233 protein-coding genes, 6 tRNA genes, 3 pseudogenes and 2 riboswitches (2 of these 244 only partly in view) are annotated in these 229,740 nt (G+C 42.3%); of the genes and pseudogenes, 113 read left to right on the plus strand and 129 right to left on the minus strand.

The window, feature by feature from the left end; all coding sequences use genetic code 11:
* The 4 genes and pseudogenes from AC4JOV_RS04925 to AC4JOV_RS04940 all read right to left on the minus strand — a co-directional run.
* On the minus strand, nt 1–387 hold the 5' portion of the coding sequence (locus AC4JOV_RS04925; RefSeq protein WP_229936253.1) for a desulfoferrodoxin family protein. The gene continues 54 nt to the left of window position 1, outside the view; 387 of the gene's 441 nt are visible here — the first part of the coding sequence; the start codon lies at nt 385–387; its stop codon lies beyond the left edge, outside the window.
* Between the two features lie 248 nt (nt 388–635).
* Nucleotides 636–1,283 (minus strand): DNA/RNA non-specific endonuclease, encoded by a 648-nt coding sequence (locus tag AC4JOV_RS04930; protein ID WP_229936252.1) that lies wholly within the window; start codon nt 1,281–1,283, stop codon nt 636–638.
* Between the two features lie 413 nt (nt 1,284–1,696).
* Nucleotides 1,697–3,532: a C1 family peptidase gene (locus AC4JOV_RS04935; protein ID WP_229936251.1), complete on the minus strand. Its 1,836-nt coding sequence runs from the start codon at nt 3,530–3,532 to the stop codon at nt 1,697–1,699.
* 393 nt (nt 3,533–3,925) lie between these two features.
* A pseudogene (locus tag AC4JOV_RS04940) lies at nt 3,926–4,015 on the minus strand (nuclease); the annotation flags it as partial.
* Between the two features lie 262 nt (nt 4,016–4,277).
* On the opposite strand from AC4JOV_RS04940, the gene AC4JOV_RS04945 reads away from it, so the two are divergent.
* The 8 genes from AC4JOV_RS04945 (at nt 4,278) to AC4JOV_RS04980 (ending at nt 11,231) form a co-directional block, all read left to right on the plus strand.
* Nucleotides 4,278–5,357, plus strand: a complete 1,080-nt coding sequence (locus AC4JOV_RS04945; RefSeq protein ID WP_229936250.1) for a WYL domain-containing protein — start codon at nt 4,278–4,280, stop codon at nt 5,355–5,357.
* Between the two features lie 180 nt (nt 5,358–5,537).
* Nucleotides 5,538–6,122 carry a multiubiquitin domain-containing protein gene (locus AC4JOV_RS04950; RefSeq protein WP_229936249.1) on the plus strand — a complete coding sequence of 195 codons (585 nt, stop codon included), beginning with the start codon at nt 5,538–5,540 and terminating at the stop codon, nt 6,120–6,122.
* Nucleotides 6,094–7,296 (plus strand): ThiF family adenylyltransferase, encoded by a 1,203-nt coding sequence (locus AC4JOV_RS04955; protein WP_491522192.1) that lies wholly within the window; start codon nt 6,094–6,096, stop codon nt 7,294–7,296. The genes AC4JOV_RS04950 and AC4JOV_RS04955 overlap by 29 nt, the downstream gene beginning before the upstream one ends.
* Nucleotides 7,283–7,720 (plus strand): ubiquitination-like system serine protease family protein, encoded by a 438-nt coding sequence (locus tag AC4JOV_RS04960; RefSeq protein WP_229936247.1) that lies wholly within the window; start codon nt 7,283–7,285, stop codon nt 7,718–7,720. Before AC4JOV_RS04955 ends, AC4JOV_RS04960 begins: the two co-directional genes overlap by 14 nt.
* A gap of 423 nt (nt 7,721–8,143) precedes the next feature.
* Nucleotides 8,144–8,392, plus strand: a complete 249-nt coding sequence (locus AC4JOV_RS04965; RefSeq protein WP_229936246.1) for a helix-turn-helix domain-containing protein — start codon at nt 8,144–8,146, stop codon at nt 8,390–8,392.
* Nucleotides 8,376–9,557 (plus strand): type II toxin-antitoxin system HipA family toxin, encoded by a 1,182-nt coding sequence (locus AC4JOV_RS04970; protein ID WP_229936245.1) that lies wholly within the window; start codon nt 8,376–8,378, stop codon nt 9,555–9,557. Before AC4JOV_RS04965 ends, AC4JOV_RS04970 begins: the two co-directional genes overlap by 17 nt.
* Before the next feature lie 116 nt (nt 9,558–9,673).
* Entirely contained in the window at nt 9,674–9,799 is a 126-nt protein-coding gene (locus tag AC4JOV_RS04975; RefSeq protein WP_256444084.1) for a hypothetical protein, read from the plus strand.
* 382 nt (nt 9,800–10,181) lie between these two features.
* Nucleotides 10,182–11,231, plus strand: coding sequence for a hypothetical protein (locus AC4JOV_RS04980; protein ID WP_229936244.1), 1,050 nt, complete (start codon nt 10,182–10,184; stop codon nt 11,229–11,231).
* A gap of 60 nt (nt 11,232–11,291) precedes the next feature.
* Here the strand turns inward: AC4JOV_RS04980 and AC4JOV_RS04985 are convergent, their stop codons facing one another.
* Entirely contained in the window at nt 11,292–12,254 is a 963-nt protein-coding gene (locus AC4JOV_RS04985) for an IS30 family transposase (protein WP_229935945.1), read from the minus strand.
* 382 nt (nt 12,255–12,636) lie between these two features.
* Here AC4JOV_RS04985 and AC4JOV_RS04990 point away from each other — a divergent pair, with 382 nt between their 5' ends.
* Both AC4JOV_RS04990 and AC4JOV_RS04995 read left to right on the plus strand, forming a co-directional pair.
* A complete protein-coding gene (locus AC4JOV_RS04990) occupies nt 12,637–17,433 on the plus strand; it encodes a RecQ family ATP-dependent DNA helicase (RefSeq protein ID WP_229936243.1) in 4,797 nt (1,598 codons plus the stop codon).
* Nucleotides 17,434–17,583: 150 nt separating this feature from the next.
* Nucleotides 17,584–18,462 (plus strand): DUF6997 domain-containing protein, encoded by an 879-nt coding sequence (locus tag AC4JOV_RS04995; protein ID WP_229936242.1) that lies wholly within the window; start codon nt 17,584–17,586, stop codon nt 18,460–18,462.
* A gap of 96 nt (nt 18,463–18,558) precedes the next feature.
* Here AC4JOV_RS04995 and AC4JOV_RS05000 read toward each other — a convergent pair whose 3' ends face one another.
* From AC4JOV_RS05000 to AC4JOV_RS05040, 9 genes are all read right to left on the minus strand, one after another.
* Nucleotides 18,559–19,191, minus strand: a complete 633-nt coding sequence (locus AC4JOV_RS05000; RefSeq protein WP_229936241.1) for a class I SAM-dependent methyltransferase — start codon at nt 19,189–19,191, stop codon at nt 18,559–18,561.
* A gap of 293 nt (nt 19,192–19,484) precedes the next feature.
* Nucleotides 19,485–19,772 carry a hypothetical protein gene (locus tag AC4JOV_RS05005; RefSeq protein WP_229936240.1) on the minus strand — a complete coding sequence of 96 codons (288 nt, stop codon included), beginning with the start codon at nt 19,770–19,772 and terminating at the stop codon, nt 19,485–19,487.
* Between the two features lie 23 nt (nt 19,773–19,795).
* Nucleotides 19,796–20,398 (minus strand): hypothetical protein, encoded by a 603-nt coding sequence (locus AC4JOV_RS05010; RefSeq protein WP_229936239.1) that lies wholly within the window; start codon nt 20,396–20,398, stop codon nt 19,796–19,798.
* A gap of 151 nt (nt 20,399–20,549) precedes the next feature.
* The gene (locus tag AC4JOV_RS05015; protein WP_229936238.1) at nt 20,550–20,987 is read right to left on the minus strand and encodes a hypothetical protein; all 438 of its coding nucleotides are present in this window, start codon (nt 20,985–20,987) and stop codon (nt 20,550–20,552) included.
* Nucleotides 20,988–21,224: 237 nt separating this feature from the next.
* Nucleotides 21,225–21,884, minus strand: coding sequence for a hypothetical protein (locus AC4JOV_RS05020; protein WP_229936237.1), 660 nt, complete (start codon nt 21,882–21,884; stop codon nt 21,225–21,227).
* Between the two features lie 173 nt (nt 21,885–22,057).
* Nucleotides 22,058–22,131, minus strand: a tRNA-Ile gene (locus AC4JOV_RS05025).
* Nucleotides 22,132–22,158: 27 nt separating this feature from the next.
* Nucleotides 22,159–23,736: a HipA domain-containing protein gene (locus AC4JOV_RS05030; RefSeq protein ID WP_229936236.1), complete on the minus strand. Its 1,578-nt coding sequence runs from the start codon at nt 23,734–23,736 to the stop codon at nt 22,159–22,161.
* Between the two features lie 210 nt (nt 23,737–23,946).
* Nucleotides 23,947–24,023 (minus strand) — tRNA-Ile (locus tag AC4JOV_RS05035).
* 4 nt (nt 24,024–24,027) lie between these two features.
* Complete coding sequence (locus AC4JOV_RS05040; protein WP_229936235.1) at nt 24,028–25,167, minus strand: FtsW/RodA/SpoVE family cell cycle protein; 1,140 nt, start codon at nt 25,165–25,167, stop codon at nt 24,028–24,030.
* A 51-nt stretch (nt 25,168–25,218) separates the two neighbouring features.
* Here AC4JOV_RS05040 and pgeF point away from each other — a divergent pair, with 51 nt between their 5' ends.
* On the plus strand, nt 25,219–25,980 hold the full coding sequence (pgeF, locus tag AC4JOV_RS05045; protein ID WP_229936234.1) for a peptidoglycan editing factor PgeF: 762 nt from the start codon (nt 25,219–25,221) through the stop codon (nt 25,978–25,980).
* Here pgeF and AC4JOV_RS05050 read toward each other — a convergent pair.
* From AC4JOV_RS05050 to AC4JOV_RS05060, 3 genes are read right to left on the minus strand one after another with little or no spacing between them, the layout of a single operon-like run.
* Entirely contained in the window at nt 25,970–26,674 is a 705-nt protein-coding gene (locus tag AC4JOV_RS05050) for a TIGR02453 family protein (RefSeq protein ID WP_229936233.1), read from the minus strand. The two genes, pgeF and AC4JOV_RS05050, sit on opposite strands and share 11 nt — an antisense overlap.
* On the minus strand, nt 26,674–27,894 hold the full coding sequence (locus tag AC4JOV_RS05055) for a saccharopine dehydrogenase family protein (protein WP_229936232.1): 1,221 nt from the start codon (nt 27,892–27,894) through the stop codon (nt 26,674–26,676). Before AC4JOV_RS05055 ends, AC4JOV_RS05050 begins: the two co-directional genes overlap by 1 nt.
* Nucleotides 27,895–27,926: 32 nt before the next feature.
* Nucleotides 27,927–28,841: an AEC family transporter gene (locus AC4JOV_RS05060; RefSeq protein WP_229936231.1), complete on the minus strand. Its 915-nt coding sequence runs from the start codon at nt 28,839–28,841 to the stop codon at nt 27,927–27,929.
* A gap of 312 nt (nt 28,842–29,153) precedes the next feature.
* On the opposite strand from AC4JOV_RS05060, the gene AC4JOV_RS05065 reads away from it, so the two are divergent.
* Entirely contained in the window at nt 29,154–29,708 is a 555-nt protein-coding gene (locus AC4JOV_RS05065) for a DedA family protein (protein ID WP_229936230.1), read from the plus strand.
* Nucleotides 29,709–30,052: 344 nt separating this feature from the next.
* On the opposite strand, the gene AC4JOV_RS05070 is transcribed toward AC4JOV_RS05065, so the two are convergent.
* The 3 genes from AC4JOV_RS05070 to speA all read right to left on the minus strand — a co-directional run bounded on the left by AC4JOV_RS05070 (nt 30,053) and on the right by speA (nt 34,073).
* Nucleotides 30,053–31,222 carry a pyridoxal phosphate-dependent aminotransferase gene (locus AC4JOV_RS05070; protein ID WP_229936229.1) on the minus strand — a complete coding sequence of 390 codons (1,170 nt, stop codon included), beginning with the start codon at nt 31,220–31,222 and terminating at the stop codon, nt 30,053–30,055.
* 124 nt (nt 31,223–31,346) lie between these two features.
* A complete protein-coding gene (gene cysE / locus AC4JOV_RS05075; protein WP_229936228.1) occupies nt 31,347–32,048 on the minus strand; it encodes a serine O-acetyltransferase in 702 nt (233 codons plus the stop codon).
* A 159-nt stretch (nt 32,049–32,207) separates the two neighbouring features.
* Nucleotides 32,208–34,073: a biosynthetic arginine decarboxylase gene (speA, locus tag AC4JOV_RS05080; RefSeq protein ID WP_229936227.1), complete on the minus strand. Its 1,866-nt coding sequence runs from the start codon at nt 34,071–34,073 to the stop codon at nt 32,208–32,210.
* A gap of 67 nt (nt 34,074–34,140) precedes the next feature.
* Here speA and AC4JOV_RS05085 point away from each other — a divergent pair, with 67 nt between their 5' ends.
* The 5 genes from AC4JOV_RS05085 to AC4JOV_RS05105 all read left to right on the plus strand — a co-directional run bounded on the left by AC4JOV_RS05085 (nt 34,141) and on the right by AC4JOV_RS05105 (nt 38,498).
* Nucleotides 34,141–35,244 (plus strand): ABC transporter permease, encoded by a 1,104-nt coding sequence (locus AC4JOV_RS05085; protein WP_404820136.1) that lies wholly within the window; start codon nt 34,141–34,143, stop codon nt 35,242–35,244.
* A 57-nt stretch (nt 35,245–35,301) separates the two neighbouring features.
* Nucleotides 35,302–36,081, plus strand: a complete 780-nt coding sequence (locus tag AC4JOV_RS05090) for an ABC transporter ATP-binding protein (protein WP_229936225.1) — start codon at nt 35,302–35,304, stop codon at nt 36,079–36,081.
* Entirely contained in the window at nt 36,074–36,985 is a 912-nt protein-coding gene (locus AC4JOV_RS05095; RefSeq protein WP_229936224.1) for an MlaD family protein, read from the plus strand. Before AC4JOV_RS05090 ends, AC4JOV_RS05095 begins: the two co-directional genes overlap by 8 nt.
* Nucleotides 36,985–37,563 carry an ABC-type transport auxiliary lipoprotein family protein gene (locus AC4JOV_RS05100; RefSeq protein ID WP_229936223.1) on the plus strand — a complete coding sequence of 193 codons (579 nt, stop codon included), beginning with the start codon at nt 36,985–36,987 and terminating at the stop codon, nt 37,561–37,563. The genes AC4JOV_RS05095 and AC4JOV_RS05100 overlap by 1 nt, the downstream gene beginning before the upstream one ends.
* A 335-nt stretch (nt 37,564–37,898) precedes the next feature.
* Nucleotides 37,899–38,498 carry a porin family protein gene (locus tag AC4JOV_RS05105; protein WP_229936222.1) on the plus strand — a complete coding sequence of 200 codons (600 nt, stop codon included), beginning with the start codon at nt 37,899–37,901 and terminating at the stop codon, nt 38,496–38,498.
* A 45-nt stretch (nt 38,499–38,543) separates the two neighbouring features.
* Here the strand turns inward: AC4JOV_RS05105 and hisS are convergent, their stop codons facing one another.
* The 8 genes from hisS to AC4JOV_RS05145 all read right to left on the minus strand — a co-directional run bounded on the left by hisS (nt 38,544) and on the right by AC4JOV_RS05145 (nt 44,448).
* Nucleotides 38,544–39,755, minus strand: a complete 1,212-nt coding sequence (gene hisS, locus AC4JOV_RS05110; protein WP_229936221.1) for a histidine--tRNA ligase — start codon at nt 39,753–39,755, stop codon at nt 38,544–38,546.
* A 98-nt stretch (nt 39,756–39,853) separates the two neighbouring features.
* Nucleotides 39,854–40,429 carry a dTMP kinase gene (gene tmk / locus AC4JOV_RS05115; protein WP_229936220.1) on the minus strand — a complete coding sequence of 192 codons (576 nt, stop codon included), beginning with the start codon at nt 40,427–40,429 and terminating at the stop codon, nt 39,854–39,856.
* Nucleotides 40,429–40,911 (minus strand): pantetheine-phosphate adenylyltransferase, encoded by a 483-nt coding sequence (gene coaD / locus AC4JOV_RS05120; RefSeq protein ID WP_229936219.1) that lies wholly within the window; start codon nt 40,909–40,911, stop codon nt 40,429–40,431. Before coaD ends, tmk begins: the two co-directional genes overlap by 1 nt.
* 1 nt (nt 40,912) lies before the next feature.
* On the minus strand, nt 40,913–41,434 hold the full coding sequence (locus AC4JOV_RS05125; RefSeq protein WP_229936218.1) for a UbiX family flavin prenyltransferase: 522 nt from the start codon (nt 41,432–41,434) through the stop codon (nt 40,913–40,915).
* A 158-nt stretch (nt 41,435–41,592) separates the two neighbouring features.
* Nucleotides 41,593–43,854, minus strand: coding sequence for a multiheme c-type cytochrome (locus AC4JOV_RS05130; RefSeq protein WP_229936217.1), 2,262 nt, complete (start codon nt 43,852–43,854; stop codon nt 41,593–41,595).
* Nucleotides 43,855–44,062: 208 nt separating this feature from the next.
* A tRNA-Gly gene (locus AC4JOV_RS05135) sits at nt 44,063–44,137 on the minus strand.
* Between the two features lie 21 nt (nt 44,138–44,158).
* A tRNA-Gly gene (locus AC4JOV_RS05140) sits at nt 44,159–44,235 on the minus strand.
* Nucleotides 44,236–44,362: 127 nt separating this feature from the next.
* A tRNA-Leu gene (locus AC4JOV_RS05145) sits at nt 44,363–44,448 on the minus strand.
* A 239-nt stretch (nt 44,449–44,687) separates the two neighbouring features.
* Here AC4JOV_RS05145 and AC4JOV_RS05150 point away from each other — a divergent pair.
* The 9 genes from AC4JOV_RS05150 to AC4JOV_RS05190 all read left to right on the plus strand — a co-directional run bounded on the left by AC4JOV_RS05150 (nt 44,688) and on the right by AC4JOV_RS05190 (nt 53,609).
* Nucleotides 44,688–46,961 carry an FtsK/SpoIIIE family DNA translocase gene (locus AC4JOV_RS05150; RefSeq protein ID WP_229936216.1) on the plus strand — a complete coding sequence of 758 codons (2,274 nt, stop codon included), beginning with the start codon at nt 44,688–44,690 and terminating at the stop codon, nt 46,959–46,961.
* A gap of 132 nt (nt 46,962–47,093) precedes the next feature.
* Nucleotides 47,094–49,667 (plus strand): bifunctional aconitate hydratase 2/2-methylisocitrate dehydratase, encoded by a 2,574-nt coding sequence (locus tag AC4JOV_RS05155; protein ID WP_229936215.1) that lies wholly within the window; start codon nt 47,094–47,096, stop codon nt 49,665–49,667.
* Nucleotides 49,668–49,866: 199 nt separating this feature from the next.
* Nucleotides 49,867–50,073, plus strand: a complete 207-nt coding sequence (locus AC4JOV_RS05160) for a hypothetical protein (RefSeq protein WP_229936214.1) — start codon at nt 49,867–49,869, stop codon at nt 50,071–50,073.
* Between the two features lie 373 nt (nt 50,074–50,446).
* On the plus strand, nt 50,447–50,806 hold the full coding sequence (locus tag AC4JOV_RS05165) for a DUF2325 domain-containing protein (RefSeq protein WP_229936213.1): 360 nt from the start codon (nt 50,447–50,449) through the stop codon (nt 50,804–50,806).
* On the plus strand, nt 50,806–51,054 hold the full coding sequence (locus AC4JOV_RS05170; protein WP_229936212.1) for a hypothetical protein: 249 nt from the start codon (nt 50,806–50,808) through the stop codon (nt 51,052–51,054). The genes AC4JOV_RS05165 and AC4JOV_RS05170 overlap by 1 nt, the downstream gene beginning before the upstream one ends.
* The gene (locus AC4JOV_RS05175) at nt 51,038–51,487 is read left to right on the plus strand and encodes an ankyrin repeat domain-containing protein (RefSeq protein ID WP_491522193.1); all 450 of its coding nucleotides are present in this window, start codon (nt 51,038–51,040) and stop codon (nt 51,485–51,487) included. The genes AC4JOV_RS05170 and AC4JOV_RS05175 overlap by 17 nt, the downstream gene beginning before the upstream one ends.
* Nucleotides 51,484–52,029 (plus strand): ankyrin repeat domain-containing protein, encoded by a 546-nt coding sequence (locus AC4JOV_RS05180; protein ID WP_229936210.1) that lies wholly within the window; start codon nt 51,484–51,486, stop codon nt 52,027–52,029. The genes AC4JOV_RS05175 and AC4JOV_RS05180 overlap by 4 nt, the downstream gene beginning before the upstream one ends.
* A gap of 76 nt (nt 52,030–52,105) precedes the next feature.
* Nucleotides 52,106–52,924 (plus strand): hypothetical protein, encoded by an 819-nt coding sequence (locus AC4JOV_RS05185; protein WP_229936209.1) that lies wholly within the window; start codon nt 52,106–52,108, stop codon nt 52,922–52,924.
* 181 nt (nt 52,925–53,105) lie between these two features.
* Nucleotides 53,106–53,609 carry a flavodoxin gene (locus AC4JOV_RS05190; RefSeq protein ID WP_229936208.1) on the plus strand — a complete coding sequence of 168 codons (504 nt, stop codon included), beginning with the start codon at nt 53,106–53,108 and terminating at the stop codon, nt 53,607–53,609.
* Nucleotides 53,610–54,078: 469 nt separating this feature from the next.
* Here the strand turns inward: AC4JOV_RS05190 and AC4JOV_RS05195 are convergent, their stop codons facing one another.
* The 6 genes from AC4JOV_RS05195 to AC4JOV_RS05220 form a co-directional block, all read right to left on the minus strand.
* Complete coding sequence (locus AC4JOV_RS05195) at nt 54,079–54,465, minus strand: ExbD/TolR family protein (RefSeq protein ID WP_229936207.1); 387 nt, start codon at nt 54,463–54,465, stop codon at nt 54,079–54,081.
* A 2-nt stretch (nt 54,466–54,467) separates the two neighbouring features.
* The gene (locus AC4JOV_RS05200; protein ID WP_229936206.1) at nt 54,468–54,998 is read right to left on the minus strand and encodes a MotA/TolQ/ExbB proton channel family protein; all 531 of its coding nucleotides are present in this window, start codon (nt 54,996–54,998) and stop codon (nt 54,468–54,470) included.
* A gap of 15 nt (nt 54,999–55,013) precedes the next feature.
* The gene (locus tag AC4JOV_RS05205) at nt 55,014–55,625 is read right to left on the minus strand and encodes an energy transducer TonB (protein ID WP_229936205.1); all 612 of its coding nucleotides are present in this window, start codon (nt 55,623–55,625) and stop codon (nt 55,014–55,016) included.
* 190 nt (nt 55,626–55,815) lie between these two features.
* Entirely contained in the window at nt 55,816–57,870 is a 2,055-nt protein-coding gene (locus AC4JOV_RS05210) for a TonB-dependent receptor plug domain-containing protein (protein ID WP_229936204.1), read from the minus strand.
* 148 nt (nt 57,871–58,018) lie between these two features.
* A complete protein-coding gene (locus tag AC4JOV_RS05215; protein ID WP_229936203.1) occupies nt 58,019–58,189 on the minus strand; it encodes a hypothetical protein in 171 nt (56 codons plus the stop codon).
* 133 nt (nt 58,190–58,322) lie between these two features.
* Nucleotides 58,323–58,727: a Fur family transcriptional regulator gene (locus AC4JOV_RS05220; RefSeq protein ID WP_229936202.1), complete on the minus strand. Its 405-nt coding sequence runs from the start codon at nt 58,725–58,727 to the stop codon at nt 58,323–58,325.
* A 202-nt stretch (nt 58,728–58,929) separates the two neighbouring features.
* Between AC4JOV_RS05220 and AC4JOV_RS05225 the strand changes: the two genes are divergently transcribed.
* Nucleotides 58,930–59,403: a Fur family transcriptional regulator gene (locus AC4JOV_RS05225; RefSeq protein WP_229936201.1), complete on the plus strand. Its 474-nt coding sequence runs from the start codon at nt 58,930–58,932 to the stop codon at nt 59,401–59,403.
* Nucleotides 59,404–59,411: 8 nt separating this feature from the next.
* On the opposite strand, the gene AC4JOV_RS05230 is transcribed toward AC4JOV_RS05225, so the two are convergent.
* Complete coding sequence (locus AC4JOV_RS05230; protein ID WP_229936200.1) at nt 59,412–59,789, minus strand: YbgC/FadM family acyl-CoA thioesterase; 378 nt, start codon at nt 59,787–59,789, stop codon at nt 59,412–59,414.
* A 173-nt stretch (nt 59,790–59,962) separates the two neighbouring features.
* On the opposite strand from AC4JOV_RS05230, the gene AC4JOV_RS05235 reads away from it, so the two are divergent.
* The 4 genes from AC4JOV_RS05235 (at nt 59,963) to AC4JOV_RS05250 (ending at nt 63,525) form a co-directional block, all read left to right on the plus strand.
* Nucleotides 59,963–60,415 (plus strand): ATP-dependent zinc protease family protein, encoded by a 453-nt coding sequence (locus AC4JOV_RS05235; RefSeq protein WP_229936199.1) that lies wholly within the window; start codon nt 59,963–59,965, stop codon nt 60,413–60,415.
* Nucleotides 60,416–60,482: 67 nt separating this feature from the next.
* Complete coding sequence (rimK, locus tag AC4JOV_RS05240; protein WP_229936198.1) at nt 60,483–61,415, plus strand: 30S ribosomal protein S6--L-glutamate ligase; 933 nt, start codon at nt 60,483–60,485, stop codon at nt 61,413–61,415.
* A gap of 1 nt (nt 61,416) precedes the next feature.
* Nucleotides 61,417–62,466 (plus strand): succinylglutamate desuccinylase/aspartoacylase family protein, encoded by a 1,050-nt coding sequence (locus tag AC4JOV_RS05245; RefSeq protein ID WP_229936197.1) that lies wholly within the window; start codon nt 61,417–61,419, stop codon nt 62,464–62,466.
* A complete protein-coding gene (locus AC4JOV_RS05250) occupies nt 62,467–63,525 on the plus strand; it encodes a zinc-binding metallopeptidase family protein (RefSeq protein WP_229936196.1) in 1,059 nt (352 codons plus the stop codon).
* Nucleotides 63,526–63,621: 96 nt separating this feature from the next.
* Here AC4JOV_RS05250 and AC4JOV_RS05255 read toward each other — a convergent pair whose 3' ends face one another.
* Genes AC4JOV_RS05255 through AC4JOV_RS05265 form a run of 3 tightly spaced genes read right to left on the minus strand, consistent with a single transcriptional unit; the run spans nt 63,622 to nt 69,278 of the window.
* On the minus strand, nt 63,622–65,040 hold the full coding sequence (locus AC4JOV_RS05255) for an efflux transporter outer membrane subunit (RefSeq protein WP_229936195.1): 1,419 nt from the start codon (nt 65,038–65,040) through the stop codon (nt 63,622–63,624).
* Complete coding sequence (locus AC4JOV_RS05260; protein ID WP_229936194.1) at nt 65,037–68,147, minus strand: efflux RND transporter permease subunit; 3,111 nt, start codon at nt 68,145–68,147, stop codon at nt 65,037–65,039. The genes AC4JOV_RS05255 and AC4JOV_RS05260 overlap by 4 nt, the downstream gene beginning before the upstream one ends.
* Complete coding sequence (locus tag AC4JOV_RS05265) at nt 68,148–69,278, minus strand: efflux RND transporter periplasmic adaptor subunit (protein ID WP_229936193.1); 1,131 nt, start codon at nt 69,276–69,278, stop codon at nt 68,148–68,150.
* A gap of 163 nt (nt 69,279–69,441) precedes the next feature.
* On the opposite strand from AC4JOV_RS05265, the gene AC4JOV_RS05270 reads away from it, so the two are divergent.
* The 3 genes from AC4JOV_RS05270 (at nt 69,442) to AC4JOV_RS05280 (ending at nt 72,769) form a co-directional block, all read left to right on the plus strand.
* On the plus strand, nt 69,442–69,933 hold the full coding sequence (locus AC4JOV_RS05270) for a MarR family winged helix-turn-helix transcriptional regulator (RefSeq protein ID WP_229936192.1): 492 nt from the start codon (nt 69,442–69,444) through the stop codon (nt 69,931–69,933).
* A gap of 170 nt (nt 69,934–70,103) precedes the next feature.
* Nucleotides 70,104–70,883, plus strand: coding sequence for a TOBE domain-containing protein (locus tag AC4JOV_RS05275; protein WP_229936191.1), 780 nt, complete (start codon nt 70,104–70,106; stop codon nt 70,881–70,883).
* A gap of 38 nt (nt 70,884–70,921) precedes the next feature.
* Nucleotides 70,922–72,769, plus strand: coding sequence for a putative bifunctional diguanylate cyclase/phosphodiesterase (locus AC4JOV_RS05280; protein ID WP_229936190.1), 1,848 nt, complete (start codon nt 70,922–70,924; stop codon nt 72,767–72,769).
* On the opposite strand, the gene AC4JOV_RS05285 is transcribed toward AC4JOV_RS05280, so the two are convergent.
* Nucleotides 72,729–73,739 carry a lytic murein transglycosylase gene (locus tag AC4JOV_RS05285; RefSeq protein ID WP_229936189.1) on the minus strand — a complete coding sequence of 337 codons (1,011 nt, stop codon included), beginning with the start codon at nt 73,737–73,739 and terminating at the stop codon, nt 72,729–72,731. The genes AC4JOV_RS05280 and AC4JOV_RS05285 overlap by 41 nt on opposite strands.
* Nucleotides 73,739–74,668, minus strand: a complete 930-nt coding sequence (locus AC4JOV_RS05290) for an HpcH/HpaI aldolase/citrate lyase family protein (RefSeq protein WP_229936188.1) — start codon at nt 74,666–74,668, stop codon at nt 73,739–73,741. The genes AC4JOV_RS05285 and AC4JOV_RS05290 overlap by 1 nt, the downstream gene beginning before the upstream one ends.
* A gap of 67 nt (nt 74,669–74,735) precedes the next feature.
* Between AC4JOV_RS05290 and AC4JOV_RS05295 the strand changes: the two genes are divergently transcribed.
* The 5 genes from AC4JOV_RS05295 to AC4JOV_RS05315 all read left to right on the plus strand — a co-directional run bounded on the left by AC4JOV_RS05295 (nt 74,736) and on the right by AC4JOV_RS05315 (nt 77,152).
* Nucleotides 74,736–75,236: a M48 metallopeptidase family protein gene (locus AC4JOV_RS05295; protein ID WP_229936187.1), complete on the plus strand. Its 501-nt coding sequence runs from the start codon at nt 74,736–74,738 to the stop codon at nt 75,234–75,236.
* A 506-nt stretch (nt 75,237–75,742) separates the two neighbouring features.
* A complete protein-coding gene (locus tag AC4JOV_RS05300; RefSeq protein WP_229936186.1) occupies nt 75,743–75,961 on the plus strand; it encodes a cold-shock protein in 219 nt (72 codons plus the stop codon).
* A gap of 122 nt (nt 75,962–76,083) precedes the next feature.
* Nucleotides 76,084–76,160: transfer RNA gene (locus tag AC4JOV_RS05305), tRNA-Met, on the plus strand.
* A gap of 25 nt (nt 76,161–76,185) precedes the next feature.
* Complete coding sequence (locus tag AC4JOV_RS05310; RefSeq protein WP_229936185.1) at nt 76,186–76,356, plus strand: hypothetical protein; 171 nt, start codon at nt 76,186–76,188, stop codon at nt 76,354–76,356.
* 340 nt (nt 76,357–76,696) lie between these two features.
* Complete coding sequence (locus AC4JOV_RS05315; protein WP_229936184.1) at nt 76,697–77,152, plus strand: general glycosylation pathway protein; 456 nt, start codon at nt 76,697–76,699, stop codon at nt 77,150–77,152.
* Between the two features lie 236 nt (nt 77,153–77,388).
* Here the strand turns inward: AC4JOV_RS05315 and AC4JOV_RS05320 are convergent, their stop codons facing one another.
* Nucleotides 77,389–78,249: a mechanosensitive ion channel family protein gene (locus AC4JOV_RS05320; protein ID WP_229936183.1), complete on the minus strand. Its 861-nt coding sequence runs from the start codon at nt 78,247–78,249 to the stop codon at nt 77,389–77,391.
* 101 nt (nt 78,250–78,350) lie between these two features.
* Between AC4JOV_RS05320 and AC4JOV_RS05325 the strand changes: the two genes are divergently transcribed.
* The 4 genes from AC4JOV_RS05325 to AC4JOV_RS05340 all read left to right on the plus strand — a co-directional run bounded on the left by AC4JOV_RS05325 (nt 78,351) and on the right by AC4JOV_RS05340 (nt 82,494).
* Entirely contained in the window at nt 78,351–79,298 is a 948-nt protein-coding gene (locus AC4JOV_RS05325; RefSeq protein WP_491522194.1) for a ribonuclease T2 family protein, read from the plus strand.
* A 50-nt stretch (nt 79,299–79,348) separates the two neighbouring features.
* Nucleotides 79,349–80,704 (plus strand): ATP-dependent DNA helicase, encoded by a 1,356-nt coding sequence (locus AC4JOV_RS05330; RefSeq protein ID WP_404820135.1) that lies wholly within the window; start codon nt 79,349–79,351, stop codon nt 80,702–80,704.
* A gap of 283 nt (nt 80,705–80,987) precedes the next feature.
* Nucleotides 80,988–81,914, plus strand: a complete 927-nt coding sequence (locus AC4JOV_RS05335) for a DUF234 domain-containing protein (protein ID WP_229936180.1) — start codon at nt 80,988–80,990, stop codon at nt 81,912–81,914.
* A 4-nt stretch (nt 81,915–81,918) separates the two neighbouring features.
* Entirely contained in the window at nt 81,919–82,494 is a 576-nt protein-coding gene (locus AC4JOV_RS05340) for a class I SAM-dependent methyltransferase (protein WP_229936179.1), read from the plus strand.
* 431 nt (nt 82,495–82,925) lie between these two features.
* On the opposite strand, the gene AC4JOV_RS05345 is transcribed toward AC4JOV_RS05340, so the two are convergent.
* The 6 genes from AC4JOV_RS05345 to AC4JOV_RS05370 form a co-directional block, all read right to left on the minus strand.
* Nucleotides 82,926–83,357 (minus strand): GNAT family N-acetyltransferase, encoded by a 432-nt coding sequence (locus AC4JOV_RS05345; protein ID WP_229936178.1) that lies wholly within the window; start codon nt 83,355–83,357, stop codon nt 82,926–82,928.
* 80 nt (nt 83,358–83,437) lie between these two features.
* Nucleotides 83,438–83,803: a hypothetical protein gene (locus tag AC4JOV_RS05350; RefSeq protein ID WP_229936177.1), complete on the minus strand. Its 366-nt coding sequence runs from the start codon at nt 83,801–83,803 to the stop codon at nt 83,438–83,440.
* A gap of 34 nt (nt 83,804–83,837) precedes the next feature.
* On the minus strand, nt 83,838–84,428 hold the full coding sequence (locus tag AC4JOV_RS05355; protein WP_229936176.1) for an FMN-binding negative transcriptional regulator: 591 nt from the start codon (nt 84,426–84,428) through the stop codon (nt 83,838–83,840).
* A gap of 67 nt (nt 84,429–84,495) precedes the next feature.
* On the minus strand, nt 84,496–85,110 hold the full coding sequence (locus tag AC4JOV_RS05360; RefSeq protein WP_229936175.1) for a DUF6037 family protein: 615 nt from the start codon (nt 85,108–85,110) through the stop codon (nt 84,496–84,498).
* Nucleotides 85,111–85,289: 179 nt separating this feature from the next.
* Complete coding sequence (locus tag AC4JOV_RS05365) at nt 85,290–85,751, minus strand: hypothetical protein (protein ID WP_229936174.1); 462 nt, start codon at nt 85,749–85,751, stop codon at nt 85,290–85,292.
* A 151-nt stretch (nt 85,752–85,902) separates the two neighbouring features.
* Nucleotides 85,903–86,583 (minus strand): diacylglycerol kinase family protein, encoded by a 681-nt coding sequence (locus AC4JOV_RS05370; RefSeq protein ID WP_229936173.1) that lies wholly within the window; start codon nt 86,581–86,583, stop codon nt 85,903–85,905.
* A 44-nt stretch (nt 86,584–86,627) separates the two neighbouring features.
* Here AC4JOV_RS05370 and AC4JOV_RS05375 point away from each other — a divergent pair, with 44 nt between their 5' ends.
* The 6 genes from AC4JOV_RS05375 (at nt 86,628) to AC4JOV_RS05400 (ending at nt 92,056) form a co-directional block, all read left to right on the plus strand.
* Nucleotides 86,628–87,266: a paraquat-inducible protein A gene (locus AC4JOV_RS05375; protein WP_229936172.1), complete on the plus strand. Its 639-nt coding sequence runs from the start codon at nt 86,628–86,630 to the stop codon at nt 87,264–87,266.
* Nucleotides 87,263–87,862, plus strand: a complete 600-nt coding sequence (locus AC4JOV_RS05380; RefSeq protein WP_229936171.1) for a paraquat-inducible protein A — start codon at nt 87,263–87,265, stop codon at nt 87,860–87,862. Before AC4JOV_RS05375 ends, AC4JOV_RS05380 begins: the two co-directional genes overlap by 4 nt.
* A complete protein-coding gene (locus tag AC4JOV_RS05385) occupies nt 87,862–89,475 on the plus strand; it encodes a PqiB family protein (RefSeq protein WP_229936170.1) in 1,614 nt (537 codons plus the stop codon). Before AC4JOV_RS05380 ends, AC4JOV_RS05385 begins: the two co-directional genes overlap by 1 nt.
* Before the next feature lie 17 nt (nt 89,476–89,492).
* Entirely contained in the window at nt 89,493–90,026 is a 534-nt protein-coding gene (locus tag AC4JOV_RS05390) for a PqiC family protein (RefSeq protein ID WP_491522195.1), read from the plus strand.
* 130 nt (nt 90,027–90,156) lie between these two features.
* Nucleotides 90,157–91,179 (plus strand): hypothetical protein, encoded by a 1,023-nt coding sequence (locus AC4JOV_RS05395; RefSeq protein ID WP_229936168.1) that lies wholly within the window; start codon nt 90,157–90,159, stop codon nt 91,177–91,179.
* 4 nt (nt 91,180–91,183) lie between these two features.
* Nucleotides 91,184–92,056, plus strand: coding sequence for a radical SAM/SPASM domain-containing protein (locus AC4JOV_RS05400; protein ID WP_229936167.1), 873 nt, complete (start codon nt 91,184–91,186; stop codon nt 92,054–92,056).
* A gap of 47 nt (nt 92,057–92,103) precedes the next feature.
* Here AC4JOV_RS05400 and AC4JOV_RS05405 read toward each other — a convergent pair whose 3' ends face one another.
* Nucleotides 92,104–92,658, minus strand: a complete 555-nt coding sequence (locus AC4JOV_RS05405; RefSeq protein ID WP_229936166.1) for a lipid-binding SYLF domain-containing protein — start codon at nt 92,656–92,658, stop codon at nt 92,104–92,106.
* A gap of 78 nt (nt 92,659–92,736) precedes the next feature.
* Between AC4JOV_RS05405 and AC4JOV_RS05410 the strand changes: the two genes are divergently transcribed.
* The 7 genes from AC4JOV_RS05410 (at nt 92,737) to AC4JOV_RS05440 (ending at nt 98,683) form a co-directional block, all read left to right on the plus strand.
* Nucleotides 92,737–93,021, plus strand: coding sequence for a hypothetical protein (locus tag AC4JOV_RS05410; RefSeq protein ID WP_229936165.1), 285 nt, complete (start codon nt 92,737–92,739; stop codon nt 93,019–93,021).
* 441 nt (nt 93,022–93,462) lie between these two features.
* Entirely contained in the window at nt 93,463–94,374 is a 912-nt protein-coding gene (locus tag AC4JOV_RS05415) for a histone deacetylase family protein (RefSeq protein ID WP_229936164.1), read from the plus strand.
* A gap of 275 nt (nt 94,375–94,649) precedes the next feature.
* A complete protein-coding gene (locus AC4JOV_RS05420; RefSeq protein ID WP_229936163.1) occupies nt 94,650–95,435 on the plus strand; it encodes a carbonic anhydrase in 786 nt (261 codons plus the stop codon).
* 147 nt (nt 95,436–95,582) lie between these two features.
* Complete coding sequence (locus tag AC4JOV_RS05425; protein ID WP_229936162.1) at nt 95,583–95,891, plus strand: AtpZ/AtpI family protein; 309 nt, start codon at nt 95,583–95,585, stop codon at nt 95,889–95,891.
* The gene (locus AC4JOV_RS05430; RefSeq protein WP_229936161.1) at nt 95,878–96,429 is read left to right on the plus strand and encodes a hypothetical protein; all 552 of its coding nucleotides are present in this window, start codon (nt 95,878–95,880) and stop codon (nt 96,427–96,429) included. Before AC4JOV_RS05425 ends, AC4JOV_RS05430 begins: the two co-directional genes overlap by 14 nt.
* Nucleotides 96,430–96,455: 26 nt before the next feature.
* A complete protein-coding gene (locus AC4JOV_RS05435) occupies nt 96,456–97,163 on the plus strand; it encodes an N-acetylmuramoyl-L-alanine amidase (RefSeq protein WP_229936160.1) in 708 nt (235 codons plus the stop codon).
* Nucleotides 97,160–98,683, plus strand: coding sequence for a sodium:solute symporter (locus AC4JOV_RS05440; protein ID WP_229936159.1), 1,524 nt, complete (start codon nt 97,160–97,162; stop codon nt 98,681–98,683). Before AC4JOV_RS05435 ends, AC4JOV_RS05440 begins: the two co-directional genes overlap by 4 nt.
* On the opposite strand, the gene AC4JOV_RS05445 is transcribed toward AC4JOV_RS05440, so the two are convergent.
* The 4 genes from AC4JOV_RS05445 to AC4JOV_RS05460 form a co-directional block, all read right to left on the minus strand.
* A complete protein-coding gene (locus AC4JOV_RS05445) occupies nt 98,680–99,072 on the minus strand; it encodes a hypothetical protein (RefSeq protein ID WP_491522196.1) in 393 nt (130 codons plus the stop codon). The genes AC4JOV_RS05440 and AC4JOV_RS05445 overlap by 4 nt on opposite strands.
* 225 nt (nt 99,073–99,297) lie before the next feature.
* The gene (locus AC4JOV_RS05450; RefSeq protein WP_229936157.1) at nt 99,298–99,978 is read right to left on the minus strand and encodes a response regulator transcription factor; all 681 of its coding nucleotides are present in this window, start codon (nt 99,976–99,978) and stop codon (nt 99,298–99,300) included.
* 85 nt (nt 99,979–100,063) lie between these two features.
* Nucleotides 100,064–101,257 (minus strand): hypothetical protein, encoded by a 1,194-nt coding sequence (locus AC4JOV_RS05455; RefSeq protein WP_229936156.1) that lies wholly within the window; start codon nt 101,255–101,257, stop codon nt 100,064–100,066.
* Between the two features lie 9 nt (nt 101,258–101,266).
* Entirely contained in the window at nt 101,267–102,604 is a 1,338-nt protein-coding gene (locus tag AC4JOV_RS05460) for a c-type cytochrome (protein ID WP_229936155.1), read from the minus strand.
* Between the two features lie 230 nt (nt 102,605–102,834).
* Between AC4JOV_RS05460 and AC4JOV_RS05465 the strand changes: the two genes are divergently transcribed.
* Nucleotides 102,835–103,443, plus strand: a complete 609-nt coding sequence (locus tag AC4JOV_RS05465) for a fumarylacetoacetate hydrolase family protein (RefSeq protein WP_229936154.1) — start codon at nt 102,835–102,837, stop codon at nt 103,441–103,443.
* On the opposite strand, the gene AC4JOV_RS05470 is transcribed toward AC4JOV_RS05465, so the two are convergent.
* Nucleotides 103,424–104,077 (minus strand): LysR substrate-binding domain-containing protein, encoded by a 654-nt coding sequence (locus AC4JOV_RS05470; protein WP_229936153.1) that lies wholly within the window; start codon nt 104,075–104,077, stop codon nt 103,424–103,426. The two genes, AC4JOV_RS05465 and AC4JOV_RS05470, sit on opposite strands and share 20 nt — an antisense overlap.
* Nucleotides 104,078–104,274: 197 nt before the next feature.
* Nucleotides 104,275–105,087: an energy transducer TonB gene (locus AC4JOV_RS05475; RefSeq protein ID WP_491522197.1), complete on the minus strand. Its 813-nt coding sequence runs from the start codon at nt 105,085–105,087 to the stop codon at nt 104,275–104,277.
* A gap of 184 nt (nt 105,088–105,271) precedes the next feature.
* Between AC4JOV_RS05475 and hemL the strand changes: the two genes are divergently transcribed.
* Nucleotides 105,272–106,564 (plus strand): glutamate-1-semialdehyde 2,1-aminomutase, encoded by a 1,293-nt coding sequence (gene hemL / locus AC4JOV_RS05480; protein ID WP_229936151.1) that lies wholly within the window; start codon nt 105,272–105,274, stop codon nt 106,562–106,564.
* A 62-nt stretch (nt 106,565–106,626) separates the two neighbouring features.
* On the opposite strand, the gene AC4JOV_RS05485 is transcribed toward hemL, so the two are convergent.
* From AC4JOV_RS05485 to amrS, 8 genes are all read right to left on the minus strand, one after another.
* Nucleotides 106,627–107,652, minus strand: coding sequence for a M14 family metallopeptidase (locus AC4JOV_RS05485; protein WP_229936150.1), 1,026 nt, complete (start codon nt 107,650–107,652; stop codon nt 106,627–106,629).
* A complete protein-coding gene (locus AC4JOV_RS05490; RefSeq protein ID WP_491522198.1) occupies nt 107,652–109,088 on the minus strand; it encodes a hypothetical protein in 1,437 nt (478 codons plus the stop codon). The genes AC4JOV_RS05485 and AC4JOV_RS05490 overlap by 1 nt, the downstream gene beginning before the upstream one ends.
* A 42-nt stretch (nt 109,089–109,130) precedes the next feature.
* The gene (locus AC4JOV_RS05495) at nt 109,131–109,991 is read right to left on the minus strand and encodes a hypothetical protein (protein ID WP_229936148.1); all 861 of its coding nucleotides are present in this window, start codon (nt 109,989–109,991) and stop codon (nt 109,131–109,133) included.
* 89 nt (nt 109,992–110,080) lie between these two features.
* A complete protein-coding gene (locus tag AC4JOV_RS05500) occupies nt 110,081–110,557 on the minus strand; it encodes a nucleoside deaminase (RefSeq protein WP_229936147.1) in 477 nt (158 codons plus the stop codon).
* 53 nt (nt 110,558–110,610) lie between these two features.
* Nucleotides 110,611–111,225, minus strand: coding sequence for a protein-L-isoaspartate O-methyltransferase (gene pcm, locus AC4JOV_RS05505; RefSeq protein WP_229936146.1), 615 nt, complete (start codon nt 111,223–111,225; stop codon nt 110,611–110,613).
* 31 nt (nt 111,226–111,256) lie between these two features.
* Nucleotides 111,257–111,823 carry an AmmeMemoRadiSam system protein A gene (amrA, locus tag AC4JOV_RS05510; protein ID WP_229936145.1) on the minus strand — a complete coding sequence of 189 codons (567 nt, stop codon included), beginning with the start codon at nt 111,821–111,823 and terminating at the stop codon, nt 111,257–111,259.
* Nucleotides 111,820–112,629: an AmmeMemoRadiSam system protein B gene (gene amrB / locus AC4JOV_RS05515; RefSeq protein ID WP_229936144.1), complete on the minus strand. Its 810-nt coding sequence runs from the start codon at nt 112,627–112,629 to the stop codon at nt 111,820–111,822. Before amrB ends, amrA begins: the two co-directional genes overlap by 4 nt.
* A 94-nt stretch (nt 112,630–112,723) precedes the next feature.
* Nucleotides 112,724–113,716: an AmmeMemoRadiSam system radical SAM enzyme gene (gene amrS / locus AC4JOV_RS05520; RefSeq protein ID WP_229936143.1), complete on the minus strand. Its 993-nt coding sequence runs from the start codon at nt 113,714–113,716 to the stop codon at nt 112,724–112,726.
* A 209-nt stretch (nt 113,717–113,925) separates the two neighbouring features.
* Here amrS and acs point away from each other — a divergent pair, with 209 nt between their 5' ends.
* Nucleotides 113,926–115,875: an acetate--CoA ligase gene (acs, locus tag AC4JOV_RS05525; protein ID WP_229936142.1), complete on the plus strand. Its 1,950-nt coding sequence runs from the start codon at nt 113,926–113,928 to the stop codon at nt 115,873–115,875.
* A gap of 241 nt (nt 115,876–116,116) precedes the next feature.
* Complete coding sequence (locus tag AC4JOV_RS05530; protein ID WP_229936141.1) at nt 116,117–116,533, plus strand: TOBE domain-containing protein; 417 nt, start codon at nt 116,117–116,119, stop codon at nt 116,531–116,533.
* A 95-nt stretch (nt 116,534–116,628) separates the two neighbouring features.
* On the opposite strand, the gene AC4JOV_RS05535 is transcribed toward AC4JOV_RS05530, so the two are convergent.
* The 11 genes from AC4JOV_RS05535 to AC4JOV_RS05585 all read right to left on the minus strand — a co-directional run bounded on the left by AC4JOV_RS05535 (nt 116,629) and on the right by AC4JOV_RS05585 (nt 127,917).
* Entirely contained in the window at nt 116,629–117,291 is a 663-nt protein-coding gene (locus AC4JOV_RS05535) for a uracil-DNA glycosylase (protein WP_229936140.1), read from the minus strand.
* Nucleotides 117,292–117,389: 98 nt separating this feature from the next.
* Nucleotides 117,390–119,606 (minus strand): carbamoyltransferase HypF, encoded by a 2,217-nt coding sequence (hypF, locus tag AC4JOV_RS05540; protein WP_229936139.1) that lies wholly within the window; start codon nt 119,604–119,606, stop codon nt 117,390–117,392.
* Nucleotides 119,603–120,133, minus strand: a complete 531-nt coding sequence (locus AC4JOV_RS05545; RefSeq protein ID WP_229936138.1) for a HyaD/HybD family hydrogenase maturation endopeptidase — start codon at nt 120,131–120,133, stop codon at nt 119,603–119,605. Before AC4JOV_RS05545 ends, hypF begins: the two co-directional genes overlap by 4 nt.
* 31 nt (nt 120,134–120,164) lie before the next feature.
* Nucleotides 120,165–120,506, minus strand: coding sequence for a hydrogenase/urease nickel incorporation protein HypA (gene hypA, locus AC4JOV_RS05550; protein WP_229936137.1), 342 nt, complete (start codon nt 120,504–120,506; stop codon nt 120,165–120,167).
* Complete coding sequence (gene hypE / locus AC4JOV_RS05555; RefSeq protein WP_229936136.1) at nt 120,506–121,501, minus strand: hydrogenase expression/formation protein HypE; 996 nt, start codon at nt 121,499–121,501, stop codon at nt 120,506–120,508. The genes hypA and hypE overlap by 1 nt, the downstream gene beginning before the upstream one ends.
* Nucleotides 121,498–122,622 (minus strand): hydrogenase formation protein HypD, encoded by a 1,125-nt coding sequence (gene hypD / locus AC4JOV_RS05560; protein ID WP_229936135.1) that lies wholly within the window; start codon nt 122,620–122,622, stop codon nt 121,498–121,500. The genes hypE and hypD overlap by 4 nt, the downstream gene beginning before the upstream one ends.
* Nucleotides 122,615–122,908, minus strand: coding sequence for a HypC/HybG/HupF family hydrogenase formation chaperone (locus tag AC4JOV_RS05565; protein WP_229936134.1), 294 nt, complete (start codon nt 122,906–122,908; stop codon nt 122,615–122,617). The genes hypD and AC4JOV_RS05565 overlap by 8 nt, the downstream gene beginning before the upstream one ends.
* A gap of 1 nt (nt 122,909) precedes the next feature.
* Entirely contained in the window at nt 122,910–123,650 is a 741-nt protein-coding gene (gene hypB / locus AC4JOV_RS05570; protein WP_229936133.1) for a hydrogenase nickel incorporation protein HypB, read from the minus strand.
* Nucleotides 123,643–123,819: a hypothetical protein gene (locus AC4JOV_RS05575; protein ID WP_229936132.1), complete on the minus strand. Its 177-nt coding sequence runs from the start codon at nt 123,817–123,819 to the stop codon at nt 123,643–123,645. Before AC4JOV_RS05575 ends, hypB begins: the two co-directional genes overlap by 8 nt.
* A gap of 13 nt (nt 123,820–123,832) precedes the next feature.
* The gene (locus AC4JOV_RS05580; protein WP_229936131.1) at nt 123,833–125,500 is read right to left on the minus strand and encodes a nickel-dependent hydrogenase large subunit; all 1,668 of its coding nucleotides are present in this window, start codon (nt 125,498–125,500) and stop codon (nt 123,833–123,835) included.
* Complete coding sequence (locus AC4JOV_RS05585) at nt 125,497–127,917, minus strand: hydrogenase small subunit (protein ID WP_229936130.1); 2,421 nt, start codon at nt 127,915–127,917, stop codon at nt 125,497–125,499. The genes AC4JOV_RS05580 and AC4JOV_RS05585 overlap by 4 nt, the downstream gene beginning before the upstream one ends.
* Nucleotides 127,918–128,231: 314 nt before the next feature.
* Between AC4JOV_RS05585 and AC4JOV_RS05590 the strand changes: the two genes are divergently transcribed.
* From AC4JOV_RS05590 to AC4JOV_RS05605, 4 genes are all read left to right on the plus strand, one after another.
* A complete protein-coding gene (locus AC4JOV_RS05590; protein ID WP_229936129.1) occupies nt 128,232–129,083 on the plus strand; it encodes a DUF6920 family protein in 852 nt (283 codons plus the stop codon).
* Nucleotides 129,084–129,152: 69 nt separating this feature from the next.
* On the plus strand, nt 129,153–129,965 hold the full coding sequence (locus tag AC4JOV_RS05595) for a CPBP family intramembrane glutamic endopeptidase (RefSeq protein WP_229936128.1): 813 nt from the start codon (nt 129,153–129,155) through the stop codon (nt 129,963–129,965).
* 12 nt (nt 129,966–129,977) lie between these two features.
* Nucleotides 129,978–131,240 (plus strand): serine hydrolase domain-containing protein, encoded by a 1,263-nt coding sequence (locus tag AC4JOV_RS05600; RefSeq protein ID WP_229936127.1) that lies wholly within the window; start codon nt 129,978–129,980, stop codon nt 131,238–131,240.
* Nucleotides 131,241–131,441: 201 nt separating this feature from the next.
* Nucleotides 131,442–131,876, plus strand: a complete 435-nt coding sequence (locus AC4JOV_RS05605) for an Hsp20/alpha crystallin family protein (protein WP_229936126.1) — start codon at nt 131,442–131,444, stop codon at nt 131,874–131,876.
* 85 nt (nt 131,877–131,961) lie between these two features.
* On the opposite strand, the gene AC4JOV_RS05610 is transcribed toward AC4JOV_RS05605, so the two are convergent.
* From AC4JOV_RS05610 to nhaA, 8 genes are all read right to left on the minus strand, one after another.
* On the minus strand, nt 131,962–132,342 hold the full coding sequence (locus AC4JOV_RS05610; protein ID WP_229936125.1) for a helix-turn-helix domain-containing protein: 381 nt from the start codon (nt 132,340–132,342) through the stop codon (nt 131,962–131,964).
* Nucleotide 132,343: 1 nt separating this feature from the next.
* Nucleotides 132,344–132,643 carry a type II toxin-antitoxin system HigB family toxin gene (locus AC4JOV_RS05615; RefSeq protein WP_229936124.1) on the minus strand — a complete coding sequence of 100 codons (300 nt, stop codon included), beginning with the start codon at nt 132,641–132,643 and terminating at the stop codon, nt 132,344–132,346.
* A 90-nt stretch (nt 132,644–132,733) separates the two neighbouring features.
* On the minus strand, nt 132,734–134,584 hold the full coding sequence (locus tag AC4JOV_RS05620; protein WP_229936123.1) for a DUF3732 domain-containing protein: 1,851 nt from the start codon (nt 134,582–134,584) through the stop codon (nt 132,734–132,736).
* A complete protein-coding gene (locus AC4JOV_RS05625; protein ID WP_229936122.1) occupies nt 134,581–135,027 on the minus strand; it encodes a three component ABC system middle component in 447 nt (148 codons plus the stop codon). Before AC4JOV_RS05625 ends, AC4JOV_RS05620 begins: the two co-directional genes overlap by 4 nt.
* Complete coding sequence (locus AC4JOV_RS05630; protein ID WP_229936121.1) at nt 135,020–136,231, minus strand: ABC-three component system protein; 1,212 nt, start codon at nt 136,229–136,231, stop codon at nt 135,020–135,022. Before AC4JOV_RS05630 ends, AC4JOV_RS05625 begins: the two co-directional genes overlap by 8 nt.
* A 378-nt stretch (nt 136,232–136,609) precedes the next feature.
* Nucleotides 136,610–137,194, minus strand: a complete 585-nt coding sequence (locus AC4JOV_RS05635; protein ID WP_229936120.1) for a tetratricopeptide repeat protein — start codon at nt 137,192–137,194, stop codon at nt 136,610–136,612.
* Nucleotides 137,195–137,378: 184 nt separating this feature from the next.
* Nucleotides 137,379–140,009: a valine--tRNA ligase gene (locus tag AC4JOV_RS05640; RefSeq protein WP_229936119.1), complete on the minus strand. Its 2,631-nt coding sequence runs from the start codon at nt 140,007–140,009 to the stop codon at nt 137,379–137,381.
* 198 nt (nt 140,010–140,207) lie between these two features.
* Complete coding sequence (gene nhaA, locus AC4JOV_RS05645) at nt 140,208–141,383, minus strand: Na+/H+ antiporter NhaA (protein WP_229936118.1); 1,176 nt, start codon at nt 141,381–141,383, stop codon at nt 140,208–140,210.
* 112 nt (nt 141,384–141,495) lie between these two features.
* Between nhaA and AC4JOV_RS05650 the strand changes: the two genes are divergently transcribed.
* Both AC4JOV_RS05650 and AC4JOV_RS05655 read left to right on the plus strand, forming a co-directional pair.
* Entirely contained in the window at nt 141,496–141,690 is a 195-nt protein-coding gene (locus AC4JOV_RS05650) for a hypothetical protein (protein ID WP_229936117.1), read from the plus strand.
* 14 nt (nt 141,691–141,704) lie between these two features.
* Entirely contained in the window at nt 141,705–141,905 is a 201-nt protein-coding gene (locus AC4JOV_RS05655; RefSeq protein ID WP_229936116.1) for a hypothetical protein, read from the plus strand.
* A 151-nt stretch (nt 141,906–142,056) separates the two neighbouring features.
* On the opposite strand, the gene AC4JOV_RS05660 is transcribed toward AC4JOV_RS05655, so the two are convergent.
* The 3 genes from AC4JOV_RS05660 to surE form a co-directional block, all read right to left on the minus strand.
* Nucleotides 142,057–142,539, minus strand: a complete 483-nt coding sequence (locus AC4JOV_RS05660; RefSeq protein ID WP_229936115.1) for a hypothetical protein — start codon at nt 142,537–142,539, stop codon at nt 142,057–142,059.
* A gap of 77 nt (nt 142,540–142,616) precedes the next feature.
* Nucleotides 142,617–143,255, minus strand: a complete 639-nt coding sequence (locus AC4JOV_RS05665; RefSeq protein ID WP_229936114.1) for a tRNA threonylcarbamoyladenosine dehydratase — start codon at nt 143,253–143,255, stop codon at nt 142,617–142,619.
* Between the two features lie 88 nt (nt 143,256–143,343).
* On the minus strand, nt 143,344–144,123 hold the full coding sequence (gene surE / locus AC4JOV_RS05670; protein ID WP_229936113.1) for a 5'/3'-nucleotidase SurE: 780 nt from the start codon (nt 144,121–144,123) through the stop codon (nt 143,344–143,346).
* An 86-nt stretch (nt 144,124–144,209) separates the two neighbouring features.
* On the opposite strand from surE, the gene greA reads away from it, so the two are divergent.
* Genes greA through AC4JOV_RS05690 form a run of 4 tightly spaced genes read left to right on the plus strand, consistent with a single transcriptional unit; the run spans nt 144,210 to nt 146,868 of the window.
* Nucleotides 144,210–144,698: a transcription elongation factor GreA gene (gene greA, locus AC4JOV_RS05675; RefSeq protein ID WP_229936112.1), complete on the plus strand. Its 489-nt coding sequence runs from the start codon at nt 144,210–144,212 to the stop codon at nt 144,696–144,698.
* A 10-nt stretch (nt 144,699–144,708) separates the two neighbouring features.
* Complete coding sequence (gene argC / locus AC4JOV_RS05680) at nt 144,709–145,716, plus strand: N-acetyl-gamma-glutamyl-phosphate reductase (RefSeq protein WP_229936111.1); 1,008 nt, start codon at nt 144,709–144,711, stop codon at nt 145,714–145,716.
* Between the two features lie 49 nt (nt 145,717–145,765).
* A complete protein-coding gene (locus tag AC4JOV_RS05685; protein ID WP_229936110.1) occupies nt 145,766–146,455 on the plus strand; it encodes a UDP-2,3-diacylglucosamine diphosphatase in 690 nt (229 codons plus the stop codon).
* Complete coding sequence (locus tag AC4JOV_RS05690) at nt 146,455–146,868, plus strand: YqaA family protein (protein WP_229936109.1); 414 nt, start codon at nt 146,455–146,457, stop codon at nt 146,866–146,868. Before AC4JOV_RS05685 ends, AC4JOV_RS05690 begins: the two co-directional genes overlap by 1 nt.
* Here the strand turns inward: AC4JOV_RS05690 and AC4JOV_RS05695 are convergent.
* A complete protein-coding gene (locus AC4JOV_RS05695; protein ID WP_229936108.1) occupies nt 146,858–147,163 on the minus strand; it encodes a DUF3817 domain-containing protein in 306 nt (101 codons plus the stop codon). The two genes, AC4JOV_RS05690 and AC4JOV_RS05695, sit on opposite strands and share 11 nt — an antisense overlap.
* A gap of 123 nt (nt 147,164–147,286) precedes the next feature.
* Between AC4JOV_RS05695 and trxA the strand changes: the two genes are divergently transcribed.
* Complete coding sequence (trxA, locus tag AC4JOV_RS05700) at nt 147,287–147,664, plus strand: thioredoxin (protein WP_229936107.1); 378 nt, start codon at nt 147,287–147,289, stop codon at nt 147,662–147,664.
* Between the two features lie 464 nt (nt 147,665–148,128).
* Complete coding sequence (locus AC4JOV_RS05705; protein ID WP_229936106.1) at nt 148,129–148,416, plus strand: GIY-YIG nuclease family protein; 288 nt, start codon at nt 148,129–148,131, stop codon at nt 148,414–148,416.
* Nucleotides 148,417–148,825: 409 nt separating this feature from the next.
* On the opposite strand, the gene AC4JOV_RS05710 is transcribed toward AC4JOV_RS05705, so the two are convergent.
* Nucleotides 148,826–149,743, minus strand: a complete 918-nt coding sequence (locus AC4JOV_RS05710; protein ID WP_229936105.1) for a methylenetetrahydrofolate reductase — start codon at nt 149,741–149,743, stop codon at nt 148,826–148,828.
* A gap of 75 nt (nt 149,744–149,818) precedes the next feature.
* On the opposite strand from AC4JOV_RS05710, the gene serB reads away from it, so the two are divergent.
* The 15 genes and pseudogenes from serB to AC4JOV_RS05785 all read left to right on the plus strand — a co-directional run bounded on the left by serB (nt 149,819) and on the right by AC4JOV_RS05785 (nt 165,765).
* A complete protein-coding gene (serB, locus tag AC4JOV_RS05715) occupies nt 149,819–150,451 on the plus strand; it encodes a phosphoserine phosphatase SerB (protein ID WP_229936104.1) in 633 nt (210 codons plus the stop codon).
* Nucleotides 150,451–152,217 carry an ABC transporter ATP-binding protein gene (locus tag AC4JOV_RS05720; RefSeq protein WP_229936103.1) on the plus strand — a complete coding sequence of 589 codons (1,767 nt, stop codon included), beginning with the start codon at nt 150,451–150,453 and terminating at the stop codon, nt 152,215–152,217. Before serB ends, AC4JOV_RS05720 begins: the two co-directional genes overlap by 1 nt.
* 9 nt (nt 152,218–152,226) lie before the next feature.
* The gene (locus tag AC4JOV_RS05725; RefSeq protein WP_229936102.1) at nt 152,227–152,991 is read left to right on the plus strand and encodes an undecaprenyl-diphosphate phosphatase; all 765 of its coding nucleotides are present in this window, start codon (nt 152,227–152,229) and stop codon (nt 152,989–152,991) included.
* 76 nt (nt 152,992–153,067) lie between these two features.
* Nucleotides 153,068–154,450, plus strand: coding sequence for a DEAD/DEAH box helicase (locus tag AC4JOV_RS05730; RefSeq protein ID WP_229936101.1), 1,383 nt, complete (start codon nt 153,068–153,070; stop codon nt 154,448–154,450).
* Between the two features lie 70 nt (nt 154,451–154,520).
* Nucleotides 154,521–154,766, plus strand: coding sequence for an OadG family protein (locus tag AC4JOV_RS05735; RefSeq protein ID WP_229936100.1), 246 nt, complete (start codon nt 154,521–154,523; stop codon nt 154,764–154,766).
* A 23-nt stretch (nt 154,767–154,789) separates the two neighbouring features.
* Entirely contained in the window at nt 154,790–156,589 is a 1,800-nt protein-coding gene (locus AC4JOV_RS05740) for a biotin/lipoyl-containing protein (protein WP_229936099.1), read from the plus strand.
* Nucleotides 156,590–156,591: 2 nt separating this feature from the next.
* Nucleotides 156,592–157,913: pseudogene (locus AC4JOV_RS05745) on the plus strand (sodium ion-translocating decarboxylase subunit beta).
* A gap of 24 nt (nt 157,914–157,937) precedes the next feature.
* Nucleotides 157,938–159,530 carry a phosphoenolpyruvate carboxykinase (ATP) gene (gene pckA, locus AC4JOV_RS05750; protein WP_229936097.1) on the plus strand — a complete coding sequence of 531 codons (1,593 nt, stop codon included), beginning with the start codon at nt 157,938–157,940 and terminating at the stop codon, nt 159,528–159,530.
* A gap of 99 nt (nt 159,531–159,629) precedes the next feature.
* Entirely contained in the window at nt 159,630–159,824 is a 195-nt protein-coding gene (locus tag AC4JOV_RS05755) for a YgaP family membrane protein (protein ID WP_229936096.1), read from the plus strand.
* Between the two features lie 125 nt (nt 159,825–159,949).
* Nucleotides 159,950–161,278 (plus strand): magnesium transporter, encoded by a 1,329-nt coding sequence (gene mgtE, locus AC4JOV_RS05760; protein WP_229936095.1) that lies wholly within the window; start codon nt 159,950–159,952, stop codon nt 161,276–161,278.
* Between the two features lie 16 nt (nt 161,279–161,294).
* Nucleotides 161,295–162,347 (plus strand): CNNM domain-containing protein, encoded by a 1,053-nt coding sequence (locus tag AC4JOV_RS05765; protein WP_229936094.1) that lies wholly within the window; start codon nt 161,295–161,297, stop codon nt 162,345–162,347.
* 62 nt (nt 162,348–162,409) lie between these two features.
* On the plus strand, nt 162,410–162,934 hold the full coding sequence (locus AC4JOV_RS05770; RefSeq protein WP_229936093.1) for a hypothetical protein: 525 nt from the start codon (nt 162,410–162,412) through the stop codon (nt 162,932–162,934).
* A 438-nt stretch (nt 162,935–163,372) separates the two neighbouring features.
* Entirely contained in the window at nt 163,373–164,695 is a 1,323-nt protein-coding gene (locus tag AC4JOV_RS05775) for a DEAD/DEAH box helicase (RefSeq protein WP_229936092.1), read from the plus strand.
* Between the two features lie 81 nt (nt 164,696–164,776).
* Complete coding sequence (locus AC4JOV_RS05780) at nt 164,777–165,343, plus strand: ferritin-like domain-containing protein (protein ID WP_229936091.1); 567 nt, start codon at nt 164,777–164,779, stop codon at nt 165,341–165,343.
* A 17-nt stretch (nt 165,344–165,360) separates the two neighbouring features.
* Nucleotides 165,361–165,765, plus strand: coding sequence for a hypothetical protein (locus tag AC4JOV_RS05785; RefSeq protein WP_229936090.1), 405 nt, complete (start codon nt 165,361–165,363; stop codon nt 165,763–165,765).
* Here AC4JOV_RS05785 and AC4JOV_RS05790 read toward each other — a convergent pair.
* Both AC4JOV_RS05790 and AC4JOV_RS05795 read right to left on the minus strand, forming a co-directional pair.
* A complete protein-coding gene (locus tag AC4JOV_RS05790; RefSeq protein ID WP_229936089.1) occupies nt 165,762–166,916 on the minus strand; it encodes a sensor histidine kinase in 1,155 nt (384 codons plus the stop codon). The two genes, AC4JOV_RS05785 and AC4JOV_RS05790, sit on opposite strands and share 4 nt — an antisense overlap.
* Nucleotides 166,913–167,590, minus strand: coding sequence for a response regulator transcription factor (locus AC4JOV_RS05795; RefSeq protein WP_229936088.1), 678 nt, complete (start codon nt 167,588–167,590; stop codon nt 166,913–166,915). Before AC4JOV_RS05795 ends, AC4JOV_RS05790 begins: the two co-directional genes overlap by 4 nt.
* A gap of 184 nt (nt 167,591–167,774) precedes the next feature.
* Here AC4JOV_RS05795 and AC4JOV_RS05800 point away from each other — a divergent pair, with 184 nt between their 5' ends.
* Together AC4JOV_RS05800 and AC4JOV_RS05805 are read left to right on the plus strand one after the other, a co-directional pair.
* Nucleotides 167,775–168,080, plus strand: coding sequence for a hypothetical protein (locus AC4JOV_RS05800; protein ID WP_229936087.1), 306 nt, complete (start codon nt 167,775–167,777; stop codon nt 168,078–168,080).
* Between the two features lie 167 nt (nt 168,081–168,247).
* Nucleotides 168,248–169,057: a sulfite exporter TauE/SafE family protein gene (locus AC4JOV_RS05805; RefSeq protein ID WP_229936086.1), complete on the plus strand. Its 810-nt coding sequence runs from the start codon at nt 168,248–168,250 to the stop codon at nt 169,055–169,057.
* A 78-nt stretch (nt 169,058–169,135) separates the two neighbouring features.
* On the opposite strand, the gene AC4JOV_RS05810 is transcribed toward AC4JOV_RS05805, so the two are convergent.
* A complete protein-coding gene (locus AC4JOV_RS05810; RefSeq protein WP_229936085.1) occupies nt 169,136–170,278 on the minus strand; it encodes an SO_0444 family Cu/Zn efflux transporter in 1,143 nt (380 codons plus the stop codon).
* Nucleotides 170,279–170,362: 84 nt separating this feature from the next.
* Here AC4JOV_RS05810 and AC4JOV_RS05815 point away from each other — a divergent pair, with 84 nt between their 5' ends.
* Complete coding sequence (locus AC4JOV_RS05815) at nt 170,363–170,668, plus strand: ArsR/SmtB family transcription factor (protein WP_229936084.1); 306 nt, start codon at nt 170,363–170,365, stop codon at nt 170,666–170,668.
* A 131-nt stretch (nt 170,669–170,799) separates the two neighbouring features.
* On the opposite strand, the gene AC4JOV_RS05820 is transcribed toward AC4JOV_RS05815, so the two are convergent.
* Both AC4JOV_RS05820 and AC4JOV_RS05825 read right to left on the minus strand, forming a co-directional pair.
* Nucleotides 170,800–171,999 (minus strand): IS256 family transposase, encoded by a 1,200-nt coding sequence (locus tag AC4JOV_RS05820; protein ID WP_229936083.1) that lies wholly within the window; start codon nt 171,997–171,999, stop codon nt 170,800–170,802.
* Between the two features lie 66 nt (nt 172,000–172,065).
* A complete protein-coding gene (locus AC4JOV_RS05825; RefSeq protein WP_229936082.1) occupies nt 172,066–172,371 on the minus strand; it encodes a c-type cytochrome in 306 nt (101 codons plus the stop codon).
* A gap of 357 nt (nt 172,372–172,728) precedes the next feature.
* Here AC4JOV_RS05825 and AC4JOV_RS05830 point away from each other — a divergent pair, with 357 nt between their 5' ends.
* The 4 genes from AC4JOV_RS05830 to AC4JOV_RS05845 all read left to right on the plus strand — a co-directional run bounded on the left by AC4JOV_RS05830 (nt 172,729) and on the right by AC4JOV_RS05845 (nt 179,763).
* Nucleotides 172,729–175,521, plus strand: coding sequence for a choice-of-anchor O protein (locus AC4JOV_RS05830; protein ID WP_491522199.1), 2,793 nt, complete (start codon nt 172,729–172,731; stop codon nt 175,519–175,521).
* A 141-nt stretch (nt 175,522–175,662) separates the two neighbouring features.
* Entirely contained in the window at nt 175,663–176,976 is a 1,314-nt protein-coding gene (locus tag AC4JOV_RS05835) for a hypothetical protein (RefSeq protein WP_229936080.1), read from the plus strand.
* A gap of 449 nt (nt 176,977–177,425) precedes the next feature.
* The gene (locus AC4JOV_RS05840) at nt 177,426–178,526 is read left to right on the plus strand and encodes a multiheme c-type cytochrome (protein ID WP_229936079.1); all 1,101 of its coding nucleotides are present in this window, start codon (nt 177,426–177,428) and stop codon (nt 178,524–178,526) included.
* A gap of 31 nt (nt 178,527–178,557) precedes the next feature.
* The gene (locus tag AC4JOV_RS05845; protein ID WP_229936078.1) at nt 178,558–179,763 is read left to right on the plus strand and encodes a cation:proton antiporter; all 1,206 of its coding nucleotides are present in this window, start codon (nt 178,558–178,560) and stop codon (nt 179,761–179,763) included.
* A 12-nt stretch (nt 179,764–179,775) separates the two neighbouring features.
* Here AC4JOV_RS05845 and AC4JOV_RS05850 read toward each other — a convergent pair whose 3' ends face one another.
* Genes AC4JOV_RS05850 through AC4JOV_RS05885 form a run of 8 tightly spaced genes read right to left on the minus strand, consistent with a single transcriptional unit; the run spans nt 179,776 to nt 185,127 of the window.
* On the minus strand, nt 179,776–180,042 hold the full coding sequence (locus tag AC4JOV_RS05850) for a hypothetical protein (protein WP_229936077.1): 267 nt from the start codon (nt 180,040–180,042) through the stop codon (nt 179,776–179,778).
* Between the two features lie 10 nt (nt 180,043–180,052).
* A complete protein-coding gene (gene crcB / locus AC4JOV_RS05855; RefSeq protein WP_229936076.1) occupies nt 180,053–180,439 on the minus strand; it encodes a fluoride efflux transporter CrcB in 387 nt (128 codons plus the stop codon).
* Nucleotides 180,408–181,118, minus strand: a complete 711-nt coding sequence (locus AC4JOV_RS05860) for a lysophospholipid acyltransferase family protein (protein WP_491522200.1) — start codon at nt 181,116–181,118, stop codon at nt 180,408–180,410. Before AC4JOV_RS05860 ends, crcB begins: the two co-directional genes overlap by 32 nt.
* Nucleotides 181,096–182,142: a hypothetical protein gene (locus tag AC4JOV_RS05865; protein ID WP_229936074.1), complete on the minus strand. Its 1,047-nt coding sequence runs from the start codon at nt 182,140–182,142 to the stop codon at nt 181,096–181,098. The genes AC4JOV_RS05860 and AC4JOV_RS05865 overlap by 23 nt, the downstream gene beginning before the upstream one ends.
* Nucleotides 182,142–182,813: a phosphoribosylformylglycinamidine synthase subunit PurQ gene (purQ, locus tag AC4JOV_RS05870; protein ID WP_229936073.1), complete on the minus strand. Its 672-nt coding sequence runs from the start codon at nt 182,811–182,813 to the stop codon at nt 182,142–182,144. Before purQ ends, AC4JOV_RS05865 begins: the two co-directional genes overlap by 1 nt.
* The gene (purS, locus tag AC4JOV_RS05875; RefSeq protein ID WP_229936072.1) at nt 182,813–183,052 is read right to left on the minus strand and encodes a phosphoribosylformylglycinamidine synthase subunit PurS; all 240 of its coding nucleotides are present in this window, start codon (nt 183,050–183,052) and stop codon (nt 182,813–182,815) included. Before purS ends, purQ begins: the two co-directional genes overlap by 1 nt.
* 9 nt (nt 183,053–183,061) lie before the next feature.
* On the minus strand, nt 183,062–183,775 hold the full coding sequence (gene purC, locus AC4JOV_RS05880; RefSeq protein ID WP_229936071.1) for a phosphoribosylaminoimidazolesuccinocarboxamide synthase: 714 nt from the start codon (nt 183,773–183,775) through the stop codon (nt 183,062–183,064).
* A 2-nt stretch (nt 183,776–183,777) separates the two neighbouring features.
* Nucleotides 183,778–185,127, minus strand: a complete 1,350-nt coding sequence (locus AC4JOV_RS05885) for a S41 family peptidase (protein ID WP_229936070.1) — start codon at nt 185,125–185,127, stop codon at nt 183,778–183,780.
* 184 nt (nt 185,128–185,311) lie between these two features.
* Between AC4JOV_RS05885 and AC4JOV_RS05890 the strand changes: the two genes are divergently transcribed.
* A complete protein-coding gene (locus AC4JOV_RS05890; RefSeq protein ID WP_229936069.1) occupies nt 185,312–187,885 on the plus strand; it encodes an ATP-dependent Clp protease ATP-binding subunit in 2,574 nt (857 codons plus the stop codon).
* Between the two features lie 52 nt (nt 187,886–187,937).
* Here the strand turns inward: AC4JOV_RS05890 and AC4JOV_RS05895 are convergent, their stop codons facing one another.
* From AC4JOV_RS05895 to AC4JOV_RS05910, 4 genes are all read right to left on the minus strand, one after another.
* Complete coding sequence (locus tag AC4JOV_RS05895; RefSeq protein WP_229936068.1) at nt 187,938–189,017, minus strand: type IV pilus twitching motility protein PilT; 1,080 nt, start codon at nt 189,015–189,017, stop codon at nt 187,938–187,940.
* Between the two features lie 275 nt (nt 189,018–189,292).
* Entirely contained in the window at nt 189,293–189,631 is a 339-nt protein-coding gene (locus AC4JOV_RS05900; RefSeq protein ID WP_229936067.1) for a hypothetical protein, read from the minus strand.
* A 211-nt stretch (nt 189,632–189,842) separates the two neighbouring features.
* Nucleotides 189,843–190,388, minus strand: a complete 546-nt coding sequence (locus tag AC4JOV_RS05905) for a LemA family protein (protein ID WP_229936066.1) — start codon at nt 190,386–190,388, stop codon at nt 189,843–189,845.
* 70 nt (nt 190,389–190,458) lie between these two features.
* Entirely contained in the window at nt 190,459–191,022 is a 564-nt protein-coding gene (locus tag AC4JOV_RS05910) for a PAS domain-containing protein (protein ID WP_229936065.1), read from the minus strand.
* Between the two features lie 166 nt (nt 191,023–191,188).
* Here AC4JOV_RS05910 and AC4JOV_RS05915 point away from each other — a divergent pair, with 166 nt between their 5' ends.
* From AC4JOV_RS05915 to AC4JOV_RS05930, 4 genes are all read left to right on the plus strand, one after another.
* Nucleotides 191,189–191,653 carry a hypothetical protein gene (locus AC4JOV_RS05915; RefSeq protein WP_229936064.1) on the plus strand — a complete coding sequence of 155 codons (465 nt, stop codon included), beginning with the start codon at nt 191,189–191,191 and terminating at the stop codon, nt 191,651–191,653.
* Nucleotides 191,654–191,664: 11 nt separating this feature from the next.
* A complete protein-coding gene (locus AC4JOV_RS05920; RefSeq protein WP_229936063.1) occupies nt 191,665–192,549 on the plus strand; it encodes a 5'-nucleotidase in 885 nt (294 codons plus the stop codon).
* Between the two features lie 156 nt (nt 192,550–192,705).
* Nucleotides 192,706–192,780: riboswitch (cyclic di-GMP riboswitch) on the plus strand.
* Nucleotides 192,781–192,854: 74 nt separating this feature from the next.
* Nucleotides 192,855–192,929, plus strand: a riboswitch (cyclic di-GMP riboswitch).
* A gap of 140 nt (nt 192,930–193,069) precedes the next feature.
* Nucleotides 193,070–193,933, plus strand: coding sequence for a DUF4382 domain-containing protein (locus tag AC4JOV_RS05925; RefSeq protein ID WP_229936062.1), 864 nt, complete (start codon nt 193,070–193,072; stop codon nt 193,931–193,933).
* 153 nt (nt 193,934–194,086) lie between these two features.
* The gene (locus AC4JOV_RS05930; protein ID WP_229936061.1) at nt 194,087–194,905 is read left to right on the plus strand and encodes a MarC family protein; all 819 of its coding nucleotides are present in this window, start codon (nt 194,087–194,089) and stop codon (nt 194,903–194,905) included.
* A 51-nt stretch (nt 194,906–194,956) separates the two neighbouring features.
* Here the strand turns inward: AC4JOV_RS05930 and AC4JOV_RS05935 are convergent, their stop codons facing one another.
* The 5 genes from AC4JOV_RS05935 to AC4JOV_RS05955 are packed head-to-tail and all read right to left on the minus strand — an operon-like array spanning nt 194,957 to nt 200,308.
* Complete coding sequence (locus AC4JOV_RS05935; protein WP_229936060.1) at nt 194,957–195,784, minus strand: DUF58 domain-containing protein; 828 nt, start codon at nt 195,782–195,784, stop codon at nt 194,957–194,959.
* Nucleotides 195,784–196,731 (minus strand): AAA family ATPase, encoded by a 948-nt coding sequence (locus tag AC4JOV_RS05940; RefSeq protein ID WP_229936059.1) that lies wholly within the window; start codon nt 196,729–196,731, stop codon nt 195,784–195,786. The genes AC4JOV_RS05935 and AC4JOV_RS05940 overlap by 1 nt, the downstream gene beginning before the upstream one ends.
* Nucleotides 196,724–197,860: a BatD family protein gene (locus tag AC4JOV_RS05945; RefSeq protein WP_229936058.1), complete on the minus strand. Its 1,137-nt coding sequence runs from the start codon at nt 197,858–197,860 to the stop codon at nt 196,724–196,726. Before AC4JOV_RS05945 ends, AC4JOV_RS05940 begins: the two co-directional genes overlap by 8 nt.
* Nucleotides 197,841–199,379 (minus strand): VWA domain-containing protein, encoded by a 1,539-nt coding sequence (locus tag AC4JOV_RS05950; protein ID WP_229936057.1) that lies wholly within the window; start codon nt 199,377–199,379, stop codon nt 197,841–197,843. Before AC4JOV_RS05950 ends, AC4JOV_RS05945 begins: the two co-directional genes overlap by 20 nt.
* Nucleotides 199,376–200,308 (minus strand): vWA domain-containing protein, encoded by a 933-nt coding sequence (locus AC4JOV_RS05955; RefSeq protein WP_229936056.1) that lies wholly within the window; start codon nt 200,306–200,308, stop codon nt 199,376–199,378. The genes AC4JOV_RS05950 and AC4JOV_RS05955 overlap by 4 nt, the downstream gene beginning before the upstream one ends.
* Nucleotides 200,309–200,392: 84 nt before the next feature.
* On the opposite strand from AC4JOV_RS05955, the gene AC4JOV_RS05960 reads away from it, so the two are divergent.
* On the plus strand, nt 200,393–201,370 hold the full coding sequence (locus AC4JOV_RS05960) for a hypothetical protein (protein WP_229936055.1): 978 nt from the start codon (nt 200,393–200,395) through the stop codon (nt 201,368–201,370).
* Between the two features lie 34 nt (nt 201,371–201,404).
* Here AC4JOV_RS05960 and AC4JOV_RS05965 read toward each other — a convergent pair whose 3' ends face one another.
* From AC4JOV_RS05965 to AC4JOV_RS06000, 8 genes are all read right to left on the minus strand, one after another.
* Nucleotides 201,405–202,148 (minus strand): peptidoglycan-binding protein, encoded by a 744-nt coding sequence (locus AC4JOV_RS05965; RefSeq protein ID WP_229936054.1) that lies wholly within the window; start codon nt 202,146–202,148, stop codon nt 201,405–201,407.
* A 67-nt stretch (nt 202,149–202,215) separates the two neighbouring features.
* On the minus strand, nt 202,216–203,298 hold the full coding sequence (locus tag AC4JOV_RS05970) for an epoxyqueuosine reductase QueH (protein WP_229936053.1): 1,083 nt from the start codon (nt 203,296–203,298) through the stop codon (nt 202,216–202,218).
* Nucleotides 203,299–203,396: 98 nt separating this feature from the next.
* Nucleotides 203,397–204,461, minus strand: a complete 1,065-nt coding sequence (gene lpxB, locus AC4JOV_RS05975) for a lipid-A-disaccharide synthase (protein WP_256444078.1) — start codon at nt 204,459–204,461, stop codon at nt 203,397–203,399.
* Between the two features lie 29 nt (nt 204,462–204,490).
* Entirely contained in the window at nt 204,491–205,807 is a 1,317-nt protein-coding gene (locus tag AC4JOV_RS05980) for an APC family permease (RefSeq protein ID WP_229936051.1), read from the minus strand.
* 95 nt (nt 205,808–205,902) lie between these two features.
* Complete coding sequence (locus AC4JOV_RS05985; RefSeq protein ID WP_229936050.1) at nt 205,903–206,370, minus strand: hypothetical protein; 468 nt, start codon at nt 206,368–206,370, stop codon at nt 205,903–205,905.
* Nucleotides 206,371–206,385: 15 nt separating this feature from the next.
* Complete coding sequence (gene metK, locus AC4JOV_RS05990; protein ID WP_229936049.1) at nt 206,386–207,594, minus strand: methionine adenosyltransferase; 1,209 nt, start codon at nt 207,592–207,594, stop codon at nt 206,386–206,388.
* 18 nt (nt 207,595–207,612) lie between these two features.
* Nucleotides 207,613–208,320 carry an SIMPL domain-containing protein gene (locus AC4JOV_RS05995; RefSeq protein ID WP_229936048.1) on the minus strand — a complete coding sequence of 236 codons (708 nt, stop codon included), beginning with the start codon at nt 208,318–208,320 and terminating at the stop codon, nt 207,613–207,615.
* A 73-nt stretch (nt 208,321–208,393) separates the two neighbouring features.
* On the minus strand, nt 208,394–209,773 hold the full coding sequence (locus tag AC4JOV_RS06000; protein WP_404820131.1) for a Na+/H+ antiporter NhaC family protein: 1,380 nt from the start codon (nt 209,771–209,773) through the stop codon (nt 208,394–208,396).
* 17 nt (nt 209,774–209,790) lie between these two features.
* Between AC4JOV_RS06000 and AC4JOV_RS06005 the strand changes: the two genes are divergently transcribed.
* The 6 genes from AC4JOV_RS06005 (at nt 209,791) to AC4JOV_RS06030 (ending at nt 215,191) form a co-directional block, all read left to right on the plus strand.
* Complete coding sequence (locus AC4JOV_RS06005; RefSeq protein WP_229936046.1) at nt 209,791–210,486, plus strand: L,D-transpeptidase family protein; 696 nt, start codon at nt 209,791–209,793, stop codon at nt 210,484–210,486.
* On the plus strand, nt 210,486–211,682 hold the full coding sequence (locus AC4JOV_RS06010) for a vWA domain-containing protein (protein WP_229936045.1): 1,197 nt from the start codon (nt 210,486–210,488) through the stop codon (nt 211,680–211,682). Before AC4JOV_RS06005 ends, AC4JOV_RS06010 begins: the two co-directional genes overlap by 1 nt.
* Nucleotides 211,683–211,892: 210 nt before the next feature.
* Nucleotides 211,893–212,993, plus strand: coding sequence for a MotA/TolQ/ExbB proton channel family protein (locus tag AC4JOV_RS06015; protein ID WP_229936044.1), 1,101 nt, complete (start codon nt 211,893–211,895; stop codon nt 212,991–212,993).
* 66 nt (nt 212,994–213,059) lie between these two features.
* Nucleotides 213,060–214,154 (plus strand): OmpA family protein, encoded by a 1,095-nt coding sequence (locus AC4JOV_RS06020; RefSeq protein WP_451923620.1) that lies wholly within the window; start codon nt 213,060–213,062, stop codon nt 214,152–214,154.
* Complete coding sequence (locus tag AC4JOV_RS06025) at nt 214,144–214,317, plus strand: hypothetical protein (protein ID WP_229936042.1); 174 nt, start codon at nt 214,144–214,146, stop codon at nt 214,315–214,317. Before AC4JOV_RS06020 ends, AC4JOV_RS06025 begins: the two co-directional genes overlap by 11 nt.
* A gap of 124 nt (nt 214,318–214,441) precedes the next feature.
* On the plus strand, nt 214,442–215,191 hold the full coding sequence (locus tag AC4JOV_RS06030; protein WP_229936041.1) for an endonuclease/exonuclease/phosphatase family protein: 750 nt from the start codon (nt 214,442–214,444) through the stop codon (nt 215,189–215,191).
* 188 nt (nt 215,192–215,379) lie between these two features.
* Here AC4JOV_RS06030 and AC4JOV_RS06035 read toward each other — a convergent pair whose 3' ends face one another.
* From AC4JOV_RS06035 to AC4JOV_RS06055, 5 genes are all read right to left on the minus strand, one after another.
* Nucleotides 215,380–215,502 carry a hypothetical protein gene (locus tag AC4JOV_RS06035; RefSeq protein WP_491522201.1) on the minus strand — a complete coding sequence of 41 codons (123 nt, stop codon included), beginning with the start codon at nt 215,500–215,502 and terminating at the stop codon, nt 215,380–215,382.
* 589 nt (nt 215,503–216,091) lie between these two features.
* The gene (locus tag AC4JOV_RS06040; RefSeq protein WP_229936040.1) at nt 216,092–217,273 is read right to left on the minus strand and encodes a hypothetical protein; all 1,182 of its coding nucleotides are present in this window, start codon (nt 217,271–217,273) and stop codon (nt 216,092–216,094) included.
* Complete coding sequence (locus AC4JOV_RS06045; RefSeq protein ID WP_491522202.1) at nt 217,270–218,106, minus strand: SH3 domain-containing protein; 837 nt, start codon at nt 218,104–218,106, stop codon at nt 217,270–217,272. Before AC4JOV_RS06045 ends, AC4JOV_RS06040 begins: the two co-directional genes overlap by 4 nt.
* 288 nt (nt 218,107–218,394) lie before the next feature.
* The gene (locus AC4JOV_RS06050) at nt 218,395–218,841 is read right to left on the minus strand and encodes a hypothetical protein (protein WP_229936038.1); all 447 of its coding nucleotides are present in this window, start codon (nt 218,839–218,841) and stop codon (nt 218,395–218,397) included.
* Nucleotides 218,841–219,248 carry a hypothetical protein gene (locus AC4JOV_RS06055; RefSeq protein WP_229936037.1) on the minus strand — a complete coding sequence of 136 codons (408 nt, stop codon included), beginning with the start codon at nt 219,246–219,248 and terminating at the stop codon, nt 218,841–218,843. The genes AC4JOV_RS06050 and AC4JOV_RS06055 overlap by 1 nt, the downstream gene beginning before the upstream one ends.
* A gap of 61 nt (nt 219,249–219,309) precedes the next feature.
* Between AC4JOV_RS06055 and AC4JOV_RS06060 the strand changes: the two genes are divergently transcribed.
* Both AC4JOV_RS06060 and AC4JOV_RS06065 read left to right on the plus strand, forming a co-directional pair.
* Nucleotides 219,310–219,693, plus strand: a complete 384-nt coding sequence (locus tag AC4JOV_RS06060) for a hypothetical protein (RefSeq protein ID WP_229936036.1) — start codon at nt 219,310–219,312, stop codon at nt 219,691–219,693.
* Between the two features lie 123 nt (nt 219,694–219,816).
* Entirely contained in the window at nt 219,817–220,494 is a 678-nt protein-coding gene (locus AC4JOV_RS06065; RefSeq protein WP_229936035.1) for a hypothetical protein, read from the plus strand.
* Nucleotides 220,495–220,711: 217 nt separating this feature from the next.
* Here AC4JOV_RS06065 and AC4JOV_RS06070 read toward each other — a convergent pair whose 3' ends face one another.
* The gene (locus AC4JOV_RS06070; RefSeq protein WP_229936034.1) at nt 220,712–221,386 is read right to left on the minus strand and encodes a hypothetical protein; all 675 of its coding nucleotides are present in this window, start codon (nt 221,384–221,386) and stop codon (nt 220,712–220,714) included.
* 95 nt (nt 221,387–221,481) lie between these two features.
* On the opposite strand from AC4JOV_RS06070, the gene AC4JOV_RS06075 reads away from it, so the two are divergent.
* On the plus strand, nt 221,482–222,438 hold the full coding sequence (locus AC4JOV_RS06075; protein WP_229936033.1) for a WD40/YVTN/BNR-like repeat-containing protein: 957 nt from the start codon (nt 221,482–221,484) through the stop codon (nt 222,436–222,438).
* A gap of 56 nt (nt 222,439–222,494) precedes the next feature.
* Here the strand turns inward: AC4JOV_RS06075 and AC4JOV_RS06080 are convergent.
* A pseudogene (locus AC4JOV_RS06080) lies at nt 222,495–222,674 on the minus strand (IS256 family transposase); the annotation flags it as partial.
* 106 nt (nt 222,675–222,780) lie between these two features.
* On the opposite strand from AC4JOV_RS06080, the gene AC4JOV_RS06085 reads away from it, so the two are divergent.
* Nucleotides 222,781–223,194: a hypothetical protein gene (locus AC4JOV_RS06085; RefSeq protein ID WP_229936032.1), complete on the plus strand. Its 414-nt coding sequence runs from the start codon at nt 222,781–222,783 to the stop codon at nt 223,192–223,194.
* Here the strand turns inward: AC4JOV_RS06085 and AC4JOV_RS06090 are convergent.
* A complete protein-coding gene (locus tag AC4JOV_RS06090) occupies nt 223,191–223,817 on the minus strand; it encodes a hypothetical protein (protein ID WP_229936031.1) in 627 nt (208 codons plus the stop codon). The genes AC4JOV_RS06085 and AC4JOV_RS06090 overlap by 4 nt on opposite strands.
* A gap of 404 nt (nt 223,818–224,221) precedes the next feature.
* Between AC4JOV_RS06090 and AC4JOV_RS06095 the strand changes: the two genes are divergently transcribed.
* On the plus strand, nt 224,222–224,647 hold the full coding sequence (locus tag AC4JOV_RS06095) for a hypothetical protein (RefSeq protein WP_229936030.1): 426 nt from the start codon (nt 224,222–224,224) through the stop codon (nt 224,645–224,647).
* 291 nt (nt 224,648–224,938) lie between these two features.
* The gene (locus tag AC4JOV_RS06100; protein WP_229936029.1) at nt 224,939–225,211 is read left to right on the plus strand and encodes a hypothetical protein; all 273 of its coding nucleotides are present in this window, start codon (nt 224,939–224,941) and stop codon (nt 225,209–225,211) included.
* Between the two features lie 168 nt (nt 225,212–225,379).
* Here AC4JOV_RS06100 and AC4JOV_RS06105 read toward each other — a convergent pair whose 3' ends face one another.
* Complete coding sequence (locus AC4JOV_RS06105; RefSeq protein WP_229936028.1) at nt 225,380–225,706, minus strand: hypothetical protein; 327 nt, start codon at nt 225,704–225,706, stop codon at nt 225,380–225,382.
* A gap of 231 nt (nt 225,707–225,937) precedes the next feature.
* On the opposite strand from AC4JOV_RS06105, the gene AC4JOV_RS06110 reads away from it, so the two are divergent.
* Nucleotides 225,938–227,335: an MBL fold metallo-hydrolase RNA specificity domain-containing protein gene (locus AC4JOV_RS06110; RefSeq protein WP_229936027.1), complete on the plus strand. Its 1,398-nt coding sequence runs from the start codon at nt 225,938–225,940 to the stop codon at nt 227,333–227,335.
* A 58-nt stretch (nt 227,336–227,393) separates the two neighbouring features.
* Here AC4JOV_RS06110 and AC4JOV_RS06115 read toward each other — a convergent pair whose 3' ends face one another.
* The 4 genes from AC4JOV_RS06115 to AC4JOV_RS06130 all read right to left on the minus strand — a co-directional run.
* Complete coding sequence (locus AC4JOV_RS06115) at nt 227,394–227,615, minus strand: hypothetical protein (RefSeq protein WP_229936026.1); 222 nt, start codon at nt 227,613–227,615, stop codon at nt 227,394–227,396.
* Between the two features lie 257 nt (nt 227,616–227,872).
* The gene (locus tag AC4JOV_RS06120; RefSeq protein ID WP_229936025.1) at nt 227,873–228,652 is read right to left on the minus strand and encodes a helix-turn-helix transcriptional regulator; all 780 of its coding nucleotides are present in this window, start codon (nt 228,650–228,652) and stop codon (nt 227,873–227,875) included.
* 183 nt (nt 228,653–228,835) lie between these two features.
* Nucleotides 228,836–229,120, minus strand: a complete 285-nt coding sequence (locus AC4JOV_RS06125) for a hypothetical protein (protein WP_229936024.1) — start codon at nt 229,118–229,120, stop codon at nt 228,836–228,838.
* A gap of 198 nt (nt 229,121–229,318) precedes the next feature.
* Nucleotides 229,319–229,740 carry the 3' end of a cation-translocating P-type ATPase gene (locus tag AC4JOV_RS06130; protein ID WP_229936023.1) on the minus strand. The gene runs 2,284 nt beyond the window's last position, so only the last 422 of its 2,706 coding nucleotides appear in the window; the start codon falls outside the window, past its right edge; it ends in the stop codon at nt 229,319–229,321.

The raw sequence follows: 229,740 nt of genomic DNA on the forward strand, positions 1-229,740 counted from the left end.
TGATGTGAGTGTTTTCACTCCGTCAAGTTTGACCGCAAATGCTGTTGCACCTCTTGAGATATCCGCTTCAAGCATATTTTTACCTACAAGTTTATCATCCGCATAGAGTTCGATAAAATCTATCCAATGATCGGGTGTACTTGGGTGAATGATACCGTTTTGCCCGATGGTGATCTCAACCATTGTATAGCCTTTGCTATCTTTCTCTTTCACTGTGATCTGCGGCATATGTTTGAGTTCGAAATCAGTCGGTTTTGCAGGATCCTGTGGTTTCATATCGATGCGGTTCATCGGCGGTGTCGTAGAAGCCGCTTCAGTCGCGTTCGCTGAAACTGCAGCCGTCGCTATCGCAATACCTGCTGCTTTAAGTGCATCTCTTCTATTCATAGTATATTCCTTTAATCGTATAGTTTAAGTACCGGTTGAGTATATCGACCAAAAGGTAATAGTTCTCTTAAGATATAATTTATCCGGAGCAATAAGAGTAAGTAACGGGAGTGACCCCGGTTTACCGAAGCCTTTCCCGGACTCTTCCTGGTATAAAAGATATCCCGATATACTGAATAATCTTACTGCTCTTCGTTCTATTTTTGGTTTACTGCATGAGGATAAACGTCATGAGACAAGCTGTAACGCTATAGTTTACTGCAGTCGACCTGATGATGTCTCAGTGTGTCTTTCCTGGTATCAATCTCAAGATCATTGGTGTAGTAAAAGCACTTCTTGAACTGTTTGGCATCGTTATAGATCATCTTCCAGAATCCGTCGGGAACAGATATCCGGTTTTTCCCGATCCTTTTTGCATTTTTGGCATATCTCACGCCATTGATGACGGTAACCTTGCCCAGCTTGGAAGCAATATACCTTTCATATTTTTCCGCCTTGCTCCAAAGTCTTCTGTTGACCAGGGGAGATTGGGGAATGATATTCGCCATCGAGTAGGTTTTTCTCATCGCTTTCTGATCATGGTCAAAGGAGGCATCGCTTGCCAGATGACCTCTGTCATAGCCGCTGTTTCTGTAGTCTTTGGGGTAACTTCTGTATCGTTTAGGGATATTTTTTTCGGTATAAAAGCTGCCTCTTTTTTTGATATTGGCCCTGTTGACCAGCTCCCCGTCGAGGAGATAAGCGACATAGGTTGCACCTTTATGGTGATAGTCATAACAGACGGAGTAGACCGCTTTATTGACCACCTGGTCACAGTTGTCTCTGTTGATAAAATCAGATATTTCGGTAGAAAAGAGAGAGGTAACGGATACGAGAAGGGATAATAGGATTTTCATGAGCGGGATTTTATCTTCAACTTTATTAGATTTAAGACAGGTTTCAGTGTTTATGGATGAGAAGCGTTAAGCAAATGACAATAGTTTCTCACAGAGAGTGCAAGCACAAGGTCGTTTATAGGGTCGGAACCGAGCGTGTCGAACGCAGTGAGCCGCGAAGGCAAACTTGATGTGCAGAATGCACCACTGCAGGCAGAAGGAGTGGAACGAAGACTCCCTTCGGTCAGGGCGCTTCGTTTTTTCTCTTAGTGAAGCGTAGCGGTGACGAAGTCATCACTCTCTTTGAGAAAAAAATGAAGAGAGAAACACCGCCTCATATAGATAAAAAGGGAAATCAATTAAAGGCATCCAACCCTCTGTTTTGGTACATGGTTACGCATGGAATCGACGCGAAAGATCCCTCTCTTTTCAGCTCAATAGTTAAGGATCTCTTTGGTGAACTCCACCTCCGGTTTTTTGCCCAAAATGGTTTTCAGTATACTGTTCATGGTGACCGGATCGTTGTCAAACCCTCCGTGGGAAGTAGACTGGGTCTCTCTGCCTGCCTGTCCGTTGGAGTAGTAGATGACAGGTTTGTTGTTTGCCGTCTCTATCTGCTTGGAGTACTTCTCCATCCCCAGGATCTCAGCGCTCTCTACCCTCGGCTTCTTACCTGATTCAAAGGCATTGGATACAAGATAGAGCAGGGATTTTCTGTAGATACCCGCGACATTGTCATCACGTTCAAGCTTTTCGTTGAGGTTGTAGATGAACATCTTCTTGACCTTGAGACTCTTTTTGTTTTGCAGTATCGGGAGGTAGGACTTGTTGTAAAGGGAGAGGTTACATGCAGGTGCCATCAGCGAGACGCTCTCGATCGTGATCTTATGGTCGCTGAATGCCCTCAAAAAGTGGGCAAAGAGAACGGCCCCCGTACTGTGCCCTACGATGTGTATCTTCTTCTTTTTGTTGGTCGAGAGTTGTTTCAGTGCCTCCAGAAAACAGAGGACGGACTCTTTCCCCGCTCCCCGTGCTTTGAAAGCGACTTTGGCATCTTTTTTCATCTCATCCCAGAGCAGTGTACCCGGTACAGAGAGGAGGTGCTCCAGTATCGTGTCCGTCCAGTCGGTAAAGCCGCCTGCGATCTCATCGGACCGCTTCCCTTTATGAAAGAGCAGGTCCTTGAGCTCTTCGATGATGCCGGTGTCATACATGATATGGTAGGGGTATATGCCGTTTTTCTTAAAGGTCTCTTTCATCGCCAGGATTCTTCTGGCCGAATCTTTCGGACTGTTGAGTCCCCCGTGACCGTAAAAGAGGATATGTTCATAGTCGCTCTCTGCCACATGCTCTGCAGAGATCTTCACATCATTGCTGTCGCTCCAGTACTTGTCGGGTTTGGCAAATCTACCGTCATCGATATGGACAAAATGCCCGGCGATCTCATCCCTGTTTACCGCCGGTTTGGCGACAATCTCCTTATGGTCGCTTCTTACCAGTTTCGATGAGAGCGGAAGTTTTCCGAAAACCTGGGGTGTAGGAAGCGCCAGCCGGAATCCCCAGGCATCCATGACATTTTCTATCCAGTCCTCATAGAGCCAGAGTGCGAGACCGTTACGCCCCCATTTGGTTCCCCAGGAGTTCTGTACCCAGAATCCCTTATCATTGTACCCCACGATGGCAAAGGCATGACCGCCGCTCTTCTCCATCCCGCTTTCATACGCGATCACACCGTCAGTGGGGTTGTCCCAGTTTTTATGGACCTTGGCAGAGACCACAATGACGCCTATCTCACAGATAGCAGAGTGGAAGTCAGAGAGTACCGGACGTATGCGGTAGTAGGCACCGATGGTATTTTGGCGTGCCTCTTTCGCTTTCTCTACGGTAAGCTCCCCTTTCTTACCGGGGCTGGTGTCGTAGGGCCATGACGCTTCGCTACAGACACCGTTGTTCTTCCAACCCTGTATGGCACCCCGCAGTGAAGAACCTTCATAGTCCTCTTTGGGCCACTCATCGTGACGTTTTGCCATCTCATACAGCATACGGGCACTCGCCTTGAATTTCGGTTTGCCGGAAGATCTTTTGATATAGTCAATCGCTGCTGCCAAAGCAAACCCCGTACATGCCCCTTCACGCCCCTGGTTGCGTATCTTGAGAATCGCAGGCGGATCAACATAGGGTTTGAGCTGCTGTAGGTTCGGCCGGTAAAGCCAATCCCTGTTATCCGGAAAGTCCGCTTCGACATTTTTGATATAGTCTGTGTTAGCCATCATATCCCCTTTTATATCTGACTCATGAGTAAAACCGCTTATGGAAAACTTATAACTTATACTTATTCTATCACTTAAAGAGGAAAATTTCAATAGGGCGGAGTGATCTCAATATTTTAAGACAAGAATTACACTATAACTTCATTGATTTTATTTTCTGAATGTTTATTATTAAGTAAGAATTTTAGGGTGGTAGGTCCTCGGGGACTCGAATGAAAGAATAAAATAGCAAAATCACCTAAAATAGGGGCTTTATGGCGATTTAAAAATTAAGTGTCAGTAGATAATGGGCGTTTTTTACTGACAATTCTACTGACAGTTTGATAATACTTTTTGCATAAGTTAATTTTTCTAATAGACTTATAAAATAGATTGGGCTAATGCAGTGTGTCTTCACTCAGGATAACTACTACAACCATAAAATTCTTTTCCTTTATTTATACCCCGTTTATCGACTTTCAAAATAAGTTCACTTCCACATTTTGGACAGGTGTTTCTATTTTGTCATTTACAAGAATAAATGGAACAGAAAAGCCATATATGCCGAGCAAAAGCAAAAGAAAGGAACAAAATTAAATAGAACTAAATACATTAATTGAATTATTAGATTCTATATGTTGGTTAACATAATTTATGTTCTAGTAAGGTTGTAAGCTATAATTAAGTTGCTGCTTGACTTGTATACAATATAATAAAAGATCATTATATTTCATAAGATATATAATTTTATATGCGGGAGAGGGTAGTGGGAACACAAGATCCAATAAATTTATTATATTATATACCAGATGTAATAAATGAACTAAATTCGACAGGGCGCGTAGCACTTTCTTCTCTAAGGGGACTTTTACAGTCTGAAAAAGATGATCACAAATGGGTTGAAGGACAAATTGATAGAATCAGACGTGAAGTACAAGCAGTTTTAAAATTTCATTATAAAAATAATTCTCCTATAAAAAAAGGTTTTCAAAGTAATACCGGGTTTTTGAGCAAAAGTAGTGATCCAAAATCTATGTATCTAGAATATCTTGTTTATGGAGAGTTAAGACAATTAGGTAACAAAGGTAAACATATTTTAGAAAAGCTAGAATATATCGTAGCTAAACAGATAAAAGATAAAGAAAGATATGCATCTATACAAGCCATGTTAAAAATGGATCAGGATGAACAACTATTAGAAAGATTTACTACGTTAAAAAATGCCATACATGACAAAAATGAGATAACCTTTTTATATGCTAAAGACAACTATTATGAGGTCTTTCCTATTCAGTTGATAAATTTAGAGTATTTTTGGTATTTACAATGTGAGGACAAGGAGAATGGCAAAATATGGAATGCAAAACTATCTAGAATTGGTGAAATTTGGATTGGAGAGAGTTTTAAAGATCTAAATAAGGATTATTCAAACTTATTAAATACTTCTAAATATGCAATTAATGCCTTTCATGCACCTAACACTCATCTGAGTCAAGAAGTAATACTACATCTTCATTCGAATATAAAACCATCTTTTTTTGAATTACCTTTTTTTGAAGAGGGTAAGAATATTAAGCTTATTAAATCTAGTAACACAAAACCAGGGTATACTACTATTAAGCTCTTTGTCTCTAATGCAGCTGAAGTCCTACTAATAATTCAAGCATATCAACCAAATATTATTGTTGAATCACCTAAATGTTTAAAAAACTATGTAAAGATAGCTTCATTTATGACATTAAATGAAGATCATAATATAGAGTTCGCTGACATTGGTAAACTAAAAGAAAACTGTGAAGAAGCTTATGGTGATAACTCAGATATTGTCAAAAAATATTTAAAATAAAACTAATATATACATCTAAATATAATGGTATTTGCAAACCGTTTTTTGAAACCCGATAGTATTTGATAGAATTTTATTTAGCATAGAGAACATGCTAATAAACTCTCTATGCTAATGGTCTTAAGTCGAGCTTAAATAAAAAGCTTTCTAATAATAGCATAATTAATTTAAGGAGTTAATATGCAAAATGTAAAAAAGAGCTATATAGCATTATATGTTGCTGAAGGTAACGATACTCCATATAGTTGGAATTTAGAAGTCAATGGAACTACAATCTTTAGTTCTACAGCCTATGTTACCGAAGAAGGTGTACGCAATAGTATTGAGCAGGTCAAACAAATTTCTCACGACCATTCTAAATATATTATTGTAGACAATACGTTTGAATTACATGATGATGGATTTTTGTTAGGAAAAAGTATCTCTTATAATTCAGGAGAGGCATTAGATAATGCAATTCATGAGTTCAACGCGCTAATGAAAAGTTCTTCAATTATTGCTGGTAGCGATAACGGTGAAGAAGAACACCGTTCTTTTAGTATTTTTATAAGCGGTGAAGAATATGAATGGAATAAGAAAACAATTTCATTTGAAGAAGCAATTATAACGTTTTTTGGAACTTATGATAATAGACCTGCAGTTTCATATACAGTAGGTTACAAGTATAAGAAAACAGACGGTCAATATACTAGTATGACAGAAGGGGAAGTCATAGATGTTAAAAACAAAATGAGATTTGAAATTGATAAAACTGATCGCTCATAACGATGATATAGAACGATTGATAAAAGATGGTTATGATGTAAGACACATCAATGGCCATATTGTCATTGTTGATATACCATACGTTGATTCAAATAAAACTGTACAATTTGGAGCCCTTATGTCCCCTTATACACTACAAGGGCAAAAGATTATACAGCGTGATCATACAGTTTTTTTCACAGGTTCACATCCTTGTGATGCAAATGGAAAAACATATGTAGGAAGTTTTGTAAATGGTAAAAATAAAAATGTAAGATGTGGTGAATACACTTCACAATTTATGTTTTCAACTAAACCATTACCGGCGCAGAAATATAGAGACTTTCATCATAAGTTTTCACAGTACATAAAGTTGCTTGTTGCTCCAGCGCAAAATATAGATCCATCTGTTTCGGCTCAGCATTTCCGACCTTTACATGACTCCTATGAAGAAAGTGTATTTCACTATGTGGACACAAATTCAACAAGGGCAGGAATCACTTCCATATCGGAAAGATTGAAGAGGCATAAGATCGGTATCATAGGACTTGGTGGCACGGGTTCTTATATACTTGATTTTGTAGCTAAGACACCCGTACAGGAGATAAATCTTTACGACGGGGATATCTTCGATTTTCATAATGCCTTTAGAGCACCTGGGGCTGCAGAACATACCAGGCTCAATGCACGAGAAAGTAAAGTGGATTACCACAAAAAAAACTACTCGAATATGCATAAGAATATCATAGCGCATAATGTTATGCTGGACAAAAACAATCTTAGTTTGCTGGATAGTTTAAGTTTTGTGTTCCTATCCATGGATACTTCGGAAGATAAAAAGACCATACTCGATTATCTGATCGCCAAGAAAATCCCATTTGTAGACACAGGCATTGGTGTGACAGCCACTGAAAGCTCAAATCAGCTTCGTGGGCAGATTAGAGCCACAATGGGCATAGAAGAGAATTATGGTCACATTTATAAGCATGTCTCTACTGCAAAAAGAGAGGATGAAGATGAATACCAGCAAAATATACAAGTTTCCGAGCTCAATGCTTTGGCAGCGATCATGGCCGTTATGAAATGGAAAAAACACATAGGTTTTTATCACGACTTTGACAAGTCTCTAAACCAGGTATTTGCCATCTCTGATGAGACTCTATCAAATGAGGATTATACAAATGAAGAAGGATAACCAACATATTAGTTTTGAATTTGTAGAGACGATTCCTCGGCAGATTGAGGAGAATGTGCTCTATATCTCAATAGAGTTTGAAACTGCAACGCATCTTTGTGCTTGTGGCTGCAAGGAGAAAGTGGTTACTCCACTTGCTCCAAGTGGATGGAGTTTAATCTACAACGGTACAACTGTTTCTTTGAATCCATCGATAGGAAATTGGAGTTTAAAATGTCAATCTCACTATTTTATTAAAAAAAATAAGATTATTTGGGCTTCTCAATGGAACGATGAACAAATCAAAGCAACAAGAAAAAGCAGAAATATAGAGCGTGATACAACAATAGATAAAACGGGTATACAAAAAATCAAACCAAAAGAAAAACATCAAAAAAATAATTGGTTTGTGAATATAATCATGTCATTGTTTAAGAGGGATTAATCCCTCTTATATTGTAATACCTTTATATAAAGATTTATTTACTTTAGATTCATTAAGGAATGTTTATCTTATTTGACTTATATCACTAACTTTTATTTGAGGTTTTCCTTTATATTTTGTAATTAAACCAGTTACACAGATATTCTCACCATTATAGCTTCTCTTTGGAGATCCAAAGTTATGCCTATATTTCCCCAATATGAATATTGTAAATTTTTGGTTAGGATATTCCCCATCCAAATTTATAAATGTAGGTTGTCCATTTGACTGACAGTTTTTTTATCAGAAAGTGATTGTAAAACACGGTAGAAATCCTTATAAATTTATAATCATCCTCCATTTTATAATATTTTTAACCAATATATTGATAATTTATTGAAAAATTTGTTATAATATCCAATATATTAATAATTTGGATAAATAATGAGTCTACATCAACTGAGCGAAACTATTATTAAATATCGTAAAAAAAAGAAATGGAGCCAAGCAGAAACAGCCAAGTATGCAGGCTTGAGTCTTAACACATATCGACGAATTGAAGATGGCTTTATTGAAGAAATTGGAATTACAAAAGTTAATGAGGTACTTGATCTGTTTGGACTTGAAATGGTCGCGAGAGAAAAAAACCGCCCATTAACATTGGAGGAACTACAAAGTGGACAGACATATTAATATCTATACCAACACCGATGAGGCAGGTATATTGGCCAAAGAAGGAGAAAAATATATCTACTCTTATAACCCTGATGCAATTACACCAGTTTCTGTAACCATGCCAATACGTCTTGAAAGTTGGACTTCTAAAGATCTTCATCCAATATTTCAAATGAACCTTCCGGAAGGTAGTCTTAAAGAGATAATAAAAGAGCGGTTCGCAAAGATACGACATATGGATGATCTTGGCTTTCTTGAACTAATAGGACCATATGTAATTGGGCGTGTAAAATATGGATTGCCAAGTAATAATGAAGAGCCTATTACACTTGACAATATACTTAAAAATGATACACATGAACTGTTTGAAAAATTAATGAATCGCTTTGCAATACGGTCAGGAATATCCGGTATTCAACCGAAAATGTTGATGCAAATTGAAGATAAAAATACGCTTACTACTGAAGAGTATATTGTCAAATCATGGGGTGAAGAATATCCTGAACTTGCTTTTAATGAGTTCTTCTGTATGGAAGCAGTTCGTTTTGCTGATCTTCCAGTTCCTGATTACAAACTTTCCGAAAACAGATCAATGTTTATTATGAAGCGATTTGACTTGAAAAGTGATGGTAGTTATCTTGGATTTGAAGATGGGTGTGTGCTGCTAGCAAAAGGGACTAATGATAAATACTATGCGAGTTACGAAGATCTAGCAAAAGCTCTCAAAGCTAACACTGCACCACATAAACGTCATGAAAGTCTCAAAAGATTGTTTAAAGCGTTGGTGTTGAATCATTTCCTACGAAATGGCGATGGTCACCTTAAAAACTATGCCATTCTATATGATGAAGACTATACTGATGCTGAAATTGCACCTATCTATGACGTGGTATGTACAACGGTTTATATCAATGAAGACTTACCTGCACTTGATATGAGTGGTGGCAAGGTATGGTGGAAGAAAAAAACGTATTTAGGATTCGGAAAGAATACATGCAAACTAGCTCCATCAGACATTGAAAATATATTCGATCAATGCGCTCAAGCTGTAAAAGATGCAGCGAGAGCAATGCACTCTTATATGGAAAAACATCCAGAGATTATTCCTTTTGCTAATCGTCTATTAGATGAATGGGATAAAGGTCTAGAATCATTCGGATACGGACCCATCAAAAGAGACTAATAAATACTAATTATTGTGGACTCGAACGAAAACATGATGAATAGGGGTCAGGTGACAATAACAACATTTTAATTTTATGTTATACTGAACCTAGAAAGAAGGGGGAAGGGAAGCATATGCCTAGAAAACCACGTATAGAGATAGCAGGTTACTACCATGTCATTAACAGAGGCGTAGAACAAAGAGAGGTTTTTAAAGATATAAAAGATTATGAGTATTTTGAAGAGCTGATGTGCTTCTAGAGAGAGAATAGGGGTCAGGTGATAATGATAATATAGATAATAGACCTGATGAAGAGACATTAAGAAAGATACTTTCAAAAGTAAAAGACAAGAAAGAGAGAAACACTCTTATTCTCAAAGCGTACCGGGAAGGATATTCTCAGCATATGATCGCTAAAGTATTGAATATATCACAACCAGCTGTATATGTCGTCATCAAAAGAGGAAGTAGACAATGAGTTATCATTGTCACCTGACCCCTTTCTTCCCTTTCTTCGATAGTTATTTATTGCCTTGAATAAGTTAACCCCTTAATTATCCAGTTAAATATTACAATTTGACATGTTTTTACAATATTATTCAATATTTGAATATACTTTTCTCAAAAAGGGGGGGGAGTTCTATGGATAAAAAAGAAAACATCTCTTATTATAAGAGAAAAAATAAAGATAACACAAAAAATGGGGCTGTAAGGTTATTAGAAGAGAATAAGGAACTATTCTCTTCTATAAAAGAGATTATTGCAATAGCTACTGCAATTGGTCTTATTGTCGGTAGTTTCATACTTTATAGGTATTTTAGTATGAATAGTATATCTCAACAGCCTTTGGATACTCTTACTATTTTGACTACATCATTAAATTTTTTGGTGGTGATTGGAGGGTTAAGTGCTGTCTCAATTATATCTTCAGTCTATATTTATATAGTTTTAAAAAAATTAAAAGATAAAAAAGAAGTGCCAAAACTGTTGGTGTCAGGAGTATTAAGGAGTATTGCTTTTTGGATCATTTTCATATTAGTAGCCATATCAAAAGAGATTATAACATTTATTAGTTTTTTCATTATTATATTTTTATTTATATACAAAGGAGAAATAGATACTTACGCAAAAGATAAGTTTTTCAAAGATGGTTCACATAGTGTAATGTCTTTTGATTTTATTTTCCCTTATTTCGCATTGGTAGTTTTAACAATGTTGTCACTGATTACAAATAGATTTGATTATGAAATGATTGTTGCAATTTTTCTTATCCCTTTTATACTTTTTGCTTTACCTTATTTCTATCATATGTTATTTCCCCAAAAAAAATCAAATATAACTTTTACTATATACATTTTTAGTATAGCTGTATTTCTACTATTTTTTTTAGCATCTGCATTTTTTACAGAAAGAGCTGTAATGCTACTAAATGTTGGAGTGAAAACTTATGATGAGCTAGTTTTAGATAAAGATGAATGCAATAGATTAAAAACTTACAAAAGATTGGGGTATGAGTGTGATGAGAACTTTACTTTAAAAAGTATGTATGGTGTTTGGATTATTGGAAAAAGACCTATATTTCAAAAAGCAAAGATTATTGAATCAAAAGAAAGTAGTTTTATACGTCCTCAAATGGATAAAAATTCTACACAAATTTGGTTGCATAGAGATAAAATTTATACGGTACTATAAAGTATCCCACATTTAAATTCATAGTGCAATTTCGCCTCTAAAAATTCTATCTAAAACCTCCTATGAAACTTTCAAATTTTCATGAAATACCTCATAAGGAGTTCTCCAACCTAGAGATTTTCTAGGTCTATGATTGAGTCTATTTTCAATTCTTCTGATCTCTTTTTGGGTCAGATGTTCAAAGCTGCTACCTTTAGGGATATATTGCCTGATCAATCCATTGATATTTTCATTCAATCCTCTCTCCCAAGAACTGTAAGGATGACAGAAGTAGTAGTCACACTTTAGTTTTTTAGAGATGGTTCTATGCCCGGCAAACTCCAATCCATTATCCGTAGTGATCGTATGCACCTTTTTCTTGAAAGGAGCAAGTAATCGAACCATCTCATTAGCCACAACATGTGACCTTTTGTTTACGGGCAAAGAGAGTTTTAGATACATTGATTTTCTATCTACAATAGTGACAATAGCTCCTTGTCTTCCTTTACCTATAATGGTATCTGCTTCAAAGTCTCCTACCCTTACTTTATCATCAACAAGGGAGGGTCTCTCTTCTATGGAAACCCTCTCTTTGATACGGTTCTTCCGTGATTGTCCATACTTCTTCCGTCTTCTGCCTTGTTGTCTCAGGTGGGTATGCAGTGTACCATTACCTAGCTTATCTACATGAATATATGTGTAGATAGTTACATAGCTGACAGAGATACTATGCTTCATCTCCAATGTGGCTGCAATCTGCTCTGGGGAGAACTCTTTTTTGAGGTATTTTTTGATCAGTTCTTTTGTCTCTTTTGTTAGCTTTAGATTCGCTTTTTTTGACTTCTCTATCTGTACTTCTGTTGCTCTGTTATGTGAAGCTATCACCCAGTACTCTTTCCCTATTTTCCCTCTACCTCTTTTTAACTCTCTTGATATGGTTGAGGGATGTACTCCAACAATTTTAGCAATCTCTTTTTGTGTCTTTGTATTTCTATAAGCATTAATCAGGTATCTTTCCTTCAGGGTTAGATGTTTATACGACATTTTACTTCCTTTATCTTTGGTCGGATTTGGAAGTTTGATTTTAGCATCTAACCTCTTCAAATCTCAAAATTACAAAAAATTGCACTTTGGATTTAAATTCGGGATTAAGTTTTTTTAAGAACATAGGGGTCAGGTGATAGTGATAGTATAAATATTCCAAAGATACAATAGGGAATTAGGCATATAGAAAAAAGGGAAATGTATGCCAAGAAAAGCACGCATAGAGACACCTCAGTATTACACTATGATAATTTAAAGTGAGTTGTCCGGAAATTCCGGACTATTGAAGTGACATCGTCACCTATCCTCCTTCTTTAAGCATTTGACAAAACATATGCTAAAATAACTTAGTTTGTAGTATATCTGGAATGAGGAAGAGTTTTTGCAAAAGACGTATAACAATGTCATTTTTTTGGATCTTGAGGTAGATACGAAAACCAGAAAGATCAATGAACTTGGTATGGTCTATAAAAACCATACACATAATACCCCGGGTATCAAAGAGACAAGCAACTTTATCAAACTTTGTCATAACGCAAAGTACATTTGCGGACATAACTTTGTAGAGTTTGATCTAGAGGTACTCAAAAACACGACATTATACTCCGAGTTAAAAGACTTTGAGGTGATCGATACGCTTGCACTTTCTCTACTGCTTTTTAATGAAAAAAGTGTCCATGCACTCCCCAAAAACTATAAGGGAGAAGACGACTTTAAAAATGATCCTGTAGAGGACTCTAAGATTACCGCTTCTTTGCTTGAAAAACTTGAAGAGAGGTTTCTCTCACTAGATCGAGCGTTGCAAAATATCTTTTTTACCTTATTAAAAGAAGACAGTTACTTCAAGGGGTTTTTCCTCTTTATGCAAGAGTCTTACTCTTTTGATCTTATCCCCCATACTACGATTTACCGTATCATTACGGATCACTATAGTACCGTCATTGCAAACCCAAAGTACTTGCATGAAATGATAGAGAATCATCCCGTAGAGCTGGCCTATATCTTGGCACTGCTTACTCCCCATATCGAAATAAAATCGCATCCACCGAGGATTTTATATGCCTACCCGAATATCGTTGAACTACAGAAGAATCTCTGTTTTAACGTAAAGCAAAGCAATAAGAGTTTGAGTGCATTCGCTAAAGAGGTTTTTGGATTTGGAACATTTAGGTTTTTCCCCAAGCTTAACCCCACAATATTTGGTTCACAGGAGATTTCTCAGCGTGAGATTGTTGAAGCGGCACTGCGTGATGACTCTTTTCTGACAGTTTTACCGACGGGAGGAGGAAAGACGTTTACCTTCTGGCTGCCCGCAATCATCAAGGCAAAGTCCTATAAAGGATTAACTATTGTGATCTCCCCGCTTCAGGCACTGATCGAAGACCATATCAACAGTTTTAATGCAGCAGCAGCCAACTATAATGCAGTAGCCATCAGTGGTTATATGAGCCCGTTGGAGAGAGCTGAAGCTATTGAGCAGGTTGTCAATGGTGAAGCAGATGTGTTGTACCTGGCTCCTGAGTCCTTACGCTCAAACATGATATTTAACATACTCAAAAACAGGTTGATTGAACGGTTTGTCGTGGATGAAGCGCACTGCCTTTCAACATGGGGTAACGACTTCAGACAGGACTACTACTATATATGTGAGTATGTCAAAGAATTGATAGCAGCCAAAAACTTTCAAGACCATATCCCTATCTCTTGCTTTACCGCTACGGCAAAGCCAAGCGTGATCAATGACATCAAAACCTATTTTAAAGAGGGGATGGATATAGAACTAGATGAGTATATCGCTATCCCACAGCGTAAGAATCTCCGCTATAAATCTATCCCTTCAGGTAAGAAGGACAAATATACCGAGCTTGTAAAACTGATCAGTGAGCATCCCGGCTCTACGCTTGTTTATATCCCATCCTCCACCAAAGAGTGTGATAGTGTTGCGGAGAAGTTGGGCATGGATACGGATAAGATTGTCCGATCCTTCCACTCCAAGCTCGAATCCGAAGTGAAGATGAAGATATTAAAGGACTACATCCTAGATGAAATCGATGTGATCGTGGCGACTACGGCATTTGGTATGGGTGTGGATAAGGCCAATATTACCAATGTCATTCATTATGAGATGTCAGACTCCTTGGAAAACTATGCCCAGGAAGCGGGTAGGGGAGCCAGGGATCAAAACCTTGAGGCCTTTTGTCCAATTCTTTATGATGAAAATGACTTAGATAAACATTTTGATACATTGAACCGCTCAAAGATCACTGCCAGTGAGATCAATTCTATTTTCAGGGTACTTAAAAGATCAAAAGGTGATGTGATCAGCAAAACGGCATTTGAGATTGCGGCCGAAGCAGGATGGGATGTGGAGGATGAATCCAATGATTATGCGACTAAGATCAAAACTGCACTCTTGGAACTGGAAAGAGAGGGATATATCAGTAGAAAACGGAATAAAACCCGTTATTTCGCTGACTCTGTAGCTGCTGGAAGTATGCAAAAGCTTCATGAGATTCTGGATCGCTCCTCTTACAGCGAAGAGGTGAAGCAGAGGTTTACACTCGTCATGCAGACTATTTTGGGTCGGGGTAAGACGGGTGTGGTTCAGGTGGATGAGCTGGCCTACCTGTTGGGATACCCCAAAAATGAAATCGGTTACACCATTCAAAAGCTCAAAGAGATGGAACTTTTAGGTGATAGTAAAGACTTGAGTCTCAAGATCAACAAAGGAGCTTTGAAACTATTTGCTGAAGTACAGGAAATTGAAGAGAAACTGTTTGCATATTTACGTTCATTACCCGGTAATCAAGTGACGATCAAAGAGCTCAGTGAATACCTCTATCAAGAGAAGATCATCCATAAGAATGGGGCAACTCTGATTAAGGATCTATTACGAAACTGGAGAGATAAATCGACGTTTCTGTTCAAGCGTATTAGTAGACAGAATGACCTGTGGTATTTCGAGTTTCACGATGAACAAAAACTTCTAAAGAAGATTGAGAACAGACATAGTATTGCACAAAAGATATTAACGACCTTTACCAATGAGATAGAGGGGAACCAAAAAGAGAAAACGATAGACTTTTCTTTGCTTTCTTTACGTAAAGAGGTTGGTGAGGAGTTTACACTTAAAGAGATAGATAAAACACTACTTTACCTCCATTACCTGCATATCGTTGAACTACTCAACGGCCGTTTTATCAGCTACTCCCCAATGCAGATACATAAAGAAGAAAAAACACGTATAAAACGGAAATATACCCCTAAAGAGTATGAGATACGACTTGCCAAACATTATATTACGAAGACAGAGTCGATCCATATTATGGGGGAGTATGCAAAAAGGTTGCAGCAAGACAATTATCAAGCCGGTATGTTTCTCAAAGACTATTTTATTCTTTCCTATGAGAAGTTCAAGAAAAAATATAACCTGCTCAAAGAGAAGATCACGCGCCCTATCTCCGAGCATAGGTATGAGAAGATATTTAAAAAGATGTCTGAAGAACAAAAAAAGATTATGGAGGATAGAAGTAGTAAAGCGATGATGATCCTTGCCGGTCCGGGGAGTGGAAAGACGAAGACCCTTTTGCATAAGATTGCCTCTTTGATCCTCACTGAAGATATCAAGCCCGAGCAGTTTATGATGCTGACCTTTTCGCGTACTGCGGCCGGTGAATTCAGAAGCAGGCTTAATCAACTTATTGGCGCACTCTCCTATGATATTGAGATTAGTACGTTTCATGCCTATGCACTCAAACTCATAGGTAGGGTTATCAAAGATAACGATGATCTGCTTAAACAGTCTATAGTAGAGGCAACAAAGCAGATACAAAGCGGTGATATCTCTTTACCCTATAAAAGCGTATTGGTGCTTGATGAGTTTCAGGATATTAACAGTGAGAGTTTTGAACTTGTTAAAGCGATCTATCATGCCAATGATAAGGATATGAGGATCATCGCTGTGGGTGATGACGATCAGTGTATTATGGGCCATGCGGGAGCAGATGTCCATTATATCGAAGAGTTTGAAAAAGAGTTTGGTAACGATGAAGAGGGAAATCACCTATATACTCAGTATGAACTTCTTACCAATTTTAGAAGTACGCAATCCATTGTAAATTATTCCAACGACTTTATCTCAAAGGTCAAAAGCAGATACAAGCAGCACCCTCTTCAAGCATATTCGAACGAAAACGGTATCGTAAAGGTTCAAACGTGTCGCTCTCCAAATCTGATCTCTCCTGCCGTTAAACTGGTTCAAAGGTATGAGCATAAACAGAATATCGCACTACTGGCCTATACCAACGATGAGGTGATGCAGCTCTATTCACTTTTGGAAGAAGCTGGGATAGGTGCACGGTTTATCATTGATCGTGAGAAGTTCCTTTTAAACAGTATGGTTGAAGTTGTTGAATTTGATAAAACGATTAATGCCATGCTCGAACATGAAACATTCTATACTGAGGAGATCTTTGCTGAAGCATTGAAGGTGGTCGAATCAAAGTTTCAAGGCTCTAAAAACCTGATACTTTTACGAAAGATTATTGATCGGTTTTTACTGGAAAGCAACGAATACTATGTCTCTCAATGGCTTGCTTACCTGGATGAAATGAAACTAGAAGAGTTTGAAGAGTATGGAAGGTCCATCACGGTATCTACTATCCATAAATCAAAAGGGATGGAGTTTGACAAAGTAATTGTCTTGGTCAATGCTACGCCGAGGACAGATGAGGATATGCGTCTCTACTACGTAGGTATGACGCGTGCGAAGAATGAACTGACTATTTTACGCCATGGGAGTGAAAACTTTGAGAAAAAAGCATTCGCTGTATACCACTATGATACCAATGAGTATCCTCAAGAACAGAAAGTGATTACGCTGGTGATGGGTTTAAGTGATATAAACTTGGGCTATATGGGGTATCACCACTTTAATGACTTTACTCTGATTGCGGGTTCAAATGTGAAGTTGGAAAATAGAGAAAAACATACTACGCTGTGTATCACTTCTAGGAATAAAAGTATCGGGTGTTTGTCACAAGGTTTTCATCAGAAGGTAATGGGCTATTTTACTCAAGGGTATAAGATAGATAGTGCGATTATCGATTTTGTAGTGGTATGGAAGAGTAAAGAGAAACTCACTACTCAACCCTTGTGTAAGATTGTTTTGAAGAGATAAGGCGATCTTAAAGTCTAAGAGTTCTAAACTAGATTCCCGATGCCCGTAGGAAATGCCCTTGGGGTGCGGGTTGAGAATGACGTAGAGGATAGTGTGTCAGGTGATAATGATAATATAAATATTTAGAGATACAAAGAAAGGATATAGTTAATGGCACAGAAAGATTGGGAGGAAGTTCAAAAGATCATTGAGTTTGAATCACCGGGATTCTTTGAGGATTTTCTGGTATCGGGTCAGACTTTTTTACCTAATGATACTTTGCATAATCCCTTCAATACAAACCGTTCAAATTTCAGTGCTGCTGATCTTGGCAAGGGGAAACCCGGGCAATGGATACCTGTCTATTATCTCAAAGATATTCCTGAATATTTCCGAGAAAATAACATGGTGCCTGTGAGAGCAGGGCAGGCAGAATTCTTTTTTTATAAAGGCGATGTTTTTTTTGATCTGGATCGTACCGATTTTGACAAGATCGATACTGGCAAGATTGATCCTATAGAGAGTTATGTTCCTGCTACACTTAAGGCAAAGTTTCAGAGAAATGAAAATGCATACTTGAATAAAGCCATCGCACTTGGCTATATCAACCATTTTCTTGACGATAGCGGACTTTCTGTATTTGAGCATGAGATTCAAACGAGAAGCCATAAACGATTGCTTTATGGTCAGTTTGGGAAAATAAAAATAACCAATCCCTTACAGTTCAATACAAGTAAAGGAAGCAAATCTATCAATTCCGGATTTCAGTTTGAGATCGATCTTGTGCTTGAAAACCAAGATGAGATCATTATATTTGAAGCAAAAACAGGGGACAAACCTTTCAAAAACTTTTCTCTTCTACAACTCTACTACCCATTGATATATTTGCGCTCCATTATTGAAGAGGATAAACCAATAAGAACGGTTTTTATAGATATTACAACTACCGAAAACAAGGAAACGTATCGTCTACTTGAAATCTCTTTTAAGGATGATCTGTTTGATACTGTTGAAGTGGTTTCTGCAAGTGAATATAGAAAAATTTTTTAAAAAAGAGATGTATTGATTTGGCAAACTCTGTCTGCCTTTTGGGATAACCCAAGACTTGAGTAGTCGCAGCATGCTTCTGGATAGTAAAAATAGGTTTCATGATACTTCTTTATTGTATGTATAGACCTCTGTAACCCATGTGATATCTCTCTCATTGAGTCCATCACTGTTTGTATGGGATGCGGTGAGATGGCAGTTGTGTTTTTTGAAAAGATTTTGAAGTAGCTCTCTATCTATATCTTCAAAATACCGTTCACTCTTTTCGTCTCTTTGTGTGATGCTGTAGCTGAGTATAAGGGTACCACCGGGTTTTAAAAAACTGCAGAGAGATCTGATCGCATCTTCATAGGTGCTTTGGGGTAGGTGCATCCATACTGCGATGAGGAGAATCTCATCAAACGACCGTTTGAGATCACTTGGTAGTTCAAGGTTTGGTAATGCTGTAGTGAAGAAGTGGTTGGAGATATCCGGAAAACGTCTTTGTGCATGAGCGACAAACTTCTCTGACGGATCTGCTCCCCAGATATCAAAGCCGTTTTCTCTTAGAAAAGCCAGGTCTCTCCCGGAACCGAAACCGATGTCTAAGAGCTTTGAGCTTTTATCAAGATGATCAACGATAGTCCGATGCAGCGTAGACATATCTGCAGACTCATATGAAGCGATAAATCCATCTGCATTATTTTCATAGTGGTGAATCGTGGATGCAAGTTTCTCTTGTATGGCTTTCATAAATTTATTTTAGCATTAAAAACAATGATAGACCCCTTCCCCTTCCTTATCCTTACAATAGGATAAATTGTTAGAATGAATGGGGTGTGGGACTCACTCGTGCCAGCTCTCTTGAGATTGTGAAAGAACTACTGTTTTTATCACTGTCATCCTGAACTTGATTCAGGGTTTCATCGAGTAACATCAAAATTTAGGGGATTCTGAATCAAGTTCGGAATGACGAACACCTATTTTTGATGTTCTTTCACAATCTCTCTTTTGAGGTGGAATGCGAGGAATCAATATCAATTTTATTAAATAAAACTGATATCTTCTGCTTTGATAAGGTTCAAATCCTCTTCTTCCAATTTTTCATAGCTGTACAGAAAGCAGCAGGGTTTCTCTTTGATCTCTTTATGGACGTCCCAAAACCTCTCCATATCCTTTACGATATACACCCTCTGGGCGCGCAGAGATTTGAGGGGTAAACCGATCAGGCCGTGTGAGAGGGTAATGGTAATGAGCTCCATCATTTCACTGTTGACCGTGATGGGACCGTTTCCTTTTAGCAAGACGACTTTTGGGTGCTTTTTGGTTTGCATGGTACTCCTTTTAGGTGTGATCTTTACTTTTTAAATCCGGTCAGCTGCAACGTATGTTTGGTTGCACGTGCTACGATACTCTCTTCGGGGCGGAAAAGTGCAGCGGAGATCTTTTTGGCTGTGGTATAGAGTCCGTCAAAATCATGTGTCGGAAAACCGCTTTGAAAGACTATCTTATCCATAGAGAGAGAAGCCAAAGCCTCTGTATCGAAACGGTCGATGTTTCCAGCCCCCAGTGCGACAAAAAAGTTTTCAAGCGAATCGTAGGTATCTGTTGCATTCAGGATAATGCCTTCTTCTTTACGCTCTTTCAGGAGTGCAACTGTTTCATCATAGATGATCGATTCATCTATAAAGAGCGGTTTATCAAGCTGTGGAAGATCTTGCAGCTGTGAAGCTGACTGGATACGGTAACCGATACAGTTTGCATCGGTCTCATCTTTGAGGCTTAACGGTGCTGCATAAAAGAGCGCACTGTACTCTTCTGCATCCTCTTTTGCTTTTTCCAGTTCCTCTTCGTTTTTGGGCTGGAGAAAAAACATCTGGATCATCGTATCTTCAATGATCTCATCCAACTCCTCTAAAAAATCTTCTGTCGTATTTTCCACATTGACGTCTATCGTCATTCTTTTCCCTTGAAGCTAATTTACTGGTGATATGCAACTATTGTTCTGTGGAGGTGAATAACTGAGTCATCAACAATTGGATTCCCAATCGGGTCGGGAATGACGTGAGAGGAGAGGTATTGTTCGTTTTCTGGTTAATTTTGCCGGTTGATCATGCAGAAGCCAAAGAAGTATGGATATGGTTTGTGATGCTGTCTATGAGTTTATCTGAAAGTTTGCCTTTGTGTTTTATGAGTACAGCCAGTACATTCTTTTCTCCAAAAAATTCGATGAACTTGTCGATGATAAAGTCATTATACGCCCGTCTGAGCGTAGAGACAATGAAAATATCGCTTGGTACTGCTTTGGAAAGGTCATTGTTCCAGAAGATCGCTCTTGATACACCGGCATCGATAAGCTGCTTGGCTGTAACCGTTTTGGTGAAAGGCATATTTTTAAGCAGTACAAGTGCGTAGGCAGGAACTTTTCCCGATTTTTTCCATCCGGTTACGGTGTAGTAGGGGGGATTTTGGCATAGTCTGAAAAAGCTCTTTTGCTGATAACCCCTGGTATCGAGCATCAACTCAAAGAGTTCATGTTCTACCTTCATAGACGCCCCTATTTCTATATAGTTGTCATTTTAAGCAATTTTTGGATATTTCTCAAAATGACAAACATGTAACTTCTATCGTGATAAATAAATTATATCGAATAGTTTGATGGTGGGTCATCGGGTGACTCGAACGAAAATGTGAAATAGAAAAAGCCCTTAACATAAGGGCTTTGAAGCGATTTAAAAATTATTGTCAGTTTGTATGATTGACTTTATGATTTAACATTAGGATATTTATATATTTAGGATGTTTCCTCGGAACTCCTGGATACACTTATCAGATTTTTTTTGAAGCTCTTTTTTTAGCACTTTTGCTTGATCTGCTACTAATTGATCATATGATGGAGAATTCTCAGTTTGCTCTTCCGGTTCATTTTGACAGAATCCTTCAGCGATCATTCTCTTGTTTTTTACATCAATTAAACGTAATTTGGATGCATACATAACCTGATAATTATCCCAGTCTGTAGGAAAATATATAAAACTCCAATTGATAGTTCTAACATCTAAAATATAATCATTTTTATTATATTTATTTGCCAATTCATTGATATCATCTGATTCTTCTATGTTTGCAACAGAAGCAACTTTTATTGATCTTTTATTCTTTAGATCATTTGCAAGTTTTTCCCCGATATATCGTGCCGGATCCTCCACATCATTTTCTTTAACGATTCTGTTTCCGTCACCGATCATAGCAGCTGCACCAATTATACCAAATACTGCTTTTTCCGCTGTCATCGCTGAAAAGTCAGGCTTTTCACTCACAGTCGCAACAAGTGTCTTTCCTTTCATTTGCATAGCGGTGCTGTCTTTCATTTTCACATTTTTTTTACTTACACAACCAGTAAATAATACAGATAAAATGATCAAAAAATAGATCTTAAATTTCATGATTCTCCCCTTTTATTAATAAATCATTAGGTTGTTATTCTATTATGAATTGACTTTGTTTTATATAATGAAAATCATGAAATTTAGCACATAATAAATAGCAGGCAATATCTGTTCAATCTATTAAATGTAGTTTTTTATGAAAGTATGTATTAAGAGGATTTGTGGGTGGCGGGGTCCTCGGGGACTCGAACCCCGGACCACTTGGTTATGAGCCGAGTGCTCTAACCAGCTGAGCTAAAGACCCTTAGCTGATATATTTTGCAGTACAGTACTACGCTTTTTGGCATCCTAAAGGGCCTCCAGCCATCTCTAGTAGTGATAGCTCCTCTAATACTCCAAGCTTTTTAAGTGAAATGATTTTTTGATCATAAAGGTTCATCAGCCGTTTTGTTATCGATATGCAGCCCTTTCGTGTCTTTTGCATCTGTAGATTATATTGTTCCTCCAATTCTTGAATTCGTTCTATATACTCCGGCATCTTTTTTATATAGATCTCAGTCATATCTCTACTCTTTTTTTTGATATCTGCTTTTGTGAGCCCCAGGTATTTCCCCAACGTATAGAAGTCATCCATTTTCCAGTTAACAGGTTTCTTGGGTGGGTCTATAAAAGGAAGCCCAAGGTCATCACAATCACCTTTGTAAAAACCAACTGATATAACATCATACAGAGGTGTAAGAATAAACTTATTCTGACCAATATTAAGCGCACCTATATTTTTTAAATGTAGATCTGCATGTTTGATAAGATAACTATAATAATAGAATCTCAATGCTTCCATTTTTTCTTCTTTATTGGTTAATACTTCATTGATCTTCTTGAAGAGTATATCGCTCCCACTTTTATATTTATCCTTGCTGGTAACTCCTATTAGCTGAGCAAAGTCCATTTGGTCATACTTATACGTATCATACCTGTCGTAGCGTTTAGCAACATAATGAAAATCTTTGTCCGCTTTAATAATCCCTGTATAGGGGACATTAAAGGCAAGTTCATTCTTCGCAAAGCTCATAAAGAGATGCTCGTTGAGCGCAATATATGGATAGTATTGTTTTTCGGTACCATCCTTATTTCCAAAGTAGTCTGTGAGGTGTTTGTTTCTTGGCTTTAGCAAATAATGCGCATCTTTTGACTCTCTAAGAATATGGTTCTTCCAATCTATATCAATATCAATTTTTGTTTGATAACCACTAAGATTGGAATGCTCTGTATTTCCAACTGAGTCGAGAATCGCATCCTCGATATCTACCGTCAGTTCCAATACATTAGGAAAGCCATTTTCCCCAAGGATAGCTTGTTTCACTACCATCCAATTAGGCCTGTTGCCATAATCACTTTTATATTTATAGAGTTCCTCTTTAGATATAAAGTCGAAAGCACCATGTGCATTGTTCAATTCCGGAAGTATTTCCGCAATATCATTTTTACCAAAGAGCAGCTTCTCCCTTCTTTCATTTTCGGGGATGAGATTCTCGAAAACAGTAAAGAGTGAAAACCAAGTACTGATTTCATCTTTTTTTAATCCAGGAAGCTCTGGACCAGTGTATTTTTTATTGTATATAAAACGGTACTCCCCATTCCCGTATTCTAACTCTCCCGTAAGCTTTCCATTATAGAAGACAACCAAAACATTCTGTGGTAGATCTATGCCATACACCCTTGTATAATAACGGTCTCTTGTAGATCCATGTGCCTGTAACATCCCTTTTTTAACCAGATTTGGAAGTATACGCTGAATCGTTCTTTTAGGAATGCCGGTGATCTCTTCTACCTCTCTTACCTTCAGTTCTATGTGCTTTTCAAAGGCGTGTAATATAGATTCTTCATTCTGTGTCAACTTTGCGTCCATTTACAATCCCTTCTATTTGTGCCATTCATGCCAAATAGTTTATATTTATTTTTATTTAATTTTAGCATAAATTACGCCATTCACGCCAATTTGTATAATTTAATATTTTTTTAAGATTTATTTTATGTGAAGAGTACTGAAATATATAACAGGTAAAACGACGGATAAAAAATATATGGAATCTCTATGGTTTTAGGGGAAATAAATAGGTGGTGGGTCCTCGGGGACTCGAACCCCGGACCACTCGGTTATGAGCCGAGTGCTCTAACCAGCTGAGCTAAAGACCCTTGGTTAGTGAAAATCTTTGCGTTGCATTGTGATTTTCGAGTCAGAATTATAGCGACTGTAGTCTTTAAATGCAATTAAGTTTTGAAGGATTCCGAAAATTACTGCAAAAATGATAAATGAGGTCCCTCCATGGCTGAACATCGGGAGCGGAAGTCCCACGACAGGGGCGAGTCCGATGATCATATAGATGTTTACTCCCATATAGACAAAAAAGAGAAATGCCAGTCCGGATGCAAAGGTCCTGATGAGGTAATCCTTGGCGTATTTGGCCGAGATATAGAGCAGGTTGAAGATGAGGAGGATATAGAGACCGATCACAGCCATCATCCCTTTGAAGCCGAATCTCTCTCCCAGATAGGCAAAGATAAAGTCCGTAGAGGCTACAGGCAGAAAGTCAAGCTGGGTCTGGGTCGCTTCATCTTTGGATTTCCCTTCGATCCCGCCTGAACCGATCGCAATAAGTGCCTGTCTTACCTGGTAGCTGGGTTTGTTGAGTGCATCCTGGATACGCTTCTTCTGATAGTCTTTTAGTCCATATTCATAGGCGACAGGTGCACTGAAACCGGCGATGATAAAGATCGTGAACCAGATCTTCCAGTTGATCCCCACGACAAAGAGTACACCATAACCGGTGATCAGCAGTACCAGTGCCGTCCCCAGATCAGGTTCTTTGGCGATGAGGAGGAAGGGGATAATGATCACGATAGAGAGCAGGATAAACTTCAACAGTCCGTACCCCTTCTCCGGCGGAGGGGTTTTGTGGATAAGGTAGGCCAGTGTCATGATCACCGATACTTTCATAAACTCTGAGGGCTGTATGGTGATACCGATCCCCGGGATCTCTATCCAGCGTGTAGCACCCAGGATGGACTTCCCGACAAACTCGACTGCCAGAAGCAATCCGAGGTTCCCGACATAGAAGAGGGGGACAAACCACCATAGTATCTGGCGCCATGGGAAAAATAGCGATACAAAAAATGCTATCCCACCAATGGCATAGTAGACCATCTGTTTGGTGAAGAGGTAGGGGTTGATCTCATTGACCAGGTAAGAGGAGATCACAAGAAGGGGAATCAGCTGGAGGATTAAAAGATAGTTAAAGTGTTTAAAGATACGTTTGTCAAAGTCAAACCAATGCTCCATCCTGCGCCTTCATTTTTTGGGTATTATATCAAAAAAAGTGTGAGGCGCACGATGGCTGAATTTTACCGCTCGAAGTTATTGGGGAAATTTGAAGGATGTATACATGCAGTAACAACCAAAGATAGCAGACTGAGCTGTCACGGATCCTTGGCACTGCATACCGGAGAGCCCGAAAAAGAGATCATCTCAAACAGGAAAGCGGTGGCAGAAAGTCTGGGAATAGATCAGGATTTCCATTTTATCGTGGCCCAGCAGACCCACAGTGACCATATTAAGATCATAGAGAAGCAAGGAAGCAGAGGGTGGCACGCGATCGAAGATGCGGTAGAGAACTGCGATGCGTTGATCACAGCCCAAAAGGGGGTCGTGCTTACGATCCTGACCGCTGATTGTGTCCCGGTGCTGCTTTTTGACACTCAAAAAGAGGTCGTGGCTGCAGTACATGCAGGGTGGAGAGGTACCGAGGCAAACATCACTGGAAAAACGGTAGAGAAGATGATCGAGAGTTTCGGCTCGGACCCCAAAGATATCGTCGCTTTCGTTGCACCCTCTATCGGAAGATGCTGCTATGAGGTAGGGGAGGATGTGGCTCAGCACTTCAGGGATCAAGAGAGCTTTGATAAGGCAGGGGAGAAGTACATGCTTGATCTGCCGCTGATCAACCAAAAGCAGCTTCTGAAAGCAGGCCTAACTCTTGAAAATATAGATTTAAGCGGCGTCTGTACCTCATGTGAGGTGGAGAGGTACTTCTCCTATAGAAAAGAGCAGGGGTGCAGCGGCAGGTTTATGAGTATGATCGCACTTACGCGTTAGATGCATAGAGCGTCAGTTCATAGACCCACTGCTGCAGCGGAAGCAGATCTTCATAGACCTTGAAGTTTCTCTCGATGATCTTCTCGGAGTGGAAGGTCTTGTCCGGTTTGAAGCGCTTCAAGGCAACCATCGAACGGTATCTTGTCAGGTAGCCAAAAGAGGGTTCCGTGTCAAACTCTGCAGGCAGCCGTTTGTATTCGGGCTCCGGGACCTCGTAGCCTTTGGTCTTCAGCGCTTCGAGGATCGTGTGCAGGGATTCGCGGTTGGCATCACGCTTGATATATTCGCGGTAGGCATGAAGCAGCGGCGGTTTGAAGTTGCGTATCCCTGCGGCTACCAGCACCTCATAGGGGTCGTAGTGCATATAGAAGCTGCTGCTCTGCATACGGTGACCGCCGCCCTGCCACATAATGATACCGATACGCTCCTTGATCGGATCATCCAGGTGAAAACGTGCATCGCGGTAGATGCGGAAAAGTGATTTGTTTACTTTGGGGATGGCATGGATAGAGGGGACAAGTATCTGCAGATGCTCGCCCATCTCCTCTACGTAGGCTTTGTTCGGCTCGACGATGTAGCGTTCATACTCTGACTTGTGTGCGTCCAGCCACTCTTTGGAGTTGTTGAGAATGATCTTCTCAAGAAATGTGATACCCTCTTTGGGAAATCCCGAAAAGGCAGGAGAGTCGGACATCAGCCGTCAACCCTGCAGTCTTCGTGTGCTTCGAGCTCCAGGACCTGCCACGGAAGCCCCTGCATCATCATCTCTTGCATAAACGGATCCGGGTCCATCTCTTCCATGTTGAAGACACCCGTTCCCTGCCATACGCCTTCCAGCATCAGTTTCGCACCGATCATTGCCGGAACACCTGTCGTGTAGCTTACACCCTGGCTCATTACTTCGGCATAACACTCCTCATGATCTTTGACCTGGTAGATATAGATCGTCTGGGGTTTCCCGTCTTTGATCCCTTTGGCAAAGATACCGATATTGGTCTTCCCTTTGGTACGCGGACCAAGGCTTGCCGGATCGGGAAGGAGTGTCTTGAGGAACTCGATAGGGATGATCTTCTCTCCTTTGTGCTCCACAGGTTCGATACCGAGCATACCGACATTTTCAAGTACTTCCATATGTTTGAGGTAGCTCTCGCCGAATGTCATAAAGAACCGGATACGCTTCAATCCCTTGATGTGCTTCACCAAAGACTCCATCTCTTCATGGTAAAGGAGGTAGCTGTCTTTCGGTCCGACTTCAGGATAGTCCCATACCTGCTTGATCTCCATCGGATCGGTCTCGATCCATTTCCCTTCTTCCCAGTATCTCCCCTTCGCACTCACTTCACGGAGATTGATCTCAGGGTTGAAGTTTGTCGCGAACGGGTAACCATGATCTCCCGCGTTACAGTCAAGGATATCGATCGTATGGATCTCGTCAAAGTAGTGCTTTTGCGCATAGGCACAGAAGACATTGGTCGCACCCGGGTCAAATCCGCTTCCAAGCAGCCCCATGATATCCGCTTTTTTAAACTGCTCATCTCTTGCCCACTGCTCTTTGTACTCGAACTTCGCCTCATCAGGGTGCTCGTAGTTTGCCGTATCAAGATAGTCGACCCCACACTGTGAACATGCATCCATGATCGTTAGGTCCTGGTACGGCAGCGCCACGTTGATCACGATATCCGCATCTGTTTTCATGATCAGCTCAACCAGTTCAGGTACGCTGTCCGCATCGACTTTTGCTGTTGCGATCTCTACGCCTGTTTTTGCCTTGACATTGGCTGCGATCTCATCGCATTTACTGAGTGTACGGCTGGCAAGTGTGATATTGCCGAAAGTATCGGCATTCATCGCACATTTGAATGCAACAACATTTCCGACACCGCCAGCACCGATAATAAGGGTATTTGTAGACATGGAAAACTCCTAAGATTAAGTATGTAATTTTATCACAAATAGAAGCGATTTAGGATGTAACTTAGTACAAAAAGCACAGGAATAAAGAGCAGGGTGCTAAGGAGGATCAGTGAAGTGATATCTTTGGGACGGCAGTCATAAAGCGAGGAGAGGTTGAGATTGGCGACGGCCAGGGGTACCATCATCTCCATAAAGAGTACGCCTTGAACAAAAAGCGGCAGGTCGGTCAGGCTCAGTATCAGTGCGGTAGCTGCCGGTATGATGAGGAATTTGAGGCTGAGTACACTGCTCATCAGATAGGGATGAAGCTCTCTGATACGTACGGTTTCAAGAAATGTACCCAGCAGAAAGAGTTGAAGCACGATCCCTGCATAGGCGCCCATTTTCAAAAATTCAAGCATGGAGTCAGTCATGGTGATATCCGAGAGGTTCAGTATGATCGCAACAGCTGCGGCAGGGATGATAGGGATCTTCACGATATTAAAAAGCGATGCTTTGATACTGAATGAACCGCGGGAATAGACATATACCCCCAGGGTATAGACGACAAGTACATTGGCGATGTTGATCAACGTGGTGTAGATCACACTCTCCTGGCCCATCAGTGCGATACCCAGAGGGATACCTATATTCCCCGTATTGCCCACAAAACCGGCTATCGAAAAGATCGCACGCTCTTTGGGATCACGAAATAGTATCCTGCCAACCCACAGCATCGGTACCAGCAGCAGGAGGATGATGCCCAGGTAGACCAGTGAGACATAGAAGTGTTCAACCTCCAGCTTTGCAGTACTGAATCCCCATACCGTGACGAAAGGCTGCAGGAAATAGACCGACATGATGGTGAGTGTTCTCGTGTCGACCTGCTCTTTATAGATGGCTTTGGCCAGATAGCCAAGGACGATAAACAGATAGATAAAAAGGAAGCTAAGGAGTGTTTCAATCATGGGTGAGATTATAACATTAACAAATTTTAGGTATGATTTTACTATAAAAAACTTAGCTGATTTTCATTATTTGAAGATGATATAGAAGAAGTTTAAAATTTAACATAGTCATTCCATACTTTTAAGATAGAAATTATGTAGGCTTTTCTACTACTTTTTTTCTCAAAGAGAGTGGTGACTTTGTCACCGTGATACTTCACTAAGAGAAAAAGTAGGCGCCCGAAGGAAGTACCCTTGGGGTGCAAAAAATCGTCACTTCACAAGTGTGCGGACGATGCTTTGTGACAAAAGAAATAATATTAAGGTTATTGAATGGATTTTTCTTCTTTGGAGACGTGGGGTTACCTCGCAGTGGCATTTTTTGCATTCGGGGGATCATTGTTTATCGTGGCAGCTGCCGGGGTTTTCTCCTTTATGGGGCATATGGATATAACGATAGCGTTGATGATCGCTGCAACTTCCAACTTCCTGGGAGATAATTTTCTTTTTTATCTCGGTAAATATCAGAAAAAACAGATACAGCCCTATCTTGCCAAGCACAAACGTAAAATTGCACTTGCTACGCTCATTATGCGGAAGTACGGAGTATTGGCTATCTTCATACAAAAGTTCATCTATGGCGTAAAAACACTGGTTCCTATCTCCATGGCACTTACAAAATATGACTTCAAAAAGTTTATCTTTTTTAACATATTTGCTTCGATCGTATTCGTATTGACGATAGGTCTGAGTGCCTACTATGCGAGTGAATCGATCATCTCACTTTTCGGATATATACAGGAAAATCCATGGATTGCTCCGATCATACTCTTTACGATCGTTGGTCTTATCTGGTTCACTTTGGAGAATATGACAAAGAAAAAATAGCGTTTAGTGCTGAGCATTCAGCGTTCAGAGATTGCGTTGATCGGGTCCGAAACTTTGTTTTGAAAATCCATAACGTATTTTGTCCGTTATTCATAACTATGATTTTGAAGGTAAGTCGTTGAGTGCTGAGGGTTCAGTGTTCAGGATGAATAATATTTTATTTAAAGTGCGGAAACTGTTTGAAGTAGATGGAATTGTGTCGGGGTGAGGGCACCCCGACCTACGGCAAGATATATCTTTAAGCGTTGGTTAAGGGGAAAAGCGTCAGCGTTTTAAACGCTAAACGCTAAACGCTAAACGCTAAACGCTAAACGCTAAACGCTAAACGCTAAACGCTAAACGCTCTATTGGCGTTTGTTCTCTACGAACTTTTTGATACGGCTGATACCTTCACGGATCGTTTCGATATCTGTAGCAAATGAGAATCTGAAGTATCCCTCTGCACCAAACCCGATACCCGGTACTACCGCTACACCCGTCTCCTGAAGCAGCTCTTTACAGAACGCGATAGAGTCGTTTGAGATCTCTTTTGTGTTGACAAAGAGATAGAAAGCACCGTCAGGCTTGAGTACGCTCAGCCCATCGATCTCGTTGAAGAGTTTCACCGCTTCAATGGCTCTTGCATCAAATGCCTGTCTCATCTCTTCGATATCTGTATCTACTTCGCCGTCAAGTGCAACGATAGCGGCTTTTTGTGTGATAGAGTTGATATTTGATGTACTTTGGCTCTGGAGCTTGTTCATTGCAGAGATAAGCGCTTTGTTGGGTGTCGCAAGGTATCCAAAACGCCATCCTGTCATGGCAACAGATTTGCTTAGACCGTTGATCGTTACTGTTCTTTGGAACATATCCTCTGAGATACTTGCCGTGGCTACAAAGTCGATACCGTAAACAAGCTTCTCATACATCTCATCGCTTGCGACGATGATCTCTGTCCCTTTGAGTACCTCTGCAAGAGACTCAAGCTCGGCTTTTGAGTATACCGAACCGGTAGGGTTTGACGGCGTGGTCAGGATAATCATCTTTGTCTTTGGCGTGATCGCTGCGTTGAGCTGCTCGGCAGTGATCTTGAATCCGCCTTTTTCATCTGTCTCGATAAATACCGGTGTCCCCTCTGAATATTTTACAAGTTCAGGATAGGTTACCCAGTAAGGTGCAGGAATGATCACTTCATCACCGGCGTTAAGTGTCGCCTGGAAGAGGTTGAAAAGTGACTGTTTTGCTCCATTGCTTACGATAATATCTGATGGTGCATAATCGAGGTTGTTCTCTCTTTTGAGCTTATTGGCTACTGCCTGTAGTACTTCAGGGATACCCGGCACTGCGGTGTACTGTGTAAAACCTTCATTGATAGCTTTGATAGCTTCATCTTTGATCTTTTGCGGTGTACCGAAATCCGGTTCACCTGCTGAAAATGAGAGGATGTCTTTCCCCTCTGCTTTAAGATCTCTTGCAAGTGAAGAGATAGCGATGGTCAATGACGGTGATAGTGTCTGTATGCGATCTGATAGCATTATAACCCTTGTAAATGATAAAAATTAAAAATCCAACAATTATATCAAAAAGGAGAGCAAAAATATTTTAAGAAGAGGTGAGGATACAGGATATATGAGTTTTATTTATCCTGTATGTGTAGGATCAATCCATACTATGGATAAAATTGTCGTAATTTATTTCAAGATCATGGTCTTTTTTCTTGATATCTTTGCTTTCACCGCTTTCAACTGCATCTTCAAGGATCTCAATACGTTTGAGAAGGTACTCAAAGATCTCTTTATTGACATCGGGGATCGCACTATGGTTCAGTTTGGTTGTAGTCTTATCACACTGTAGTACACGTGCCGGGATACCTACAGCAGTGGCTCCTGCGGGAACATTTTTAATGACAACGGAGTTTGCACCGATCTTTGCCTCCTCCCCTATGTTGATATTTCCCAAGACTTTTGCCCCGGCACCGATCACTACATTATTTCCGATCGTCGGGTGACGTTTCCCTTTATCAAGGCTGACTCCCCCCAGCGTGACCTGCTGATAGATCACCACGTCATCTCCGATGATCGCAGTCTCTCCGATCACGACACCTACGCCATGATCGATAAAGACCCTGCGGCCTACCTGTGCGGCCGGATGGATATCCACAGTAGTAAGAAACTGTCCGATGGCTGAGATGAATCGCGGCAGAAAACGCAGTCCCATTTTATAGAGCGAATGTGCAAAACGGTGAAAAAAGAGTGCCCAGAGCCCGGGGTAGTTAAAAAAGAGTTCAAAGGTTGAGTGCAGGGCAGGGTCATTCTCTTTGACATTTTTAAAATCTTCTTTGATCAAGCTAAATGGGTTCACAGTCTCTCCTATATCATCTTATAAAGATTCTCAAATGCTCTTTTATGCTTTATCCAGCGCTCTTCAGCGCGTAGTATTCAAGTAAGTTAATAGCATAATTCAAGATGCAATTTTGATTCTATTGTCTCTATAAAATCATTCTATGTATCATCAGCGATATCAGATCAACTCCTCAATCGCTTGTATCGTCTTAAGATAGCTATTTTCACTTAAATGTAGGTAAAGTTTTCCCAAAAGTTCACGCTTTTCTTCAAGAGTGAGTGTTTCTGAAAGCTCAATGTGCTGTTTGAGGGTTCTGTCGATCAGATTGGTATCATAGTCCATATCATCAAGTACGTCGAGCAGGTTTTGCGCTTCTATCAGACCGTCTATCGTATAGTGTCCTGTTTCGTCAAACTCTATCACACACTCTGTCGGATGGGTAAAGAGGTTGTGTTTCATTCCCAGCACCTCCTGGTAGGCACCGGTAAGAAAGAAGCCCAAAAAGTACTCTTCTTCATCCAGGTCGATGTCATGAAGATAGAGCGGATAGTCACGGTTGAACTCTATTTCACCGTCACTGTCACAGGTGATATCCCAGATACTTGCAGGGTTGGTCGGTTTTTTACTCAGGTGTGTGAGCGGCATCACCGGAAACTCCTGTTCCAAGCCCCAGAAGTCAGGAAGCGACTGAAACATGGAGAAGTTTACCAGGTACTTCTCCTGGATACGGTCCTGGAGCTGCTTGAGTTCATCGGTATCTTCGCTTTTGAGCAGGGCAATTGCTTTTTTTACGATCAGGTTTACCAGTGTCTCTGTGTTGGAGCGGTCTTCCAGGTCGATATATCCAAGATCAAAGAGTGTCAGCAGACTCTCCATATGGTCAAGGGCATCATGAAGATACTCTCTTGCGTTGGTACGGGAAAGGGCATTATAAAGGTCATGCAGCTCCTGGATCAACGGCGGGTTGACGGGTTTGAGTCTCAGGCACTTCTCGTGATACTCCTGGCTGAAAAGTTCGAGCACAGGTGCGACCAGAACAGAGTGTGATGCAGCGACATAACGTCCGGATTCGGTAAAGATATCCGGTTGGGGTACCTCTTTGTTCTTGGCAATCTCCTGCATCAGGTAGATGACATCGTTTGCAAACTCACTCAGTGAGTAGTTACGCTCTTTATCATGGGCATGCTGGGAGTACTCTACCGCAAGCCCGCCACCGATATTGATCGCACTGAGGTTATCTGCACCGCGCTTTTTCAGTTCCGCATAGATATTCCCTGCTTCACGTAAGGCCTTTTTGAGCGGAGCGATATCTCCCATCTGTGAGCCGATATGAAAATGGATCATCCAGAGGTGCTCAAGCAGGTTGTGCTTTTTGAGCAGTTCATAGGCCTCGATCAATTCAGTCGAGGTCAGTCCGAACTTTGAGTTGTACCCGCCGCTCTTTGCCCAGATACCGATCCCTGAACTGTGCAGACGGATACGTACACCGATATTTGGAAGTACCGGTGTTTCGCACTCTGCATTGAACTCTCTGTTCACCTGGATAATGCTCTCAAGTTCATCAAGCCCTTCTATCGTAATGGTGATATTGTGCCCCATCTTGGCTGCAATAAAACACATAGAGATCATCTCTTTATCTTTAAAGCCGTTGATCGTGATCGGCGCACCCAGAGGGGTTTTGCTCATCGCGATGACCAGTTCCGCTTTACTCCCGGCTTCCAGGCCGTAGTTGTACTCTTTGGAGACATCCATCAATGCATTGACGAAGTTGGGAAACTGATTGACCTTGAGCGGGAAAACCGCATTGAAACTTCCCTGGTAATCAAAGGTCTTTCTTGCCGAGTTGAAGGTCTCAAAAAGTGTAGAGATCTGTTTCTTTATAAGGTGAGGGAAACGCAGAAGCAGAGGTCCTTTGTACCCTTTATTGCGTATCTCGTTCGTGATCTCATAGAGTGAGGGTTCAACCCCGTAGTTGATGTTGATCGTATCATCTTTAATGATAAAATTGTGATCACCCCAAATATCCAAACCAAAGTTTTTCATAATCTACTCGCTTAAATATAATGTTTATTATATCTAAACTTAATCGAATCTTACCTATAATTGAAGTATGGTGAATCAATATATTAGCGTTGAAAAAGATCAGAATCGACTTATGCTTAAGGCAAAAGGAGAATGGACACTGGCAAGTGTACCTGAGATAGAACGTCAACTGGAAGAGATCGGTTATGAACTGCCGGTAACCTGGGATGTCTCTGAAGTAAGTGAGTTTGACTCAGCCGGTATACTGCTCTTTACAGAATATTACAAAACGTTTTTGGCACATACCTCTGTAGAGGTAGTCGGTTATACGGAAAACCAGAAAGAGATGTATGATCTCCTCAAAGAGGACCATGTTGTCATCGAACTTCCCAAAGAAGATAATCTCTTTGAGGCATTGGGAAAAAGTACTGTAAAGTTTTTCCAGGATGTCAAAGAGTTCATCGAATTCTTCGGACATGTGTTTTATACACTTTTCCTCACACTGAAAAATCCCAAAGATCTGCGTATCAAGGAGATCGTCTATCATATACATAAATCGGGGTTCAATGCATTGGTGATCATCGCCTTGACCTCTTTCCTGGTAGGTATGGTCATTGCCTATCAGGGGGCCGTGCAGTTAGCAAAATTCGGGGCGGATATCTTCATCGTAGATACGGTAGCGATCTCCATTACCCGTGAACTCGGGCCTATGATCACGGCGATCGTGATTGCCGGGAGGAGCGGCTCCTCCTATACTGCCGAGATCGGTGCGATGAAGATCACCGAAGAGATTGCCGCGATGAGAACAATGGGGTTTGATCCTTATGCATTTTTGGTATTGCCCCGTATTATTGCCATGATGATCGCATTGCCTCTCCTGATCTTTTTTTCCGATATCGTTGGTATCTTCGGAGGGATGGTCGCTTCGGAGATGCAGCTTGGTATTTCAATGACGCTGTTTATTGACCGTCTTTATGAAGTGCTGGAGGTAAAACATTATATCCTGGGAATGATCAAGGGACCTGTATTTGCCTTTCTTATCGCTTCTGTCGGGGCTTTCAGAGGATTTCAGGTATCGCACAATACGGAAAGTATCGGACTGCATACCACATCGTCGGTAGTTAACGGGATTTTTCTTGTGATCGCCTTTGATGCACTCTTTTCAGTCATCTATACGGAGCTTGGCCTATGAGAAAAGTGATAAGCGTTAAAATACAATGCAATCAATCACTTAATGAAAGGATATGAAATGCCGAATCATAAAACAGTGATAGACGTAGACGGTATTGTGACGCGCTTTGGTGAGAGGACGATCCATGACGGTGTGAATTTACATATCGAAGAGAATGAGATCTACGGGATACTCGGGGAGAGTGGGTCCGGCAAGTCGGTACTGATGAAAGAGATCATTATGCTGCTTGAACCGACAGCAGGGGAGATCAGTGTACTGGGCACAAACCTTAAGGGTATAGGGTTTAAAGAGGCACAGGCACTCCGGAGGGAGTGGGGAGTGCTCTTTCAGTTCGGTGCCCTTTTTTCCTCTTTGAGTATCGCCGAAAATATCGAGGTACAGCTCAAAGAGTATACGACGATCTCAAAAAAACTGCGTGACAGTCTTGTCGCATCCAAGCTTAAGATGGTGGGACTGGACCCTCATGTAGGGAGCCTCTATCCCTCACAACTGAGCGGAGGGATGATCAAACGTGCAGCACTGGCGAGAGCACTGGCGATGGAGCCGAAACTTCTCTTTCTGGATGAGCCTACCTCAGGGCTTGATCCTATAGGTGCACGCAACTTTGACAGGTTGATCGTTGATCTGCGTGACCTGTTGGGGATTACTGTCGTGATGATCACCCATGATCTGGAGAGTATATTCGGTATTGTTGATAGAATGGCAATTTTGGCAGACAAGAGGGTAGTTGCAGAAGGAAATATCGAAAATGTGTTACAATCAGACCATCCGTTTGTTGAAGATTTTTTTAAGAATGAATATACCAAAGAGAGATTTGAAAAGGTGAAGAATGTATAGTAGAGTCAATTATCTGATGGTTGGTATCTTTGTGATCATCTTCGGTATAGGGCTTATCTGGTTTGCTTTCTGGCTGGGTAGATATGATATAGATGATAAGTACTATACTTATAAACTTGAGATCAGGGAATCGGTTTCAGGGCTTTCGGTAGACTCCGATGTGATGCTGCGGGGTGTTGATGTCGGTCATGTGACTGCTATCCGTATCAATCCCCACAATATCGAACTTACAGAAATCTATGTTGATATCAGTCAGAATGTACCTATCAAAGAGGATATGGTGGCAACCACCAAAATGTTCGGTATCACGGGACTGCTCTCTATCGAGATAGTAGGGGGGACCAATGCGGCAAAAACACTCCAACCGACCGATGAGTATATCCCGACGATACAAACCAAACCCTCTCTGGTCACTAACCTGAGTCAAAGTTTCGAATCTCTTTCCCAAAAGCTTGACTATTTACTTAAACAGGGGAATAAGGTAGTCTCAGATAAGAATATCGATACCGTGGGAAAGATACTTGATAATGTAGAAGTGATCACAAAAAACGGTCAGGAGATAGAAGAGAAAGTGATGAAATCCCTTGAAGAGTTGGATGTTTCGGTCAAGCAATTCAGACGAACGATGCATAGGATCTCCCATAACTTTGAAGGTGCTACAAAAGATATCAACGATGTAAAGCAAGTGCTTATTCCTACAATTAATAATTTCAACCGTGTTACACTGAAAGTGGAGCAGAGTGTGGATCGCGGTGATTATGATATGAAGAAGATACTTGAACCTCTGATCGTAGATATGCAGATACTCTCTACACAGATGAGTGAATTGGCAGGTGAACTGGAAGAGAGTCCAAGTGACCTGATCTTTAAATCAAGAACGCCGTTAAAAGGACCGGGAGAATAATGATGAGAGTTGTTGCAGGTACACTATTGATGATCTTGTTGGCTGGATGCAGTACGAAGCTGACACCATTGAGGAGCTATACGCTTCAGACCCCTGAGGTAAGCAGTATCTATAAAGACGGATATCAAAACAAAACCATTAAGGTGATGCAGCCTCAAAGTCTGAAAGAGGTAATGAGCCGGAGGATGCATTTTTCCTACTCTCCTACAGAGCAGGGGACTTACCTGAACTCCAAGTGGTCCAATGACCTTGGAAAACTTGTTCAGGGGATATTGATAGATACCCTGCAAAGCAGCGGAATGTTCAAAGGTGTCGTTTCCTATGCCTCAACGGCAAAGGCTGATTACCGGCTGGAGAGTACAGTGTATGACTTCTCTCACCACGTAAGAGGCAATGCCTCCTACGCGATCGTCTCTATCCAGTTTACACTGGTTTCGACCCATACAGGGAATCTGATCAAAAGCAGACGTTTCAGCTATCGTGAAGCGACAAAGAGTACCGATGCTGAAGGGTATGTCGAAGCAACAAACAGAGCAGTTGAAAGCTTAAGCAGCGATCTGCTTCTTTGGTTGAAGTAAATATTGCTCTCTATTCCCTTCTTAACAGCGGGGTGTAGATCGGTTAGCTCTTATTACTCCTTTTTGAGCTCTCTCCTTCCTGTTCCATTTCAACTGGAAACTACTATCCGATCAGTTGCTCTTTTTAACAGTATAAATGAAAAAGAAACATTGATCTTTTTCATCGATTATATTGAATCAGATGGCTTCATTTTTTATCATAGGAGGTAAAATAGTACAAATTTGTAGGTGAAATATCTCTTCATGCAAATATTTAAGTAAGATTGATCTACCATGAAAACTTCATAAATGAAATGAATTATGGAAAAGTACCCTAAAAGATTCCAGGAGGAAAAATGAAAAAATTTGTTTTGATGACATCCGTTGCATCATTGATGGCACTGCAACTACATGCAGGTGGAGATATCGTTCCGGTTGAACCGGTCGTCGAACTGCCGGAAGTTCATGAGCATACGGAGAGTGACTTTTATGTGATTGTAAAGGGGTTGAGAATCGCAGGAGACAAAGTACATCATGAGGAAGCAACACTTGACGGTGACAGCGGCTATGGATTCGGTATCGATCTAGGTTACAGACTGGGACACGGGTTTGCAGTAGAGTATGACTTCTCTTATGCGACGAACACCGTAACAGAAACGGTAGAGGGACATGAACCTGAAGAGGCTGATGCAACCTATTATACCCATGCGATAGATCTTGTCTATACGTATGAATTGACAGAGACGCTTGGTGTCTTTGCAAAAGCGGGTTACGAGTATGAGATCGAAGAGATCGAAGATTACCATATCGATGCCGATGATAACGGATTTAACTACGGTGTAGGTGTGGAAGTTGCTGTGGATCATACCTATAAAGTGGTTGCTGAGTATGAACACTCAACGATCGATGGACCTAGAGGAAACTCAATCTTCCTAGGTGTAATGTATAACTTCTAAAATGCAATAAACCGATACGAAACCGTTTGGGTTTCGTATCACCTCTTAGAACGCATTGATATCAATGACCTGCTCTTCTTTACTCTCAAGATCTTTCAACCATACGGTACCGTTCTTCAGTTCATCTTCACCGATAAGAACCGCATATTTAGGGTTGGCTCTATCCACCCCTTTCATATGGCTTTTAAATCCTTTGGAGTTGTACTCAACCGTTACTTTATCCGTCAGACGTTTTTTGGTTGCAAGTTTGAGGAGTGCCGGGATGGCATCCGGAGTCATCGCACCCATATAGTACCCTTCAGGCGCTTTTTCCGGCATCTTCACCAGCTCCATGATACGCTCAATTCCCAGAGCGAATCCTACTGCCGGAGTCGGTTTCCCGTCAAGGAACTCTACCAGCCTGTCATAGCGTCCACCGCCGGCGATAGCACTCTGTGCACCGATCTCGCTGCTGACAAACTCAAATGCTGTTTTGGAGTAGTAGTCCAAACCTCTTACCAGGTTGTCATTTACCGTGTATTTGATACCTTCCTGGTCCAGTAGCGCTTTCAGTTGTCTGAAGTCCGGATCACACTCTTCACAGAGGTAATCTTTAAGCTTTGGAGACTCTGCAAGGAGTGTTTGACACTTTTCGTTCTTACAGTCAAGTACACGGATAGGGTTGGTGCCTATTCTTCTGTTACAGTCTTCACAAAGCTCCTCTTTTATCTCATTGAGCGAGTTGACAAGTGTCTCTTTGTATTTCGGCATACATACTTTACATCCAAGCGAGTTGATCTGCAGTTCATACCCGATACCCAGTGCATCAAAGATCTGTGCGATCATTGTGATGATCGTAAAATCCTCATAGACGGACGCTTCACCGAAGCTCTCACACCCAAACTGGTGAAACTCTCTGAGTCTTCCTTTTTGCGGTTTCTCATAACGGAACATCGGTCCGTAGTAGTAGAACTTCTGTTTGACCGGTTGGCGGTCAAGTTTTGCAGAGATGAATGCACGCACGATACCTGCTGTACCTTCCGGGCGCATACAGACATCATTTTCACCCTTGTCGGTAAACTGATACATCTCTTTTCCCACGATATCAGAGCTTTCGCCTACTGAACGCTTGAAGAGTGCAGTCTCTTCGAGAATAGGGGTTTCTATATAGCCGTAACCGTAACGTTTTGCAATGGTTGCAGCAGTATTTACGATATACTCAAAACGTTCACTCTCTTCAAAAGTGAGGTCTTTCATACCACGTAGTGGATTGATCATAGGGTTTCCTTCTATCCAGAAAGGTGGGCTGGCAAGCCCACCCTACGGTGTGTTTTATGTAGGGTGGGCTTGCCAGCCCACCAATATTATGGATGTAATTATACCTTCAAGTAGGTTAGTATCGTTTGATGGATGTTCTCTATCGTGTCTGTAGCATCGATAAAAAGGTGCGGGAGCCCCAGCTTGAGAACCGTTTCCTTCATATGCTCCTGTACAGAGAGCAGGTACTCCAGACCGCGTTGTTCTATCCCATCCAGGCTTTTACCACCGAGTCTCTCCCGGAGGGTGTCTATATCAGTCAGAAAAAGAATGACCTTATCCGGTAAATTTCCCTGCAGGGCAAACCGATTAAGCATGACCAGCTCGTCAAGTTCAAAATCACCGTTGGCCAAAGCATAGCCGATCCCGGAGATAAACCCTCTGTCCGAGATGACAAGTTTATCCTGGTTGGGTTGGATCACCTCTTCATAGTGTTCTGCACGGTCAGCCAGAAACAGCAGAAGTTCGGCACGCTTTGAGATGATAGAGCTCTCCAAGAGGATCTCTCTTGCTTTGATGCCAAAAGCGGTGCCTCCGGGCTCTTTTGTGGTAATGATCTCCGGGTGTTTTTGCTGCAGCAGCTCCAGCTGCGTACTTTTCCCGCAGGTATCTATCCCCTCAAACAGTACTACCATCAGCGTTCACACTTGATAAATTCTAAGGCTTTGGCCGGTACGAGATGCTCCACCTTCCCGTCAAAGTTGAGAATCGTGCGTACAACGGAGGAGCTGACAAAAGCATGCTCCAGGCTTGGCATCAGGTAGATCGTCTCAAGCTCCTTTTTGAGTGAAGCATTGGCATACCCCATCTGTAGTTCATACTCGAAGTCACTGACGGCTCTGAGTCCACGGATAATGATATTGGCGTCAAGCTCATCTGAAAGGTTGACCAGGAGGTTATTGAACCCTATGACTTTGATATTGGGCATATCAGAGGTGGCCGCTTTGACCATGTGTACCCGCTGTGCAAAGTTAAACATCGGTTTCTTGGCCTCTGATTCAGCGATAGCGATAATGATCTCATCAAACATTCTATAGGCGCGCTTGATGATATCCAAGTGTCCGTTGGTGATCGGGTCAAAGGTTCCCGGATAGATTGCTCGTTTGTATGTACTCATCTTATTTCCATCTTTCAAATAAATTGTTTTCTATACCCAGTGCATCGTACCACTTTCCGATGATAAAACGCTCCATCTCATCCAAAGAGTCGGATTCTGAGTAGTACCCCAAAACTGGCGGGGCAATAATGACGCCAAGTGTAGCGAGTTTTTGCATATTTTCAAGCGCAATCGCCGAAAAAGGAAGTTCCCTTGGTGCAAGCAGTAACTTTTTCTGCTCTTTGAGTGCGACTGCTGCGACCCTGGTAGCCAGATTGTCACTGATACCGCAGGCAATCTTGGCAAGGGTATTCATACTGCAGGGGATAATAGCAGTTGCATCCACGCGAAACGATCCGCTGGAGACAGAGGCTGCGATATTTTCATTTTGGTACAGGGTAACCTGCTTGTTCTCAAAGGATTCTACGGTCAGTGCGTTGTCTGATATGACGACATGGGCTTTGATACCTTCAGGGAGATAATCGACAAACTTCTTCCCAAGCTCGACACCGCTGGCACCTGTAATGACTACGACGATTTTCAAAACAACCCTTTTATTTAATTATGGAGATTATAACAAAAGTATGTATAGCTTTAGGTTTTAGTGCTCTGCCGTGGAGTATTCTTTGATAAAAGGTAGAGCTAAGATAAGAGTAGAGTATTCTATTTAAACCCCTGATCTTATCAGGGGTTTTGCTTTAGCTATTCAGCGATGATTTGAAGAGTATCGACATAACACTTTTCACCTTTCCCACTGGTCTCACACATAAACCTTATTTTGGTTGCCGTGGTCGGGATGCTATGGGTTTTTGCAACGTAGTCACCGTTTTCGTTATTACTTCCCAGGTGTTCAAGGTAGTGCCAGCTTCCGTCATAGTACTCTGCTGAGAAATCATCGGCACTGTCAAGCCCTTTGAGCCTTCTATGGTAAGTCATAGTCGCATCACTGTAACCTGAAAGGTCGATAGCTCTCTCCATATAGGTCGGTCTGTCAGCTCTTGTGCGGTTGACATAGGCACTGTAGACGCCTTCATAAGGGTCGTTGGTATGCGTCGTCCACAGAGTGCCGTTTCCTGTGACTATCCAGTTACCCAGACCGTTTTCAAATCCTTCTGAGAGAACCACTGTCGGGGTAGCAGGGTTTGATTCGTCGTCATCATCGGTATCGCTGCATCCGGTATCGTCCATATCGATCAAGCCGTCATTGTCATTATCGATTCCGTCACTACACGCTTTGGCTGCCGGAGGCGCATTGTATTCATCATTGTCGTTAAGGTCACTACACCCTGCATCCTCCATATCGACAAGACCGTCACCGTCATTATCCAGTCCGTCACTGCATTCCGGTAGTGTAGGCGTTGTTCCGCTGCCGCTTACCGTTGTGTGTGCCGATGCGATCTGCGAGGTTTTCATTGTCGATGATTCAAACATACCTTTAAAGGCAGCTACTTCCGATGAATCATCACTGAACAGGTCTTGTGCCCATGAGTAGGCAAGTGTCTGGTAGAGCAGTTCTGTATCGATGGCGTATTGCGTATCTGTGAGACCGCTGATACGGTAAGTGATCGTATCACTTCCCCCTACAAAGTTACTGTCACTGTTTGCATTTCCATGTACTTTGATGTCACTGTGTGCCGTTGCCTTATTGAAACCGGCAGGCAGGATACGGTTATCTTTGAGGTAGTTCATCCCTCTTAGCAGGGTATAGGTAACCTCTCCAAGGTTGTTTTGCATGATTGACTCATAGACCTGAACCTGATCTGCTGAAGTGATCAGGTCGTAGTGCGGTTCATAGCTGCTTCTGTCACTATCCGCATCGACACCGACGATACTTCCGTTGCTGTTGATTTTACCGGATTCAAACACAGTATTGCCCGACTGATCAGTGACTTTCAGATGGATAAATGCTCTTCTTGAAGGGAAACTGGTAGGAAGTTTGTGCCCTGTGGTACTGTTGATCTTGAGTGTGATCTCAAGTGTACCGTTCTGAAGTGAATGGTTGAGCAGTTCGATAGAGGCTGCACCTTTGAGCATCTCATCACTTTTTGCAATGGTTGCAGTAAAATTATTGGATGTCACATCCAGTGCCGCTTTGTTTTTATCCAGGATATCGAGCAGAAGTTTATTGCCCCCTACAAATATATGTTGAGCAAAACCGTTTTTGGGTTCGATCCACCGTGGTCTTGTAGAGATAGGTACACCGTCAACCTTTTTCATATGGCACTCCTGACAGCTTTGTTTATCTTTGTAGTCACTGTGTTCCCATTCACTATAAGGCATCTGCTCGGGGAACTCACTCTCAGGTGTGGTGCTCAGTACATTACCCTCTTCATCCACATACGGTGTCTTGAGGTTATGACAGCTGGCACACATCTTTGACTGGTCCATATGCGCACCGTGCTGGATGGTATAGTCAACATTGTTGATCATAGGGTTGGCGAAGACATCACTGTACTGACCGTAAATCGTTCTGCTTCCATCAATCTCATAATTACCTGACATACCTTCGAGTGTCCCTAGCGTGCCATTGTCTTTGATCTGGTGGCATGCCGTACAGCTGACACCGTTGAGTGCCGCATCATGATAGGTGTTATGGGAGTTCAGGAATCCGTCATCAAAGACCTTGACCGTATGTCCGGAAAATTTTGCTTCTGTGTTGGCCATAGGCGCATGACACTTCGTACATTTGTCGTTGAGCACCTCTTCGAGATGAGCGTTACGGTTGATCTCTGTTCTGACTTTTGCTCTCCAGAACGGGTCCTTCGTAGAGTTGGCCATCATCGTTGACGACCAGGCCTTCTCGATCGACATATCATTACCGGCTTGATCGCTCATTCCATTATGACACATGGTACAGTTTCCTGAACCCGAAAAGTGGGCTGTGGTAAATGCGGTCTCTTCTGCTGTAACTATAGAGCTTAATGCACCTAATATAAGTGCTGTTTTAAGTAGTTGTCCCTTCATCTATTTTTCTCCCTTTTTTAAATGAACAGCACATGCTACTTGTTGAGTGTTAAATTTATGTTAAATAGAACTTGAAATATTAATAAATTATATATTGATTAAAAGAATAAGTAATATTTTGTCTTAAATATTTTTGTGAATAGAAGTAAAGTAGGATCTATATGGGATGAGTATTAGAGCTAATAATAATTTCGAAGATTAGGTATTATGGAGCGGGCGAACGGATTCGAACCGTCGACCCTAACCTTGGCAAGGTTATGCTCTACCCCTGAGCTACGCCCGCATCTATAATAAAATGGGTAAGTGGAGCGGGAAACGGGACTCGAACCCGCGACCCTCAGCTTGGAAGGCTGACGCTCTAGCCAACTGAGCTATTCCCGCGTCATAAAAGTTTGTGAGATAAAACATTTTTGATCCTAAACGAAACTAGTTTCGTGAGCCGACTGCTGAAGTCAACACAGCGTTAGCGTAGTTTTGTTGGACTTTGTTCAAAAAGCGTCCTATCAAATGGTACCTCGGGTCGGAGTCGAACCGACACGGGCAAAGCCCACCAGATTTTGAGTCTAGCGTGTCTACCAATTCCACCACCGAGGCATCGCTACATCGCAATGTAGGCTGGAATTTTACGCAGAGTAACCTTAAGGCTTGCTTAACAAAGATTCTATTTTTTCTTAGTTCTATCTTTTAGAGAGCAGATGCATAAAATACGTAGATAGTTCAATAGATTTCTAGACAAGAAAAAGCTCAATTTGGGATATTTCATAAGCACCTTTATCTTATTGTGCTATAATTTACTTCATTAATTAATATCAAACGTGAATCAGGGAATAGACGTGAAGATTGCACTCATTGTTACCTCCATACTCTTTATTTATGCAGCTTTTTCAACCCTCTTTTTAGAGACGGGACTCGTAGGAAATATCGGTGAAAAGATCGGGCAGACAAATATTTTTCTTTTTGGTTATCTTGCCTATATCAATATTTTTATTCTTTTTTATCCTCTTTATAAACTCTTTAAAGAGAGGTCTAAGGCAAAAGACATTGATTTTTATTTAGGTTGGATACTTCTCTTTATCGGTTTGATTTTTTTTGAGTCTTTGGTATTTGATCTTGAAAAGGCCGGGTTTATCGGTACTCAGATTGTCGAATTCCTTGAACCCTATATCGGAAAAGCAGGACTTTGGCTCTCTTGGCTTTTGATCACCTTACTCTCACTGGTTTTTATACTTGATGATGATTTCAGCCCCAAGGATATCAATTATCCGGGTATTTCTCTGGCATCCTGCTCCTCTATATATGAAAAATTGATGGGTGGATTGAAGCGTGTGTTTAAAAAGATATTTACCAATCCATTTGCCTCACCGAAGCTTGAAGATGAGATGATGCCGGTCATGGAGATATCTGAGAAGAACGCTTATAAAGAGAAAAAAATAGCTAGAAAGCCGGTGAAGAGAGTTAAAAAGAGAGAGCCTGAAGCGGCTTTACCGGAGAATGAATTATTACCGTGGGAAGAGCCAAATGATGATCCTGTGCTTGAGGAGATCACTGAACTTGAAAAAGAGATGGAGGAGGTGCAACACTATGAGCGTAAAGCAGAAGAAGCTCTTCCTCAAACTACTAAAAGCAGTTCCAGTGTAAAAATTGTTGATGAACTCGAAGAGAATTCCAAGCTGCTTGAGCAGATCGAAAAAGGAAAAGTAGAGAAGCCTAAAAACTTTAGATTGCCGAAGCTGGATTTCTTGCAAAAAGCACCGAAGACAACCAAAAAGATGAACGAAGCAGAGATAGACCGTAAAATAGGCGAACTTCTGGCAAAACTGGAGCAGTTCAAAGTGGAAGGGGATGTAGTACGTACGTATACCGGTCCTTTGGTGACAACATTTGAGTTTAAACCCGCTCCGCATGTAAAGGTCTCCAAGATACTCAACCTACAGGACGACCTGGCTATGGCGCTTCAGGCAGAGACGATCCGTATCCAGGCACCGATCCCCGGTCGGGATGTGGTAGGGATAGAGATACCAAACGATACCGTGGATACGATCTATCTAAGGGAGATACTTGAATCTGAGATCTTCAGATCTTCCGGCTCTCCTTTGACCGTTGCACTGGGTAAGGATATCGTAGGGAAACCTTTTGTGACGGATATCAAGAAACTTCCGCATATCCTTATAGCGGGTACGACCGGGTCAGGTAAATCGGTAGGGATCAATGCGATGATCCTCTCTCTGCTCTATAGAAATGATCCTGACCACCTTAAACTGATGCTGATCGATCCGAAGATGCTGGAGTTCTCTATCTATAATGATATCCCGCATCTCTTGACCCCTGTGATCATTGATGCGAAAAAGGCGATCGCAGCGTTGGCTAATATGGTAGGTGAGATGGAACGCCGTTATAAGCTGATGGCTGAGAACCGTACCAAGAATATAGAAAACTACAACGAAAAGGTCAAAAAGGACGGTTCGGCAGAACCATTCCCCTATATTGTTGTTGTGATTGACGAGTTGGCAGACCTGATGATGACCGGAGGGAAAGAGGTTGAGTTCTCTATCGCCCGTCTTGCACAGATGGCCAGGGCGTCGGGGATCCACCTGATCGTTGCGACACAGAGACCGAGTGTCGATGTCGTAACAGGTTTGATCAAAGCGAACCTTCCGTCCAGACTCAGCTACAGGGTGGGGCAGAAAATCGACTCAAAAGTGATCCTGGACAGTATGGGTGCAGAGAGTCTGTTGGGACGCGGTGACGGTCTCTTTACACCTCCCGGTGCGACGGGACTTGTACGTCTGCATGCGCCATGGAGTACGGAAGAGGAGATCGAGAAGATCGTAGAGTTCATCAAAGCACAAAGAGAACCTGAATATGATGAGAACTACCTTGTTGCCGGAAGCAGTGAAGGCGGCAGCACAGAGGCAGGGGATATCGATCTTGATCCGCTTTATGAAGAGGCGAAGGCGGTGGTCCTCAATGACAATAAAACCTCTATCTCATATTTGCAAAGAAAGTTACAGATAGGTTACAACCGGTCAGCAAATATCATCGATCAATTAGAGGCTATGGGGGTACTCTCAGAGCCTAATGCGAAAGGAAATAGGGAAATATTGTAACACTTTTCTCTTTTCCTGTAACTAACCTACACAAAATCACGCTTCATTTTACTTCTTCTTATCAGAACTATTACAAATATAAACACATATCGGTATAATCTTGGTACAAATACCAACTTTAGGAGACCTAACATGGCCTTAATCGAAGAATATAAAGCACATACAGCTGAGCGTGCCGAGCTTGGTGTACCACCACTGCCACTCACTGCCGGGCAAGTAGCTGAACTAGTAGAATTACTGAAAGCATCTCCGATTGCAGAACAAGACTATGCAATGGATATGTTTGAAAACAAAGTACCTGCGGGTGTTGATGATGCAGCATACGTAAAAGCAGCATTTCTGAACGATGTTGTTCAAGGTAATGCAACATGTGATGCGATCGATGCAGTAAAAGCGTGTGAGATCCTTGGAAAAATGCTAGGTGGATTTAACGTACAACCACTTGTAGAAGCATTGAAAATTGACGGTGAAGTAGCAGATACTGCTGCTGAGCAACTTAAAAACACGATCCTTGTTTATGATTCATTCAATGATGTAAAAGCATTGATGGATGCGGGTAATACTAAAGCAAAAGAGGTTGTAGAGTCTTGGGCAAATGCAGAGTGGTTCACTAACAAGCCTGAACTAGCAAAAGAGATCACTGTAACAGTATATAAAATCCCTGGTGAGACGAATACAGATGACCTTTCTCCGGCTTCTGAAGCATTTACAAGAGCGGATATCCCGCTTCACGCAAACTCTATGCTTGTTGCAAGAATGGAAAACCCGCTTGAGACGATGGCTGAACTCAAAGCTAAAGGTCACCCGCTTGCATACGTTGGTGACGTTGTAGGTACAGGTTCTTCAAGAAAATCAGGTATCAACTCTGTTCAATGGCACATGGGTACAGACATCCCTGGTGTTCCTAACAAGAGAACAGGTGGTGTGGTAATCGGTTCTATCATCGCTCCGATCTTCTTCAACACTGCAGAGGATTCAGGATGTCTTCCTATTCAAGCGCCTGTAGATGAGCTTGAGACTGGTGATGTGATCACTGTGAAGCCATTTGACGGTGTGATCGAAAAGAACGGTGCAGTTGTATCTGAGTTTGCACTTTCTCCAAACACACTTCCGGATGAGATGAGAGCGGGTGGTCGTATCCCATTGATCATCGGTAAAGGTTTGACTGCTAAAGCAAGAGAAGCACTTGGTATGGGCGCTTCTGATATGTTCATGGCACCAGATCAGCCGGCAGACAACGGTAAAGGATACACGCTTGCACAGAAAATGGTAGGTAAAGCATGTGGTATTGAAGGTGTGAAACCGGGTGTTTACTGTGAGCCTATCGCTACAACTGTCGGTTCACAAGATACAACGGGTCCAATGACAAGAGATGAGATCAAAGAGCTTGCTGCACTTAGCTTCGGTGCTGATATGACGATGCAGTCATTCTGTCACACTGCTGCCTATCCAAAACCGGCAGATATCCAGCTTCAGCATACACTTCCGGATTTCTGGACTTCAAGAAAAGGTGTGATCCTTAGACCGGGTGACGGTGTGATCCACTCATGGCTAAACAGACTTTGTCTTCCGGATACTGTAGGTACAGGCGGTGACTCACACACAAGATTCCCTATCGGTATCTCATTCCCTGCAGGTTCTGGACTTGTTGCGTTCGCAGGTGTTACAGGTATGATGCCACTTACGATGCCGGAGTCAGTGCTTGTAAGATTCAAAGGTGAGATGCAACCGGGTATCACGCTACGTGACCTTGTAAATGCGATCCCTTACCAGGCGATCCAAGACGGTCTTCTTACGGTTGAGAAGAAAGGTAAGAAAAACATCTTTGCAGGACGTGTGCTTGAGATCGAAGGTCTTGAAACATTGAAGTGTGAGCAGGCGTTTGAGCTTTCTGATGCATCTGCTGAGAGATCTGCTGCTGCATGTACGGTAAAACTTGACAAAGAGCCTGTGATCGAGTACCTTAACTCGAATGTAGCGCTTATCGAAGAGATGATCAAAGATGGTTACGAGGATGCTGCTACACTTCAAAGAAGAGCAGACAAAATGAAAGAGTGGCTCAAAAACCCGGAGCTTATGGAAGCGGATGCAGATGCTGAGTATGCTGCGGTTATCGAGATCGACCTTAATGAGATCACTGAGCCGATCCTTGCTTGTCCGAACGATCCGGATGATGTGGCGACACTCTCTGAAGTACTTGCTGATCCGAACAGACCGACTGAGAAGATCGACGAAGTATTCGTTGGTTCTTGTATGACAAATATCGGTCTATTCAGAGCGCTTGGTGAAGTACTTAAAGGTGAAGGTGCCGTGAAGGCTAAACTATGGGTTGTGCCACCGACCAAAATGGATGAGAAGACATTGACTGAAGAGGGATACTATGCGATCTTCGGTGCGGCTGGTGCGAGAACCGAGGTTCCGGGATGTTCACTCTGTATGGGTAACCAGGCAAGAGTTGCAGACAATGCAATCGTATTCTCAACCTCTACAAGAAACTTCGATAACAGACTTGGAAAAGGTGCACAAGTGTATCTTGGTTCTGCTGAAGTTGCAGCAGTTGCAGCACTTCTCGGACGTCTTCCGAACAAAGAAGAGTATCTTGAGATCGTAAACAAAAAGATCACTGATGCAAACAAAGAGAGCGTATACAAATACCTTAACTTTGACAAAGTATCTGCAGAAGATCTTGAAGCAATGGTGAAATAATTCACCTCTTTCCTGAGAGGCTTCGGCCTCTCTTTTCTTTTCTATCCCTCTACTTTATTATCAACACATTCTCTCAATATCCCATAAATAAATAGGCTGATTTTTAAGATCTCAGACAAATAATTGATAATGGTTTTCAGTTTAATCTTTTATCCTTCTCTTTTTTTTATAATACTTCGAAATTATAGAAGGAGAAGAGATGAAAAGCGTATTGGTTCTATTTGGTCTATCAGCAAGTTTTTTGGTGCAGGGATGTGTTACAGAGAGTTCTCTTGTGAAGGTTGAATGTAAGGAGTGTGACTCTTGTACGAAAAAGTGTGAACATAAATACCTTATAAAAAAAGATTACCAGAGAAACAGAAGTATTGAACGGTGTAAAAAACGATGTTATCAGAGTGAACTGTGAATTTTATAGCATACCGCACCTCCGTAGGGTGGACTTGCTAGCCCACCGGAACCTAGGAAATCATTGCATCGATCTACGGGTTGGTCTAGATGCAACAATTTGGTCACAGCGTGGGTTGTCAAACCCACCCTACGAAATAGGCTTGCGACTATCTATATACTATTTTAGATCTGCGTGGCATCTTATGCCACCCTGCAAACCTGCCCGTTCATCCTGAGCTTATCCAAGTACTCCGGCTCATTCAGAAAAATTGTAGATATTAAGATAAATCTTCCCTGAAATTATTTATGAAATTGAAAATATATATCAATTAAATAAACATTTAAGCTTTCATTTTTTATTATTTGAGAATAATTATCAAAAAGGATAAAAGATGTCAGTTTTAATTTTGGGGGGAGATAAGATAAAACCCATTAAAGAGATGTTAGGGAGTTTTGGTGTTGAGCGTATCATACACTGGACAGCCAGAAATCAAAAACGGGGAAGAAAACAGGATAAACCGATACCTATCGATGTGAATGTCGTAGTGATGTTGACCAATTTTCTCAACCATAATGCGATGAAACACTACCGGGCGGAAGCCAAATCCAAAGATATACCGATCGTCTACAGTACGCGCAATGTTGAGTGTCTGAAGCAGGAGTTTATCAGTGTCCTTCACAAGCTGGATCAGGATAGTGAGATCTGTAAAGAGTGTGAGCACTATCTTAGCTGTTATGAAAGGGATGTGTGATGGAAGATTTTTTTAGTATACCCAATAGAAACATCGAGAGTGGATGGAATCCGCCGGACAGAAGTTTGGAACTTTTTGTACTGGAGTATTGTGAAGAGGTGTTGAGCATACCGCTTTATCTGATCGAGGATGCCAGGTGCACAGGTGAGGGGATGGAGATAGCGCTCAGAGGGCTTGAGTCCTGGATGGCCGATGAGGATTGGTATATCAATCTTTTTAGAGTTTCAACCTATGTCAGAGCATCATAAGGGAGAGAAGATGACGGCAAGAATGTTTCCTCATGGACGTGAGATGAAAAAGGAGAGTTTGGTGACTGATTTTATGCAGACAGTGCAGTTAAATTATGATCTGGACTATAGGTATATGCGCGGAACGGATACCCACCAAACAGACGGACTTGGCCATACTGCACTCTACTGGGCGATCTACCATCATAATATGCACAATGTCATACTGTTGTTGGAATACGGTGCAACACTTCATGTTTCAGATAGCATGAAAGTACCTTTCTGTGCGGTGAACTTTGATAACCTTGAAGTGCTTATCTATCTGATAGAGAAGGGCATCGATATCAAGATGGAGTATCAGGGAGAGACCCTTTATGCGTACGTGAATCGTTTGGGAAGCAGAGAAATGAAATCCTATTTTCATAGTGTTAGCAGAGCAGGGAGCGGAGGATGACACTGCCAAAAAACCGTACGCACCGTTTCAATGTGACAGAAGAAGTAAAAGAGAAAAGAGATCTGTCCTATCAGGTTCTGATAGGAGAGGAGGTCAATCTCCGGGATAAGGAGGGGAGAAATGCCCTCTACTGGGCGGTACAAAATCGCCATACGCACAATGCAAAACTCCTGATCGAGTTTGAGAGCAGTCTTATGGTGGCGCCAAAACTTCATGCACTCTTTCATGCGATCGAGGAGGGGCACTATGCGCTGATCATCCTGCTGATACAAAGCGGTATCAGTCCCAATATGATAGATAAGAACGGTCGGTCTGCATTGATGGTTGCTATAGAGAAGGAGCAGTTCCGAACGGTATGTTTCCTGCTACGCAACGGAGCAGACCTGTTTCAGATGGATTATCATTATGATATGGCACTGGACTATGCTTCCCGGTCAGAGTGCGGTGAGATCAGAGGATTTGTGGAACATGTGCTTGCAGTGATCGAGGAGGAGGAACGGCAAAAGATAGTCACACCATGTGGAGGATGCAAAGAGTATTAAATGATAACAAATATCAATTTCAATTAAATTTAAACTTACTGTTGTTATACTCTTCAAAATCTTATAGGAGAACGATATGACATTCGTCGGATTCGAACAAAAAAATAACGGTAAGATCAAAGAGTATCTTCCTTACAGTGAACAGCTAACCTCTGACCGGGAAAAGAGGATCATGTTCTTTCACCTTTTTAATGCCTATGTCGGAGATGAGATGAAATTTTCTAAAAAAGAGATGCATCAGGGGAAAGATATCTATGAGGTATTTAGAAACAAGATCGAAAATATGCTCTTTATACCCTGTATCTTCACAGGAAAGCCTCCTGTCAAAATCAGATCTATTGAAGGTAAAGTTTCTCAGTCAATCAATCAGTTTACTCGGAGAGGACACAAAAAAGTTATTCGTTCTTCTGTATCTATGGAGAAGGCGGCAAAATGGATTGATATGATCAGGGGAGGAGGCAGGTACAGGTTTCTTGCAGACCTGGATGATATGTTCCTGCACCTCGTATATGAGAGAGCGAAAATGGTCAACAAAGAGAACAGGGTACTGCTTTATGAGAAGAGTATCGTAATAGAGAATCATAGTACGGAGGTGCCTGATACGCTGTTGATCCCCTCCTATCATATGATCGATCAGGATAATCTGAGCAAGGAGCCTGTAATAACTCGGGATATGCAGACGGTGTTCAGGACGCTCAATCATACCAAGATAAGGCAGATCTACCTGGTCTATCCGAAGCATACGATGTTTAAAAAACATATCAGTGTCAAGATGCCTCCTCAGGTACCTTTGAGGGAGGAGGAGTATAGGGTGAAAGTGATCCCGTATTCATTTTCATTCTGCGCCAAACAGAGAAAAAACAGAGCCGATATCAATGCTTTAAAAGAGTGTTAGCGGATGAGTCATCCGCTGAACACAGCTATCTGCCAATGCCTGATAAAATGAGCATAGTATAGAGTGAAAATGATTTTATCATCATTTTCATTCTGTGCTAAACAGAACAAAAAATAAATAAGGATGATAGCTTGTTAAGGGGTGAATCCCTAGATAAACAAGGATCAAAAAGGAGATAAGCATGTCAATTGGCATTTTTTACGGGAGCACAGGTGGCAACACAGAGAGCATAGCAGAGGATATTGTGAGTGCGTTGGGAGTTGAAGCAGATATCCATGATATTGCAGATGTCGGGGCAGAGCGTCTAAACGACTATAGCCACCTGATCATCGGCAGTTCGACATGGGGCGACGGGGAGCTACAGGATGACTGGGATGATGCCTTTTCAGCCTATGAAAAGCTGGACTTTTCCGGGAAAACTGTGGCATTTTTCGGTTTGGGTGATCAGGAGGGATACGGAGAGTATTTTCTGAATGCCATGGGAACACTCTATGAGGCTGCGGTAAAAAAGGGTGCAAATGTTGTGGGGGACGGATGGTCTACAGAAGGGTATGACTATGAAGATTCCGAAGCGGTCAATGAAAAAGGATTTGTCGGTCTTGCACTCGATGAGGATAACCAGGACGATCTGACTGAAGAACGTATCCAGAAATGGATAGAGATCATCAAACCGCATTTTAGCTAGTAGATAAACAAAATAAGAGATACGGTAATCTAAAATCTGCCAGCTCCTTTAGTTACCGTATCTGATTCGCTTTCTGTACTCTATAATCACATACAGTATTTTCCTCAACGATCTCACATTCATTTTTTTATCCGGATCTTATAGCTATTGACTATTTGATGCCCACGCTGTGATCGGGGGCAATGGTTTCTCAGGTACCAGTGGATCCCCGGGTCAAGCCCGAGGATGACGTATCAGTTGAAGTGTCTAGGATGGTATTTTAAGCCCACGCTCTGAGCAAGTTTTTTTCTAAAACCATACCCGTGATGGATACAATGATTCCCCAGGTTCCGGCGGGATTGAAAAGCCTACTCTACAGAGATGTTGTTCGGGTATGGTTTTGGTAATAATATTAACACTAAGCCGCAGGAAGAAGGAAACGTAACGCTTAGGGAAGGGAGTCTATGCTGGAGCTCCTCTTCCGTGCTTACTATTGTTTTGATTGGTTGACAAGTGCGAGATTGTTCAGTTCATATCTTTTCAAAATGTCAAACAGTTTGATGATCCGCTCATACCGCACCTCTTTGTCGATACGTACATGCACAGCACTTTTTTTATCGTTCACTTGTGATAGTGCACTCTCCAGCGCTTCAAACGTCACCGTTTCACCTTTCAGTGCCAACTCTGTTTGGGAGAGCTCTATGCTGATTTTCTCTTTCTCAACCATTTCAGCAGATGACTGGCTGGCCGGGAGATTGAGCAGCAGTGCCAGCTCCTCCTTTTTGAAAACGGTACTGACGAGGAAAAAGATCAAGAGCAAAAAGACGACATCAACCAGCGGGGTCATATCCGGAGTAATCTGTTCACGGCGTTTCATAGTCACTGCTTTTTATAGACTGCTGGGAGAATTTCACTTGTGATAGTCGCTTCAAGACCGTCAATCATACTGAGCAGGTAATTGTAACCGATATAGTGTGGAATCGCTACGATAAGACCGGCTACGGTTGTGATAAGTGCCATAGAGATACCCCCGGCGAAGATGGAAGGATCTCCCATACCGCTTTTGGATATTGCATCAAAAGCGAGCAATACACCACTCACTGTTCCAAGCAATCCAAGCAGCGGTGCGATGGAGGCGATAATCTTTACCGTTCCCAATCCGTTCTCAACAGAATAGAGTCGTTTTGCCATCTCATCTTTTATCAACTCTACGACAATATGTTCATCTTGGAGTGGTACCTCTTTTTCTTTGATATATGTGATCACCTCTTCCAGCAATACTGCCTTGTAGCGTTTTGTCATCAGAATCTGCACAAGCTTGACCAACATAATTGTAAATCCTATGATGTTAAGCGCAATCAAAATATAGACGATTACACCGCCTTGTTCTATATAGTTCATTAAATTCATACTCTCTCCTTATGATTATCTCAATGTATAGTTAATTGGCAGATCAATCTCCCAACGCTTCATTCCCAGTTTCTCTGGAATCGGTTTGAATTTACCGACTCTTTTGAGTGTTTCTATTGCTCCTGCGTTCAGTCTTGTGTAGTTTGAAGCTCCAATCACTTTGATATTGGATATCGAGCCATCGGCAAGTATCGTAAAACGCAATGTAACCACTCCCTCGTGTTTAAGCCGTTTGGCTCTTTTGGGATAGTACTTATTTGCCTCTATCGCAGCTTTAACCAATGCAATGTAGCTTGCTTTTACTATCCTAGCTTTTGATGCAGAGAGTTTCGGTTTGGGTTTGGATTTTGCCAAGGGTTTCTTTACCGGTTTATGAACCCTTTTCGGTTTCGGCTTTGGCTTAGGTTCAGGCTTTGCTTCAGGCTCAGGCTTTGGTTCTAGCTCAGGTTCTGGCTCTGGTTCCGGTTCTGGTTCTATCGTAACAGTGCTCAGATCAAGCTTCTGCACCTGCTCGCTCTGTTTCGCCACGACAACCTGACTGCTCTTTGGGTTGGTATAGAAAAAGAGTCCATGCAAAACCACAATCAAAACAAATGCCAGAAGATTTACACTTTTAGAAAATTTCAACTTAGACCTCGACTTTTACTTATCGGCATCAAGCCACAAGAATCCAGCCATGCAGTGCTGTCACGATCATAAAAACCGTGATATTCATCATTCTGTTCTGATACATAAAAATTCCTTTTTTTTATTTTGGCAACGTGCCGACAACTATTGAGAAGTAGAGAAGCGTCACTCCTATAGAGTGACACTATTGCTAAAACTTCGCCTGTACACCTGCATAGAACTGTCTTCCACGTAGCGGTCCGTAGATATATCCGACATCGTATCCGCCGTCAGCATCATAAAAGAGCGGCGTATCCTCATCACCTGCCTGTGTATAGTCAAAGAGGTTCTTCACTCCCACATAGAGTGTAAAGTTTTTATTGACCTCTTTAGATACTTTCATATCAACCGTATAGTAGGCAGGCGCATTTGTATCTTTTGCCAAGTCGCTGTTTCCGATATCATCGAGACGGTTCCATCCCTCATATCCATATTCGCTAAGATCACGGCTTCCTACCCAAGTAGCAGTCAAGTTGGCTGCCCATCCATTCGACTCGTAATCAACCATCAATTTAGCACGCTCTTCGATCTGTGCCAGGAACTGGTGTGCTTTGTATGCATCATCGTAACTAAAGTACTCAAAACTTCCACCGATACTAAGCTCAGGTGTCAGCTGATATCCCGCCACGATATCCGCTACGGTAATATTCATCTTTTCATCGGCATTTTTCAATGTCGGGACCACACCGCTGTCATCAATATATGCTAGGTTTTCAATCTGTGTCCAGTTCACCGATGCCGTTGCCGTAATACGGTCACTGTCATAGCTCAGAGAGTATCCTGCGGAGTTTGATTTTTCAATATCATCGATATCAATGGCAAAACCATCATCCAGGATACCATGCTCAGACTCGAAGAATGTCAGAGGTGCACGGTAACCCTGTCCTGCACTGATACGTGAGACAAAGTGGTTTTCATGATCATACTTGATATGCAGACGTGGTACGATCACTGTTTTATCGATCTCTGTACCAGGTTGATCTGTCCAGTCAACTTTGATCTTATCGATACGTACCGCTGCGGCGATCTCCAAATGGTCGGATGGTGTCCAGGTATCCTGTATATAGAATCCGTAGGAGTCCATGTTAAAATCATCCTGTTCAGGGGTGATATTTTGCGTAGAATCCATCTCTTCCGTCTTTGTATCAAGCCCTGCTGTCAGGAAATGATCTTCTCCGACAAAGGTGTTGTAACGAAAGTCTGCATACTTTGAATCATCCTCTCCATAGTATGATCCCCCTTCATAGATAGAGTCCTGTACCTGGTTGGCGACACTCCCTGTAAGCACAAAGTTGCTGTCCTCATCGATCTCATGTGTCCATCTTGCAATCACCTCTTCACGTTCTGTGGTAATCGCTTCTAGTGTTGCAAGCAGCTCGCCGTTATATTGGTTGCGTACATCGTCATCGACAAATGACGGGTTGTCTCCCGTTCCGTCCATCATCGCCTGATGGTGATTGTCTGTTACAGGTCCACCGAATACATCAGACTTTTGTGTCGTATAGCGGAGATCGACATTGTCCTGGTCACTGAAGTCATGGGAGAGACGTACACTCGCCGAACGGTTTTCAAGTTCCGGAGATTCATTGACACCGTTGTTGTCCGCATCCCACTGTCCCTGGTTACTGTATTGCGCCGATACCGTAGCACGGGTCTTGCGGTCATCACTGACCGCAGTTCCAACCAGTGAAAGGTTACGATAGTCCTTGTTCCCTCCGTTGATATCTATAAAGAGACTGTTTTCGGTTGCCTTTTTCGACTTCACGTTAATGACACCACCGATAGCACCCGGAGCGATAAGTGATGCACCTGCACCGCGCGCAACCTCGATACTGCTGATCCCGGCAGTCGTCAAGGCATCCAATCCATAGTAACTGGAAACGGTTGAGTGCATAGGTACATCATCAACAAGTACGGTGGTATGTTCCCCTTTCATCCCATTGATGCGTACACGCTTCATTCCACACATAGAACATCCTGTTGCAGACTGGATACCCGGTTCATTATCCACAGCTTCGGAGAGATTTGTTGCCTGTTTTTTCTCTATCGCTTCTTCTGTGATCACTTCTGTCTTTACGATCACATCTTTCAGTTTTCCAAAACGCTCAAGACGTTCAGTAACATCCTCCACAGTAACCGTACCGATATTTTCTGCTGCCATCAATGTTGCAGATGCCGCCAGACTTAATAAAATTAGTTGTTTCATCTATTCCCTTTAATTTATTGTTTGTTTCAAATGAAAACAATTATCGAATTTAACCAAAGTCAATATTTAATAAGATTTAAAATGACAATCGTTCTCATTTAAATTGTTCTGTTTTTATTTAATTCCTAAAATATATCTCTCAACTGATCTATTGATCAAGTACATCTTTGACGATTTTGACTGCCTGATCAATATCCAGATCTCTGTGTCTCATCTGAAGCACTTTGAGTATAGGACATACAAATTGTTTATCATAATGGTCCACACCCATCTGCTCTAATATCTGTTTTGACTCTTTTCTCAACATATAGCTTGCCATTGTTACTCCTTACAGATCTATTGTATGAGTTAAAAACTCAACAAAGAGAAGAGAGAATTTATAGAGGAAAAAACCATGCAATCGCAACAAAACATAATCTATAAAATCTCTATATCTTCTCTCTGTTGAATCTTTAGATACACCTTTCACATTTTTTATGTATCGTGATATATTCTGAGTGACGATACCATTTGCCCAGGATAGTGAATGTGTCATTCTCTTGAACTACCTTCTGGATACGGCCGCATTTTGGGCACATCGTAAAAATTTTATTGTTTTGATCTGCGATAGAGTAGTAGGCCTTTTTACTCTCATTCTGCAGTGAAATGACGAGCCCGCATTCAATAAAAAAGTTTAAATGCCTGTAGACGGTGTTGAGCGATATCTTTTTGGGACATATCTCTTTCGTAGCTGAAAGTATCTCAGCCACATTAAGACACTCATCCGCATCTAAAAGGACACGGAAGATCACCTCCCTTGCTTGAGAATTGTTCGCTTTACGTTTTTCTATACATCTCTGTAGATCATTGATGGACAAACCCTTATCTCCTATATAATATTGATATCTAATATCATTATTAAATTTTTAACGTGCGAAGTATTTCATTTTATTTCTTAATGAGTTATTAAATTGACAATAATTATCATTTTATATAAATAGATGGTTTTATCACTGATTGCTTTGCGATGTTTACATGCTTTGGGTAAGATATGAATATCACTATCAAAAAGGTATTCTGATGAAGAATTTTGAAACGATGAGCTATGACGAGCTGCTCAAGGAGTTTAAGAAGATCCTTAAGGCGAACTCCCTGAAGTTTACCAAACAGAGAGAGGCGATACTCTCGACACTTTATAATAATCCCCAGCATTTTACTTCTGAAAATCTTTATCTGTTGGTAAAAGAGAAATATCCTGACTTGAATATAGGGATCGCAACGGTCTATCGTACGCTTTCGCTGCTTGAAGAGAACGGGCTTGTGAGTTCGATATCTTTAGGTACACAGGGTAAAAAGTTTGAGATGGCAAATAAGCCCCATCATGATCATCTTATCTGTACGATGTGCGGAAAGATCGTTGAGTTTGAAAATGAGCAGATAGAAAAACTCCAACAACAGATCGCAGAAGAGAATGGGTTTGTGCTTACCGATCATCTGATGCAACTGTATGGGATCTGCAGCGAGTGTCAAAAAAAGATGGCAAAAAGTGGCTGATCCCGCACCTACTCGCCGAAGTCAAGTAGAATATTTGCTAACTTTTCGGGGATTCGGCGTGGTTTTCCTGCTTCGACATAGACAAGCATCACCTTCATACTGAAGAGCTTGGTCTCCTCTTTATATATCTCCTGCAGCAGTATAAGGCTGCTTTTTTTAAACTCCTCTACGGAGGTCCTGACCTCCAGAAGATCACCCAGTCTGGCACTCCCCAGGAAATCGGCATCTATCTTTCTTACGACAAAGCCGGACTTGTTGCCTTCTCCCGGCATCATGCCCCGAGAGAAAAAATGTTCGGACCTTGCCCTCTCACAGTACTTGATATAGTTGGTATGGTAGACGATACCGCCTGCATCGGTGTCCTCATAATAGATTCGAACTTTCATAATACTCCATTCAATAATTAAAAAAAAGTGTATCATAAATAGCTGTTATAAAGTTAACGCTACCTGTAGTTTAAAGTGCTATCAACTGCTTATGCCCCGGGATTTTATCTTACAAAATAGGGTTTTGATTAAAAGTTGTGTTATTATTTAAAAAGAGATCAATAAGGAGTTACATGCAGAAGAAGCAAGTAATCGGAAGTAAGGAACTTATATCCATCATAGATCTTGAACTCTTTGATCTTGATGCGAAAGTAGATACAGGGGCAGACTCCAATGCACTGCACTGTGATCATATAGAGATCGATGAGAACAATATGGTGCATTTTACACTGCTTGATGAAGTACACCCTGCTTATCACGGTAAACGATTGCAACGACCGCTTTATAAAGTGAAAAAGGTCAGAAGCTCGAATGGTCAGTTGCAGATGAGACCATCCATTAAAGTCGAAGTTGTGTTCTTTGGACAAGCCTATGAGAGTATTGTCTCTCTCACCAGTCGTGCAGATATGAAGTTCCCGATGCTGATTGGAAGGAAGTTCCTTTCAGGTAAGTTTTTGGTAGATGTATCAGAAGAATATTTGTCAAAAAAAATAGGAAAAATGTTGCCGCAAAAGTCACATATTTGATATACAATTGCGGTTAAAAAAACAAAGAGAATTTTATCGTTTGTTTCATCTATTATCAGGAAAAATCATGAGAGTTTATATACTTTCCCGCAATACAAAACTTTACTCAACACAAAGACTGGTTGAGGCAGCCGAGCAGCGAGGGTGGGAGGTCAGAGTGATCGACTACCTTCAATGTTACATCGAGATCATGAAGGGGAAACTTATTGTCAATTATATGGGGGAAGAGTTACCGGCCCCTGATGCGATTATCCCCCGTATCGGTGCAAGTAGAACATTCTACGGGACTGCAATGGTGCGGCATTTTGAGATCATGGGAGCATTTAGTACTTCAGGAAATCTTGCAATTTCAAGAAGCCGTGACAAACTTAGAAGCCTGCAGGTACTTTCCAAAAATGGGGTAGATATGCCAAAAACTGTCTTTGCTTCCAATAAATCGTGTGCCAAAGATGTGATCGCACTCAGTGGCGGTGCACCTCTGGTACTTAAGATACTGGAAGGAACACAGGGGGTTGGAGTAGTACTGGTAGACAGTGAGCAAGCTGCAAAATCGGTACTAGATGCCTTTTATGGGATGGAAGTGAACCTTTTGGTTCAGGAGTATATCGAAGAGGCCGGTGGTGCAGATATCAGGGTACTTGTCGTAGATGGGAAAGTTGTCGGTGCGATGAAACGTCAGGGTGCCGAGGGGGACTTCAGGTCGAACCTTCATCAAGGGGGAAGTGCGACAGCACACAAGCTTACGAGAAAAGAGAAGGCTACGGCTCTTGCTGCAGCAAAAGCATTGGGACTGGGAGTATGCGGTGTAGATATGATCCCTTCCGACCGTGGTCCGCTTGTGATGGAGGTAAACTCTTCTCCTGGGTTGGAAGGTATAGAGAAGTCTACAGGTATAGATATCGCAGGTAAGATCATGGATTATATCGAGGCACATGTGACACCGCACAGTGACACGACGGCTAAGCGCAAGCGCAGAAAGAAAGATTCGATCGGAGTATAAAATGCCAAAGAGACCCTTGACAATTGCCGGTACTCCTATACATAGAGGCAAGGAGACAAAGCTGACATTGGATCTTCCAAAGCTTTACAGCACACCTACACAAATTCCTATTCGTGTGATAAGCGGCAAAAAGAGCGGGCCGACCATCTTTATCAGTGCCTCGATCCATGGAGATGAACTCAACGGTATTGAGATCATTCGGCGTTTTCGAAGGCTTAAGATTCTCCAAAGACTGAAAGGGACAATCATTCTGGTCCCTATCGTCAATATCTATGGAACGATGACACTCTCACGCTATCTGCCTGACAGAAGAGATCTGAACCGAAGTTTCCCCGGTAGTACCAAAGGTTCATTGGCAAGCCGTATCGCCTACACTTTTTTTCAGGAGATTGTCAGTAAGTGTGATCTGGGGATCGATCTGCATACTGCTTCGATACATAAGTCAAACCTTCCGCAGATAAGGACAAATATCGATAATGCTTATACCTTCGGATTGGCGAAAGCATTTGAAGCACCTGTGATATTGCACTCTGAGATAAGGGATGGATCACTGAGGGCCGTGGCCCAGGAAAATCATATACCGATCCTTCTCTATGAGGCAGGAGAGGCACTGCGCTTTGATGAAAAGAGTATCCGTATCGGTGTAAAGGGGATTATCAATGTGCTTCGAGAAAATGAGATGCTGCCCAAACAGATCAGCAAAGCACACAGAAAGACTCCTGTCGTTACCCGGACCAGCAGATGGACCAGAGCAACACACAGCGGTATCGTACGTACGGTGAAGGCACTGGGAGACACGGTAAAAAAAGAGGAAGTGATCGCCCATATTGATGACCTTTTTGATGACAGCCATTATGAAGTGCTCGCACAATTTGACGGAGTTATCATAGGAAAATCAGAGATCCCGTTGGTACAAGAGGGGGATGCGGTCTTTCATATAGCAAAATTCAGTAACCTTGAAGCAGCAGAGAACAAGATCGAGCATTTTACTGAAAATGCGATAGAAGAGAGTGAATTTATAGAACTTAATAACGAGGAGATCATAGAGTAGATGGAACTCTTTTACGATATATTGAAGCAGTTGATCAGAATTCCCTGCGTAGTGGGTGCCGAACACCCTTTTTTTATGTTTTTGAAACGCGAACTTGAAGAGATGGACCTGAAAGTAGAGTACTATGATGGTGTATTGGTTGCCAAAGGTTCCAACCCTCAAAGCGGATATATCTCTGCCCATGCAGATAGACACGGCCTGATATGTACGGGGTATAATGAGTTTCAGTATGCTGCTTTTATTGCCAAAAACCAGGCAGATCTTCAGGGAAATTCAAACTCCGAACAACTTCTGAAGAACTTTGAGATGCGTTTTATAGACCAAAAGGTTCAGGCGTATAATCCCTGGTCGGGAGGGTATCTTGGGCTTGGTATGATCACTGATGCCTATCTGTGCGAGCGAAGGCACAATATTATTTTCAAAATAGACGGCTTGGATTATCTCTCCCCGGGTACGCCTATCGCGTTTATGGATAAGCTGGATGTCCTGGAGGAGGGTCTGGTCTCCGCACAGTTAGACAATGTGATCTCGGTAGCTATGATCCTTTACCTCTATCACCTGGGGTATCAGGGGACTGCATTTTTTACCGCTTCAGAAGAGGCAGGGCGCAGCTGGAGGTTTTTGCTTGAATACTTTAGACGGTTTGATATTGAGACCAAAGAGTTGTTGGTATTGGATACCAGCCCTTACAATAGCTATGAAGATATCAACGGATTGGATATCGTATTGCGTAACAGGGACGAAAATGCCGTATTCAGGTCACCGATGAAAAATAGGATAAAAAAGATTGCGATTGAAAACAGTATCAGCTATCACTTTAAAGATGCCTACTTGAAAAACATGATGGCGCAGGAGAATAGAAAAGGCTCACTGGGTGTCACTGAGCTTGGAAGATTGATCAATGCTTCAAAGGGACAGATACAAGGAGCTACACTGCAGTTTCCGACGATCGGCTACCATACGGTTGAGGAGTCTACGACTCCAAAAACAATCGATAGTATGGTACAGGTCCTGACCGAGCTTTATATTAATGAAGAGAGAAGAGCAGCGGGGGTGTGATCTTCAGATCATACGACTGCTCTTCTTTCGGGGATTGAAACAACATTTGTGATGCTTCTTTGATGTACCCTTTTTTGAAAGGGATACACCACCGTGTCAGCTTTCGGAACCTTGGATATCTTTATGGTTCGTATCAACGATAAATCCTCCACCGAGACTCACATAGAGTGCGACAGCGGATTTTAACGTTTCGAATTTAATGCTCTCCAATGAGAGGGCAACTTCAGATGCTTCTTTTCTGACTTCAAGGAACTCAAGATGGGTAGCAAAGCCCTGTTTATACTGTTGTTCAATGATCTCTCTTTTCTGACTGATCGCACGGTATCTTTTCTCCTGGGAAGCAAGCCTCTTTTTATTTGAGGCGTAAGTATGCAGGCTGTCTTTTACCTCACCAAACGCTTTTCTCACCGTATCCTGATACTCCAGCAGTGCGATTTTCTGATCAATTTTGGTAACTTCCAAGTTGGCCTGCAGCTTTCCGAAATCCAGGATCGGTGCCAGGATATTTCCCTCAGCAGAGTAGGTGTCGTTGTTGGAACCAAACAGACGGTTGAGGTCACCACTTACATACCCCGCAGCACCGCTTAGTGAAATGGTAGGGAAAAAGGCACTCTTCGCAACGGAAACCTGGAAGGCACTGGACTTCACTTTGGCTTCCGCAGCCTGGATGTCCGCTCTTCTTTGGAGTATATCCGACGGAAGGTTTGACGGTACAGGCAGAGAGTGAGCGCTGTATCGGGCAGCTTTTACAGTGTATCTGCTTTGATAGATATCTTTGGGTTCTCTGCCTTGAAGCGTAGCGACTGCCGTGTTATAGGCACTTAAGATATCTTTTTGTTGGATCATCTGGTCACGGTACATCTCCAGTAGAGATTCTTCCTGCAGCAGATCGCTTTTTCGTATCAAACCGGCCTTGTATTGATCATGCATATAGGTATAAAATGTTTGCTCATTGTGATACTGTTCTTTGGTGATCTGATAGACCCTGGTATTGGTCTTGAGACCAAAATAGGAGATGATACTGTCAGCTATCACGCGTTGCTTGATACTCTCTTTGAGGTAGGACTCTTCCATCATATCTTCAAATGCGGCCATTTTTGAATTTCTGAGTTTTCCCCAGAGATCTATCTCATAAGAAGCCATAGCGCCCAGATCAAATTGATCGTACTTAAAGCCCTGATCAAATGAGACCATATAGCTTTTTGTCTTTGAAGCAGACCCGTATGCATCAATTTTTGGAAGTTGTTCACTCTTTTTGATATTTAACAGCTCTCTAAAGCGCATTGTTCTGAGGGCGGCCATCTTGAGGTCACTGTTACTGTCCAACGTCTCTTCAACGAAATGATTGAGATCCTTGTCATGAAAATTTTTCCACCACATATCGTTTAGTAATACGCTTTCGTTCTCCTTGATCCCGCTGTTTTGCGGAAGTGCAGTAGTCGGAATATTCGGATCCTGGGTCATCGAACAGCCGCTTATTATCAAGAGGCTCAAGGCTAAAGTCAGATGTTTCATTGGTTTGCCTCCTTCTTTTTCAAGCTAAGTTTTGAGATCAACACATAAAAGAGCGGGATAAAGACGATCGCGATAAATGTTGCCGCAAGCATCCCCCCGATGACCCCTGTACCGATAGAGTGTCTGCTGGCTGCACCTGCACCGCTGCTGATCGCGAGCGGTATCACTCCCAGCGTAAAGGCCAAAGAGGTCATAATGATCGGTCTCAACCTGATCTTGGCAGCCTCGATCGCCGCATCATATACACTCAATCCCTCTTCTCTTTTTTGCATCGCAAACTCCACGATCAGGATGGCATTTTTTGCTGCCAGTCCGGCAAGCACCAACAGACCGATCTGGAAATAGATATCATTTTCCAGGCCTCTCAGAAGTGTCGCAAGGATCGCACCGAATATTGCGAACGGAACGGCAAGGATGACCGAGAGTGGCATAGCCCACTTTCCGTATTGCGCTGCGAGTATCAGGTAGAGCAGTATCATACCGAAACCAAAGGCGAGGGTACTGCTGCTTGCGATCTGTTTCTCCTGGAATGCCGTTCCGATCCAACCGAGAGAATATCCCTCCGGAAGTACTTCAGCAGCGACCTCTTCGATCGCCTTGATGGCATCCCCCGAACTGTATCCCGGTGCAGGCTGTCCGGAGATCTTCGCCGAAGGGAAGAGGTTGAACCGTTCTGCAAGGTCAGAGCCTGTCACTTTGGTAAACTCTACCAGAGAACCTACAGGGATAAGCGCGCCTTCACTGTTTCTTACAAAGACCTTGTCCAGGTCCTGAGGGTCCTTTCTGAATTCGCCTTTTGAAGCGATATTGACCTTGTAGGTACGTCCGTAAAGGTTGAAATCATTGATATAGTAGTTTCCGAATGTCGCATTCAGCGTCTCATAGATATCGGCTACACTCACGCCTTTCGCTTTTGCCTCTTCCAGTTTGACCAGTACCCTGTACTGCGGTACATTGGCATTGAGTGTTGTTCTGACGCCTACCAGGTCTTCACGCTGGTTCGCTTTCTGGATGATCTGCTGGACATAGCCGTTGATCTCGTTGATATCCGCACCGGTTCTGCTCTGGACATACATATCAAATCCGCCGGTCATCCCCATACCTCTGATCGGAGGAGGGAGTACAGGGATCGAGAATCCGTTAGGGATCGCCATCATCTCTCTGGAGAACTGTGCCGCCAAGGCACCGGCATGCTGGTTTGGAAGCGCTCTCTCGTCCCACGGTTTAAGTTTGACGATCGTTGCCGCAGCATTGGTTTTTTCTGCAAATGTCATAAAGTCAAGTCCGGTAAAGGATACGACATGGTTGACATTCGGGTTTTTGGCGATGACATCATAGATATTATCCGTTAACTCCTCTGTTCTGTTGAGGGAGGATGCCGGAGGGTTATAGCTCAGGACAAAGATCGTTCCCTCATCCTCCTGCGGTACCAGTCCTGTTTTCATCATTTTTAGCATATCGAAAGAGGCATAGATCAATGCACCGAAGAGGAGGAGACTGATCAGGCTGTATCGGATCGTCGCCTTGACGGTTTTCGTATAACCCTCTGTCAGCTTCTCAAACAGGTTATTGAACCACTTGAAGAAACCTTTGGGTTCGCTGTGTACAGGTTTCAGGATCGTTGCACAGAGTGAAGGGGTCAGGGTAAGTGCAACAAAACCGGAGATCGCCACAGAGATGGCAATGGTGATGGCAAACTGTTTGTACATCTCTCCCGTCAAGCCTCCAAGGAATGCTACCGGGATAAATACCGCAGAGAGTACCAGAACGATCGCCACCAGTGCGCTGGAAACCTCTCTCATCGCAGTAAAGGTGGCCTCTCTGGGGCTGAGTCCTTCACTCATGTGTCTTTCGACGTTTTCGATCACGATAATGGCATCATCGACTACGATACCGATGGCAAGTACCAGACCGAAAAGTGTCAAAAGGTTGATCGTGAAACCAAAAAGGTGCATCCCCGCAAACGCACCGACGATCGATACCGGTACTGCCAACATAGGGATAAGTGTCGCTCTCCAGTTTTGTAAAAAGAGGAAGATAACAGCAATGACGAGTACAAGCGCTTCAATGAAGGTATGTACCACTTCCTGGATGGATATCTCTACAAATTTCGTAGCATCATAAGGGATCTCATAAGAGACGCCCTCCGGAAAACTTTCAGCTGCAGCGGCAAGTACTTTTTTTGCTGCTTCTGCCGTCTCAAGCGCATTGGCACCTGACTGAAGGAATAGCGCTACCGGGATCGCAGGTACTTTGTCCAGTTTGGAGATGAGGTTGTAGTTTTGCGCCCCCAGTTCTACGGTTGCTACATCTTTCACTCTAAGCGATGCACCGTCTCTCTGCGAACGCAGTATGATCTCGCCAAACTCTTTGGGATCACTCATGCGCTCCTGAGCCAGGATCGTATAGGTAAACATCTGTTTCTCATCCAGGGGTTCGGCACCGAACTGTCCTGCTGCATACTGTGCATTCTGCTCTTTGACCGCACTGATCACATCTTGGGGTGTCAAGTCGTATAGAGCGAGTTTTTCAGGATCTATCCATACACGGATCGCATAATCTTTTGCTCCGAAGATCACGACATCACCCACCCCTTTGATCCTTTTGAGGTCATCCGTGACATTGATCAGCGCATAGTTTGACAAATAGGTGGTATCTCTGCTTTCGTCAGGGGAGTAGAAAAGAGAGACCAAAAGCATACTCGGTGATCTCTCATAGACTCTGATTCCCTGTCTCTGTACCGCCTCGGGAAGACGAGAGAGCGCAACCTGCACTCTGTTGTTGACATCGATCTTGGCATCATCCGGATCTGTACCGACCTCGAAGAAGACATTGATACTGACCCTTCCGCTGTCTTCCGCTTTTGAACTCATATAGATCATATTCTTCGCACCGTTGATCTGCTCCTCAAGCGGTGCAGCGACTGTTTTTGAAAGTGTTTCGGCACTCGCCCCCGGATAAGCCGCGGATACCACGATCTGTGGAGGCACAACTCTTGGGTACTGCTCTATGGGCAATGTTGCCATAGAAGCAGCACCTGCAAGGAGGATAATGATAGAGACAACCGCAGAAAAGACCGGGTTTTTTATAAAAAATGCACTGAACATCTATTTCCCCATCTCAACGACATTGGCATTCGGCCGTACTTTCGGGATATTGTTGATAATGATCTTCTCACCCTCTTTGAGGCCGCCGTTGACGATGATCCCCTCTTTGGTAAGGGTACCTATCTGGATCGGTCTTATCTTGGCAGTGCCGTCTTCGACGACATAGACCATCGCACCTTTCGGTGTCTGTAGAAGTGCTTCTTCCGGGATCACTGCCGTGTTCGGAGTCACCAGCCCCTTGATACTGACTTTGACAAAATTCCCTGCCAGCAGCGTACCTTTCGGGTTATCTATCTTCGCTCTGATCAGGAGTGTATTGGTAGTCTGATCGATCTCAGGAGAGATAAAATCGATCGTTCCGTTCTGTTCGGATTCTCTCTTTTCTCCCTCAAGTACTTTGATCACTTTTCCGGGTTTTTTGATCTGGGAGAGGTAAAGCGGTAGATCGCTTTTCGGGATGGAGAACTCTGCATGCAGCGGATCGGTATTGGTAATGGTCGTTAGGAGAGCACTCTCTGCACCTACCTGTATATAGTCCCCGATATCATGTTCTTTGATCCCTGCGATACCGTTGATCGGTGCCTTGATCATTGTATAGTCATATTCGATCTGCGCCTGTTTCAGGTTGGCTTTGGCATTGGAGAGTTCCGCTTTGGCATTGGTATACTCATAGAGATAGGTATCGATCTCTTTTTGGCTGATGGCATTGGTTTTTTTCAGAACCTTTGCTCTTTTCCAGTCTTTTTCAGCCCTGTCGAGTGTTGACTGGGCTTTTTCCAGAACCGCCTGTGCCGTTTCCAGTTTTGCTTGGTAGATATCCTGTTCTATGGTATAGAGTGGATCACCTTTTTTGACAATGGCCCCTTCGGTAAAATGTTTCTCTTCCAAAATACCCGAAACCCGCGCCACGATATCTACCTTTTCATAGGCTTTGAGGATGGCCGGATAGGTCTTTTCTATAGCGGTATCCTTGTAGTGCACCTGATGGACGGCAACTGGCAGAGGAGGCATCTTCTGTGTCTGGGACGCTTGACTTTTTTTATCCGGGTCGCTATCGCCGCATCCGCTTAATCCTAATAAAAGTGTGCTTAAGAGTAGGGTACTCAGGCACCTTGTCTTTATCGGTTTCATAATTTCTCCTGTATTGTGATATTAATCTTTCCGGAAAGATATCATGAGTTAGCTTAAATTATCTTTCTAGAAAGATTAATCAATGAAACTATTATCTAATTTATTATACAATTATCGCAGTAAATGACTTTAAGAGATACAGGGTAGCCAGATGAGACAGGATATGTTAGCTTTTATTGAGGAAAAGAGTAAGTTTTTTGAAGAGAATTTAGCTGAACAGTATCCTGATTCTACGATGTTGGTAAATATCGGTTTGCCTTTTGTCCTCATCAATAAGCTTGTCAGTGATAAAAAAGAGAAAATGTTCTCTACCAAATACAATATCTCCACATCGGAGTTTGATGTCCTAATGACCCTGTTGTGTCATATTGAACCGATGAGTCCGACCAACCTCTATGAGAGTATGATATTCTCATCGGGTGGTATGACAAAGCTTCTTAAAAAACTTGAAGAGAAAAACCTGATCCGGAGGATACCCTCTCAGAAAGACAAAAGAAGTCTGCTTGTGTTGCTGAGCAAAGAGGGCGAAAAGCTTGTCACCGATGCATTCGGGGATGTTGTGAAGATCAACACGGAAGTACTCTCCAAACTTGATGAGAGCGAACAGGCCACACTTGAGAAACTGCTGAAAAAACTATTGACTGATTTCATTTAGTCTCTAGGTTAAAGCGGATGATTTCACCTTTTACTTTATCTCTCCTTCTTTTGAAATATACTGATTCTCTCCTTGAGGGATAGAGTAGTGCATAGAAGATAAAGTGAAGTTAAAACTATTGATATATAATATATTATAACACTTAACCATAAGTTATCAGGATGGAAAATATGGAGCTTACATCAAATCTTACACTGGAGCTGTCTGATCAGCCTTTTTTGCTTGAAAAGAGGATTGAGCTTCTAAAAGCGATCAAAAATCATGGCTCTATTTCCAAAGCGGCCAAAGCGGTACCGATGAGCTATAAAGCGGCATGGGATGCGGTTGACACGATGAACAACCTCTCTCATACCCCCATTGTATCCAGGGAGACCGGAGGTAAAGGCGGTGGAGGTACGACATTGACGAGGTATGGTGAAAACCTGCTTAAGACCTATACCATACTCAAAGAAGAACAGAAGCGCTTTTTGGAAAGACTGAAACTGGTGACCGATGTAGATAAAGGTACACTCAAAACAATAGGAAGGCTATCCATGCAGATCAGTGCAAGAAATCAACTCTCGGGATCAATAAAAAAAATCGTAAAGGGCATGGTAAATTCTCAGCTCTTTGTACAGCTAAAAAGCGGTAATACACTCATCTCTGTGATCACGAATGATGCGGTAGATGCTTTAGGGCTTGAGGTGGGGGATGATGTGACTGCTATCTTTAAGTCCACTTCAGTTCTCGTGGGTACGGGGGAGATGCGTATCAGTGCCGAGAACTGTTTTGAAGGTGTCGTAGAGACCATTCGGGAAGGAAAGGTCAATGCAGAGGTAGTGATAGAGATAGGAGAACAGGATAGAGTTGTTGCGGTTCTTACTACAGACTCAATTGGAGAACTGGGATTGGAAAAAGGCCGAACTGTTTCTACCTTGATCAAGTCTACCGATATCATGATCGGGAAGTAATCCTGTGTAGAGGAGTAGACTGTAGATAAATATTTAGTATGAAACAGCAAAAATACTACACCTTCTTTCAGCACCAGATCAGACTTTTGGTCTGGTTATCTTTGATCCCCGGTCTCGCGTACGTTTTTTTCGGATACCTCTTTGGTACTTTTTACTCTGCCATCCTATGGTATGCGGCAATGGTATTGATCTCTCTTTACGGGATACACCTGGATCGTCAATTTATACAAAAAAAGATGGATCAGGATGAGCTGTCACGATGGTATAAGCAAGTTGTTGTTTTTATGTATCTTCTTTTCGGCGCATGGATGGCTGCTTTTTTACTCTACTGTACAAAAACAGAATATAACCTTCACTATATCGCTATCTTTACGCAGCTTGGCGCCGCAGTAGTCGCTTCAACGCTTCTTGTCTCAGACAAGAAGATGTATGTACCTATTTTGATAACCCTGATGACACCTTTAATTCTCTACTTTGGTTTGATCGGTACATGGTACGGGTATGTACTTTCGATCTTTTCAGTGATCTTTTTAGGTGTGCTGCTTTATGCATCGAACAATACCAATAAACTTCTGGAGACAAGTTATTATAAAGGGCAGTATGATTCACTCACGGGTCTTCATAACAGACGCTACTTTATTGAATATATGGAGTCCATGATTGAAAGGCTCAATGTCACACAAAAAAGAGCCTATGTTTTACTGATAGACCTGGACCACTTTAAAAATATCAATGATTCTCTTGGACACGATGTAGGCGATCTTCTCCTCCGGGAGGTGGCAAAGCGTATCAGCGGGTTCTGTCAGCTGGCCCATGTGGTATCGAGGCTGGGTGGAGATGAGTTTGTCGTAGTAAGCAAAGAGTTTAACGATCGTACCTCTATTGAGGATATTAAAGCGTTTGCGGAAGAGCTGCTTGTGAAACTCAAAGAGCCTTATATCCTTGAGAATCACCATCTTTATATCAGTGCAAGTATAGGGGTGAGTAAGATTGAAAATACACAGATCGACGGTCAGAGTTTTCTCAAAGAGGCTGATATCGCGATGTATGAGGCAAAAGCACTCGGGAGAGACGGTGTGATTCTCTTTAACAGGGCACTGGCAAAGCGTGTAGAACGTAGGCTTTTGATAGAGCAGAGTCTGCACTTGGCATTGGAAGAGGATAATATAGAGATCTATTTCCAACCGCAGATGGATAGGGATCAAAGGGTTATAGGGTGTGAAGTGCTCACCCGTTGGGAAGATCCGGAGTTGGGTGTCGTATGTCCCAATGAGTTTATCCCTGTTGCAGAGAGTACCGGTGTGATCATAGAGCTGGGAGAATATGTTCTGGAGAGATCGTTAGTAACGTTTAAGGCGTGGCTCAGCCAAGGGGTTGATATCCGGCAGTTCTCGATCAATATCAGTGTAAGACAGCTTTTTTATATGGGATTTGTCGACAAAGTTGAGCAGCTGATGAAAAAATATCTTGACGAGAAGGATAGACACAAGATCGTCTTTGAGATCACCGAGAGTGTCCTGGCAGAAGATATTGATAAGGTCATCAAGATACTTTCGGAGCTGAAAGCGATCGGTATCTCTCTTTCGATGGATGATTTCGGTACAGGATACTCTTCCTTGAACTATCTTAGAACACTGAATGTAGATGAGTTGAAGATAGATAAGACCTTTATTGACCATTTTAATGAGAGTGAGACGGATCGGGTCATGGTGACTACGATCATCTCTATCGCAAAAAACTTCGGACTCCATGTCGTGTTGGAAGGGGTAGAGACAAAAGAGCAGTTTGATCTGCTGGCCTCTTACGGTTGTCATGCCTACCAGGGCTTCTATTTCTCCAAGCCGCTTAGTCAAAAAGCGTTTGAAAAAAATTATCTGACCCTTTGACATGTTGCGCGATCTTATGGATCGCCATGGCATAGTTGGAGCTTGGATTGTATCTGACAAGGACTCTGAAGTTAGGAGCTCCCAGCCATAGCTCATCGAAGTCTCTATCTGTGAGTTTGATCAGTTTTGCTTTTCTGAACTCATAATGCGTTTTAGGTGTGACACTGAAGTTTCTGAGTTTGGAGAGGGTATAGGAGGTCTTGTAGCCTGTCTTAAGCCCTTTGTACCGGTTTCCTTTAAAGTCAGCCCTGATGGCTACCTGTGCATCCTGCTTCCATCCGTTTTGATGCATAAACCTTGCGATGATCCCTATGCCGTCTTCAGGCGACCATGGATCTTTTTCCCCGTCACCGTTATAGTCCATGCCGTACTTTCGGTAGATAGAAGGCATCTGCTGCACCACTCCCATCGCACCGGCAAAGGATCCCTGGATCGTGTAGGGGTCAAATCCCTCTTCACGGCACATCAAAAAGAAGTGTTCCAGTTCATTTCTAAAAAATTTCTGCATACGGTTTTTGTGAAAAGCCAGGGTAGCAAGCGAATCCAGCAGCCTGTAGTCACCGCTAAACTCTCCGAACTTGCTTTCAACCCCGATGAAACCCACGATATATTCAGCGTCTATATGATAGTCGGCTTCCGCTTTTTTCAGGACTTTGGCATACTTCTTTTTGAACTTTACGGCTTTTTCAAGCGAGTCGGGATCAAGAACATGTGCTTTAAATCTCTGCCAGGTTCCTACCGTGGTATTTTTCTTGTATCTGCCGGTATATCTTGCCAGGGTGTCTCTGTCAAGCTTCGCATGACCCAGTACCTCTTTGATATAGCTGCTTTTAAAGCCATGCTTCTTAGCCATCCGTTTGATGAACGTTTGTGTTTGCTGTTTGGAGAGGAAGTCATAGGGGATAGGGGGTCTATCCTCATTGGCAAAGAGGAGGTATGGAAGCAGTAGAAGAAGCATGATCCGCAGCATTATGCTTCCTTTTGTTGATCCAGTAACAGGAGTGCATCACGGTAGATAGGTTCATCGATAAAACCGTAACTCTCATCCATAAAGCCGTTCTCTCCACGGGAAGCATTGGCTTCAAATACTTTTTTGATATGTCTGGCTCTCTGCAGGGCTGTTTGATCTACACCGAAGAGCTCATTGGCGATATCCGCCTGCTTTGGACCCATGCAGGCTTTGCTCTCAAATCCCATCCTCTTCTCATGCTCACACCAGGCTTTGAAGGTTGCCGTATTGTTATACTCCTGGAACATGAAAGAGATAGGGTGGATACCGGCTGTTTTCGCATCGACAAGGAACTTGCTGAGAATATAGTCTATGGTAGGGTTGCCAAGCGTGACGATAGACTGGGGCAGCCCGAGCGAGGTAAGCAGATCAAGGATACCGAGGTTGGCTACCGTAAAACGTTCATCAAAATGAAAACGGCTTAGATTCTGATAGGCTTCTTTCGTCTCGAGCGAAATGTGCAGCTCTTTGTCATGCGAGAGGAGGGTAAGGGCACGTGCGATCTCCAGCTCATTTTTGACTTTAGCCACACGTACCGCATCAAAACCGAAATCATTGAGAAAAGCGATCTCCTCTTCTCCGCCTTCATCCAGAGGGTTGGTACGTACGATAATGAAGCTTTTGGATCTCTGCATGTGAGAAAGAAAGAGTGCGATGTTGTAGAGTGCCTCCTTTTTACGACTGGGTGCGATCGCATCCTCAAGGTTGAGGGTGATCATATCTGCACTGCTGCAGTCAATGCGGTTGAGATGCTTCAATTTGAGCGGATTTAGCATCATATTTGAGCGAAAAGTACGGGAACTGTGTCTTGGTTTATGTGATGTTCCAAAGTGCTTGGTATACGCTTCCAGCGGAAGTTCATGGAGAAAGTCAAGGCTCTCAAAGATCATAGGGTTTTGCCTTTTTTGTCAATTGTACACTATCGTGAGTTAAGATAAACATAGGCTATAATCCTATATGCTAAAGTATATTAACGGATATAACACCCAACTTAAAGCGCAGGTAGAAAAACTCATTGAAGAAGAGAAACTGGGAGAGTACCTGCTTTCCCGCTACCCTGAGACGCATACCTATACTACAGACAAGGCACTCTACGGGCTGGTGCAGGAGATGAAAAACAGCACACTTAAAAATGCTGCACCGCTTTCCAAAGTCATCTATGACTCAAAGATCAGAGATATCAACAAAGCACTGGGGACACATACCTATGTTACAAGGCTACAAGGTGCAAAGGTCAAGACAAAAAACGAGATACGTATCGCGACACTGTTCAAAAAAGCACCTGAAGCGTTTTTACGTATGATCGTAGCACATGAACTTGCCCACCTGAAAGAGAAAGAACATACCAAAAGTTTTTACAAACTCTGTGTCCATATCGAACCGGAGTATCACCAGCTTGAGTTTGACACAAGGCTTTATCTTACCTATAAAGAGCATTTCGGCGCACTTTACGGGTGATAGCTGTGTTATGATATGATGAGAGTATAACCGGAGGCAAAAGATGAACAGCAAGATCCAAGAGATTATTAACCAGATCGAAGAGTTGGAAGAGAAATTGAAAGCTGAGACTGTTCAGAGTTTTGTGTCACCGATAAAGAAGAGTTATTTCACAATCAAGTCTACTTATTGGAGATGGTTGCATCCGTAATGTAACACCGATAAAAATTTTATAAGGAACTCTATCCAACCCACTATCTTTTTCTAGTTTTCAAGTTTGAAGAATACGATTTATCCACTGTAACAAAAAGCATAAACATAGACTAAAAGCAATGATTAAATTTATTATTTGCTATTATTAATTTATTCAGCTATAATGATTTTATCAAAGATGATCTAGAGTTTCATCTTAGGCACGATTTTTATTGCTTACCTATAGTTTACAGTATTATCCTCCCAAAAGAACACTCCACATTATATTTTGAACATTTCAGTAATGATATGTATTAACAACTAAAGGAATTGCAATGGCAACTCAAATAAATGGAACAGTAAAATGGTTCAACAGTGACAAAGGTTTCGGTTTTATCGAACAAGAAAATGGCGGGGATGATGTATTTGTACACTATCGTCAGATCAACAGTAACGGATACGACCGTGTTTCTCTCAATGAAGGTCAAAAAGTGACTTTTGAGATCGGCGAAGGACAAAAAGGCCCACAGGCTGAAAATGTTACTGCTCTTTAAAACCATCATTGGACAGAGAGATCTGTCCAATAGTTTATAAAGAAACACGCTTATCTTTTTACAAAACTTCACACACATTGTACTTACGTAGGTACTATTCATTTTCAATATCTATTATCTGTCGCGGAATAGAGCAGCTGGTTAGCTCGTTGGGCTCATAACCCAAAGGTCGTTGGTTCAAATCCATCTTCCGCAACCAATCACATTAAATCATAAGGAGAAACATGTTTACCAATCATATATTAATAAATCATATATCAAAAGAAATAAGATTGAAAGTTTTAATCAGACTTTTAAAAAATAATGAATTATTTGATACTGCCTGTTCTAAATCAGGATTAGCTATCAAAGATGCTAATAAACTTTTAGCTAAGAACAATATCATAAAATACTAGTCATACTATAACTATAATTTTTTTCAAAATATACTACAAATTAAATTGATTTTTTTATAAGTAAAAAGACAATACTTCAATACCAATGATAGTGCATTCTTTCCGTCACTATTTTCTGGCTTTACTGACGATCTAAAAAAATGTCAGCTGATTCTGGCTGTTACTGACAGTCAATTACACTGACAGTTTAGGAAAAACTTCTTAATATCCCTCTACATCGTATTTTAGAGCGTTTGTAGGAAAACTCATATTTCTTAGTCGATCTTATTTTTTGGTTGTTATATAATCTGTAGATAGATAGTTGTGTTTAAAAAAATCAAATTAAACCCAAGGAGTATTTATGGGTATCTCAAAACTTATTACTGATAAAATCAGTCGAACCGTCTATGGTCTCATCAGTTTATCACTTGGAATTATCAGCCTTGCGATGATTGTTTCATCGCTCTATTCTATTTGGACTTCTCTACATGAACAAATGCTATTTACTAATTCCCTTCTTGATGCAGTAGGTTTTATTGTGATTGGTACAGCGATCTTTGATGTGTCGAGATTTTTGATGGAGGAGGAAGTGTTCAAAGTCCATGGCGAAGAGACAAGTATGAAACAGAGAATGATCTTAATAAAATTTCTTGTCATTATTATTATCGCCATCTCGCTTGAAGCTTTGGTATTCGTTTTTTCCGCAGCAAAGAAAGACATCAGCTTATTGGTATATCCCACCTTTTTATTATTAACCGCTGTTATGTTAGTCATTGGTTTAGGTGTATACCAGAGAATGACAAAAGAAGAAAAATAATCCTATTTGCCTAATGAAATAAGAATAGAAAATCTTCTTCTTTATCATCAGCATAGTATTGAATCTAACTCATTATCAAACATGCGAAAAAGACCCTTTACAGACATCGATACTCTAAAGAGTTTTTGAACTATGGTGAGGGAGAGGAGTATCAGGAGAGACTGGCACAGATCAGAGAAAATATCGACAAAACCATCTCATGAAGCAGTGGAGGTGCTCAGAGAGCACATCCGGCATCAGATAGAAACTTTGGGTTGATGGATATCCATCTGAGGGTATGGAATAGAGATACCGTTTTCATCAAGGGCCAGCTTGATCTGCTCGATCACCTCAAAATAGGCATCCCAGTAGTCAGCTGACTTGACCCATACGCGTACCGTGAAGTTGACGCTGCTGTCTGCCAGTTCTTTGACCGCGACAAGCGGAGCAGGGTCATTGAGAGCATACCGGTTATTGGTAAGTACATCGTAGAGGACCTCTTTTGCTTTTTTGAGGTCATCATCATAGCCTATCCCTACGGTGTGGTCGACTCTGCGCACCGCTTTGTTGGAGAAGTTGATGATATTTCCACCGGTGATCGCCGAGTTCGGTACGATGATCGTACGGTTGTCCACAGGGCTGATCGTAGTGTTAAAGAGGTTCATGCTCTCCACCTTGCCTTCTGCACCGCCTGCACTGATATAGTCGCCGATCTTAAAGGGTCTGAAGATCAAAATGATCACCGCCGCACCGATATTGGAGAGTGTATCTTTGAGCGCCAAACCTACAGCTAGACCTGCCGCACCGAGGATTGCCATAAATGAGGTCGTCTCAACACCAAGCTGCCCCAAAGCAGCGATGATAACGACAATTAACAGCGAGTAGTAGATCGTAGCCTGTACCACGTCCACAAGCATCGCATCCACTTCATACCTCTGCATGAGCCTCTTTGAGAGTCTGCCCAGTGACCTTGCGATGATCTTACCAAAATAGAAGATCAGTATCGCACCGATCAAGTTCATTCCGTATTCGGTAAGAAAGTTCATGAGTAAATCATGATAATATCCGCTTTGTACTTTTTCTATGCTCATATCTGAAAGTTCATTGGTGACATTCATAGCGTGTTTTCTCCTTGATATCTTTTGATATATGAGTATACATAAAAAAATGTTATAGGCGTTTTAGCGTACAATAGACAAAATGAGGTATGATGAATCCGATGTATAGACTTCTCTTATGGCTTTTTATTCTCACTTACACACTTTTTGCCAGATATGAGGCATATCCGCTACAGAACTGTCCGGCCTATAACAACCTCAAACATACGAAAAATACCCAGAATGTCATACTTGAGAGAGAAAAAACCTATACGGTACTGAGGAAGCATAAAGGGCAGTACCTGATCCTTGTCAAGGGAGAGAACCCTGCACAGCGATGGGTGGATGAGCGCTGTTTCGGGAGAAATAGTAGAGAAGAGAAAAACTCATATGATCACTCTGGAGAAAAAGGCAAGGCGAAGTCGGAGGATACTATCCTTGCGCTCTCCTGGCACAATGCCTACTGTGAGACACACCGCCACAGAAAAGAGTGCAAGCGCAGTTTGTTCGCTCTGGGAAAAGGAAAGTACAGAGAGAAACATTTTGTTCTGCATGGGCTTTGGCCTCAGCCCAGATCACGGATCTATTGTGATGTCGATAGGGAACTTCTGCAGATGGATAAGCACGGGCAGTGGCAGCACCTGCCATGTCTGGTGATGGATGAGGCGCTGGAGGCAAGACTGGAGAAGGTCATGCCGGGCTACGCTTCGGATCTGCATAAGCATGAGTGGATCAAGCACGGCAGCTGTTATGGTACGGATGCGGCAGAGTACTTTGAAGATGCAGTGAGTTTCACTGAACAGTTTAACAGTTCCAAGGTCGGCCGTTTTTTTGAACAGCAGATAGGCAAACATGTAACGCTTCAGCAGGTCAGATCGATCGTTGATCGTACCTTCGGCCAAGGAGCGGGAAAAAGAGTAGAGCTGCGGTGTGAGAGAGGAATGATCACAGAACTTTGGCTGCACCTTGGAAGCGGCAGCGATGATCTAGGCAGACTGCTGCAAAGAGGAAAGCAAACCAGAAGCAGATGCCAAGGCGGCATCGTAGACAGAGCAGGGTTTCAAAGGTAGGTTGGATAACGTTGAAGATGAGTAACCCGTAACTGCATACGGGTTTTTGATTGATCTTCTCCTGCCATTGGATAAGCGTAGAGAGAATTCAGTATAATACACGAAAAAAGCAATACTTTATGGACAAAACAGACGTTATCGAAGCCCTTAAACACTCCAATCTATTTTTAACCGGCGGGGCCGGGGTAGGGAAAAGCTATATCACCAATGAGGTGATCACACACTATAGAAAAGAGGGCAGACAGGTAGTCGCTCTGGGCTCTACGGGAGTGAGTGCGGTCAATATCGGGGGATTTACGGTACACAGTTTTTTCGTTTTTGGGATCGCGAATAATTTCGAAGAGTTGGAACAGCATGACAGACGCAATAAAAAAAGACTGAGTGATCTCAAAAAAGTTCTTAAAGCAACCGACCTGATCATCATCGATGAGGTATCGATGGTGAGTGCCGATCTGCTCGATATGATCGCATACAGGCTGAACCGTTACGGCTATCTTGGCAAAGTGATGTTCGTGGGGGATTTTTTTCAGCTTCCGCCTGTACAGAAACAGCAACGCGCAGATGTTTTCGGAGAAAGGCTCTATGCCTTTGAGAGCAGTGCTTGGAAAAATTTTGACCTCAGTGTGATCGAACTGACGGTGATGAAACGTACACAGGATGCCGAGTTCACCCATATCCTCTCCAAAGTTCGAAAAGGTATCTGCGATGATGAGGTTGTCGCCTATATGGTGAAGCTGTGGAACAATGCGCTCAAAGAGGAGAACCCCACCTATCTTTTCGGGCGTAATCTGGAAGTAGAGCAGACCAACCGTGCCAAGATCAATGCGCTGGAGAGTGAAGAGACGATACTCTTTGCCAATGTCGATATGCACGGTAAAGTACATGAAAAGAGGCTTGCCACATGGAAGTCGATGCTTCCTATCTCAGAACAGCTGACACTCAAAGAGGGGGCTCCTGTACTCTTTACCGTGAACAAGTGGGGAAAGTTTGTCAATGGTGAGCGTGGGATACTCTATAAAATAGAAGATGATTATCTCGTTGTGGAAAAAGAGGAGGAGTATGTCAGGGTAGAGCGGCATGAGTTTGATCTGCTGGATATGGTCGTCCATGATGACGGCAGTGTCGAGTCAATGTCCCTGGCTACACTTTCTCAATATCCTCTGAAACTGGCCTATGCCGTGACGATCCACAAATCTCAGGGGATGAGTATCGATAACCTGGTCTGTAACGTGGACAATATCTTTGCACCAAGCCAGTTCTATGTAGCGATCTCAAGGGCTGTAGACCCGAAACATCTGAAAATCGACTTCAACCGGGGTGATCTGACGCAGTATCTCAGACGGGTACTGCATGTGGATCAGAGGGTTGTAGCGTATTATGACAGAGTGAAGACGTTGAACGGTTAAGGGACTGTGAAAGAGCTTGTATGAATAGGGAAATGGAGGCTTGATCGTAGTGTATCCTGTGGATAGCCCCGCCTGGAAAGTGATATATTTTCCAGTTTTTATCTACAAAATTACGGTAAGGAAAGAAATGACCTTGTCATACAGACTGCATATCAATTTTATCCCAAGTTTTTTAGCGTTATTAAAAGCATAACAAATTATCCTATTTTCTCACAATGACCGTATAGTGACAATAGATAGGAGAAATTTAAGCTATAATTACCTATCTGCAATAAGGTTAAGTATGTCAAAACGTCCAACACTTTTACAACATTTTCGCTCTTTTGCTTACCAGAACAACATCAAAGATTTTGATAAGGCTTTAGCGTACTTTACGGTGTTTGGCGGTACGGGATGGGAGGTAGATGCTTCTAAAAACCTTGATGGACTCATAGAGGAAAAAGTACTGCGTAACTATTACCCCCTTCATAAAAGCATGACACGATATACACACAACAATCCTGTCTATCATCTGTTGCTCTCACTAGTGGCACTGGGGGTAGAGCACGAACGTGAGGCATTTAAAAAAGCTAAGATAGGAAGAGATAGCGGTGAAGAGTCCATAGACTACCTGGAAAAGAAAAGTTTACTCAAGTTTGATCTTTCGGTAGAAAAACCTTTAAAAGAGGGGGATGGAAAATCAGACAGAGTGTTATTTGAATTGCCTTTTATGCGTTTTTGGTTTGCTGCCATTTCTCCTTATTATAAGAGTATTTCAGGGGGTGATTTTAGTGAATTTACACAAAAATGGAATCAGCTCAAAGGGAATTTTTCTATCTTGCTGAGTAATCTTCTGGTACGAGAACTGGTAAAACAAAGCTTTGCTGAAAAATTTGCAGAGGATCCCATTGTCTCCATAGGTTCATATTATGACAAGCAGGTACACATAGAGATACTGGCCATAAGAAGATCGGGAAAGATGTTGGCAGGTGAGTGTAAGTACTCTAAAGAGGCGGCAAAAATAAACATGTTTAATACCCTAAAAGAGAAGTGTAAAAAAGCAGAGCTCAACATAGCTGATTATGTACTCTTTTCTAAAAATGGATTTTCTTCAGAAGTTGAAGAGATCAAAGGTGAAGAAATAACACTTTTATCTCAGAGACATCTGGTTTCATTACTGGAGAATTTGACTGAAGAAGATTTGTTAGTGTATAAAAATAAAAAGTACTGAGCAAATGGCACGCATCGATCAAAAAGAATTTTATCAAGACAATTATGATACTTTTGGCATCTCTGCATGTGGTGTAGCATGGAATTCTGAACAGTCTCAAAAACGTCGTTTTTCGGCCATTCTTTCCTGCCTTGGTGATGTGAGAAATGACACGCTTGTTGATGCAGGCTGTGGCTTTGGTGACTTTTACCTCTACCTTAAAGAGAAAAACAATTTACCAAAAACCTACATAGGTTTGGACCTCTGTGAACCGATGGTCAAAGAGGCGAAGGTACGTACGGGCTGTAAGATAGTAAAGTGTGATATCTTGCGTCAAACCATCCCTTTGGCCGACTGGTATGTTGCCAGCGGATCGATGAATGTTTTGACCCGCCTTGAAACACAAGTGTTCATACAGCGTTGTTTTGAAAAAAGCCGTAAAGGATTTGTTTTTAACCTTTTAGAAGGTAAAGAGTGTGAAGGTACGTTTAGCTATTGGAAAACACACGAGATGAAAAAGTTTTGTCAGACACTTGGCGTAAAAGTAGAGATAAAAGAGGGCTATATAGATGGAGATTTTACGGTAGTGCTAAGTAGTTGAGTGGGTATAAGATAAAGCCTCAATTCAAGCATAAGGATATCAGCTTTTCTCGTTTCCATCGTTCCCGATGGGAATGCAACATCATACAAAAATAGGGGATTAGCGTTGAAGTATGAGGTTCCACCTGAGGGAGAAGCGTAAATTCTTCCCCTCGCTCCCAAACTGAGTTTGGTGTATATTGAACTGATGTGTCACATGATCTGTATGGGTTCCCAAATACAATTTGGGAACCAGTAAAACCGCAGTGTATCAGGGAACGGATATCTCAGGAGTTTGAATGATTAGTGGTTAGATACCTGACCCTAAAGTTTCAACTGAAGTTAGCGCAATTTCATTTGTGATTTTGACGATGTTCATGATTTTATTTCCCCCTTAAATAATGTCCTGTTTTAAGTATATTACATGATTTATTCTTTATGTGCAAAGCTTTGTTACAGATCATTTACAAGCCCCCACGCGAGTGCCTGATCTTGATTCTCAAAGATGGCCATAGCTGTACGCATACGTTTGAATCCTAGTTTTTTGTAGAAGGCTTCTTTTCCGGGATAGGCGTATAGAATGATTTTTTTGTGCCCTATGGAAAGTTCAGCCAATTTTGAAACGATATCTTTTCCTATGCCGTATCCTTGGTACTCAGGAAGCACTGCAACATCACAGATATAGGAACAGTCAATACCGTCGGCTAGTGCTCTGCCTACACCTATGAGCTTCTCCTGGTCAAAGACAAAACACTTGAAGATACTGTTGGTAAATGCTTTTTGAAGCTCCTCGGCTCTCTTCTCTCCCAGAGGAGCGACTCTGTAAAGATCTGATAGCGTATTCCAATCAATGCTCTCCTGTGTATATCTCCATTCTAGTTTCAAAAGTACTCCTTATAACTATCTGTCAGGTCATTTCGCGTAGGGTGCGTAACTACGCACCAAAATAGAGGGTAAAGGAGTTGTCAACGAATCCCGTTAAGCCTATCAACCTTCTGTACATTGAAAAATTTCGACAGCGCTTTTTCCTGCTGCTCGATCTCCTCTTTCAACGGGCTATCCTCTTTGATGATAAATGTGATGGTCTTGCAGGAACTGCCGATGACTTTTGGCATGAAGGTCTCGATCAGCCATTGTGTATCTTCAGGTACGCTTTCAAAACCGTTGGTCGTATCCGTGATCCACAGGGTTGCCTCTTTCTCATTGATGAGTTCGAGCCCGGACTCCAAAGGCAGCCTGTAGTTCTCAAAGCTGCAGAACTTTTTCCACTGGCAAAATACCGCATTGTGGTTTTCCAGATATTCAATTTTGCAAAATTCAGTTTCAAACACTTTATCCCCTTTTTTGATAAGATTAACTATGCACTTAGTTGCCTGTTATTTGTTCCATGAAGTCGGCAGCCTCCTGGTTGCCGACATTTCTTAGTCCAGAGATCACACTCTCTATATCTTCACCCGGTTTATTCTGGTTGAATTTGAATTTGGCTTCGATACGCTTGGGCTTAAACTCAAAGAACCGGATAGAATCGGTGAGGTTTTTAAATCTCTCTTCATTGGGTAGTTTCCATCCCTCTTTACCCTCGTACCGTTCGACCAGTTCCTGGAAGAGGTTCCATATTTTTGTCTCATCATCGATGAACTTGATATGCCCGTAGCAGTGGACTGCACTGTAGTTCCATGTCGGTACATTGAACTCTGAAGCATACATCGTCGGTGAGATATAGGCGTGAGGACCGGTAAAGATGATAAGCACCTCCTGCTCTTCTCGGATACCGGAGTGTATGTTGTTTAGGGCAAAGTGGCCGTAGTAGTTTCCATCTTCAAACCGGTCGATCGGCATATGTGTCGCTTCGATCCTATCATCGATGGTGGAGATAACGGTAGCAAACGGATTTTCGCTTATAAATTCATGGATGGTTTTATCATCCTCTATCTTGAATGGTTCTGGTATATACATTTTCCCCTCTTAGTGTATAACGTTTGAAATGATTGGTCTCCTCTGATTTGTTATATATTCTAATACATTATGAATTATTACTAAAGTTGTTAATTATTTCTCCATCAGTTTTCTCTTTCTCTTTTTTTGAAGAGTAGCAAAAGCTCACTGTATGATCGTCTTTGAATTTTACATACAGACTTGGTCTTAACAACCTAGACTTATTATCATTAAAAGGGGTTCGTTTTTCAGTATCTGGATTTCGTTTAATTGAAAAACAATAAATTTTACTAGGATCTTGACTGTCACTTTTTGATAAAGAGTTAGTCATAACAACCTTCAATTCTTGAGATTTCGCCAAATTTACTTGTGTAGGTATAAAAGTCGAAAAATATTCATTAAATTGCCTTAATATATCACCAATATTTTCTGAATAGTCAATATCGAAAAACTCTCTTAATGTTTTTGCGTCAGTCATAAACCCATTTGTATTGACTGGGATAGTTAAGTTATCATTTATGTCATTTTTTTTCAATATTTCCACTTGTAAAAGAGCATATTTTGGTTTTCTATCATCCTTCTGATATAACTTAGCTAATACTATATAATCACGATTTTTATATATAAACTGAAATGCTTCAATTACCCAACCGTGATTTTCCATATCCTGCTTAAGGACTCTAAAATTTTCAAAAATATTCATCTTATTCCTTACCTAATTATTCCGTATAAAATCACTCAACTGTACAACTTAAATTTTCTAAATACATTATAAAGACAATTACCCCTTAATAGCTTGGGCATTATCGTATTTAAAACATATAACGTTTGAAATGAGCCGATGAATTGCCCACAGGGCAATGTATTAGCTCCACTGATTTGTTATCTTTTGAATTTTAAAAAATATTCTATATATTTAATTCCATCATGGTTAAATTGATTTTCATTAACAATACTTTTATTAATTATATAATAGTTATTTATATCTATTACAGCAAGAATGACAGGATTAGTATAATTTTTGTTACTAATAATTATTTTCTTATTTTTATTAAATTTAACGTTCTCTTGAACAATTTTATTTTTATCGATAATCAAATTACTAGTGTTAACTGTAATTAAATGGTATAGATCATGATCAAACTTTAAAAGTATTGCTTTTCCGCTAGCGTTAGATTCAGATATTAGAGCATTTAAATTATCAATTCTACAATCATTGTATTGATGTGTAGAAACTGCTACCCCTGTTTTTGCTTCAAAAAATGCTTTGCAATATATAAAATTTGATACTAAGAAAAAACACATTACACATAAAAATATAACAATATAAAAAAAGAATTTCAAAGTTTAGATTCCTTTATAGCATTATTTAAAGATAACTATTTATCAGAGGAACCTTGTGCCTGCACTCTTTGTGAGACAATGTCCTCAATCCCCTTTATTGAAGTAGTATTAGTATACAAAAAATGTCCGATGATTGCAAGAAAGAGAAGGGTTACTTCGTCACCACCTCTATATACCCCATAGGCCGGATATGTAAAAGATTCTCTTCGATCGTGACGACATCTCCGTCGAGTTCGATGAGATTGTGATGATTGTTTAGGTCGATAGTCATCTCTTTGACCTCCCCGTAGAAACTTCCAAACCTTTTGATGAAACGAAACGGGGTAAAGATAAAGAACTTTCGCGGGCTCATCAGCATAAAAGGGGTCAGAAGAAGGTGCGCTGGCAGCAGCAGGAGTACAGCGAGCAGGTACTTCAACGGCCCGTGTTCGATCCATCCGAAACGCATTGTCTCAGAGAGGATGATATGGTGCAGGTCGCCCATATTGCCGGCACTGAACAAAAAGAGCTCTTCATTGAGTTTGAAGAGGTGATGTTTCTCTCTGTTGGGCTCTTCTCCTCTGGCAAGCAGTTCCAGTACCTCTTCGATCTTCGGGGTTTGGTGTATCTTGGCAACCAGGTTGAACGAGCCGGTAGGGTTGAGGATAAATGTAGGGATCTTCTCCATGTCATGAAGCTGCTGGAGTGTACGCCTGATACGTCCATCCCCGCCGGTGATAATGACATAGTCATACTGCTCTATATCATGTTGCTTTGTGATCTCTGAGATATCGATAGAGGTGATATCCAGACCGTTGTAAGAAATCTCTTTGCCTATAGAGAGTATTTGCATCAATAACCTTTAGATATTTGATCTATTTGGTTACAATTATAGCTATGAAAATTGAAAATGAAGATGCACTGGATCATCTTATCATCTGTCACCAATGTCATACGCTGCATGAGGAGATCCCTATCGAGGATGGAACGAAAGCGTGCTGTGTAGAGTGTCACAGTGTACTCTATCGATATGACTCCAAATTGATAGATCACGGTTTGGCACTATCCATCACCGCACTGATATTTTTTGCAGTGGCAAACTTTTTCCCTGTGGTACTGATCGAGGTTTTGGGAAATGAACAGTTCATCACGATACCAAAAACATTTCTCTCTTTGTTTGAGAACGGTTTTTATTTTGTAGGTTTACTGTGCGGGGTTGTGATATTTCTCTTTCCTTTGGCTATTTTCTCACTCTACGTACTGCTTTTTTTGCTTTTGAAGTTTAAAAAAGGAGAAGATTTAACGAGAACGCTTCTTGTAGGGCTCTCTTATATGAAGCCTTGGAGTATGAGTGACATCTTTTTGATCAGTATACTGGTTGCACTGGTCAAGTTGATAGGCTATGCACAGATACATATGGGGATAGCATTTTGGGCTTTAGTGGTGTTTGTACTTTTGGATATCTATATGACGAGGTATATCCATCTCAATGAGATATGGATGCTTAGAAAACAGATCTTTACGGAGAGAGAATGATAGAAGTTGATGAAAAAGATCTTATACGCTGTCCGGTATGTGAGGCAGTCAATATCGATAAGGGGAAGGAGAACAGATGCCGTCGCTGCGGTTCTCCTATCTATAAGTACAGACGTTTCAAGACTGAAAAGAGCTGGGCATACCTGATCACGGCGATCATTGCCTACATCCCTGCAAACCTCTATCCGATGCTTGTAAGTACACAGTTCGGGAAGGTAGAGGAGAGTACGATTATCGGCGGTGTGATACTGCTGTGGGAGTCAGGATCCTTTCCGATAGCGGCTATTATCTTTTTTGCATCGATTATCGTGCCTATTATGAAGTTCCTTATTTTGGTTTATCTGCTTATTAGTGTAAAATACCCCCTGGGAAAAGATAAAAAGGTAAATAAACACAAATTGTATTATATGACTGAAGTGATCGGCCCATGGTCGATGATCGATGTCTTTGTCGTGGCGATACTGGCTGCACTGATACATATGCACAATATCCAGATCATTGCAGGGACTGCTGCGACAGCATTTGCACTTTCGGTCTTTTTTACCCTTTTGGCCGCACAAGCATTTGATGAGCGGCTTATCAAGGAGAATCGTTAATGTCTAAAAACATTCCAAATGTAGAAGAGTCTACAAAGTTCAATTTTATCACTTCTATATGGATCGTACCTTTTGTAGCCCTCTTGATCGCTGCCTGGTTGGCGTATCAGTATTACGCAGAACTGGGGCCTGAGATCAAGATTGTTTTTCCAAACAATGAAGGATTGCAGGCAGGACAGAGTGTCATCAAATACAGAGATGTCACGATAGGAAAAGTAACAAAAATCAATTTGGAAAATGACGGTTCCAGGGTTGCCGTATATGCGCGCATAGATAAGACAGCAGAAGCGTTTCTTAATGAACATACGAAGTTCTGGATCGTTAAACCGGAAGTGGGACTGGGGGGAGTCAGCGGACTTGATACGTTGATCTCGGGAACCTATATCAATCTTTATACGACAAAAGGGGAAGAGTCAAGAAGAGAGTTCACCGGGCTTCCCTATGTTTTCAGGGCAGATAAAGAGGGAGAGTACTTCCATCTAAATGCACCGCAGGGGTACAATATCGCTCAGGGAACACCGATCTTTTTTAAAAATATGAAAGTGGGTGAAATCGAGTATGTCATGATCTCCATGGATGGCCGGAGTATCGATTTTTATGCCTATATAGAGAAAGAGTATGTCCCTTATGTCCACACGGATTCGAAGTTCTGGGTAAGAAGTGCCCTTGATGTGGATTTTTCCAACGGGAGGCTGGATGTAAATATCGCACCTTTGTCACACCTGATACAAGGTGGAATATCGTTTTCATCTTCCGGAGCTGATGCAGAGGATGAGATTCCGAACGATTATATTTTTAATCTTTATAAAAACGGTAATATTGCGGAAGGGACAAAGATCGGTAAAGGCGGTAAATCGATCAAAAGATTTGAAATCCATGTAGTTGATTCGATCGCAAAACTCAAGCAGGAAGCCCCTGTACGTTATGAAGGTTATGAGGTGGGGAAGGTAACGAAGGTTGCTACAACCTATGATCCTGTAAGTCATAAAATGACAGGGACGGTCTTTGTGAAGATAGATACTTCATTTTTTGAAAATAAGAATGAGAAGAATGTCACCGGAGAGATGAACTTCAAAAAAGCAGTGGAAGAGGGATTAAGAGCAAGGATCACTCCTACCGACCCGATCACGGGTGTACTCTATGTTGATCTTGTTTTCAAGGCAGATCTACCGTATAGAGCGATCATCGAAGGGGAGAAGTATCCTGTTCTACCTTCTGTCAATGATCAAAGCGGCGGAATTATGGATCAGGTAAATATTTTGGTGACACGACTCAACACTCTGCTTGATTCCACCAATAGGGTGATGGATGAGAATGCCAGACCGCTACACGAGATTATAACCAACCTCAATAAAACGATGGGAAATATCAATACGCTAGTGGCACAGGAAGAGACACAAAACCTACCTAAAGCGCTCAATCAGAGTGTGAAAAGGCTGACAGAAACACTTGAAAGTGCCAACCGTGTTCTTGAGGAATATGAACATGACTCGTTGCTGAACCGGCAGCTTGCACAAACGCTTAAAGAGGTGACAGAAACCTCTCAGGAGATGAGCAAAGTGTTAAGAATGATCAACCGTAAACCAAACGCACTGATATTTGGAGAAGAGTAATGAAAAAAAATGTTTTAATGAGTCTATTGGTTCTTTTGATGGCCGGGTGTGCGACAAAAAGCCACTACTATGTGCTCTCTACGGCAACACAACCGGCGCATGTGTCTCCCTCTACGAAAACGATCGGTGTTGCACAGGTGATATTGCCAAGCTATATGGATAAGCGTAAATTGACCGTAGCACGTACAGGCAATCAGATAGCTCAACTTGATTCAGCAGTGTGGGCGGAAGATTTGGATATCGGTCTTACAGAACGCCTTATCAGTTTTCTGCAAAAAAAGTTTGAACAGCCCAATGTTTTTGCCTATCCATGGGGTGTAGATAGACAACCGGATATGAAAGTAAAACTGCAGATCAATCGTTTCCTGGCACAAGGTGATACGGTTTATTTAGATGCGAACTATCTGCTTATTGACCTGAAGCGCCATACAAGTCATGCCTACCTTTTCAATACTGCATTGAAAACAAGCAGTGAGCCCTCAGCTATAGTCAATACGATGGACAGGGCATTTGGAGAGCTGGAAGAGGATATCGCAGAAAAGATTAAATGAGCTGTTCCTATGCTCTGGTGATCAGAAGAGAAGGGTATTGCTATAGTAAAATTATTTTATCTTATTTCTAATATATATAAATATTATGCTACAATAATTTACAGAATTGAGTGCAAAGGGTAACGACTAAATGTCAGTAAAACATTTCATCGTGTTGATGGTAGTATCAGCAACATTGGTTGCACAAACGAGTGATACTAAAAAGACATACGGTATACAATCAGGTGAAGTCAGGTATGAGATTTACGGTGGAGGTGTTGTTACACCGGAATGCAATTTATCGATAGAGGGATATGAAAAGCTCTCCTTTAGAGCATGGGGAGATGAGCGCAAAGAGGTGATGGAACGTACAGAGAGACTTTCCGGTACAGTACAGCGTATAGAGCAGGAGAAGACACTTAAAAGAAGTACAAAAGATACCCTCTATACAGTAGACTTTGAAAATGAATATATCATCACTACGAATCTCATAGCGGGAGATATCGGCCAGGTTGACTTAAGTCGTATGCAGATGAACGGGACGATGAATATCGCATCCTACGAGTGTGAGCTTTGGGAAGACGGTATGAGAAGCGTATGTCTCTATAAAGGCATTGTATTGATGGATGAAAAATGGTATCTTGGATTTGTTTACGGTAAACGGGCAAAGGAGGTAAACTTTGACCTGAACCTCTCTGAGGAGACTTTTGAACTTCCTGATTATCCGGTCAAAGAAGATCTTTTGATGAGGCATATGATCAAAACCACACAAACCTATAAAGATGAGAGTATTTCAGATAAGATCATCCGTGCAAGCAGTGATGCTATCTCTCCTACTGACAGAGAGTATCAAAAAGCTGTGAGCCGTATGACAGAGGAACTTTTCGAAAAAGAAAAAGCCTATTTTACGCTTTTACTGAAATCGATGCGTAAGAGCAGGGCATGTCTGCATATGGCAGCATCTCAAAGTGATGCTGATAGATGTCTGTATGAGATCGGCGAACTTCAGTCACTGCATCACGGTGAGAGTAGGTTTGCACTCAGGATACCAGAAGGTGGCGACAAGCTGAAGATATTGGATGATCTTGATGAAAAGATCAGAGCATTGAAAACCAGAATCCCCTGTATCAATAGGGCAGTAGATATGACCGATCTTTCTGCATGTATGAAGTAAGCTTATGAAGTTTTATCGAATCTATATTGAACTCACCAATGTCTGCGGGCTTTCATGCAGTTTCTGCCCTACCAAAAATCTCCCTTCGAAACAGATGGACCTGGCGTTTTTTGAGTCTGTGATCAGAGAGGCAAAAGCCTATACCAAAGAGATCGCATGTCATGTGGTCGGCGACCCTATGACACTTTCCAATCTATCGGATTATCTGGATATCATCCATAGGCATGGTCTGAAAGCGATGCTTACAACCAGTGGATATTTTCTCAAAAAACAGCGGTATACTACACTTTTCCACCCCGCAGTCAAACAGATCAATATCTCGCTCAACGCGTTCAATAAAAATGATACGATGCTAACATTTGAACAGTATATCGCTCCTGTACTGGCACTTTGTCATGAGAAAGAAAAACAGGGCAAAGAGCTCTTTATCAATCTTCGGGTCTGGAACCTTGATGAGATGATGAGTGAGCGAAGTTTCAATGAAACGCTTTTTGAGACACTCTCCAAAGCATTTGGGGTATCACTGAGTCTTGATGCGATCTATAAGGAGCGGCCAAAGTCTATCCGGCTGGCTTCAAAAGTACTGCTGCATTTTGATGAATATTTTGAATGGCCTTCCCTAAAGAATCCGATCTATGGTGACGGTACCTGCCAGGGTCTGCAGTCTCACATCGCCATACTGGCCTCAGGGAAAGTGGTACCGTGTTGTCTGGACTGTGACGGTGTGATAGCGTTGGGTGATCTGCATCAAAACAGTCTGGAGACGATCCTCAAAGGGAAGCGTGCACAGGATATGATCAGAGGTTTTAAAGAAGGAAAAGCCGTAGAAGAGTTGTGTCAAAAGTGTAGCTATAAAGATAGATTTAAACGTAATTAGCGGTTTTTAGAAGAGAAGAGAGGTTTTGGGTAGCCTCTCTTGCTATATTATTGGGGGATGATACGTTTAAACTTGTTTCCTTCGAGGCTGATACCACCCATCAGACCCTTTTCTCCAAAGATAAACGCAACGATAGGTTTTTCATAACTGATGGAAGAGATATCTTTGCTTTTACCCCAGTCAGCGATCGCGATGGTACCGTCAACACCTGCTTCCCATCCGTTGCTTGAGATAAAGTTTTTGAGTGAAGTATCACTCAAAAAAGCAATGATCATAGAGTGCTGCTGTGCACCTGCCTGGAAACCAAACGAAGCACTTGTAACGCTGTAGTAGTGTTTTGTCTGGCCATTTATACGCAAGACACCTTCACCATAACTTCCGCCTACCATGAAACCGGCTTTAGTGATCTTTGGAAAGACAAGATAACCTGAGGCATTGTTAATGAACTGTTCTGCACCTTTAAATTGTTTGACAAATTTAGCTACGGCTTGATTGCTGTTTTTTTCAAGTTTTTGGGAGGCTGCGTCGGCAAAAAGAGTACTTTGAAATGTCAAAATAAGTATGATCGCTAAGAGAGAAGAGGGTAGTCTTAACTGTTTCATCTATAAATCCTTTGTGTTTATTATTCGAAATGTGAACAATTATAACAAATTAATGTAAATAACCTATATAATTGCAGTATGGAAAAATTAACGATAAAAGCATATGCAAAAAGACATAAAATCAGTATCTTCAATGTGATGAAGATGGTAAGGGAAGGATCGGTGCAGAGTGAAACTGCAGTTGAAGAGGGTAAAGAGGTACTCTATATTCTGGAAGACAAAGCGCAGGAGCAGAGCGTACAAAGCAAGATCACCAAGTATACACAAACACCTATGAGCCTTGAAAAAGAGATAGAGGAGTTGAAAAGAGAGGTGGCTGAACTGAGAAAAGAGGTGGAGGCGCTTAAAAAATTACATCAGTAAGCTGCAAGTTTTGAGGCAGTGAAAAAACCTAAAAGAGAGGTGTTCGTCATTCTGAACTTGCATCCTAAGGGCATTTTCTACGGCCATTCAGAATCCCCTAAGTTTTGCTCTTATTCAATGAGATCCTGAATCAAGTTCAGGATGACAGTGATAAAACAGCAGTTCTTTCACAGTCTCTTTGCTTATGAGAAAATCAGCAAAAGAGCCGTCCGCTGAGGATTTGTCTAACGGACTTATACAGGAAATCACTAAATGATTTCTCGTACAACCGCGTGGGTCGGGACTTGTGCAGGTGTGGGTAAAATTTGCTCACAAATTGTACGTTCCGATCCAAATCAGCATAAAAAGTCGGTCAACTGAGCCGTCCGCTGAGGACAATCGCGTGGATCGGGACTGTGTTCCGATCCAAATCAGCATAAAAAAAGAAGCTATAATAGTGGTATGAGAGTAGCATATATCACTGATGAAGTTTATCTACGACATGACACAGGTCCGATGCATCCTGAATCACCCAATCGCCTGATAGCGATAGATAATGCATTGGAGAAACTCAAAGATACGTTGATCATGGCAGAACCTGTTTCTGCTTCTGAAAAGATGATCGAGCTTGTACATACCCCTGAATTAATTGAAGAGATTAAAGCGGCCAGTGCCAATGAAAGGCCGATTGATGCTGATACGGTTTGCAGCAAGGACTCCTTTCTGGCTGCCAAAAAAGCTGTGGGGGCGGGGATAGCTGCAGTGGATGGCGTGAAAGCCGGGGCGTTTGAGAGGGCTTTTTGTGCTGTCAGGCCTCCGGGCCATCATGCGACAAAAAGTGTTGCAATGGGCTTTTGTCTCTTTAACAATATCGCGATCACAGCCCGCTATGCCCAGAGTGTAGGCTACAAGAAGGTGATGATCATCGATTTTGATGTCCATCACGGGAACGGTACACAGGGGACGTTCTGGGAAGACGATACGGTCTTTTACTTCTCCTCTCACCAGTCATTTGCCTATCCGGGAACAGGGGCAGAGACAGAGGTCGGTGAGGGTAAAGGGAGAGGGTATACGGCAAACTTCTTTATGATGCCCGAAAGCGGGGATGCAGAGCTGCTGGATATCTATCAGAATGATCTGCCGCCGCTGGCAGCAAAGTTCCGGCCCGATATCATTCTCGTCTCGGCAGGATATGACCTGCATGAGAGTGATCCCCTTGCCAGCCTCAATGTAACGACAGAGGGTATCCGTAAAATGGTAAGAACGATTCTTTCCCTGAGTAGCGTACCCTATATCTTTTTTCTTGAAGGGGGATATCAGCTGGATGCCCTGGGAGAGAATGTCAGGGTCACCATCGAAGAGATGCTGACCTAGGAGATCAAAAAGCCTTCACGCATGATCCAACTTTTTATAGACAAAAGGGGAAGAGGGGTATAGCTTCTCTTTTCCCATCTCATAAAAGATGAGAAAAACTGTACTCACTAATGAGTTTATCTTCTTAAAAAATCTGTTTTACTCAAAAATTTACAAAAAACCCCCGATTTATCAACAATTATTTCTATAAAAAAATTATTTTAAATCAGTTTTATTTATAATTTATTTGAAGAGGGAGGGTCCTCTTTCACATTTCAATCAAAAGGAAACAGATAGTGAAGAAGAAGTTTTTATATGCCGGTATGCTTATTGCATCGATGTGGCTTGTCGGCTGTAATAATGAGAGCGTTGTGCAGGATGAGGAAATTGAGGTACATTTCAGTTATGACGGTGAGACAGGACCGGACTACTGGGGGTCACTGAAAGAGGAGTGGAGCACCTGTGATAATGGGCTGGATATTACTAAAGTGGTTGAAGGAGAACCGCATCAGTCACCGGTAGATTTTTATGATGCAGTACCGGCAGATCCCTCTTTTACACTGGATTATAACAAAAGCATCGCCTTCAAGATGGAAAACAACGGCCACAGTGTGCAGTTTAATGTGGAGGAAGGAAGTCCCAAAGCATATATAACGATCAATGGTAAAGCGTACGAACTGAAACAGTTTCATTTTCACTCCGTGAGTGAACATACAGAACTGGGAGTACACGCAGCTATGGAAGGTCACTTTGTCAATGTTGCCGAGGATAACTCTATTGCCGTGGTCGGTGTAATGATCGACAATGTGGCAGGTGAAGGGAATGAAGCACTTGAAAGTGCCTTTGGACTCGCGATTCCCGAAGAGGAAGAAGAGAATCCAACGCTTATTACGATCAATCCATTGGATATGCTTCCTGGAGGAAAAGTCTACAGCTACTCAGGTTCGCTGACGACCCCGCCATGTACCGAGGGAGTAGCCTGGAATATCTATACAAAACATATCGGACTGAATGAAGAGAAAGTCGAAGCATTCCATGAACACTATGATCACAACTTTAGACCGTTGACAGGTACCTATTAATGATTTACTCTGTTACACAGCTTCCTGTGTAACAGAGCACAGGTCTATCCTCTCCTAACATCTCCAGACAGCTTTTTGAGCAAAAATCATAAACTATGTACCATTTCGCTATACTACGCTCTAAATATTTATACGGAATTACAGATTATGGAACAAAACAAAGAACCACGTTTTAAAAAGATCGTAGATGCTGCTGACGGATTGAGTCTTGGTATCTCTATGGTTGTGGCAGTACTTTTCGGTGTCGGTATCGGCTGGCTGCTGAGAGACTGGACAGGTATCGGCTGGCTCTTTTGGCTGGGGGTATTCTGGGGGATTGCTGCAGCGATACTGAATGTATACAAAGCCTACCAAAAGCAGAAAAAAGAGCTGGACAAGCTGGCAAACGATCCAAGATATAACTACAAAGCAAATAAAGAGAAGTATGATGATGAGGATGAAGATGAGAAATACTAGTTTGAAGATTCTCAAACTGCTTCTTCTCATTGATCTTCTGCTGATTGCCGGGAGTCTCCTCTTTTTTGATAAGCATGTGCTGTACAATACGCAGATAGGATTCTTCTCATCGACTTTAGTGATGATCGGTTCGATGTTCAGCTATCGACGTATGGTGAACAAAAGGGTAGAGCACAATATCATCACTGTGGATGACACCAAGGATGTGATCGACAAGCTTGAAGATCCGTATGATCTCTATAGCGAGGATATCGTAGACGATCCCGATGCTGATCTCAAAGAGGCGATCAAAGAAGAGAAACAGCGTATGAAGGCCAACAGGCGTTCGCTCTTCCAGACACTCAAAGATACCAAAGGAGCACTCTCCATCTACCGCATGAGTGCCTATATCCTGCTGGTACTGGGATTTTTCTATCTTCACAGACATGCGTTGCTCCATATCCCAAGCTATCTGATCTCACTGAGCCTGCCGATCTTTGCGATCGTCTGGGTGCTTGTCACTGACAAAGAAAACCAAACCCAAGATAGGGTAGAATAGTCCTAATTCTTGTTTAGGACTTCTACATGTTGAAACTACTCTTATCACTGATTTCACTTTTTACACTTTCTCTCTATGCAGAGAATGATATTAAATGCACAACCAACCCCATTCAACCCCTCCAGATCATCGATAAACCGATAGATTTCGGTAAAGAGCGTATAGAGATGACCAAGGCCTATATCCGGTCCCATTACGGAAAGACGGTGAACAACATAGAGATCACTCCGAAGATCATTGTACTTCACTGGACGGCAGAGATGAGTTTGGATAAATCCTTTAAACGTCTCCAACCTGAAAAGCTTCTCTCTGACAGAAAAGATATCGTAAAAGCCTCCGCACTCAATGTCTCGGCACATTTTCTTGTCGCACGTGACGGGACGATCTACAGACTGATGCCTGAAAACTGGATGGGAAGGCATGTCATCGGGCTGAACTACTCAAGCATCGGTATAGAGAATGTCGGCGGGAAAGGAAACAAAAGGGATGATCTGACGCCTGCACAGCTGCGATCCAATATCGCACTGGTCGGTTACCTCAAAGGAAAGTTCCCTACGATAGAGTATCTGATCGGACACCATGAGTATACACAGATGGAATCAACTCCGCTATGGCTTGAAAAGGATAAGGGCTACAGAACCGTCAAGCGTGACCCGGGAGAGAAATTTATGAGAAAGGTACGTGAAGCAGTAGGGTTCATGCATCTCAAAAAACCGCCGAAAGGCAGCAAGTGAACTCCGCTTTCGCTGCACTTGACTGGGCGGTTTTTATCGCCTACTTCCTGGTACTGACTGTTACATCGGTACTTTTGAGCCGTATGCAGGTAAAGTCGACACGCGACTACTTCGTCGGAGGCAATAGTGTGCCGATGTTCGCCGTGGCGGTCTCTGTGCTGGCCACTTCACAATCCGCTGCGACCTTTCTTGGGGGGCCTGAGTACTCCTACAGTAAAGATCTGACCTTTATAGGCTTTTATCTCTCTGCGTTTATAGCGGTATGGTTTGTCGCCAAAGTATTGATCCCCCGTTTTTACGAGATCGAAGCGGTGACAGTCTATGAACTGCTGGAAAAGCGCTACGGTACTGCTGCGAAGAAGCAGGCAGGGGTGATGTTTCTGGTCGGCAGGCTTTTTGCAAGCGGGGCAAGACTCTACATAGGCGCCCTGGCTATCTCTATGATCCTCTTTCTGGATATCGAACCGCTGCATGTACTGCTTTCTGTCTTGATCTTGATGCTGGGGGCTTTGGCCTATGTCTATTTTGGCGGGGTCAAGTCTGTGATCTTTTCAGACATTATTCAGGCAGTCACCTATATCGGTGCGGGTATTGCCGTACTGGTCTATCTCTATACGGCATTGGATACGGATCTGGGAACGATGATCAATACGCTGAAGGGTGCTGAAAAGCTGAAAGTACTCGATTGGAGTATGAGCGGCGGATTTAGCATATGGGCATTGATGGGCGGATGGCTGCTGCTCAATATCGCTGCGTACGGACTTGATCAGGATATGACACAGAGGGCGCTGAGCTGTAAAAGTACCAAAGAGGCACAGCGCTCTTTGATGATGAGTATCTACTTGACGATCCCTGTGGCACTGCTCTTTTTGGCTATCGGGTTACTGCTCTACCTTTTTTACCATCACTCTGAGCTATCCGGGATCTCTACTGAGGTTGTGCAGAAGTTTGACGGGGAGAAGATCACTATCTTTATGTACTATATTTTGCATGAGATGCCGGAGGGAATGCGTGGACTGGTCACTGTAGGCGCAGTCGCAGCGGCACTTTCCAGTTCCAACTCGGTACTCGGTGCGATGGCATCGGTGGCTATTGAAGATATCTATAAACCATGGAAAAAGGCCAAGGGTGAGAGTGACGAGATACACTTTGTAAGCGCAGGACGTGCGGCTGTTCTCCTCTTTGCTGCTGCACTCTCGGCGATGGCGATGCTCAGTTACTACTGGCAGCAGAGTACGGAGCTGCCTCTGCTCAATTTCGCATTGGGGGTAATGGCATTTGCTTACGCCGGTCTGCTTGGTGTGTATGGTGCCGCGCTCTTTACAAAGCGGGGCAATGCAGCGACAGTACCGCTTGCCTTTATCCTGGGATTTACGACGGTACTGCTTTTACAGCCTTATATTCTGGGGGAGAGCGTAGGGGAATTTATCGGATGGAAGATAGGCTTTGCCTGGCAACTGCTGACAGGTACTTTGGTTGCATTTGGGGTGATGATAAGCGGTAAAGAAAAAACAGTTTAAATATTATCCGGTAGATACTTTTTTGCTGTATTGTAACTGATACCGGCGGTTTTTGCTACATTATAAGCTGTGATCTCTCTGCATTCCAATCTAAGCAGATTGATTGCATTATTGACCTTTTTTTTACTCTCTATGATCTTGGATCTGTTTGCCTGACGCGTTGCTGTCTGCTTTTTACCATGTTCAATTTGTTTAATATTTTTAATTTTCTTAAAAAATTTGTTTGCTATCGGTTTTCTGTCATTAAATCTGCCGTCACATTCAAAATCACTTTTTTGTAATTTTAATTCGTTTAACATATTGAGCATCAGATCATATTCATGATAGTCAAGATCCAACCTGTAATGTTTAATCTTATTATCATTTTCCACTTTGTCAAAATAAATCATGTGCGGTAAACCCATATCTTCTAAATTATTGGGCGAATTTTACTATAATGAAATTAAAGCTGACAGTGTAAACGTGCTTTTCTTTTCGTTATCACGTTATTTGCAGCAATGCATAAGTTAATCTAATGCTTTATGATTCATATAAGTTCTATAGTAGTTAAAATGATGGGTGGGTCCCAGAACAGTAGGTAGGTTGTCAGGTCCTAATAGAAGTCATGCAGTATACTAAGATACAAACAGATCTACAGAGGTGAGCCGATAGCCAAAATTTTTCTTGGATTCAATGATCTCTTTACCGAGTATCTTTCTCAGACTCCAGATATAATATCTTATGACATTGGAGTTTGATCTGCTGTTACAGGGATATATACTGTTTTCCAGTTCAAGACTTGATACGAATTTCTCTCTGTTTTTTATGAGGTAGTCCAAAACCAATAATGAACGGATATCAAGCTCAATTTTTTTTTGATTGATATAAAGTTTTTTATGTAAAAGGTCATAGTTGACATTATTTGCAATCTGTATAGACTCCTGATAAGTGTGATAGTCTCTTTTTATCAGTGTTTTTATGCGGAGTAGAAGTTCGTCGATATCGGAAGTTTTATTGATAAAGTCATCGCATCCGTTTTTAAAGGATTGCAACATGCTCTCAGGAAAAGAAGATAATACAAGTTTCATCGTGGTGTCATTATAGTCACTGAGTATCTTCATCAGTTCAAAACCGTTGATCTGAGGTACGTTGATATCCAGCAGGTAGAGATCATAAATGTTCTCAAATATTTTGTTTAAAAACTCCTGCCCGTTACTGCAGGTCTCAACAATAAATTCTTCCTCTTCCAAAAAATCTTTTATGCTTTCTTGGTAAAGCTTGTTATCCTCCAGGAAAAGTATTTTTGTACCACTCATGTTCAATTTTCCTCCCCTCTAAAAAATGATAAATTGATATTGTGATAGGAGTCAAAGAAGGATGCTTCTTTGACTCTTCTACTTTTTAAAGTATATTTTTGAACAGTATAGTCATCCCCCAACCAAAGAAAGTAGCCATCCATAGAACCATGATAGCTAAAGTATAGTTACCAAGTTTGTTGACTGCTTTATCCTGTGAACCGTCAAAAACCTCTTTAGATTTTCCAACTTTCCATGACATTGTAAGGATATAGGCAACACCAGTACCCCCCATGATGAGGAATGTCAAGAGGAACATCGTAATTGACGGAATCTCAAGATTAACCGGATAATCATAGATATTGTATCCCAGTCCTGTCATCAGATCAAACCTGATCAATTCTCTCACACCGGAGATAAAGAGTGCAACGACTACCAAAATACCGGTAGTGATGTAGCTGTTTTTATTCATCATTACCATGAAGAGTAAGATAAGTACACCTACGATCGTCGCGATCACAACAGGGTGAAAGAGATATCCTACCTGCATCATCCAGGCAACAAATACCACGGCACTGATAAGCAGTCCGATTGTTCCGAGTTTCGTTCCGAGCGACGCAGTATAATCGATAAAATCTTTACTGAAATCTTCTCTCGTACTCAAGAATCTGCTGTAGTTTTGTAAAAAGATACCGACAACAGGAATCGCTAAACTCACCATAAAGAGAAGTCTGATCAGATCGACATTGAAGGTCCAACCGCTGTTGTCCACTACACCGTTCGGTGCATACATGTTCATCCACTCATTAGGCATGATGGAAGTCACTGCAAAGTTATGCATCAAAATCCCGGCAAATACCAACACGGCAAAAGAGATGATACCGATCAGTTTTCCTCCGCCGGCTTTCGCTTTATTTGCATAGTAGTACCAGTAGTACATCATATAACCTAAGATCAATGCATAGATAAAGATAAATACCCACATTCCTGACAAGGCATTGGTTGTATACCAGTTAGGATCGTAGATTACCTGTGTAAACAGAAGGGGAGCAACCCCTAGAACGATAAGCAGTGAAACACTGATCTTACCTGTCTGGATAAGATGCGGTGTCAATATCTTCCACCGCGGGTCATCTTTTTGTTTCAATGTTCCGTACAATGAGAGTCCCATAGAACCCAACGAGAGTAGAACAAAAGCAGCATGTAGTGCCCAGGTCAAAATATAGAGTGCCTGGAAGACCACAGGGTAGAACGGTACCCCGGCAGGGTCTCTTAAAGCCAATAATACAGATGCGTCCATAAATCCTCCTTAATATTTTTGTGATGCGAGATATTCCGCCATTGCATCATATTCGTGTTCCGGCAACTCGAGTTTTGGCATATAAGGAATTGATCCGCTGCCGATTGCGTATAAAATACTCTTGATCCCCTCTTTGTCCATCCCTGTAAGTCTATCTTTTAGTGGTCTGAATTTACCTGTAGTCTCCAGAGAGTGACAGTTGGAACAGGACATTCTAGCCAGCAGTTTTCCTGCCTCAAGTTTATTCTCTGCAGTGATCACTTTTAGATTTTCAGGAACAAAAGGGTTGACCTTCAGTAGACCTTTTTCTGCGATGATAGGAAGTTCACTTTTGATCCCTTTACCCGGTACATCACGGCTGACGATCTGGTTAGAGTAGATATATTGACCTGCAACATACGGTTTTCTCATAGATTCTCTCAGCTTTTCTCCCGGCCACAGTCCTGCGAGAAGTATTACTACGATCATAGAGGATGCCAGTACCGTATTGATCGTCTTCGGTCTTACAATTGCAAGAATGAAATAGAGTGAAAAAACAATCGCCAGGATGATTCTATTTTGAATGATAGACTCTTTTGTTACATTAAAGACCGCATGGGCATTATCCGGAAGTGTCCCCATATACCACATGAAGAAGAACATTGTGACAAATCCCCCGATTAAACTCACAAAGCCCATTTTTCTACTCAGTTCATTTGAGAGTGCCTCATTCTCTTTTTTCATCGCACTTGATATCACAAGTCCGATGACTCCTGACATCATGATCATAAATCCGATTCTAAGGAACATGTGAGGGAAAGTATTGACACCAAAGAATGCATCACTTGCACTTCCTGTTGTATAATAACCTTCGGTTCCCGGCCACATCATAAAGCTGATAATACCGATAATAAGCGCAAGCGTACCTACGGAAGCAAGTGCGAAAGTAAAGGTAAGTTTCAGATGTGTCTTCTTATCGATCTTATCTATAAAGTATACCAGTGCAAAAACCCCGATGACCTCATAGACAAAGAAGACCCACTCCGTTGCCCATACCCAAACAAAGTTGTGTATCAGTGCACTGATCCCCCTGGGGCTTGCAGCCGTAGCTGTATACCATATACCCGGTCCTGTGATAGAACCTATAACATACGAAAAGATCAGTAGAAACATACCGTATTTTTTCATATACGGGTAAAGATCGCTCCTGTTCTCTTTATATGCTTTGTAGGCTAAAAATGCAAAAAGCATAGCAGCACCAACGGATGTATGTGATGCAAGAATGTGTATGGTACCAGTGATACCCATCATCCAAGCACTTCCGTACTCCGGAAAATAAAACAACGGAAATTGTCCTATTATGTCCATATAGTCTCCTTTTTTTAAGATACACTGCATTATAAAACCACTTTGTTAATTATTTGTTAGTTTTCCACCCTTGATAAAAAAAAGAGTTATATTTATTATTTTTCATGATTATATGTAGATCTGGTCTCTATATGGTTGGTGAAACTGTGATACTTCAAACACCATCTGATACAATATCTGTATCCAATGCTTCTAGCGCTAATAGGACAAAAGAGAGGAGAGAGTCATATATGAACAAGATCAGTTTTAATCATAGAGAGCTTGTGCCATCCAAGGTGGTTTGTATAGGAAGAAATTATGTTGAACATATTGAAGAACTCGGTAATGAGACACCCGATACAATGGTTGTTTTCAACAAGCCGAACTCTGCGATCACCGATAGCCTTCATTTCATTAGTGAAGATACGCGCTTTGAGGGGGAGATATGTTTTCTTATAGAGGATAAAAAGATTGCAGGTATAGGTTTCGGGCTTGATCTTACTAAAGCGGAGATACAGAATAAGATGAAACAGAAAGGTTTGCTATGGGAGAGGGCAAAGGCGTTTGACGGTTCGGCTGTATTGGGTGAATTTGTAGCTTTCAGCGGAGATCTCAGGCAGCTTCGTATGGAACTTTTTATCAATGATGAGCTTATACAGTTTGCCGATTATGGGCTGATGATCTACAAGCCTTTGGAGATGCTGGAGGAGATAGATGGTTTTATGTCACTTGAGGATGGGGATATCGTCATGTCAGGGACACCCAAAGGTGTAGGTACCTACAAAAGAGGGGATCATTTTGCAGGAAGAGTATATGAAGGGGAAAGGCTGCTGGTAGAGGCTAGCTGGAGCGTTCAGTAGTGGTTTGTTGTGTTATAAGATAGTTGATGATCGCTTCCAGTTTTTCGCTATCATCTCTCTTCTTATCGTAAATGATATAGAAGTTTCTCACTATAGGCACCCCTTCGATACGGGAGAGATAAAGTTCTTTTCTTTCAATTTCATCTTCTACCGCCAAGCGTGAGACGATCGTGACAGTAGGGTGCTCTTTGTTCGGTTTTGACCATTTGATGCTTTGTATGGCAGAGGTTGTATTATCCACCTCCATTAATGAGTCAAAATCCTGATAAGAGAGCTCATGTTCTTTCAAAAAACCTGTGATCAGTTGACGGGTAGGAGACTGTTCTTTTCTGCATAAAAGCTGGCAGTGGATGATCATCTCTTTATCGATGGATTCCCCCAGCGAAGCTTTAGAACAGACAACAAGTTCATCTTCGATCCATTTTTTATAGACAAGTGTATCATCGAAGATCGCCGATTCGATCAGTCCCAGGTCAAAAATACCCTCTTTGACCCCATCAATGATTTTCTCAGAACTCAAGATCGTCAGATTGACCTGTCCATTTATAATCCTGCTCAATTCGATGAGAGGTTCGCCCGGCAGAATATGTGAACCGATCGTATTGGAAGCCCCCAAGTTTATTTTTTCATTCAATCAAAAACCTTTTTTTATACTTACACCTATCTTATAATAATTATAAGCATGGGTTACTTAATTTACTCTTTTTCCCTAAATCTGCCTCATAATAGCAGGAAAGGCGGGAGAGTATCCTCGCTAACATCATATAAATTTATAAATATCATTAAAATTATTGATCATTAAAGATATTTTCGTTCAGTTTAAGTAACGAACTAGTAGAGTCTATAGGTGACATAGAACATGATCTTGGTTTTTTTCTTTGGTTTTGGATAGTCTTTATAGGCTGTCTTTATCACTTCCAGCGTATTTTCATCCAACACCCTGTAGCCTATCGAAGATCTGAGGCGCAGCTCTGAGATATCACCGTTGGGGTGCAGGTAGAATGAAACGATATTGGTACCCTGCATCTGCATACGTACCGCGGTATCCGGGTAACCTTTGCGCCAGAGTGTATTCTGTGTGATACGGTATATCTCTCCGAGTCTTTGTTTGATGAACTTTTTTTGTTCTTTGTTATAGGTGTGAAACTCCTTACCGTAGATACGTGATACCATCTGGTCGACAAAGTTTTCTTTTTTAGGCCGTGGTGTCATTGCACTGCCTGAACGCATCAATGCATTGGCCAGCGGATCTTTGGATCTTCTAACCGGCTTATGTTCAGCCACCTTTTTTACCGGTTGTTGTCTCACTGCTTTGGGTGCTTCTTTTCTCTCTGTTTTTGGAGCCTGTTTCACTACTGCGGGCTTGAATTCAGCTACTTTGGTGGCATTGTTCTCTTTGCTCTCTTTTGCCGCAATAAAACTTTTCTCAACACGCTTCTTTTCCTTTTTGGCAGGCTCTTCTTTCTTTATAGGTTCTTTTAGAGGTTGTTCTACCGGTGGAGGAGTGACTTCCGGTAGAGGCGGTAGAGGTTTAGGCTGAGGTATCGGTTTTGGAGCCTGTGGTACAAATGAGTTGAGGTTGAGAGAGATTTTTTGGGATTGGCTTTGCGGTTTGGGGAGCTTCAACTCTTTTGTGTTCACCACAAATAGCAGGAAAATCAACAGGTGCAATAGGAGTGACAGTAGAAATGCTTTCAGTGTTCTGGTACGGATAATCGACCCCTTAGTGCCATTGTTGTATAATTCACGCTATTATCTGATGAGTGCTAAGCTCCATAGAGGAACACGCTCTCAAATCTCAGAATTATACACAACAAGGATTAATCATATGGCATACGATAAAAGCATCGCAGCATTTGAAGAAGCATACAAAGTGATCCCGGGAGGTGTAGACTCACCTGTACGTGCGTTTAATGGTGTGGAAGGAACACCTCCTTTTATCCAAAGAGGCGAGGGGGGACATCTCTATGATATCGATGGAAACAGATATATCGACTTTGTACAGAGCTGGGGACCGTTGATCTTCGGTCATGTGGATGCTGATATCCAAACTGCCGTGATGGAAGCCGTGAAGAATGGACTGAGCTTTGGAGCTCCGACACAGGTAGAGACAGAGCTTGCTACAGAGATCACAACACTTTTTGATACGATCGATAAGGTACGTTTTGTCAGTTCAGGTACCGAAGCAGTGATGTCTGCTATCCGTTTGGCACGCGGATTTACCGGCAGAGACAATATCCTGAAGTTTACCGGATGTTACCATGGACACTCTGATTCTCTGCTTGTTCAGGCCGGTTCGGGCTTGGCTACATTCGGTGCACCGTCGAGTCCGGGAGTTCCCGCTGATCTGACCAAGCATACACTGCTTGCAACATATAATGATATAGAAGAGGTAAAACAGTGTTTTGCCGATGCAAAAGGTGAGATCGCGTGTGTGGTCATTGAACCGATCGCAGGGAACATGGGACTGGTCCCGGCAACAGAAGATTTCCTGCAGGAACTTAGAGCGATCTGTGATGCACACGGTACACTGTTGATCTTCGATGAAGTGATGAGCGGATTTAGGGCTTCATTGAGAGGTGCACAGGGGATCACAACGGTTAAACCTGATATGGTGACACTGGGTAAAGTGATCGGTGGAGGAATGCCTGTAGGGGCATTTGGTGCAAGAGCGGAGATCATGGCACACCTTTCACCTGAAGGTCCTGTATACCAGGCGGGTACACTAAGCGGTAACCCTGTAGCGATGGCAGCAGGTCTTGCGAGTCTTAAAAAGCTCAAAGCAAATCCGAGTATCTACGTAGAGCTTGGCAATAAAGCAAAAAAATTGATGGAAGGTTTCCAAAATGCTGCGAATGCGGTGAATGTACCGATGGTTACGGATGTAAGAGGAAGTATGTTCGGATTCTTCTTCTCTGAGATACCGGTAAGAAATTTTACAGAAGCACAGCAAAATGATACAGCGATGTTTGCAAAGTTCCATAAAGGGATGTTGGATCGTGGTGTATATCTCGCATGTTCTTCTTTCGAGACAGGATTTATCTCTACTGCAACAACTGATGAGATGATCGATGAATCTATCAAAGCTGCCTACGAAACGCTCAAAGAACTTACAGCGTAATCTCCTATGCCTTGTACTCCTTGGTACAGGGCAATCTATTTGATTTTACAGAACATTTTTTCTTATCTTTTCTCTCTATACTCCTCCAACAAATAACAGAGACAATCCTGTAGAATGATTCTTTTGTCCAGTGTGATCATCGCCGGCATCAGTGGCTTTTTAAGCGATAGTGCACCATTTTCATTGATGAGTATATCATCCGTGATATCGGTACCGTTCTCCAATGTGGCGATAATAGGTTTGTCGATTGTCGTATGGGCAAACACTTCGCCTTTTTCAAGACGGGTAAAGTTGTGGCGGTCAAAGTTGTTTGTCAGTGTGAGCTCGAACTCCCCTTGCTCCTCTTCAAAACCGAATGTCACCCCCTCGGCAATTTTGAGTACTGCACTGTTGTATACGAGCTGAAGATCGTGTTCGGGCAGTGCTTTATCGGGGAAGTGCTCCATATGCATCAGGTCATCGATGAGTGCTACGGCTTTTTCTATCCCCAGAGGATTTCCGGGAGTGGAACACTCCAGAGTGATCGCAGGACAGATCTCATCAAATGCCATGGTTGAGACCCCTTTTGGCGTATGAAATACCATACCGATATGGTTGAAGAAACTGCTCAGGTATTTGTTTTTCTCATTGACAATAGAGATACATCCGTAAGGCGGGTTCTTCCCCGTATTGTTATGCAGGTCAAGGGCTGCAAAAAGCCCGTTTTCCGTGATCTTCTCCATCACTTCCGCAATGAGTTGTGCCGTAGGGGCTTCCGGGTGTGGTGTCCCCGGCCATGCACGGTTAAAGTCCAGTTCATTATCCTGTCTCCTCAGTCCCAGTGATGCCGCCTCGACATTCCCCACAAAGAGCCAGAGCGTTCTTGGCAGATCGTAGGATCCATCCACTTGATACTTTTTGAGAATCTCCTGCATGATCTGCAAACCGCTGAACTCATTACCGTGCAGCAGGATCGAGATGAAGAGGGCAGGCTCTTTATCTCCTTTGAGACGGATAAGCGTAGGAGATTCGAATACCTCTTTGATATCACGGTAGTTGATCTCTAAAAATCTTTCAGGGATCTGATCTATACTATTCAGTCTTTCCATTATACGCTCCAAAGGTGTACGGGGGTATCGTTTTTAAAGTTTCTCATATAATCCTCCACAAGTTTATTGATATTATTATATTTTTCAAAGTGTTTAAGCTGCCAGAGTGCACCGTTTTGGCCACTTGCCGCACGCGCTTGAATGATATCCAGATAAGTTTCTATATGCTTTACACCCAAAGACTCCAAGCCTTCTCTTGCGAGATTGAGACCGGAGTGTACTATCCACTCATTGAGTATCATACTTTTCCCCTCTAAAGGTTCATGAAATCTATGTTGCATACCGCATTTGGCTATCTGATAAAAGTCATCTTTGAGCACTTCAAAAGGAATCTTCGTAAGATCTTTACCGCTATTCACCAGACCTTCTATCAGGCCGATATAAAACCAAATATTCGTCTGCATATCGATAAGTGTAGGTCCCGAAGGCAGTACACGAAGCTCCATTCTCAGTCCCCACTTCCCCTCTTTGCCTTGAGAGATGATGGGACGTATCCACCGCCAGATGGTTCCATTGTGAAGGTTGAAGTGATAGAGTTCTTCTACCGGTGCATCCACCACATCGGGGAAGAGGATCTTAAAAGCCCTGTTTTGCTCGAACAGTTCAAGCCAGGAGTCGATATAACCATGTGCAAAGTGTACCCTTTTCTCCTCGCCTTTTTTCCTTCTTCTCTTGTCCCTGGCATCGGTTGACTGCTCAAAGATAGGGATGCGGGACTCATGCCAGGCTCTTTTGCCCAATACCAATGAAGCGTTTGCTCCGAAACCCACCATAATCACTGAGGCGAAAAGTGCAGCATGATAGTAGTCTGTTGCACGGGAAAAAGGGACTTGAAAGTGTATCTGCAGTGAAGTAGAGAGTGCCTCGCTCATCACATCATCCCTATCCAGTTTCACTTCATCCTCACCATGGAAAAGCATGTGGATACTCTCGTGGCGCAGTTCATGGATACGTTTTGATGCCAGGGTATAGCGTTTCATATCCGACTGGTAGTGTGCAGGATCGAAATGTTCAGGCATAAGAGTGGGAAAAACACCGAAGAGTCCGAGAAGGGTATTGAATTTTTGGGCAGCATTTTCCGCCTCTTGAAAGAGTCTTGTAATGTTCTTTTTCAGATCAGAAGGCGTGGAGGGACCAAAGGTAAAGACGCTGCCGTTGATCTCCAGGTCATAGTTGGCAAGCTCATGGGTGAAAAGAGAAGTATCAAGTTCTGAAAGTATCTTATGATTGATCGGTGCAGGTTGATTGTTCGCATCAAGGATACATGCTTCCAGCTCATACCCTAAACGTTTTGATTCACTAAAAAGTTTGCCGTCCTGTTCAAAGAGTTGTCTGACAAACGCAAGCTCAGAGAGCCAGGCATCTTCAAATGCCCGGTAGTCCTGCTGGGTAAATGCTTCTTTGTGTATCTCTGAACCCATTGTTTGTCCAATCAATGCTTTTTATATCTATTATACATTGCATTGGCTTGTTTGACACTAAGCGTTTTTTCTTTGTGTCAGATAGATAAAGACTGCGAGTGAAAGGATGATGAAGGAGATTCCGCCCATCAGATAGAGTGCATTGACCATCTCTCCATCCTCTTTCATCGCGATTTTAAAGACTACCATCAGGGTCTCGATAGCCAGAGCGATCAGGATCGTAAAGAGGAATTTTGTCAGCAGTTTGACCTCCTCTTTGGAGTTCTTGACATAGCTTTTATAAAAGACCTCCTGTTCCAGGACTGTTTTTGCCAGGTCAAAGATCGCCAACCCCAGTGTCGCAGCAATGATCGGCTTGAAGATCGTATGGATATCAAGATTCATCGCCATGACATTGCCCCCGAAGTCAAAGAGAGAGTAGAGGACGGCCGCCAAAGCGATGATAGCCATGAACGCTCCGGTAAAGAGGTAAAAGGAGAGTTGCACCGCGTCAAAGGCAGCATGTCTCTCTATAAGCTTCAGTCTCTCCAGCAGTCTTTTCAGATCAAAGTCCATAAAGATGATCTTGTCTCCCTCTTTTTTGGTGACGGTGATACAGAGTGTCTGTGTTGCGGCACTTTTGTAGGGTGCGGTGAATGCAAAACCGTTCTCCTTGATCTCCAAACGATCCAGAAGATAGGCTCTGCTGATATCCTTGGCATCTTTATCGATACGGTTCGGGTAGATATTGGGAGAGGTTTGTACAGAGCTTTTTGCATCTACAACATAGACCAGTTCTAAAGCCTTAAATACATCAAACAGATTTGCGAAGTTCTCTTCTTCAAATGCACTCACTGTACCGACATTCAATACGCTGTCTTCAATAAAGCCGATGACTTGTTCTTTTGCTTGGTAATAGGCTCCGAAATACTCTTTCATTTATTTTATCCTTGTTTAATTCTTTGTTTAATTATAGAGCAAAAGAGGACAAATAGGAGAAGATTAGTGCTTATTATTTGATCAATACGTTATTTTTTGTGTATCGTCCATCCCGCTTTTTCAAACTGCTCTGTTGCCTCTTTTTCGAGTACACCGGTAATGACATTCGGAGGGGTTGAAAATACAGGTTTATATCGTGCCAGCCCTTTATCCTGGAGGATATCCCATCTACTATATCCACCCATATGCGGGGTTCGAAGTGCAAAAACCACCTCTTTGATCTTTTGTTCACGCATCATAAAAGAGCACATCGGGCATGGCTCACAGTTGGAGTAGAGTGTACACCCGGAAAGGTCTGCACTGCCCAGTGCCTCTCTGGCTCTTCTCATCGCAATGATCTCTGCATGGTCTGTGATATCATCATGCAGGGCACTGTTTCGTGCTTCAGCGATGATCTTATTCTCTTTGACCACAACAGAACCGAAAGGATTGTCCCCATCATCCAGCGCCTCTTGTGCCAGTTCGATACAACGTTTTATAAACCTCTCATGCGCTTCTGTTTTCATCTCCACATTGCTCCTTTATCTATATCTGTGTACCATCTGATGATCTCTATGGGTTAATAGATCAACGGAACGAACCTGAACCCGTAGATACTCTCTCTTTGACACTCCTCTTCAGAGATCTTTGTGATCACATCGATGGAGTCTTGTATCGGGATCACCAGTTTACCGCCGACATTGAGCTGCTCTATAAGCGCTTCGGGCAGTTCATCCGCAGCTGCCGAGACAAGTATCTTGTCAAACTTCTCCCCTGGAACACCAAGTACCTCTCCTGCTTTTTCGATCCTGCATCTCTCATCCCGGCAGTACCTGGCAAGATTGTGTTTGCCGAACTCTACCAAAGCATCTATCCTCTCCAGGCCTAGAACAGTTCCTTCTTCTCCGACGATATGGCACAGCATAGCAGTGGTCCATCCCGAACCGGCACCGATATCAAGTATCTTTTCTCCCTTCTGTGGAGCGAGGTGTTCGAGCATAAAGGCAACGGTGGTAGGCTGTGAGATCGTCTGGTACTCTCCGATACCAAGCGGTATATCCAGATAGGCACTCTCTCTGAACATATCGGGGACAAAGTCTATCCTGTCGACCTTTTCAAAGGCTTCAATGATCTGCGGACTTTTCAGTACCCTGTCGATAATGATCGAGTCAATGAGTGAGTCTAGATCTTTCATTTTTTCCCTCTTTTTAATTTTCTGTAGGATGCTACCTGCTACCTTCCTTATACTCCTCTACTTGGTAGGTATGGATCTCCGGATGGAAGGCAAGACACTCCATCCCCATGCCGGCTTTCATGCACAGGTGCATAAAAAAACTTTCAAAATCCGGCAGCTGTTCCCATACTTGCGGCAGATAGGTTGCCTGATGGGATGCATCATGTTTGAGGATGACACCGTCCGTGCCTACTCGGATCTTTGATTTGAGGTCATCTATTGCGCTGTATTCCACTTTTTGAGGCGGGGTAAGGATAGAGACCTCTACCGTGATCTTTTCGAACTCGTCTTGCGTCAGTGAAGGAAATCTTGGATCGTTCAATGCTGCACTCTTCGCGTTATGGATGAGATCTTCATAGAGCGGACGGTGTGCGACTATGGAGCCGATACAGCCTCTGAGCAGTTCATGTTCCCCTATGGTGAGTGTGACAAAACATGCCCCTTCCTCTTTCAGCCAAGGGTTCTCTTCCATCATATTATCCAGGTCCAGGGTATAGGAAATACCTACGGCTTCTGCGATTGCTGCGCGTGCAAGCTTCAATAAAACTTCTTTTTTCATCTCTTCTCCACAAACGCTGCGCTCATATATCCGACCACCTGTGACTCATCACCGCTCGCATCTGCACTTGTACGGTAATCCAGCAGGACCGGCTCCAACCCTATCTCTTCAGCGACGATCATTATCGCCTCTACACCGATCTTCCCGCAAGCTTCACATCCCCCATGCAGTTTCGCTCTATCAAGACCTTTGACCGCGTCCAGACAGATGCTGTCAAGATGGTTGGCTTTCTGTATGTTGTAGTAGTGGCTCAGGTCGGTACTGATCACTATGGCTGTTTTGGGATCCTGCAGCAGCCGTTTTATAATGGGTGCCAGCCTTTCAGGTTTTTCATCAGAGTAGACGATCTCTTCTACCGTTACATCGGGCTTGTATGCTTTGATAAAGGGAAACTGTACCTCTGTACTGTGTTCATGATGTGCATCGGGATAGTACTGCAGTCCAAACTCCTCTTTGAGCTCGCAGGCAAGTTTCCTGTCTATCGGGAGATCCCCTAATGGTGTATGATAGTTGTCACAATCGGCGATACTGCTCCCTTCAAAGTAAACACGGTGGCTAGGACCGATGATCACGATACGGTCAATATCCTGATCTGCAAGGAGTTTAAGGGCGATATTGGCGGTGAAACCACTATACATATATCCCGCATGAGGAACGATCACAGCTCTTGGATGCAGCTGCCAGATCGGATCATCCTTGGAAAAGTGTTTCTCCAGTATCTGGTTATAGTGATCAAAGACTTTTTTGACCTCTTGGGGGTTTGAAGGGTAAAACTGTCCTGCTACCGAGGTTTCACGTGTACTCATTTCCATATTCCTTTCACTTCTAATGCTAAAGCATGATACAAGGAAATCACTAAATGATTTCTCGTAAAAGCTTTGCCCTTGGCAAGAGAAGAAGTCATTTCCATACTCCTTCTATCTCTCTCCGGCAGTTGGGGCAGTGACCGTTTTCCAGTCTGTTTACGGTAATGCTGTATCCGGTTCTGTCTATCAGCAGTTCATCACACTCCGGACAGTGGGTATCACCGTGTACAGGGACATTCCCCAGATAGATATAGTACAATCCTGCCTCTTTCCCTATCTGTTTGGCACGCTGAAGTGTCTCCAGATTGGTTCTTTCATGGTCAAGCATTTTGTAGTCAGGATGAAATGCAGTCAGATGCCATGGCACATGCGGCCCAAGATCATTTTTGATGAACTCAGCCATCTCTCTGATATCCCGGTCGCTGTCATTCTCACCCTCTATGAGTAGGGTGGTTACCTCTACCCATATCCCTTCATCCACCATTCTTCTCAGTGTATCTTTGACCTCTTCAAGGCCTCCTTTGAGCACTTTTCTATAGTAGTCACTATCCCAGCTTTTCAGGTCGATATTGGCTGCATCGATCCAACTCGCCATATCTTTAATGACCTCCGGAGACTCAAACCCGTTACTGACAAAAATATTTTTAAGTTCCTTCTTCTTGGCAAGCAGACCGACATCTTTGGCATAGGGATAAAATATGGTCGGTTCATTATAGGTGTAGGCGATAGAGTCACACCCCTCTTCAATGGCTAAATTCACCATCTCTTCGGGGGAGACATTGATGTTTTCATTAATCTTGTGTTCCTGGGAGATATCCCAATTCTGACAGAAGGGACATCTGAAGTTACACCCCACCGTTCCGAATGAGAGTGCGCTGCTTCCGGGGAGTAGATGGTAGATCGGCTTTTTTTCCACCGGATCGATATGTACGGCAACAGGGTGTCCGTAGACGAGATTTTTAAGCTCCCCATCCACATTTTTATTCACACCGCACATTCCTACATTACCCTCTCTGATGGAACAGGAGTGGCGGCATAGAAGACAGATGATCCTCTCTTTGTCTTTTACTTCTTTATAGTATTTCATCTACAGCCCTTCTCTGAGTTTTCAGGACTCAAGTTTATTTAATCATACCACATGGCTATAAGTTTGTCAAATAGTTCGAGAGAAAGATAACCATTCGTAACAAATAGGATAATGGTACTCCTATTTAATGATATCCACTTTGTGATTTTTTCTTTTTTTATAATCTATGCTACACTTATCGTAACAATCAATCAAAATAGGAGATCTCAATGAGAACACACAGAGAGATATACCAACCAAATCCTGAGTTTGCCGAGAATGCTGCCATCAGAAGTATGGATGAGTATTGGGAGCTTCAAAACAAGGCAAAAGCGGACTATGAAGGGTTCTGGAAAGCATATGCCGATGAGAAGATCGACTGGCTGGCACCCTATGAGAAGGTACTGGATGAGAGCAATGCTCCATTTTATCAATGGTTTACCAACGGAAAACTCAATGTCTCCAACCAGTGTATCGACAGGCACCTTGCAGACAAAGCAGATAAAACGGCGATCCTTTTTGAAGGGGACAGGGGAGAAGTAGAGCATATCACCTATGCGGACCTTTCACTCCGCGTGAACAAGATGGCGAACCTTCTGAGAGAAGAGTTCGGTATTACAAAAGGTGACAGGGTTGTACTCTATATGCCGATGATCCCTGAAGCGGCCTATGCGATGCTGGCATGTGCCAGAATCGGTGCGATACACTCTATTGTCTTTGGCGGTTTCTCTGCTGAGGCTCTGAAAGACCGTATTGAAGATGCGGAGGCAAAACTTGTGATCACGGCTGACGGTGCGTATAGAAAAGGTAAACCCTATATGCTCAAGCAGGTGGTTGACGAAGCCCTTGAAGAGGGTGGGGAGAGTGTCGAAGCCGTCCTTGTTGTAAAGAGAAACCATGAAGAGATCGATTGGGTTGACGGAAGAGATTATGATTATAACTTTCTGATCGAGTCACAACATACCGAGTGTCCTTATGAGCTTATGGATAGCGAGGATCCTCTTTTCCTGCTCTATACTTCAGGAAGTACAGGTAAGCCAAAAGGCGTGCAGCATAACCAGGCCGGGTATATCCTCTGGGCACAGATGACGATGGAGTGGGTATTTGATATCAAAGAGAATGATGTCTACTGGTGTACGGCAGATATCGGTTGGATCACAGGGCATACCTATATCATCTACGGGCCGCTTGCAGCGGGTGCTACCACAGTGATGTTTGAAGGAGTACCGACCTATCCGGATGCAGGGCGTGCATGGAAGATGGTACAAGACCATAAGATCACCCAGTTCTATACCGCACCTACTGCGATCCGTGTACTTCATAAAATGGGTGAGCATGAACCCGAAAAGTATGATCTCAGTTCACTCAAAGTACTTGGAACGGTAGGCGAACCGATCGATCCGCCGGCATGGAAATGGTACTATGAAGAGGTGGGCAGAGGCAAGTGTGCGATCGTGGATACCTGGTGGCAGACCGAAACAGGCGGGCATATGATCTCTCCGCTGCCGGGTGCTACACCGATCAAGCCTGCGTGTGCGACGATGCCGCTTCCGGGTATCATGGCTGAAGTGATCGATCCTGACGGTACGCCAAAAGAGGTTAATGAGACGGGACTGCTCTGTATCACAAAACCGTGGCCAAGTATGATCCGTACGATCTGGGGTGACCCTGATAGATATGAGAAGTCCTATTTCGGTGATGCCAAAAAAGAGGGTAAGCCGGTCTACTTCTCAGGGGATGGTGCATTGGTGGACAGTCTGGGATATATCACGATCACGGGACGTGTGGATGATGTCATCAACGTATCCGGACACCGTATGGGTACAGCAGAGATCGAAGCAGCGGTGAAGAAAGATGATTCTGTAGCTGAAGTGGCGGTAGTAGGGCGCCCGCATGAGATCAAAGGTGAGTCTATCTTCATCTATATCGTTCTCAAAGAGGGGCATGTCAATGAGGATATCGTAACACATATCAATGATCTGCTTGCTTCAGAGATCGGTAATATTGCAAAAGCAGACCATATCATCGAAGTCCCCGGATTGCCAAAAACACGTTCAGGTAAGATCATGAGACGTATTCTACGTTCTATCGCAAAAGGTGAAGCGGTGACTCAGGATATCTCAACATTGGAAGATCCGGCGATCGTTAACCAGATCGAAACAAAAGCGAAAGAGGCGTAATAGTCTCTTCTGTTAGGTTATACCTCTATAACAAACGCTTATCTGATTGATGACACTATTCCCGGAGTCTCCTGATACATGATATACAATTATCAAGGTTCCCCCCGCATCTTTTAAAAGATTAATTATTAAATTGAATTATATAAATAAGATATATTACTTATTTGTAAGCAATGAAGTGCCATAATATAACGTTTATAAATAAAAATTTTTATAAACATTATAAGATAAAGGGGAACTTATGAAAACAAGTGCACGTAATCAACTTCAGGGTACTATCACAGAAATCAAAAGCGGTCAAGTCAATACAGAAGTAGTCATCGATCTCGGGGCTGAAGCAAAATTGACAGCAATCATCACCAATGATGCCAAAGATGATATGGGGCTCACTGTAGGTGACAGCGCTTATGCGATCATTAAAGCATCGTTTGTGATTGTTTCTAAAGAGAAGCCGGGTAAAATCAGTACAAGAAATATTTTGGAGACAACGGTAGATGAAGTTGTCAATGGGATGGTAAATTCTGAACTGAAACTGAAGATGGGTGATCACATGCTGACATCTATCATCACGAAAGATGCTGAGGATGAGTTGGAAGTGAAGGCAGGAGATACTGTCTACGCATTGATCAAAGCAAACTCGATCATTCTCGCACAATAATCTTTTTTACGGACTGCTATCTGCAGTCCGAATCGCTTCACACTCTCATTTTCTCTCTATTTTTATTTCATCTATCATTTATAGCAAGCATAGCGTTATGAGATGAGCGTTTTTATCTTTTTGAGATCTTCAAAGACCTCTTTTTTAGCACTGGGATTTCTCAGCAGATAACTGGGGTGAAAGGTCGGTATGATCATATACTCTTTTTGTTGGTTGACCACTCCTCTGATCTGGCTGATCGGTGTGGAATCATCCGTAAGGTAGTGGTAGGCCGTAGCCCCCAAAGTGACAACCAGTTTTGGCTTGATCAGTTCGATCTGTTTGAAGAGGTAGGGTCTGCAGGTATGTGCCTCTGTTGCAGTAGGTACACGGTTGCCCGGTGGACGGCATTTGACGATATTGGCGATATAGACTTCCGATCTTGGGATGTTGAGTACATTTTCTATCATCTTGGTAAGCAGCTCTCCGGATTTACCTACGAACGGTTTCCCCTGCGTATCTTCACTGGCACCGGGTCCTTCACCGACAAACAGGATATCGGCATTCTCATTGCCTTCACCAAAGACCACTTTTGTTCTGCTTTTACTCAGTTCGCACAGGTGACAGTTGAGGGCCTGCTTCTTGAGCGCTTCCATTGAATTTGGCAACATAAGGTCAGAGGGATCTTCCTTGAATATGGTCAGATCGGTGTAACGGTGACCAAGATCTTTTAACTGATAGAGATGTTTGAGAAGTAGTGCATTTTTGAGGTTTTTCATAGGGATATTATACTCTCTATGGCTTAATGGGGCAATGAAATGAAACGCTATTTAAAAGGATAACGAGGAGTTTTACGGAGGGATGACAAAGTATACTTTTATCCTTTCTCTAATACGAGTGCAAGCTGCCCCATACTCACACCACCGTCATTGAGAGGGACTTTTTCATTCCAAAAGAGATCCTCTATTTTTCCGGAAAGGAGCCCAAGCAGTGTTTTGTTCTGGAATACCCCTCCGCCGACCACCACTTTCAACTTCTCCCGTTCATAGAAGTAACAGACGATCTCAACCAAGGTATTGAAAAATTTTGAAACAGCCTGAGTTTGATTCTCCTCTTCCACTACTCCTTTGATCATCATCGACCAGTCGATTTCACCGTTAATGACTTCAAAAGGATAGCTCTGGGTGATGTTTGCATCATAGAGGGATTCCATACGCAGACCGCTTTCCCCTTCATAGCTGATCTTCTGGCGGATGCCTGTCATACTTGCTATCGCATCGAAGAGTCTGCCCACGGAACTGCTTAGCGGTGCATTGATCCCTTTCTCATAAAGCAGATAGAGGGTTTCCATTTCACTGTGGCTGAAGGCAGCAGTGGTAGGGTTTTTGAGCTGTATGGCATCTTTGCCGTAGAGTGAAAAAAGCAAGGAGAGGGCGATCCTGCGTGGTTCTTTGATGGCACGCTCACCTCCAAGCAGTTTAAAGTATCTAAAGTGACCGATCCTTTTAAAGTCATCTCCCATACCCCGAAAGAACTCCCCGCCCCATATCTCCCCGTCATCACCGTAACCACTGCCGTCAAATGCCACGCCAATTACCTCCTCCTTCAGGTGATGTTCAAAGATCGCTGAGGCGATATGTGTCTTATGGTGCTGCACCTGGATCATCTCACACTTTTGTGCTTTCGCCCATTTGGTAGTCTCATAGCGGGGGTGTTTATCAGTGACAATTTGGTCGGGTGCAAACCGGTAGAGAGAGTTAAAAGCGTGCAGTGTCTTCTCAAAATGCTCCATAGACTCAACTGAGGTCAGATCTCCGATATGCGGCGAGATGATCATATGCTCTTTAAAAGAGATCGTTATCGTATTCTTTTGATTGGCACCGGTTGAGAGGGTGTTTTTCCTGACAGCGGAAGGAAGCCTGAAGTGGGTTGGGGCATATCCCCTGGCACTCCTTAGGAGCACTGTTTTGTTCCCCACACTCATCACGACCGAATCATCACATCTGTGGTGGATTTCCAGGTCATGGTCAAGGCAAAGATCCCATAAGTGACTGTAATTTTTTATCTCCTCAAATGTCGAACAGAGGGGAGAGTCACTGAGATTTGCACTTGTTACGATAACCGGTTTATCAAAACGGGCTAAAAGCATCAGCTGTAAAGGGGTATAGGGAAGCATCACACCAAGCCTGTTGAGTTCCGGTGCCACTTGCGTACTGAGCTTGGCATCCTTTTTAAGCTGGGCGATCAGTATAGGTTTTTGACTGGAGCCAAGGAGTGCTTCCTCATGTGCATTGATCTCTATAAGCTTTTTGGCATCCTGCATCTCTCTGACCATCACCGCAAAGGGTTTTGACGGCCTCTTTTTCCTCTTACGCAAATCTTCTATGGCCCGGGTGTGGGTTGCATCACAAATAAGATGGAAACCTCCTACTCCCTTCATCGCAATGATCTTCCCTTCCTCCAAAGCCTTTACCATGATATCAATGCTACTGCCCCCTTCAGAGATCTTTGAGTGATGATCATAGAGTGTGATCCGGGGGCCGCACTCCGGACAGCTGATACCTTGGGCATGAAATCTGCGGTTATCGGGATCCTCATACTCCTCCCGGCACTTCTTGCATAGTGGAAAGCGATTCATCGAAGTGTGTTCTCTCTCATAAGGAAGTGCTTTGAGTATCGTATAGCGCGGCCCACACTCCGCACAGTTGATAAAAGGGTAGAGATAGCGTCTGTTTGAAGGATCAAAAAGTTCCTTCTCGCATTTTTTACACATTCCGGTATCAAGCGGTGTTATCACATTGAGCGTTTCGTTTCCTCTCTCCTTATGACCAATCGTTATCTCTGAGAAATCGATCTTTTTTTCCATGCTCCTGCAGTGGAGATCATCGATCTGTGAAAGAGGAGGGGGATCGGCTTTCAATTGTGTTAAAAACTCCTCAAGGTTCAGAGGGGAGGTTTGAACGAACATCTCAACACCCTGGTCAGAGTTCCATATTTTACCGTTGATATGAAGCTTTTTTGCCATACGGTAGAGAAAGGGTCGGAAGCCGACGCCCTGAACGGTACCCCGGATCGTAATATGATAGTTTTTCATCTATGACCGCTTCCCATCAGTTCTATAATCACGCTCTGAAGAGAACGCTCTTCTGTTCGTGTCGCTTCAATCCCCAAAGAGGTGATCTCACCAAGCACCAACTGCAGATAGCGATGAAACTGTTTCTCTAAAGCACTGCTAAGACCGATCGAAACTGAGGTGATATCTTCAGGGACTATGCCCAGGATGGTGACCTTGGCTGTGAGACCATAGAGTGCCCCGGCTTCAAGCATCTGTATGAGCTCGACTTCATGGGCCGTATTTCTTTGTGCCCCAAGACCGTGAAACTCTTCGGCAGGTATCCTGTAGAGTCTGCCGGGTTCGTCATCGATGGAGAGTGTATCCAGTATGATCACCTGATCATATTCCTGAAGGTATCCTATCAGGTTCAGTCCCATCGTTCCCCCGTCCACTATCTCAAGGTGCGGTGAAAACGCGTAGTTGTTTTTGAGAAAGCAGGCGGTATAGACACCGATCCCGTCATCTTTGAAAAGCGTGTTGCCGACCCCGATCACGATACTCTTCATCTATCCTTCTCCCTTATACCACTACGCAAATTTACTCCAGTTCCAGACGCATCAGGTACATCTCCTCGCCATCGATGACCTCTATATCCGTGCTTTCGCACTGCGGGCATAGGTATCGGCCTGTATCGAGTTCGTTCTCATCTCCACAGGAGAGACATCTCACCTTCAGGGGCTGAATATGCATGATAAAATCGGCATTTTTACAGATGCTCTCCTCTTTAAATGTATCAAAGGCTACTTCAAGAAGGTGCGGCTCCACGCCGCTATACGCACCGATCTTTACTTCGACCCGGCTGACACCTGTTGCTTGATGTTTGCCGGCCTCTGCTTCACACAGTTCTATGAGGGAGTTGACGATGGAGTATTCATGCATCAGCATATCCTCGGCAGCAGTTCCCCTGAGGGCAGCTCCAGGAACCTTGAGGTTCCATAGGGTGTCTTTAGCAGTACTTTTTGCGGATATCCGGCAGTCACTTCCCCGATGATCTCTGCCATACTTGAAGCTTCCATAGAACGCAAGAGCTTCAAGGCCTTTGGGGCATCTTTGGGGTCTACGGCGATGAGAAATGTCCCCTCATTGGCCAGAGTGAATGGTTCAAAGCCCAGCAGCTCGCATACCCCTTGGACCTCCCGGCTGATCGGTACCTTCTCCTCCTCCACTTCTATACAGATATCGGATTGCTTGGCCCACTCATTGAGAACGGCTGCTACGCCCCCTCTGGTAGCATCCCTCATGGCCTTGATAGGTATCTCTGCCTCTATCAGTTTTTCCACCACAGGCCAAAGCGACTGGCAGTCGCTCTCAAGTGCAGTGGAAAACTCCATCTCCTCCCGCTCTAAAAATATGCTTGCACCGTGTCTGCCGATAGAGTTTGAGACAATGATCAGATCACTTTGGCTGATCCTGTTGGAAGAGATACCCTTATAGCGTATCTCTCCTATGCCGGTGGTATTGATAAAGATCCTGTCGACACTCCCTTTGGGTACCACTTTTGTATCTCCGCTCACGATCACAGCCCCGTTTTTTTCAAGCTCGGATTTCATAGAGAGGACGATTTTTTCAAGGTTTGATATCTCAAATCCCTCTTCGATGATCACTGCGCAGGTAAGGTATTTGGGTTTCGCACCCATCATGGCCAGATCATTACATGTCCCGCATATACTGAGTTTGCCTATATCCCCGCCTTTGAAAAAGAGAGGCGTAACGGTAAAACTGTCTGTCGTAAATGCCAGCCAGCCTTGTTCTATCACTGCAGCATCTTCTGCCTGTTGCAGGATCTCATTCTGAAAGTGTCTATAGAAAAGCTCCTCAATAAGTCTGCCGTTCTCCTCTCCGCCGTTGCCGTGTGCCAAGCCAATCGTCTTCATCGCATATTCCCGTATCTGTAGTATGCGGCACAGGCACCCTCGCTGGAGACCATACAGCTTCCAAGAGGAGAAGAGGGGGTACATGCATTGCCGAAAAGCCTGCATTCCAAGGGCTTTGCCGCTCCCATGAGTATGTCACCGCAGATGCACTGTTTGTGATCGTCTATCTCCCGGTTCGGCAGCAGTTCAGTGTAGATCCTTTCTGCATCCAGGTAGGCAAACTCCTTCTTCAGCTGCAGTGCACTCTGAGCGATATCACCTATCCCGCGCCAGCGGAAATGCGTACGCTTTTCAAAAAATCTATCCATGAGCTTTTGTGCCACAAGGTTGCCTTCGGGGGTGACACTCCTGCTGTACTCGATCTCAACTCCGCAGCGATTTTCATTGAACTGCTTTAGCAGCATCAGAATACCCTCCAGGATATCTACCGGTTCAAAACCGGCGACAACAACAGGTGTATGGTACTTTTTGGGAAATGCTTTATAGATGTTCGCTCCGGAGATCACACTGACATGGCTGGGACCGATAAAGGCATCGATCTTTGATCGTTTGGCATCCAGGAGCACTTTCATCGGTTCGGGAACCCTGATATGATTGATATGAAACAGAATGTTTTCAATCCCCTCATCGATGACATGCTGTATCAGTGCTGCACTCATCGGGGTAGTCGTCTCAAAACCGATCGCAAAAAAGATGATCTTTTTATCAGGGTTCTCTTTTGCTATCTTGAGCGTATCAAGAGGGGAGTAGAGATATCTTACATCCGCACCTTTGGCTCTTGCATCCTGCAGTGAGCCTTTGGAGCCCGGAACTTTGATCATGTCTCCAAGCGTGACCAAGATCACATCACTCTGCATCGCCAGCCTGTAGGCATGGTCTATGCGCTCTTTGGGCAGTACACATACCGGACATCCCGGTCCGTGTATGAAGTGAATGTTGTTTGGCATAAGCTGGTGAAGCCCGTACTTGACGATGCTATGGGTATGGCCTCCGCATACCTCCATGATATGTATATCCCGCTTGAGCTTCTCTGCCTCGGTTTCGATGCTTCTCACCAGTGCTCTGATGGTTTTTGGATCACGGAACCCTTCATACAGCTCCTTTAACGCAAGACTACCCATCTTCGCTCCGGTGGGTAGAGCTATCACTCTCTGCGATAAACTGTTCCGGCTCTTCGGCTTCCATCACGGCGATGATCTCCCTGTACGCTTCAAGGCTTTGCAGTGCATCGGCTTCATCGATCTTATTCATCGCAAAACCGATATGTATCAACACATAGTCCCCCACATCTACCTGCTGATCGATCAGATCGAGTGATGCTTCACGCGCTACACCCATGGTATCGACGGTTGCTATATTGCGACTGCAGTCGATTTCGGTTATCTGAGAAGGGATCGAGAGGCACATATCAACTCCTGAACTTCTGTTTGAACGCTATCCACTCGATCACCCGTTTGATACTTTGTGGGTCTTTCGTAGTAACCTCAAGGATATCCACATTGGGTTTAAGTCTTCTGGCTGCTCTCTTTTCAGCTTCGATATCGTACTCAAAATAGGGTAGAAGATCGGTCTTTGTAAAGAGTATAAGGTCCGCTTTTCTGAACATCACAGGGTATTTGGCGATCTTGTCTTCCCCTTCAGGGATGGAGACCAGTACGATGTTCAGGTGTGTTCCCACATCATAGCTTGCAGGGCAGACAAGGTTCCCCACATTCTCTACAAAACAGACATCCATTTTGTCCAGATCCATATGGTGAAGCCCTTTGTGCACCATAAAGGCATCGAGATGACAGGCTGATCCTGTCTGTATCTGATACGCCTCGATCCCTTTGGCTTTCAGTCTCTCCGCATCCCTGTTCGTCTCCAGGTCACCCTCTATCACACCAAAGGAAAAATCAGCCAGCCCTGCCATCGCTTCGAGCAGAGAGGTCTTGCCGCTGCCGGGACTGCTCATAAGGTTGATACCCACTACATGGTGTCTGTCGAGATGCTCCCTGTTGTGTGCCGCTTCATGATCATTCTTATGCAGGATTTTGGTAATGACATCTATGGTCTTGCTGTCATTGAGCTGCGGGTTATGATGCAAGGTTTCATCAGAGTGATGGTGATGATGTGCTTCCGTGACCGAACAACCGCAATCTTTACACATTTTTTTTCTCCAGATATCTGTAGAGTATAAAAATTCCCAGGACTGCAATGACTAAAACAGCAAATTCATTGCTGTGCAGAAAACCTAAAAGGTGCAAATGATCGTGCCCCTCAGCGTGTGCAAAAAGATGTGGGGTCAATGAGAACAGAACGATAATAGTTTTCAACATAAGAGTCTCCTTTTTAGATTGAACAGATTGAGTTTATCTTGTATTTGCTTAGCTCTTTGCCTTGTGCATCGATGATATGTACCGCGCAGGCCAGGCACGGGTCAAAGGCATGGAGCACGCGTAAGACTTCGAGAGGTTGGGAAGGATCTTCAAGTCTGATACCTATCAGTGCTTCTTCATAGGGTCCTCGTTGATCTTCGCTGTCTTTTGGAGAGGCATTCCATGTGGTCGGGGCAATGACCTGATAATTGGCAATCTTTTGATCTTTTATCTGTACAAAGTGGCTGAGCACACCCCTTGGCACTTCAAAGAAAGCCCTTCCTTTGGCCTGATGCGGCAACTCTTCAAATGCATACTTGCTCCAGGTATCGGTATCATAATACTTGATATTCTCAATAAGATTGTTCACAAGCTTGAAGATATATTCGCTGATATAGGCACTCTCTATTGCCCTGGCCGCATTTCTGCCGACAGTGGTGGTAAGATCGCTCAGTTCCAACCCGCATGCCTCAAGGAACTCATCCACAAAGGGTCTGATGAATCGGTTCCCTTTTTGATAGCTTACGAGCACTCTCGCAAGCGGCCCGCACTCCATCGGTTTTCCCTCATAACGCGGTGCTTTGACCCAGCTGTACTTGTCCTCTCTGTTCCGGGTTTTGAGTGTCCCGTCTTCATTGAGGTCCGTATAGTGCGGCTCATCCCCTTCATACCAGGCACGGTCTACATTTTCGGTGACCTTGCTCTCATCAAAAGGATGAACCCTCTCAAGCTCATGTCCGAAAATGACACCCGCTTCAAAGAGTTGATGCGCTTTATCTAACGGGAATCCTCCTACACAGAGAAAGTTGCCTTCATTGCGTCCGTAACCTGCCTTGATATCCTCTCTGTAGGCCCTGGTGATCAATCTGACATCGGGGAGGTAGGCCCTGTCAATAAAATCTTTTGACTCTTTGAGAATCTCAATAAACGTATTGAGCCTTTGGGGGTTGATCATGTCAGCCACACTGGTCACACCGCCTACGACGATCGTCTGCGGGTGAGGGGTTTTCGCTCCGAAAATGGCAACGGCTTTGGAGATATCGGTTTGAAACTTCAATGCTTCGAGGTAGTGCGATAACAAAAGAAGGTTCTCTTCAGGTGTAAGACTGTAGGCTTTATGTCCCCAATACCCGTTACTGAAAAGACCGAGTTTCCCTGCATCTACAAACTTTTTGAGCTTCTCTTTGACCTCTACATAGTGTGTATCTGAGTTACGGTAAGGTTCAGAGGAGTAGTTCTGGGCAATTTCCGAGGTGAGCTCCGGATCTGCTTCAAGTGCTTTGGTGACATCGACATAGTCCAAAAGATGCAGATGGTAAAAATGCACGACATGGTCCTGTAAGAAGAGTGCCAATGCCATCAGGTCCCTGATGATCTCACTGTTGGCCGGGATCGTGATCCCGTAGGCATCTTCCACCGCCGAGATCGCTGCACGGAAGTGTACATTGGTACAGACACCGCAAATCCTTCCTGCCAGCAAACCTGCATCTCTGGGGTCCCTGTTTTTAAGGATGATCTCAATCCCCCTGAAAAGCTGTCCGCTGACATAGGCTTCTCTGACTACATTGTTTTCATCTAGCTCGACCTCTGCACGCAGATGCCCCTCGATACGGGTGATCGGGTCAATGACGATCTTCTTCACTTTTCCTCCTCTACCTTTCTTTCCGTTGCCAGTCTGTCAAAGAACTTCGTCTCTACACATCCCATACAGCCGTGCCCGCCTTGGACAGGCCAGCTTGTACCCTGGTTGAACTTCATCGTAGGGCAGTTGGCATTGGCGTATGGCCCCTTGCATCCCATCTCAAAAAGACACCATCCTTTTTTGGCACCTTCATCTCCCCACTCTTTGACAAATTCACCCAGCTCGTAGTGCCCCCGTCTTTCGCAGTTGTCATGGATCCTTCCTTCATAGGCCCATAGCGGACGGTGAAAACTATCAAGTTTCGGAAGCTCCTCGAACATCAGGTAGTAGAGCAGGGTACCCACAATATTTATCGGGTTGACAGGGCATCCGGGTAGGTTGATAACATCTTCACGTCCAAGTGCTTCAGAGACACCTACCGCTCCGGTGGGATTGGGTGCCGCAGCAACCACACCGCCGTCGAACGCACAAGCTCCTACGGAGATAATCAAGGCCGCATCCTCTGCACACTGTTTCAGAAGTTCAAGTCCTGTTTGTCCTTGCGGACCGATACGCAAAAACTTTCCATCCATGCCTAAGGGGATCGCCCCTTCTACGATCAGGATATACTCTCCTTTTTGATGGGAGATGATATGCTCCAAAACGGTTTCGCTCTGATCGCCTGCACTGCTCATAAGCAGTTCATGGTAATCGAGTGAGATATAGTCAAAGATAAGATCAGCGATACTGGGATCAGCAGTTTTGATAAAGGCTTCAGAGTTCCCTGAACAGTCAGCGAGTTCCAGCCAGATCACCGGCACTCTGTTGAGTGTTCTTACGCCTTTTTTTACCAGCTCTTCAAACTCAGGGTGCAGCTGCATATCTGCTGTGACCATGGAAACCCATCGGTTCATCTCTTGATCGGTGATATCGTAGGCATCCATGGCAGAGGAGAGGTTGTCACTGTCAAGCTGGTTCTGAGGATGGAGTCTGTTGAACTTTTCGACACGTTTTCTAGCCAGTTCTATCTCTTTTTCTCGTTTGAGATCTTCTGGCGTTTTTTTCGGCATATTCGGATCGATCAGACCCTGTGATGCTTCGACTACATCTACTACCATTTTTTTACATCGTCCGCACACACGGCCTGCCTGGGTAAACTCTCCCAACTCCTGAAAGTTACTTACGCCGCTCATACGTACGATATCTTCAAGGTCTTTTTGATACACATGTTCACAGCTGCATATCAGTCTTCCTCTCTCTGAAAGGACTCTGTTCTCATAAAGATAGGAGGCATCTATCGGATTTTGATCCCTTACAAGGTCTTCAAGGTAACCTACATCCACATTGGAGTTGATACCTATAAACCGTATAAGTTTGTCATCTTTTATATAGTACTCATCCACTCTGTGGTCATTGGGGGAGGTCATCACTATCTTTTCAAACGCGTTCTCTTTGGAACGTTCCGGACTACTGACATCTATGAGATCAAACTCTCCGACTTTTAACATATCTACAGATACTTCAGGTCTAAATCTCTTCTCCTCGCTTCCAAAGAGGTCTGAGAGGGCCACATCGGCTTGCAGTGTACACTCTTTGACATGCCCTGCGATGAAGCCTAGTGACTTGACTTCTGCAGCCTCTCCCACGGCATAGATATCCTCATCGCTTGTCTGCATAAAATCATTGGTCAGGATACCGCGGTTACATTCTAATGACTCTCTGGAAAAATCGATATTGGGTTGTATACCCACACCAAAGATAAGATAGGGGTCATCGATCTCAAACTTTTTTGTCTTTAACTGTGTGATATGACCCTCTATGATGGTTTTGTCGACGATCTCATTCTCATAGGAGATCCGGACTTTACCGCTTTTTAGATAGGCTGATTCGATCTCATTTTGTGCCTCTGACGAGAGTGAATGGGCATAGAGTCTGTTTGAACGTACGAGCAGGGTGATATGCTTTGCATCTTCCATCGCATTCAGTGTTTCAAGCAGTTCCAGTGCCAGGGGACCAGAACCGACGATAACCACTTCACGACCTTTGATCCCCTCTTTGATCTTTTGAGAGTCATCGGCACTTCTAAAGACACCGGCATTGTCAAGATCTTCGATGTCAAAAAGTGTTTTTGGGATGGACCCAGTTGCAATGATCAGCTTATCATAGCCATAGGTGTGATCGGCAGTACGTACCTTTTTATTCTCTCTGTCAATCTGGGCAACTTTTTGGTTCAACGTCACTTTGACAGAAGGATGGAGTGCCAAAGAGATATCCTTTTGGGTATCTTCCTCATTTACAAGATTGCATAGGTGTATCCTGTCATAGGGGGCCAAAGACTCATCGGAGATGATCTGCACGTCTGCTTCCATAGCTATCTCTTTGATACGGTTGGCTATATATGCTGCTGATATCCCGCCGCCTATGATCACTATCTGCATACTAGAGACTCCATTTGATCTGTTCTCTTTAGATTATAACAGATTCAACTATTATTTAAAATAATAGATAGGTTTTAACTATTTCAAACCATCAGTGATTTGAAGTTTCACTATGTATGATTATTTGTCACTATGACATATGGTTTGAGTAGGGGGATGAGAAACTATGTATGTTCAGAGACAGAAGATAAGAGGGAAAACCTTATCATAGTTATAGATGTTATTATGAATAGACTTTTTGATATACTCAGGCTCAGAATAAGCAAATAGAGGTAATTGTTATAGTGAGTATCTATGAATAGAAAGAGGTGTCTATGGATAGATGGTTTTTAATAATATCCGGTATTGCCATACTCTCTGTTTTGGCTCTTTTCCTTGGACAAGCATATCAACGTACCAGATTAAAGAAACTTGAGATATCACTGATCCGTAATACCCCTCAATCACAGACCAATACCATTGATTTTGCTTCTTTTTCAGAGCTTCCGCTTCCGGTTTCACGTTATTTCAAACACGTACTGGTTGATGGACAAAGATTGATTAAAAGCGTAAGAATGCGTCAATCCGGTATACTTAGAGCAAGTCCGATGAAGAATAACTGGTCTGCGTTTACCGCATCACAACTTGTTGTGCCCTCTTCAAACAGTTTTATATGGGATGCTAAAATAGCAATGCCCTTAAGCATCCATTTTCAAGTGATTGATAGCTATGTCTCAGGGATAGGTTCAGGACAGGTGAGTTTATTCTCTGCTTTTCCTCTTGTTTCAGAATCTGGATCAATAGCGCTTAATTCAGGTGCCTTGCATCGGTACTTAGCTGAATCAGTCTGGTTCCCCACCAATCTTTTGCCGCAATCCGGCGTCCAATGGAGTCCGCTGAGTGATCACTCAGCAATCGCTACAATCACGGATAAGGGAATCACTGTGTCACTCGAGTTTCGGTTCAATGGGACAGGAGAAGTTACAGGTATATACAGCCCCGGTCGTTTTAGTAAGATTGACGGTGAATATATACAGTTACCTTGGGAGGGACACTTTAGCGACTATCAGCAACAAGCAGGTATGCTTATACCTATGTATGGTGAAGTCGGCTGGTATATTCACGGAGCATTGCAACTTGTCTGGAAAGGAAAACTTCTGGATGTCGATTATGATCTTGAAGAGTGAATGACCGGCTGATCACACATTGTTGTTTTCTTTTGATCATTATGTCTAGAGAGATAAAGGATAAAAATCATGAAAATTCGATTATTGCTGCTGTATCTGGCGATAACCTTCGGACTCTCCTGGGGGCTTATCTCTTTATTGATTCTTTTCCCACAGCAGATCTCAGTTTTATTTGGTGAGTTGAGTGCACAAAACCCACTGTTTATACTTGCTGTGTATTCTCCCGCTATTGCGGCTTTTAGTCTCGTAATATATTATGCAGGAGTAGAAGGCTTGCGTCGTTATCTCTCAAGGCTATTATTATGGAGAGTTCATTGGGCCTGGTATGGCTATATCTTCATCGGTATTCCGTTTTTATTTTATGCCGGAGCTGCGATGAAAGGCAATCTGTTTACTGACTCCTTTCCGTTTTCCGTCTGGTATGAAGTATTTCCTGCACTGGCTTTTATGCTTATCTTGGGACCCGTTGAAGAGTTTGGCTGGCGCGGGTTTGCCCTGCCGCTGCTGCAACAGTATTTTACACCGATCTGGGCTGGACTGATACTCGGAGTTATCTGGGGGATATGGCATCTTCCCGCATTTTATTTAAGCGGAACGCCACAGAGTGCATGGTCTTTTTTGCCTTTTTTTATCGCCTCCATCGCCGTAAGTGTGATGATAACGCCGCTCTTTAATGTTTCAGGCGGGAGTATACTACTCCCACTTTTGGTTCACTGGCAACTGAACAACCCGATTTTTCCTGATGCTGCACCGTATGATACAATCATGTTTGTCACGGCAGCTGTTATAGTGGTAATAATCAATCGAAAGCGTATGTTCAGCAAAGATCATGCAGTGACAAAAGTGATTCCCGGTAATCTGAAGCCGTTCGATGGGCATTAAGGAACTTGTCATATGGGTAGATGGAGAAATCAGGAACGGCATGGTTGGATTGAACGGTTTGCTATCATATCATACCTTATCTGCCTTTTGACAGGAACGCTTTTCGCAGAGGTCCTTTCCGGAAAAATACATGAAAAGCTTATTAAAACTATACAAGATGAATTGGATAGGCAGTACAGGTCAGCTCAAATGACGGAAGAGCTTTTCCCCGGAGCGACAGTAGCTGTCGTGTTGCCTGATGGAAAAGTAATGGCGTTTGCAACAGGCTTTTCAGATATGGAAAAAAAGACCGTTATGTCGGTTGAGTCACGTATGCCTGCAGGAAGTATCGGAAAGACATTTGTTTCTGCCGTTGTATTGAGTATGGTTTCAGAGGGTATTTTCAACCTGGATGAGAATATAACCAAGTGGCTTGGTGACGAGCCGTGGTTTAACCGTCTGCCTAACCATCATATGATTACATTGAGGCATCTGTTAAATCATAGTAGCGGACTGGCTGATCATCTATTTGATGCCAATAGAGAGTTTCAGGATTACTTTAGAGAACATATCAATTCAGGCAATAAAGGGCCAAGGATCGATCCAACGGAATTGGTGCAATTTGTTCTTGACAGGGAGCCTTTGTTCCCAGCCGGTGAAGGATTTCACTACTCTGATACGAACTATATTCTAGTAGGTTTAATCATTGAAAAAGCTGGCAGGTTGTCCTATTATGAAGAACTTACCAATCGTTTTCTCACGCCACTGAATCTTACGCATACCTCTGCGTTAACCCAGAAAAAACTTTTGGATATTGCACAGGGGTATGCCCCTAAAAGCCAAAAACTATTCGGGACCTCATACACAGTATTAGATAACGGTACTTTTACATTTGATCCTTCTATTGAATGGACAGGCGGAGGTGTGGTCAGCAATTCAAAAGATTTGGTACGATGGGCAAAAGCACTCTTTGAAGGGGAGGTGATAAAACAACCCTATCTTGATGAGATGCTAAAGTCTGTTTCAAAACCTACAAAAGGCAGGGATATTGCAGGACGGGCATATGGATATGGACTTGGTGTCAGTATTGTCAAAACAAAATACGGTACGGCTTTCAGACATGGCGGGTTTTTCCCGGGATACAACTCTATGCTGGCCTATTTTCCAGATTTCAAGATAGCTGTTGCCATGCAAATAAACAGTGATAACACCAAGATTGAAGAACATTTTGAAGCGATTGTTAAACTGATCATCGGGACTATTTCATCAGGATGTATTGATGACACGTGTCCCTAATCTTTTGAAGATTAAAAAACCGCTATAGGCATTGTGATTGAACTTATTTTAGCATTTCTGAGTTTAGGCTGTATCGTGAACTAAGGTGTCACATTCTCCGCATAAATTTCCAAATACAATTTAGGAACCAGTAAAAATATGTTTGACTCCAATAGATAAAAAGTTATATAATAATATAAATTCTACTTTATAGGAGTAAAAATGTTATTGACAAAGTTTGATCCGATGAAAGAGTTTAGAGATCTTGAAAAAAGAATGGAAAGTGCGTTTAAGTTCCCTGAACATGGAGATATCGCCAATGTTTCGGGATTCACCCCTTCTGTAAATACAAGAGAAGGCGAATACGCCTATCATGTGGAAGTGGACCTTCCGGGTGTAAAGAAGGATGATATCAAAGTAGATATAAAAGATAATGTGTTGACCATCTCAGGTGAGCGAAAGACGAAAAAAGAGGTCAAAGAGAAAGACTACTACAAAATGGAGAGTTCTTACGGCAAGTTTCAGAGAAGCTTTACGCTGCCGGACAGTACAGATGTAGAAAACGTCGAAGCCAACTCCAAAGACGGTGTGCTTGAAGTAGTTATCCCTAAGCTTAAAAAAGAGAAAAAAGAGACCAAGCAGATCAAAGTAAAATAAGGGGAGTCTTGCACTCCTTTTAACTGTTACACTTCTTTAGGTGTAACCCGCCGGTTCCCATCGTCTCCGACGGGTAACCTTGGGCTTATGCCCTAAGAGTGTTTTGGGTTTCGTAATCCTCCACTAGGGCATCAAGGGGAATATAAAGTTTTTTGTGAAGGTTTCTTATGTAGTTGAGATTTAACTTTCGTTTGAGATTCAATACATCAGAAACTTTTGATTTGTCTCCAAAACAATCGACAATATCTTTTTGTTTCAACCCCATTTGATCCATTCTGAACTTGATGGCTTCAATAGGATGAGGAAGTTCGATAGGATAATGTTCCTCTTCATATTTCTCTACAAGAAGCGTTAAAAGCTCTAGCTCATCTCCTTTGGGAGTATCCGGTTTGGCATCAAAAATAGCTTCTATTCTCTCCATTGCATTTTCATAGTCGGTTTCGGTTTTTAATACTTTTATTTTCATCTTATACCTCGTTTGCGTCTATTTTGTCATACTGTTTATGTGTTCCTATAAATCTAATGTAAATCACACCAAAGTCATAATTTATCTTAACGATCAGCCTGTATTTGTTTCCGTGAATATTGAAAACAACCTTGCTGTCTTTTAAGATACTGGCATTCTTATACTGTGCCTTGATATCATTGGGCGTCTGCCATTTTGCCTGAATGGCTTCATCAAACCATGCCTTTAAAGCCTGTTCGCTATCTGCATATTCCGACTGTTCCCAAAACTCTTTTAGCGTTTTCCTTGCTATAATCCTCATACAGTATTATAGCACAAAGTTACCAAAATGGCAACTAAATATTATATGGATTCAACGTTTGAGTTCACCGACAGACTTACCTGTTCGGTGCTATGATTTGTTGTCTTGTTTAATCAATGCGTTGCCATTTCTAAATTCTTCTACCAAATGAATATTATTCATGCCTGCCCATATATTCTTCGGTACATGTTCAAAAACAATTATTTGAAAATTATTATTTTCTTTGATGATATTATCTATAAAGTGATTGAGTAATTTAAATACATGTGTTATCTTAAATTGATCGGTTTCTTTAACATTATTGTAATCGTCATCTTTTTCCCCATAGTAAGGCTTACTCGGTTGATCCATAATTAAGTAAGGGGCTATAAACGGGACGTTGTTTGACAAAATCACTTTATGTAATCCTAGAAACATTAGTAAGTGTAAAAACATATCTATTGAACTACTACCAGTGTTAACAACATTAGCACTATGTGGTTGTCGTAGTTCAAGTTTTTTATTTTTATAATTGAATGCTGCTTTATGAGAATGATAGTTGTCTAAAGCATCTTTAATGTAATAAATATCTTCTTGAATCATTTCTTCAAGTAAACTAACTGTCAATTTTCTCTGATCTGCAATGTCATTCACTGTTAATTTTTTTATTTGATCTTCAATTCTTTCTGTTGTATCTGTAGCAATTACTTGAACACTTGTTCTGTCTTTAGTATTAAATAATTCCAATTTTGCTTTTACTTCTCCAAGAAATATATATTTGTCCATATCATCTTCAAAGCTTTTTGCCTCTTCTGGAATTTCTTTTAATTCGTCTTCTAGTGTATTAATTTGTTCCTCATATGACTTTATTAAATCAGTTACTTTTGTATCAATTGGCGTTTTAGTTTTGATAGCTTCTTTGATAGTATTAAAGTCATTCTCAAGAGAATCAATAACTTGAGAAAAAATTGATGTTTTGATAATCTCATGATTGTGCTCATTGAGATATATGAGTGGTTTTAAACTGTCTTCGGTTTCTTTTAAATTTATTTTATATGTAGTGTATTCACTTTCAAAACTTTTTAAATTATCGACTTTCTTTTTAAGAATATAGATCTTTTTTTTGATAGCTTGATATTTACTAGTATCTCTTTTTTTAGTGTCAATTATTGCTTTATTTACAAGTTGATTTAAAGTGCTTAGTGAATGTTGTATATTAGCATCAGTTTCTATTAATCCATACTCCTTTGCATTCTTGAACAGTTGCGCTATATCATCTTGGAATGCTTCCTTTTTTAATGATATACTTTCTTCTTTTTTTGACAATTTAAGTAGTTTTTCTTCAAGTTTTATCTTTTCTTCTCTAGCTAGCATGTTTTCTATTGTTTCTATGCCAAGCGATAAATCAAAGATTCTTTCTAAAGCATCACGATATCTTTGTTTATTTTGCTTATCAAAAAATACGTCTTCATTGTCAATAATAGAATATGACAAAGTATTAAAAAGCATGAAATATCGAAATGAAATTTTTGTGTCTTTTCTCATCCCTTTAGCACCATACGGCATAATAATATTACTATCAATACTAAAACTTGATTCTATGATTTTCTTTAGTTTTTTATCGTCAGTATCAGTTGTATTAGGGATTTCTGGCTCTTCTCCTAATGAAGAAAAATAATAATTATTTGACACTTCTTTAAATTTGGGAGCTTCTCTAGCAATTGTGTAATTATTGTCATTAATCATAAAGTTGATTCCATACCACATGATATTTTCATTAATAATGTCTTCAGAGATTTTATGTTCACTCGCAAAAAGACAATAATCTATAATTTGCAATATGGCCGTTTTACCAGTACCACTACCTCCAGTAATTACATTCACTTTATTCGGTTGAAATTCTACTTCTCTCTTGGTGCCATTTTTACACCACAAAATAATTTTTTTGAAATAAAAATTCATAGTTCAATCCTTAGATTTAAATAGAGTTTTTCATTACTCTCGTTTAAAATTTTTGCTATATTTTTAGAAGCTTTATAAATTTTTTCAACTCTTTTCCCCATCTTTTTGTTGTATGTAATTTCTTTCAGAAGACTCACTTTATTTTCTTTAATCTGAATAATTTCAATATCATGTAAAAATTGCAAGGAATTAATAGTCGACGGTAAACTTTGGTAAAACCTTTTATTGAAATTTGTAAAATAACTTTTTTTATCAATGAGCAATCCATCTAAACTCAAAATTTTTACATTGGCTTTACTTAAATAATTTGTTAATTGTTTATGTGACAAGAAAGGCATAATTAAAAGTATTTTTGTCAGTTCGATCTCCTCACCCTTTTCTTGCAATGTTGCAAGTATTGAAGATGAACAAATACCAATATTGTTATAAAAATAGTTATCCACTGTATTTATCCTCCCAATCTTTTCTCCACCCAATCTTTAAATTATCAGACAGATAGTAGAACTCTCCATTGCTGTGTTGAGTATCGAGTTGCAAAGACGAAATCGATAATCTTTCTTTTCTTAAAGTATCAACTATCGATAAAGCTTTTACTTGTATCTCCTCTTCAGTCATTTGACCTCTGTTTTTTGAACGAAATTCATTTCTCCATATTGCAATAACTTCTTTTTCAAAATCATCAAGTTGATCTTTGGTGAGTTCTGCTTCTTGTAACCAACTACTTACATTGTTTTGAATTTGTAGCTTATACTTTGTGAATTCTATGATATCGTCAATGTCATCTTCTGAAATATCATTAATATCGATTAAATGTTGAATAAAACGTTGCTCGGTTAAATTGTCAGGTAAGCCTATGTTAAATGTCTTTATTTGTAAGTCAGTATTTCGAGCTTGATCATAGTATATTCTATACTTTTTATAGTATTCGTCAAAGTTAATAATGATTTTTTGATTTTTCTTTATGGCAGTATAGTTTTCTTCTCTAATACTGGAATCTAGTTTTTTAAACAAATCATTAATACTCTCTTCCGGAATCATTTTGGACTTTAGAGCTATTTTACATTTGTCGATTAAATCATCATTATCTAAATCAAATTCCATATGATTAAAAAATCGCTCTGAAACATCATCATCCAAAGATAATAATTTAGCTTTATATTTCTGTATATCTTTATTTTCAGTGGTTATTTTACTGATCTCATTTTTTGCTTTTTTGTGTGTTATAGAACCTATTTTGTAGTTATTTAATATCTCTATAAATTTGTTTTGTTCAGTATAAGACTTATTGCTAACCAAAATAAAATATGTTTTTTCTACGAATTCAATTTGTTTAGCCGTATTTTTTCTATCATCTTGTGCATCCGTGATGACTTCACACCAATTATAGAGCGTGTGCCATAGATCATTATCAAGTGTTGTGAGATTTACTGAATTGCCAGATGCACTTGTTTGTACACTATGCTTTAATTGAATTAGTAGTTGAATATTATTGCGAAGTTCAGTATGCACATCATCTTTAACTTCAAGACTGACTGATTGTCCATCCTCTAAACTAAAAACTTTGAATAAAAAATAATAGTATTGATAGTCAAATGCTACTGCAATTGAATCTGCACTTGTTTTATCAGTATGTGTAGTATCTGACATATATCCACTTTCCTTTTCAATTTTATTTGTTTACATGTAAAGACAACGGGCGCGTGCAACTATTTATTCAACCAACACTTTGTATTAATTAGCCAATAATCCCAAGAAAAACTAACAGAAAAAATGTATGTTTATTGAATAAAAACCCCTTGTTTTGAATATTTTACATGAAAAAAGCTCGAAATAGCTAAAACATTCCAAAATAGAGTGTGCATTTTGCGAGGAGATCAGCGATATTTGCACAAAGTGTGGTTTATCAAGCGAATATCGGGATAAAACCACAAAGTGTGAGATTGACCGAGTGTGTGATTCAAAACCTTATAAAATGTTCTCTATGGGAGCTTTTATAAGGTAAAGTGGTAGAGGAGAGGGCAGGGACTAGAAAACGATCTTTCCTTCGTTTTGCATTCTCATGATGATCTCTTTTGCTTTTTGGTGTCCTTGGTAGGCTGCTTTGCGGCACCACTCGATCGCCTGCTCTTTATCCTCATCACACCCAAGTCCAAGGTCATAAAGCGCACCGAGGTTGAACTGAGCAGAGGCGTTGCCTGCCTGTGCAGCTTTTTTGAAGAGGATGAAGGCTTTCTGGTAGTCCTGGTGGACACCACGCCCCTCTTTATACATCGCTGCAAGGTTGTTGAAGGCTTCTACATTACCGCGCTTTGCCGCCTCTTCGTACCAGAATGCTGCTTCTGAGAAGTTCTGTTCGCACCCTTCGCCACTTTCGAGCATAAGTGCTACGTCAAACTGGGCCAAAGGTACTTCTCTGGTCGCTGCTTCAAGGTAGTGTGCAAAGGCTTTTTTACTGTCTTGATCTACACCAAATCCTCTGAAGTAGAGAAACCCCAGGTAGTAGTGTGCAACAGGGTCGTTTTGTGCAGCCAGATCGCTGTAGAGTGTATAGGCTTTGTCGTATTGTTTATTGACGAGAAGGGTATAGGCTTCCTGTGCTTGTTGAGTCATGTAATATTCCTAATAAGTGTGGGAAATGTCATTCTCGAATCGCACCACAAGGGTATTGCCGTTGGGCATCGGGAATCTAGATGTTATATTACAGAAAAGCTTGTGTTACGCTGAAGTTATAGGTGTAGATCCCCGGGTCAAGCCCGAGGATGACGAGATAGGTTACATAGTAGCGATATATGCCTTACGCACCAAATCCTGAAAGTTCGGCTTCAACTTTTTCCATTTTCGCCTGAGCATCTTCAAGTGCTTGTCTGTTCTCGGCGATGACTTGCTCCGGAGCATTGGCAACGAACTTTTCATTGTTCAGCATACCGCTGAGTTTGTTGATCTCTTTTTCAAGTTTCTCTTTTTGTTTGCTGAGCTTACCGATGATCGCACTCAGGTCGATCTCATCGGTAGGGATGTAGACCTCAAGGTTGTCAGATACATCAGTTACAGCGTTCTCTACTTTTGCATCTACAAACTCGATCTCTTCGACTTTTGCAAGTTTTTCGATGAACGGTTTTGCTGCTGCAGTGTCGATCTCTTTGCCCAGTTTCACATAGGCTTTGGCGATCTTGGAGTTACCCATATCGATGATGACTTTCGCTCTTCTGATCGCTGTGATCGCCTCTTCGATGATCGCGAACATCGCTTCAGCCTCTTCATCCGTAGCAACCTCTTTAGGGAAGCTCATGACCATCACAGACTCGCCGCTTTCAAGCTCGGTACCTGAGAGTTTGTGGTAGAGGTGCTCAGAGATAAACGGCATGAACGGTGAAACCATCTTGAGTGTCTCTTTGAAGATCGCACCGAGTTCAGCGATAGACTCTTTATCCGCCTTCGAGTACTCGATACCCCAGTCACAGAACTCGTTCCATACAAATCTATACAAGTTGCTTGCCGCTTCGTTGAACTTATAGGTCTCAAGTGTCTCACGTACCTCTTCAACCGCACGAGAGAGACGGCTCTGCATATATTTACCAAGCGGTGTTTTGACCTCGATATCTTTGAGGTCCGCAAAGGTATCTACGTTCATCTGCAGGAAGTTTGATGCATTGTAGAGCTTGTTGGTAAAGTTTCTGAACTGCTCCAGGTTTTTTGCACCAAGTTTGATGTCTCTTCCCTGTACTGCAAGGAATGCCAGAGTAAATCTGATGATATCCGCACTGTGCTCTTCGACCATATCAAGCGGGTCGATGACGTTCCCTTTGGACTTACTCATCTTCGCACCATGCTCGTCTCTTACGAGGGCATGCATATAGATATCTTTGAACGGCAGCTCACCCATAAAGTGCTCACCCATCATCATCATACGTGCCACCCAGAAGAACATAATGTCAAATCCGGTGATCAGCAGTGAGTTAGGGTAGAAGTCTGCTAGGTCTGTATCCGTATAGGTCTCTTTCATCTCCCCGTTATTCCCCCAGCCAAGCGGTGAGAATGCCCAGAGTGCTGAAGAGAACCAGGTATCAAGTACATCAGGGTCCTGGTGGATCTTCTTGCTCGCACAGTGTGGACATGCTTCAGGATTGTCCTGTTTGTCCGCCCACTGGTGACCACACTCGTCACAGTAGAATACAGGGATTCTGTGTCCCCACCAAAGCTGTCTGGAGATACACCAGTCTCTTAGCTCATCCATCCATGCTCTGTAAGAGTTGAGCCAGTGTGCAGGGTGGAACTGTGCTTCACCTGCATAGGTCTTCTCGATAGAGTTCTTCGCCACTTCGCTTCTCACGAACCACTGTTTTGAGATATACGGCTCTACGATGTTCTTACATCTGTAGCAGTGTCCCACCTGGTGTACATGGTCTTCTATCTTGACGATGTATCCCTCTTTTTCAAGTTTTTCTACGATCGGCTTTCTTGCTTCAAGTCTCTCCATCCCTGCAAACTCGCCGCAGTATTCGTTCAGTATACCTTTCTCGTCAAATACCGTGATGAATTCAAGGTCGTGGCGCTTACCGACTTCGTAGTCGTTTTGGTCGTGTGCAGGAGTTACCTTTACGATACCCGTACCAAACTCCATATCAACGTGTGCATCAGCGATCACTTTGATCTTTCTGTCAGTAAGCGGTATGATCACCTCTTTACCGATGATATCAGTGTAGCGCTCATCCTCAGGGTGAACCATGATCGCAGTATCCCCGAAGTAGGTTTCAGGTCTTGTCGTAGCAACAGTCACATGACCGCTTCCATCTGCAAAGTGGTAGTTCATATGGTAGAACTTACCGTTTACCTCTTCGTGTTCTACTTCGATGTCTGAGAGTGCACCGTCGTGTGTACACCAGTTGATCATATAGTTGTTCTGTACGATCATCCCTTCGTTATAGAGGTGGACAAACGCCTCTTTCACCGCTTCTTTCAGCCCCTCATCCATGGTAAATCTCTCACGGCTCCAAGCCGGGGATACACCCAGTTTACGCATCTGGTGGACGATACTGCCGCCGCTTGTCTCTTTTTGTTTCCAGGCACGTTCGAGAAATGCTTCTCTGCCTATCTCTTCTTTCGTAGTGCCCTCTGCGAGGAGTTGTTTCTCTACGACATTTTGTGTAGCGATACCGGCATGGTCGGTTCCCGGCTGCCAGAGTGTTTTAAAGCCGTCCATTCTTTTGTAACGGGTGATGATGTCCTGGAGTGTAAATGTCAGTGCGTGACCGATATGCAGACTTCCTGTGACATTTGGCGGTGGCATCATGATCGCAAAGTTTTTACCCTCTTCCTGGATCGCCTGGTTACCGTCTATCTCAAAGTATCCGCGCTCTTCCCATATCTTGTAGTATTTGTCTTCTGTGGCTTTAGGATCGTAGCCTTTTTTGGTAGTTTCACTCATTTTTCTGTCCATCATAAAATAATATTGCCGCGATTATAGCGTAATGGTGCTTTTGATTTATAGGATATCCCATGGCAGAGGCGCTATGAGCCAAAGTTAAGTGTAAAAGAGGCGTTCCGTTGCGGGTAACGGCCCCGAAGGGTTACTGCTCCATTACGTTTAACGTAATGAGAGTGATACCTCGGAGGGGAGGAAAGGTTATCTTCTGCTGAACTTGGATCGCAGCAGAAGGTAACCGAATACTCCGGAGAGGAAAGATCCCAGCAGGATCGCCAGTTTATCGGCATAGCGGTAGAGATCCGTATCATTGTAGGCGAGGCTGTCGACAAAGAGGCTCATCGTAAACCCGATCCCGGTAAGGATCGCTACCCCGTAAAGCTGTCTCCATGTGGCTCCCGTAGGGCGGGAGGCAAGACCCAACTTGATCGCTACCCACGAGAAGCCGAAGACACCGACCTGTTTCCCGATAAAAAGTCCCAGCATGATCCCCATAGGTACAGGCCCTGCGATCTGCTCTACAGAAATACCTCTGAGGTCTACACCGGCATTGACAAAAGCAAACAGGGGAAGGATAAAGAAGGCTACCCAGTTGTGCAGTCCGTGTTCCATTGTTTTGAGCATGGAAAATGACTGTCCTCGCTCATCTTCCGAATAGAGCGGTATCATAAATGCCAGTGCTACTCCGGCCAAGGTCGCATGCACTCCTGACTTGAGTACGGAAACCCACAGCACGATACCCACTACGATATAGAGTGACTGTTTGGTCACCTTCATACGGTTGAATATAAACAGCGTTGCCAATGCGATACTGGCAATGATGATCGATGTCGTTGAGAGTTCTGTCGTATAGAAGAGTGCGATAATGATAATGGCCCCAAGGTCATCGATGATCGCCAGTGCCATCAGAAAGATCTTGAGTGAGACGGGTACACGCGGTCCCAGCAGAGAGAGGATACCCAGTGCAAAGGCGATATCGGTGGCAGTGGGTATCGCCCATCCGTTCATCGCAAATTCATTGCCTGTATTGAAAAGAAGGAAGACGACTGCAGGCATGACCATACCGCCGACTGCTGCAATAGCCGGCAGTGTGATCTGCCGTATGGATGAGAGGTGCCCCTCCATCACTTCTCTTTTGACCTCCAGGCCTATCATAAAGAAGAAGACAGCCATCAATCCGTCATTGACCCACAGCAGGAGCGGCTTGGCGATCTGCAGATCACCGAAACGTATCTCCACAGGCGTGTGCAAAAAACTCGTATAGTAGCTTGAGAGCGGTCCATTTTGAAGCAGGAGTGCTGCGATGGTGACCATGATCAGGATAATACCCGCTGATGACTCTTTTCTGATAAAATTCAGTAGTGTTTGTCCGTTCATTTTAAATTATTGTCTCCTTTATGTAGAACAATACACTATTAGAGATAAAAACTTATTGACATTTTAATGCAGAATCAACTACAATATTTAAAACAGTTAGGAGTGTAGCACAATGAAAGAAAAAATTGAAGAAGTGATCCAGCACGTACAAAAATCAGAGAAAGTAACAGAAGAGGATAAACCGCTGATCATAGAAAAACTGGAAGAGTGGAGAGAAGAAGACGAAGCGATCAGTGACATCTCGGTAAGATTCCAGAACTGGTGGATGGAGATGGAACCGATCTTTGCCGAACTGGGCTGGATATAGGAAGGGTGGATAGCGTGGAGATAGTTACCCAATATACCTATGAAAAAAAGTGGTCGAAAATCTCCAGGCATGAAGCGATGAATATCATCGAAAAAGAGATGCCTGAGACTGACGTGGAAGCGACATGGGAATATATTCTGGCAGAGGTAAAAAAAGGAAAGACCATTACCTTGGGTGATTGCCGTTTTAGACTTGACGCGGAAAGTGAGAAATAGAATAATCTCCGGTTAAACTTGCCATCATAAAACCTGTAATGAAATAGAAACAATGATCACCGTTCCAAGGGTAGGTCATCTATACAAAAATATGTTTCAAACGGGTTTTATTTCAAACCCGTTCTATATCGTTTGTAGGTGCTTATACCTCTTAGAGTGGTTCGGGGATATCCTCACAACGAATGGCATCGATCTTATCGACTTTTACATCATAAGTACCATCACTTTCATAAGTAGATCCTGTTTTGAAGCTGGAAGTATCGGTATAAATGGTATATGGATTGCCTTCCAATTCCAAACGATCCGTGTAGACCCAAAAGTTACCATTTGCAGACAACACACCCTCAGTAGTGTACTTGTAATAATTCCCGTCACTCAACACCATTTCAACTTCAGCCTCTGCAGGTTGTTTTGTAAGACCACAGAACTTATAGATGTATGTTTGAGGCTGTACAATTTGTGCTTCAGCTTCACTGCTCTTTACGGTTACGCTATCCCCTTCCACATCACTTAACTTCAGGCTGTAACCATCCTGCAGTTCTTCCAATGCTATTTCATTGATATCATTGTCCCCGCATCCATTCAATGCAAAAAGACTGATCCCTACAACCAATAAACTTAATGACTTTTTCATTCATCCCTCCTTATTATCTTTTGGTTAAGTTGAAGTTATAGTATAGTGCAAAAAAAAGACATTTGCAAGTGTAAAAATTAAGAAGAGAGTATCTTTTTGATCGCTTCTGAACAGACGGTTAGTCCAAAAGCTCCAGTTACGGCAACACAGGAGCCCTTGACCTTGCATTGGTCCTCCTCCGGTGAATAGACGACAGTAAAGTTTCTGTTGAACCTTGCTTTTTTGAGTTCGTTACGTATCTTGCGTGCCAATGCATCCCCGTGTGTTTTCCAGATGCTTGCCACCTCTATCTTGGAGGTATCAAAACGTTTGGCCGAACCTACCGACATAATAAGCTTCTTGTAGCACTTCTTGGCTACTTCGATCTTCACTTTAGTCGTATCTGCCGCATCGATGATCAGGTCATAGGGTTCGAAATCAAATCTCTCTACCCATGCCATATCCATCTGCTGATCGATCGTTTTGATCCCGGGATAGAGTTCTGCCAGACGCTCGGTTTTGAGCATGCCGGTCGCTTCAGATCCGATCTGTCTGTTCTGGTTGGTCTCATCGTAACGGTCATAGTCGAGTATCGTGATATCTTTTACTCCGGAGCGGTAGAGACAGTCCAGTGCATACGAGCCGACGCCTCCTACACCGAGGATAAGTATCTTGGCATTTTGTAGCTTTTCAAACCCCTCTTCACCGAAGAGCATTCGACAACGTTCATATCTCATGGTATAACCCTTATAATTTTGCTATCTACATACTGTGGTTCATCTGTTTTTAGATTCCCGATCGGGGTCGGGAATGACGAAGAGCCGGTCATAACCACTCCTCCAACGCTGTGATATCATCATGGCTGGTCATATCAAGATGCACAGGAGTGATGGAGATATAGTTTTGTCTGATCGCTTCAAAATCGGTGATATGCCCTTCAGTGATGTGCCAGTCAAGCCGCGGCAGGCCTATCCAGTAGTACTCATGTCCTCTGGGGTTCCAGTGTACATGCGCGTCATTGCCGTAAGCACGTTTTCCTGCCCGCGTCACTTTAAATCCCTGGGACTCTTGCGCCTTGATCGGAGGGATATTGACATTGAGAAATTTGCGTTCAGGCAGAGGGAACTCTCCTTCAAAGATGCGCTCTACCAAAGTAGCGATACTCTTTTGGGCCAGGTCATACCCCATATCATCGATATTTTGACACTTGTCGATACAGACCTGTGAGACGGCAATAGCCGGTATCCCCTGCAGTACAGCTTCCATCGCTGCAGATGCTGTCCCTGAGTAGGTGATGTCTTCTCCCATGTTCGCACCCTTGTTGATCCCGGAAATGACAAGATCAGGTCTGTACTCCTCATCAAAAAGTTTATTGAGAGAGAGGAAGACACAGTCTGTCGGTGTACCGTCATCAAGTTTGAAAAAATCATCATCCAGCTCTATAAAACGGAGTGGACGAGTGAGGGTCAGGGAGTGTCCGCAGGCTGACTTTTCCATCGTAGGAGCTACGACCGTAACTCTTGCTAAAGGTTTGAGTGCTTCTACCAGCGCATGAAGCCCTTTGGACTCAAAACCATCATCATTCGTTACCAGTATATGTTTCATCGGCACCTCTTTAAAAAATCTTTTTGGTATAATACTTAAAATTTATAATATATTTCAAAAAACACATTTAAAAAGAAGGAAGAGTCGTGCAAAAAGAGCCGATGCTGGAAGCAACATTTAAAAAACTATCACAAGAACTTGAGCATCTTAAAAATGTCGAAAGAGGCGTGATCGCGAAGGTGATCGATGAGGCGAGAGAACTAGGTGACCTCAAAGAGAATGCTGAATACCATGCAGCAAAAGAGAAGCAGGGCTTGATGGAAGCACGTATCACTGAACTACAAGATGTGGTAGGGCGTGCACAGGTAGTGGACCCGTCAAAACTTCCTCACGCAAGAGTGAGTTTCGGATCAACCGTGGTAATGACTGATCATGATACAGATGAAGAGGTAAAATACACGATCGTAGGTGCATACGAATCTGACCCTTCCAAGAGACTCATCTCTATCCAGTCACCTATGGCACGTGCATTGATAGGAAAAGAAGAGGGTGAAGAGATCGAAGTAAGTCTTCCAAGCGGAGATAAGACGTACGATATCGAAGAGATATGCTACGAAGAGATTAAACTGGACTAAAGGACAATAGATGATAAAAGTAGGTGTAGTAGGCGCAAGTGGATATACAGGGCTGGAACTAGTGAAGATGCTAGTGACTCATCCCCGATTCCAACTATGCTATCTAGCAACTACAACGGGTGATACGATGATCGAGGCACTTCACCCGTCACTTGAAGATGTGATCTCACTGAAGGTCGATAAGGCCTCAGCAGAAGATGTAGCTGAGAAGTGTGACCTGGTATTTCTTGCACTGCCTCATAAAGCATCCATGGGATTTGCTAAAGAGCTGTTGGCTAAAGGTGTAAAAGTGGTAGACCTTTCAGCAGACTACCGTCTGGAACTGGATACCTATGAAGCAAACTACTGCGAACATGAAGACAAGGAGCATCTGGACAGCTCGGTCTATGCATTGATCGAGTACTACCGTGAAGCGCTCAAAAAGACCGATCTTGCAGCAGGACCGGGGTGTTACCCTACAGCGACACTGCTTGGTATCTTGCCGTTTATTCCGTACCTGGATACGAATGCACCGCTTTTTGTTGATGCGAAGTCAGGTGTAAGCGGGGCAGGTAAGAAGCTTAGTGAGACAACACACTTCGTCACGGTCAATGACAATATCTTCGCATACAATCCACTGAAGCATCGTCATGCTCCGGAGATCGCTGAGAAGATAGAGAAGGTACATGGTGCGAAGATGCAGGTCAACTTCGTACCGCATCTTATCCCTGCAACACGTGGAGAACTGGTATCATGTTATGCTGTGCTTAAAGAGGATATCGATCCGCTTGAAGTGTTGAGAGAACATTACAAGAACGATCCGTTCATCCGTATCAGAGAGAAACCTGTAGATATCAAGAGTACGGCAGGTACGCACTTCTGTGATATCTATGCACAGAAAAACGGCAATGCACTCTTCGTCAACTCTGCGATAGACAATCTCCTGCGTGGAGCAAGCTCACAAGCGCTGGCAGCAGCAAACCTGATGTGCGGACTCCCTGAAGGGACGGGACTCCCTACCATCGCCTATATGCCTTAATCAGGTAGCAGGTAATGAAAGTAGAGAGAAACGTATAAAAGGTTTAAGTGTGGGAAATAGAGAGATTAAAGAAAATGCTATCTTTATCGCCGATTCCCACTACCCCCATCACGGGGATGCCTTTCTTACACTACTTCAAAAGATCGCAGCCAAAGAGATCCAAACCCCTCAAATCTTTTTGATGGGGGACAACTTCGATCTTCTTTTTGGCTATAACGACTATATCCAGACATTCTCTGCTGAAGCGATAGAACTACTGCAAAGTCTCTCCAAAGAAATAGAGTTCATCTACCTTGAGGGGAACCATGACTTCTGTCTCAAAGCACTTTTCCCTGATATCCGGGTCTATAGCAGAGAGGAGCAGCCGGTATACTATACGCTAAACGGCCAAAAGGTTGCACTTTCGCATGGGGACAAATATGTGACGGGGTTTGGATATGATCTCTACTGCAAGCTTCTACGTAACAAGACAACGCTTACACTACTTAAACCTTTTCAAAAACGCATTATCAATGACCGTATGAGTAAACTCGCTCATAAGAAAATATGCCATCCGTTTGTAGATTTTGAAGCGCGTGTCGGGCAGATACTAGAACACTACCAAGAGGTAGATCTCGTGATAGAAGGGCACTTTCATCAGGCGAAAACGATCGGCAAGTACATCTCTCTTCCTTCATTGGCATGTCAAGGGAAAGTCGGTGTTGTAGAGAATGGGGAGTTACACTTTAAAAGACTCTGATGGCTTACCTCACACTTTTTTTTATCGCTTTTGTTTCCGCTACGCTTTTGCCAATGGGAAGCGAAGCACTACTGCTTTATGATATCTCTGAAGGTCATATCGTCTGGTTGCTTTGGCTGGTCGCTTCGGTGGGAAATACATTGGGGTCTATGGTCAACTACTGGCTGGGGCTCAAGGGTGAAGCCTATCTTGAGAAGAGGGGTTATCTGAGCAGAGAGAAGATGCAACAGGCCAGCAGCTCATTTGGGAAATACGGCGGATGGTCACTGCTGCTCTCCTGGATGCCTATCATCGGGGATCCATTGACATTCATTGCAGGTGTATTGAGATATGAGTTTAAGCGGTTTGTAGTGATCGTAGCGGTAGCCAAAGCTACACGTTACGCTGTGATAGCGTTGATGGTTACGCTTTGACCTTGGAGTCTTCTATCTTCTTAACAAGCAGTTTGTCTGTATAGAAAGAACCGAACGGGATAAGTGAGAGGATAGAGTAGAGCGCAGTCTCTTTCATAGTAAATCCGGCCTCTTTCTTTGCCTGAATGATCTGATAGATAAAGACAAATACAAGCAGACCGTGTGCCATTCCTGCGATTTTCGTAGCGATCGGGTATCCAAAACTGTACTTCAGCGGCATAGCGATAAAGATAAGGATGATGAAAGAGAGTCCCTCGATCTTGTTGACGAATTTAAACTTCATTAATTCAGACATTAATACTCCTAAAATATTTTGAGACAGTATAGCAGGAGAAGTTTAACGTTTTATAAAGAGAATAGAGTTAATTTCAGTCCGATATGTCATAATGACACCCTATTAAAATTATTAGGATAATAAATGGCATTAGAAAATTTGACTGCAGAGAACTTCAATAAAAAGGTTACATCCAACGATATTGTTATCATAGATTTTTGGGCACCATGGTGTGGTCCTTGTAAACAGTATGGTCCGATCTTTGAAAAAGTATCAGGGGAGTATCCGGATATTCTTTTTGGAAAAGTTAACACTGAAGAGGAGCAGGCAATAGCAAGCCACTTCCAGATCCAGTCGATCCCGACAACGATCATCCTGAGAGACAATATCGCTATCTTCCAGCAGCCGGGACTCTTGCCTGAAGAGGGACTGAAAGATGTGATCAGACAGGTACAGGAACTTGATATGGATATGGTCCGTAAAGAGATTGAAAAGCAGCAGTCCGGTGAGGGTGCTCAGTAAGTTTACCTGACGCTCGTTATGTCTCGCCCGAGGCGTCATACTATCGTAGGTCGGGGTGCCTCACCCCGACACCATAGATGGCCTCTCCATAAAGCATGGGTGTCGGGATAAGGGTATCCCGACCTACGGATAGAGGAAAGGTGATCAGCTGTGATTCCATCCGTCGTTCCCGACCCCGATCGGGAATCCAGAGTTATTGCTGCTGAGAACTTTCAATCTACACGGCTACCTAACCTCTAGATCCCCGGGTCCAGCCCGAGGATGACAATAATGATGTAGAGGTATGAAATAACTGATATTAAATCAAACGATCGGCATTCGTCATTCCCGACCCCGATCGGGAATCCAGAGCCTTAGATACAGGGGATTTACGCGTTACACAGTAAGAATAATATGACAATTTGAAAGATATTATATGAATAAAAAGTGGCTTTGCTAAAGTAATAAAAACTTAGGAGTCACAAATGCAACCAGTTGTCTACATTTTGGCTAGTAAGAAAAATGGCTCATTGTATATTGGTGTAACATCTGATATAGCAAAACGCATTTATGAACATAAAAACAGCCTTGCTGAAGGTTTCTCTAAACGGTATCATATTTATAAACTGGTCTATTATGAAGTGTATGACGGTATAGAAGAGGCTATCAAACGCGAAAAACAGCTCAAAAAATGGAATAGGCAATGGAAGGTTGATTTGATAGAAAAAGAGAATCCTGAGTGGAATGATTTGTATAGAAATATTATTCACTAATGGTTGATATTCGTCATTCCCGACTCCGATCGGGAATCCAGAGTTATTGCTGCTGAGAACTTTCAATCTACACGGCTACCTAACCTCTAGATCCCCGGGTCCAGCCCGAGGATGACAATAATGATGTAGAGGTATGAAATAACTGATATTAAATCAAACGATCGGCATTCGTCATTCCCGATCCCGATCGGGAATCCAGAGTGATTGCTACAGAGAACTTTGAATGTACACGGCTGCTTAACCTCTAGATCCCCGGGTCTAGCCCGAGGATGACGGCAGGTTATTATAATCTAAAAGTGTGGAATAACTGGTTCAAAAAGATGATCGGCATCCGTCATTCCCGACCCGATCGGGAATCCAGATGTTGTTTATCAAGAGCACAAAGGGATTTGGAGATGGGTAACGTCAGTTATCCTATTAACTCACTACAAAGATCAAATCTATTGTGCGTCATCAGATGCACTTTTCCGTGCAGCTCCATCATCTCGTCAAAGATACGTTTGGAGAGGGCGAATCCTACCTCTTTTTCTCTCTCAACTCCATCCATCGCTGCGAGGTTCATCTCGTCAATGATCGCTTTTGGTACGCTGATTCCGGGTACTTTGTCATCGATAAAGTTGGCTGTACGTGCCGCGACAAGCGGGAACTGTCCAAGTACCAGTTGTGCCTCTTTGGCCGTGTCACGGATACTCATCTCTTTTGCCTCTTCAAAGATCTCCAGAAGCTCTTTGGCATTTTCCAGGTCATAGACCGGCTGTGTGATGATCGCTCTTGCCCCATAGTCGAGTTTTTTTACGATCTTCTTTTGGAGTCTCTTCATATCCTTGGCATAGGAGTTGCTCACGGCAAACGGATAGATCGGTTTTGGTGCCGGGTTGAGTGGTTTGTTTGAGTAGTCCACTCCATTGTTCAGGTGGTAGATGATACTTAGAAGCAGGGTAGAGTCACGCTCTACAACCCCTTTCACCTCAGGCTGGTCTGAAAGTTTAGCAGGATCGCCGGTGAGAGCAAGGATACAACGGAGATCGAAGTCATTGGCACCAAGGAGAGAGGATTGAAGTGAGAGCTTGTTTTTATCCCTCATACTCATCGTAGCGATCACCGGTTTACCGAAGGTCTGTTGCAGTTTGATCGCGGAGAGCACGCCTGACATCTTGAGTTTGGCAAGCGGGTTATCCGTACATGAAAAACCCGATACCTTTTCGACAAGGTTGCTTTTTTTGATCGCATCGATGACAGGATCGAGTGATGCACCGTGCGGCGGGTTGACCTCTACAGTGATAAACGGTTTTTCATGACATAAATTGTTACAGAAAGCTTCAAACATCTAAAATGGGCCTTTTACTAGGGATTTTGGGTTAATTGGCTATAATTCTATCCAAAATATACATAGAGGGTAATTATGTCCAAACTGGCAGTTTTTGATTTTGATTCAACATTGATGGATGGCGAGACCATCGACTTTTTGGCAGCACCGCTGGGACTGGAAGAACAGGTAGCTTCGATCACTGAGCGTGCCATGGCGGGAGAGTTGGATTTTTATAAATCACTTCGGGCAAGGGTAGCATTGCTGGAAGGTTTGGAAGAGGAGAAGGTCAACGCGATCTGCAGCGACCTTCCTATGATGCCCGGTGCCCAGGAAGTGGTAGCAGGATTGAAAGAGCGTGGGTATACCGTAGTCTGTTTCTCGGGTGGTTTCAGAAATGCGACAAAACCTGCCTGCGAAAGACTGGGGATCAATGCGGATTTCTCTAATTTCCTGCATGCCGAGAACGGTATTCTGACCGGTGAAGTCGGGGGAGAGATGATGTACTCTGAGGCCAAAGGCGATATGATCGTACGTATGCAGGGACTGCTTGGTGCAGGACGTGAAGATACGCTGGTTGTGGGTGACGGTGCCAATGACCTGAGTATGTTCGCCCATGCCGATACACGTATCGCCTTTTGCGGAAAGCCTGTACTGAAAGAGGCTGCGACACACTGTGTGGATACCAAAGATCTTAGAGAGATCCTGAAAGTCGTAGACGCGATCTAATGCAAAAAAACCGCTGTAGTATCAAAGGCATTATCAGGCAGTTACTACAGCATAAACAGACGCTGATTCTGGGCAATACTGTTGCCCTCTCAGCCACGCTTCTTATCGTTGCAATCCCACTTTTTATCCCGATACTTGTTGATGAACTTCTACTTGGAAAATCCCATGGATATATCGCCTGGATAGAGGTGAACCTGTGGCAGAGTGATATCAAAGGGTATGTCTTTGCGACCTTGGTCCTGATCCTGGTACTTCGTCTGACGAGTGTGCTTCTGGGCGTATGGCAGTCCAAGATTTTTGTGACGATCTCGAAAGATATCACCTTTAAGATGAGACAGGCACTGCTCAAACATCTCCAACGTGTTTCACTCAAAGAGTATGAGATGATGAGAGTAGGGGCAGTGACCTCCAAGCTGGTGACCGATGTGGAGACGATAGACAGTTTTGTCAGTACGACGATCTCCAAGCTTATCATCGCTTCACTGACGTTGACCTTTTCCGCCGTTGTCCTGCTCTGGATACACTGGCAGCTGGCACTCTTTATCCTGATCACCAACCCGATGGTGGTTTTCTTCACTGCCAAACTCTCACGAAATATCGGTAAACTAAAAAAAGAAGAGAACAGGGCAGTAGCGGTCTTTCAGGATGCACTGACCGAGACACTGGAGCTGTTTCATCAGATCCGTGCAGCCAATAAAGAGAGCTACTTTTTTAAGAAAGCGGAAACGAAAGCAGAAGAGCTTAAAGCACATGCAACCGCTTACGGTTATAAGAGTGATGCAGCGATCAAGTTCTCTTACCTTGTATTTCTGGGAGGGTATGAGATATTCCGTGCGGTGAGTATCCTGGCCGTGGCATACTCTGATCTCTCCGTAGGTCTGATGCTTGCGATCTTCTCCTATCTCTGGGTGATGGTCACACCGACGCAGGATATCATCAACTTCCAGTATGTCCTTTCTACGGCGAATGCAGCCTGTGAACGTATCAACACTGTCTTTGACCTGGAACAGGAGAGAAGAGTCGTGCAAAAAGATAATCCTTTTGAAGGGTGCAAGACACTTGGTATAGAGGTTAAAGGTCTCTCTTTCAGTTACCATAAAGAGAAAAAGATATTGAAAGATATCAGTATGCATATACCCTCCGGTTCAAAAGTAGCGTTGGTCGGAGCCAGCGGTTCGGGCAAAACCACACTGGCAAATATCCTTGTCGGTTTCTACCCCTTTGAAGAGGGTGAAATCCTCTATGGGGATATTTCACACACAAGGCTGCAACTTTCAACAATCCGTGAAAATATCCATCTGATATTGCAACATCCTAAACTCTTTAATGATACAATGCGCTTTAACTTGACACTTGGCAAGCGCTATAGTGACAAGGCGATCAAGAAAGCACTGCATATTGCACAACTTGATGAAGTGTTGGCCGGTCTTGAGAATGGACTGGATACACTGGTAGGAAAAGACGGTATCAAACTGTCCGGCGGTCAAAGGCAGAGAGTGGCTATCGCGCGGATGATACTGAGTGATCCTCGAGTCGTGATCTTTGATGAGTCTACTTCCGCACTGGATGTGCACACGGAAGAGAAGCTTTTTGCCGCATTGCAGGCGTTCTTGAAAGAGAAGACAGTGATTACGATCGCACACAGGCTCAGTACGATCAAGAGTGCAGAGTATATCTATGTACTTGAAGACGGCAGCGTAGTTGACAGCGGTACGCCTAAAGCGCTGTTAGCCAAAGATGAGAGCTACTTCAGCTCGATGATATAAGGAAACAGTTTGGATGTTATTCAGGCGATAATCATAGGGATTATCGAGGGCTTTACGGAATTTCTACCTATCTCTTCAACGGGGCATATGATCGTGGCCAGTCAGTTTCTGGGGGTATCACAGGATCACTTGACCAAAGCGTATGAGGTGATCATCCAATTTGCAGCGATCATGGCTGTTTTACTTCTCTACAGAGAAAAAATCTCTTTCAAAAAAATTTCCCTTTGGCAAAAACTTTTCATCGCTTTTCTTCCTTTAGCTATCGTCGGCTTTATCTTCAAAGATATGATCAAAACACTGTTTACCGTTGAGACCGTGGCATGGATGTTCATACTCGGAGGTATCATCTTCCTGATCGTAGAACGGTTTTATAAAGAGGAGAACTCGCATACCGCTGATGTTGAACAGGTAACCTACAAGCAGGCACTCTGGATCGGTATCGCACAGATCTTCTCTTTGATTCCGGGGACAAGCAGGGCCGGTGCGACCATTATCGGCGGCCTTTTGGTAGGTATGGACAGAAAAGCCTCTGCAGAGTTCTCTTTTTTGCTGGCGATACCGGTGATGGCTGCGGTAAGCGGATATGATCTGCTCAAGCACTATAGTGAATTTACCGATGCGAATTGGGGTGCGTTTATCATAGGGTTTGTCACGGCATTTGTCGTGGCATATCTGACGATCAAGCTTTTTTTGGTATTTCTGCAGCGCTTTACCTTTGTGGCATTTGGCTGGTACAGGATCATACTGGGCATCCTTTTACTTACAATGATCTAGTTTGAATTTATAGAGTCTCTTGCGGGAGACTTTGATAAGTTCAAAACATTTTTTGGACAGACTATAAGGCAAAAAAATGACATTTAAAGAATTTAATTTTCATAAGGACCTTTTTAAGGGTGTGAAGATTGCAGGTTTCAGAGAACCGAGTCCGATTCAACAATCTGCAATACCGATCATTGAAGGGGGTTCTGATCTGGTAGGACAGGCACATACCGGAACAGGGAAAACAGCTGCTTTCGGATTGCCTATGTTGGATAAGATCGCAAAGGGAGAGTGTGAACGTGCATTGGTCATCACTCCGACCCGTGAACTGGCAACTCAGGTAAGTGATGAGCTCTATCATCTCGGACGTTTTGCAGGTATCCGTACACTCACCGTATACGGTGGTGTAGGGTACGGCAGACAGATCGCATTGATCCATAAGGGTGTACAGATCGTAGTAGCAACACCGGGTAGACTCAAAGATCTTTACCGTAAAGGGAAGATCGATACCTTCAATCCGGAGATCGTTGTACTTGACGAAGCGGATGAGATGCTTGATATGGGCTTTTTGGATGATATCAAAGAGATCTTCGAGTATATACCTCAAAACAGACAAACATTGCTTTTCTCTGCTACGATGCCGGAACCTATCAAAGATCTGGCAGAAGAGATCCTCTATAAGCCTGAGTTCATCTCGGTAGTCAATGAAGAAGAGACGACCAATAACGTGATCGAACAGCGTTACTATGTGATAGAAGAGAATCAAAGAGACGAAGCGATCGTCAAACTGCTTGAAACAGAAAAGACAAACAAGTGTATCATCTTCTGTCGTATGAAGCGTGAAGTAGACAGACTCGCAGAGCATCTGCAGGCACTCGGCTTTAATGCAGGCGGACTGCATGGTGACCTTGAGCAGGAAGAGCGCGAGTTGATCATCAAAGGGTATAGAAGAGGTGAGACCAAGATCATGGTGGCAACCGATGTCGCTGCCAGAGGTTTGGATGTCAAGGGTGTTACCCATGTCTTTAACTATCATATCCCGTTTGATCCGCAGAGCTATGTGCACCGTATCGGACGTACCGGTCGTGCGGGTAAAAAAGGGCAGGCCATTACACTTGTCACGACGGAGGAGTTCAGAGAGCTCCAGCGTATCCAGAAAGAGGTAGGTGCAGAGATGCAGCTTGCTACGATCACAGGTGAGAACGGGATCGATCAATCGAGAATGGAGTCTCTCTCAGAACAGATACGTGATCTTCCTGTACATTCAGGTGCATCAGAGCTGTTGGATTATCTTCATGATATGGATCAAGAGGTATTGCTTGAAAAACTTCTCTCCCAGCTGATAGAAAAAGAAGACTCAAAGATCGGAAGCCAGATAGGATTTGATCAAAAGAGTGTGGATCATATGATGCAAGCGTATGAAAATGAACAAAAAGAAACACGTAAAAAGAATCGTGGCCGAAAACGTCGATAAATTAAGCATTTTTACCTTTTAAAAAGCTAATTTATTTTAAAATCTGATATTACTTATAAAGTGAGACAATATGGAAACCGAAGTAAATTTATTGGTCGAAAGTGTCAAGTTTATGGTCTTGGGAATGGGGGTTGTGTTCCTCTTTCTGATCATACTTGTTCAAGTAGTTAACCTTCAGGCGAAGATCATCTCAAAATACTTCCCTGATGAAGAGCCTTCTGCAGCTCCTGCAGCTCCTTCTTCCTCTGACAGTGATGAGTCGGCACGTGTCGCTGCGATTATCGCTGCTGTTACAGAATTTCGAAAAAATAAATAACAAATCAAAGCAAGGTATCGTAAATGGCAAAAAAATATATTGATATTATGGATACAACCTTCAGAGACGGATTTCAATCTGTCTTCGGCGGTCGTGTACTTATGGATGACTTCTTCCCGGCGGTAGAAGCTGCAAAACAAGCAGGGATCACACACTTTGAGTTTGGTGGCGGGGCAAGATTCCAGTCACTCTTCTTCTATCTTCAAGAGAATGCATTTGATATGATGGATGGATTTAGAGAGATCGTCGGAAAAGATGCAAATCTACAGATCCTTTCACGCGGTATCAACACTGTGATGCTTGATACGGGTAGTCGTGAGATGATCGATCTTTTTGCAAAAATGTTTGCAAAGCATGGAACTTCTACCGTAAGAAACTTTGATGCGCTCAATGATGTCAACAATCTTATGTACTCATCTGAATGTATCAAAAAACACGGAATGAATCATGAAGCGGTTGTAACGATGATGGACCTTCCTCCGGGGTGTAAAGGTGCACACGATGTAGCATTCTATGAAAAGACGCTTAGAAATATTCTTGACAGCGGTATTGCATTTGACTCTGTATGTTTCAAAGATGCTTCAGGGACAGCAAATCCTCACAAGGTCTATGAGACGATCTCAATGGCGAGAAAACTTCTTGGTGATGAAGTACACCTTAGACTCCACACACATGAAACTGCCGGTGTATCTGTAGCTGCATACCTTGCGGCACTCGAAGCAGGGGCTAACGGTATCGACCTTGCCGCATCACCTGTAAGCGGTGGTACTTCTCAGCCTGATATCCTTACGATGCTACATGCAACGAAGGGAACAAACTTTAACCTTGGTGACCTTGAACTTAATAAAGTGCTTAAGTATGAAGAGAGACTCAAAGAGTGTCTGGCAGAATATATGGTTCCGCCTGAAGCGACTCAGGTATCACCGCTTATTCCTTTCTCACCGATGCCGGGTGGTGCATTGACTGCAAATACACAGATGATGAGAGATGCGGGTGACCTTGAGAAGTTTGATGAAGTGATCCTTGCGATGAAAGAGGTGGTTGAGCGTGGTGGTTACGGTACCTCTGTCACTCCTGTAAGTCAGTTCTACTGGCAGCAGGCATACGCAAACGTGATGTTCGGACCATGGAAGCAGATCGCTCCTGGGTACGGACGTATGGTATTGGGATACTTCGGTAAAACTCCGGTTGAAGCGGATCCTGAGATCATCAAAATGGCTGGTGAGAAACTCAAGTTGGAGCCTACCACAGAGAATCCTCTTGATATCGCAGATCGTGATGAGAACAAGTCTATCGCACACTGGACGAAAGTACTTGAAGAGGAAGAACTTCCGACGACTGAAGAGAACATCTTCATCGCAGCGTCATGTGATCAAAAGGGTATTGCGTTCCTGAAAGGCGAGGGGCCTCTCATGGTAAGAAAAGGTGAAAATAATTGTAGTGGAGATAAAGAAATGGCAGGAAATTATACAGTAGTAGTAGACGGTAAACAATACAGTGTACAGGTAGCAGAAGGGAATGCAGATATTCAAGTTGCACCGGCAGCAGCAGCACCGGCAACAGCAGTGGCAGAAGCGGCAACACCGTCTGCAGTAGAAGCAGGAGAAGGATCACTTCATATTAACTCTGAAACTCCGGGTAATGTTTGGAAAATTCTTGCAAGCCCGGGCGACAGTGTAAAAGAGGGTGATAAGATCATGATCCTTGAAGCGATGAAAATGGAGATCGATATCGTTGCGCCTAAAGACGGTAAAATTGCGACGATCAATGTAAATGTCAATGATGCGGTTGCTGACCAACAACTTCTAGCTACAATGGAGTAATTATGAGAGTCAAACAGATCCTACTTTCACTGCTTTTCAGTGTAGTAGCTCTTACTTCATTTACGCAGGCAAGTTCTGCACATGAAGCACCGGCTGCTGCAGAAGAGAAACAGGAAGAGCAGTATAAGCCTAAAAGTGTCACGGAGCTTGTTGAAAGCTTCTGGCAGACTACAGGTATCAATGCGATCGTTGATACTGCTGATGAAGAGATGACAGCTGAACCGGATGGAAACGGAAGATTGATGAGTGCCTTTGAATCATCACTTGGCCGTCTGATCATGCTTACGATCGTCTTTATCCTTTTTTATCTGGCAATTGCTAAAAACTTTGAACCGCTGCTTTTGATCCCTATCGCATTCGGTGGTCTTCTGGCCAATATCCCGCTTGCGAATATGGCTGGGGAACACGGAATGCTAGGTATTATCTACAATATGGGTATTGCCAATGAATTCTTCCCTCTATTGATCTTTATGGGGGTCGGTGCGATGACAGACTTCGGACCGCTTCTGGCAAACCCTAAAACAGCGATCCTCGGTGGTGCAGCACAGTTTGGTATCTTCGGATCACTTATCGGTGCAGTGGCGATCGGATTCTCTTTGAAAGATGCATCAGCGATCTCGATCATCGGTGGGGCGGATGGCCCGACTTCGATCTTCATCGCAAACAGACTTGCGCCTGAGATGTTGGGGCAATTGCCGTTGCAGCATATTCCTATATGGCACTTGTACCGGTTATCCAACCACCGATAATGAGAGCACTCACGACAAAAGAAGAGCGTGTGATCAAAATGACGGTGCAGAGAAAAGTACACAGAAGAGAGAAGCTTATCTTCCCTATCGTTGTGATCATGCTAACCATGTTGATCCTTCCTGAATCAGCGCCGCTTATCGGTGCATTTGCATTCGGTAACTTTGCGAAAGAGTCAGGTGTGGTAGATAGACTGAGTGATACGATGCAGAACTCTTTGATCAATATCGTTACGATCTTCCTCGGGCTTGGTGTAGGATCAAAACTTGCAGCAGACAAGTTCCTTGTACTGGAGACACTCGGTATTATGATCATCGGTCTTCTTGCATTCTCTGCAGGGACGGCAGCGGGTGTGATTATGGCGAAGATCATGAACAAATTCAGTAAAGAGCCGATCAATCCTCTTATCGGTGCAGCAGGTGTATCTGCAGTACCAATGGCGGCAAGGGTTGTCAATAAAGTAGGTATGGAGGAAAAACCTGGTAATATTCTTCTCATGCATGCGATGGGTCCAAATGTGGCCGGCGTTATTGGTTCAGCGGTTGCAGCAGGTGTATTGCTGTCAATATTTAAATAAAAAAAAGAGGCAAAAGAAAGAATTATGGCTAACAAGATACCAAATGGACTAGATAAGCTAGGACTAAAAAATATTGGGGAAATCTATTACAATTTAAGTTATGATGAACTCCAGGCACATGAAGTGAACCATGGAGAGTGTAAGATCTCCAGTACAGGTACTGCGATGTGTGACACAGGTATTTTTACTGGTCGAAGTCCTAAAGATAAGTATTTTGTAGATCAGGCACCTTCTAATGAGCATATCGCTTGGGGTGATGTAAATAAGAAGATCGATAAAGAGATTTATGACGAGCTTTTAGATGTTACGCTTTCTCAGCTTTCCGGTAAAAACATCTACGTGATGGATGTTTATGCGGGTGCGAGTAAAGCGAGTAGAAGAAAGGTAAGATTTATCTCTGAAGTAGCATGGCAGGCGCACTTTGTAAAAAATATGTTTATCAGACCTACCGAAGAGGAGCTTGAAGACTTTGAACCGGACTTTACAGTCTACAATGCATGTAAAACTGTAAATGAGAAGTATAAAGAGCATGGACTCAACTCTGATGTGTTTGTTGTATTTAATGTTGAAGAGAATACATCGATCATCGGAGGTACCTGGTATGGTGGTGAGATGAAGAAGGGTATCTTCTCTATGATGAACTATTGGCTGCCGCTTGAGGGTAAACTCTCTATGCACTGTTCAGCGAATGTCGGTAAAGAGAACGATGTATGTCTCTTCTTCGGTCTTTCTGGTACAGGGAAAACGACGCTTTCTACTGATCCGAACAGAGCATTGATCGGTGATGACGAGCATGGTTGGGATGATAATGGTGTATTTAACTTCGAGGGCGGTTGTTATGCCAAAGTGATCAACCTTGATGAAAAAAGTGAACCTGAGATCTTTGGTGCGATCGTAAAAGATGCATTGCTTGAGAATGTTGTTGCTGATGAGAGCGGTAACGTTGACTATGAAGATGGTTCCAAGACAGAGAATACACGTGTATCTTATCCTATCGAGCATATCGAGAACCATAAAGAGGATCTACAGGCAGGTCATCCAAACAATATTATCTTCCTTACTGCTGACGCATTCGGTGTACTTCCTCCTGTGTCCAAGCTGAACAAAGAGCAGGCGATGTATTATTTCCTTAGCGGATATACAGCGAAAGTTGCCGGTACGGAAAGAGGGATCACTGAACCGCAGGCAACATTCAGTGCATGTTTCGGTGAAGCATTCTTGCCATTGCACCCGACTGTTTATGCGAAGCTTCTCGGTGAAAAGATCGATGAGCATCAAGTAAATGTATACCTTGTAAATACAGGATGGACAGGTGGTCCGTATGGTGTAGGTAAACGTATGAGCATCAAAGATACCAGAGCATGTATCGACGGTATCCTTAACGGTTCTATCAATAATGCCGAGTTTGATACACTGCCTATCTTTAACCTAAGCATTCCAAAAACACTTGAAGGGGTGAAAGACAATAAAGTCTTGAACCCAAGAGAGACATGGGCAAACAAAGAGGAGTATGATGCAATGCTTAACAAGCTTGCAGGTATGTTCCAGGAAAACTTCCACCGTTATGATGGTAACGGTGGTGAATTTGATTTTGCTTCTGCAGGCCCACAGCTTTAATCTCTTCCATACAGATTCCTTCCGGGAGTCTGTTTCTCTCAATTTATTCTAAGAATACTTTAGTATAGTTACAAAAATAGTTATATAAGGATATTTTATATGAATTATAATAAAATCAGAAGTTTCTGTGGTAAATTCAGAATTGGTCTTGGGCTTGTACTGATCGGAGCAGGTCTCTATACAGGTATTGCGTGGTTCTACCTTGGAGTAATCCCGTTGATCGCAGGCTTGACAAACTTTTGTCCGCTCTGTATGATCACAAAAAAATGTGATCTTCCTGAAGATAAAAAATAATCTCGACACCGTCCCGGTGTCAACCTGCAATTTCTACACTTATCCCTCTTATTCACTAAGATGATTAAACATATCTATTTTAAAACTGAGTATAATTTCACAATACAAAGGTAAAAGGTGATCTTATGGATAAATTGACAATGTATCTTAATGCCCATCGTGAAGATGAACTGCATCCCTCTGAGATCGCTAATTTACTCAAAGACCTTGATGAAAAGAGCTTCGATGATGCTGTAAATTCTATTCCCAAAGAGTTGATTGCGGATGTTGCACTCGAATTGCCTGACCGTTATTTCGGCGATATCATAGACTCTTTTACGATCGAAGAGATTGCAGAGTCTGTGAATGATCTTGAGTCGGATGATCAGACCGACTTTATTCAGGAGCTTGAAGAGATCGATGAAGAGAAGGCCAAAGAGGTCTTTGCTGCACTGGACAAAGAGGAACAGGATGATATTCTTCAGCTGAAAGGCTATCATGATGATGAAGCCGGTGCCTATATGCAGACAGAGGTCTATACGGCAAAGCTTGAGCAGAATGTGCATGATGTGATCCGTGATTTTGCGAGGTTGCGCAGAGAGGATGAACTTGAAAACGTTACCTATCTTTTTGTGACTGACGAACATGAGAAGTTACACTATGGGGTAGGGTTGGACCATCTTCTTATTTTTGATTTCAAGAAATCTTTGGCTGAAAATATCAATGTTAACCCTGAACACTACAGACCTATTTTTGCTACGGATCATGAAGAGATAGATGATGTCGTACAGAAGTTTCAAAAGTATGATCTTGCGTCCATGCCTATCGTCAATGAAAAGGGGAGATTGCTCGGACGTATCACCTCTGATGATATTTATGATATTATCAATGAACAGGCAACAGACCAGATGTACCACCTGGCGGGGGTGAATGACGATGCCGAGGAAGATGAAAATATCTTTAGAGCAGGTAAACTACGGGCAATATGGTTGAGTGTAAATCTGATCACGGCTATTGTAGCTTCTATCGTGATAGGTATGTTCGAGTCTACGTTGCAGAGTGTTGTTGCACTGGCGATACTGATGCCTATCGTTGCTTCGATGGGTGGTAATGCAGGTACACAATCTCTGACGGTTGTTGTCCGTCAGCTTGCATTGGGGGATATCGCAAAACACGATGCATTCCGTACGATTAAAAAAGAGGTATTACTCTCACTGGGTAATGGATTATTATTTGCACTGATTATGGGTGTCATAGCAGCGGTATGGTTCGATATAGGCATGTTAGGGGTTGTTATAGGACTTTCTATGGTGATCAATCTGCTGAGCGCAGGTTTTTTCGGTTCTGTTGTGCCGCTGCTGCTGAAACGCATGGATGTTGATCCTGCTATCGGAAGTACTGTCGTTTTGACAACTGTCACGGATGTTGTAGGTTTCTTCAGTTTTTTAGGACTTGCAACACTAATTTTATTATAAAGGTTTTAATACACCAATGGACTTATTGATTCTATTTTTTCTTTTGGCTGTGGGGATATCGTTCCTCTGTTCTATTTTGGAGTCTGTACTCCTTTCTATTAATATGCCGTTTGTTTCGGTCTTGGAACGAGAAAGCCCTAAAACAGGGGCACTGCTTCGTGACCATAAAGAAAATATCAACAAATCAATCGCATCAATATTGATACTTAATACAGTAGCAAATACGCTAGGTGCAGCAGCAGTAGGGGCACAGGCAGAAAATGTTTATGGACATGAAGCCGTCTTTTATGTCTCTGCGATCCTTACCTTTGCGATCCTCTTCTTCTCTGAGATTATCCCTAAGACAATCGGTGCAGTCTACTGGAAACAGCTTGCGCCGATAGCTGCCTATATCATCAGAGTGTTTATTTGGTTGACCTATCCTGTGATATTGATGACTCTCTTTGTGACGGACCGTATTAAGAAGGGTTCAGATAGTACAGGGTTAAGCAAAGAGGAGCTGTTGGAGAGTACACTCATCAGTGAGGATGAAGGGGTACTTAGAGAACAGGAGTCTGAAGTGATCGAAAATATCCTGCAACTGGACCGTATCAAGGTAGAGGAGATTCTTACACCCAGAACTGTTGTCTATGCATTGGATAACTCAAGAACGCTGGAAGATGTGATAGAGAATGAAGAGGCAATCTATAAGTTCTCCCGTATTCCTGTCTATGAAGGGAGTATCGAAAATATCACTGGACTTGTAATGACAAAAAAGATCTTTAAACATGCACATAGAGATGATACCTTGACATTGCATGACATTCAAAAGAAGATATTTAAGATCTCTGAAAATATACCGGTCTCCAAAGCCTTGGATCTTTTTATCAAACGTAAAGACCATATGTTCCTGGTAGTAGACAGCTATGACCAGACTGAAGGAATTGTGACACTTGAAGATTGTGTTGAGACTATTCTGGGTGTTGAGATCGTTGATGAGAGTGACAGTGATGCCGATATGCGCGAGGTGGCTAAGCAGAAGATGCGTCTGAAGCGTAGATTGGAAGAGGTTGAGAATAAAGCCAGGTAATGTTTTTTTAATTCTAGTTGAGATATGATATTCCCTATATTAATTACTTAAAGGGGAAAAATATGTATAAACGTATTTTAATCGCAACTACACTTGCATCGACATTGCTCACAGGATCTGCTATCGCTTCACAGCATGGAATGCAAGGTTCTTCCGGACACACTATGCAGCATAACAAAAGCCATCAGGATAAGCAGAAAAAGCATTTTGTAAAAAAAGTGATTAATGCTGTGAGTAAGACCGGTATAAACACTATGCAGGCTCAAAAAGTGACGGATGCGATCAACACCTTCAAGCAGGCAAAGATGACAATGAAACAGCAGGGGCCTGTCTGTCCTCTTGATGCATTCAAGGGCAACACTTTTGATAGAGAAGTATTTAAAAAAGTCCTTTTGAGCAAACCTGAAGCAAAGATCAATGCCAGAGCCGATCTGTTGGAATCTGTCTTTGCTATCCTCAATGAGGAGCAGCGTAAGATCTTTACACTCGAGTTCAAGGCGCATATGATCGAAAAAACGATCAAAAAAGATATGATCAAAGGTCATATGATGTCAAAAAAAGGCGGAATGAAAGGGAAACAGCAGTAAGCTGTAGATCTTCAAGTACCTCGCTCCTTCCACCAGTTCTTTGGTGGAATGTCTAAGTAACTCCCAATAGTATAACTAATAATTTATCCGTATCTTGTTACCTTTCCCTCATTTTCAAGCTATAGAGATTGTGGTAGAACTCACGGAAATGGAAGCGTAGGTCTGCGATACTCTTATCCCGACATTCATTCTTTATGAAGAAATCACCATTGATGTCGGGGTGAGGGCAGCACGACCTACAGATATTGGATAGGTGACCATTCTCTCACTTCTTTAGTCTCGAGACTTCTGGAGTGCTTATCCCTATAAAATAATATGATAATGTACTACCTTGGGAGAGGATGGAGCAGGAAAAGCTACTGATAAAACTATCTAGAGTAAAGAGTGCGGGTGTATATCTGCTATAATTATAAAAAAATAGAGTAAAGCAGGACAGACGTGTACAATCTCCATCTCAAATCACCCCTCATAAAAGCGATAGAAGAGAAAGGCTATAAAGAAGCTACGCCTATCCAGGCAGAGTTGATACCATCAGTTTTTTCAGGACGTGATATATTGGCCGGTGCACAGACTGGGACAGGGAAGACAGCCGGATTTGCACTGCCGATCCTTCAGGACCTTGCAGGAAAATTTGAAGAAGGGAGGCACTATCCCAAAGCATTGATACTTGTACCGACACGTGAACTTGCCAAACAGGTTCATCAGAGCTTTGTGGACTATGGCAAGTATCTGCCGCTTAAAAGTGTTGTGCTGTATGGCGGTGCCAATCTCACTGCACAGGCCAACAGGCTGCATCAGGGTGCAGATATCATCGTTGCGACCACGGGACGTCTTTTGGAACACATTGCCAAAAAAACACTCGACTTGAAGGCGGTGAAGTTTCTGGTGATGGATGAGGCAGATACGATCCTGGATATGGGATTTGTCAGGGAAGTGTCACAGATCCTTCAACACCTTCCGGAAAAACGCCAGAATATCCTGATCTCTGCTACGCTTTCAGCACCTCTCAAAAAGCTTTCACGTGAGATACTGCATAAACCCATACGGATCGAGGTGGACAGCATGGGTACGGCTGCCTCTACGGTAACACAGGTGGTATACCCTGTTGTGGCCGAAAAAAAAGGAGAGCTGCTCTCCTATCTGATCGGTTCGAGAAACTATACTCAGGTTATGGTCTTTGTACGAAAGAGAGCTGAAGCGGATAGTGTTGCGAGTGAGTTGAATGGCTCAGGACTGAAAACGGCGGTGATCCATGGAGAGAAAAGCTCTGGAGAACGAAGCAGGGCACTCGCTGATTTTAAAGAAGGAAATATCAGGGTACTGGTCGCAACAGATATCGCTGCACGCGGTTTGGATATCCCCAGCCTTGAAGTGGTATTCAGCTATGATATTCCCCATGTGACACAGGACTATATCCACCGTATCGGACGTACGGGAAGAGCGGGGAGAGAGGGGCTGGCTATAACACTGATCTCTCCTAACGAGATGGTAGCACTAAGAGATGTCGAACGTATGCTTGGAAAACCGATCCCAAAAGAGACGCTTGAAGAGTATGCCCCTAAAGCCATGGGCTCTGTAAGAGGTGCGAGAAAAAGCGATCAGAAAAAAAGTACACAGGGTGCTTTTGGAAAGAAAAAGAAAAAATCCAGTACCTTCTCAAAAACCAAAAAACGTAAAACCACCAAGCGTGACGGTTTCAAAGTCTATGATGCCAATAAAGAGAAGAAAAAAGAGGGAAACCGAAAAAATCGTAAAAAGTAATACGACTTCCTCCGTATCTTCACACTATTTTCACACTACTCTTCTATACTTCTTTCATAACAAAAAGTTAAAGGAATCATAATGAAAGATAATAATAGAAGAAATTTCTTATCAAAAATGGTAGGAGTTGGTATCGGTGGCGCAGCACTACTTACTACATCAGCAGTAGCCAGCGGTAGAGGAAGAAATTCATCAACAGTAACTTTGACAGAAGAACAAAAAGATAAACTGTTTTTTATCTATCAGGAAGAAAAAGTAGCGAGAGATGTCTATATTACACTAGGTAATATCTATACAGATGAAGATACCTTTGCTTCAATACAAATCTCAGAGCAGAGACATATGGATTCGGCAAGAGGGCTTTGTGAAAAGTATGGTGTGGATGTATCGGAAGTAGATGAGAGTAAAGTAGGAGAGTTTGTGCTGCCTGTGCTACAGGAGCTTTATGATACCTGTGTAGGAGTAGGTGAAGAGACACTCCTGGATGCATTGAAGATCGGTGAGTTGATCGAGATCACTGACATTGAAGACCTTGAACATGCAGCAGAAGGTATGCCGAGTGACGTTGTATCCGTATACGAAAACCTCAAAGAGGGAAGCCTTAACCACTTGGATGCGTTTCAAACTGCGATTGCACGTACAGCGTAAATAAGAAAGGGTCATTCATGCTGACAGAGAGAGTCAAAGAGCCTGAGGAGATGCTATTAGCTTACTACGAGGCTCTGTATAGAGGTAAGTTGGAGCGTGTAAAGCAACTTATGACATGGGAATCCTATGTCATGACATTGGAGAGCTTTGGCCTGAAGTTGGCATTAAATGATAAACAATTTAAAACAGATCTGGCTAAGGTTGATATACCGGAAGTGTTAGAAAAAGTAGAAGCGAAACTTTCTCAGGATCTCATAGCAAGAGAGAAAGCACCGCTTATTGAAATAGTATCAACAAAATGGAATGGACCTAGCAGGAAGAGTATTTCTTATCTTGAAGACGGGAAAAAGAAAGTTTTGTATTTTTCGAAAGAAAAAGAGGCGTGGCGGATCGACTACTATGCAGGTAGAAAAGTGGCCTAGTCCGCCCACAACAGCTTAAATTCACTTCCTTTGGAGAGCCGGGAGTTGAGTACAATATTTATATTGTACTCATCGCATATCTGGCTTACGATATCAAGCCCTACACCAAACCCTTCCCTGTACGCTTTTATCCGCTTAAAACGTTGAAATATCTCAGTTTGGTCATCTTCAGAGATCCCTATCCCTTCATCCCGTATACTGAGAAACGCTTCTGTAAGCGTAATCTCTATAAAGCCATGTTGCTTAGAATATTTTATAGCATTGGAAAGAAGATTATCGATAATCAAGGTGAGTTTTCTTTTATCCATCTGGAGCGTTTTCTGTTCAAGTTTACAGCTGAGTCGGATCTCTTTAAACTCTAACAATGTATCAAAGTATTTCACACGTTCAAGCACGACTTGTTTCACATCTATAGGGCTGTCCTGATATTCAATATGTTCATGAAAAGAAGCAAATGAGAGATCATTATAGAGGTTCAGCAACGTTTTTGCGGCAATCTCTATACGATTTAAGGATCGTAACTGTTTATGTGTCAGTTCGGTTTTATCCAGATGTTCATAACTCATCAAAATGGTACTGATGGGCGTGTTCATCTCATGGGTAGTGTTTTTGATAAATTTTTTAAGTACGTTCATCGTATTTCGTACAGGGTAGAGCATGACACGAGAGAGTAAAAGAGCGACAATCAACAGAAACAGGAATCCATAGAGTGCAACAACAATCATATCTTGAAGGATCTGATCCATTTTTTCAAGGGGAAGTGCTGTTTTTATGACAATATATTTTACCCCAAGATACTCTTTGAAAATGGTCTCTACGAGATAATATTCATTTCCGTCATCTGTATAAAAAAGTTTTTTAAAATCAATAGGATCGATAAAAGTCGAGGCGATCATCGTACGGTTGATATCATACAAAGCAATGCCGTACCCTTCATCGTAAAAGGTAAATGTCTCACTTTTGTTTGTATGATAAAACTCTAACCGTGCATTGATACTTTTTGCCTTGTATTGCATCTCCTGCCTGGTCTGTTCTATCAGTGCAGCTTTTTCCTCATGAAAATAGAGGTATCCAATAATCGATGCCAGTATTCCCATCGACCCTAAATAGATCAACAAGAACAGGATAACACTTTTAGTGTTGGCATTCATTCAGCCGGCTCCATGGTTGCATACCTGTAGCCAACTCCTCTTATATTTTGTATTTTGTCTTGACCAAGTTTTTTACGTAAGTTTTTCATATGTGCTCTGAGAGAGACTGCTGATGACTCTTCATCATAATCCCACATGACATCATAGAGTTGGTCAAAGGTGACAGTATGGTTAGGGTGTTGTAGGAAGTATTTGAGTGCTCTAAGCTCTTTGGGGGCCAGGGAGATCGGTTTTTGATCTACATAGAGAAGTTCACACTCCAGATCAAAGGTTGTATTTTCTGAGATTTCGATGATGGATGATCGTTTCTGGGTAAAGGATCGTTTTTGAAGGTTTTTTATACGCAGAAGTAACTCTGCGAGTTCAAAAGGTTTTTTCAGATAATCATCAGCACCGCTTTCAAATCCCTCTGAAATATCTTCTATATCATTAAGAGAAGTGATATAGATTGTCGGAGTTCTGTCATCATTTTTACGAAGTTGCTTTAAAAGATCAAACCCTCTGAGCAAAGGTACATTGACATCGAAAATATAGAGATCATAGTTGTTTTCATAGGTCTTGTCAAGTGCCTCTTCCCCATCTGTTACCAGTTGAACTTCAAAATCATTATCCTCAAGATATTCCTTGATGATATCTGCAAGGGCAAGGTCATCTTCCAGTAAGAGTATCTTCATTAAACTCCTTTGTAGCTCAATTATAACATAGCTTCAATAATGCATTTCATACATATTTCATACTTTTAGATTATAATAACTATAATATTAAGAAAGAGAGGGAGATGGATTGCGTTTATTGGTGATTAGTACATGTCTGTTTGCATATGTATCCCTAAGTGCCGAGGGGAAGAGACTGAGCGATGTGCTTCAAGAGGTTGGAGAAAAGAAGAAATTTGTAAAATCCAAAAGCAAGTATGATGATAACAGCTCAAAGAAAAAAAGAAAGTTCATTTTTAAAGACACGTATGATACAAACGGTATAGGTTTGGATAATAAAGAGTATGAAAAGAATAAGCATAAATCAAAGAGCTTTGATTATGATAATAACTCTAGATTTAAATTTAAGTTCAGTTCAGGAAGTGAGCAGGGTAATATCATGACTCCATCTTCCCCCTCTGGTTCTGGTATGAGCGGAGGCCATGGGGGTGGCGGTAGAGGAGGGCGTTAAGCCTTCCTTCTATACTACAAATAGAGTATTCCTCTTTCCCGAGACCGTTCAGAGTTTTGTGTCAGTAGTCAGATAGTGTTCTAATATTACCACAAATAAAAATATTTTTCGATAGTATACTTCCTGCATATAATATTTATTAGATATTTTTATTAAGAGGGGAATCAATGAAACGTTTTTTACAAGGACTTGGCGCAGGAGGAGCAGTTGCGACTTTGGCAGGGCTTATCGGTTTAGGCGGAGCAGAATTCAGACTTCCTATCCTCAAAGCGCTATTTAGGCTCGACACACTCAAAGCAGTTATTCTCAATAAAGCAACATCTCTGATCGTTGTGTTTTTTGCATTGCTTTTCAGATCATATGAAATTCCTTTTGAACAGATTGTAGAACATAAAAGTATCATAATCAACCTGCTTCTTGGATCAGTGGTGGGCGCATGGATCGCTGCAGGCTATGCAATGAAGATAGACGAGCAGTTGTTAGACCGTATTATTTTTGTTTTGTTGTTGTTCCTTGCTGGCGTATTGATACTGGAACACTGGTTCTTGCAGGATCATCAAGGTGCTCTTTTTGATGCACCGTATCTTCAGATCATTGCAGGAATATTGGCAGGGTTTGGTATCGGTGTAGTAGCATCTTTACTGGGTGTAGCAGGCGGCGAATTGTTGATTCCTGTAATTGTTCTTCTGTATGGTGTAGATATCAAACTTGCAGGAAGTTTGTCTCTGGCAATAAGTTTGCCGACAATGATCGTCGGCTTTGCAAGATACAGTAGAAGTCAAGCCTTTATTGTCTTACAGGAAGAAAGAGTGTTATTTATCGCTTTGGCCATTGGCTCCGTTATCGGTGCAGCCATAGGTTCGGCAATGCTTGGTGTTGTATCAAGCAATATGCTCGTATTGCTCTTGGCGGTAGTTTTGATGATCTCTGCCTACAAGATATTTCATCACCAGAAGAAAGCATCAAAGCAGTCGTAATATAACGATCGCAGGGCAAGACCTATTATAGGTACTCAAAGGAATGCTTTAGTTTTAGTGTCTCTCCTGGCTGTAAAGTCAGGAACAACAAGATCCACCACTGCATTCACTTTTTTTGAAATATGGTTTAAATAAAAAGTACAGTACAAATCCCCATAAAATCAAACTACTCAGAATAGAGATAAGACCAAAATCTTCATCCATATGGACTAATGAACTAGGATTGATATTTGAGATGTCAAATATGTAATCCAAGCCCATACCGAATAGCATGCTACCTATGATAATACTGCCAAGATAGATATAAAGTGATCGAGTTCCAAGCATTTTCTTAACAACACCAATCGTCACTGTATTTGTAGCAGGCCCAGCACTTAAAAAAACGAATGCAGCACCCGCACTTACTCCTGAAAGCATAAGTCCCGCAGCTATGGGTAAGGAAGCCGTCGCACACACATACATAGGTACAGCAATAGCAATAACGACAAGATAGCTTAACCAAGAGTAATCTTTCAATAGCTGGGCAAGATTGTCCGGTATGGCTACGGTAATGAGTGCACCTACAAGCAATCCCCAAAAAAGTGGCTTTGCAATATCACCCAACAGTGTAACAAAAGCATATTTCATCGCAGCCGTAAAAGAGAACTTTTTGCTCTCTTCACAAGAACTACCACAACATGATCCTGTTCCTGTACCACAGGATTCTTCTTGAGGTGTATTCAGAGAAAAAGAAGTTGCTGTTTTCGGTGGTGATACGGTAGAAAAAGATGGTGTAGCACTTTTAACGGTACTGGAGCTTGCAGAAGAGTCTTTGTCAAAGATATTTGTCAGTATCCCTGCAACCATTGCAATAATCATAGAAGTAACAACACGGTAAAGTGTAAAAATCCATCCAAAAATACCATAAGTAGCCATGATCGAATCTACACCCGTAATAGGGGTAGAGATGAGAAATGAAAGTGTTGATCCTTTTGAAGCACCGGATTTTTTAATAGAGGTTGCAAGAGGTATCACCCCACAGGAACATACAGGCAAAGGAATACCAAAAACGGTGGATTTGAGCACTGAAGAGACATTATCTTTGCCCAGATGCTTCGTCACAATTGTGTCGGGTACCAACTCATGGAGTATTCCTGCAAACACAAGTCCAAATAGTATATAGGGAGCCATAGCATTGCTCAAATCGATCAATCCAGTAAAAAAAACTTCTAGCCATTCCATCCAATTACCTTCTATCAATAGAATTATGATAAAATCATATAACAAATTATTTATATAAACGAATTGTTATATGATTTAGCTTAAATGGAGAATCTATTACAAATTTCTAAAGCTTTTAGTGACCTCAATCGAATCAACATTACGGCTTTAATACAAAGAGAACAGGAACTGTGTGTTTGTGAGATCTGTGACACTCTTGACCTTTCCCAGCCACTTGTATCCCGACATCTGAAGCAACTCAAAGAAGCAGGCATTTTACAAAGTCATCAAGATGGAAAATGGATCATCTACTCAATTACAAAACACCCCTCTAAACTGCTATTAAAATATTTAGAGGAAATAAGAGAGGAAGAAATACTACCTAAATTGGTAGCTTGTAAAAATAAATAGGTATATACTTTATTGAATCACTGAAAAACCTGGTTAGTAATCTGAGACATTACCTGGTAAAACATGTTTTAGCACTCATTTCTCCAGACCCATAAAGGTCTGGTATAGGATATTTGATATAGGAGTATTTCTCATAACTCAAGGGCTTTATCAAGTTTTCCGTCAAAGAAGATTGCCAGCTGTGAGATGCTCAATGACCAGTTATGCATCGGCATCGTCCATTTTTTCTGTGCATTCTGTATTCCCACATAAAGCAGTTTTAAAAGGCTGTTCTCATTGGGGAATGCACCTTTGGTCTTTGTCAGCTTCCGAAACTGTCTATGCACTAATTCTATGATGTTGGTCGTATAAATGATACGCCTGATGTCTTCAGGGTATTTAAAATAGCTGGAAAGATTCTCCCACTTATTTCTCCATGACTGTATCACAATAGGATATTTTAATCCCCATTTCTCTTCAAGCCTGTCCAGTTCAAGTTCGGCAGCGTCTTTGGATACTGCCTGATAGACCACTTTCAGATCCTTCATGAATTCCTTCTGGTTCTTGGAAGCAACATACTTAAGCGAGTTTCTGATCTGATGTACGACACATAGCTGTACTTCTGTATTAGGATAGATGGCATTGATCGCTTCAGGAAATCCTTTGAGACCATCCACCGATGCGATCAGAATGTCTTCTATATCTCTGTTGTGCAGATCGGTAAGCACTTGTAGCCAGAAGTTGGCTCCTTCGCTTTCAGAGAGGTAAAGCCCTAGTATCTCTTTCCTTCCATCAAGTTTGACACCAAGGATGGTATAGATGGCTTTGGAGATATACCTGCCATCTTTTTTGATCTTGTAATGGATCGCATCGAGCCATACGAAGGGATAGATACTTTCCAATGGTCTGCTTTGCCACTCTTTGAGCATCGGGATAACCTTATCGGTTACTGCACTGATGGTTGCCTTGGAAAAGGATACACCGTAAAGCTCTTCGATATGCTCAGCTATCTGACTGTAGCTGTTTCCCAGGGCATAGAGTGAGAGTATCTTCTGTTCAATATGATCGGAGATATGTGTTTGATGCTTCTTTATCAACTGCGGTTCAAAGGAACCGTTACGGTCTCTTGGAACATCCAGATCAAATTCTCCGACACTGCTTTTCATGGTCTTGGAGGATTTGCCGTTCTTTCGATTTCGTATTTCTGTGGATAAATGGGATTCCAGCTCTGCTTCGAGAGCTGCTTGGGTGAGTTGTTTGATAAGCGGAGCTAACACTCCATCTTTACCATCTATTCTTGCACCTGCCTTGATCTGTTCAAGGGCTTCATTAAGATCGAACTGTCCGTTCATGTGTTAATTCTTTAGAATATTGTATTCTATCGGACTGACACAAAATTTCTAACGCTCCCTCTTTCCCTATGGTTTGCTAATGTATTCTGCTACTGCTTTAAGTTCTTCTTGCGTATGTTTTGTCACAAAATCTTTTTTAATTGCTTTAACGAATGGTTGCGCGCCTTGTTTGTCCCCTGATGCATATGAATTCATGGCATCCACTATATCCTGAGTAGACATATCTTTGATGATTTGTGATTGTCCCAGGGCTTTTGTACTTCCGTCAATACCATGACAACTTTTACATTTTATGTTATAAAGCTCTTGTCCCCCTGCCATCAATAGTAAACTGGTACTACAAATCATAAAACCCAATTGTATAATTTTCATTTTTTCTCCTTTTAAAGCGCTAGTTTTATTCTAGAAAAGTTTTCTAAAAACCTATTATAGAGCATATAATAGCAAAACCCTGATGTTTGAATAATGCTTGTACAGTATTTAAATGCATTATGATCATCCAGAACATATTCAAGATTCACCTTCCCATTTTTATTTGTATTTTCCAGAAAATTTTTTATCCATCTACAGCACTGTATAAATCTTCCTATCATAATTATAATCTGATATGAATCTAATTTATATCACCCGTTTGTGTGATGTATTAGAATTAATATTTATATATAATAACAATTAGATATTTACATTTATTTATAGGATGTATATAATCTTAATTTAAAAGGGGAAATCATGATGGTGAAAAAAATTGGTTTTTTTCTTACAATGCTATTAGTCAGTTCGCTCTATATAATAGGGTGTGGTGGTAGCAGTAATGGAAGTAATGATGAAAATATTAATGTAGATTCCTATCCATGGATTCAATACGATACACCAACTGTTGTCGTTGTTGGTAGTACATTTGATCCACTGGCTGGTGTTACTGCAGGAGATGATGAAGATGGAGATCTTACAGGTGAGATTGAAGTCACTGGCAGTGTGAATGTATCGGAGGAAGGAACTTATACTATTACATATACCGTAACGGACTCGGATGGGCAGACAACTACAGCAGAGAGAGTTGTCAAAGTTATTGCTGAAGCGGATGAGCCTGGGACGAATCCTGTTGACAGTAATGATCTAATCGAAGGTACGGCACTTGGGTGTACTCCGAGTAATACGGATGGTAATGTCAGTAATGACGGAAGCTCTGACGCAAATGAAACGACTGCAGATGAACCGTTTAAAAGAAATATCTCAACACAATCAATTGATGACATTGAGAGCCGAAAATTACAAACATCACACAATACACCGGCAATGCTTGATATGGTGATGGCTGAAACAGGTGCTGACGGAGCCGAAAAGAGTCAAACCGAGTATCATCCTATCGTGGTCAGTTATTTGGAACATGTAGCAGGAAGCGACTATGAAACTGGTGATGGAAGTGCCGATATCGGTGACCCTGACAATCTGGACAAAGTGATGGTCTCGCTTTCCCGGGATAACGGCCAGACATGGAAAGACTATAACATTTCAAATACATCACAGAAAAGCAGTATAGAGGTAGTGTGGGATGGTCAGACGATTGAGTATCCAGGTGATGCGCAAAAGCCGACGATGGCGGTCAGCGGTAACCATGTAGTTGTTGCATGGAATGATAAGTACTGTCCAAGCGGTAACCCGTTTGACCTGGAAGGAAACAGTACTGTTGGATATCCGGATGATGCAATGGCGGTGAATGGACCACAAGGATTTATTGATTATGAAGGTATCGTCGCTCCAAACGGTAAAACGGTGTATCAAGTGCCATTCTCTTGTGTATGGACGGCAAGAGGTATAATCAATGAAGAATCAGGTGAAGTAACTTGGCATGCACCAGTGCAGCTTACTTCAGGTACGAGAGATTCAAACCATATTTGGGTAGAAGGTTCTGATGCAGGTTTTGCGATGACATGGCAGGAAGATACTGCTGGATTAAAAGCAGGTGAAGGTGCCGGTCCTGGCGAAGGATGGAGCGGAGCAACCGGTAACCGTGGTACGGATATCTGGTATACCTCTATCAAAGCAGAAGATTTTGAGGCCACAGGTGAACCCGATACAGATACAGGTAAATTAAAATCTGCTAACAATTTCCATTACCCGGTACGTATTACGGATAATGAACAATGTAAAGAGACAGATAGAAAACCATATTGTGAGTATTTCTGTACGAACTATGGTACAGTGACATCGCCTAAAGGTAATCAAAGTGGTGATACCGTTACACGTTGTTTAACCTATGATACTGATATGCTGACTGATAGTGTATCCATTCTTGATGGTGATACCGGCGCTTCAAGACCAGCACTGAAGATACTGAAAACAAATGTTGAAGGTGAGTATGTTGTTGTATTGGGATATGAAGAGACCAAAGCACTTAAAGAGAGAATTACGGGTGAAGGAGAGCAAGACCAGGGAGAAGTTCCGACTGATATTGCAGTAGAAGGTAAGTCTGTCTATTTTGAAAGTTTCGACTTTAATGCAATCAATGCCTTTGATGAAAGTAATCTCTCTACCATTACAAACACAGCAATGCCAATTGTAAGTGCAGGTAATATCATCAATGTAAAAGTTCCTAGAAGTGATACGACGGAGGTTGGTATTCCTGGTGAGATGATCTATGAAAATGCACGTAGACTAGTGATCGGTACACAGATCGATTCATGTGATGCCAATGAGAGTGCAGACATGACATTTGCTATCCTCTATAAGCAGTCATTTGAAGTACAAGGTTCATCTTCAGATATGTTTGTCCGCGTTAACTATGGATTCACCTATGATTCATTTGGTACGCTTACAGATGCGAACCTTGCTGAACCTCTTGACGTGAGTAATGTCAGTGCACAGTACCTTACGACCACAGATGATCCGGCACTCTATCAAGTATCATGGAATCCGGAGAATCTTAATGATTATTCGTATGAGAATCCTCGAGAAAATACCTTCTCTCCTCGTATATTCCTCCGTGGAGAAAATATCTATGTAGGGTTTGAATATACACCGTATGAGACAATGGATGGTGAGCAGCTGCCTTTAGAGGGACTATTCCCAAGTAACTTCCATACGAATATCTATATGAATGGGGCATGGCAGGGACCGGTAAATATCACACAGGTGACTGACAGTAGTACATCTACTGTAGATGCTAGATTCTTTACAACTCCAAAAGGAAGTTATGATACTACCGGTTTAGAATCAGATAAAAGTAACCCAGATGTTCTCTTTGTTACATGGGGAACAATTTTCAAGGGAACAGAAGCAGACCTATTCTTTAAGCGTTCAACTGACAATGGAGCCAGTTGGGAAGAGGAACAAAACTTGAGTAGTGTAAGTACTACACTGGTTCAAGAAAAAGAAGTAGAAAGTTTCGCTTCACCAGACGGTAAACACATCTATAATTTCTGGTTACAGGAAACAGAAATGGAACCGGGAGAAGAATCGTCTATAAATTATGGATTAGACTCTTGGTTTGGACGTGTGGATTATAATATCACTGCTCCATAAAATGTATATAAAGTGAGATTTTTCTCACTTTGTATAAAATAAATCGGTATTCAATATATGAGTGAATTGTGGTTATATACTATTTTAAACAAATCGATGTTATTTGTTTAAAATGTTATATATAAAGGGAAGAAAGTAAAAATGATTAGAAAAAAAAGCCATCAGACTGCAGTTATCAGTTTGCTGAGTCTATTTGCTTTAACAAATGAAGCAGCAGCTTTGCCAATGTTCACTACACAGACTGGTATGGATTGTACCGGATGTCACACACAACATATGCCACGGCTCAACAAATTTGGTAGAAAGTTTGTCGCATCAGGTATGACGATCAGCCAACAAGTTGCAGATATGGGAAAAACTTTTGATACGGATATCAATCCATCACTGGTGATCAAATCTAAGTATGCAAAAACATGGGATAAACCCAATGGAAAAGGTACTATCAAAGAAGATGATACGAATGATGGTGAATTCTCACTGGTAAGAATGGCTACACTCTATACAGGTGGCCGAATCACTGAAAACATCGGTGCTATGCTGAATCTTGGTTGGAGAAAAGAAGAGAAAGAGTCTATCTCCGGGAAAGTAACCTATGCGCACCCTGTAGAAGACGGATACTGGGGAGTAACAGCTTACTCGAATGCCAGTCAAGGACCATTTTCCGGTATGGAGTTCTATAATACAGGTCTCTATAAACCTTTGAGAACCTTTGATATGCGTGTTTACAGCAACGCAAATCAATCGACAAAAATTGGTGCAAAAGGTGCAACGGGTTTACAAGTTTATTATGATAAAGATAACTTTTTAAGTGATAGGGATCACTTCTTTATAACCGCAGGTATCTATACGCCTACTCAAGATAATGCACTCATAGAGATGAATGATAATATCTTACCATTTGCGAGGATAGCCTATGAACATCCTATGGGAGACTATAATGTAATAGTCGGTGCCTTTGTTATATCTGGAGGAGATACTGTTGCGGATACTGATATATTGAGTATCAAAAGAGAAACGTATGGTATCGATCTACAGGTAGAAGGTACTATTATGGATAAAGAGGCTTCATTAACCTTGACTAATGTTTTTAAAAATAAAGTGGAATTTACAGGTATCGGGGCACAAGACACAGATGATACAGAAGATATTTATAATGAATCATTCTCTGTAGAAGGAGCAGTGAGTGTCACTTCTTCTATTGTTGCTAAAGTAGCCTATATGACGTTTGATGATCATTATATCTACAAAGGTGATGGTGAAGGCGGCGGTGGTGAGCATGAACTTAAAAACGATGTAAAAGACCTTGATTATGCTATTACTGTAGGTTTGGATTATGCATTTACCGTTAAAAACAAACCGATGAAACTTGCTTTGGAGTATGCATGGATGGATCCATACTTGGATAGAGTAAAAAATTATCAGAGTTTTATGGCAACACTGACTTTACCATTCTAAACTATAATATAGCGTATGGGGCAGCCTTGATGGTTGCTCCTCTGGCATGTTATCTCTATACTTTTCTTCTTGGAGATACGTCACTCTTTTAAAGAACTGCTTTCAAACTTTTGGATGCTTGCTTATATTCTGTTGCTGAAGCGTTGGTTGTGAGAGTTTTTAGAGAAGGATCTTTGACTTTTAGCTATTGCAATGATCATTGTATCACTTTTGTTTGCATTGATAGATTACGTTCTTATCGGGTTGTATCGGTCTTTTTTGTTCATTTTTTTGGATACATTATAGAGATATTCCTGTAAGTGTTTTGGATATCTCTTGTGCAGAATTGCTGTTGTGCTATGACATTCACTATGTCACGCAAGGATAAAAAAAGAGGCAGAAAATTATAGAGCAGTTTTATACAATAACTGTATAATTCCACATTATAATTATAATAGGGGTAAATTATTATGAAACGATTGATACCAATACTATTCTTTGCAAGCGGATTATATGCTGCACATTTTGAATCGACTGAACAGTGTAAAGCGTGCCACCCTGTCATCTATGAAGAGTTTCAGACGACCCAGCATGCGAATGCATCTGTCTTTGATGATGAGATACATGCCGCAGTGTGGAAAAACCATCCCAAAAATATCAAAATGAGTTCTTATGGCTGTGCAAAGTGTCATACACCTGCAGCGGATAACTATGAGGCACTGGTAGCAAAGCACAATGGCATTGTTCCTGATAAGAGTAATGCTTCACAACGTGAGGGGATCTCCTGCGCCTACTGTCACCGTATTGAGGAGATCGAGTATCACGAGATATCCAATACCAATGTCATCTCAAAAGAGCCCAAATCCTATTTTGGTACCTTGAAGTCACATATCGATTCACCGTTCCATAAGATAAGTACAGACAGTAAACACTTTGATAACGGGAATGTCTGTATCGGGTGCCACTCGCATAAAAAGAACAAGTTCGGAACCAATGTATGTTCTACCAATATAGAGAATGAATTGGACGGAAGCAACTGCGTCAGCTGCCATATGCCTAAAGTAAAAGGCAGTGTATCTGTACTCAGGGAGACAGAGAAACATACCTTCCACGGCTTTCCTGGTACACATACCCACCGTGAGATGTTGAGTCACTATGTAGATCTCAAACTTGTTCGGAAAGAGAAGGGCTTTAAGATCATGATAGAGAACAAGAGTTCCCATGCACTCTCCCTGCACCCGATGAGGGTCATGCAGTTAAGGGTCAATCTCATCAGAGGAGCGTCCACCGAAGCACTTGAGAGTAAAAACTTCGCAAGAATCATCGGGGACAAGGGAGAACCCAGACCGCCATGGCTTGCAAAAAAAGAGGTCAGTAACAATGCGATCAAAGCGCACGAAAAAAGAGAGATAGCGTATCCGCAAACGCTTAAAAAGGGGGATATCGTAGAGATGATACTCGGATACTATCTGGTTAATCCGAAAATGCTGGAGAGCCTTGGGCTGCAGAACAGTGAAGTGGCCACCACGTTCCATCCGTATAAAAAAGTGCGTATTGAAGTAAAAGAGTAGTATTCCTCATAATTCCAGTATAATAGTTTTTATGATGGAAGTACATGCGTTTTTTTTAACCCTTTTCCTGATACTTGTATCTGCCCGCATACTGGGTGAACTCTTTGCCAGGATGGGCATCCCGGCAGTACTCGGCGAATTGAGTGCCGGTATCCTGCTTGGGGGATCTTTTCTTGAACTGATAGAGATCAATGATATTTTAAAGATCCTTGCAGAGGTTGGCATTATCCTCCTGCTGTTTGAAGTAGGACTGCATACCGATCTCAAACGTCTTAAGGCTGCGGGGAAAGAAGCAACCATCGTAGCACTCTTTGGAGTGATAGCACCTTTTATGATGGCATTTATTGTCTCTTATGCTCTCTTTAATCTCTCTGCAGAGGTCTCTCTGTTTATAAGCGGTACATTGACCGCCACCAGTATAGGCATCACACTGAGGGTACTTAAAGATATTAAGCAAGAGAATAGCAGTATGGCCCAGGTCGTGATCGGTGCAGCGGTTCTGGATGATATCATTGGTGTGATCCTGCTGGTCTTTATCTATGATTATGCGCTGCATCAGGAGGTAAGCCTCAAACATACGATGAGTGTAACGGGCTTTATTATTACCTTTTTGATCCTTGCTCCATTTCTGGCAAATCTCTTTTCATTATTGTTAAGAAAACTGGACAGATATTCAAAGGTACCGGGTTTTATACCGACATCGATCATCTCTCTGATCGTCTTTTTCGCTTACCTGGCACACCTGGCAGGTGCCCCGGAGATTTTAGGTGCCTTTTCTGCAGGTATAGCACTCTCCCGCCGCTTTATCATCCCTTTCGGCGTAGGCTTGCAAAAAGATGAGAATTTTCTGGAGAGAATTACGCAATCGATCAATCCTATCATGCACATGTTTACACCGATCTTTTTTGTGACAGTAGGGCTCTCTATGAACTTGAAAGTTATCGACTTTACATCATCGCACTTCTGGATGATGAGTTTGATGCTCTTTGTTATCGCTGTTCTTGGAAAGTACCTGGGAGCATTTTTGATCAATGGACAGAGTGTTTACTATAAATCAATGATCGGTGTATCAATGATACCAAGGGGTGAAGTAGGGCTTATCTTTGCTGAGATAGGAAGAGTCAATAATATCATCGGAAATGAGGTCTATGCAGTATTGATCTTTGTCATCGTACTCACCACTATCGTACCGCCCTTTGTCTTGAAGTGGCTATGCAAGCGTGAGTACAACGCATAATCTATGCGTATTTTATAAACCGACCATTATCTCTTGTTTCAGTTTCTCCTGGTTCAGTTTTTTGATCAGTTTGGTACTAAGCTCACCATATTTTTCTTCATCAAGATGAAGTTGTGCTATGAGATCGGCTTGCGGTATAGCATCTGCCCACCCCTGAAGCAGTTTGAGCTCTTTCTTGGTCAATCTGACCTTCAGTACTTCTCTTAGTTCTTCCTCTTCTTTAAGTGGAAGTATAAGCTTACGAATATGTTTTTCTATTTCTTCTCTCAGTGTTGTCACGATGTTGTTCCTATTTTGTAAAGTTTAAGACTAAAAAGTAACCTAATCCTGCAAGCAGGATGGTTCCAAAGAGGTTGAGTGCCATATTGGCAAAAGCATGTAGGTAGTGACCCGCTTCAAGCAAAAAGAAGCTCTCTATGGCAAAAGTAGAGTAGGTGGTCAATGCACCGAGTATTCCCGTGACTAAAAATGTTTTGATCTGCGGAGGTAAGGTACTGTTTTGATGAAAGTAGGCAAAGAGCATACCGATCAGAAGGCTACCTATCAGATTGACAGCCAGTGTACCGAGAGGAAGGGTATGGACAACATGTCTGTTGACCATACCGTTGATAAGCATTCTCAGTGTAGCACCGATGGCTCCGCCGCTAGCGACTGCAATGATGGTGATGGAACTCACGGTCTATCTCCTCTTGCATCTTCGCACGCATATCTTCAAACCACGTCTCTTCTGCCTTGCTTACATCGACAGTAGGAAGATAAGTATACTTTACCGTAGAGTTATGACAGGTCTTATCGTGTTCATTAAGCAGCCATTTGCTTCCTGTAATGACTACGGGTTGTACTCTAAGGTTCATTTTTTCTGCGATAAATTTTGTCCCAGACTTGAAAGGAAGCACCTTCTGGTGCTTTGCACGTGTTCCTTCCGGAAAGATGGCAACTTTACGGTGTTTTACTTCCAAAGACTCTTTGACATCCTTGATCATCTTGATAAGTCCTTTTTTATTGTCTCTGTCTATAGAGATCATATCACCGTTTTTAAGGAGATGCCCAAACCAGGGAGTATCAAAAAGTTCCTTTTTGGCTACCCATCTAAGGTGTCCTGTTTGTAGTGCTTCCATGCCGATAATATCTACAATTCCCTGATGGTTCATCACGATCATATCTGCATCAGGATCAGCCTCACCCACCTGCATTACCTTTCCTCCCATAAAGAAGAGAATGCTTCGGTTGAGATAGTGCATGATCATTCCCTTATGCGAACGAAAGATCGTAATCAAAGGGATCATAACTAGTCCTACAATGAAAGAGATGACAAAAGCACCCCAGTAAAATCTAATTTTCGCAAAGATCTTCATCTTTTACCCATCCTATGATTCCTTGTTTTGTCTCAACTTTGAGGTACTCGTCTCTTTCACCCAGTAGCGGTGCTTCCAGTTTTTCTTCCAGATAGGTACTGACCGTACTGGTATGAGTCGGCAGGATATAGAGCGGTGCTCCCTGTTTGATACATATCTTTTTATGTGGGATGTAGAGTGTGAGCAGGGTAATCAATGAGATAACACCCAGTACAAGGAAAAAGAAATCTCTTTTAACAAGGAACATCACAAACATAAAAATCGTCAGTACGCCCAGCGTAAATCTTTTGATCTGTTCAAAACTGTCCTCTTTCGGGTTGAGTTCAGCATGTGTCGCTATCGAAGCATCTTTGACATCTATAGGTACCTGTATCGTTGCATATTGATGTTGAATGGTATTAAAGTAGGTAAACTTCAGTTCTTTTTGGTCTGTAGGTACAATCGCAAAGAAGTCCCCATAGACTTTCGCATTGTCACGTTTTACCTCCTCAATACCGCTCTCTTCAACAATACTCAGCTTCATATCTTCAAGGTTGGCTTCATTTGCCTCTATATTGAGTGTCACGATATGATTGGTCTCATCATAATTGGAGACTTGGAAGTTCTTGATCTTCATATCTGCAGCGATCACACCGCAGAAGTCTTCTCTCGTTTCCAGGTCCGCAAGCGGTACAAAACCTGAAGGAAGTTCCGTATAGTCGGTTTCAGTTGTGATGCGCAATGCAGGGATACGTAATCCTCGGTCTTGTGCCTTGAAGTAAAAGGTATAGAAACTGTCATTGTTGTTTTTGATGACAAGAGGTGTCTTGGCTAATGGTTGAATACCACTGCTTGGATCAAAGGTAAAATCAGGCATCTGGTTTTGTTTACTGTCAATACCGATCACGGTAACAGGAAAAACCTGGTTTTTGTAGATTTTTTTTGGGAAGTAGCTGTATTTGTATACGCTCTCTGCACTAAGCTGTATACTTAAAGCAAAGAACAGACCTGTGATGAGTGCCAAAGAGCGTAAAAGGTATAGCATTACGCTTCAAACCCTTTAAGCATCTTGAGGCCGTCTTCTGAACCAAGGATCGCTTCCATCGCACGTTCAGGGTGTGGCATAAGACCGAAGACATTTTTTGTTTCGTTACATACACCGGCAATTGATGTGACTGAACCGTTGACTACCACACGGTTACCTTCGGCATCGGAGTAACGAAGAAGGACCTGACCATTCTCTTCCATTTTGGCAAGTTTCTCATCATCGATATAGTAGTTTCCGTCGGCATGAGCAATAGGAATATTCAGTACTTCACCTTCCTCACACTGGTTTAAAAATGCATTATCAGTGCTTACAACAGAGAGGTTCTGGTGTTTTGAGATAAAGTGCAGGTTATTGTTACGCTTTAGTGCCCCCGGAAGCAATCCTGCTTCCGTCAAAATCTGAAATCCGTTACAGATTCCAAGGACTTTACCGCCATTGTCTGCATAGGCTTTCACTGCTTTCATGACAGGAGCAAATCTTGCGATGGAACCTGATCTGAGATAGTCACCGTAACTAAATCCCCCAGGTACTACGATAAGATCGATGCCTTCAGGGATAGTCGTCTCTTCATGCCATACAAGCTCAGTCTGGTGACCAAGCTTTTCAAACGCATACTGTGTATCAAACTCACAGTTTGTTCCAGGAAATCTAAGGACTGCTACTTTCATTATGCGATCTCTATCGTGTAATCTTCAATGACTGTATTTGCAAGAAGTGTCTCAGACATCTCTTTGACTTTTGCTTCTGCCTCAGCTTTATCTGATGCGTCAATATCCAAAATAATTTGTTTTCCGATACGCACCCCTTTCACTCCGTCAAATCCAAGTGAATCAAGTGCATGGTGAGCTGCCTTTCCCTGTGGGTCAAGAACACCTTCTTTTAGAAATACGTTTACGATTACTTTCATCTATTATCCTTATCTGTTTTGAATTCTTTCTAGTACTTGTCTGTAAGCCTCTGTAAGACCGCCTAATCCTTGTCTAAATCTGTCTTTATCAAGTTTTTCCTGTGTCTTGCTGTCCCATAGTCTAAAGTTATCCGGGCTAAGCTCATCTATGAGAATGATATTACCGTTTTTGTCTCTACCAAACTCCAGTTTGAAGTCCACTACCGTGATATCAAGCTCCGCATAGAATGCACTCAAAATGCTATTGATACGTCTCGCCATATAGCGGATATAGTCAAGTTCATCTGTCCCCTTAACGAGATTGAGGATCAGACAGTGCTGATCGTTCAACTTCGGATCACCAAGTGCATCGTTTTTGTAGTCAAACTCTACCAGTGTGAAGGGAAGGACGGTCTTGTCTTCGATACCGAGATTTCTGCTAAGGCTTCCTGTAGCAATATTACGTACGATCACTTCGATCAGGATAACATCTGCTTTTTTATGAAGCATATTGTTCTCATCGATAGTCTCAACATAGTGCGTAGGAATACCTTTTTCGTTAAGATATTTAAAAAGTTCTGTCGAGATCGCGTTGTTCAACGCTCCCTTTCCCTCTTCACTTGATTTCATTTCACCGTTAAATGCGGTCAAAGAATCCTTGAATTCAGAGATGAGAAGATCCGGGTCTTCCGTACACCATACCTTTTTTGCTTTACCTTCGTAGAGCAGTTCAGTTTTTGTCATTTCTACTTTCCTTTATGTGTGATGATTAATGCTTTTAGGATATCCACGGCACTTTTAAGCTGAGCATCTTCGTAAAGCTGTGCTTCAGTGATAAGGGTGTCATCCACCTCGGAATCATTATTGTCTTTGTTTGTTGTTAACGTTTCTTTACTTTTTTTCGTGCTGTTTCCGTTGATCTTTTCAAGCTCATTTTCCAAGTGTTTTTTGAGCTCCTTCTCTTTAAGAAGCATTGGGTCTTCCATATACTCTATCTTCCCGAGGTGTACAGTAATATCCGGTGTTACACCTTCTGCCTGGATCGTTCGGCCGCTCGGAAGATAGTATCTGGCTACAGTGAGTTTGACCGCTTCATCTTTGCTTATCGGCATGACTACTTGTACAGAACCCTTACCGAAAGTTTTTTCACCCACAACGATCGCTCTCTTAAAGTCCTGCAGTGCACCCGAAACGATCTCCGATGCAGATGCTGATCCCCCGTTCACGAGTATGACGATAGGTGTCTTGGTATCACTGTTTTTCTTTGTCGCTTTATACTCTATGTTTTCAAGTGATGCGCGTCCTTTTTGTGAAACGATCACACCTTTTTCAACAAAAAGGTCGACAAGGTCTACTGCCTGGTCAAGCAGTCCGCCGGGGTTATTACGGAGATCAAGTAGAATACCCTGGGTATCTTTATGCTCTTTGATCGCTTTTTTGACTCCCTCAACTACCTTCTGATCAAATGATGTGACATGAAGATAGAGCAGGTTATTCTCTATAGATTTTGCATAGACCGACTGTATCTTGATGATATCTCTCGTGATCTTGATCTCAAGAGGTTTTGGCTCTTTTTTTCTGATGACAGTCAGTGTCACATCGGTACCCGGCTTTCCTCTCATCAGTTTTACCGACTCGTCTATATCCATACCGATCGTTGCTTTATCCTCGATCTTAAGGATGATATCACCTGCCTTCATCCCCGCTTTATCAGCAGGTGTTCCTTCGATCGGAGCGATGACGGTCAGGGCACCGTCTTTCATGCCTATAGAGACACCCAGTCCGCCGAACTCACCTTTGGTCTGGACATTAAGGTCTTTATAGGCTTTCGTGTCCATAAATGTGGAGTGTGCATCGAGATTGTTCAACATCCCCTTGAGTGCTTTGTCTACGAGGGCAGTTGTGTTGACTTCATCGACGTATTGTGTCTCTATGACATTGAGAATCTGTGTGAACTTGAGATAAGCTTCGAGCTTTTCTTTTGCAGAGGATTGTTTAGGGGTGATCTCTGCATGAGCAAATCCTCCCATAAAATAACTACCGACAAGGGTAGAAAGAAGTCCGGCTGCAATGACTTTTTTACTTTTTTGTATCATAATAGTAGTGTGTTCCTGCGCAAAGAATTAAGTGTAATATTTTATTCAAAAATCACTTGAATATCGGTTAACCTTTTGTTATATCTACCAAAAATAGTTTTTAATTAAATGACTAAATAAACTTGACAATAAGTGACTAAAGTTTGTATAATTTAAAGATATTTGCGTAAGAGGAGTATATATAATGAGTATTTTAGAAAAACTAACCAATCAAATGCAGAGTACGATCGAGTCAGGTGTCTCTTTGGCACTGCACAATAAAAATCAGGAAGTAGAACCTATCCATATGATATGGGCGCTTTTAACGAACACACAATCCATATTACATCAAGCGCTGAATAAGATGAATGTAGATAAGGCAGCGATTGAACTTGAAGCAAAAAGTCAGTCAGGTAAGCTGCCGACCGTATCGAGTGTAACAAAAGAAAATATCAAGCTTGGGGCTAATCTCGTGCGTTCACTGCAGAACGCTGAAGGTGCGATGGCCGCACAAGGTGACCAGTACCTTGCGGTAGATACCTGGTTGATGGCCAATGCGGATGAGAGTTTTATCAGGGATGTTGTAGGTAAATACCTTGATATCTCAGAGTTTAAAAAGACGTTAGAGTCAATCCGCGGAGGTAAGAGTATCGATTCTCAAAGCGGAGATGAGACACTTGAAGCGTTGGCACAATATGGTATAGATCTCAACCAGAAAGCATTGGATGGTGCGCTTGATCCGGTCATCGGCCGTGATGAAGAGGTGCAGCGTATGATGCAGATCCTGATCCGTAAAACCAAGAACAATCCTATCCTGATCGGTGAACCGGGAACTGGTAAAACTGCGATCGTTGAAGGTCTGGCACAGCGTATTGTCAACAAAGAGGTACCGTTGAGTCTTCAAAATATGCGTGTGATCAGTCTGGATATGAGCAGACTGATCGCGGGTGCAAAATACCGTGGAGAATTTGAAGACAGACTCAAAGCTGTCGTTGATGAAGTAAAAGAGGCAGCAAACATTATCCTCTTTATCGATGAGATCCATACGATTGTCGGGGCTGGGGCAAGTGAAGGGAGTATGGATGCGGCAAATATCCTTAAGCCGGCACTGGCGCGTGGAGAGCTGCATACGATCGGTGCGACTACACTCAAAGAGTATAGAAAGTATTTTGAAAAAGATGCCGCACTTCAGAGACGTTTCCAGCCGGTCAAAGTAGATGAACCCTCTATCAATGAAGCGTTGCAGATACTGAGAGGGATCAAGGACAAACTTGAAGCACACCACAATGTAACGATCACAGATTCGGCACTGGTTGCTTCTGCCAAGCTCTCAGACCGTTATATCACTGACAGGTTTTTGCCCGATAAAGCGATCGACCTGATCGATGAAGCGGCTGCAGAACTGAAGATGCAGATCGAGAGTGAACCGACGGAACTGGCAAAAGCAAAAAGAGAGATCTCAACGCTTCAGGTGGAAAAAGAGGCGCTCAAGATGGAGGAGAGCGAGAAGAACACTGCGCGTCTTGAAGAGATAGAGAAAGAGCTGGCTGATCTGGAAGAGCACAAGACAACACTGCAGAACCAGTTTGACAATGAAAAACAGACCTTTAATGATATTGCAGAGGTGAAGAGTCAGATCGATGTACTCAAAACACAGGCAGAGGCACTCAAGCGTGAAGGTGACTTCTCTAAGGTCGCCGAGATCGAGCATGGGCAGATCCCGGCACAAAGACAGAACTTAACTGCCCTTGAAGAGAAGTGGACTAACATGATGAAAGAGGGGACACTGCTTAAAAACTCGGTGGATGAAGAGATGATTGCAAGCATCGTGAGCCGCTGGACAGGTATCCCGGTCAATAAAATGCTTCAAACCGAGAAAGAGAAGATCCTCCATATCGAAGAGGTACTCAAACAGGAAGTTGTGGGACAGGATGAAGCACTCAAAGCTGTAGCAAGAGCGATCAAGCGTAATAAAGCAGGACTAAGTGATGTCAACCGGCCGATCGGTAGTTTTATGTTCCTTGGACCGACAGGGGTCGGTAAGACACAAGTGGCAAAAACGTTGGCAAAGTTCCTCTTTGACAGTGAAAAGGCGCTTATCCGTATCGATATGAGTGAGTATATGGAGAAACATGCAGCCTCTCGTCTGGTCGGTGCGCCTCCGGGGTATGTAGGATATGAAGAGGGCGGACAGCTGACCGAAGCGGTACGCCGCAAGCCTTATTCGGTTGTACTCTTTGATGAGATAGAGAAGGCGCATCCGGATGTTTTCAATACACTCTTGCAGGTTCTGGATGACGGACGTTTGACGGATAACAAGGGGGTGACGATCGACTTTAAGAATACGATCATCATTATGACCTCAAATATCGCTTCGGATAAGATCATGACGATCAGTGACCCTGAGCAGCGTAGAGAGGCCGTATTGGGAGAACTCAAGCTGCACTTTAAGCCTGAGTTCCTGAATCGTTTGGATGATCAGGTGATCTTCAACCCGCTTGATCTCAATGCGATTACGAGTATCGTTGATATCCTCTTTAAGTCAATTCAGGCAAAACTTGCAGAGCGGGATATTACGATTTCACTGACCGGGAATGCCAAAGCGTATATTGCCGAAGCGGGATTTGATCCTGTCTATGGTGCGAGACCGCTGAAACGTGCCCTTTATGAAGTGGTGGAAGACAGATTGGCTGAACTGATCTTGGAAGACAGAGTGGTAGAAGGAAGTTCGGTGGAATTTGATGTACAAAACGGGGAAGTGGTAGTTCATATATCCTAATATAGAGAGCAGGGCAACTGCTCTGCTTCTCCTCTGCTAAAAGATAATAGCATTATACCTTTGCGATCTCGATACCTTGGAGTTTGAGCTTCATATCGCTCATGATCGTTGCATTTTCGAGTGCAGTCTTTTCTGTGATAATGCCTTCTTGATAAAGTTCCAGCAGTGCCTGGTCAAATGACTGAGAGCCATAGACCTGTTTCCCTTCCTCAATCGCATCCAGAATCTCTTTATCTCTTCCTTCGGCGATCAGCGTAGCAACACGGGTAGTGTTTTTCATCACCTCTACAGCGACTACACGCCCCCCGTCTTTACGTTTTACAAGACGTTGGGAGACAATCCCTTCAAGCACGGAGGAGAGTGTCATACGGATACGGTTTTGATCATTAGTCGGGAAGATGTTGATCAGACGGTTGAGTGTCTCTTTGGCATCTAATGTGTGCAGTGTGGAGAAGACCAGGTGTCCTGTACTTGCTGCATGAAGCGCTGTCTCCAAACTCTCCAAGTCACGTATCTCCCCTACAAAAATGACATCCGGGTCTTCTCTGAGTACTGATTTGAACGCATGTTTATAAGAGAGTGTATTATCTCCTACCCCTCTTTGGGAGATCAATGATTTTTTATCATGGTGTATAAACTCTATAGGATCTTCTATGGTTACAATATGCTTTTTTTGCGTGCTGTTGATCCTGTCGATCATTGTAGCAATGGTGGTAGATTTACCGGATCCGGTTACACCGGTTACAAGGATGAGTCCGCGGGGAGTATCTGCAAGCTCTTTCAGGACTTCGGGAAGTCTCAGCTCTTCAAACGAGAGGATTTCCATTGGAATGAGACGGAAAACGATGCTCATCCCGTCAATATGATAGAAAAAGTTGACACGGAAGTGGCTCTCTTCATCAAATGTATAGTTTAGATCAAGTTCTTTGGTCTCTTGTAACGTTTTAAAATTTTCTTCTGAGAGGATAGATCTTGCGATATTTTCTATATCTTCAACGGTACATATTTTTGTATCTAAGCTTAAGAGTTCACCATCTTTTCTGAAGTGGACTTTTGAACCGGATTTCAGGTGGAGATCACTGCCATGATTGTCAATTAAAAATCTGAGATATTGATCTAAATTTGTTTTCATCTTTTCATCCTTCCATACTGCATTCATCTAATGATAGCTTATATAGAAAGAATTTGCAATAGTCTGCAAAATGAAAAGGTAGGGAGATTACGATCTTAAGTATCGAATTATGGTTTTGTTACGTTGGTAGTCGTCTCAATAACATTTTTTAAAAGGAGGAAGAATAAAAAGTCTTCGATACCTAAGATGTACGAAAATTATAACAATTTAAGATAAAATTTGTCTTAATTAAAATAACTTTTTTTGATTTTTTTTATAATTTATTGAAATTTATTTTAGATAAGCCAGTGTGAAAGGTTGAATATGTCCCTATTTACAGGCATTGCACGCCATCCGTTGGCTTCAAGGTACATCATCTTATCGCCGAAATATCCTACGATATACTGCTCTTTATAGATAGCAAATGCACCGATGGAAAAGGTTTCAAAGATCTTTTCAAAGTTACTTGGCAGTTCATAATGATAAAAATCCATACTGTGAAGTGCAATGATCGCGCTGTGAAGGTAATCATTGTTTAACATTTTACTGCTGACATTGTAGTAGCCGGGGTAGGTGATCTGTGGAGATTCCAGTAGATCATTAACGTAAAGTTTTTCTTTTTTATTTCTATACATAACCGGAAGTATAAATGAAAAAATACAAACAGGGCTAAAATATTTCAAATTGACATATTAAATCAGGTTTTGATCACTGTTTACAGTGATAGATGAGAGTTGGTTGGATTGAGCATTTACTGCTCTGTTCAATGGTGATAGCTATGTTTCTGCATATAAAGTAAAACACCCCGGTAAACGCAGGGTGATTACATAAAACCGTTGCAGGGTTCTAGAGATCTATTTTAGGCATTTTTTTCACTGCCTCTGCTTCACTTTCATCCAGTTCAAAATAGTCACGTTCTGTGAAGTTGAATTTTTGAGCGATATAAAGATCGGGGAATGAGTGTACTTTGGTATTGTAGTCACGTACAATAGCATTGTAGTAGCGTCTGGCATTCTGTATCGTATCTTCTATCTGGCTCAGCTGGCTTTGGAGCTCAAGGAAGTTGGTGTTTGCTTTAAGATCCGGGTATGCTTCTGCCAGAGCAAAGAGTCTGCCTAAAGTCCCTGTGAGCATATTCGCCGCAGCAGCCTTCTCTTCCATACTTCTTGCATCAAGTCCCTGTTGTCTGGCCTGAATGACTTTTTCAAGCGTTTCCGCCTCATACTCTTTGTATCCCCGGACCGTATCAACCAATGCAGGGATAAGATTATAACGTCGCTTGAGCTGTACATCGATATCTGACCATGCAGCATTGATACCAGCTCTAAGAGAGATAAATTTGTTGTAGATGATAATGAGATAAACACCTACAACCGCTATTATAAGTAACACAATATTCCCGAAACTCATTCTACCCTCCTGTATATAGTGTAACTTATTGTACTATCTCTTAGCTTTTTTCTTAACCAAAAAGCTTTTTCATGGCTGTAAAGAAGACTTTGAAAAGTCCTTTATTACCAACCAGGTCATTGATATACTCATCATAGGACACTCCTTTCTCTTCGAGGAAACCTACGAGATACTTCTCTGCACCCTCCATACCTGACTGTGCCTCGATCTCAAGCAGTTTATCGTAAAGGGGTTCGATTTTTTTGATCACATCGTTAGATGCAGCTTTTCTAAAGGCAGTATACCCGGTGATCTGATTGGTGAGTTTATCCTTTTTGGACTCAAACTCCGTGATGACCCAGTAGTATCTTCCGTCCTTTGCCAAGTTTTTTACAACAGCCATAATAGGTTGTCCATTTTGTATACGGTCCCACATTACTTTAAAGATCACTCTAGGCATATCTGGGTGACGAATCATATTGTGAGGTTGACCGATCAGTTCGGCTTCTTTATATCCGGAGATCTCTACAAAGTAGTCATTACCATAGGTGATCACACCTCTTGGGTCGGTTTTACTTACGATATATCTTTTCGGATCTAGCATGATCTGTTCATTTTTCGGGGTAGGGCTATGCATCTGTTTTTCCTTCTAAAATTAGCTGTTTTTGAGAAGCGCATTATACTTGAAAGTTATTTAAGTTAAACAATATGAATTATTAAATTTTGTTATTTAACAAAATTCATGCTGCCTGGTGGACTATTTATGATAAAATTTCATCAAGATGATTCTCAGGAGGAATGTTATGGGCAATAAAGATGCGTTTATCAATGAACTGAAAGAGTTCAATGTACATCATGATCACAGATTAAGAGTGATGGAGAATGCAGTGAAGGGTTTACTGCCGGAAGAAGAGGCCTGTGTGAAGCTTTTTGATTGTCCGATCCACAAATGGATGGCAGAGAGAAAACCCCTGCTTAACAAACTCTATGGTAGTGAGAATATTAGAGTCCTGGAGGCACGTCATGCAGAGTGGCATGAACAAAGTGACAAAATATGTGGGATACTTTCGTCAAAAAATGAGAATAAAGGCGGATTGCTGGGTAAGGTGTTTGGAAAAAAACAGGAGATGAACGAAGGCGAGCTGGATAAGGCTATGTCTTATGTGGCTGATTTAAAAGAACTTACCAATACGATCGATTCTACCTTTGGGCGCATGATCAAAAGAGCCAATGCGATTCAGAACGATATGTTCGAAAAGAACGAATAAAAGTGTAAATAATGGCCTATGATCTAAAAGATAAATTGGTGATTGCGATCTCTTCAAGAGCACTGTTTGATCTTGAAAAAGAGAATCGTATCTTTGATGAAGAGGGCCTTGAAGCCTACTATGATTATCAGCTGAAGCATGAAGAGACTCCCTTGGAAGTGGGTACGGCATTCCGTTTTGTCAAAAACCTGCTGGCGATCAATAAAAGTTTTGATGACAAGTTGATCGAAGTGATCATCCTCTCAAGAAATAATGCTGCTACCGGACTTCGTATCGGGCGTTCTATCGCACACTATCAACTGGAGATAGAACGCAGCGGCTGGACAGCGGGAACCTCAGTCGCCAAATATCTTGATGCATTTAAGGTCGACCTTTTCCTCTCTGCGCATCCTGCGGATGTGCAGGATGCGATCAATGCAGATGTCGCTGCCGCAACGATACTTCCTCACAAACCAACGGTCGATGTTGAATCGGATATGGTAAAGATCGCTTTTGACGGAGATGCTGTGATCTTCGGTGACGAGAGTGAGAGAATCTATCAGGAGAAAGGTCTGGAAGCCTTCCTCGCACATGAACGTGATAATGCTAAAAATCCACTGAGTAAAGGTCCCTTCTTCAAGTTTCTGAAGGTCATCTCGGATATCCAGGATAGATTTCCGATGGAGAAGTCTCCGATCCGTACGGCACTGGTCACTGCACGTAACTTCTCCACCCATGAGAGGGTGCTTCGTACACTTGATGCCTGGGGTGTACGTGTCGATGAAGCGTTTTTTCAGGGAGGGGTACAGAAGTATGAAGTGATCAAGGCGTTCGGCGCGGATATCTTTTTTGATGACCAGGATACACACTTGAAGTATACGGCAAAGGATACCCCCCTCGGCAAAAGTTCCCTATAGGTGTTAACCGGACACCTACTCAAGAAGTTTCAGTCAGGAAGTCAATTTATATATAAAATAATATGAATTTATTTTTATTTTACATTTGCTTTATTAAACCTTAAGAATAATACCCCTATAATTAAAACGTTATTAAATATTTGAGTTTTTAAATATTATTTGTTGTGCCAAACTTGTTGTGAAGCAAGGACGGAAAGCCACGGGTCTCCAGCAGACAGCCGGGTTGCCAAATACTTCTTGAGGAAGAGAGTATTCTTTCGTTTTTTGTTTTCTCCTGTTTTCCATTTCACATTTAGTATTTATTCAGTTTGTTGTGCCAAACTTGTTGCGAAACAAGGACGGAAAGCCACGGGTCTCCAGCAGACAGCCGGGTTGCCAAAGTGAATTTTACGCTTCGTTTGTACAACAAAAAAAGCCCTCTTTATTGTGAGTAAGCTATCTACTTCCTTATAGAAGCACGATATGGTTTACGTTGAGACAATTCAGATGGTATGTAAATTTGTTATAAAGGAAATAGGGAATGAAACAACTTATAGCTGCTTTAGGCTTATCTTTAAGTGTGATACTCTCTGGATGTGGAGGAGGTAGTACCTCAGATTCGGATATGGCGACAGTTACAATGAGCGTGACTGATGCACCTGTCGATGATGAAAATGTTTTGGGTGTCTATGTGACATTTATCGGTCTTCAATATCAATATGCTGACAGCAATGAGAGCTGGAAAGAGGTAGATTTCAACGAAACTACGATTGATCTTTTGAGCCTTCAGGACGGAAACACGTCAATGCTTAACAAAGTTGAGCTTCCGGCTGGTGTGATCGATCATGTACGTTTCAAGCTTGATACAGAAAAATGTTATGTAGAGACACTTGGCGGAAGAGCATATATGAAGGTTCCAAGCGGTGATCAAACAGGTTTCAAAGCGATCGGTAGCTTTACGATCCCGGCAGGTGGTACTGTAAATGTGACAGCAGACTTTGATCTTAGAAAATCTGTCAATATGAATGCAAACGGATATAGCTTGAGACCAACAATCAAGATCGTTGACAATATCCAGGTTGGAGAGATCAACGGTACAGTAACTGCAGATATCAATGAAACTTCTCAGGCAATTCTTTATGCCTATGCAAATGATACGTGGGATGACAATGAAACAAATGCCACAAACAACTTCTCAAATGCTGTACTTAGTACAGATGCGACTGATGGTGACTTCACCTTGCCTTGGTTGACGACTGGTACATATGACCTTGTATTGGTAGAAAACAATGTTAACGGTGAGTTTGAAACTGTTCTAGGCTTTATCAATAATGTTGGTGTAGAAGCGGATACAACAACAACGATAGATATCAATGATACAACACTAGAACCATATCTCCTATAGTCATTAATTTTTTGAATATCTCCTTATCCTCCTCTTTTGAGGGGGAGTTTTTCTTACTTACTTTACGTATTTCAATTCTCTATCTTTACCTGATACTTTTACTTATAGTAAACTGATGGCATTTTTTGATGTATATTACAGTGCGATCTAAGTATGGCATGGGTAACAGTATTTTGGATCCCTAAGCATATCGAAGTACTTTACGGCGTATCCTTTTCAAAGGCTACTATCTGTACCGTAACAGATAGGGTAGCAGATATCGGGTTTATACACTTCATTTGGCTACCGATTAAAAAGCGAATACTATATATTTTTTTCGATAAATTATGCTATATTCCTGAAATGGAAAATTTTTTTGCCGAATGTCTCAAACATACCATTTCTTTTTTCGCAATAATTGATCCGATTGGTGTGAGTGCAGTGATGCTTTCACTTTTAGGGGAAAATATAAATAAACAAACTATTTCTATGGTCTCCAGACGAGTAAGTATTACGATAGTGATAGCATTTTTTGTCGTACTTATAAGTGGTAATTTTATCCTCAACCTTTTTCATATCGATACAAATTCTATAAAGGTCATTGGTGGAATAGTATTGGTTTTAACAGCCCTGGCGATGATCCAATCTGATCAAGATTCAATGAATCAGAAACTGACGAATGGAAAGCGCAATTTAGAGTTGGCAATAATTCCTATTGCAATTCCTATAACATTTGGACCCGGTATCTTTTCAGCTATTATTATCGTCAGAGATCAGGTACAAAACATGGGCCAACTTCTTGCAATAGTCGCTGCATTTTTAGTCAATGCTTTGATTGTTTATATCGTTTTTAAAAATTCTATTCATATAAAATCTTATCTTGGGGAGACAGGTCAAAGCATTATTACAAAACTTATGGGCTTGATAGTTGGAGCGATCGCCGTACAATTTATAATATCAGGAAGTGTCGCACTTGTTAAGAGTTACCTGTAACATGGTTAAATGTCATTTTAAACCATGGGCCGATTCTGCTACTGCAAAACGTTAAACAAATAATCTAACCAGTTTTTCCACAGGATCTTCATCCGTGTAGATCGTTGTATGTCTGATGTTGTATTGCATAAAATGTGTTTGCATCGCTTCATCATGTGCGTTGAGCATGGTCAGATAGTTTTGGATACCCGAAGTACCAAAATCGGTATGAAGGCTTTTTGTGCTTTTAGGGTCATCCAGTATCACTTCTCCCAGCTTTTGAGGCTTCTCTTCTTCCCTGTGCCGTACGATAATGGCGATCACTTCGTGTTTCTGTGCGAGCAGTGAGAGGTCAATAGGCTCCAGGAAATCTCCTATCATAAAGAGTAGGGAGCGTTTATGAATATGGCTAGAGAGTGTCTGGATAGCTTTTTTGTAGTCCAGTGAGGTATGCAGTATCTCTTGTTCATAGAGCGCTTTGGAGAAGTACTCTATATGGTAGAGCTGTTTCGTCGGAGGCGTAAGGGTATAGTGATCGGTATAAAAATTAAACCCGGTAAAAAGATCATTGTTGTGATGGACAGAGTAGCCAAGGAGCGTAGCGATCTCCGTGAGGGTATGTTGTTTAAGGTTATCCTCGCCAAAGTAGAGACTGCCGTCCATCATCGCTGCAACAACGACTGAGAGTTCCCGGTTCGCATGAAGCTCTTTGATATAGGGACGCCCCAGTTTAGCCGTGATGGTCCAGTTGATCTTTCTGACATCATCGCCGACCTGGTACTCTCTCAGTTCACTGAAGTCATAGCCTTCTCCATGCATCTTGGAGAGGTTGTTGCCCGCAAGCAGGGTGTAGACCTGGTATCTGGCTTTGAGCTGCAGGGTTTTAAGTGCGAGTGACATTACGGTACAGGTACTTCTTTGACAATTTTGGAGATGATCTCATCCGGGTTGATCCCCTTTGCTCTGGCCTCATAGTTGAGTACGAGACGGTGACGCAGCACATCATGCAGTACGAAGCCGATATCGGCAGGTGTGACGTGGTCATTTCCTCTGAGAAATGCTTTGGCCTTTGCCGCCTTATAGAGGTCTATCGAGGCTCTGGGGCTGGCACCGTACATTAGGTCATTTTGAATACTCTCAAGACCGAATCTTTCCGGTTCTCTGGTTGCTGTAATCAGCTGTACGATATAACGCTCCACCTCTTCATCAACATGGAGAGTGCTCACTTCGTCTCTGAGTGCCTGAAGCGCTTCTTTGTTAAGCACAGTTTCTACCGTCTCAAAACTTTTAGTTGCAGCCTTTCGCATAATGGTCAGCTCATCCTCTTCACTGTTGTGCGTGACGACCAACTTCATCATAAACCTGTCCAGCTGTGCTTCAGGCAGTGCGTAGACTCCCTCCTGTTCGATAGGGTTTTGTGTTGCCATGACCATGAAGGGAGGTTCGATCCTGAAGGTCTCATCGCCGATGGTTACCTGGCGTTCCTGCATCACTTCAAGGAGGGCAGACTGTACCTTGGAAGGAGCACGGTTGATCTCGTCTGCCAAGAGCAGATTTGTAAAGAGCGGTCCTTTTTTGATACCGAAGTCATTGGTCTGGGGATTATAGATCTGTGCACCAATGATATCCGAGGGAAGCAGGTCCGGGGTGAACTGTATGCGTTTGCTCTCAAGTCCGAGCGCCTTGGAGAGTGCATTGATCGTTGTTGTCTTTGCAAGCCCGGGGACACCTTCAACCAGGATATGCCCGTCACTAAGCAGTCCGATCAGCAAACCGTCTATCATCTGCTCCTGGCCGATAACGGCTTTGGAGAGTTCTTTTTTGAGTGCCTCTATTTTCTTATGCATTGAGTTCCTTTTTTATCGCTTTAAGGTTAAGCGGTTTTTTTCCATAGATATGTGCTTCAAGTTTCTCTATCGCCGGAGCAAACTTTTTACTATCTTCTGCAATGAGCAGGGTAAGCAGTGCTTTGGGATCACTGGTTTGGTTTATCTGTTGTATAAGAGGATCCTCCTTGATCTTCTCTTTTTTGTACCATTGTACACTCTTGGCGGTGAAAAAACCTGAGAGAAAGACCGCCATATAACCAAGCAGTGTACCGATCCAGGACCAGTCAGTGGCTTTTATCGGTGCAGGAGAGTCAACTTTATCCAGAAGTGTGGCATGTGCGACAGGCGTAATCTTGAATTCTTCTTTTGGTACGGTCAGTATATAGCTTGTTTGTGTCTTAGGATTAAAGGCTCGGATGTTGATCTCATCAAAAGTAAAGCTTTGCTCTGCACTTATGGCCATGGGATAGGTGACAGTGTTATCGGTATGTTTGGCACTGCGTATGGTTTTTACCTCCGGGGTCTCTTTAAAGAGTGTATACTCTTTTGTGGAGAGAAAGCTGTTTTCAAGTATCGGAGGGTAGCCTCTCCCTTTTATCTCTACAGTGAAGGGGATCGGTTCATAGGCATTGGCTTGATGCGTTTTTAGCTCATGCGTCAGCGTAAAATCTCCTATCAGCTGTGTCCCCTCGGGAAGCGGCTTAACAGCCAGCTTCAAAGGCGCTAATGCAATGGGAGTATCAGTCGTCGTAATACCCTTTACGTTATCCCTATCCCCGGAAAAACTATAGGCAACATCCTCTTTGGTCGTCACCTTTTGGATCAGTTCAAAACCGATCTCTATCTCGCCGCTTTTGAGCGGATAGAGAAGGTAGGTATAGTGGATCTGTGCATTTTGGTAGCTGTCTTCCTCTTTTACATCCAATCGGTGGAACTCATACGCTTCACTCTCTGTCAGTGTAAAATCAAAGAACATCACTTTAGCGTAGTCTGTCTGTTTGATATCAAAAGTGAGAACCACAGCTTCTTTGACAAAAACCCTCTCTTTGTCAAGCGATGCATTTGTAGTAAACCCATTTCCGTAGAGTAGGCTAATACTAAAAAATATAAATATTGATATTGTATGTTTACCAAGGCTGTTTTTCATGGATATATCCCTTGTTGATCATTTCATAAATCTTTGAACTAAGCGGTTGTTCCTGTTTGCTCTGTTTATCTTCAATCAGTTTCATCTTCTCTCTGTTATTGAGTTTCTGTTCACTGCCGCCGCTCCCCGAACCGCTGCTGGGCTGGTCTTCACTGCGTCTCTCTTTGCTCTCATCTTGTTCTTTTTCTTCAGAGTTGGAACCGGAGCTGTTTTGTGACTTGGGATGGGCAATGCCCAGAGATGCTTTCTTCTCCTGAAGCAGGGCGATCAAGGCCAGGTTGGCTCTGGCATCATCATCTTCTCCCAACTGTAATGCCTGAGTGTAGTATCGCTTGGCCTTCTCATAGGAGTGGAGTTTGGCATGTGCATTGGCGATATTGTAGTAGAGCATCTGTTTTACCTGAGGAGAGGTAGAACGGATACTTTGATAGATTTTGATCGCACGCTTATACTCTCCAAGTCGGTAATAGCTGTTTGCCAATGCTACCTGGCTTTGCAGGGTTATGGTTCTGAGACTACCCAGTATCTCTTTTGTACGGTTGTACTCCTCTTTTTCATAAGCATTATAGGCACGCTCCAGTGTGAAGAGATCAAAGAATGAGGCGTTTGCCTGAGAACCGAACAGCGCAGCAAGTAGTATAAGGTACTTCACTCCGCGTGTATGAACCAGTAAAAAGAGTAGAAGTGCGACAAGGAGAGGGAGAGGATAGAGCTCCAGGTAGGAGTGGCTCATCTTGCTGATCTCCTGTTTCTCTGCATCGACTGCATCAAGCGCCTCTTGTAACGCATCTGCAGTCGCTTCAGGCGAACCTTTCGGTGTGATATAAGTGCCACTGTTTTCTGCAGCTACGCGCTTAAGCAGTGGATTGATCCGTGAGACTACAAGGTTTCCTTCCTTGTTTTTTAGATAACTTCCATCAGATTTCGAGATCGTTGAACCTCTGGTGGTACCCATCGCCAGGACAATCGGACGGATACCGTTCTCTTCTATAATACTATTTAATATAGTATCCTCTCTCTCCTCACCGCCGTCACTGATAAGGATCAGGTTCTTTTCCTTCATGGGGAGTTCCGAAACTTTCTTTAATAGTTTTTCAAGCGAGGTCCCATGGGTAAGGATATGATCAAGTCTTAAACTTTTCAGTGCCAGTGAGATCAGCTGATGGTCTGTGGTCGGTGGAGAGAGGAGAAGCGGGTTGGTCGTAAATGCGATAAAGGTGATGTTGTCATTGATGTTTTTCGATAAAAAAGATTCTATGGTTTGGACAGCATATGCATAACGGTTGGGGGCAATGTCATCTGCCCGCATAGAGTAGGAGACATCAAGGGCGATAATGATCTCCTGTGCTTCTACTTTTCGCTCCTGGGCTCCTTGATCCACGACAGGTCTACTGAGAGCAACAAGAAGAAGCGTCAGTACAATCAACTGTATCGTATCCGTGATCTGCTTGGAGCGGTAGTAAAAAAGTACACCGATCGGCAGCAGGAACCAAAGTAAAGAAGGGTAGAGGATACTCATACAGCCTCCTTGGTGAAGCCCTTTGAGAAAATCCCGCGCGAAGAGAGTATCAACCCCAGGAGCAGGAGTGAAGCAAGTGCCATAGGGTAAAAGGCTAGAGCGTTTCGGTTGAGATAGTTTTCTGAGCGTATACTGCTTGGTTCAAGCACCTCTATCTCCGCATAGATCTTAGCCAGATCCTCAGCATTGGTTGCTGCGTAGCTTTGTGCCCCGGTCTCTTTGGCAATAGTCTCAAGCAGACCGGCATCATAGTCACTCTTTTGTCCGATACCGATGGTATAGATTTTGATGCCGGATTCCTTGGCTTGTTCTACTGCCTTTCGAGGTGAAGTACTGCCTGCATTGTGATGGCCGTCAGTGAGCAGAACGATCACCTTGCTTTCAGCCTCTCCAAAACTCAACGTATGCATTGCCTGCATCAGTGCATCACCAATGGCCGTACTCTCTCCGGCCACGCCTACACTACTCATATCCAGTAGATAAGATACCCCATTCAGGTCATAGGTGAGCGGTGAAGCGGTATAGGCAAACGTACCGAAGACCACCACCGCGATATTGTCATCCAGACGTTTCTTTACGAACGCTTTGGCAAGCTCAATGCTTACTTCAAAACGGTTTTTGAAACGATCCTTGGTATGAAAACCGCTTTGAGCCATTGAACCGCTGGCATCAAGTACCAGGGCAAGGTCACGTCCCCGTTTGGTGTTGTTGGAACTTGGATCATAGAGATAGGGGTCAGCCAGGGCAACAACCATCAGGGTAAATATGGTGATCTTCAGCCAAAGGGTTAAAGAGAAGAGGGGTATATGCGAGCGTATCCACGCTATTTTTGCAAAATAGAAGTGCCTGGTATGTACTTTACACCATATAAAACAGGGGATAAACAATAATAACAGTAAAAACCAGGGTGCACCAAATGATATCTTCATAACGTCGATTGTAACATAAAGAATTATCCTTTAATATAATTTCTTGTACAATGAGATATGGTACGTTTTATCCTGATAATTTTGATGTTTAGTATCGTTACATGGGCGGAGCAGAACGCTTCTGTGGAAGAGAAGACGTGGGCGGATGAGTATCATCAGTTTTTTACCAAAAAAATTCACCTCTTTTCCCACCATCTTGATAAAAAACTTTCATCTTATGAGTACCTTTTTGAAACCAATGCAACAACCATTGCTACAAAAAATCATACGTCTGAGAAAGTATCCGAACCGGCGGTCAATGACTGGTTCTCATCATTCTTTAAAGATGAAATTTTTGATGAAGTTTATACAAAAAGTTATCTGATCGTACGTGGGACTGCCGAGTATGATCATCGTACCGGTGATATAAGCTTTTCGGGAAAGATGAAGGCTTCGCTTGCTTTACCGAAAACGGAGAATCGTTTACACTTTTTTATTGAAGACAGTGACGATCTGGATTCCAGAGGGTTCGGCAGAGAAACACGTAATAATGTAGGGTTAAGATACTTCCAAAAAAATAAACGTTTAATCAAGAGTTCTTTTTCTCTTGGTCTGCATAGTTATGATGATCCTTATGTCAGAACGACTTTGTGGTTACCTTATCAGATAGGTGCATGGAGAAACAGAATTACTCAGAGGTTCCAGTATTCGATAGACGAGAAATTTGAAGAGGAGACCAGATTCTATTTTGACAGAATTTTGGATGATGATGATTTTGTAAGGTTTTTAGCGGCGAGGTGGACAAAAGAAGAAGTTGACGGAATGGAATATTTTGGTAATATTGTCTACAACAAAACAACCAAATTTAACAAAGGGTATCAACTTGGAGTCTCTGCGCTTGGGCATACAGAACCTGAAGACGAGATTACACAGTATGCAGCCTATGGCGTATATAAAGAAAATATTCATAGAAAATGGCTTTTTTACGAGATAGAACCGCGTGTTGAATGGGATAGAGCTTTTGACTTTGAGGCAAACTACAAGCTGTTGGTTTCTCTGGAAGTATTTTTTGGTGATCTATAGAAGAATCTTCTTCTATAGATTGGGTTGATACCGGTTATTGTACCGGCTGCTGGATATTGATCACTTGTCCAGATTGTGATGTCTGTGCAGGTTTGCCGAGCCCTTTGAGTGATGCAATCGCCTCTTCGATATTTCTGTCATTCTTCTCTTTGGCACTATTGATCAGTTGATACTCCTGTTCAAAGTCCAGTGAGCCGCCATAACCCATGCCGTTATCTGCCTTATATTGGCTGATCGCACCTCTGCTGCCACTACCGATCGCACCGTCAATTTTCCCATGATAGTATCCGTGAAGCTTCAACGCTGTCTGGATTTTTCTGTTCTTTGTGCCTCTATCATTGCTTTGGGCATTGAGGTGTCTGTCAAATTCAAAAAGCGTCCCAAGGAAAATAAGTGTATCTTTGGCTTCAGGTTTGAGTGACGCATTGCTGCTGATCTCATAGGCAATATTCATCTCTTTGATCGCTGCACGTGTCTCATAGGAGTTGACCTGGCCATCGATACGGCCTCTGTAAAATCCCAGGCTGGAAAGTGACCGCTGAATCCTTTTCTCATCAGTCATTCTAGGTGCATAGTAGCTTTGCGTTTGTGTAGAGGTACTTCTCTGCTGTGCAGCCTGTTGCTTGTTGTTTTTGTTGTAGACTTCATTGGTGATGACTGATCCTACAGCACCACCGACCACACCACCTACTACGGCATCACCGAAATCCGCATACGCAACATTTCCTATCAAGATTGCACTAGCGGCAAGCACTGATAACTGTTTGACCTTTTTCATCATCTTCTCCTTTGCATTCTGGGGACTTAGAGGTGCCCATACTTTTATTTTATGCAAATAAAAGGTATTAGTCAAGCGCTATCAATGACTCCTTGACATCACTGTAGGTTTTGGATTCGCAGATGATCTCGATCTTTTTATCCGGTATCTCGTCTACGACAAGAATCACCCCTAGATCAAAATGGGAATGAACGATCTTTGTACGTACTTCCATCTCAGCATCAAAAGAGGGCGGATCGAAGAGCAGTTGTGTGACACTCTCGTAGGCAGTACCTGCCAAAGCATTGTAGTGCCCAAGCGTAATGAAACGAACCTCATCCCGGTTCATATGGTGTACCTCTTTGACACTGTACTCTATCTTGCCTCTTGTATAGGTGCCTTTGAGCGTGGAGTAGGGCAGAAAGTGGGCAGGAACCACCTCTTTGCGTACCCTTAGCAGGCCTGAGAGCAAGCGCCAGTTCAAAAAGCGCTCTTTGATGATCTGGTATCTTTTTCCTTCTGATTCAAGACCAAGACGTGCTTCGTACATCTCCAGTCTCGCATCGATGGATTCGGGCTGTATCTGGTCGGAGATCGGTGTAAAGAGCTCATCTGCAAGCTTATCCTGCTGATCTCGCTGCATGGTGAGACCGAAGATACACCCGCAGTAGTCCTGACGGTAGAGGGCATCCTCTTTGGCCATCTGGTTCTGCTCCTGTGTTCCCGAAGCCTTTCTATAATCCGGCGCATGAAATTTCAGTCCGTACTTGTCTGCAAGTGCATCACCGGCACGTTTAAGCTGCAGAAGTGATTTTTTTGGACTGGTAAGGAGGGTAGAGGTAAAATTAGGGTCAAGCATTTTTACCGCCTGTTTGGCGGTCACTTCAAAACGGTTATCGAAGCAGACTGAACATCTGGCTCCCTTTTCAGGCTCCTTCTCCAGTCCCCTGACAGCTTTCAACCACCCCTCTGTGTCATACTCCCCCTCTATCAGCTCGATACCGAGCATATCGCAGCTGCGCTGTACGTCGAGAAGCCTGAGGCGGTATTCGCTGTAGGGATGGATGTTTGGGTCATAGAAGAATCCTGTGAGCTTTTCATCAGGGTAGTCTTCACGCAGTTTCTGAAGAAAATAGTGGCTGTCCACCGAACAGCAGATATGTACTAGCATCGTGTCCCCTTTGGAGATACAGTGAGGAGTGCCAGTAAGCATTTTTTTAAAATGCTTTGTTCAGAAATAGTATGCTTATTCATTATGTATCCTTTCTTTCAACTACAGATAATTTGTGCGACATTTTTACTACTTCCGTGTGCCAGGTACGCGCTAAGTTCTTGAGCTTTTTGAGCAAATATCGTTCTGTCGGTCTCTCTATACTCTGAGAGTAGCTTTTCCACTGTCACATCCTCTTGAAGCAGCTCGTTATGCAAGTTTGTTCCATTGTAGCGGTTCAGGATGATATTTGCCAATCCTACCTGGGTGATATTGAGCAGATTTTTGCCGATAAAGTAATCGATTTTCTTAGCGATATAGGCCAGGGTAAAGGGGGTACCGATGAGAGCAGCCTCCAGTGTTGCCGTGCCTGAACAGATAAAGGCGAACTCAGAACGGCTGAGTGCTTTATGTGTATCGCGTACGATCTCAAACTCTCTATTGCCTCGGTAGAGTTTGGCGATCTTTTGTTTGCTAAAGGATTGCGGGATGACCAGAAGAGGATGGATATCATTACCCAGCCTACGTCTGAGTTCAAGAAAGATCGGCATAAGCTTCCTAATCTCACTTGAACGACTGCCCGGCAGAAAAGCGATCACTCCTTTCACTCTTGTATCGTTGCGTATCACATCGATCTCATCCAATAGAGGGTGTCCTACATACTCTGCTTTTCCGCTTGGATAGTAGGAGGTCTCAAATGGAAGTATTCCAAGGAGCCTGTCACAGTACTTCTCCAGCTTCTCCACACGTTTTGGACGGCTTGCCCAGACCTGCGGAAGGATATAGTAGATGATCTCTTTTTCCGGATACTTCTCCTTAAGCTTTTTAGCTAACGGCAGGTTAAAGCCTGAGGAGTCCATTAGAAGCACTTTGTCCGCATCTTTCGCCAGCTCTACCATCTCATCGGCCACCTTGAAGAACCATCGCAGTTTTTTGATCGCATCGACAAATCCCATGATCGCCATCTGGGAGATATCATAAAGCGGGGTGCCTTGCATGATGCTCTTCTCAAATATACCCATAAGCGCTACATCTTCTGTATGTTTAAGTACCTCTTTGAGATGGAGGTTTGCAGATGGTTCCAGGGCTGAGACGAGTAGTTTCATAGCGTTAACGATCCTCATTTTTTAGGGGTATTGTAGCATATTTGGAACTATTGGTTGCGCTTCTTCCATGAAAAGAGTATCGCTCCCAGGGTTAAAACGGTATAGATACCTCCGATAAAATAGAGCTGTTCAATCTGGTTTTTATACTCAAAATACAAGATCAGCATCAGTGCTATAAACAATCCTGCGATGGTAAACCAAATGATCGGTAGTGAAGAGGAGGTTTGTTTATGGATCTTGAGATTGGCAAATGCCATTAGCAGTGAGACTAACAGAAAGGTCACACTGCCGAACTCAAGGATCACCTTCAGGTCACCTATCAGGATCAGAAGGAAGGCAAAAAGAGACATTGCGATGATAGCATTGAGAGGAATATGATTTTTCCTTTGTGCCAAAAAAGAGGGGAAGTAGCCGTCTTTTGCGATCACGGCAATTTGTCTGGAAGCACCAAAGACGGTACCGCTGATCGCACTGCTTGTTGCCAGTAGTGCCCCGACGATCACCAGTTCCGTGCCCCAGTGTCCTAAAATATCATTGGCCCCTGCAGCCAGTGCATACTCCTGATTTGCAATGATGTCATCAAGAGGAATAGCAACAATGGCACCATAGGAGAGTATAAAGTAGATCACCATTGCCAGGGTAAGGGCAATATAGATCGCTTTAGGGATATTGATCTGAGGTTTTTCCATCTCATTGACGGCATTGATCACCAGCTGAAAGCCTTCAAATGCGACAAACGTCAAAGAAGCCACGATCAATATCGAAAGTATCTCTATGTGGCCATTATTGTGCAAGAGTGTCGGGATCGTCGTGTTGGAGTTGTTGATCAATACAAATGAAATCACTACCAGGATAACAAGCTTGATATAAACCATGAGATCCTCTATCTTCCCCATTCCTTTGACACTCCAGAGATTGATAAGGGTAAAGAGCAGGATGATCCCTCCCGCTACGGCTTTGCGTACTATTTCACTCTCTCCAAAAGCAAAACCGCTGATGGCATAGGATGAAAAAGTATAGGCGTAGAGTGCGAGTGTACTGATATAACCGAATATGACCCACCAGCCGATCAGAGAAGCTGCAAAGGCGGAGTCGGAAAAGGTCTTTTTGAAGAAGGAGTAGGTAGCCCCCTCATCTTTGTAGTAGACACCCAGTTTGATATAGGAGTATGCGGCAAGGTATGCCAGTACTCCACCGATGAGAAATGCAAGCGGGGTAAATACCCCGATCAATGCGACAGATATCCCCAGCACGGTAAATATCCCGCCACCGATCATCCCACCGAGTGCGATGGCTACCAGTTCGGGTACTCCGAGATTTTTATCACGACTTCTGTAGATAGTGTTTGTTACATTACTTTTCATCTATGACCTTCAAACCAACATCAAGAACACTTTTATTACTATTATATCACCTTTGGTACTCTATCTAGGGGGTAAACCAATACTATTAGATTCTTTTACTGAGGACGATAGGGGCTCTCCTCTTTTGCCGCTCTGAAACCATGGTCTACAAATGCATGGAGGGTTTCATCGTGCAGATCGATCAGCTCTTGGATTTCAGCCTCTTCGCCTTTGAGTGTCACTTTGATACCGTCTTCGAGCATCTCCCAGCGCATTTTGATCTGATCTCTCTCATCGAACAGCCTGGTAAACATCGGGTCCCATGAGCGGATCGCACGTCCGCCGTCAAACCGTTTTTTCATACCCACGGCATGCTCCTGCAGTATCTTTACCAGCTCCGCATCTTTGGAGGTCACGCGGGTAATGGCCTCGATACCGCCCTCTATCTTTTTTGTGCTGCGTTCGATCTCGTCATAACGCTCCAGAAGTGCATGAAAGAGCCTCTCATCCTCCAGATGCTGGGGATCACTACCGCCCCTGCCTCTTTGAAAGACCTTCTCTTTTTTAAATTGTGTGAAATTCATCGTTTTACCTCTCCTTTACGCTTTATTTAATGCTTCAAACCACTCCAACGCATCCAACTGCTCCCACGGGTACTCCTTATACCCCACCTGTCCTTTGGCAGCCACATCGGCATAGAGGAAGTGATCTTCACTAGGCCGGTCAAGTCCGAACTTTCCGGTGATCCACTTTGGTGTCAGGGGAAATGCTGACGCGATCTTCTCTGAGAGCACTTCGTCGCTGAACTGACTAAGTGCCGTGTGCTGTGTATCTACCGTGACGGAGAGCGGTTTGGGTTCTGCAATGACATAGGCAAGCTGGACAAGCGCTTTCTCTGCCAGACCGGCTGCAACGATATGCTTTGCGATCCATCTGGCGGCATAGAGGGCAGAGCGGTCTACCTTGCTGTAGTCTTTGGAGCTTTGAGATCCTCCCCCGATGGGAGCATAGCCTCCGTAGGTATCGCAGACCACCTTTCTTCCTGTAAGGCCCGAATCCGCGATAGGGGAGTGTCGGACAAATCGTCCTGTGTTGTTGATATAGAAGAGGACATGCGCTTCATCAAAATGTCCCTCTTTGAACTTCACCTTATCGATAATAAGCGCTTTGACCAGCGTTTCTACCTGCTGTAGCGGGATATCCTTGTTATGAGGGATCGCAACGACGATCTGTGTGATCTTCTCCGGTCTGCAGTGGTCAAAGTTCTCTTTGGTGCCGTAGTCTATCGTCACCTGAGTCTTGAGGTCCACTCCGAAGGTCTCGGGATGCTCCAGGGCATAGGTGTAGAGCACATCGCGTATCTCTCTGGCATAGGCCAACGCGGTAGGCATATAGTCATCACGCTCACTAGTCGCATAACCGAACATGATCCCCTGGTCACCCGCGCCGATCTCCTCATCCTCTTTCTCCACGCCTATGGAGATATCGGGGGATTGCTCTGAGATATAGATATGGAGATCCGTCTCATCAGGATAGAGCGTTTCGCCCCGCTCAAACCCTTCACTTTCTGGGTAGCCGATCTTATGCAGTGCTTCTCTGGCGATATCTTTATAAAACGCATCACTGGTTGCCGCAGTCGTTTTTACCTCTCCGCCGATGATGATATGGTTGCCGCTCAGAAAGGTCTCAGTCGCTACTTTGGATTTGGGATCACGTTGAAGCAGTCTGTCTACGATACTATCTGCGATGATATCGGCACACTTATCGGGATGTCCTGCCGAAACGCTCTCTGAAGTAAAAAGATACATCGTTCACTCCTCAACAGTTTAGTCAGTAAGATAGAATGTAATGGTAGTGACCACCCTGACGTATTTGTCTATCTTTTTCGTGTCACTGTAGTTTTCGCCCACATCGCGTATCACAAAATTTCCCTGTCTTGCACTTCTGATCCCTCCTACCTTTACGCCTGCATTTTGCGCAAACTCGTTGGCTGCAGCCCTGGCATTGCGGGTAGCTTCTTTCAGCATATCGGGTTTGATCTCATTTAAACTGGTAAACCTGTATTCAGGTTCAAAATTATTGATATCTATTCCCTTTGCAATGAGTTTATTTATACTTGATCTTACCGATGAGATAAGATCTACTTTTTTGGTTTGTACTTCAATATCGTTACTTAACTGATGTTGCTGGTCAACCAGTTTTTGATCCCTGTTTCTGAACTCTATAGGGCGGTAGCTGATGACACCGATATTAATCTCTTCTTTTTTCAGCCCGTTTTGAAGCAGCAGAGCGATGATCTCTGTTTGTATCTTTTCTGCATCACTGTAAAGTTTTGGGAGATCTTCTTTATAATGGGAAGCAACCTTGAAGTTTAAACGCCAGTTTACCAAGTCAGCTTTTACTTTCCGTTCCGCAAGTCCCTTTACTTCGGCACTGTTTATGGCAACTTTTGCATTGTACATCGTTTGACCGACAAAGTATCCCGAAGCAGCAATCGCTGCAGCTACTATGATCGAAATTAAAATATTTTTCATAAAAAAGCCTTTTTTGTCATGACTGTTTTTTTGATACTCACTCTATGCAGAGGAGTAAGCTTCGCGTACTTTATTATAGCGTTATCCATCCGGCGATCAAAAACGCGATACTTGCCAACCCTCCGCCGATCAGAGCATAGGGGAGTTGTGTACGTACATGGTCGATGTGGTTGCAGTCTGCTGCCATCGATGAGATGATCGTGGTATCGGAGATAGGGGATGCATGGTCCCCGAAGATCCCTCCGCTGATCACTGCGGCGATGACAAGCGGGATATGAAGGTCCATTGTCGCACCCAGTGCCAGCCCTATAGGCATCATGATAGAGAAGGTCCCCCAGCTGGTTCCCGTCGAAAAAGCCGTAAGCGATGAAACCAAGAATATCAGCAGGGGCAGAAGAAGAGATGGGATATTTCCCTGCAGGATAGAGGCAAGGTATTGTGCCGTGCCCAGCTCACCGATCACTTTGCCGATCAAAAGGGCAAAGACCATGATGGTCGTGATGGGAAGCATATGAGATGTCCCCTCAAAGAGTCCTTCAAAGTATTTTTTATGGGAGATCGTACCGTTTGGTACAAAGAGAAGATAGATAAAGAACAGGGTAGTGATGACGGCATAGTAGACCGAGGTAGAGCCTGACCCTTTGAAGATATCACCCTCTCCGGTGATATAGAGTCCTATAGGTACCAGAGCCACCATGACAACTACAGGCAGAAGCATCCCGTAGAGTGAAGGTCTGATCTCTTTGTGGTTTTCGGGCAGATGATAGGTTTTAGGGCTTGCGGTACGCATTGGACCGATATTTATATTTAAAAATATTACACCAAGCACGATCACTAAAGTAAAGATCGAATAGAAGTTATAAGGGATCGAATAGACCAGCAGAGAGACAGCATCTCCCGTAATCACCTTTGACTCGATTGCCGTGATGATCAGCCCCAAAAGCAGTGCACCCCAGCCATTGAGCGGGATCAGCGAGCAGATCGGTGCAGAGGTGGAGTCACAGATATACGCCAGCTTTTCACGGCTGACACCGTTCTTATCGCAAAGCGGTTTGGCTACGGTGCCTGCCACCAAAGAGGTGATCGATGATTCGATAAAGATCACCACCCCGATAAAGTATGCCAGCAGCATCGCTCCGGTAGGGGAGTCGATACGCCTGGACTTCTCAGAGAGGTATACAACGAACCGTTCTACAGAACCCGAAACCGTAAGCAGCCGTATGATCGCACCGATAAGGAGCACAAAAAGCAGCATTTTGACGATCCACCCCTCAGCAAAGAGAGCGATCACACCATCCCATAGGGCGATAAACGCTTTGAGAGGGTTGTAACCGTTGAGTACCATAAATCCCGCGAAGATCCCGCCAAGCAGGGAAACGATGACATCTTTTGTTATAATAGCCAGAAAAATAGTCAGCAAGGGAATTGCTATTGAGATGATTCCATATTCCATACAAGGATTATAACCAAATGAAGATATTGTTTACACTAGGTTTTCTATTCATGACATTGATCCAGGCACAAACCAGGCAGCTTATCGTGGTGACGACTGAAAACTGGTCTACACCGGAAGGCAAACTCCAACGCTATGAACGTACCGGTAGCGTATGGCAGAAAGCAGGAAAGGCGATAGAAATCAAGCTGGGCAGAAACGGTCTGGGATGGGGGAGAGGTCTGCACACGATTCCCGAACATGCCAGGTTCATCAAAAAAGAGGGGGACGGGAAGTCTCCTGCAGGGATATTTGCACTCAAGCAGGCATTCGGGTATGCACCCTTTCAGATTGATTATCCGTATGAGGTCTATAGAGAGACCGATCACTGTGTAGATGATATCAACTCAAAATACTACAACAAGATCGTAGACAGTACCAAGATAAAGAGAGACTATCAAAGCCATGAGAAGATGAAGTTTCCGAAAGAGTACTACAAGTACGGTATCGTCGTAGACCATAACGGCATTATGGAGGGAGAAAAGTCTATCCGGGGTGCGGGATCATGTATCTTTATCCACATCAAGGCGATCCCAACGGCCGGGTGTACCGTGATGAGTGAAGCCCAGATCAAAGAGATTATGCAGTGGCTGGATCCAAAGAAAACACCTCTACTGGTGCAGGGGACTGAAGAAGTGGTAAAAGCACTAATGAAAGACGAGCGTATCAGATAATGACCTATCAGGAAAAAATCACCAAAGCCAAAGCCAAGCTGATGCTGGAGCATCCGTACTTCGGGACACTCGCTTCAGCACTCAAGATCGAGTCTGACCCTGATCAGCTTACGTTTAAAAGTGACGGCGATACAGTACGCTTGAATGAAGAGTATATCGATAAGTTGAATCTTGCTGAAGTAGAGTTTATCCTCTCCAACGGTGCGATGCATGCCGTCCTGGGACATATGGAGAGATGCAGCGGCAGGGATAAGTGGCTCTGGCAGGAGGCGTGTGACTTTGCGGTCAATGCGATGCTGGTCAAAAACGGTCTGCAGGCACCGGAGTATGTCAACTACCAGCCCCAGTTTGAAGGGATGTATGCCGAGGAGATCTACTCGCAGCTGAAAGAGGAGATGAAGTATGCCCCCGATACGAACCATGACTCCTCCGGTGATGCACAGGATCAGGAGGAGTCTCCCGAACACCAATCAGGAAGTAATGAGGAGCAAACCAAAGAGCAGCAGCCACCGCAAAATGAAGAAGGGAAGGTGGAGTCTGCACAGGAAGAGGAGATCAGCCAGAAGGAGCTGGAGCAGCTCTCGGAAGAGCTTACCGAGTACTTTGAACAGATATTTAATAAGCAAAAGCGCCAAAATGCCCTGCCAAAAGATCTTCAGTTTGTCGTGCCGGAGTATTTTTCTCACAGAGTAGACTGGCGTGAAGTGCTCTCAGGCTTTATCGCCTCCTATGCCAAAACAAGTTACAGCTTTATGCCACCGAATATGAAGTATCTCTACCGTGGTATCTACCTGCCGAGTCTGAGCTCTGATCTGCTTCGAGTCATTATCGCGATCGATACTTCGGGTTCAGTGGACAGGGAGCTTTTAGGTACGTTTCTGGCGGAAGTAGAGTCGATCATGGAGGTCTATCCGAATTTTGAGATCGATCTCATCACCGCTGATACCAAGGTACACTCCCATAAAACCTATATGCCCGGAGAAGCGCTGGAGTATGAGGTCAGCGGAGGCGGGGGAACGGACTTCCGTCCTGTATTTGAGTATATCGATCAGAACATTGACTACCCTACAGCACTGCTTTTCTTTACGGACGGACAGGGGATATACCCCGTAGATGAGGCAAGTTACGATGTGATGTGGGTCATGCCTGAAGAGATCGAAGTACCGTTTGGAGAGGTGCTCCTGCTTCAGGGGTAGCACTGCTTTTTGTTACCCCTCCATAAGAAAAAGGTGTTGTAATATCTGGATTTACAGATTGCTTTTGCATTATAGCGTGTATGAACACTCTGTATTTTTATCTCTGATCATCTCCAGCTGTGAAGGCTCTCTCCCAAATAGAATAATCCTAAAAACTTATTTACCAATAACTCTGTATAATCATTAAAATATTTATTTCAGGATGGTTCAATGCTACAATTAGAACAAAAGCGTTCAAGTTCATGCGCTGTGCAGTTTATCGCGATACTTTTTCTGCCTTTTTTGCTGTTATCGGCTTTAGGGTTGGGGTATATGGAGGTTATCCCTTTGAAGGTCGAGTTACATACACTGGTGATCGTTGCTTTCATTTTTGCGGTCTTTAGCAGCTTTGTCAAACACAATGCCAACTATGCGGCATGCCGTATGCGCGAAAGCTTCAGATATATGGAGGAGGAGCTGCAGGGAGCCCTGCACACCAACTCATTGACAATTATGGAGAAGACCAAATCTACGCTCAATATCACTGAATTTTTCAAAGAGTATTATAAAGAGATGCTCAATGACAACTTTGCGCGTGTCGCTCCATCTGTTTTCCCGATGTTGGGGATCTTGGGTACATTTATTGCGATTGCCATCTCTATGCCGGACTTTACGGTACAGGATCTCGAGGCACTTGACCAGGAGATCTCTATACTCCTATCGGGGATCGGTACGGCATTCTACGCATCCATTTACGGTATTTTCCTTTCCCTTCTCTGGATGTACTTTGAAAAGAGAGGGAGTGCCAAAGTAGATAAGAATATCTACGACCTGGAAAAGCTCTATGCCGGAAGAGTATGGAAAGAGAGTGAACTGATCAAGCACAGACATATGCAGAGCGAACTCAAAGACCAGGCACTTATCAAAACATTGCATGAAACGTTCAATATGGATTTTATCAAGGATCTCAATACCCAGTACCTTCAAAACTTTACAAAAGTACTTGAAGAGACCAGTAAAAACTTCGGTGAAGTGACTGCGCATATGTTGAGTGCTTCCGAACACCTTAAGAGTACTCTGGAAAAGATACATACCAAAGAGGAAAACATCAATGCGGAGTCAGTGATGAAAGCCAATATCGAAGCCTTTAATGCAAGTGCGCATACCCTTCAAAATTCTCTTGAACGCTTTGACGGGACAGTGGACCATACGTTTGAAAAGATAGACAGTGAAATGGCCAGAGCGATCGAAAAGCTCTCTTCCTTCGGAACGGCGATCAGTGAACAAAATCAGATGATTTTAAACAAGTTGCCAGAGCAGGATAAGGAGTAAGCAGTCGTGTTTAGAAAAAAAGCGACAGATGAGGGATCGAACTTCTGGATATCCTATGCCGATCTGATGGCGGGTTTGCTCTTTGTCTTTATCCTGCTTATCGGTGCGATCGTCTCCAAGTCGATGATCCTCAAGAGTAATCTCCATGAGAAAGAAGAGAAGCTGAGTCAAGTTTCCAAGAGTCTTGAGGATAACGAGGGCAAGCTTAAAGATATCAGAGCGGTGTTGGCAAAATACGAGTCTATCCTCAATGAAAAAGAGGCACTGCTTTCCCATAATAGGAAGATATTGGATAAGCAGCAGAACCAGCTGATAGCGCAGGATAAAAAGCTTCAGCTCACTGCAGAAGAGATTAGGAAGCTCAACCGGATGCTTCTTGAAGCAAATACGCAAAGAGACACGCTTAATGATAAAATCGTCATCGTACAGAACCTTCTCACCAAAAAAGAGGATGATCTCCAAAAACAGCGTAAACGTCTGGAGGAGTATGAAGGAAAAGTGCTGATACTCTCCAGCCAACTCAGCGAAGCGGATAAAAATGCGACCCAAAAAGAGGAGAAGATACTGGCACTCTTGAATGCTTTGGATGAAAAAGAGACAAGCTATGATGTACTCTTGGCAAAACTTCAGGATCAAAAAGCAAAGATAAAATCCCTCACCGGGATCAAGCTCAAGGTCATCGCCGCACTCAAGGAAGAACTGGGTGACAAGGTGAACATTGACAAGAAGAGCGGGTCACTGAAGCTGGCATCCAATGTACTGTTTGACAGAGGAAGCCATACGATCAAAAAAGAGGCCGAGGCCGAACTCAAAAAAGCATTTGAAGAGTATGTGGGGACCCTCGTGAGCAGTCCGAATATCAAGCCGTATCTGGACAAAGTGATCATCGAGGGGCATACGGACAGTGACGGTGGATACCTCTATAACCTTGATCTCTCCCAAAAACGTGCATTTGCGGTGATGAATTTCCTGCTTACGCTGGATTTTGCCAAAGCGCATAATATCAAACCACTGATGATCGCTTCAGGGCGCGCCTACCTCGATCCTGTAGTAGTAGACGGGAAAGAGGACAAAGAGGCCTCCAGACGTATCGAGATCAAGTTCAGGCTTAAAAACCAGGATGCGATGGAAGAGATAGAGAAGGTGTTGGATGCCCGTTAAATTCCGTATAGAACAGTTCGAACCTAAAGAGATAGAGAAGGCCCAAGAGGCACTCGATAAAGCGCTTGAAAAGGCTTTGGACTTTCAATCCCTGAAAGAGATGCCAAACGATATATCGGTAAAGAAAAGTTTCCTTATGAGGCTTCTGGAGTGGTTTAAATAAAGTGATAAGCAGATTGCATCACATGAGAGATAAAAGAGGCAGATTCTGATACAATAAGAGAAAAGAGTAACGCTTTACTTAAAGTGTTGGTATCTGTCAAAAAAGTATAGGTGAGTATCATACGATGTTTATCCCTTCTCAACTTCATCACCGTTCCTGTGAGATCGAGTGTCAAAGCACGCTTCCCGATACTTTCGGGGTACTATGCTGGAATGTCTACAAGCAGAATAAAAAACATTTTCATTTCAAACACTACCTGCATACGCTGCATCAGGATAAGTCGATCGATATCTGTATCATGCAGGAGGCTGCCTTCAGTGATCAGGAAAGCTTTGCGCTGGAACACTGTACCTATGATGCTGCAGCCAACATGGAAGTAAATGATGGTTTTTACGGGGTACTGACTGCAAGCCTTGTCGCATCCAAATGTGCCGATGCCTACCTCTCTCAGGGAAGGGAGAGCCTTTTTGGTCCGCATAAGAGTCTTCTCGTCAGCCACTATCCCCTAAGTGACGGGCGTGAACTTCTGATACTGAATGTCCATGCGATCAATTTTCGAGAAAACAGACATTATGACAGGGAGTTGGAACATTTTCTTGTGAGAGTCAAAGATCATAAAGGGCCGATGATCATTGCGGGAGATTTCAATACCTGGAACAAGATACGCATGCAGAAACTCTACCATTTATGCAGAGGATTGGGGCTGGAGAGGGTGCCCTTCAGCCAGGAGGATAAGATCAAGTCATTTATGGGACACCATCTTGATTTTATCTTTTTTAGAGAGCTGGAGCTGTTGGAGTATGAGGTGATAGAAGAAGATACGATCTCCGACCACAACCCTTTGATGGCACGTTTCCGATGCCTGGAGAAGTAGGGAGTGTCATCCCGAATCTATCTTCGCATCTAAAGGTTGTTTACTCTGTGCTTTGGGGCAAAGGCTTACATAAAGTTCGAATCTCTCACTGTCCGACATTCATTCAAAAACCCAAAAATTTAGGCAATGGTTAAAGTAAAAAAAGCTGAATCCTATGAAAGTTTTTAGCTTTGTCATAAAATTCAGGATCAAACGGCTGACCACTTTTGTAAAGTGAGTGAGCAATAAGTATCATGCTGACGCATCACGGAAATCAGTGCAGGATTGGAGTGCGTTCCCTTCTCTTTGAGCTTATCATAAAATGCTTTCATATAGGGATTATGCTGCAGAGGAGCCATGACAGGCATAAACAACATATATCGATATAAAGTGCCTCTTTTTGATAGCTTTGTCTTTTCTGTAAAGATGTTCCTGAACTGGTTTCAATACAATCTAATCCACTGTGTGCTGTGATCTCCTGTCTGTTTGCTTCAGGATAAGAGATAAAGAGATGAGGAAGTACCCTAGCAGATAAATCACCTATTCCTTTAAAGGTTTTCATCACATTAGATTTATCATGTAATATATCATTGGAAAGAATGATCTGTTTGACTTGGGAGAGGAGTGCGTCTTCCTGGTTTTGGATAACGCTTAATATCCTGTTGAAGCTTTTTAATGATAAAAATATTACTTTGTTTGGCCTTAACTGTTTCCAGGTGATGAGTAAGTGCAGTGCGTTATTTTAGAATAAATTGATAGTAGCTGAGTATTTCGCCTACAGCATCTTTGTATCTTTGATGGGAATTGAGATATGGAATGAGAGAAAGAAGTAGTTTGCCCATATGTTGTATCTAATTTTTTTGGAGTCCTTTCTCTTTCGTCCCTTCTCTTTCATCCCTTCTTACTATGTTCATTCTGGATTTATCTTAATGGAACAAATTCGTATCGCCAGTAACTTTTACTTCCAAGCCTTGTATATCCACCAATTGTTTTGAAACTGTTTATATCAGATCCATCAGGCAAAAGTATCATATAGTTCTTTTCAGTATGTATCAAGTGAAACTTTGATTTGTCACCAATTTTTTCAAGTATCCAATGGTGATTGTCCGGCTTACTGACGATTTTTGTTTTCAACTGACCGCTGGGTTCGTTTGCATAATAGTATTGAATGTTTACAGTACGGTCATCCATAGTAAGTATACCGCCTTGAGGATATGATTCTTCGGTCCTTTTCCATTTCCTAGATAGCGTCATATTGGTTTTATAATTTTTTTTATTCTCTACTTTAGGAGTTACAGAGTTTGTATTGGTATTACTTGAAATTTGATACTCTTCTTCTGTCAACCTATCGCGTTCATCAAAAGCTTTCGTAAGAGCGGCTAGTTTATCATGTGGACTCATAGCTTCTTTTTGGTTCTTGATATTTTTTTTGACTTCAGGCTTAGTTGATTTATATGCAGTTTTATTATTTGTCTGTGCAGGTGATTCCTTTTTCCTGTTTTGTTTTTTTAGCCATCTTCTTGCGGCACTGACATCATAATTTACAACAATGATATGTGATGCTTCAAAACCGTACCACATTCCCAACCTTTTGAACTGTTTCATGATCTTAACCGCTGTGTCTTTAGGTAAAAATATCGGTGCACTATCAAAACCAGTATAGAGAAATCTGTCCCACTCAGGACTTCCCGTGACATTGTAACTCCACTCATCTGGCTTCCCCAAGGCTCCCATATCTATTGCCATTCCCATATTTATATCATTACTGTAGTCATTCTCTACGTTGGCATAGATCTTTAGTTCAGTCAGTTTCAAACTTTTTTGTACTTCTGGTGGAAAGATATCCGTATCATATATTTTTCCATCTATCCTTATCCATTTTCCAAGTTTGTAGGAGGCATTTGCTTTGATAATGACATCCCCCATGAGAAACCCAATAGAGTATCTCACTGTAATTTTTTCTATCTCGAAGCTGTTATTTCTCTTTGCATTATTTTGTGATGTAGCAGGAACAGTAAAAGTCCCGTTAAAAGATTGGGCATGGATAAATGATGAAAACAGAATAAGTGGTAAAAACATTTTAAGAAGATTGATAAAAATCATCGTTTATCCTTTTGTTGTTCTAAAAAGTTTTGAAGTGTATCATTTGTGATACAAAAGCCTTCTTCTGCATCGGCTGGCATAGCAGTAAACTTGGTCGCTGCTATCAGAATATCTTTACTTACCCAGCCCATCTTGATATCTTCGAGAGTAATCTCATCACCAGACATATCGATATCGTAGATGATATTACAGCGATCATTATCACACTGTAAGGAGAAATAGCAATTTTGGGATTGGGTAAGTGTCGTAGAAGGTGTACGACTTTCGGAAGTCGGGAAAATATCTATATCCAAGCCCTCTGTCATATTGATATATGTGACGTTTGTATATGTCTCCAAGTGACTCTTTTTGATCCATCCATTGGCTTCACCATCCATATCTGTATCATAGCTCCTGACCTTGCACCACTCCTCCTTTTCACTATCTTTTTTACACGTGAGTATAACGACTTTCTGTGAGGATGTGACAGTATCGAGGGTAGCACTGTTTGTGGTTGGCTGATCTCTAAGCGATAAATTTCTTTTGATTCTGTAGATGAGTGAACTGCTGGAGTGTGAAAGCTTTGTCGTTGTATCACTCTTTAGCGTAGATGCAAGCTCTCTTTTTTCATAAAGTTTGATATATCTTGCATTTACCCACCCTGTAGTGTTTCCTGCGCTAGAGATATGATTGATATTACACCATTTTTTCCCTTTTCTTTCAATGCAGGAAAGCACACGTATATTTTTAGCATTATAAGGTAATTCGCCTACTATATTATAGTCTGCACTGTCTCCACTACGTACATTCAATGTATCTAGAGAAGAGACATTGACAACTTTGTATATATCCACTGTTTTAGGATAACTAATAACTGTGAACAGTATCAACAATATAATTTTTTTCATTTGATTGTATTTCATCCCTTGGGTTGATCATTTACATGCTTACTTATTGGGTAAATACCTTCAAAGAGGTTGTATTTGTCATTTGTCACCTTCCCCATTTACTCCATAAATTCGCAGGTATTAAGCTGTATAGTTACTTGTTTGAATTATGCCGTTCTTAAAATAGAACTCGGCTTAAAGGCTAAATCTATAGACTGTTTATAAAGTCAATGGAAAGGCTTTTTTAGCCAAGAATTATTCTGATCTTTTAAATAATCTCAAATCTATCGATGGGATATCATGTAGTTTGAGAGGTTTCATCGTTTTGAACTCTTGGCTTTCTATTGTTGTATGCTCTGGTAGCTTTGTGCACGAAAGTCCATCTGTAAGTTCTATATATTCACTACTGTTCAAATCTTTTGAGAGTGAAATTCTTTTGAGATAGATTGTTATCTTTTGAATATCTCTTTCTTCTTTCATAATACAAGATCTTTTTACAAATCCCGGAGCATTGATTTCAAAAGTTTTATTAACATCTACATGTATACTGAATTCACCTTTTTCATTCAGAGGTATGAAATCGATTGTGGATCCATTAATAGGAAGTTTTATCTTGTCTTGAAGAACTTTTCCAGTGATGATATATTTATCATTTGCAACGAGACAAGTCAAACAAAGTACAGCAGTTAAAAAGGTCTTCATTAAAACTCCGTTTGGGGTACATCTTTGATTTGACCTTGATAAGGGCTTTTTGAAAAGCTTTTTCCTTTTGCCGCCAATGAGCATTCTCTATGAACACATTTTAAAAATGCTGTATACTCTTCATCTTTATGTAATAAAACAGCACTTGATGGACCTACCCATCCTATGAGTCTATTCGGAATTATATATCTGATAGAAATTTCATCACCTGCTTTGAATTCTGAAACCGATCTTTGTACTTTGATAACCTTGGCATAGGCATCTACATTTTCTCCATGTTTATTAACGTGTAAGACTAGCACCTTCAATATCTCAGGTGAAATAGCTTTCATTTTATCATATACTTGTGGGGGAAGTTCAGCCACTAAAGAGGAAATAAATATTAGTAAAGTAAAAAGATATTTCACAGATACTCCTAGGTAAGATATAATAAATTGTATCATATTTTAGGGATGGACAAACATTGACATGAAGAACTTATGGCAAGTTGGTATCTATATTTTTTTAACGATAATTTTAGCTGGGTGTGGCGAACTTACTTTTCATCTTCATCCTGCACCTACTAATGAAAATGATGATGTTAAATTGAAGGTCGGAGATGAGATTGTTGCTATCACTCAGAGTGATTGTGTCTCTATAGGCGGAGGATATTTCCCTTCAATTACTTCAGATAATATTGATGTTGTACAGCCGGTCAATATAAAAACACCTTGTGGCCATAAAGTTTTTCTAAAAGCCATAAAAAAAGGCAAAGCTACAATGTGTTATATCCCAATATACAGAATTGGAAAGCAAACAAAAAATGCCAAGCTTGATGATTGTGAACGTAAGTTTAGAGTGATAATAGAGTAAAGGTTTGAAGCCTAAGATTTGAATATGCACTACTATAGTTCAGGTTGAATGATATTAGTGTATCTCAAAGAGATATTACTATCAATATGTTAAGTTTAACGATACCGTCAATGAAGGGTCTAAATGACAAAATATTATCTGAAAGGCTATAACTCAGGTGGCTATAGCGATACCAGAGAGATAGAGTTCGATGGTGAGATTGAGAAATTCTATAAGCCCGAACCAACCGGAAACTTTCCTCTGATGAAGGAGCCCTGGTACAGATATGTATACAATGACGGAAGGATAGTTGAGGATAAGGGGGAAATACTTCAACAAATCATTAATGAATATTCCTGGAATGAAACATTTGCAACTTACGAGATTACCCGGGATGGAGAGTCATCGAGTAGTGGAGAGCTTGATAAAGAGAAGCCCTCCGAACAAATTTCACTAATGAGGTTACTAAAACGCTTCTTTAAAACACGGTATTTGTTATTGCTTCCTATACTTTATTTGATGGGACAGTGGTTAGAAGGACCCTCTACACGCACTATACTTCTTTCCTGGACTTTTGGAATCACATCATTACTATTGCTTGGGTACGTATCGGTCTATATGTATCTTTTGAAGCCTAAGCAGTATCCTCTGGCCTCATTATTTATCCATACATTATTTGTAGGTTCTTATCTATTGGTAGTTTTTCAGTATCAAGAGAGAGTTGATAAAAACTTTCAACTATATAGCGGGTTCTTGATGGGAATGTTTGGAATTCATTTATCTTATTGGATCAGTTCATTATTTGATAGAAAAATCACATAAGAATCCTGTTTTATATGATGGGGTTAAAGAGCTGATGGAAAATTTGAAGAAGGCTTCTTAGGTGAAAGTATTAAGTCAAAATCGGATAAGGTGTCTGAAACGACTGTGCCAGCTGAACAAAGTAGTGATGCTAACGGTATAGGTAATATGGAAGAACTTTTCAGGGGTTGGTATGGGAGTTTAATTAACTTCCAAAGTTCACCACTGATGAAAGTAATTAGTAATCTTTTATATCTATTATACTATTCGCCCTGTCAAATATGATTTCCTGATAACCGTCTTCCTCACCATTTTTTTTAATTATAGCGGTGTATTTTTCCGAATCATTCAATAACAGTGTCACTATAAATGGGTCATCTTCCACATATTCCTCATGTTTTTGCCCAATTCTTGGGGTTCCGTACCGTGTCATGTACGCCTGTATCTCAACATCTTTGAATGTATAAGTTAAATGATTCTTTCCATCAAAAACCTTCAGAGTGATTGATGGAATTTTAATTATGTTAATTCTGCCAGGAAAAGCTCTGTCCAAAGGCTCATCCATTTCAAAAGTATAAGTCTGTAATTCTTTGTTTGCGGGATAAGGTAATATTTTTAGATGGTAGGATGTTATATCATAACCATAATTGAACTTTGCACCGTTCTTTTTACTTTCGTCCTCAATAGCGGGGAAAGTGAATCTTTCAAGATTTTGACATTCATCCATGTATTTGTCCAAGCATCTTGACATCTCTCCAAATCGATATTTTATACCATGATAAATATGATGGTCATTTGAAAGAACACTTTTTTCAAACTTCGTGTTTTTGTCAGATCCAATCATCTCTTTCAAGGATTCTTCGGCAAAAATACTTATTGAATAAACCGTTAAGATCCAAACTATTAACTTCATATTAATTCCTATTTTTTATTGAATGAAAAATACTTTTTGTATAAAAATATTATACTAGCATGAATAGCCAATATTATTTAAAAAGGGAAAATGATATGAAATACATTTTATTGACATTAGTTATATTGTTTTCAGCTAGACTTTTTGCAGAATTACCATCTGTAGAGTGTTATCAATTTAATAAGAATAATTTCCAGAGTCATATTAATATTGAAAACTTTGATGATGAAAATGTTTTCATGATCATTAGAGGTTATGGTATTGCACCAAGTGATTCTCCACAAGTGAGTATAGTCTATGATGTCGATCAGGATTTAAGAGGATTCTCAAACTGTACGATTAAACAAAAAGGACATTTTGATTGTCAAAGTACAAATACGTCTAGTTTGTCTTTTTCATTTCGTGATAACACAATGTTGTTAGAGATTGATCAGGTGGAGTTGAGTCAAAATTTTCATGGAGATAGCAGATACATATTAAATGCCAAAGGGGAAAATCCAATCCAAGGTAAAAAAGTCACGTGTGAACAACCGATAAAGACCAAGATATATGCAAAGATTAAAAAGGGAAGTATTGAAGAAAAAGTATTAAAATCAATAGATATCAATAATATAGTCGTGAAGGACTTTAAAATGTTTGAGAATAAGATGATAGTATTGGGAGAATATGATTCATTGGAAGAGAGGGAGAAGGGGCTGTTGGAAGAACATTATTTTCCCTTGGTCGTTCTATTAACCAATGACAGAGGTAAGCATTGGAAAAAAATAGTAAATTTTGAACAACATGCTCCCCTAAGTTTTTTTGAAGTCATTGATTCGGAGCATATGATTATCGGTATGTCAAATGAAGGGGCAGGTGGATATATCATTACTTCTATAGATGGTGGGAAAAACTGGAAAACCACGTATGAAGGTTCATTGTTAAATGGGTTTAAACCAGTACAAATAGATAGAAATGAAACAATTAAAGTGTACACAATAACATCAATTTTATACAGTAAAGACTATGGATTAACTTGGAGGGAAACTCCTCTTGTTAAAAGTTCAGAGTAATACCTTGCCATCGAGAGCGTTTAAAATTCCGGGTCAGTCCCAATTAGTAACATAAGTTACACCTCTAGATATTTATCCAATCTCCCTTCAAAGAAGATTGTCAGTTGAGAAATAGTCAGCGACCAATTCCAGACCGGCATAGCCCATTTTTTAGAAGCATTCATGATACCCATATACAATAATTTCATCAAGCTGTTTTCATTAGGTTTGGTTTTAGTCAATCTTCTAAACAGTCTAAGATTTTTCATTATATCTTTTTCAAACTATGATATGCGGTTTGACAAAAAGTTATTTCTGATATACTCTAGAGATATTGAATATAAAAAAGTGGTTTATACTATTATGGAAACGTTATTAGAATCTAGCAATTATATCCTTGCACATGAATTTGAAGATGTCATTCTTAAAGATAAAAATAATGGCAAAATATATAGTCTGGGCAGCCATTATGGTGATCCTGTGCTTGGTTTGATCGCACCTGATGAGAGTTGGTTTATTACAGCAGGAGAGGGTCTTCTGTATTTTGACTTTAAACGTGGTTTACATGAATTCTTTCGAAAAGACTTGAGCAGTGAGGGGTCTTTATTTGTTCATTCAGCCTGCATCGAGTCGAATGAGTCAGTAAGGATACTCATAGACCCTTGGTCAGAATATGCGTCTACATGGATTCTGTCCATTCCAGCTTTAAAAATACAAAAGATTAAAAATGGGCCTTTAATGATCGGCAAACCCTGGCAAGAAAAAGTGTTTTATTAATAACCTGCTTTGATTAACTTTTCTTCCAGGATATCAAGTTTTTTTAAAATCAAATTTTTATTTTTTGCTGATTTGATCCATTGTGGAAGATTAGAGACCAAAGAGTATTTATGCCTTGCGTCATCTTCTCTTAAGTCTGAAGAAACATACTCTTTCAGGTATTTCAGATGTGCATCATTATAAACCCATAAAATATGATCTTTTACGGGAACTTGTAACCATAGCTCTAATCCAAAGTAGGGGTCAGTCGGTTTATTACCCTTGTATCTATACCAAGTGAGAGGATAACACTTTTCCACATTACATTTTGGACATTTAACTGAGAGTTTTTTATAAGGTTTTTTTGTCGGTTTGGTGCTATAGAGTAATTTGTTGCCGCAAAAACCGCAATGTATCTTGAGAAGGCCTTGGCAATAACCAAACCATTTTTCATCTTTATTCTTTGTGAATCCACATTGCTGACAATGTAGTGAAGAACTATAATCGCTTGGAAAGGGGAGTGTATATTTACTTAGTTTCGTTTTTACAAAACACGGACCTTCGCATTTTGGACATTTTCCTAAAATGTTTTCACTGAAGTATACTGTTGGATACATTGGTTTTGTAAATCTGGTTTTTGACATTTCAATCTTTATTATTTATTGATCATCTCACATAGTAGGAGCTTTAGACAGATTGGTTAAGTTATAGTAATTAGTATCCTCACCACAAAAACCAATCTTGTTTGAAGCTTATTGATCCATCATTTTTTGAGGAGCTTTTTTATTTGGTTTTTTTGTATTATAGCACTTTATCTTTTCCCAGTGTTTTGTGAAACCTATGAAAATATTTTTCATTATTCATCCTTAAAAGGAGATCTAGATGACTATGTAATTTTTTCACTGTACAGCCAATTTTATTTTTATTATCATAATGAAATTTACTTTAAACTATATTATAATAAGTTTTAATGTTATAGTAGTCCTATGAATGTTAAAAACACATACTTAAGAATAGATGGAGCATGAAGATCATAAAAGGAAAAAACATGAAGCGGAATAACAGACAGAGTGATAAAATATACATCTTTCTTATTCTAGTGACAAGTTTATTTTCATCAAGTCTGTTTGCTTCTTTCCCAAAAACGTATTATGATTTTATCAATATATACAACTTGGAGTATAAAGATAAATTACCTATGAAGTTTGATGAGAATACAGAAATTGTAAAAGTCAAACATACTCTGCATGATTTTTTTATTTATTTCAATATCAATATTAATCATGAAAAACTTGATAAAGAAGCGTATACAAATACAATGAAGAAAAGATTATCCAAAGAGTATTGCCATAATGAATATTATGGCGGTTTGATAAAAAACGATGATGCGGTTTTTCATTTCATTTTTTTGTATAACCAAGATCAGCTTCATGAACTTGTCTTGGATAGGATTTCATGTGAAAAATATCATTAATGAGATCTAAATCTAAGAGTAATGTGCCCAAAATGTACCTCAAACTGACTATTGTTGGAGAAGTAGAGCTTTTTGATAGAGTAGTATGATACATCAGTGTAATGGAGACTCCAAAACGGGGTTTTGTAGCGGGTGGGGGGGACATTTTATATCAGAAGATATAAAGTGAAATAAAAACAGACACGCCTGTACTTTCCTGATAGATCCGATAAGTAAAAATCACAATTTGACATATAAATGGCTTATCTCTTTTTTTCATGGCACACTAGAAAAAAAGTATCGGGGTGAACGATGAAGATTTCATCGAAAGAGATGCTTGAGAAGATGAGCGGGCTCTTTTATGCGCGTTCAACACACTATAGATATAACAGGCATCCGGAATTTAGTGAAAAATATCGAGACGGCAGATTGGCTGCTTATGACTATATCAGTGAGCTTTGTTTGTATTTCCTTGAGGAGGAGAGGAGTATCAATGAACGCTTCAGGGAGCAGATAGTCGCCCAGAGAGATAAATACTCTACACTGCACGATAGCGAATATAAAAAGGCCTCTATGATGCCCTGAATGATGTGTTGAATGAGATTCTAACAGTATAGAATAGTTAATGATTCGTTTGTCATTCGTTTATAAGTTTAAACTATCATAATGAAGAGTTTGAGGCTTATTTCTTCCTCTTCTTCCCTTTTTTGAGCCTCGAACTCTTTAACTGGAGACGCTTTGAAGAACTGTTGTTTAGAGAAGCGCTTTAAGCGTATGGTTGTCTAGGATATTTTCATCCCATACCACATAATTATTTTTAGTCATATCATGATATCTTATCTGGGCACCGTTGCTGATACCGGCTTTTGTGGCTATAACCCCTCTTGCACTTTTCTCTGTCCATCCAAGCTCAACAAATGTCTTCTCCAGTTTTCTTCTGTCAATCCCCAGTCTTTCAGAGATGTCAAAAGCGGTTAGAACCTTGACAGGTTTTTGCAGTTTCTCTCTGGATGGTCTGTTTGACGTTTTTTGGGTACTTTTCCTCCCCGACCCATTGAAAAAATTTTTGATACGTTTCATCCGTACTCCTTGAAAGTAAAGGATGAGTATAGCCAAGTTATTTTTATGCTCTGTTTCTATCCATAGAAATAATTAAGTGTAATGTATCTATGTGTTTCAAGCATACCCAAGGTTGCACAGCGTTTGATACGATATTAAAAATAGCATGCTTTTAGCGTGAATCGGAGGGGAAATACCTTCTACTTGCACAATCGCATGATATGCTGTACAATTAAATAAAAAGGATGGAAAATGGCAACGATTACTTCTCACGGGGCAGCAGGGGTTGTGACAGGTTCCTGTCACTTGTTTGCGATAGAGAATGGGCCTAAGATTCTCATAGACTGCGGTATGTTCCAGGGTCCGGAAGAGGAGCAGAACTTCGGGCCGTTCCATTTTGATCCTTCGGAGATCGATTATCTGTTGATCACCCATGCGCACCTTGATCACATCGGTCGCGTACCGAAGCTGGTGAAAGAGGGGTTTAAAGGCACGATCTATACCACGGAAGCAAGTGCAGAGCTGGCAGAGATCATTTTTCTGGATAGTGCAAAGATCATGAAAGAGGATTATGAAACACGGTATAAAAAAGCGCAGAGAAGAGGCAGGGAAGAGGAAGAGAGACTTCCGCTCTACGGCGAAGAGGATATAGAGACAACTTTTGATCTCGACTGGTACCTCTGTGAGTATGAAAATCCTGTATCACTGGAGGAGGGGGTCACTGTCACTTACCATGATGCGGGACACATTCTTGGGTCTGCGTTTCTGGAGATTGTGTACAGGGAGAGAGGTGTCGAGCAGACGATTGTTTTCTCAGGGGATATCGGTCATGATGACAATATCGTTCAACATGACCTCACGGAGTGTACGCATGCCAATACACTCTATGTAGAGTCAACCTATGGTGACCGCAACCACCAGAGTACGGATGATACGATCACTGAGTTTAAAAAAGTAGTGATAGAGACGCTCAATGATTGGGGAAATGTACTCATTCCCTCATTTGCCATCGAAAGGACTCAGGAGATCCTCTGTATCCTCAAAGAGATGCATGATAGAAAAGAGCTGCCGCAGTGCAGGATCTTTCTGGACAGTCCGATGGCCACCCGTGCTACGGAGGTCTATAACAACTACTCCCACCTTCTCAGTAAAAAGTGCCAGGAGTTCAAAGAACGGGACGGTACGATCTTTGATTTTGAGTGGCTGCAGTATACGCCGGATGTCGAAGCTTCAAAGCAGATCAATGAGTTTGACCGCCGTACGATCATCATCGCGGGGAGCGGGATGTGTACGGGAGGAAGGATCCTGCACCATTTTAAAAACCGCCTCTGGAACAGAAAAAACAGTGTGATATTTGTAGGCTACCAGGTGGAGGGTACGATGGGAAGACATATTGTGGATGGCGCCAGGTGGGTCAAGATCTTCAGGGAAGATATTCTTGTCAAAGCATCTGTCCATACCATCAACGGATTTTCGGCACACGCAGATCAAAATGCGATCATCAAATGGATCTCCAGGATGGAGGATCTGAACCGTATCTTTTTGATCCACGGGGAGAGAGACAAGCAGATCATTCTCCGCAGTGTTTTGGAAAATATTTTTGAACAGAAGGTGCATATGGTTGAACCTGAAGAGGTGATCTATCTTTGAAATGGGTGTTTATCTGATGGTGTGGAATCCATACGATCAGAGGAGGATATAAACCGCGTTAAAAGCACATAAGGAATGTCCGTCTCAGCATCTTTCTGTAATGGCTTTTTTTTAGCACAGTCGCTTCATGATCACCATCTGGTTCCTCTGTTGCCCCATATCCATAATATGCCTTCGGATTCTCTTCCTGCGTTTTATTGAGTTCAAAAATATGGTTTACTTTGCACATAAACAATACACCAAAAAGGATAACCCATCCTGTGATAATTCCCGCATTCATTGTGACCTCCTTTGCGAGATTTCAATCTCTCTTTAGACGTTCTGCCAAGATTAAGAGATATTTCAAACCGTTTATCATTCATCCATTTACTCTTCACTCTAGCACTATTGTGTGTAATGTGTATGGAACATCCGTCTAAAATGTTTCAGTATCAAGCAGAGTATTCTTTGGAATACAATCTATGACTTATATGGAGGGAAAGGATCATAGTGGGGAGATGAACCATTCACCAAAGGTATCCTTATTAAGAGAGTCGCTTATGCTGAAGAGTTTAGTTTTTTATAAAGTTCCAGTTTGGAGCTTATGCCATATTTATTGAAGATATTTTTCATATGTGTTTTAAGTGTATTAATCGAGATCGAAAGTTCTGCGGCTATTTCCGGATAAGTAAACCCCGCCAACACTTTTTTAACAATGATCTTCTCCTGTTTTGTCAGCATTCCCATATCTTCATTAATTCGCACACACTTTGCAAAGAGCATATGGTTTTCCTTGTCATAAAGCGGTTGCAGGATATGCTGCAATAACAATGTACTTATCTCAATCTCTTTGAAGTCAAGAGGAGTATCGGACTGTGAGATAAAAAGGCTGAACCCCATTCTGTTATACTTGTTTTGGGTATATAAAGGAGTAATGACGCCTTTTGTCATACCCAGTTCAGCACTCATCTCTAACGCTTCTTTTTTACTGAGATACCCCTTCAGTATGTCATGAAGGTCTTTGATCTCCATATAGTTACCTTGACTGATGTAACGGGAGTGACAGTGATCGAGGAATGTGTTCCAACGATATTTTTTTTGTAAGGGAAAATATTTTTTTGCAAGTTGTTTAAAAATATTTTTCTCTTCAATGATAAATCGTAAATTGATCATATCTTCTGCTTTAAGACATACAACTATGATATCGGCACGTGTACTGTTTTGAAACATTTTGATATGTGCATGTACAATATCTTCAAGCCTCTCCCCTTCGATCAAAGACTCCTGAAGTTCTATGATCTCAAGCAGATGCTCTTTTCCCAGGTCACATGTTTCCATCACTTACCCCTTTACTGTTAAACATATCCATTGTATCGCACTACCTATTATAAAAAATTGAATAGATAACCGAAAGCGGTGATTTAATAGTAGGAAAGGGGGAAGAGGTTACACACCCGTTATGATGAAAATGAATTTTAAAAGTCAAATGATGAACCGGCTTTTCGGAAAGCTTGACCTTGATCAGTCATACTCTTTTAGGCTGTATACATCTTTCTCTTCTTTTCCGGACATACATAACATAAGATATTTTTCCTGTATGATATTGCCATGATCCAAGATAAAGTTTTGCAGACGGTCCCTATTTGCCCGTGTATTATCAGAGCTATAGATCTCTTTCATTGTTTCAAGTAGTTTATTGTAGGTTCGGATATCGCAATATGGATTGCTGCAATTCACAATACATTGCAGTTTATTGTAAAGATTTGTCCCTCGGGCAAACAATACTGACACTGCCAAGATATTCATCTATTCCCCTTTTCCCCTTCTTTATTGACTTATTATAATCAATCTATTCTTAGGTATTCTATAAGTTGTATTTATCCGAAGATATTTACTTATGATATGAGAGCTTAAAGGTCACGTATATTATGATAAGCGGGATCACTACCTGTTTTGTCGTAGGTGGTCCCACGGTATCACCGAGAGAAGTCAAAGACTTTTATATTATGTGGAGAATCGAATGCGTATCTGTTTATCCGCCTCAATGATCAAAAACATCAGGATGGAGATTCCCAGGATGATCAGCATATCAGAAACTCCCGCAGCTTCGGTTTCAAAGATACTCTGCAGCCATGGCAGGTAGGTAATGGCGAACTGTCCTATGACCACGGCAGTGATAGAGATCCAGACCGTAGCGGTTGCGCGTATCGCTTTCCATCCCCATAGGGTATTGTGCATATTACGGATGAACAGGAGGTGGAAGATCTCCATAGATACCAGTGTATTCATCGCCAGGGTACGTGCAAGCGTTTCGCTGTAGTTCTGCGAAAGCGCATACTCATAGATACCGAATATCCCTGCAAGGAAGAGCGAGGAAACGAGTATGATATGCCATGCGAGACCACCGCTGAGGAGTGATTCATCTC

The sequence above is a fragment of the Sulfurovum sp. MH2-6 genome, from assembly GCF_058374785.1.

Excerpts from the sequence above, each read along its gene's own strand:
- AC4JOV_RS04930 (WP_229936252.1), bottom strand. The coding sequence starts at position 1,283 with ATGAAAATCCTATTATCCCTTCTCGTATCCGTTACCTCTCTCTTTTCT.
- AC4JOV_RS04935 (WP_229936251.1), bottom strand. The coding sequence starts at position 3,532 with ATGGCTAACACAGACTATATCAAAAATGTCGAAGCGGACTTTCCGGAT.
- AC4JOV_RS04950 (WP_229936249.1), top strand. The coding sequence starts at position 5,538 with ATGCAAAATGTAAAAAAGAGCTATATAGCATTATATGTTGCTGAAGGT.
- AC4JOV_RS04960 (WP_229936247.1), top strand. The coding sequence starts at position 7,283 with ATGAAGAAGGATAACCAACATATTAGTTTTGAATTTGTAGAGACGATT.
- AC4JOV_RS04965 (WP_229936246.1), top strand. The coding sequence starts at position 8,144 with ATGAGTCTACATCAACTGAGCGAAACTATTATTAAATATCGTAAAAAA.
- AC4JOV_RS04975 (WP_256444084.1), top strand. The coding sequence starts at position 9,674 with ATGCCTAGAAAACCACGTATAGAGATAGCAGGTTACTACCATGTCATT.
- AC4JOV_RS04980 (WP_229936244.1), top strand. The coding sequence starts at position 10,182 with ATGGATAAAAAAGAAAACATCTCTTATTATAAGAGAAAAAATAAAGAT.
- AC4JOV_RS04985 (WP_229935945.1), bottom strand. The coding sequence starts at position 12,254 with ATGTCGTATAAACATCTAACCCTGAAGGAAAGATACCTGATTAATGCT.
- AC4JOV_RS04995 (WP_229936242.1), top strand. The coding sequence starts at position 17,584 with ATGGCACAGAAAGATTGGGAGGAAGTTCAAAAGATCATTGAGTTTGAA.
- AC4JOV_RS05000 (WP_229936241.1), bottom strand. The coding sequence starts at position 19,191 with ATGAAAGCCATACAAGAGAAACTTGCATCCACGATTCACCACTATGAA.
- AC4JOV_RS05005 (WP_229936240.1), bottom strand. The coding sequence starts at position 19,772 with ATGCAAACCAAAAAGCACCCAAAAGTCGTCTTGCTAAAAGGAAACGGT.
- AC4JOV_RS05010 (WP_229936239.1), bottom strand. The coding sequence starts at position 20,398 with ATGACGATAGACGTCAATGTGGAAAATACGACAGAAGATTTTTTAGAG.
- AC4JOV_RS05015 (WP_229936238.1), bottom strand. The coding sequence starts at position 20,987 with ATGAAGGTAGAACATGAACTCTTTGAGTTGATGCTCGATACCAGGGGT.
- AC4JOV_RS05020 (WP_229936237.1), bottom strand. The coding sequence starts at position 21,884 with ATGAAATTTAAGATCTATTTTTTGATCATTTTATCTGTATTATTTACT.
- AC4JOV_RS05030 (WP_229936236.1), bottom strand. The coding sequence starts at position 23,736 with ATGGACGCAAAGTTGACACAGAATGAAGAATCTATATTACACGCCTTT.
- AC4JOV_RS05040 (WP_229936235.1), bottom strand. The coding sequence starts at position 25,167 with ATGGAGCATTGGTTTGACTTTGACAAACGTATCTTTAAACACTTTAAC.
- pgeF (WP_229936234.1), top strand. The coding sequence starts at position 25,219 with ATGGCTGAATTTTACCGCTCGAAGTTATTGGGGAAATTTGAAGGATGT.
- AC4JOV_RS05050 (WP_229936233.1), bottom strand. The coding sequence starts at position 26,674 with ATGTCCGACTCTCCTGCCTTTTCGGGATTTCCCAAAGAGGGTATCACA.
- AC4JOV_RS05055 (WP_229936232.1), bottom strand. The coding sequence starts at position 27,894 with ATGTCTACAAATACCCTTATTATCGGTGCTGGCGGTGTCGGAAATGTT.
- AC4JOV_RS05060 (WP_229936231.1), bottom strand. The coding sequence starts at position 28,841 with ATGATTGAAACACTCCTTAGCTTCCTTTTTATCTATCTGTTTATCGTC.
- AC4JOV_RS05065 (WP_229936230.1), top strand. The coding sequence starts at position 29,154 with ATGGATTTTTCTTCTTTGGAGACGTGGGGTTACCTCGCAGTGGCATTT.
- AC4JOV_RS05070 (WP_229936229.1), bottom strand. The coding sequence starts at position 31,222 with ATGCTATCAGATCGCATACAGACACTATCACCGTCATTGACCATCGCT.
- speA (WP_229936227.1), bottom strand. The coding sequence starts at position 34,073 with ATGAAAAACTTTGGTTTGGATATTTGGGGTGATCACAATTTTATCATT.
- AC4JOV_RS05085 (WP_404820136.1), top strand. The coding sequence starts at position 34,141 with ATGGTGAATCAATATATTAGCGTTGAAAAAGATCAGAATCGACTTATG.
- AC4JOV_RS05090 (WP_229936225.1), top strand. The coding sequence starts at position 35,302 with ATGCCGAATCATAAAACAGTGATAGACGTAGACGGTATTGTGACGCGC.
- AC4JOV_RS05095 (WP_229936224.1), top strand. The coding sequence starts at position 36,074 with ATGTATAGTAGAGTCAATTATCTGATGGTTGGTATCTTTGTGATCATC.
- AC4JOV_RS05100 (WP_229936223.1), top strand. The coding sequence starts at position 36,985 with ATGATGAGAGTTGTTGCAGGTACACTATTGATGATCTTGTTGGCTGGA.
- AC4JOV_RS05105 (WP_229936222.1), top strand. The coding sequence starts at position 37,899 with ATGAAAAAATTTGTTTTGATGACATCCGTTGCATCATTGATGGCACTG.
- hisS (WP_229936221.1), bottom strand. The coding sequence starts at position 39,755 with ATGATCAATCCACTACGTGGTATGAAAGACCTCACTTTTGAAGAGAGT.
- tmk (WP_229936220.1), bottom strand. The coding sequence starts at position 40,429 with ATGGTAGTACTGTTTGAGGGGATAGATACCTGCGGGAAAAGTACGCAG.
- coaD (WP_229936219.1), bottom strand. The coding sequence starts at position 40,911 with ATGAGTACATACAAACGAGCAATCTATCCGGGAACCTTTGACCCGATC.
- AC4JOV_RS05130 (WP_229936217.1), bottom strand. The coding sequence starts at position 43,854 with ATGAAGGGACAACTACTTAAAACAGCACTTATATTAGGTGCATTAAGC.
- AC4JOV_RS05155 (WP_229936215.1), top strand. The coding sequence starts at position 47,094 with ATGGCCTTAATCGAAGAATATAAAGCACATACAGCTGAGCGTGCCGAG.
- AC4JOV_RS05160 (WP_229936214.1), top strand. The coding sequence starts at position 49,867 with ATGAAAAGCGTATTGGTTCTATTTGGTCTATCAGCAAGTTTTTTGGTG.
- AC4JOV_RS05165 (WP_229936213.1), top strand. The coding sequence starts at position 50,447 with ATGTCAGTTTTAATTTTGGGGGGAGATAAGATAAAACCCATTAAAGAG.
- AC4JOV_RS05170 (WP_229936212.1), top strand. The coding sequence starts at position 50,806 with ATGGAAGATTTTTTTAGTATACCCAATAGAAACATCGAGAGTGGATGG.
- AC4JOV_RS05175 (WP_491522193.1), top strand. The coding sequence starts at position 51,038 with ATGTCAGAGCATCATAAGGGAGAGAAGATGACGGCAAGAATGTTTCCT.
- AC4JOV_RS05180 (WP_229936210.1), top strand. The coding sequence starts at position 51,484 with ATGACACTGCCAAAAAACCGTACGCACCGTTTCAATGTGACAGAAGAA.
- AC4JOV_RS05185 (WP_229936209.1), top strand. The coding sequence starts at position 52,106 with ATGACATTCGTCGGATTCGAACAAAAAAATAACGGTAAGATCAAAGAG.
- AC4JOV_RS05190 (WP_229936208.1), top strand. The coding sequence starts at position 53,106 with ATGTCAATTGGCATTTTTTACGGGAGCACAGGTGGCAACACAGAGAGC.
- AC4JOV_RS05195 (WP_229936207.1), bottom strand. The coding sequence starts at position 54,465 with ATGAAACGCCGTGAACAGATTACTCCGGATATGACCCCGCTGGTTGAT.
- AC4JOV_RS05200 (WP_229936206.1), bottom strand. The coding sequence starts at position 54,998 with ATGAATTTAATGAACTATATAGAACAAGGCGGTGTAATCGTCTATATT.
- AC4JOV_RS05210 (WP_229936204.1), bottom strand. The coding sequence starts at position 57,870 with ATGAAACAACTAATTTTATTAAGTCTGGCGGCATCTGCAACATTGATG.
- AC4JOV_RS05215 (WP_229936203.1), bottom strand. The coding sequence starts at position 58,189 with ATGGCAAGCTATATGTTGAGAAAAGAGTCAAAACAGATATTAGAGCAG.
- AC4JOV_RS05225 (WP_229936201.1), top strand. The coding sequence starts at position 58,930 with ATGAAGAATTTTGAAACGATGAGCTATGACGAGCTGCTCAAGGAGTTT.
- AC4JOV_RS05230 (WP_229936200.1), bottom strand. The coding sequence starts at position 59,789 with ATGAAAGTTCGAATCTATTATGAGGACACCGATGCAGGCGGTATCGTC.
- AC4JOV_RS05235 (WP_229936199.1), top strand. The coding sequence starts at position 59,963 with ATGCAGAAGAAGCAAGTAATCGGAAGTAAGGAACTTATATCCATCATA.
- rimK (WP_229936198.1), top strand. The coding sequence starts at position 60,483 with ATGAGAGTTTATATACTTTCCCGCAATACAAAACTTTACTCAACACAA.
- AC4JOV_RS05245 (WP_229936197.1), top strand. The coding sequence starts at position 61,417 with ATGCCAAAGAGACCCTTGACAATTGCCGGTACTCCTATACATAGAGGC.
- AC4JOV_RS05250 (WP_229936196.1), top strand. The coding sequence starts at position 62,467 with ATGGAACTCTTTTACGATATATTGAAGCAGTTGATCAGAATTCCCTGC.
- AC4JOV_RS05255 (WP_229936195.1), bottom strand. The coding sequence starts at position 65,040 with ATGAAACATCTGACTTTAGCCTTGAGCCTCTTGATAATAAGCGGCTGT.
- AC4JOV_RS05260 (WP_229936194.1), bottom strand. The coding sequence starts at position 68,147 with ATGTTCAGTGCATTTTTTATAAAAAACCCGGTCTTTTCTGCGGTTGTC.
- AC4JOV_RS05265 (WP_229936193.1), bottom strand. The coding sequence starts at position 69,278 with ATGAAACCGATAAAGACAAGGTGCCTGAGTACCCTACTCTTAAGCACA.
- AC4JOV_RS05270 (WP_229936192.1), top strand. The coding sequence starts at position 69,442 with ATGTTAGCTTTTATTGAGGAAAAGAGTAAGTTTTTTGAAGAGAATTTA.
- AC4JOV_RS05275 (WP_229936191.1), top strand. The coding sequence starts at position 70,104 with ATGGAGCTTACATCAAATCTTACACTGGAGCTGTCTGATCAGCCTTTT.
- AC4JOV_RS05280 (WP_229936190.1), top strand. The coding sequence starts at position 70,922 with ATGAAACAGCAAAAATACTACACCTTCTTTCAGCACCAGATCAGACTT.
- AC4JOV_RS05285 (WP_229936189.1), bottom strand. The coding sequence starts at position 73,739 with ATGCTGCGGATCATGCTTCTTCTACTGCTTCCATACCTCCTCTTTGCC.
- AC4JOV_RS05290 (WP_229936188.1), bottom strand. The coding sequence starts at position 74,668 with ATGATCTTTGAGAGCCTTGACTTTCTCCATGAACTTCCGCTGGAAGCG.
- AC4JOV_RS05295 (WP_229936187.1), top strand. The coding sequence starts at position 74,736 with ATGCTAAAGTATATTAACGGATATAACACCCAACTTAAAGCGCAGGTA.
- AC4JOV_RS05300 (WP_229936186.1), top strand. The coding sequence starts at position 75,743 with ATGGCAACTCAAATAAATGGAACAGTAAAATGGTTCAACAGTGACAAA.
- AC4JOV_RS05310 (WP_229936185.1), top strand. The coding sequence starts at position 76,186 with ATGTTTACCAATCATATATTAATAAATCATATATCAAAAGAAATAAGA.
- AC4JOV_RS05315 (WP_229936184.1), top strand. The coding sequence starts at position 76,697 with ATGGGTATCTCAAAACTTATTACTGATAAAATCAGTCGAACCGTCTAT.
- AC4JOV_RS05320 (WP_229936183.1), bottom strand. The coding sequence starts at position 78,249 with ATGAATGTCACCAATGAACTTTCAGATATGAGCATAGAAAAAGTACAA.
- AC4JOV_RS05325 (WP_491522194.1), top strand. The coding sequence starts at position 78,351 with ATGTATAGACTTCTCTTATGGCTTTTTATTCTCACTTACACACTTTTT.
- AC4JOV_RS05335 (WP_229936180.1), top strand. The coding sequence starts at position 80,988 with ATGTCAAAACGTCCAACACTTTTACAACATTTTCGCTCTTTTGCTTAC.
- AC4JOV_RS05340 (WP_229936179.1), top strand. The coding sequence starts at position 81,919 with ATGGCACGCATCGATCAAAAAGAATTTTATCAAGACAATTATGATACT.
- AC4JOV_RS05355 (WP_229936176.1), bottom strand. The coding sequence starts at position 84,428 with ATGTATATACCAGAACCATTCAAGATAGAGGATGATAAAACCATCCAT.
- AC4JOV_RS05360 (WP_229936175.1), bottom strand. The coding sequence starts at position 85,110 with ATGAATATTTTTGAAAATTTTAGAGTCCTTAAGCAGGATATGGAAAAT.
- AC4JOV_RS05370 (WP_229936173.1), bottom strand. The coding sequence starts at position 86,583 with ATGCAAATACTCTCTATAGGCAAAGAGATTTCTTACAACGGTCTGGAT.
- AC4JOV_RS05375 (WP_229936172.1), top strand. The coding sequence starts at position 86,628 with ATGAAAATTGAAAATGAAGATGCACTGGATCATCTTATCATCTGTCAC.
- AC4JOV_RS05380 (WP_229936171.1), top strand. The coding sequence starts at position 87,263 with ATGATAGAAGTTGATGAAAAAGATCTTATACGCTGTCCGGTATGTGAG.
- AC4JOV_RS05385 (WP_229936170.1), top strand. The coding sequence starts at position 87,862 with ATGTCTAAAAACATTCCAAATGTAGAAGAGTCTACAAAGTTCAATTTT.
- AC4JOV_RS05390 (WP_491522195.1), top strand. The coding sequence starts at position 89,493 with ATGAGTCTATTGGTTCTTTTGATGGCCGGGTGTGCGACAAAAAGCCAC.
- AC4JOV_RS05395 (WP_229936168.1), top strand. The coding sequence starts at position 90,157 with ATGTCAGTAAAACATTTCATCGTGTTGATGGTAGTATCAGCAACATTG.
- AC4JOV_RS05400 (WP_229936167.1), top strand. The coding sequence starts at position 91,184 with ATGAAGTTTTATCGAATCTATATTGAACTCACCAATGTCTGCGGGCTT.
- AC4JOV_RS05405 (WP_229936166.1), bottom strand. The coding sequence starts at position 92,658 with ATGAAACAGTTAAGACTACCCTCTTCTCTCTTAGCGATCATACTTATT.
- AC4JOV_RS05410 (WP_229936165.1), top strand. The coding sequence starts at position 92,737 with ATGGAAAAATTAACGATAAAAGCATATGCAAAAAGACATAAAATCAGT.
- AC4JOV_RS05415 (WP_229936164.1), top strand. The coding sequence starts at position 93,463 with ATGAGAGTAGCATATATCACTGATGAAGTTTATCTACGACATGACACA.
- AC4JOV_RS05425 (WP_229936162.1), top strand. The coding sequence starts at position 95,583 with ATGGAACAAAACAAAGAACCACGTTTTAAAAAGATCGTAGATGCTGCT.
- AC4JOV_RS05430 (WP_229936161.1), top strand. The coding sequence starts at position 95,878 with ATGAGAAATACTAGTTTGAAGATTCTCAAACTGCTTCTTCTCATTGAT.
- AC4JOV_RS05435 (WP_229936160.1), top strand. The coding sequence starts at position 96,456 with ATGTTGAAACTACTCTTATCACTGATTTCACTTTTTACACTTTCTCTC.
- AC4JOV_RS05445 (WP_491522196.1), bottom strand. The coding sequence starts at position 99,072 with ATGATTTATTTTGACAAAGTGGAAAATGATAATAAGATTAAACATTAC.
- AC4JOV_RS05450 (WP_229936157.1), bottom strand. The coding sequence starts at position 99,978 with ATGAGTGGTACAAAAATACTTTTCCTGGAGGATAACAAGCTTTACCAA.
- AC4JOV_RS05455 (WP_229936156.1), bottom strand. The coding sequence starts at position 101,257 with ATGGACGCATCTGTATTATTGGCTTTAAGAGACCCTGCCGGGGTACCG.
- AC4JOV_RS05460 (WP_229936155.1), bottom strand. The coding sequence starts at position 102,604 with ATGGACATAATAGGACAATTTCCGTTGTTTTATTTTCCGGAGTACGGA.
- AC4JOV_RS05465 (WP_229936154.1), top strand. The coding sequence starts at position 102,835 with ATGAACAAGATCAGTTTTAATCATAGAGAGCTTGTGCCATCCAAGGTG.
- hemL (WP_229936151.1), top strand. The coding sequence starts at position 105,272 with ATGGCATACGATAAAAGCATCGCAGCATTTGAAGAAGCATACAAAGTG.
- AC4JOV_RS05485 (WP_229936150.1), bottom strand. The coding sequence starts at position 107,652 with ATGGAAAGACTGAATAGTATAGATCAGATCCCTGAAAGATTTTTAGAG.
- AC4JOV_RS05495 (WP_229936148.1), bottom strand. The coding sequence starts at position 109,991 with ATGAAAGAGTATTTCGGAGCCTATTACCAAGCAAAAGAACAAGTCATC.
- AC4JOV_RS05500 (WP_229936147.1), bottom strand. The coding sequence starts at position 110,557 with ATGAAAACAGAAGCGCATGAGAGGTTTATAAAACGTTGTATCGAACTG.
- pcm (WP_229936146.1), bottom strand. The coding sequence starts at position 111,225 with ATGAAAGATCTAGACTCACTCATTGACTCGATCATTATCGACAGGGTA.
- amrA (WP_229936145.1), bottom strand. The coding sequence starts at position 111,823 with ATGAAAAAAGAAGTTTTATTGAAGCTTGCACGCGCAGCAATCGCAGAA.
- amrB (WP_229936144.1), bottom strand. The coding sequence starts at position 112,629 with ATGAGTACACGTGAAACCTCGGTAGCAGGACAGTTTTACCCTTCAAAC.
- amrS (WP_229936143.1), bottom strand. The coding sequence starts at position 113,716 with ATGAAATACTATAAAGAAGTAAAAGACAAAGAGAGGATCATCTGTCTT.
- acs (WP_229936142.1), top strand. The coding sequence starts at position 113,926 with ATGAGAACACACAGAGAGATATACCAACCAAATCCTGAGTTTGCCGAG.
- AC4JOV_RS05530 (WP_229936141.1), top strand. The coding sequence starts at position 116,117 with ATGAAAACAAGTGCACGTAATCAACTTCAGGGTACTATCACAGAAATC.
- AC4JOV_RS05535 (WP_229936140.1), bottom strand. The coding sequence starts at position 117,291 with ATGAAAAACCTCAAAAATGCACTACTTCTCAAACATCTCTATCAGTTA.
- hypF (WP_229936139.1), bottom strand. The coding sequence starts at position 119,606 with ATGAAAAACTATCATATTACGATCCGGGGTACCGTTCAGGGCGTCGGC.
- AC4JOV_RS05545 (WP_229936138.1), bottom strand. The coding sequence starts at position 120,133 with ATGAAGAGTATCGTGATCGGGGTCGGCAACACGCTTTTCAAAGATGAC.
- hypA (WP_229936137.1), bottom strand. The coding sequence starts at position 120,506 with ATGCATGAATACTCCATCGTCAACTCCCTCATAGAACTGTGTGAAGCA.
- hypE (WP_229936136.1), bottom strand. The coding sequence starts at position 121,501 with ATGAAGACGATTGGCTTGGCACACGGCAACGGCGGAGAGGAGAACGGC.
- hypD (WP_229936135.1), bottom strand. The coding sequence starts at position 122,622 with ATGGGTAGTCTTGCGTTAAAGGAGCTGTATGAAGGGTTCCGTGATCCA.
- AC4JOV_RS05565 (WP_229936134.1), bottom strand. The coding sequence starts at position 122,908 with ATGTGCCTCTCGATCCCTTCTCAGATAACCGAAATCGACTGCAGTCGC.
- hypB (WP_229936133.1), bottom strand. The coding sequence starts at position 123,650 with ATGTGTAAAGATTGCGGTTGTTCGGTCACGGAAGCACATCATCACCAT.
- AC4JOV_RS05575 (WP_229936132.1), bottom strand. The coding sequence starts at position 123,819 with ATGTTGAAAACTATTATCGTTCTGTTCTCATTGACCCCACATCTTTTT.
- AC4JOV_RS05585 (WP_229936130.1), bottom strand. The coding sequence starts at position 127,917 with ATGCAGATAGTGATCATAGGCGGCGGGATATCAGCAGCATATATAGCC.
- AC4JOV_RS05590 (WP_229936129.1), top strand. The coding sequence starts at position 128,232 with ATGGATAGATGGTTTTTAATAATATCCGGTATTGCCATACTCTCTGTT.
- AC4JOV_RS05595 (WP_229936128.1), top strand. The coding sequence starts at position 129,153 with ATGAAAATTCGATTATTGCTGCTGTATCTGGCGATAACCTTCGGACTC.
- AC4JOV_RS05600 (WP_229936127.1), top strand. The coding sequence starts at position 129,978 with ATGGGTAGATGGAGAAATCAGGAACGGCATGGTTGGATTGAACGGTTT.
- AC4JOV_RS05605 (WP_229936126.1), top strand. The coding sequence starts at position 131,442 with ATGTTATTGACAAAGTTTGATCCGATGAAAGAGTTTAGAGATCTTGAA.
- AC4JOV_RS05610 (WP_229936125.1), bottom strand. The coding sequence starts at position 132,342 with ATGAAAATAAAAGTATTAAAAACCGAAACCGACTATGAAAATGCAATG.
- AC4JOV_RS05615 (WP_229936124.1), bottom strand. The coding sequence starts at position 132,643 with ATGAGGATTATAGCAAGGAAAACGCTAAAAGAGTTTTGGGAACAGTCG.
- AC4JOV_RS05620 (WP_229936123.1), bottom strand. The coding sequence starts at position 134,584 with ATGAATTTTTATTTCAAAAAAATTATTTTGTGGTGTAAAAATGGCACC.
- AC4JOV_RS05630 (WP_229936121.1), bottom strand. The coding sequence starts at position 136,231 with ATGTCAGATACTACACATACTGATAAAACAAGTGCAGATTCAATTGCA.
- AC4JOV_RS05635 (WP_229936120.1), bottom strand. The coding sequence starts at position 137,194 with ATGACTCAACAAGCACAGGAAGCCTATACCCTTCTCGTCAATAAACAA.
- AC4JOV_RS05640 (WP_229936119.1), bottom strand. The coding sequence starts at position 140,009 with ATGAGTGAAACTACCAAAAAAGGCTACGATCCTAAAGCCACAGAAGAC.
- nhaA (WP_229936118.1), bottom strand. The coding sequence starts at position 141,383 with ATGAACGGACAAACACTACTGAATTTTATCAGAAAAGAGTCATCAGCG.
- AC4JOV_RS05650 (WP_229936117.1), top strand. The coding sequence starts at position 141,496 with ATGAAAGAAAAAATTGAAGAAGTGATCCAGCACGTACAAAAATCAGAG.
- AC4JOV_RS05660 (WP_229936115.1), bottom strand. The coding sequence starts at position 142,539 with ATGAAAAAGTCATTAAGTTTATTGGTTGTAGGGATCAGTCTTTTTGCA.
- AC4JOV_RS05665 (WP_229936114.1), bottom strand. The coding sequence starts at position 143,255 with ATGAGATATGAACGTTGTCGAATGCTCTTCGGTGAAGAGGGGTTTGAA.
- surE (WP_229936113.1), bottom strand. The coding sequence starts at position 144,123 with ATGAAACATATACTGGTAACGAATGATGATGGTTTTGAGTCCAAAGGG.
- argC (WP_229936111.1), top strand. The coding sequence starts at position 144,709 with ATGATAAAAGTAGGTGTAGTAGGCGCAAGTGGATATACAGGGCTGGAA.
- AC4JOV_RS05690 (WP_229936109.1), top strand. The coding sequence starts at position 146,455 with ATGGCTTACCTCACACTTTTTTTTATCGCTTTTGTTTCCGCTACGCTT.
- AC4JOV_RS05695 (WP_229936108.1), bottom strand. The coding sequence starts at position 147,163 with ATGTCTGAATTAATGAAGTTTAAATTCGTCAACAAGATCGAGGGACTC.
- trxA (WP_229936107.1), top strand. The coding sequence starts at position 147,287 with ATGGCATTAGAAAATTTGACTGCAGAGAACTTCAATAAAAAGGTTACA.
- AC4JOV_RS05705 (WP_229936106.1), top strand. The coding sequence starts at position 148,129 with ATGCAACCAGTTGTCTACATTTTGGCTAGTAAGAAAAATGGCTCATTG.
- AC4JOV_RS05710 (WP_229936105.1), bottom strand. The coding sequence starts at position 149,743 with ATGTTTGAAGCTTTCTGTAACAATTTATGTCATGAAAAACCGTTTATC.
- serB (WP_229936104.1), top strand. The coding sequence starts at position 149,819 with ATGTCCAAACTGGCAGTTTTTGATTTTGATTCAACATTGATGGATGGC.
- AC4JOV_RS05720 (WP_229936103.1), top strand. The coding sequence starts at position 150,451 with ATGCAAAAAAACCGCTGTAGTATCAAAGGCATTATCAGGCAGTTACTA.
- AC4JOV_RS05730 (WP_229936101.1), top strand. The coding sequence starts at position 153,068 with ATGACATTTAAAGAATTTAATTTTCATAAGGACCTTTTTAAGGGTGTG.
- AC4JOV_RS05735 (WP_229936100.1), top strand. The coding sequence starts at position 154,521 with ATGGAAACCGAAGTAAATTTATTGGTCGAAAGTGTCAAGTTTATGGTC.
- AC4JOV_RS05740 (WP_229936099.1), top strand. The coding sequence starts at position 154,790 with ATGGCAAAAAAATATATTGATATTATGGATACAACCTTCAGAGACGGA.
- pckA (WP_229936097.1), top strand. The coding sequence starts at position 157,938 with ATGGCTAACAAGATACCAAATGGACTAGATAAGCTAGGACTAAAAAAT.
- AC4JOV_RS05755 (WP_229936096.1), top strand. The coding sequence starts at position 159,630 with ATGAATTATAATAAAATCAGAAGTTTCTGTGGTAAATTCAGAATTGGT.
- mgtE (WP_229936095.1), top strand. The coding sequence starts at position 159,950 with ATGGATAAATTGACAATGTATCTTAATGCCCATCGTGAAGATGAACTG.
- AC4JOV_RS05765 (WP_229936094.1), top strand. The coding sequence starts at position 161,295 with ATGGACTTATTGATTCTATTTTTTCTTTTGGCTGTGGGGATATCGTTC.
- AC4JOV_RS05770 (WP_229936093.1), top strand. The coding sequence starts at position 162,410 with ATGTATAAACGTATTTTAATCGCAACTACACTTGCATCGACATTGCTC.
- AC4JOV_RS05780 (WP_229936091.1), top strand. The coding sequence starts at position 164,777 with ATGAAAGATAATAATAGAAGAAATTTCTTATCAAAAATGGTAGGAGTT.
- AC4JOV_RS05785 (WP_229936090.1), top strand. The coding sequence starts at position 165,361 with ATGCTGACAGAGAGAGTCAAAGAGCCTGAGGAGATGCTATTAGCTTAC.
- AC4JOV_RS05790 (WP_229936089.1), bottom strand. The coding sequence starts at position 166,916 with ATGAATGCCAACACTAAAAGTGTTATCCTGTTCTTGTTGATCTATTTA.
- AC4JOV_RS05795 (WP_229936088.1), bottom strand. The coding sequence starts at position 167,590 with ATGAAGATACTCTTACTGGAAGATGACCTTGCCCTTGCAGATATCATC.
- AC4JOV_RS05805 (WP_229936086.1), top strand. The coding sequence starts at position 168,248 with ATGAAACGTTTTTTACAAGGACTTGGCGCAGGAGGAGCAGTTGCGACT.
- AC4JOV_RS05810 (WP_229936085.1), bottom strand. The coding sequence starts at position 170,278 with ATGGAATGGCTAGAAGTTTTTTTTACTGGATTGATCGATTTGAGCAAT.
- AC4JOV_RS05815 (WP_229936084.1), top strand. The coding sequence starts at position 170,363 with ATGGAGAATCTATTACAAATTTCTAAAGCTTTTAGTGACCTCAATCGA.
- AC4JOV_RS05820 (WP_229936083.1), bottom strand. The coding sequence starts at position 171,999 with ATGAACGGACAGTTCGATCTTAATGAAGCCCTTGAACAGATCAAGGCA.
- AC4JOV_RS05825 (WP_229936082.1), bottom strand. The coding sequence starts at position 172,371 with ATGAAAATTATACAATTGGGTTTTATGATTTGTAGTACCAGTTTACTA.
- AC4JOV_RS05830 (WP_491522199.1), top strand. The coding sequence starts at position 172,729 with ATGATGGTGAAAAAAATTGGTTTTTTTCTTACAATGCTATTAGTCAGT.
- AC4JOV_RS05835 (WP_229936080.1), top strand. The coding sequence starts at position 175,663 with ATGATTAGAAAAAAAAGCCATCAGACTGCAGTTATCAGTTTGCTGAGT.
- AC4JOV_RS05840 (WP_229936079.1), top strand. The coding sequence starts at position 177,426 with ATGAAACGATTGATACCAATACTATTCTTTGCAAGCGGATTATATGCT.
- AC4JOV_RS05845 (WP_229936078.1), top strand. The coding sequence starts at position 178,558 with ATGATGGAAGTACATGCGTTTTTTTTAACCCTTTTCCTGATACTTGTA.
- AC4JOV_RS05860 (WP_491522200.1), bottom strand. The coding sequence starts at position 181,118 with ATGAAGATCTTTGCGAAAATTAGATTTTACTGGGGTGCTTTTGTCATC.
- AC4JOV_RS05865 (WP_229936074.1), bottom strand. The coding sequence starts at position 182,142 with ATGCTATACCTTTTACGCTCTTTGGCACTCATCACAGGTCTGTTCTTT.
- purQ (WP_229936073.1), bottom strand. The coding sequence starts at position 182,813 with ATGAAAGTAGCAGTCCTTAGATTTCCTGGAACAAACTGTGAGTTTGAT.
- purS (WP_229936072.1), bottom strand. The coding sequence starts at position 183,052 with ATGAAAGTAATCGTAAACGTATTTCTAAAAGAAGGTGTTCTTGACCCA.
- purC (WP_229936071.1), bottom strand. The coding sequence starts at position 183,775 with ATGACAAAAACTGAACTGCTCTACGAAGGTAAAGCAAAAAAGGTATGG.
- AC4JOV_RS05885 (WP_229936070.1), bottom strand. The coding sequence starts at position 185,127 with ATGATACAAAAAAGTAAAAAAGTCATTGCAGCCGGACTTCTTTCTACC.
- AC4JOV_RS05890 (WP_229936069.1), top strand. The coding sequence starts at position 185,312 with ATGAGTATTTTAGAAAAACTAACCAATCAAATGCAGAGTACGATCGAG.
- AC4JOV_RS05895 (WP_229936068.1), bottom strand. The coding sequence starts at position 189,017 with ATGAAAACAAATTTAGATCAATATCTCAGATTTTTAATTGACAATCAT.
- AC4JOV_RS05900 (WP_229936067.1), bottom strand. The coding sequence starts at position 189,631 with ATGTATAGAAATAAAAAAGAAAAACTTTACGTTAATGATCTACTGGAA.
- AC4JOV_RS05910 (WP_229936065.1), bottom strand. The coding sequence starts at position 191,022 with ATGCATAGCCCTACCCCGAAAAATGAACAGATCATGCTAGATCCGAAA.
- AC4JOV_RS05915 (WP_229936064.1), top strand. The coding sequence starts at position 191,189 with ATGGGCAATAAAGATGCGTTTATCAATGAACTGAAAGAGTTCAATGTA.
- AC4JOV_RS05920 (WP_229936063.1), top strand. The coding sequence starts at position 191,665 with ATGGCCTATGATCTAAAAGATAAATTGGTGATTGCGATCTCTTCAAGA.
- AC4JOV_RS05925 (WP_229936062.1), top strand. The coding sequence starts at position 193,070 with ATGAAACAACTTATAGCTGCTTTAGGCTTATCTTTAAGTGTGATACTC.
- AC4JOV_RS05930 (WP_229936061.1), top strand. The coding sequence starts at position 194,087 with ATGGCATGGGTAACAGTATTTTGGATCCCTAAGCATATCGAAGTACTT.
- AC4JOV_RS05935 (WP_229936060.1), bottom strand. The coding sequence starts at position 195,784 with ATGTCACTCGCACTTAAAACCCTGCAGCTCAAAGCCAGATACCAGGTC.
- AC4JOV_RS05940 (WP_229936059.1), bottom strand. The coding sequence starts at position 196,731 with ATGCATAAGAAAATAGAGGCACTCAAAAAAGAACTCTCCAAAGCCGTT.
- AC4JOV_RS05945 (WP_229936058.1), bottom strand. The coding sequence starts at position 197,860 with ATGAAAAACAGCCTTGGTAAACATACAATATCAATATTTATATTTTTT.
- AC4JOV_RS05950 (WP_229936057.1), bottom strand. The coding sequence starts at position 199,379 with ATGAGTATCCTCTACCCTTCTTTACTTTGGTTCCTGCTGCCGATCGGT.
- AC4JOV_RS05955 (WP_229936056.1), bottom strand. The coding sequence starts at position 200,308 with ATGAAGATATCATTTGGTGCACCCTGGTTTTTACTGTTATTATTGTTT.
- AC4JOV_RS05960 (WP_229936055.1), top strand. The coding sequence starts at position 200,393 with ATGTTTAGTATCGTTACATGGGCGGAGCAGAACGCTTCTGTGGAAGAG.
- AC4JOV_RS05965 (WP_229936054.1), bottom strand. The coding sequence starts at position 202,148 with ATGAAAAAGGTCAAACAGTTATCAGTGCTTGCCGCTAGTGCAATCTTG.
- AC4JOV_RS05970 (WP_229936053.1), bottom strand. The coding sequence starts at position 203,298 with ATGCTAGTACATATCTGCTGTTCGGTGGACAGCCACTATTTTCTTCAG.
- lpxB (WP_256444078.1), bottom strand. The coding sequence starts at position 204,461 with ATGAGGATCGTTAACGCTATGAAACTACTCGTCTCAGCCCTGGAACCA.
- AC4JOV_RS05980 (WP_229936051.1), bottom strand. The coding sequence starts at position 205,807 with ATGAAAAGTAATGTAACAAACACTATCTACAGAAGTCGTGATAAAAAT.
- AC4JOV_RS05985 (WP_229936050.1), bottom strand. The coding sequence starts at position 206,370 with ATGAATTTCACACAATTTAAAAAAGAGAAGGTCTTTCAAAGAGGCAGG.
- metK (WP_229936049.1), bottom strand. The coding sequence starts at position 207,594 with ATGTATCTTTTTACTTCAGAGAGCGTTTCGGCAGGACATCCCGATAAG.
- AC4JOV_RS05995 (WP_229936048.1), bottom strand. The coding sequence starts at position 208,320 with ATGAAAAATATTTTAATTTCGATCATAGTAGCTGCAGCGATTGCTGCT.
- AC4JOV_RS06000 (WP_404820131.1), bottom strand. The coding sequence starts at position 209,773 with ATGGAATATGGAATCATCTCAATAGCAATTCCCTTGCTGACTATTTTT.
- AC4JOV_RS06005 (WP_229936046.1), top strand. The coding sequence starts at position 209,791 with ATGAAGATATTGTTTACACTAGGTTTTCTATTCATGACATTGATCCAG.
- AC4JOV_RS06010 (WP_229936045.1), top strand. The coding sequence starts at position 210,486 with ATGACCTATCAGGAAAAAATCACCAAAGCCAAAGCCAAGCTGATGCTG.
- AC4JOV_RS06015 (WP_229936044.1), top strand. The coding sequence starts at position 211,893 with ATGCTACAATTAGAACAAAAGCGTTCAAGTTCATGCGCTGTGCAGTTT.
- AC4JOV_RS06020 (WP_451923620.1), top strand. The coding sequence starts at position 213,060 with ATGGCGGGTTTGCTCTTTGTCTTTATCCTGCTTATCGGTGCGATCGTC.
- AC4JOV_RS06025 (WP_229936042.1), top strand. The coding sequence starts at position 214,144 with ATGCCCGTTAAATTCCGTATAGAACAGTTCGAACCTAAAGAGATAGAG.
- AC4JOV_RS06030 (WP_229936041.1), top strand. The coding sequence starts at position 214,442 with ATGTTTATCCCTTCTCAACTTCATCACCGTTCCTGTGAGATCGAGTGT.
- AC4JOV_RS06035 (WP_491522201.1), bottom strand. The coding sequence starts at position 215,502 with ATGAAAGCATTTTATGATAAGCTCAAAGAGAAGGGAACGCACTCCAAT.
- AC4JOV_RS06040 (WP_229936040.1), bottom strand. The coding sequence starts at position 217,273 with ATGATTTTTATCAATCTTCTTAAAATGTTTTTACCACTTATTCTGTTT.
- AC4JOV_RS06050 (WP_229936038.1), bottom strand. The coding sequence starts at position 218,841 with ATGAAGACCTTTTTAACTGCTGTACTTTGTTTGACTTGTCTCGTTGCA.
- AC4JOV_RS06060 (WP_229936036.1), top strand. The coding sequence starts at position 219,310 with ATGAAGAACTTATGGCAAGTTGGTATCTATATTTTTTTAACGATAATT.
- AC4JOV_RS06065 (WP_229936035.1), top strand. The coding sequence starts at position 219,817 with ATGACAAAATATTATCTGAAAGGCTATAACTCAGGTGGCTATAGCGAT.
- AC4JOV_RS06070 (WP_229936034.1), bottom strand. The coding sequence starts at position 221,386 with ATGAAGTTAATAGTTTGGATCTTAACGGTTTATTCAATAAGTATTTTT.
- AC4JOV_RS06075 (WP_229936033.1), top strand. The coding sequence starts at position 221,482 with ATGAAATACATTTTATTGACATTAGTTATATTGTTTTCAGCTAGACTT.
- AC4JOV_RS06085 (WP_229936032.1), top strand. The coding sequence starts at position 222,781 with ATGGAAACGTTATTAGAATCTAGCAATTATATCCTTGCACATGAATTT.
- AC4JOV_RS06090 (WP_229936031.1), bottom strand. The coding sequence starts at position 223,817 with ATGTCAAAAACCAGATTTACAAAACCAATGTATCCAACAGTATACTTC.
- AC4JOV_RS06095 (WP_229936030.1), top strand. The coding sequence starts at position 224,222 with ATGAAGCGGAATAACAGACAGAGTGATAAAATATACATCTTTCTTATT.
- AC4JOV_RS06100 (WP_229936029.1), top strand. The coding sequence starts at position 224,939 with ATGAAGATTTCATCGAAAGAGATGCTTGAGAAGATGAGCGGGCTCTTT.
- AC4JOV_RS06105 (WP_229936028.1), bottom strand. The coding sequence starts at position 225,706 with ATGAAACGTATCAAAAATTTTTTCAATGGGTCGGGGAGGAAAAGTACC.
- AC4JOV_RS06110 (WP_229936027.1), top strand. The coding sequence starts at position 225,938 with ATGGCAACGATTACTTCTCACGGGGCAGCAGGGGTTGTGACAGGTTCC.
- AC4JOV_RS06115 (WP_229936026.1), bottom strand. The coding sequence starts at position 227,615 with ATGAATGCGGGAATTATCACAGGATGGGTTATCCTTTTTGGTGTATTG.
- AC4JOV_RS06120 (WP_229936025.1), bottom strand. The coding sequence starts at position 228,652 with ATGGAAACATGTGACCTGGGAAAAGAGCATCTGCTTGAGATCATAGAA.
- AC4JOV_RS06125 (WP_229936024.1), bottom strand. The coding sequence starts at position 229,120 with ATGAATATCTTGGCAGTGTCAGTATTGTTTGCCCGAGGGACAAATCTT.